Annotated in this window: 214 protein-coding genes, 2 tRNA genes, 2 pseudogenes and 1 riboswitch (2 of these 219 only partly in view); of the genes and pseudogenes, 111 read left to right on the top strand and 107 right to left on the bottom strand. The window is 66.4% G+C overall.

All coding sequences use genetic code 11. The features are described from left to right. A protein-coding gene (locus tag FOB72_RS31450; RefSeq protein WP_150377120.1) for a TolC family protein crosses the window boundary here: on the top strand, window positions 1–1001 show its 3' portion. The gene continues 538 nt to the left of window position 1, outside the view; 1001 of the gene's 1539 nt are visible here — the last part of the coding sequence; its start codon lies beyond the left edge, outside the window; it ends in the stop codon at window positions 999–1001. Window positions 1002–1077: 76 nt separating this feature from the next. On the opposite strand, the gene FOB72_RS31445 is transcribed toward FOB72_RS31450, so the two are convergent. After that, entirely contained in the window at window positions 1078–2058 is a 981-nt protein-coding gene (locus tag FOB72_RS31445) for a LysR substrate-binding domain-containing protein (protein WP_150377119.1), read from the bottom strand. A gap of 117 nt (window positions 2059–2175) precedes the next feature. Here FOB72_RS31445 and FOB72_RS31440 point away from each other — a divergent pair, with 117 nt between their 5' ends. The 9 genes from FOB72_RS31440 to FOB72_RS31400 all read left to right on the top strand — a co-directional run bounded on the left by FOB72_RS31440 (window position 2176) and on the right by FOB72_RS31400 (window position 11327). Continuing rightward, window positions 2176–2724 (top strand): DUF4863 family protein, encoded by a 549-nt coding sequence (locus FOB72_RS31440; protein WP_150377118.1) that lies wholly within the window; start codon window positions 2176–2178, stop codon window positions 2722–2724. Between the two features lie 3 nt (window positions 2725–2727). After that, a complete protein-coding gene (locus tag FOB72_RS31435; RefSeq protein ID WP_150377117.1) occupies window positions 2728–3141 on the top strand; it encodes a nitroreductase family protein in 414 nt (137 codons plus the stop codon). A 483-nt stretch (window positions 3142–3624) separates the two neighbouring features. After that, window positions 3625–4803 carry an ABC transporter substrate-binding protein gene (locus FOB72_RS31430; protein WP_150377116.1) on the top strand — a complete coding sequence of 393 codons (1179 nt, stop codon included), beginning with the start codon at window positions 3625–3627 and terminating at the stop codon, window positions 4801–4803. A gap of 3 nt (window positions 4804–4806) precedes the next feature. Further along, window positions 4807–5667: a branched-chain amino acid ABC transporter permease gene (locus FOB72_RS31425; protein WP_150377115.1), complete on the top strand. Its 861-nt coding sequence runs from the start codon at window positions 4807–4809 to the stop codon at window positions 5665–5667. Beyond that, window positions 5664–6626: a branched-chain amino acid ABC transporter permease gene (locus tag FOB72_RS31420; RefSeq protein WP_150377114.1), complete on the top strand. Its 963-nt coding sequence runs from the start codon at window positions 5664–5666 to the stop codon at window positions 6624–6626. Before FOB72_RS31425 ends, FOB72_RS31420 begins: the two co-directional genes overlap by 4 nt. Then, window positions 6623–7438: an ABC transporter ATP-binding protein gene (locus FOB72_RS31415; protein WP_150377113.1), complete on the top strand. Its 816-nt coding sequence runs from the start codon at window positions 6623–6625 to the stop codon at window positions 7436–7438. Before FOB72_RS31420 ends, FOB72_RS31415 begins: the two co-directional genes overlap by 4 nt. Next, window positions 7431–8177, top strand: coding sequence for an ABC transporter ATP-binding protein (locus FOB72_RS31410; RefSeq protein ID WP_150377112.1), 747 nt, complete (start codon window positions 7431–7433; stop codon window positions 8175–8177). Before FOB72_RS31415 ends, FOB72_RS31410 begins: the two co-directional genes overlap by 8 nt. Window positions 8178–8351: 174 nt before the next feature. Then, entirely contained in the window at window positions 8352–9449 is a 1098-nt protein-coding gene (locus FOB72_RS31405; RefSeq protein WP_150377111.1) for a porin, read from the top strand. 126 nt (window positions 9450–9575) lie between these two features. Next, a complete protein-coding gene (locus FOB72_RS31400) occupies window positions 9576–11327 on the top strand; it encodes an amidohydrolase (RefSeq protein WP_150377110.1) in 1752 nt (583 codons plus the stop codon). A 34-nt stretch (window positions 11328–11361) separates the two neighbouring features. On the opposite strand, the gene FOB72_RS31395 is transcribed toward FOB72_RS31400, so the two are convergent. The 7 genes from FOB72_RS31395 to FOB72_RS31365 all read right to left on the bottom strand — a co-directional run bounded on the left by FOB72_RS31395 (window position 11362) and on the right by FOB72_RS31365 (window position 19391). Then, complete coding sequence (locus FOB72_RS31395; protein WP_150377109.1) at window positions 11362–12090, bottom strand: GntR family transcriptional regulator; 729 nt, start codon at window positions 12088–12090, stop codon at window positions 11362–11364. A gap of 91 nt (window positions 12091–12181) precedes the next feature. Beyond that, window positions 12182–13426, bottom strand: a complete 1245-nt coding sequence (locus tag FOB72_RS31390) for an NAD(P)/FAD-dependent oxidoreductase (RefSeq protein ID WP_150377108.1) — start codon at window positions 13424–13426, stop codon at window positions 12182–12184. Between the two features lie 3 nt (window positions 13427–13429). Further along, a complete protein-coding gene (locus FOB72_RS31385) occupies window positions 13430–13753 on the bottom strand; it encodes a 2Fe-2S iron-sulfur cluster-binding protein (protein ID WP_150377107.1) in 324 nt (107 codons plus the stop codon). Window positions 13754–13774: 21 nt separating this feature from the next. Continuing rightward, complete coding sequence (locus FOB72_RS31380) at window positions 13775–15211, bottom strand: glutamine synthetase family protein (RefSeq protein ID WP_150377106.1); 1437 nt, start codon at window positions 15209–15211, stop codon at window positions 13775–13777. A 79-nt stretch (window positions 15212–15290) separates the two neighbouring features. Next, window positions 15291–16607, bottom strand: a complete 1317-nt coding sequence (locus tag FOB72_RS31375) for an aromatic ring-hydroxylating dioxygenase subunit alpha (protein ID WP_150377105.1) — start codon at window positions 16605–16607, stop codon at window positions 15291–15293. A 372-nt stretch (window positions 16608–16979) separates the two neighbouring features. Beyond that, window positions 16980–17606: an FMN-dependent NADH-azoreductase gene (locus FOB72_RS31370; RefSeq protein ID WP_191002324.1), complete on the bottom strand. Its 627-nt coding sequence runs from the start codon at window positions 17604–17606 to the stop codon at window positions 16980–16982. A gap of 105 nt (window positions 17607–17711) precedes the next feature. Then, a complete protein-coding gene (locus FOB72_RS31365) occupies window positions 17712–19391 on the bottom strand; it encodes a pyridoxamine 5'-phosphate oxidase family protein (RefSeq protein ID WP_191002323.1) in 1680 nt (559 codons plus the stop codon). Between the two features lie 282 nt (window positions 19392–19673). Here FOB72_RS31365 and FOB72_RS31360 point away from each other — a divergent pair, with 282 nt between their 5' ends. The 4 genes from FOB72_RS31360 (at window position 19674) to FOB72_RS31345 (ending at window position 24127) form a co-directional block, all read left to right on the top strand. After that, window positions 19674–20900 (top strand): Rieske 2Fe-2S domain-containing protein, encoded by a 1227-nt coding sequence (locus FOB72_RS31360; protein ID WP_150377102.1) that lies wholly within the window; start codon window positions 19674–19676, stop codon window positions 20898–20900. A 92-nt stretch (window positions 20901–20992) separates the two neighbouring features. Next, a complete protein-coding gene (locus FOB72_RS31355; protein WP_150377101.1) occupies window positions 20993–21337 on the top strand; it encodes a non-heme iron oxygenase ferredoxin subunit in 345 nt (114 codons plus the stop codon). Further along, window positions 21334–22572: an NAD(P)/FAD-dependent oxidoreductase gene (locus FOB72_RS31350; RefSeq protein WP_191002322.1), complete on the top strand. Its 1239-nt coding sequence runs from the start codon at window positions 21334–21336 to the stop codon at window positions 22570–22572. The genes FOB72_RS31355 and FOB72_RS31350 overlap by 4 nt, the downstream gene beginning before the upstream one ends. Window positions 22573–22600: 28 nt before the next feature. Continuing rightward, window positions 22601–24127, top strand: coding sequence for a PLP-dependent aminotransferase family protein (locus FOB72_RS31345; RefSeq protein WP_150377099.1), 1527 nt, complete (start codon window positions 22601–22603; stop codon window positions 24125–24127). A 4-nt stretch (window positions 24128–24131) separates the two neighbouring features. On the opposite strand, the gene FOB72_RS31340 is transcribed toward FOB72_RS31345, so the two are convergent. From FOB72_RS31340 to FOB72_RS31310, 7 genes are all read right to left on the bottom strand, one after another. Next, window positions 24132–24971: an SDR family NAD(P)-dependent oxidoreductase gene (locus FOB72_RS31340; protein WP_150377098.1), complete on the bottom strand. Its 840-nt coding sequence runs from the start codon at window positions 24969–24971 to the stop codon at window positions 24132–24134. Window positions 24972–25000: 29 nt separating this feature from the next. Next, window positions 25001–26020, bottom strand: a complete 1020-nt coding sequence (locus tag FOB72_RS31335) for a branched-chain amino acid ABC transporter permease (RefSeq protein WP_223851664.1) — start codon at window positions 26018–26020, stop codon at window positions 25001–25003. A 48-nt stretch (window positions 26021–26068) separates the two neighbouring features. Then, window positions 26069–26935, bottom strand: a complete 867-nt coding sequence (locus FOB72_RS31330) for a branched-chain amino acid ABC transporter permease (RefSeq protein ID WP_150377097.1) — start codon at window positions 26933–26935, stop codon at window positions 26069–26071. After that, window positions 26928–27665 carry an ABC transporter ATP-binding protein gene (locus FOB72_RS31325; RefSeq protein WP_150377096.1) on the bottom strand — a complete coding sequence of 246 codons (738 nt, stop codon included), beginning with the start codon at window positions 27663–27665 and terminating at the stop codon, window positions 26928–26930. The genes FOB72_RS31330 and FOB72_RS31325 overlap by 8 nt, the downstream gene beginning before the upstream one ends. Then, complete coding sequence (locus tag FOB72_RS31320) at window positions 27662–28453, bottom strand: ABC transporter ATP-binding protein (protein ID WP_150377095.1); 792 nt, start codon at window positions 28451–28453, stop codon at window positions 27662–27664. The genes FOB72_RS31325 and FOB72_RS31320 overlap by 4 nt, the downstream gene beginning before the upstream one ends. Window positions 28454–28494: 41 nt before the next feature. Next, window positions 28495–29697, bottom strand: a complete 1203-nt coding sequence (locus FOB72_RS31315) for an ABC transporter substrate-binding protein (protein ID WP_223851663.1) — start codon at window positions 29695–29697, stop codon at window positions 28495–28497. Window positions 29698–29818: 121 nt separating this feature from the next. Next, window positions 29819–30649, bottom strand: coding sequence for a MarR family winged helix-turn-helix transcriptional regulator (locus FOB72_RS31310; protein WP_150377093.1), 831 nt, complete (start codon window positions 30647–30649; stop codon window positions 29819–29821). Window positions 30650–30832: 183 nt separating this feature from the next. Here FOB72_RS31310 and FOB72_RS31305 point away from each other — a divergent pair, with 183 nt between their 5' ends. From FOB72_RS31305 to FOB72_RS31285, 5 genes are all read left to right on the top strand, one after another. Then, on the top strand, window positions 30833–31900 hold the full coding sequence (locus FOB72_RS31305) for a porin (protein ID WP_150377092.1): 1068 nt from the start codon (window positions 30833–30835) through the stop codon (window positions 31898–31900). A 251-nt stretch (window positions 31901–32151) separates the two neighbouring features. Continuing rightward, window positions 32152–32892, top strand: coding sequence for a gamma-glutamyl-gamma-aminobutyrate hydrolase family protein (locus FOB72_RS31300; RefSeq protein ID WP_263364808.1), 741 nt, complete (start codon window positions 32152–32154; stop codon window positions 32890–32892). Window positions 32893–32933: 41 nt separating this feature from the next. Continuing rightward, complete coding sequence (locus FOB72_RS31295) at window positions 32934–34301, top strand: MFS transporter (RefSeq protein WP_150377090.1); 1368 nt, start codon at window positions 32934–32936, stop codon at window positions 34299–34301. Between the two features lie 189 nt (window positions 34302–34490). Continuing rightward, on the top strand, window positions 34491–36767 hold the full coding sequence (locus FOB72_RS31290; RefSeq protein ID WP_150377089.1) for an FdhF/YdeP family oxidoreductase: 2277 nt from the start codon (window positions 34491–34493) through the stop codon (window positions 36765–36767). A gap of 54 nt (window positions 36768–36821) precedes the next feature. Next, window positions 36822–37031, top strand: coding sequence for a hypothetical protein (locus FOB72_RS31285; RefSeq protein ID WP_150377088.1), 210 nt, complete (start codon window positions 36822–36824; stop codon window positions 37029–37031). 101 nt (window positions 37032–37132) lie between these two features. Here the strand turns inward: FOB72_RS31285 and FOB72_RS31280 are convergent, their stop codons facing one another. Next, entirely contained in the window at window positions 37133–37660 is a 528-nt protein-coding gene (locus tag FOB72_RS31280) for a cupin domain-containing protein (protein ID WP_150377087.1), read from the bottom strand. 148 nt (window positions 37661–37808) lie between these two features. On the opposite strand from FOB72_RS31280, the gene FOB72_RS31275 reads away from it, so the two are divergent. After that, window positions 37809–39860 carry an alkaline phosphatase D family protein gene (locus FOB72_RS31275; RefSeq protein WP_150377086.1) on the top strand — a complete coding sequence of 684 codons (2052 nt, stop codon included), beginning with the start codon at window positions 37809–37811 and terminating at the stop codon, window positions 39858–39860. A 61-nt stretch (window positions 39861–39921) separates the two neighbouring features. On the opposite strand, the gene FOB72_RS31270 is transcribed toward FOB72_RS31275, so the two are convergent. Beyond that, window positions 39922–41625: a putative bifunctional diguanylate cyclase/phosphodiesterase gene (locus FOB72_RS31270; protein ID WP_223851661.1), complete on the bottom strand. Its 1704-nt coding sequence runs from the start codon at window positions 41623–41625 to the stop codon at window positions 39922–39924. A gap of 370 nt (window positions 41626–41995) precedes the next feature. Between FOB72_RS31270 and FOB72_RS31265 the strand changes: the two genes are divergently transcribed. The 5 genes from FOB72_RS31265 to FOB72_RS31245 all read left to right on the top strand — a co-directional run bounded on the left by FOB72_RS31265 (window position 41996) and on the right by FOB72_RS31245 (window position 49284). Continuing rightward, the gene (locus FOB72_RS31265) at window positions 41996–42943 is read left to right on the top strand and encodes an alpha/beta fold hydrolase (protein WP_150377084.1); all 948 of its coding nucleotides are present in this window, start codon (window positions 41996–41998) and stop codon (window positions 42941–42943) included. A 77-nt stretch (window positions 42944–43020) separates the two neighbouring features. Continuing rightward, complete coding sequence (locus FOB72_RS31260) at window positions 43021–45465, top strand: DUF3772 domain-containing protein (protein ID WP_150377083.1); 2445 nt, start codon at window positions 43021–43023, stop codon at window positions 45463–45465. A gap of 112 nt (window positions 45466–45577) precedes the next feature. Next, window positions 45578–47794, top strand: coding sequence for a VTT domain-containing protein (locus FOB72_RS31255; protein WP_150377082.1), 2217 nt, complete (start codon window positions 45578–45580; stop codon window positions 47792–47794). Between the two features lies 1 nt (window position 47795). Continuing rightward, the gene (locus tag FOB72_RS31250) at window positions 47796–48557 is read left to right on the top strand and encodes an endonuclease/exonuclease/phosphatase family protein (protein ID WP_150377081.1); all 762 of its coding nucleotides are present in this window, start codon (window positions 47796–47798) and stop codon (window positions 48555–48557) included. Between the two features lie 307 nt (window positions 48558–48864). Continuing rightward, window positions 48865–49284 carry a hypothetical protein gene (locus FOB72_RS31245; RefSeq protein ID WP_150377080.1) on the top strand — a complete coding sequence of 140 codons (420 nt, stop codon included), beginning with the start codon at window positions 48865–48867 and terminating at the stop codon, window positions 49282–49284. On the opposite strand, the gene FOB72_RS31240 is transcribed toward FOB72_RS31245, so the two are convergent. From FOB72_RS31240 to FOB72_RS32360, 5 genes are all read right to left on the bottom strand, one after another. Beyond that, on the bottom strand, window positions 49285–49476 hold the full coding sequence (locus FOB72_RS31240) for a hypothetical protein (RefSeq protein ID WP_150377079.1): 192 nt from the start codon (window positions 49474–49476) through the stop codon (window positions 49285–49287). Between the two features lie 75 nt (window positions 49477–49551). Beyond that, on the bottom strand, window positions 49552–50034 hold the full coding sequence (locus FOB72_RS31235) for a hypothetical protein (protein ID WP_223851660.1): 483 nt from the start codon (window positions 50032–50034) through the stop codon (window positions 49552–49554). 118 nt (window positions 50035–50152) lie between these two features. Continuing rightward, window positions 50153–50839 (bottom strand): TetR/AcrR family transcriptional regulator, encoded by a 687-nt coding sequence (locus tag FOB72_RS31230; RefSeq protein ID WP_150377078.1) that lies wholly within the window; start codon window positions 50837–50839, stop codon window positions 50153–50155. A gap of 135 nt (window positions 50840–50974) precedes the next feature. Beyond that, complete coding sequence (cls, locus tag FOB72_RS31225; RefSeq protein ID WP_150377077.1) at window positions 50975–52408, bottom strand: cardiolipin synthase; 1434 nt, start codon at window positions 52406–52408, stop codon at window positions 50975–50977. A gap of 93 nt (window positions 52409–52501) precedes the next feature. Further along, window positions 52502–52654 carry a hypothetical protein gene (locus tag FOB72_RS32360; protein WP_191002321.1) on the bottom strand — a complete coding sequence of 51 codons (153 nt, stop codon included), beginning with the start codon at window positions 52652–52654 and terminating at the stop codon, window positions 52502–52504. Window positions 52655–52665: 11 nt separating this feature from the next. Between FOB72_RS32360 and FOB72_RS32750 the strand changes: the two genes are divergently transcribed. Next, window positions 52666–53466, top strand: a complete 801-nt coding sequence (locus FOB72_RS32750; RefSeq protein ID WP_150377076.1) for a response regulator transcription factor — start codon at window positions 52666–52668, stop codon at window positions 53464–53466. Window positions 53467–53513: 47 nt separating this feature from the next. On the opposite strand, the pseudogene FOB72_RS31215 reads toward FOB72_RS32750, so the two are convergent. Further along, window positions 53514–54203: pseudogene (locus FOB72_RS31215) on the bottom strand (EAL domain-containing protein); the annotation flags it as partial. A gap of 427 nt (window positions 54204–54630) precedes the next feature. Here FOB72_RS31215 and FOB72_RS31210 point away from each other — a divergent pair. The 4 genes from FOB72_RS31210 to FOB72_RS31195 all read left to right on the top strand — a co-directional run bounded on the left by FOB72_RS31210 (window position 54631) and on the right by FOB72_RS31195 (window position 58293). Then, a complete protein-coding gene (locus tag FOB72_RS31210; RefSeq protein WP_150377074.1) occupies window positions 54631–55236 on the top strand; it encodes an HAD domain-containing protein in 606 nt (201 codons plus the stop codon). A gap of 234 nt (window positions 55237–55470) precedes the next feature. Next, entirely contained in the window at window positions 55471–57048 is a 1578-nt protein-coding gene (locus FOB72_RS31205) for a class I adenylate-forming enzyme family protein (RefSeq protein ID WP_150377073.1), read from the top strand. After that, window positions 57045–57857 carry an IclR family transcriptional regulator gene (locus tag FOB72_RS31200; RefSeq protein WP_150377072.1) on the top strand — a complete coding sequence of 271 codons (813 nt, stop codon included), beginning with the start codon at window positions 57045–57047 and terminating at the stop codon, window positions 57855–57857. The genes FOB72_RS31205 and FOB72_RS31200 overlap by 4 nt, the downstream gene beginning before the upstream one ends. Before the next feature lie 70 nt (window positions 57858–57927). Continuing rightward, window positions 57928–58293 (top strand): 5-carboxymethyl-2-hydroxymuconate Delta-isomerase, encoded by a 366-nt coding sequence (locus FOB72_RS31195; RefSeq protein WP_150377071.1) that lies wholly within the window; start codon window positions 57928–57930, stop codon window positions 58291–58293. On the opposite strand, the gene FOB72_RS31190 is transcribed toward FOB72_RS31195, so the two are convergent. Continuing rightward, window positions 58280–58999, bottom strand: a complete 720-nt coding sequence (locus FOB72_RS31190) for a TetR/AcrR family transcriptional regulator (RefSeq protein ID WP_150377070.1) — start codon at window positions 58997–58999, stop codon at window positions 58280–58282. The two genes, FOB72_RS31195 and FOB72_RS31190, sit on opposite strands and share 14 nt — an antisense overlap. A 261-nt stretch (window positions 59000–59260) precedes the next feature. Here FOB72_RS31190 and FOB72_RS31185 point away from each other — a divergent pair, with 261 nt between their 5' ends. The 5 genes from FOB72_RS31185 to FOB72_RS31165 all read left to right on the top strand — a co-directional run bounded on the left by FOB72_RS31185 (window position 59261) and on the right by FOB72_RS31165 (window position 65830). Further along, window positions 59261–61384, top strand: a complete 2124-nt coding sequence (locus FOB72_RS31185) for a hydantoinase/oxoprolinase family protein (RefSeq protein ID WP_150377069.1) — start codon at window positions 59261–59263, stop codon at window positions 61382–61384. Then, complete coding sequence (locus tag FOB72_RS31180) at window positions 61381–63120, top strand: hydantoinase B/oxoprolinase family protein (RefSeq protein ID WP_150377068.1); 1740 nt, start codon at window positions 61381–61383, stop codon at window positions 63118–63120. The genes FOB72_RS31185 and FOB72_RS31180 overlap by 4 nt, the downstream gene beginning before the upstream one ends. Window positions 63121–63190: 70 nt before the next feature. After that, a complete protein-coding gene (locus FOB72_RS31175; RefSeq protein WP_223851659.1) occupies window positions 63191–64192 on the top strand; it encodes an ABC transporter substrate-binding protein in 1002 nt (333 codons plus the stop codon). A 17-nt stretch (window positions 64193–64209) separates the two neighbouring features. Further along, window positions 64210–64983 carry an ABC transporter ATP-binding protein gene (locus tag FOB72_RS31170; protein ID WP_150377067.1) on the top strand — a complete coding sequence of 258 codons (774 nt, stop codon included), beginning with the start codon at window positions 64210–64212 and terminating at the stop codon, window positions 64981–64983. A 4-nt stretch (window positions 64984–64987) separates the two neighbouring features. After that, the gene (locus FOB72_RS31165) at window positions 64988–65830 is read left to right on the top strand and encodes an ABC transporter permease (protein WP_150377066.1); all 843 of its coding nucleotides are present in this window, start codon (window positions 64988–64990) and stop codon (window positions 65828–65830) included. On the opposite strand, the gene FOB72_RS31160 is transcribed toward FOB72_RS31165, so the two are convergent. Genes FOB72_RS31160 through FOB72_RS31150 form a run of 3 tightly spaced genes read right to left on the bottom strand, consistent with a single transcriptional unit; the run spans window position 65827 to window position 69080 of the window. Then, complete coding sequence (locus tag FOB72_RS31160; protein WP_150377065.1) at window positions 65827–66702, bottom strand: MaoC/PaaZ C-terminal domain-containing protein; 876 nt, start codon at window positions 66700–66702, stop codon at window positions 65827–65829. The genes FOB72_RS31165 and FOB72_RS31160 overlap by 4 nt on opposite strands. Further along, on the bottom strand, window positions 66699–67856 hold the full coding sequence (locus FOB72_RS31155; protein WP_150377064.1) for a CaiB/BaiF CoA transferase family protein: 1158 nt from the start codon (window positions 67854–67856) through the stop codon (window positions 66699–66701). The genes FOB72_RS31160 and FOB72_RS31155 overlap by 4 nt, the downstream gene beginning before the upstream one ends. Before the next feature lie 39 nt (window positions 67857–67895). After that, on the bottom strand, window positions 67896–69080 hold the full coding sequence (locus FOB72_RS31150; protein WP_150377063.1) for an acyl-CoA dehydrogenase family protein: 1185 nt from the start codon (window positions 69078–69080) through the stop codon (window positions 67896–67898). Window positions 69081–69227: 147 nt separating this feature from the next. On the opposite strand from FOB72_RS31150, the gene FOB72_RS31145 reads away from it, so the two are divergent. From FOB72_RS31145 to FOB72_RS31120, 6 genes are all read left to right on the top strand, one after another. Continuing rightward, a complete protein-coding gene (locus FOB72_RS31145; protein ID WP_317889548.1) occupies window positions 69228–70367 on the top strand; it encodes a CaiB/BaiF CoA-transferase family protein in 1140 nt (379 codons plus the stop codon). Between the two features lie 31 nt (window positions 70368–70398). Then, window positions 70399–71157, top strand: a complete 759-nt coding sequence (locus FOB72_RS31140; RefSeq protein WP_150377062.1) for a crotonase/enoyl-CoA hydratase family protein — start codon at window positions 70399–70401, stop codon at window positions 71155–71157. Further along, window positions 71154–72161 (top strand): NADPH:quinone oxidoreductase family protein, encoded by a 1008-nt coding sequence (locus FOB72_RS31135; protein WP_150377061.1) that lies wholly within the window; start codon window positions 71154–71156, stop codon window positions 72159–72161. Before FOB72_RS31140 ends, FOB72_RS31135 begins: the two co-directional genes overlap by 4 nt. 35 nt (window positions 72162–72196) lie before the next feature. Further along, entirely contained in the window at window positions 72197–73180 is a 984-nt protein-coding gene (locus FOB72_RS31130) for a Bug family tripartite tricarboxylate transporter substrate binding protein (protein WP_191002320.1), read from the top strand. 64 nt (window positions 73181–73244) lie between these two features. Beyond that, a complete protein-coding gene (locus FOB72_RS31125) occupies window positions 73245–73877 on the top strand; it encodes a TetR/AcrR family transcriptional regulator (protein WP_150377060.1) in 633 nt (210 codons plus the stop codon). Then, window positions 73877–74818, top strand: a complete 942-nt coding sequence (locus FOB72_RS31120) for a LysR family transcriptional regulator (RefSeq protein ID WP_150377059.1) — start codon at window positions 73877–73879, stop codon at window positions 74816–74818. Before FOB72_RS31125 ends, FOB72_RS31120 begins: the two co-directional genes overlap by 1 nt. Here FOB72_RS31120 and FOB72_RS31115 read toward each other — a convergent pair. The 8 genes from FOB72_RS31115 to FOB72_RS31080 all read right to left on the bottom strand — a co-directional run bounded on the left by FOB72_RS31115 (window position 74802) and on the right by FOB72_RS31080 (window position 83317). Next, entirely contained in the window at window positions 74802–75578 is a 777-nt protein-coding gene (locus FOB72_RS31115) for an enoyl-CoA hydratase (RefSeq protein ID WP_150377058.1), read from the bottom strand. The two genes, FOB72_RS31120 and FOB72_RS31115, sit on opposite strands and share 17 nt — an antisense overlap. A gap of 12 nt (window positions 75579–75590) precedes the next feature. Next, window positions 75591–76523, bottom strand: a complete 933-nt coding sequence (locus FOB72_RS31110; protein ID WP_150377618.1) for a Bug family tripartite tricarboxylate transporter substrate binding protein — start codon at window positions 76521–76523, stop codon at window positions 75591–75593. A 116-nt stretch (window positions 76524–76639) separates the two neighbouring features. Further along, complete coding sequence (locus FOB72_RS31105) at window positions 76640–77797, bottom strand: CaiB/BaiF CoA transferase family protein (protein ID WP_150377617.1); 1158 nt, start codon at window positions 77795–77797, stop codon at window positions 76640–76642. Between the two features lie 99 nt (window positions 77798–77896). Then, a complete protein-coding gene (locus FOB72_RS31100; RefSeq protein ID WP_150377057.1) occupies window positions 77897–80038 on the bottom strand; it encodes a 3-hydroxyacyl-CoA dehydrogenase NAD-binding domain-containing protein in 2142 nt (713 codons plus the stop codon). A 53-nt stretch (window positions 80039–80091) separates the two neighbouring features. Then, window positions 80092–80757 carry a 3-oxoacid CoA-transferase subunit A gene (locus FOB72_RS31095; protein ID WP_150377056.1) on the bottom strand — a complete coding sequence of 222 codons (666 nt, stop codon included), beginning with the start codon at window positions 80755–80757 and terminating at the stop codon, window positions 80092–80094. Window positions 80758–80769: 12 nt separating this feature from the next. Then, the gene (locus FOB72_RS31090; protein ID WP_150377055.1) at window positions 80770–81933 is read right to left on the bottom strand and encodes a thiolase; all 1164 of its coding nucleotides are present in this window, start codon (window positions 81931–81933) and stop codon (window positions 80770–80772) included. Beyond that, window positions 81930–82328: a Zn-ribbon domain-containing OB-fold protein gene (locus FOB72_RS31085; protein WP_223851658.1), complete on the bottom strand. Its 399-nt coding sequence runs from the start codon at window positions 82326–82328 to the stop codon at window positions 81930–81932. Before FOB72_RS31085 ends, FOB72_RS31090 begins: the two co-directional genes overlap by 4 nt. Then, entirely contained in the window at window positions 82325–83317 is a 993-nt protein-coding gene (locus FOB72_RS31080; RefSeq protein WP_150377054.1) for a tripartite tricarboxylate transporter substrate binding protein, read from the bottom strand. The genes FOB72_RS31085 and FOB72_RS31080 overlap by 4 nt, the downstream gene beginning before the upstream one ends. 277 nt (window positions 83318–83594) lie before the next feature. On the opposite strand from FOB72_RS31080, the gene FOB72_RS31075 reads away from it, so the two are divergent. After that, the gene (locus FOB72_RS31075; protein WP_150377053.1) at window positions 83595–83804 is read left to right on the top strand and encodes a hypothetical protein; all 210 of its coding nucleotides are present in this window, start codon (window positions 83595–83597) and stop codon (window positions 83802–83804) included. On the opposite strand, the gene FOB72_RS31070 is transcribed toward FOB72_RS31075, so the two are convergent. From FOB72_RS31070 to FOB72_RS31060, 3 genes are read right to left on the bottom strand one after another with little or no spacing between them, the layout of a single operon-like run. Beyond that, a complete protein-coding gene (locus FOB72_RS31070; RefSeq protein WP_150377052.1) occupies window positions 83798–85030 on the bottom strand; it encodes an NAD(P)/FAD-dependent oxidoreductase in 1233 nt (410 codons plus the stop codon). The two genes, FOB72_RS31075 and FOB72_RS31070, sit on opposite strands and share 7 nt — an antisense overlap. Before the next feature lie 19 nt (window positions 85031–85049). Further along, window positions 85050–85475: an acyl-CoA thioesterase gene (locus FOB72_RS31065; protein ID WP_150377051.1), complete on the bottom strand. Its 426-nt coding sequence runs from the start codon at window positions 85473–85475 to the stop codon at window positions 85050–85052. Further along, complete coding sequence (locus tag FOB72_RS31060; RefSeq protein ID WP_150377050.1) at window positions 85468–86310, bottom strand: alpha/beta fold hydrolase; 843 nt, start codon at window positions 86308–86310, stop codon at window positions 85468–85470. The genes FOB72_RS31065 and FOB72_RS31060 overlap by 8 nt, the downstream gene beginning before the upstream one ends. Window positions 86311–86427: 117 nt before the next feature. Between FOB72_RS31060 and FOB72_RS31055 the strand changes: the two genes are divergently transcribed. The 7 genes from FOB72_RS31055 to FOB72_RS31025 all read left to right on the top strand — a co-directional run bounded on the left by FOB72_RS31055 (window position 86428) and on the right by FOB72_RS31025 (window position 92712). Beyond that, window positions 86428–87378, top strand: a complete 951-nt coding sequence (locus FOB72_RS31055; RefSeq protein WP_150377049.1) for a LysR substrate-binding domain-containing protein — start codon at window positions 86428–86430, stop codon at window positions 87376–87378. A 95-nt stretch (window positions 87379–87473) separates the two neighbouring features. Next, on the top strand, window positions 87474–88742 hold the full coding sequence (locus FOB72_RS31050) for a CaiB/BaiF CoA transferase family protein (RefSeq protein ID WP_150377048.1): 1269 nt from the start codon (window positions 87474–87476) through the stop codon (window positions 88740–88742). Next, complete coding sequence (locus FOB72_RS31045) at window positions 88739–89536, top strand: enoyl-CoA hydratase-related protein (RefSeq protein ID WP_150377047.1); 798 nt, start codon at window positions 88739–88741, stop codon at window positions 89534–89536. Before FOB72_RS31050 ends, FOB72_RS31045 begins: the two co-directional genes overlap by 4 nt. Before the next feature lie 64 nt (window positions 89537–89600). After that, on the top strand, window positions 89601–90608 hold the full coding sequence (locus FOB72_RS31040) for a tripartite tricarboxylate transporter substrate binding protein (RefSeq protein ID WP_150377046.1): 1008 nt from the start codon (window positions 89601–89603) through the stop codon (window positions 90606–90608). Between the two features lie 89 nt (window positions 90609–90697). Then, window positions 90698–91075, top strand: a complete 378-nt coding sequence (gene pcaC, locus FOB72_RS31035; RefSeq protein WP_150377045.1) for a 4-carboxymuconolactone decarboxylase — start codon at window positions 90698–90700, stop codon at window positions 91073–91075. A 20-nt stretch (window positions 91076–91095) separates the two neighbouring features. Beyond that, entirely contained in the window at window positions 91096–91959 is an 864-nt protein-coding gene (locus FOB72_RS31030; protein ID WP_150377044.1) for an NAD(P)-dependent oxidoreductase, read from the top strand. Between the two features lie 72 nt (window positions 91960–92031). Continuing rightward, a complete protein-coding gene (locus FOB72_RS31025) occupies window positions 92032–92712 on the top strand; it encodes a GntR family transcriptional regulator (RefSeq protein ID WP_150377043.1) in 681 nt (226 codons plus the stop codon). A 25-nt stretch (window positions 92713–92737) separates the two neighbouring features. Here FOB72_RS31025 and FOB72_RS31020 read toward each other — a convergent pair whose 3' ends face one another. Both FOB72_RS31020 and FOB72_RS31015 read right to left on the bottom strand, forming a co-directional pair. Continuing rightward, window positions 92738–94213 (bottom strand): aldehyde dehydrogenase, encoded by a 1476-nt coding sequence (locus FOB72_RS31020; RefSeq protein ID WP_150377042.1) that lies wholly within the window; start codon window positions 94211–94213, stop codon window positions 92738–92740. A 66-nt stretch (window positions 94214–94279) separates the two neighbouring features. Then, window positions 94280–94708 carry a zinc-binding dehydrogenase gene (locus FOB72_RS31015; protein WP_263364807.1) on the bottom strand — a complete coding sequence of 143 codons (429 nt, stop codon included), beginning with the start codon at window positions 94706–94708 and terminating at the stop codon, window positions 94280–94282. Between FOB72_RS31015 and FOB72_RS32745 the strand changes: the two genes are divergently transcribed. Beyond that, a complete protein-coding gene (locus FOB72_RS32745) occupies window positions 94697–95089 on the top strand; it encodes a hypothetical protein (RefSeq protein ID WP_223851862.1) in 393 nt (130 codons plus the stop codon). The two genes, FOB72_RS31015 and FOB72_RS32745, sit on opposite strands and share 12 nt — an antisense overlap. Before the next feature lie 6 nt (window positions 95090–95095). Here FOB72_RS32745 and FOB72_RS31010 read toward each other — a convergent pair whose 3' ends face one another. Both FOB72_RS31010 and FOB72_RS31005 read right to left on the bottom strand, forming a co-directional pair. Further along, window positions 95096–96565, bottom strand: coding sequence for a hypothetical protein (locus FOB72_RS31010; protein WP_150377041.1), 1470 nt, complete (start codon window positions 96563–96565; stop codon window positions 95096–95098). Window positions 96566–96665: 100 nt separating this feature from the next. Beyond that, complete coding sequence (locus FOB72_RS31005) at window positions 96666–98246, bottom strand: methyl-accepting chemotaxis protein (protein WP_150377040.1); 1581 nt, start codon at window positions 98244–98246, stop codon at window positions 96666–96668. 207 nt (window positions 98247–98453) lie between these two features. On the opposite strand from FOB72_RS31005, the gene FOB72_RS31000 reads away from it, so the two are divergent. Next, window positions 98454–98963 (top strand): DUF302 domain-containing protein, encoded by a 510-nt coding sequence (locus FOB72_RS31000; RefSeq protein ID WP_223851657.1) that lies wholly within the window; start codon window positions 98454–98456, stop codon window positions 98961–98963. Window positions 98964–98973: 10 nt separating this feature from the next. Here the strand turns inward: FOB72_RS31000 and FOB72_RS30995 are convergent, their stop codons facing one another. Together FOB72_RS30995 and FOB72_RS30990 are read right to left on the bottom strand one after the other, a co-directional pair. After that, the gene (locus FOB72_RS30995) at window positions 98974–100626 is read right to left on the bottom strand and encodes a tannase/feruloyl esterase family alpha/beta hydrolase (protein ID WP_191002319.1); all 1653 of its coding nucleotides are present in this window, start codon (window positions 100624–100626) and stop codon (window positions 98974–98976) included. 169 nt (window positions 100627–100795) lie between these two features. Further along, complete coding sequence (locus FOB72_RS30990) at window positions 100796–101689, bottom strand: alpha/beta hydrolase (RefSeq protein ID WP_191002318.1); 894 nt, start codon at window positions 101687–101689, stop codon at window positions 100796–100798. Window positions 101690–101838: 149 nt separating this feature from the next. Between FOB72_RS30990 and FOB72_RS30985 the strand changes: the two genes are divergently transcribed. Together FOB72_RS30985 and FOB72_RS30975 are read left to right on the top strand one after the other, a co-directional pair. Beyond that, the gene (locus tag FOB72_RS30985) at window positions 101839–102249 is read left to right on the top strand and encodes a hypothetical protein (protein ID WP_191002317.1); all 411 of its coding nucleotides are present in this window, start codon (window positions 101839–101841) and stop codon (window positions 102247–102249) included. 476 nt (window positions 102250–102725) lie between these two features. Further along, window positions 102726–103469, top strand: coding sequence for a hypothetical protein (locus FOB72_RS30975; protein ID WP_150377036.1), 744 nt, complete (start codon window positions 102726–102728; stop codon window positions 103467–103469). A gap of 89 nt (window positions 103470–103558) precedes the next feature. Here FOB72_RS30975 and garD read toward each other — a convergent pair whose 3' ends face one another. Together garD and FOB72_RS30965 are read right to left on the bottom strand one after the other, a co-directional pair. Next, complete coding sequence (gene garD / locus FOB72_RS30970) at window positions 103559–105160, bottom strand: galactarate dehydratase (RefSeq protein ID WP_150377035.1); 1602 nt, start codon at window positions 105158–105160, stop codon at window positions 103559–103561. Window positions 105161–105186: 26 nt separating this feature from the next. Beyond that, window positions 105187–106557, bottom strand: coding sequence for an MFS transporter (locus FOB72_RS30965; protein ID WP_150377034.1), 1371 nt, complete (start codon window positions 106555–106557; stop codon window positions 105187–105189). Window positions 106558–106936: 379 nt separating this feature from the next. Between FOB72_RS30965 and kdgD the strand changes: the two genes are divergently transcribed. Continuing rightward, a complete protein-coding gene (gene kdgD / locus FOB72_RS30960; protein WP_150377033.1) occupies window positions 106937–107851 on the top strand; it encodes a 5-dehydro-4-deoxyglucarate dehydratase in 915 nt (304 codons plus the stop codon). Window positions 107852–107913: 62 nt separating this feature from the next. Here the strand turns inward: kdgD and FOB72_RS30955 are convergent, their stop codons facing one another. Further along, window positions 107914–108711: an SDR family NAD(P)-dependent oxidoreductase gene (locus FOB72_RS30955; RefSeq protein WP_191002316.1), complete on the bottom strand. Its 798-nt coding sequence runs from the start codon at window positions 108709–108711 to the stop codon at window positions 107914–107916. Between the two features lie 118 nt (window positions 108712–108829). On the opposite strand from FOB72_RS30955, the gene FOB72_RS30950 reads away from it, so the two are divergent. Next, entirely contained in the window at window positions 108830–109783 is a 954-nt protein-coding gene (locus FOB72_RS30950; RefSeq protein ID WP_150377032.1) for a GlxA family transcriptional regulator, read from the top strand. 113 nt (window positions 109784–109896) lie between these two features. Here the strand turns inward: FOB72_RS30950 and FOB72_RS30945 are convergent, their stop codons facing one another. Further along, complete coding sequence (locus tag FOB72_RS30945) at window positions 109897–110361, bottom strand: HU family DNA-binding protein (protein WP_150377610.1); 465 nt, start codon at window positions 110359–110361, stop codon at window positions 109897–109899. Between the two features lie 297 nt (window positions 110362–110658). Beyond that, window positions 110659–111180, bottom strand: coding sequence for a DUF962 domain-containing protein (locus tag FOB72_RS30940; protein WP_150377031.1), 522 nt, complete (start codon window positions 111178–111180; stop codon window positions 110659–110661). Between the two features lie 200 nt (window positions 111181–111380). Here FOB72_RS30940 and FOB72_RS30935 point away from each other — a divergent pair, with 200 nt between their 5' ends. Next, window positions 111381–112145, top strand: a complete 765-nt coding sequence (locus FOB72_RS30935; protein WP_150377030.1) for an SDR family oxidoreductase — start codon at window positions 111381–111383, stop codon at window positions 112143–112145. A gap of 17 nt (window positions 112146–112162) precedes the next feature. On the opposite strand, the gene FOB72_RS30930 is transcribed toward FOB72_RS30935, so the two are convergent. The 3 genes from FOB72_RS30930 to FOB72_RS30920 form a co-directional block, all read right to left on the bottom strand. Next, window positions 112163–112627 (bottom strand): CreA family protein, encoded by a 465-nt coding sequence (locus FOB72_RS30930; protein WP_150377609.1) that lies wholly within the window; start codon window positions 112625–112627, stop codon window positions 112163–112165. 35 nt (window positions 112628–112662) lie between these two features. Then, the gene (locus FOB72_RS30925) at window positions 112663–113151 is read right to left on the bottom strand and encodes an acyl-CoA thioesterase (protein ID WP_150377029.1); all 489 of its coding nucleotides are present in this window, start codon (window positions 113149–113151) and stop codon (window positions 112663–112665) included. Window positions 113152–113296: 145 nt separating this feature from the next. Then, the gene (locus tag FOB72_RS30920; RefSeq protein WP_109583182.1) at window positions 113297–113578 is read right to left on the bottom strand and encodes an HU family DNA-binding protein; all 282 of its coding nucleotides are present in this window, start codon (window positions 113576–113578) and stop codon (window positions 113297–113299) included. A 475-nt stretch (window positions 113579–114053) separates the two neighbouring features. Here FOB72_RS30920 and FOB72_RS30915 point away from each other — a divergent pair, with 475 nt between their 5' ends. Beyond that, on the top strand, window positions 114054–115256 hold the full coding sequence (locus FOB72_RS30915) for an ammonium transporter (protein WP_150377607.1): 1203 nt from the start codon (window positions 114054–114056) through the stop codon (window positions 115254–115256). A gap of 240 nt (window positions 115257–115496) precedes the next feature. Continuing rightward, window positions 115497–116363, top strand: a complete 867-nt coding sequence (locus FOB72_RS30910; protein WP_150377028.1) for a mechanosensitive ion channel family protein — start codon at window positions 115497–115499, stop codon at window positions 116361–116363. A 3-nt stretch (window positions 116364–116366) separates the two neighbouring features. On the opposite strand, the gene FOB72_RS30905 is transcribed toward FOB72_RS30910, so the two are convergent. After that, window positions 116367–117566: a Bcr/CflA family multidrug efflux MFS transporter gene (locus FOB72_RS30905; RefSeq protein WP_150377027.1), complete on the bottom strand. Its 1200-nt coding sequence runs from the start codon at window positions 117564–117566 to the stop codon at window positions 116367–116369. A 317-nt stretch (window positions 117567–117883) separates the two neighbouring features. Between FOB72_RS30905 and FOB72_RS30900 the strand changes: the two genes are divergently transcribed. Continuing rightward, window positions 117884–118474, top strand: a complete 591-nt coding sequence (locus FOB72_RS30900) for a hypothetical protein (protein ID WP_150377026.1) — start codon at window positions 117884–117886, stop codon at window positions 118472–118474. An 87-nt stretch (window positions 118475–118561) separates the two neighbouring features. On the opposite strand, the gene mdoH is transcribed toward FOB72_RS30900, so the two are convergent. Together mdoH and FOB72_RS30890 are read right to left on the bottom strand one after the other, a co-directional pair. Further along, window positions 118562–121171: a glucans biosynthesis glucosyltransferase MdoH gene (gene mdoH / locus FOB72_RS30895; RefSeq protein WP_150377025.1), complete on the bottom strand. Its 2610-nt coding sequence runs from the start codon at window positions 121169–121171 to the stop codon at window positions 118562–118564. Continuing rightward, window positions 121144–122703 (bottom strand): glucan biosynthesis protein G, encoded by a 1560-nt coding sequence (locus FOB72_RS30890; RefSeq protein ID WP_191002315.1) that lies wholly within the window; start codon window positions 122701–122703, stop codon window positions 121144–121146. Before FOB72_RS30890 ends, mdoH begins: the two co-directional genes overlap by 28 nt. A gap of 423 nt (window positions 122704–123126) precedes the next feature. On the opposite strand from FOB72_RS30890, the gene FOB72_RS30885 reads away from it, so the two are divergent. Further along, a complete protein-coding gene (locus FOB72_RS30885; RefSeq protein ID WP_150377023.1) occupies window positions 123127–123528 on the top strand; it encodes an RT0821/Lpp0805 family surface protein in 402 nt (133 codons plus the stop codon). Window positions 123529–123533: 5 nt separating this feature from the next. Here the strand turns inward: FOB72_RS30885 and FOB72_RS30880 are convergent, their stop codons facing one another. After that, on the bottom strand, window positions 123534–124058 hold the full coding sequence (locus FOB72_RS30880) for a surface-adhesin E family protein (RefSeq protein ID WP_223851656.1): 525 nt from the start codon (window positions 124056–124058) through the stop codon (window positions 123534–123536). A gap of 109 nt (window positions 124059–124167) precedes the next feature. Next, a complete protein-coding gene (gene ribB, locus FOB72_RS30875; protein WP_150377021.1) occupies window positions 124168–124839 on the bottom strand; it encodes a 3,4-dihydroxy-2-butanone-4-phosphate synthase in 672 nt (223 codons plus the stop codon). Between the two features lie 105 nt (window positions 124840–124944). Further along, window positions 124945–125108, bottom strand: a riboswitch (FMN riboswitch). Window positions 125109–125265: 157 nt separating this feature from the next. On the opposite strand from ribB, the gene FOB72_RS30870 reads away from it, so the two are divergent. The 3 genes from FOB72_RS30870 to FOB72_RS30860 all read left to right on the top strand — a co-directional run bounded on the left by FOB72_RS30870 (window position 125266) and on the right by FOB72_RS30860 (window position 128504). Beyond that, the gene (locus tag FOB72_RS30870) at window positions 125266–126579 is read left to right on the top strand and encodes a hemolysin family protein (protein ID WP_150377020.1); all 1314 of its coding nucleotides are present in this window, start codon (window positions 125266–125268) and stop codon (window positions 126577–126579) included. A gap of 325 nt (window positions 126580–126904) precedes the next feature. Continuing rightward, window positions 126905–128239 carry an EAL domain-containing protein gene (locus FOB72_RS30865; protein WP_150377019.1) on the top strand — a complete coding sequence of 445 codons (1335 nt, stop codon included), beginning with the start codon at window positions 126905–126907 and terminating at the stop codon, window positions 128237–128239. A 133-nt stretch (window positions 128240–128372) separates the two neighbouring features. Next, window positions 128373–128504, top strand: coding sequence for an entericidin A/B family lipoprotein (locus FOB72_RS30860; RefSeq protein WP_150377018.1), 132 nt, complete (start codon window positions 128373–128375; stop codon window positions 128502–128504). A gap of 61 nt (window positions 128505–128565) precedes the next feature. Here the strand turns inward: FOB72_RS30860 and FOB72_RS30855 are convergent, their stop codons facing one another. The 3 genes from FOB72_RS30855 to FOB72_RS30845 are packed head-to-tail and all read right to left on the bottom strand — an operon-like array spanning window position 128566 to window position 131477. After that, a complete protein-coding gene (locus FOB72_RS30855) occupies window positions 128566–129207 on the bottom strand; it encodes a bifunctional 4-hydroxy-2-oxoglutarate aldolase/2-dehydro-3-deoxy-phosphogluconate aldolase (RefSeq protein ID WP_150377017.1) in 642 nt (213 codons plus the stop codon). A gap of 45 nt (window positions 129208–129252) precedes the next feature. After that, the gene (locus tag FOB72_RS30850; protein ID WP_150377016.1) at window positions 129253–130188 is read right to left on the bottom strand and encodes a sugar kinase; all 936 of its coding nucleotides are present in this window, start codon (window positions 130186–130188) and stop codon (window positions 129253–129255) included. Between the two features lie 14 nt (window positions 130189–130202). After that, window positions 130203–131477, bottom strand: a complete 1275-nt coding sequence (locus tag FOB72_RS30845; RefSeq protein WP_150377015.1) for an amino acid deaminase — start codon at window positions 131475–131477, stop codon at window positions 130203–130205. A 92-nt stretch (window positions 131478–131569) separates the two neighbouring features. On the opposite strand from FOB72_RS30845, the gene FOB72_RS30840 reads away from it, so the two are divergent. The 4 genes from FOB72_RS30840 to FOB72_RS30825 are packed head-to-tail and all read left to right on the top strand — an operon-like array spanning window position 131570 to window position 135758. Then, on the top strand, window positions 131570–132469 hold the full coding sequence (locus FOB72_RS30840; RefSeq protein WP_150377014.1) for a MurR/RpiR family transcriptional regulator: 900 nt from the start codon (window positions 131570–131572) through the stop codon (window positions 132467–132469). A 1-nt stretch (window position 132470) separates the two neighbouring features. Continuing rightward, complete coding sequence (locus FOB72_RS30835; protein ID WP_150377013.1) at window positions 132471–133943, top strand: N-acyl-D-amino-acid deacylase family protein; 1473 nt, start codon at window positions 132471–132473, stop codon at window positions 133941–133943. A gap of 29 nt (window positions 133944–133972) precedes the next feature. Further along, on the top strand, window positions 133973–134356 hold the full coding sequence (locus tag FOB72_RS30830) for a RidA family protein (protein WP_150377012.1): 384 nt from the start codon (window positions 133973–133975) through the stop codon (window positions 134354–134356). Window positions 134357–134405: 49 nt separating this feature from the next. Then, window positions 134406–135758 (top strand): GntP family permease, encoded by a 1353-nt coding sequence (locus FOB72_RS30825; RefSeq protein WP_150377011.1) that lies wholly within the window; start codon window positions 134406–134408, stop codon window positions 135756–135758. 66 nt (window positions 135759–135824) lie between these two features. On the opposite strand, the gene FOB72_RS30820 is transcribed toward FOB72_RS30825, so the two are convergent. The 4 genes from FOB72_RS30820 to FOB72_RS30805 form a co-directional block, all read right to left on the bottom strand. Continuing rightward, the gene (locus FOB72_RS30820; protein ID WP_150377010.1) at window positions 135825–136796 is read right to left on the bottom strand and encodes a helix-turn-helix domain-containing protein; all 972 of its coding nucleotides are present in this window, start codon (window positions 136794–136796) and stop codon (window positions 135825–135827) included. A 257-nt stretch (window positions 136797–137053) separates the two neighbouring features. Further along, window positions 137054–137695 carry a response regulator transcription factor gene (locus FOB72_RS30815; protein ID WP_150377009.1) on the bottom strand — a complete coding sequence of 214 codons (642 nt, stop codon included), beginning with the start codon at window positions 137693–137695 and terminating at the stop codon, window positions 137054–137056. Next, on the bottom strand, window positions 137692–139413 hold the full coding sequence (locus tag FOB72_RS30810) for an ATP-binding protein (RefSeq protein WP_317889546.1): 1722 nt from the start codon (window positions 139411–139413) through the stop codon (window positions 137692–137694). Before FOB72_RS30810 ends, FOB72_RS30815 begins: the two co-directional genes overlap by 4 nt. A 190-nt stretch (window positions 139414–139603) precedes the next feature. Continuing rightward, window positions 139604–139978, bottom strand: a complete 375-nt coding sequence (locus FOB72_RS30805; RefSeq protein WP_150377007.1) for a response regulator transcription factor — start codon at window positions 139976–139978, stop codon at window positions 139604–139606. A 598-nt stretch (window positions 139979–140576) separates the two neighbouring features. Here FOB72_RS30805 and FOB72_RS30800 point away from each other — a divergent pair. From FOB72_RS30800 to FOB72_RS30730, 15 genes are all read left to right on the top strand, one after another. Continuing rightward, window positions 140577–140930 carry a hypothetical protein gene (locus FOB72_RS30800; RefSeq protein WP_150377006.1) on the top strand — a complete coding sequence of 118 codons (354 nt, stop codon included), beginning with the start codon at window positions 140577–140579 and terminating at the stop codon, window positions 140928–140930. A gap of 289 nt (window positions 140931–141219) precedes the next feature. Then, window positions 141220–142485 (top strand): PQQ-dependent sugar dehydrogenase, encoded by a 1266-nt coding sequence (locus FOB72_RS30795; RefSeq protein ID WP_150377005.1) that lies wholly within the window; start codon window positions 141220–141222, stop codon window positions 142483–142485. Between the two features lie 28 nt (window positions 142486–142513). Beyond that, a complete protein-coding gene (locus tag FOB72_RS30790; RefSeq protein WP_150377004.1) occupies window positions 142514–142840 on the top strand; it encodes a c-type cytochrome in 327 nt (108 codons plus the stop codon). A 410-nt stretch (window positions 142841–143250) separates the two neighbouring features. Continuing rightward, window positions 143251–144141 (top strand): RNA polymerase sigma-70 factor, encoded by an 891-nt coding sequence (locus tag FOB72_RS30785; protein WP_150377003.1) that lies wholly within the window; start codon window positions 143251–143253, stop codon window positions 144139–144141. Between the two features lie 160 nt (window positions 144142–144301). Then, window positions 144302–144784: a carboxymuconolactone decarboxylase family protein gene (locus FOB72_RS30780; protein ID WP_150377002.1), complete on the top strand. Its 483-nt coding sequence runs from the start codon at window positions 144302–144304 to the stop codon at window positions 144782–144784. 31 nt (window positions 144785–144815) lie between these two features. Next, a complete protein-coding gene (locus FOB72_RS30775) occupies window positions 144816–145235 on the top strand; it encodes a cupin domain-containing protein (protein WP_411859890.1) in 420 nt (139 codons plus the stop codon). Window positions 145236–145314: 79 nt separating this feature from the next. Then, window positions 145315–146307 (top strand): LysR family transcriptional regulator, encoded by a 993-nt coding sequence (locus FOB72_RS30770; protein ID WP_150377001.1) that lies wholly within the window; start codon window positions 145315–145317, stop codon window positions 146305–146307. A gap of 120 nt (window positions 146308–146427) precedes the next feature. Next, complete coding sequence (locus tag FOB72_RS30765; RefSeq protein WP_150377000.1) at window positions 146428–147180, top strand: SDR family oxidoreductase; 753 nt, start codon at window positions 146428–146430, stop codon at window positions 147178–147180. A gap of 15 nt (window positions 147181–147195) precedes the next feature. Beyond that, window positions 147196–147690, top strand: a complete 495-nt coding sequence (locus FOB72_RS30760) for an Ohr family peroxiredoxin (protein ID WP_150376999.1) — start codon at window positions 147196–147198, stop codon at window positions 147688–147690. 77 nt (window positions 147691–147767) lie between these two features. Further along, window positions 147768–148745 carry an aldo/keto reductase gene (locus FOB72_RS30755; RefSeq protein WP_223851655.1) on the top strand — a complete coding sequence of 326 codons (978 nt, stop codon included), beginning with the start codon at window positions 147768–147770 and terminating at the stop codon, window positions 148743–148745. Continuing rightward, the gene (locus FOB72_RS30750; RefSeq protein ID WP_411859889.1) at window positions 148745–150115 is read left to right on the top strand and encodes an NTP/NDP exchange transporter; all 1371 of its coding nucleotides are present in this window, start codon (window positions 148745–148747) and stop codon (window positions 150113–150115) included. Before FOB72_RS30755 ends, FOB72_RS30750 begins: the two co-directional genes overlap by 1 nt. A 118-nt stretch (window positions 150116–150233) precedes the next feature. Continuing rightward, window positions 150234–151340: an S-(hydroxymethyl)glutathione dehydrogenase/class III alcohol dehydrogenase gene (locus FOB72_RS30745; protein ID WP_150376997.1), complete on the top strand. Its 1107-nt coding sequence runs from the start codon at window positions 150234–150236 to the stop codon at window positions 151338–151340. A gap of 9 nt (window positions 151341–151349) precedes the next feature. After that, window positions 151350–152198: an S-formylglutathione hydrolase gene (gene fghA / locus FOB72_RS30740; RefSeq protein ID WP_150376996.1), complete on the top strand. Its 849-nt coding sequence runs from the start codon at window positions 151350–151352 to the stop codon at window positions 152196–152198. Between the two features lie 11 nt (window positions 152199–152209). Next, the gene (locus FOB72_RS30735; RefSeq protein WP_150376995.1) at window positions 152210–153079 is read left to right on the top strand and encodes a LysR family transcriptional regulator; all 870 of its coding nucleotides are present in this window, start codon (window positions 152210–152212) and stop codon (window positions 153077–153079) included. Window positions 153080–153146: 67 nt separating this feature from the next. Continuing rightward, entirely contained in the window at window positions 153147–154055 is a 909-nt protein-coding gene (locus FOB72_RS30730; RefSeq protein WP_150376994.1) for a LysR family transcriptional regulator, read from the top strand. Between the two features lie 20 nt (window positions 154056–154075). Here FOB72_RS30730 and FOB72_RS30725 read toward each other — a convergent pair whose 3' ends face one another. After that, entirely contained in the window at window positions 154076–155056 is a 981-nt protein-coding gene (locus FOB72_RS30725) for a zinc-binding dehydrogenase (RefSeq protein ID WP_150376993.1), read from the bottom strand. A gap of 188 nt (window positions 155057–155244) precedes the next feature. Between FOB72_RS30725 and FOB72_RS30720 the strand changes: the two genes are divergently transcribed. From FOB72_RS30720 to FOB72_RS30710, 3 genes are all read left to right on the top strand, one after another. Then, entirely contained in the window at window positions 155245–156015 is a 771-nt protein-coding gene (locus FOB72_RS30720; RefSeq protein ID WP_150376992.1) for an SDR family oxidoreductase, read from the top strand. Between the two features lie 2 nt (window positions 156016–156017). Further along, window positions 156018–156965, top strand: coding sequence for a cupin domain-containing protein (locus FOB72_RS30715; protein ID WP_150376991.1), 948 nt, complete (start codon window positions 156018–156020; stop codon window positions 156963–156965). A gap of 114 nt (window positions 156966–157079) precedes the next feature. Then, complete coding sequence (locus FOB72_RS30710; RefSeq protein ID WP_150376990.1) at window positions 157080–157601, top strand: DUF417 family protein; 522 nt, start codon at window positions 157080–157082, stop codon at window positions 157599–157601. A gap of 19 nt (window positions 157602–157620) precedes the next feature. Here the strand turns inward: FOB72_RS30710 and FOB72_RS30705 are convergent, their stop codons facing one another. From FOB72_RS30705 to FOB72_RS30695, 3 genes are all read right to left on the bottom strand, one after another. Further along, window positions 157621–158961, bottom strand: coding sequence for a type II toxin-antitoxin system HipA family toxin (locus tag FOB72_RS30705; RefSeq protein WP_150376989.1), 1341 nt, complete (start codon window positions 158959–158961; stop codon window positions 157621–157623). Further along, window positions 158958–159260 carry a helix-turn-helix domain-containing protein gene (locus FOB72_RS30700; protein ID WP_223851654.1) on the bottom strand — a complete coding sequence of 101 codons (303 nt, stop codon included), beginning with the start codon at window positions 159258–159260 and terminating at the stop codon, window positions 158958–158960. The genes FOB72_RS30705 and FOB72_RS30700 overlap by 4 nt, the downstream gene beginning before the upstream one ends. Before the next feature lie 116 nt (window positions 159261–159376). Continuing rightward, window positions 159377–160393: a zinc-dependent alcohol dehydrogenase family protein gene (locus tag FOB72_RS30695; RefSeq protein ID WP_223851653.1), complete on the bottom strand. Its 1017-nt coding sequence runs from the start codon at window positions 160391–160393 to the stop codon at window positions 159377–159379. Window positions 160394–160588: 195 nt separating this feature from the next. Here FOB72_RS30695 and FOB72_RS30690 point away from each other — a divergent pair, with 195 nt between their 5' ends. After that, complete coding sequence (locus tag FOB72_RS30690; protein ID WP_150376987.1) at window positions 160589–160837, top strand: hypothetical protein; 249 nt, start codon at window positions 160589–160591, stop codon at window positions 160835–160837. A gap of 22 nt (window positions 160838–160859) precedes the next feature. On the opposite strand, the gene msuE is transcribed toward FOB72_RS30690, so the two are convergent. The 8 genes from msuE to kbl form a co-directional block, all read right to left on the bottom strand. Further along, window positions 160860–161426, bottom strand: a complete 567-nt coding sequence (gene msuE / locus FOB72_RS30685) for an FMN reductase (protein ID WP_150376986.1) — start codon at window positions 161424–161426, stop codon at window positions 160860–160862. A gap of 117 nt (window positions 161427–161543) precedes the next feature. After that, window positions 161544–162956, bottom strand: a complete 1413-nt coding sequence (locus tag FOB72_RS30680; protein ID WP_150377600.1) for an efflux transporter outer membrane subunit — start codon at window positions 162954–162956, stop codon at window positions 161544–161546. Window positions 162957–162997: 41 nt separating this feature from the next. After that, window positions 162998–163921 (bottom strand): HlyD family secretion protein, encoded by a 924-nt coding sequence (locus FOB72_RS30675; RefSeq protein ID WP_191002314.1) that lies wholly within the window; start codon window positions 163919–163921, stop codon window positions 162998–163000. Further along, a complete protein-coding gene (locus FOB72_RS30670) occupies window positions 163918–164142 on the bottom strand; it encodes a DUF1656 domain-containing protein (protein WP_150376985.1) in 225 nt (74 codons plus the stop codon). Before FOB72_RS30670 ends, FOB72_RS30675 begins: the two co-directional genes overlap by 4 nt. Next, window positions 164139–166280 (bottom strand): FUSC family protein, encoded by a 2142-nt coding sequence (locus FOB72_RS30665; protein WP_150376984.1) that lies wholly within the window; start codon window positions 166278–166280, stop codon window positions 164139–164141. Before FOB72_RS30665 ends, FOB72_RS30670 begins: the two co-directional genes overlap by 4 nt. 5 nt (window positions 166281–166285) lie before the next feature. Next, entirely contained in the window at window positions 166286–166750 is a 465-nt protein-coding gene (locus tag FOB72_RS30660) for a MarR family winged helix-turn-helix transcriptional regulator (protein ID WP_150376983.1), read from the bottom strand. 188 nt (window positions 166751–166938) lie between these two features. After that, a complete protein-coding gene (locus FOB72_RS30655; protein ID WP_150376982.1) occupies window positions 166939–167883 on the bottom strand; it encodes an NAD-dependent epimerase/dehydratase family protein in 945 nt (314 codons plus the stop codon). Then, window positions 167883–169082: a glycine C-acetyltransferase gene (gene kbl / locus FOB72_RS30650; RefSeq protein ID WP_150376981.1), complete on the bottom strand. Its 1200-nt coding sequence runs from the start codon at window positions 169080–169082 to the stop codon at window positions 167883–167885. The genes FOB72_RS30655 and kbl overlap by 1 nt, the downstream gene beginning before the upstream one ends. A 94-nt stretch (window positions 169083–169176) precedes the next feature. Between kbl and FOB72_RS30645 the strand changes: the two genes are divergently transcribed. Next, the gene (locus tag FOB72_RS30645; RefSeq protein WP_150377596.1) at window positions 169177–169782 is read left to right on the top strand and encodes a helix-turn-helix domain-containing protein; all 606 of its coding nucleotides are present in this window, start codon (window positions 169177–169179) and stop codon (window positions 169780–169782) included. Window positions 169783–169786: 4 nt separating this feature from the next. Here the strand turns inward: FOB72_RS30645 and FOB72_RS30640 are convergent, their stop codons facing one another. Genes FOB72_RS30640 through FOB72_RS30630 form a run of 3 tightly spaced genes read right to left on the bottom strand, consistent with a single transcriptional unit; the run spans window position 169787 to window position 172203 of the window. Next, window positions 169787–170422 (bottom strand): flavin reductase family protein, encoded by a 636-nt coding sequence (locus FOB72_RS30640; RefSeq protein ID WP_150376980.1) that lies wholly within the window; start codon window positions 170420–170422, stop codon window positions 169787–169789. A gap of 1 nt (window position 170423) precedes the next feature. Next, the gene (locus FOB72_RS30635; RefSeq protein WP_223851652.1) at window positions 170424–171203 is read right to left on the bottom strand and encodes a GntR family transcriptional regulator; all 780 of its coding nucleotides are present in this window, start codon (window positions 171201–171203) and stop codon (window positions 170424–170426) included. A gap of 31 nt (window positions 171204–171234) precedes the next feature. Beyond that, window positions 171235–172203: a polysaccharide deacetylase family protein gene (locus FOB72_RS30630; protein ID WP_150376979.1), complete on the bottom strand. Its 969-nt coding sequence runs from the start codon at window positions 172201–172203 to the stop codon at window positions 171235–171237. A 277-nt stretch (window positions 172204–172480) separates the two neighbouring features. Here FOB72_RS30630 and FOB72_RS30625 point away from each other — a divergent pair, with 277 nt between their 5' ends. The 6 genes from FOB72_RS30625 to FOB72_RS30600 all read left to right on the top strand — a co-directional run bounded on the left by FOB72_RS30625 (window position 172481) and on the right by FOB72_RS30600 (window position 180684). After that, on the top strand, window positions 172481–173671 hold the full coding sequence (locus FOB72_RS30625) for an ABC transporter substrate-binding protein (protein ID WP_411859861.1): 1191 nt from the start codon (window positions 172481–172483) through the stop codon (window positions 173669–173671). A gap of 31 nt (window positions 173672–173702) precedes the next feature. Then, the gene (locus FOB72_RS30620; protein WP_150376978.1) at window positions 173703–174581 is read left to right on the top strand and encodes a branched-chain amino acid ABC transporter permease; all 879 of its coding nucleotides are present in this window, start codon (window positions 173703–173705) and stop codon (window positions 174579–174581) included. Continuing rightward, window positions 174578–177205: an ATP-binding cassette domain-containing protein gene (locus FOB72_RS30615; protein ID WP_223851651.1), complete on the top strand. Its 2628-nt coding sequence runs from the start codon at window positions 174578–174580 to the stop codon at window positions 177203–177205. The genes FOB72_RS30620 and FOB72_RS30615 overlap by 4 nt, the downstream gene beginning before the upstream one ends. Next, window positions 177202–178800, top strand: coding sequence for a gamma-glutamyltransferase family protein (locus FOB72_RS30610; protein ID WP_223851650.1), 1599 nt, complete (start codon window positions 177202–177204; stop codon window positions 178798–178800). The genes FOB72_RS30615 and FOB72_RS30610 overlap by 4 nt, the downstream gene beginning before the upstream one ends. A gap of 218 nt (window positions 178801–179018) precedes the next feature. Further along, complete coding sequence (locus FOB72_RS30605) at window positions 179019–179237, top strand: hypothetical protein (protein ID WP_150376977.1); 219 nt, start codon at window positions 179019–179021, stop codon at window positions 179235–179237. 10 nt (window positions 179238–179247) lie between these two features. After that, complete coding sequence (locus FOB72_RS30600; protein WP_150376976.1) at window positions 179248–180684, top strand: MFS transporter; 1437 nt, start codon at window positions 179248–179250, stop codon at window positions 180682–180684. Here the strand turns inward: FOB72_RS30600 and FOB72_RS30595 are convergent. After that, window positions 180681–181409, bottom strand: coding sequence for an SDR family NAD(P)-dependent oxidoreductase (locus FOB72_RS30595; protein ID WP_150376975.1), 729 nt, complete (start codon window positions 181407–181409; stop codon window positions 180681–180683). The two genes, FOB72_RS30600 and FOB72_RS30595, sit on opposite strands and share 4 nt — an antisense overlap. A 239-nt stretch (window positions 181410–181648) precedes the next feature. On the opposite strand from FOB72_RS30595, the gene FOB72_RS30590 reads away from it, so the two are divergent. Further along, window positions 181649–182479: an EamA family transporter gene (locus FOB72_RS30590; RefSeq protein WP_223851826.1), complete on the top strand. Its 831-nt coding sequence runs from the start codon at window positions 181649–181651 to the stop codon at window positions 182477–182479. Here the strand turns inward: FOB72_RS30590 and FOB72_RS30585 are convergent, their stop codons facing one another. Beyond that, window positions 182480–183046: a GNAT family N-acetyltransferase gene (locus FOB72_RS30585; protein ID WP_150376974.1), complete on the bottom strand. Its 567-nt coding sequence runs from the start codon at window positions 183044–183046 to the stop codon at window positions 182480–182482. Window positions 183047–183136: 90 nt separating this feature from the next. Between FOB72_RS30585 and FOB72_RS30580 the strand changes: the two genes are divergently transcribed. The 6 genes from FOB72_RS30580 to FOB72_RS30555 all read left to right on the top strand — a co-directional run bounded on the left by FOB72_RS30580 (window position 183137) and on the right by FOB72_RS30555 (window position 192339). Continuing rightward, a complete protein-coding gene (locus FOB72_RS30580) occupies window positions 183137–183652 on the top strand; it encodes a winged helix-turn-helix transcriptional regulator (protein WP_223851649.1) in 516 nt (171 codons plus the stop codon). A 301-nt stretch (window positions 183653–183953) separates the two neighbouring features. Continuing rightward, on the top strand, window positions 183954–185273 hold the full coding sequence (locus tag FOB72_RS30575) for an MFS transporter (RefSeq protein ID WP_150376972.1): 1320 nt from the start codon (window positions 183954–183956) through the stop codon (window positions 185271–185273). A 29-nt stretch (window positions 185274–185302) separates the two neighbouring features. Then, on the top strand, window positions 185303–187885 hold the full coding sequence (gene nirB, locus FOB72_RS30570; protein ID WP_150376971.1) for a nitrite reductase large subunit NirB: 2583 nt from the start codon (window positions 185303–185305) through the stop codon (window positions 187883–187885). Window positions 187886–187922: 37 nt separating this feature from the next. After that, a complete protein-coding gene (nirD, locus tag FOB72_RS30565; RefSeq protein WP_150376970.1) occupies window positions 187923–188315 on the top strand; it encodes a nitrite reductase small subunit NirD in 393 nt (130 codons plus the stop codon). After that, entirely contained in the window at window positions 188312–189565 is a 1254-nt protein-coding gene (locus tag FOB72_RS30560) for an NAD(P)/FAD-dependent oxidoreductase (protein WP_150376969.1), read from the top strand. Before nirD ends, FOB72_RS30560 begins: the two co-directional genes overlap by 4 nt. 35 nt (window positions 189566–189600) lie before the next feature. Further along, window positions 189601–192339, top strand: a complete 2739-nt coding sequence (locus FOB72_RS30555) for a nitrate reductase (RefSeq protein WP_150376968.1) — start codon at window positions 189601–189603, stop codon at window positions 192337–192339. Window positions 192340–192347: 8 nt separating this feature from the next. On the opposite strand, the gene FOB72_RS30550 is transcribed toward FOB72_RS30555, so the two are convergent. The 16 genes and pseudogenes from FOB72_RS30550 to FOB72_RS30485 all read right to left on the bottom strand — a co-directional run bounded on the left by FOB72_RS30550 (window position 192348) and on the right by FOB72_RS30485 (window position 206590). Then, a complete protein-coding gene (locus FOB72_RS30550) occupies window positions 192348–192998 on the bottom strand; it encodes a lytic transglycosylase domain-containing protein (protein WP_150376967.1) in 651 nt (216 codons plus the stop codon). A gap of 30 nt (window positions 192999–193028) precedes the next feature. Then, window positions 193029–194165: a chitinase gene (locus FOB72_RS32355; RefSeq protein ID WP_191002452.1), complete on the bottom strand. Its 1137-nt coding sequence runs from the start codon at window positions 194163–194165 to the stop codon at window positions 193029–193031. Window positions 194166–194394: 229 nt separating this feature from the next. Continuing rightward, window positions 194395–194742: a hypothetical protein gene (locus FOB72_RS32740; RefSeq protein WP_223851861.1), complete on the bottom strand. Its 348-nt coding sequence runs from the start codon at window positions 194740–194742 to the stop codon at window positions 194395–194397. Between the two features lie 35 nt (window positions 194743–194777). Beyond that, a pseudogene (locus FOB72_RS33025) lies at window positions 194778–195278 on the bottom strand (carbohydrate-binding protein); the annotation flags it as partial. A gap of 169 nt (window positions 195279–195447) precedes the next feature. Beyond that, a complete protein-coding gene (locus FOB72_RS30540; protein WP_191002313.1) occupies window positions 195448–195927 on the bottom strand; it encodes a type II secretion system protein in 480 nt (159 codons plus the stop codon). Continuing rightward, window positions 195914–196297, bottom strand: coding sequence for a prepilin-type N-terminal cleavage/methylation domain-containing protein (locus FOB72_RS30535; RefSeq protein WP_150376965.1), 384 nt, complete (start codon window positions 196295–196297; stop codon window positions 195914–195916). Before FOB72_RS30535 ends, FOB72_RS30540 begins: the two co-directional genes overlap by 14 nt. Window positions 196298–196302: 5 nt before the next feature. Beyond that, the gene (locus FOB72_RS30530) at window positions 196303–196788 is read right to left on the bottom strand and encodes a type II secretion system protein (protein WP_263364805.1); all 486 of its coding nucleotides are present in this window, start codon (window positions 196786–196788) and stop codon (window positions 196303–196305) included. Between the two features lie 10 nt (window positions 196789–196798). After that, a complete protein-coding gene (locus FOB72_RS30525) occupies window positions 196799–198694 on the bottom strand; it encodes a secretin N-terminal domain-containing protein (protein ID WP_150376964.1) in 1896 nt (631 codons plus the stop codon). After that, on the bottom strand, window positions 198691–199125 hold the full coding sequence (locus tag FOB72_RS30520; protein ID WP_150376963.1) for a hypothetical protein: 435 nt from the start codon (window positions 199123–199125) through the stop codon (window positions 198691–198693). The genes FOB72_RS30525 and FOB72_RS30520 overlap by 4 nt, the downstream gene beginning before the upstream one ends. Next, window positions 199122–199640 carry a hypothetical protein gene (locus FOB72_RS30515; protein WP_150376962.1) on the bottom strand — a complete coding sequence of 173 codons (519 nt, stop codon included), beginning with the start codon at window positions 199638–199640 and terminating at the stop codon, window positions 199122–199124. The genes FOB72_RS30520 and FOB72_RS30515 overlap by 4 nt, the downstream gene beginning before the upstream one ends. Continuing rightward, a complete protein-coding gene (locus FOB72_RS30510) occupies window positions 199637–200188 on the bottom strand; it encodes a hypothetical protein (RefSeq protein ID WP_150376961.1) in 552 nt (183 codons plus the stop codon). The genes FOB72_RS30515 and FOB72_RS30510 overlap by 4 nt, the downstream gene beginning before the upstream one ends. Continuing rightward, the gene (locus FOB72_RS30505) at window positions 200185–201090 is read right to left on the bottom strand and encodes a hypothetical protein (RefSeq protein ID WP_150376960.1); all 906 of its coding nucleotides are present in this window, start codon (window positions 201088–201090) and stop codon (window positions 200185–200187) included. The genes FOB72_RS30510 and FOB72_RS30505 overlap by 4 nt, the downstream gene beginning before the upstream one ends. A gap of 19 nt (window positions 201091–201109) precedes the next feature. After that, entirely contained in the window at window positions 201110–202786 is a 1677-nt protein-coding gene (locus tag FOB72_RS30500) for a GspE/PulE family protein (protein WP_150376959.1), read from the bottom strand. 3 nt (window positions 202787–202789) lie between these two features. Further along, window positions 202790–203974 (bottom strand): type II secretion system F family protein, encoded by a 1185-nt coding sequence (locus tag FOB72_RS30495; protein WP_150376958.1) that lies wholly within the window; start codon window positions 203972–203974, stop codon window positions 202790–202792. Between the two features lie 11 nt (window positions 203975–203985). Beyond that, window positions 203986–204438: a type II secretion system major pseudopilin GspG gene (gene gspG / locus FOB72_RS30490; RefSeq protein ID WP_150376957.1), complete on the bottom strand. Its 453-nt coding sequence runs from the start codon at window positions 204436–204438 to the stop codon at window positions 203986–203988. A gap of 10 nt (window positions 204439–204448) precedes the next feature. Further along, window positions 204449–206590 carry a glycosyl hydrolase family 18 protein gene (locus tag FOB72_RS30485; RefSeq protein ID WP_150376956.1) on the bottom strand — a complete coding sequence of 714 codons (2142 nt, stop codon included), beginning with the start codon at window positions 206588–206590 and terminating at the stop codon, window positions 204449–204451. Between the two features lie 318 nt (window positions 206591–206908). Here FOB72_RS30485 and FOB72_RS30480 point away from each other — a divergent pair, with 318 nt between their 5' ends. From FOB72_RS30480 to FOB72_RS30470, 3 genes are read left to right on the top strand one after another with little or no spacing between them, the layout of a single operon-like run. Continuing rightward, window positions 206909–207550, top strand: a complete 642-nt coding sequence (locus tag FOB72_RS30480; protein WP_150376955.1) for a transcriptional regulator — start codon at window positions 206909–206911, stop codon at window positions 207548–207550. Next, window positions 207540–208520, top strand: coding sequence for an ornithine cyclodeaminase family protein (locus FOB72_RS30475; RefSeq protein ID WP_150376954.1), 981 nt, complete (start codon window positions 207540–207542; stop codon window positions 208518–208520). The genes FOB72_RS30480 and FOB72_RS30475 overlap by 11 nt, the downstream gene beginning before the upstream one ends. A gap of 20 nt (window positions 208521–208540) precedes the next feature. Further along, entirely contained in the window at window positions 208541–209509 is a 969-nt protein-coding gene (locus FOB72_RS30470; RefSeq protein ID WP_150376953.1) for a threo-3-hydroxy-L-aspartate ammonia-lyase, read from the top strand. Window positions 209510–209530: 21 nt separating this feature from the next. Here the strand turns inward: FOB72_RS30470 and mdtD are convergent, their stop codons facing one another. Then, window positions 209531–210958 carry a multidrug transporter subunit MdtD gene (gene mdtD, locus FOB72_RS30465; protein WP_150376952.1) on the bottom strand — a complete coding sequence of 476 codons (1428 nt, stop codon included), beginning with the start codon at window positions 210956–210958 and terminating at the stop codon, window positions 209531–209533. A 252-nt stretch (window positions 210959–211210) separates the two neighbouring features. Between mdtD and FOB72_RS30460 the strand changes: the two genes are divergently transcribed. The 5 genes from FOB72_RS30460 to FOB72_RS30440 all read left to right on the top strand — a co-directional run bounded on the left by FOB72_RS30460 (window position 211211) and on the right by FOB72_RS30440 (window position 216270). After that, window positions 211211–211567: a hypothetical protein gene (locus FOB72_RS30460; RefSeq protein ID WP_150376951.1), complete on the top strand. Its 357-nt coding sequence runs from the start codon at window positions 211211–211213 to the stop codon at window positions 211565–211567. A 214-nt stretch (window positions 211568–211781) separates the two neighbouring features. After that, a complete protein-coding gene (locus FOB72_RS30455; RefSeq protein WP_150376950.1) occupies window positions 211782–211964 on the top strand; it encodes a YjfB family protein in 183 nt (60 codons plus the stop codon). Between the two features lie 242 nt (window positions 211965–212206). Then, a complete protein-coding gene (locus FOB72_RS30450) occupies window positions 212207–214114 on the top strand; it encodes a putative bifunctional diguanylate cyclase/phosphodiesterase (protein ID WP_150376949.1) in 1908 nt (635 codons plus the stop codon). Continuing rightward, window positions 214111–215532, top strand: a complete 1422-nt coding sequence (locus FOB72_RS30445) for an HDOD domain-containing protein (protein ID WP_150376948.1) — start codon at window positions 214111–214113, stop codon at window positions 215530–215532. Before FOB72_RS30450 ends, FOB72_RS30445 begins: the two co-directional genes overlap by 4 nt. A gap of 231 nt (window positions 215533–215763) precedes the next feature. After that, window positions 215764–216270: a hypothetical protein gene (locus FOB72_RS30440; protein WP_150377584.1), complete on the top strand. Its 507-nt coding sequence runs from the start codon at window positions 215764–215766 to the stop codon at window positions 216268–216270. Between the two features lie 12 nt (window positions 216271–216282). Here the strand turns inward: FOB72_RS30440 and FOB72_RS32340 are convergent, their stop codons facing one another. Continuing rightward, complete coding sequence (locus FOB72_RS32340) at window positions 216283–216453, bottom strand: hypothetical protein (protein ID WP_191002312.1); 171 nt, start codon at window positions 216451–216453, stop codon at window positions 216283–216285. A gap of 142 nt (window positions 216454–216595) precedes the next feature. Next, on the bottom strand, window positions 216596–217066 hold the full coding sequence (locus FOB72_RS30435; protein WP_150376947.1) for an Lrp/AsnC family transcriptional regulator: 471 nt from the start codon (window positions 217064–217066) through the stop codon (window positions 216596–216598). 153 nt (window positions 217067–217219) lie between these two features. Here FOB72_RS30435 and FOB72_RS30430 point away from each other — a divergent pair, with 153 nt between their 5' ends. Further along, entirely contained in the window at window positions 217220–217501 is a 282-nt protein-coding gene (locus FOB72_RS30430; RefSeq protein WP_150376946.1) for an AsnC family transcriptional regulator, read from the top strand. A gap of 15 nt (window positions 217502–217516) precedes the next feature. On the opposite strand, the gene FOB72_RS30425 is transcribed toward FOB72_RS30430, so the two are convergent. Beyond that, on the bottom strand, window positions 217517–218437 hold the full coding sequence (locus FOB72_RS30425) for a LysR family transcriptional regulator (RefSeq protein WP_150376945.1): 921 nt from the start codon (window positions 218435–218437) through the stop codon (window positions 217517–217519). A gap of 96 nt (window positions 218438–218533) precedes the next feature. Between FOB72_RS30425 and metE the strand changes: the two genes are divergently transcribed. Both metE and FOB72_RS30415 read left to right on the top strand, forming a co-directional pair. Then, window positions 218534–220816: a 5-methyltetrahydropteroyltriglutamate--homocysteine S-methyltransferase gene (gene metE, locus FOB72_RS30420; protein WP_150376944.1), complete on the top strand. Its 2283-nt coding sequence runs from the start codon at window positions 218534–218536 to the stop codon at window positions 220814–220816. A 139-nt stretch (window positions 220817–220955) separates the two neighbouring features. Beyond that, window positions 220956–223112 (top strand): TonB-dependent receptor family protein, encoded by a 2157-nt coding sequence (locus FOB72_RS30415; protein ID WP_150376943.1) that lies wholly within the window; start codon window positions 220956–220958, stop codon window positions 223110–223112. A 22-nt stretch (window positions 223113–223134) separates the two neighbouring features. Here FOB72_RS30415 and FOB72_RS30410 read toward each other — a convergent pair whose 3' ends face one another. The 6 genes from FOB72_RS30410 to FOB72_RS30385 form a co-directional block, all read right to left on the bottom strand. Next, window positions 223135–224553, bottom strand: coding sequence for a DUF1254 domain-containing protein (locus tag FOB72_RS30410; protein WP_150376942.1), 1419 nt, complete (start codon window positions 224551–224553; stop codon window positions 223135–223137). 234 nt (window positions 224554–224787) lie between these two features. Further along, window positions 224788–224864, bottom strand: a tRNA-Arg gene (locus tag FOB72_RS30405). A 102-nt stretch (window positions 224865–224966) separates the two neighbouring features. Further along, window positions 224967–225686 (bottom strand): hypothetical protein, encoded by a 720-nt coding sequence (locus FOB72_RS30400; RefSeq protein ID WP_223851647.1) that lies wholly within the window; start codon window positions 225684–225686, stop codon window positions 224967–224969. Window positions 225687–226133: 447 nt separating this feature from the next. After that, window positions 226134–226220 (bottom strand) — tRNA-Leu (locus FOB72_RS30395). Window positions 226221–226314: 94 nt separating this feature from the next. Continuing rightward, the gene (locus FOB72_RS30390) at window positions 226315–227595 is read right to left on the bottom strand and encodes an amidohydrolase family protein (protein ID WP_150376940.1); all 1281 of its coding nucleotides are present in this window, start codon (window positions 227593–227595) and stop codon (window positions 226315–226317) included. Between the two features lie 28 nt (window positions 227596–227623). Beyond that, window positions 227624–227662: the final stretch of an ABC transporter permease gene (locus tag FOB72_RS30385; RefSeq protein WP_150376939.1), read on the bottom strand. The gene runs 912 nt beyond the window's last position; only the last 39 of its 951 coding nucleotides appear in the window; its start codon lies beyond the right edge, outside the window; it ends in the stop codon at window positions 227624–227626.

Raw genomic sequence — 227662 nt, 5'->3', positions numbered from 1 at the left:
AAGCCGCGGAGCAGATGACGGTGGCTGCGAACATCGCGTTCACCTCCATGCACCAGCGCATCATCCACGAGGTCAGCGTGGCGTATTACCGCTACCAGGCTGCCCGCTCGAGAGTGGCCACCGTGGACCAGGCCATGGCGAATGCCGATGCCGTGCTGACGGCCGCCAGATCGCGCTACCAGCGGGGCATCGGCACGGTAGTGGAGGTGGCACAGGCCACGCAGAACCAGGCGCAGACCAACCTGGCGAAGGTACAGGCACAAGGCGCGGCGACCGATGCCTATCTGGGACTGATCAATGCCGTCGGTATTTCTCCGCTGTCGAAGCCGCGCATCGCCGAGATGCCCGTGCGGCCCCTGTCCCCGGCGCTGCGCAGCTCGATCGAACAGATCGTGGAGCAGGCCATTTCCCAACGGCCCGATGTGCTGGCCGCCTACGCGCTCGAGCGCGCCAACGAGGCCCGCGTGAAGTCCGCCGAAGCCGCGTTCATGCCAAAGGTGTTCATGTCCGCGTTCGCCTCGTATGCGTCGGGGGGTTCGACCATTACAGCGATTCCACCCGTGGGACAGCAGCCGCCGACGGTCAACCTCAATGGCTATCGCTACGGCAACAGCGTGTTCCTGGGCGTGACGCTGCCGATCTACGACGGCGGCACGCGCTCCGCCGTGCTGGCGCAGGCGCGCAATGACGCGGACAGTGCGTCGGCAAGGTTGACCCGTGCAAAGGAGGAATCGGTACGCCAGGTGGTCGTCAGCCAGAGCGCACTGGAATCGAGCCTGGCCGCCTATGACGCCGCCAAGACCCTGGCCGCCGCCGCCCAGACCACTTATGACGCGGCCTATAACGCCTATCGCAAGGGCGTCGGCACCGTCACCGAGGCCAACCTCGCACAGAACCAGTTGCTGCTTGCGCGCAATGCGTCGGCCGATGCCTATAGCGCGGCATTGGCCGCGGCGGCGACGCTGGCGCTCGCCACGGGGGACATCGGCAAGACACCCTGATGACATGCCGCCTCGCCAGTCGCGCGGCCTGGTTCCGCAGGCGGGTTGCCGGGTTGCCGGGCCGACACGGCTTCCGCTATTGGAGCGCCTGCTCCGCGGTTCGCGCCACGCGCGCAACCAGTTCGCGCAGCCACGTGTGACCCACGTCGTAATCGTCGCGCCCATGCCATACCGCGCACATCGTCTCGTGCCCGCCTGCATAGGGCGACGCGCGGCAAATCAAATCGCTGTTGCTGGCGAGCGCCTTCGCAAGCAGAGATGGCACCACCGCCAGCATATCGGTATCGCGCAGTAACGCCGGAATGGCGAGCGAGTGGGGAACCGTCACTCGCACGCGCGGTATCGCCTGCGCTTCGTTGAAAGCGTGCTCCAACGCCCGCCGGTCGAACATCTCCGACTGTCGCGCCAGGCCGCGCTCCACGATAAACCCTCCCACCGCGCCTTCCTCGTGCCCGCCCACCGATAGCGTGACCAGCGGATACTTCCCCAAATCCGCAACCTTGAGTTTCCGGCGTGAGGCAGGATGCCCCCTTCGCATCAGGATGGACTCTCCCTGCGACATCAGCTCGCGCGAACTGAAGCGCGAGGGTACCTGCGAGAAGATGCCGATGGCGAGATCGATGCGCCCGAGATCGATCTGTTCCGCGAGGTCCAGCCGTGTCGAAGGCCGAATCACGAGGTCGACCGCGGGCGCCACCGTCAGCAGTTCGCGCGACAGCGGGGCGATGATGACTTCCGTCACAAGATCGTTGGCCGCGACCACAAATCGTCGCTGGGATTGCTCCGGGGCAAAGGGCGCCATGCCAAATGCATCCTGAATGCGACGCAGGGAGTCCAGCAGGCTTGGCGCCATCGCCATCGCGCGGCCGGTAGGCTCCATGCCCTTCCCCGTTCGAATGAACAGCTCATCGCCCACCAACTCACGCAGCCTGCGAAGCGCATGGCTTACCGCCGATTGCGTGAGATGCAGGCGCTTGCCCGCCAGAATCAGGTTGCGTTCTTCGTAGACAGCCTCGAATACCTTCAGCAGGTTCAAGTCCGTGCGGCCGATGCTCATGATCGCGGCTTGGTGAGTTGAATCGCATGCATTATGCGCTTGCACATACATCAATTCCACTCAATCCGGTCTCGGCGCAATATTGGGTGCATCCATTCACAACCGTTTCCCCGCACCATGACAGCCGACATTCTCAACAACGATCGCGAAGCGCTGATCGAGCGTTGCATTCCCTTCCTCGAGGAAGTCAAGGACATCACGACCAACAGCGATATCGAGCGCTGGCTCAACGAGAAGTACGGGCCCGGCAGCGAGCTCTACCAGACCTTGTCGCGGTTGATCCGGAAGGGCGTGGAAGACGGCTGGGCCGCCAACGTCGAGATCGACGGCCCAAAATATCGCCGCAGCCGCATCGCCGAACCCACCGCGCGCACGCTGCATTTCAGCATCACGGCGGTCTACATGGACAGCACGGACAACCAGCAGGGGCATCCGGATCACCGTTTCCGCGGGCAATACCATGGCCACCCCTATGGAGAATTCAATATGGTTGTGCCGTTGAACCAGGGCGCCTTCCTCAACGGCCCCGATGGCTGGCGCGCGGAAGGCTGGACAGCTCCCGCGCCGGGCAGCCATCACTATCCGGAAGCGAAAGGCGGCGCGGTGATCGCACTGTTCTTCCTGCCATCGGGCCGGATCTCGTACCATCCGGCGCCGCAGGAGTAGTCCATGCTCCAGGACACCATGCCCCAGGACGCCATCGCACGATGCGTTGCCTCGGTGGCAAGCGGCCGCCGCTCGGTCCGCGCCTTCAAACCCGTGCCGCTACCCAGGGAGGTCGTGGAGCAGATTCTGGAAGATGCCTCGACCGCACCGAGCGGTGGCAATACCCAGCCGTGGCGCGTGTACGTGGTGACAGGCGCGTTCAAGGATGCGTTGACGGACAGGCTGGTCAAGGCCTTCCGCGCCGGCGACATGCCGGCGCCCGCCCATTTTCCCGACCCGTTGCCCGACCCGTTGCCCGACACGTATCGGGCAAGGGTGATGGACTTTGGTGCGCGCTACTCGCCGGTCAATCAGACCAGAACGCCGCGGCAGTCCGTGCCGGACTTTGCCCGGATGCTCGGCTTCCCACCGGCCTGACCTCCCGGAAGCTTCTTTTCGTCCGCCGCCAAGGCCGGGCTGCCCACTACACGATCGGCAGCCCATTGTCCCGATCCGCCTGACGCCCACTCGTGGTGCCAATGCACCGTTCCGGTTCGCGCGCATGAGCGCGAGCCGCGTCCCCAGATACGGACCAGCAACGTCGTATCTCGCTGATTTAAAAGACATAACGTCAACCTCTTCCAGCACTGCATACAGCCGATACGATCTGGCACAGCGATTGCATTTCATTGCATCCAATACCATCGAAAAGAGGTTAGGACTTTCCCTAAAAAATGCTTTTTGAGCAACTTAAAAGACGCGAATGACGCGATTTTCCTTGGTGTCACGCCGTTAATGCATGCAACAATGCGCCAACTGCCGACAATAAAAGTGATCCCATCGGTATGAGGCGCCACTGAAGAATGTGGCTGCATACATAACGCCGCCGGCTGTGTCCATACGAACTCACAAGAGATACGCATGAAAAAACTGTCCCGACTTCTCCTCCCTGCCCTTGCCTTGTCGTGTGCAAGCGCTGCTTCGGCCGCCGACGAGCCCCTGCGCATCGGTGTGATCGCCACCTACTCGGGGCCTTACGCAGACTATGGGCGGCAATTCGATGCCGGGATGGACCTTTACCTCAAGCAGCACGGCGGAAAGCTGGGGGGCCGGCCCGTCGAACTGGTCAAGAAGGACACCGGCGGCCCCGCCCCCGAGACAGCGAAGCGGCTTGCACAGGAACTGATCGTCCGGAACAAGGTGCAATTGCTGGCCGGGCTCGACTTCAGCCCGAACGCGTACGCGGTGGCGTCCGTGGCGACCCAGGCGAAGATTCCGACCGTAGTCATGAATGCCAGCTCGTCCGGCATCACTGCGTCGTCGCCGTATGTGTCGCGCGTGTCGTTCACGGTCGAGCAGGTGTCCGCCCCGATGGCCAGGTGGGCGGCGAGGAACAAGATCAAGGAGGTCTACACGGTGACCGCCGACTACGCGTCCGGCGCAGATGCCGAGTCGGCATTCACCAAGGCATTCACGGCCGAGGGCGGAAAGATTGTGGGAAGTGTCCGCACCCCCATGAGCAATCCGGATTTCTCGGCTTACGTGCAGCGCATCAAGGATGCCAAACCGCAAGCGGTGTTTATCTTCTTCCCCTCCGGCGTGATGCCTCCCGCCTTCCTGAAGACGTGGAAAGAACGGGGCATGGACGATGCCGGGATCAAGCTCATTGCCACGGGCGAAGCCACTGATGACAGCTACCTCGCCGCAACCGGCGACGTCGCGCTGGGACTGACGACCAGTCACCACTACTCCTACGCCCACAAGTCGCCACTGAATCAGAAGTTCATTTCCGATTTCTATGCGGCCTATGGCAAGAAGATGCGCCCCAGCTATTTCGCGGTGGCGGCATACGACGGCATGGCGGCATTCGATCTTGCACTGAAGAAGACGGGGGGCGACCCGGATGGCGCGAAGGTCATGGCAGCCATGAGCGGCCTCCAGTTCGAGAGCCCGCGCGGGCCGATCGAGATCGATCCGAAGACGCGAGACATCGTGCAGACCGTGTACATCCGCCGGACCGAGAAGGTCAACGGCGAGCTCGTCAACGTCGAGTTCGATTCCTTCGAACGCGTGGCGGATCCCGGCAAGGAAGCGAAGTAAAAGATGGGAACCGTTATTTTCGACGGAGTGGCCTACGGCATGCTCCTGTTTCTGATCGCGGTAGGCCTTTCCATCACGATGGGTCTGATGCATTACGTCAATCTCGCGCATGGCACCTTCGCCATGGCGGGAGGCTACGCCGCGTCGCTGGCGATGCAGCACATGGCCTTGAATTTCTATGCAAGCCTTGTTGCGGGCTTTGTCGCGGCCGCGGCGATCGGCGCCATCTGCGAAGGCCTGATCTTCAGGCGGTTGTATCGATCGAGCCCCCTCGACCAGTTGCTCATGTCGATCGGCGTCGTCTTCGTGTCGATCGCGGGAGCGACCTACTTCTGCGGCCCGTCGGTGCAGCCATTCGCGCTGCCCGCCAGCCTGCAGGGGCGCATGACGATTCTCGGCGTCGAAGCCGGCCACTACCGGTTGTTTCTGATCGCCTGCGGCATCGTCGTCTTTGCGGCGCTGCGACTCGCGATGACGCGCACCCGGTACGGCGCCATGGTGCGGGCGGCAGTCGACAATCAGCGCGTGGCAGAGGGTACCGGCATCCGCGTGCAGCGGCTCTTTATGCTGACCTTCTCGCTGGGGTGCGGACTGGCGGGCCTGGGCGGTGCGCTGAGTCTCGGGATGCTCGGCCTGGAGCCCACTTTCCCGCTCAAGTATCTCGTGTACTTCCTGATCGTGGTGTGCGTCGGCGGCGCCGGGTCCATCGTCGGCCCGTTCGTCGCGGCGCTCATGGTGGGATTGATCGACGTTGCCGGCAAGTACTACCTGCCGGAAATCGGCGCCTTCTTCATCTACGTCTTCATGGTCGCGGCCCTGCTGATTCGACCCAACGGTATTCTTTCGCGAAAGGCTCTTGCGTGAAAACGATCCCTCTGACGCCGCGCCACGCCGGACTTGCCGAGTTCGCGTTCTGGCTGGCCGTGGCAAGCAGCTATCTGTTCCTGCCCGACAAGCTACCACTGGTCAGCCAGATCCTCATCATGGGCCTGTTCGCGCTGTCTCTGGACATCGCGCTGGGGTACGCCGGCATTCTGACCGTCGGCCACGCAACCTTCTTTGGCATGGGCGCATACTGCGCCGGTCTGCTGGCCCGGCACGCCTGGAACGATCCGCTCCTTGGCATTGGCGCGGCGCTGGTCGTATGCGCCATCGCCGGATACCTGCTCAGTTATCTGATCGTACGCGGTGGCGATCTGGCCCGGCTCATGATCACGATCGGCGTGGGGGTACTGCTCGCTGAAATCGCCAATCGTGCAAGTTCGCTCACCGGAGGCACGGACGGGCTCCAGGGCATCGTCATGGCGCCGCTGTTCGGGCGCTACGAATTCGATCTGTGGGGTCATACCGCGTTCTGGTACGCCTTCGCGGTCGTGGCAATCGCCTTCCTGGTCGTCCGGCTGATGCTGCGATCGCCGTTCGGCCTCGTGCTGCGCGGCATTCATGACAACCGCAAGCGCATGCTCGCGCTGGGCTCCCCAGTCGACGCGCGGCTGCGCCTCGCCTACTGCCTGTCCGCCGCCTTCGCCGGTGTCGCGGGTGCGCTGCTGGCACAGACCACCCAGTTCGTCGGTATCGAATCGCTTGGATTCGCCAAGTCCGCCGAAATTCTCATCATCCTCGTCGTCGGCGGTGCGGGACGACTGTACGGCGGCATGGTGGGTGCCTTTGTCTATATGACGCTGCATGACGTGTTCGCCGATCTGGACCCGCAGTTCTGGATGTTCTGGCTCGGGATCTTCCTGATCGCGGCGGCCCTCGCCGGCCGCGGCGGCATCATGGGCCTGCTTGCCCGGCTGGCGCCGGTGGGGAGGTCGCGATGAGCGAGACGCTGATGTTGCGCACCACGGATCTCGGCGTGCGCTTCGGCTCCTTCGATGCCGTAGGCGGCGTGAATCTGTGTATCGAGCCAGGTGCCAGACATGCCCTCATCGGTCCGAACGGCGCCGGCAAGACCACGCTGATCAATCTGTTGACTGGCGTGATTCGTCCCACCTCGGGCCGCGTCGAACTTGGCGGTCAGGACATCACGCACCTGCGCGCGGATCAGCGCGTGCGGGCGGGGCTGTCGCGAACGTTTCAGATCAACACGCTGTTTCCCCGGCTGACGCCGCTGAGTTCCGTCGTGCTGGCCGTCTGCGAGCGCGAAGGCCTGGGCGCATGCTGGTGGAAGCCCGTCGGGTCCATGCGCAAGATCCACGACGAAGCGATGGAGATCCTCGGCAGCCTTCGGCTGGCAGACCTTGCCAACGTACCCGTCGTGGAAATGGCGTACGGCAAGCAGCGCCTGCTCGAGATCGCCCTGGCGCTGGCCACCCAGCCTCGCATCCTTCTGCTCGACGAGCCGGCGGCCGGGGTCCCGGCAGGCGAAAGCACGGAGCTCTTCGAAGTCATCGCGAAGCTGCCGGAGGACATCAGTATTTTGTTTATCGAACACGATATGAATCTGGTCTTTCGATTTGCGCAGCGCATTTCCGTGCTCGTGGCCGGAAAAGTGTTTACCGAAGGCTCACCGGGGACGATTGCCAACGACCCTGGCGTGAAGGAGGTCTATCTCGGACGCAAGGGCAGCATCGCCGCCCTCTCCGGCAATGGCGCCGCTTCGGTTGGCCACGGAGTCGCAGTGCATGGCTAGCTCGCTGATTTTTGACAAGATAACGGCCGGCTACGGTGAGGCCATCGTGCTCGAGGACATGACCTTCTCCATTCCAGATGGCGATAGCCTCGCGATCCTGGGGCGCAATGGCGTGGGCAAGACGACCGTGCTGGAAACCCTGATGGGCAACACGCGCGTGCGAGCCGGGTCCATCTACTGGCTAGGCGACGACATCACGCATCGTCCGTCCCATGCCAGGGCAAGGGCCGGCCTCGGCTGGGTGCCGCAGGAGCGCGAAGTTTTTCCTTCGCTGACGGTGGAGGAAAACCTCACGGTGGTGGCCACCCGCGGCTACTGGCATCTTCAACGCGTGTACGACTTGTTTCCCCGGCTCGCGGAGCGCCGGGGAAACTACGGCAACCAGTTGTCCGGTGGAGAACAGCAGATGCTTGCGATTGGACGCGCGCTGATGACCAACCCCCGCATCCTGCTGCTCGACGAGCCCATGGAAGGGCTCGCGCCGATCATCGTGGAAGAGCTCGCGCTCAGCATCCGTCGCATGCAGAGCGAGGCGGATCTTCCGTCGATCGTGGTGGAGCAGCATCCCAGCCTGGCGCTCGAGATGACCGACCACGTCATCGTGCTGGAGCGTGGAAGCATCGTTCATTCCGGCGCCAGCGCGGCACTGTCCAGTGACGCCGGCCTGCTTGAAAGGATGTTGGGCGTAGGCGCCCGCGACGCATCCCCACCCTCTCCGGAGACGCGTTCCAGCGGATGAGAATTCAAACGCCCTAGGCAAGCTCCCTGACGGCGCCACACGTCCGGCGCCGTCGCCTCAGACCATGTCCACAACCTTGTGCACCGCTCCCCGCGACCGGTGCGGGTAGCACTCGCCCTTCGATTTCTCAAAACAATCCACATGGCCTAGCGCCACATGACCAAGGAGAGATGTATGAAGTTGAGCCGTATTGCCGTGTCCGCTTGTTTCCTCGCCTTACCACTGGGTGCCTACGCGCAATCCGTCACGCTCTACGGCGTGGTGGACACCGGTGTCGAGTTCGTCAATCACGTGGGGACGAACGGAAACGGCCTCGTGCGCATGCCGAACCTGACGGGCACGGTGCCATCCCGCTGGGGCATGCGCGGGTCCGAGGACCTGGGCGGTGGCATCAAGAGCGTGTTCGTGCTCGAGTCGGGTTTTGCGCCCGACAGCGGCAACTCCAACCAGGGTGGGCGCCTGTTCGGCCGGCAAGCCTTTGTCGGCCTGAATGGCCAATGGGGCCAGATCGCATTCGGACGTCAGTACTCGATGCTGTTCTGGGCCACCCTCGACACGGACACGCTTGGGCCGAACGCGTTCGGCAGCGGCTCGATCGATAGCTATCTGCCCAACGCGCGGCACGACAACGCGGTGACCTACAAGGGCAAGTTCGGAGGATTCACCGTCGGCGCGACCTACAGTCTGGGGCGCGATACGGTGCGGGCAAACAGCATCTCGGGCACGAACTGCGCCGGCGAGAATCCTGCCGACGTGCAGGCCTGCCGCGCCTGGTCGGCCCTGCTGATGTACGAGACGCCGCAATGGGGGACACACGTCGCCTACGACTCGCAGCGCGGCGGCGCCGATGCCTTTGGCGGCCTGATCAGCAGCAGCCTGAAGGACGACCGATTGTCGGTGGGCGGCTATGCGCTGTTCTCCAACGTGAAGGTCGGGCTCGGCGTCATCAACCGCAACAACGAAGGTTCCGCCAATTCGCCCGGCCATAGCCAGCTGTACTACGCCGGCGCGTCCTACGACGTGACGCCGGCTTTCAACGTCGCCAGCGAAGTGTTCTACGTCAAGTTCAACAACAGCCCGAACAAGGCATGGCTCGGAGCGATGCGAGGGTCGTACTCGTTCTCGAAGCGCACGCTCGCGTACGCCACGGTTGGCTATATCGATAACCGGGGCTCGCTCGCCCTTTCGGTCAGCAACGCGGCGGGCGGCTCTGCGCCGGTGGCAGGTGCGAACCAGTTTGGCGCCATGCTGGGCATCAAGCAGATCTTCTGACGTCATCCCACCGCAAGGGGCTCCCCTGCAGCCGCGCTGAAGCGGAGCCTTCTTGCGAAACCATTTTTTTTTGCGTCCTCGGGCCATCCCATCGCAACAACCCATTTCACACCAGAGGAGACTTTGATGATTCGCACACGCCCCCCTGCCCACCGCGCACACCCCTGGCTTTCCGTGTTGGCCACCGCCACTGCCGCGCTGATGACGAGTGCCTGCGCGCCCTCCGCCACCACGTCTTCACCAGCGTTCTCGGCGGCCTCGCCGGCTGACACGGTTTACCTCAACGGCAAGATCGTGACGGTGGATCGGCGCTTCTCGATCGCGCAAGCCGTTGCGGTCAAGGACGGCAAGTTCATCGACGTGGGTTCCACCGAAGCGATCCGCCAGCACGTGGCGCCAGCCACTCGCGTCGTCGACCTTCAGGGTCGCACCGTCATCCCCGGCATGATGGACAGCCATAGCCACATGATCGGCGCAGGCACGGCGGAAACCACGGCGCAGGTCATCAGCGCAACGTCTGTGGCCGATACCCAGCGCATCATTGCCGAATTCATTCGCCGTAAAGCCATCGCGCCTGGCGCATGGGTGCTGTCGGGCCGCTGGCACCCGCCGTCGCAACTGGCCGAGCACCGCTACCTGACGCGTCAGGAGCTCGATGTCGCCGCGCCGGCTAACCCGCTGTTCGTGCAGACGGTGGGACACTTCGCCATGGCCAACACCAAGGCGCTGGAACTGGCAGGTATTACACGGGCCACCAAGGATCCCGTGGGAGGCAAGATCTACCGCGATGCCAACGGTGACGCCACCGGCCTGCTCGAGGAAACCGCGATCGATCTGGTCGAGCACAAGATCCCGCGACCCACGCGCGAGCAGCTGATTACCCAGCTGGTGGCCGCGCAGCACGTCTACAACGCGTCGGGCATAACCAGCGCCATCGATGCCGCGCTGACCGAAGACGAGATCGATGCCTATTTCGCCGTAGCCGAGCGCAAGCAATCCACGGTACGCACTGGCGTGATGTGGAAACCGGTTGCGCTCACCGCGGCGGATTTCGAGAAGCAACTGAACGCGGCCAGGTTCAAGGACGACACCGGAAACGACTGGGTCCGCACGGCCGGCATCAAGATCGTGTCGGATGGTGGCATGACGCTGAAGTCCGCCTATATCCACCAGGCCTACGCGGACGACCCTCACAACCACGGCACGCTGGCGCTGGACCCCGTCGCCTACAAGCAGAGCGTGATACTGGCCAACCGGCACGGCTGGCGCGTGGGCACGCATGCCGTGGGCGACGCCGCCGTGGACCTCGTGCTGGACGCCTATGCCGGAGCAGACAAGGACCGCTCGCTCAAGGATCGTCGCTTCGTCGTGATCCACGGCAGCCTCATGACGCGCGAGCAGATGCAGCGGGCCAAAGCGCTCGGCGTTCGCGTGGACGCGCAGAACATCTTCATGTGGGACAAGGCTGCCACCGTGGAGAAATACATGGGCACCGAACTGGCCGGCCGGGCCGTACCGACGCGCTGGCTCGTCGACACGCTCGGCATCGAGGGCACCGCCGCCGGCACCGACAACCAGGTGAACATCCTCAATCCGTTCGTTGGCCTCTACATCATGGTCACGCGCAAGGACCCGCGCGGCAAGGTGTATGGCGCCAACCAGGCCATTTCGCGCGAAGAGGCGCTGCGGCTGTACACCAACGCCGGGCCGTATTACACGTTCGAGGAGACGCGCAAGGGATCGATCGAGCCGGGCAAGTTTGCCGATATGGTGGTGCTGTCCGCGGACTACACCACCGTGCCGGAAGACCAGATCAAGGATATCAAGCCCGTGCAGACCATCGTCAACGACAAGGTGGTGTACCAGGCGTCGAACTGATCGGCGCGCGGCCTGGGCAAATGCCGATTGGCGTTCAGGCCGCCGTGACGAACAAGCGCATCGCGGGCATGACCTGCGATGCCTGCTCCGGACGATCCAGCGCGGTCTCGAGATTGAGGCGGGCCACATTGACGTGTTCGGTCGCCAGCGCCTGGGCGCGGGTCCCTTCGCCACGCTGCATGGCATCGAACAGGCTGTGATGCTGGCGATGCGCGTAGACCAGCCATTGCTGGCCCTCTTCCACGGCGGACTGCATCGGCAGCATGGCGCTGGCCGCGGCGAACGGCAGGCGATTGTTGAGTTCGATCGCGCGTACCAGCGCGCTGTTGCCGCTGCCCTCGACGATCAGCGCGTGGAAGCGATCATTCATATTGCTGTACGCGACGTAGTCGTCGTAGTCGAGTTGCGGCTTCATCAACGCGCGATCGCCCTCGCGGAGGCAATCCTGCAGATCGAGCGTCAATTGCCGCGAGAGCCCATGTTCGGCCACCAGCCGCGCGGCCATGCCTTCGAGATGCCCGCGCACGGCAATCGCGTCCTGGATTTCGCGCGGCGTGAAGCGCCGCATCATGTAGCCACTGCTGGGCGATGGCTCGATCAGGCCCTCCTGCTCGAGCGATGCGAGAGCCAGCCTGACCGGCGTGCGCGAGACGCCGAGCTTCTCGGCCAGCGGGATCTCCGCGAGACGCGCGCCCGGCTCGAACTCGCCCTTGAGGATCAGGTCGCGCAGTTGTACCAATACCCGGGTCTGGTGGGATTCCATGACGCCTCTCATTGTTTTGATTTCCGGCAGCGCTGCATACGAACTTGTAGACACTGCATGCAATGGCGGTATGGTACACCAGCGCGGCCGCTCAGGCTGGCACGAGCGATTTCAGAGCAACCGACTCGTCCCGCAATAGCGCCGCATCGGACCGCACGCGAGCGGCAACAAGGCGCCGCGCGGCCATATGGTCAATGGGCCGATTCACCGAATCCGCGCCGATGAGGATGCCGTCACGCAAGTACAGGGCGGTGAACTTGCCGCTCGCCACCTCGCCGCGCAGCACGATCTCTTCGCGTCCCTCCGAAGTCCCCACCATTTGCAGCTTGTAGCCGTACTGATCCGACCAGAACCACGGCACGGCCTCGTACGGCGTGGCGCAATCCGCCAGCGCGGCGGCAGCGACCCGGGCCAGGTCGTTTGCGCTCTGGATGGACTCGACGCGCACGCGCCGATCGGCCGCGCCGCCGCGAGCCGAAGCATTGAGCCAGGGGTTCGGGTATGACGCGCAGTCGCCGGCTGCCACGATCAGGGGATCGCTGGTACGCGCGAAGGCATCGACCACGATCCCGTTGTCGACGGTCAGCCCGCAAGCTTCCGCCAGCTCCACGTTGGGAACGACGCCCAGGCCAGCGACGACCATGCCCGCCGGAAGCACCTCGCCCGATTCGAGCTCCACTGCCTCGACCGCCCCCTGCCCGACCAGACGGCGCACACGCGATGCCATGCGGAAGTGCACGCCCTGCTGTTCATGCGCCTGCATCAGGAACGACGAGATCAGTGGCGGTACCGCGCGCTGCAGCAGCCGCTCCTGCATTTCGACCACGGTAACGTCGAGGCCGAGCACGCGCAGCGCGGCGGCTACCTCCAGCCCGATGAACCCGCCGCCGATCACCACGGCATGGCGCACGCGGCCGGCGCTATCCCGAATCGCGCCGGCATCGGCCAGATCGCGCAGGTAATGCACGTTGGCAAGCCCCGCTCCTTCGCAGGACAACGTACGGCAGCGCGCCCCCGTCGTCAGCGCCAGACGGTCATACCCGAGCGTGCTGCCATCGGACAACGCGACCGTGCGCGCAGTGCGGTCGATACGGAGCGCCCGGACACCGGTACGCAGCACGATGCGCTCTTCCGCGAAGCGCTCGGGCGACTGCAAGGGCAGGCTCGACGCATCCACCTCGTCGCGCAGGAACCCTTTGGACAATGGCGGCCGTTGATACGGCAGATGCGGCTCGTCACCGATCATGGTGATCGCGCCCGCGAAGCCGTTGGCGCGCGCGGCCAGCGCGAGCTGGGTGCCCGCATACGAGGCGCCGAGGATGACGAGGTCTGCCATGCTCTACCCCTGCGTTGCCGGCACGCGCACGATCATGCCGTCCAGCGCATCGCTCAGGACGATCTGACAGCTGAGCCGGCTGGCGTCCGTGCGCTCGGCGGCCACGCCTTCGAGCAGTTCGTTCTCCATCTCGTCGGGAGCGGGCAGCTTGTCCAGCCAGGCCGGATCGATGTACACGTGGCACGTGGCACACGAGCAGCAGCCGCCGCACTCGGCGTCGATACCGCGCACGTTGCTGGCAATGGCCAGCTCCATCAGGGTCTTTCCGTTGGCCGCCGCCACCGTCTTCGTGTTGCCGTCCTTCAGGACGTAGGTAATTGTCGGCATGACATCCTCACTGCTTGATCTTTAGAACGTGTCGAAGTATTCGCGCTGCTCCCAGTCGCTCACTTCGAGGTTGAAGCGATCGATCTCGGCCTGCTTGATATGGCAGAAGTAATCGACGAAACCATGGCCCATGCCTTCGCGCAGCACATCGTCCTGCCGCAGGCAGTCCAGCGCCTCGTCGAGCGTCTTGGGCAGATAAGGTGCCGGGGTCTCGTAAGGCGAGTCCGCGGACGGACCCGGGTCCAGCTCACGGCGAATGCCATCGAGCCCGGAGACAATCTGCGAGGCGAGATAAAGATACGGATTGGCTGCCGGTTCCCCCACGCGATTCTCGATGCGTGTGGCCGTATCTCCGGCGCCGCCCAGGACTCGCAGCATCGCGCCACGGTTGTCGCGCGCCCAGATCGCGCGGTCCGGCGCCAGCGAGAAGGCACGAAAGCGCTTGTAGCCGTTGATGGTCGGCGTGGAAAACGCGGTGGCGGCGCAGGCGTGCTGGAGCAGTCCGCCCATGTAATGACGTCCGACCGCGGACAGGTCGTCGCCAGCACGCTCCGGCATCATCGCATTGGTGCCGTCCTGCACGCGCTGCAGCGACTGGTGCAGGTGCCATCCGCTCGAGACCACGTTGCGGATCTTGGGGCGGCACATGAACGTGGCATGGTAGCCGTGACGTTTGCAGACCTGCTTCACCGCGCTGCGGAACAGCACCATGGCGTCGGCCGTCTCGCACGGGCTGGCTGGCGCGAACGTGAATTCGAACTGGCTCGGCCCGAACTCGATCTCCAGCGAACGCACGGGCAGGCCCAGTTGCTGCACGTTCTTGCGGATCAATTCGATAACGGTCTCGGTGGCGTCGTAGCGCGACTCGGTCAGGAACTGGTAGCCATGCGACAGCAGACCGACGTCGGGCGGCTCGCCGGGCTGACCCGCGTCGTCGGGGGCCATATGCTCGCCGAGCAGCTTGAAGACGTGAAACTCCACCTCCAGCCCAGTGACCAGCCGATAGCCTTCGGCCTCCAGCTGTTGCTCGGCATTGCGCAACTGGCGGCGCGTGGCGAACGGCACGGCACGGCCGTCGTGGAAGTACGGATCGCAGAGCACCCAACCGGTGTTCAGCGCCCACGGGAGCACCTTGAACGTGGTCGGGTCAGGTATCAGCGTGACGTCCGCCCCGCCCTGCATGCCCGGAATATCGAAGCCACCGCCTGCCTGGAATACCGGAAACACCGTGCGGTGCGAGGTGTCCTTCGCAAACAGCGTGGTGGTGACGTTCAGACCGCTGCGCAATACACGCACCGCCTCCGATGCGACCAGGGCCTTGCCGCGCAGCACGCCGTGCTGGTCTGGGAAGGAAAAGCGAACGACGTCGATATCGCCCGCGCCGATCCGCCGCGCCATCTCGTCCGCCGCGCGCGACTGCGCCTCGGTCCAGAGGCCGAATTTGTCTACGAATGCCATATGGGTCCGGCCCTCCGCCCCGCGTCGCGCGCGCGGAAGGGCCGCCTAGGTAGTTGATGAGGTATGCAGTCCGATGACGTCAGGTGCGCGACGCCCACTCCGAGTCGGCGCGCCGCTTTGCGTCGGCACCGCGCCAGTAGACTTCGTGCTCCACGTTGCCGACGCTGACGCCATCGATCGACGGCGGGCCGGTCAGCGTGCTGGCCTCATCGACGTCGACCATCATCAATGCCTTCTCGCCGCGCTCGTTCGCCTCGATGGCTTCCACCAGCAGCTTTCGGTAGGCAATGATCCCCTTGTCGGTGGTACCCAGATGCTCGCGGGTACGGTCCTGGATCGGCCCCTGCGACTCGACGGCCCACTGGTCGTGCACGTTGATATCGTTGCCCATCCCGGTGTACGTCTTGGTCTGCTGCTCATACGGATTGAAGCCGTACTGGTTGGCCTTGTTCTGGCGCGGGCGATAGTCGGGCAGCTCGTACAGTGCAAGGCGCTGGTCGCGCATCTGTTGCTTGTTCACGGGCTCGGTGAAGCTCGTGAAGATCGCGTACCAGTAGCAGCTGGTGTCGTCGATGGGCACATGCCATTGCGCGATGGTCATCTCGGCGCTCATCGGGATGATGAATGCCTGCGGGAACACGACATTGGTCACGCGCACGTGCTGCTCGCCTTCGCCCAGGTCGCGCAGTGCCGTCAGGCGCATGCCGTAGTCGGTCGAAGCAAGGTTGATCTGCGGGCATTCGAACTCGCGCAGCACCTTGGTGATCGGCATGGCCGAGTCGGCCGACGCGCCACGGAACTGCTTGCCATAGCTCTCGGAAGTGTCCTCGTCCTCGAAGAAGCGATGCAGGAACGAGGCATGTGCGGGATCGATACCGACTTCGAGTGCCTGGAGCCAGTTGCATTCGAGCAGCCCCTTGAATGCAAACGTGTACTGGTTCGGCGCGATAAAGCAGTCGAACGCCGGGAACGCGGGCGGCTCGCCTTCGCCAATGAAGGCAAACAGCATGCCGCTGCGTTCGACCACCGGGTAGGCCTTCTGCTTGATGCGGGTGCACAGCTTGCTGCCGGCCGGCTCGGCGGGGGTCTGCAGGCAGGTACCGTTGCGATCGAACAGCCAGCCATGGAACGGGCAACGCAATCCACCGTCCTCGAGACGCCCGAAGCTCAGGTCCGCACCCCGATGCGGGCAGTCGCGATCGAGCATCCCGTACTGGCCCTGCTCGTCGCGAAACACCACGAAGTCCTGGCCCATCAGGCGCACGGCGCGGACGGGACGCTCCCCCTCGAATTCGTCGATCAGCGCAACCGGCTGCCAGTACTGGCGCAGCAGACGGCCAGCCGGCGCATCGGCACCCACGCGGGTAATGAAATCGTTCTGTTCCCTGGACATCATGATGGGGGATCTCCTGCTCGAAAGGCGGTTTGTGGATGAGTTGGCCGACGCCATATCGGCCTGTTGTATGCAGCAATACTATTCACTGCATACAGACAAAACAAGAGGCAGAACGAGCGAACATCAGCCGCCTTAGCACCCGATACCAGTCGCAACCCCGAAATTCCGCTCTAACCATATGTTTTAATTGAATAAATTGCGGAATAATCGGATCGGAAACGCGTCGTAGGTGTTTACCCTTAAACGCAGGAGAACGTCACGATTGCATGCCGATTTCGAGCCTGCTGTACATTTTTGCGTGCACATTGCATGCAGCGCGCACCATTGTCGTGCGGCAGCGCTGCGGCGCGAGCGTGCCTGAGCGTGATGGCATTACAGCGACACCGCGATGGCGGCCGCACGCGCGAGTGCCTGTTCACGCGCAGCCGGCATGGCCGGAGCGTCGGGGTGTGTCGGACCGAAGGCGATGGTCTCGATGGCATCCACGCCAATCATGCGCAGCCAATCCTCGAGATAGGGCTTCTGATGATCGAACGGCGCGAGCGGGGTGCCGGCCGCGTAGTCGAACGAACTCGCATAGATCACCACCGCGCGCCGGCCAAGCACCAGCCCTTCGTAGCCACGCTCCGGCGTCCACTTGAAGGTCAGCCCCGGCTGCGTGATCACGTCGATGTAATGCTTGATCCGATACGGCAGCCCCCAGTTCCACATCGGAACGCTGAACAGCAATACGTCGTACTCGAGAAGGCGTGCCACCTCCTTTTGCACGGTGGCCCATGCGGCGGCTTGCTCGGCCGTATGCTCGCGCCGGGCGAACACCGCGTATTTCGCGTTGAGTACGTCTTCGCGCATCTCGGGCAGATCGAGCTCCCAGAGGTTGAGCGTATCGATGCGCGGGTTCGCATGCTTGGCGGCATACGTATCGAGCAGCGCCTGCGCCACCATTGCCGACTGGCTGTTCTCGCGCGGCGAGCCGACGATATGAAGAATCTTGGTCACGTTGAATCCTTTGCTTGTTGCACCGATGATGGCGCGATCTAGCGCGCACGATCATCGGTTGTTTTTCACCGGGCTGCCGCGCCTTTCACGCGATTGCCCAGCCGATCAGAGATCCACCGCCAGGGATTCACCCTCGGCCCAGCACACGCAAACGCAGGCCAGCGCTTCGTTACTTCGTTGCGCATCGGTCAGGAAGCGGTCGCGATAGGAAACCTTCGAACCGCCCAGTACCTTCGTCGCGCACAACCCGCATTCGCCGCGCTTGCAGCTGTGCGGCACAGGGATACCGATGGACAGCGCGGCATCGAGGATCGAGGTACCGGGCTCCACACGCAACTCGCGCCGGGACCGGACGAACGACACGGTCACGGGCTTGTCGCTGCTCAGCGGCGCCGGTGCCTTGAACAGTTCGTGATGCACGCATGCCGCCGGGAAGCCCACCGCGGCAGCCGCATCCACCACCGCATCGATCAGTGCTGCCGGTCCGCAGGTGTAGCTGTGCGTGCCGGCGGGGCGGCCGGCCAGAAGTTCGGGCAAACGCATGCGCGCGCCGTGGTCCGCCGCGGTGTCATAGAGATGCAGCGCATCGCCGCAGATCTCGCGCAATGTGTCGACGAATGCCGCATCGTCCATGCCGCGCGCACTGTAGTGGACTTCGAACGACGTGCCCGCGCGCCGCAGCGCGCGCGCCATCGCCACGATGGGCGTCACGCCGATCCCGCCCGCGATCAGGATGGCGTGCCGCGTGGCCGGATCCAGCGGAAACTCGTTCTCGGGTACCTCGATCTCCAGCATACGGCCCACCTCCACCTCGTCGTGGAGATAGCGTGAGCCGCCACGCCCCGCGGCTTCGCGCAGCACCGCGATATCGCACCAGTTGCCGTCCGGCGCCACGTCCACAACGGTGTACTGCCGCGCCTCGCGCGTGCGGTCGTCCAGCACCGTGCCGATGCGCACATGGCCGCCAGCGGCAATCGTCGGGAGTGCCGGCCCCGCGGCAACGGCCAGCCGGAAGCGCTTGATGTCGCGGCCCACCATCTCGGTCTCGCTGACGGTCACCGGGTAGCGGCCGTCGTGCGCGTTCACCTCGGCGGGCGTCCGATAGCCGGCGCGCCGGGCAAAGCCGGTCACGTAGTCGGGAGTCGCCACCGACTCGTGCAGCCGCTTGGCCGGGCGCCCCGGCAGCGCCACCGTCGCCAGCGGAATTTCTCCGGCCCAGCATTGCTGCTCGTACAGCGCCTCGCCACCGAAAATGGCGAGACCGTCGGCCGGCGGCCCCGCACGGCGCTTCGCCGAGCCCTCTTCGATCCGCATGCGCACCATGATGATGCTGTGCAGTTCGGCTTCGGTGGGTTGCCTGACTTCGTCCCAGCGCCCCGGGAAATAGCGCGTGAGGAAATACTCGAGCTGTTCACGGCGCGCGGCGGGCTCGGCCACGGCTTCCGGCCGCCCGAAGATCATGACCGAGCGATAGTTCAGCGTGTGCGCCGAGGCCAGCCGCGACAGCACGTAGCCATCCAGCAGGGTGAAATTCACGCAAACGTTCACGCCCTGCGAGACATGCTTCAGCATGCGGCTGCCCGCGGAGCCATGCCAGTACACGTAATCGCCGTGGCGCCAGACCATGGTCGGCGTGGCGAACGGCTGGTCCTCGATCTGATAGGACACGACGCCATACAACGCCGCGTCGATGATCTCGTGGATGGCCTGCTTGTCATTCGAGCCCCGCCCACCGAACAGGCGCACCCGCGAGCGATCCGTCACGGGGTAGCTGGTGTCATTCATGTCTGTTTCCTTTTGCGGTCCTGATACCGCATGCCACTGGTATTGCCATGCTCCGGCACGATTGGTCCTGGCGAAAGGACCAATCCATGCGCCTCGACCAGTCCAATCCCCCAACCATCTTTTACCCAACTCACTAGGGATAACCCGGGACTGGGCAACCGAAGAATGGACACCGTAAAGGCTTCGGTCTAACTTACCCATGCCATTATCTTCTATGGAAGATATTGCGACAGACTACACGCCGGCGCGCCGGCTGGCTACTACCCACGACGGATACCGAAGATGACCACTGCTGATGAGAACGAACTGCTGACCCGCGTCGAGAACGGCGCGCCCATGGGGCGCATGCTGCGCCAGCTCTACTGGATGCCGGCCGTGCTGTCGTCCCGGCTGGAAGCGGACGGTGCCCCCGTGCGCGTGCGGCTGTTCGGCGAGAACTTCGTCGCGTTCCGCGCCACCGATGGCCGCATCGGCTTTCTGGACGAAGCTTGCCCGCACCGTGGCGTGTCGCTGGCACTGGGACGCAACGAAGATTGCGCCATCCGATGTATCTTCCATGGCTGGAAGATCAGCGTGACGGGCGATGTGCTGGAAGTCCCCAACGAAGCGTCGAACCCGGATTGTTTCCGCGATACGGTCAAAGTCCGCCATTTCCCCACCGTGGAAGGCGCCGGCATCGTATGGGTCTGGCTGGGTGAAGAAGGCGAGGCGCCACCGCCGCCGAACTTCGAATGGATGAATCTTCCCGCCACCCAGGCCTACGCATGCGGCATCGAGCTGAACGCCAACTGGCTACAGGGCGTGGAAGCGACCATCGACTCCTCGCACATCGCGCTCTTGCATCAGAGCTGGCTGGAAAGCTCGCCGACCGACATGGCGGCCACGCGCGTCAACTCCGCGGTGCGCTACCAGTTCGAGAACACCGACTACGGTATTCGGGCGGCGGCGCTGCGTGAAGCGCCGGACGGCTCCTGCGTGGCGCGCGTGACCGAGTTCGTGATGCCGTATTACGGGCTGATCCCGCCGATCGGCATTGGCGCGGCCCAGGATCGCACCGTGATCATCGCGGTGCCTATCGACGATACGCACCTGATCCAGTGGTACATCTACTACAACACCGAACGGCCGGTGGATTCGATGAAGCGGACCCAGCGCGCCAATACCTGGCCGATGGCGGGAGGCATGCCGGGCGGCCCGGAGCAGAACTGGGGCCAGAACCGCACGCTCATGCAGCATGGCAACCACACGGGCTTCCACGAGATCGTCATCGAAGACTTCGTTACGCAGGTCAGCATGGGGCCGATCGTCGATCGCACGAAGGAATACCTGTGCTCGGCCGACCAGGCCATCATCCGCGTTCGCCGCCAGCTGCTCGACGCCGTACGCCGTTACACCGGCGGCGTGTTGCCCGCGAGCGCCACGCCGCAGGGCCGCGATCATGCCGCGATTCGTGCCACGGGCGGCCGCATGGAATCGGCCGAGCAAGACTGGCGTGCGCTCCCGCGCTGAGCGGCCCGTCATCAACCTGCCGGCTCTGGCGGGTGCCGCCCCGCGCCCGCCGTTCGCCTTACCGGCATCTGTCATATCGGAATACGCAGCAAATGGACCACGAAACGAAACACGAGGAATGGGTGCGCGCCTGCCAGGTTGCCGACGTGCGCCCCGGCAATCCCAAGGGGCTGAAGCTCCGCGACATCCCGATTGCACTGTATCGGCTACCCGAAGGTGTCTTTGCCACCCATGACGTCTGCACGCACGCCTACGCCCTGCTGTCCGAGGGCTTTATCGAGGACCACGTGGTGGAATGCCCGCTGCACGGCGCCAAGTACGACGTTCGCAATGGCAAGTGCCTCGCCGTGGCCGAATGCGACGTCAAGACCTACCCGGTCCGCATCGAGGACGACGCCGTCTACGTGGCGGTACCGAGCGAGGTCACGTCCGCATGATTTCCGCCGCCCCGCAACGCATCGTCATCGTCGGCGGCGGGCAAGGTGCCGGCGCGTCGCTCCGCCACCTGCGCGCACGCGGCTACGACGGCTTCACTTCAGTCATCTGCGCCGAAGACCAGTACCCCTACGAGCGCCCGCCGCTCTCCAAGGCGTTTCTCAACGGCACCGCCTCGCTCGAGGCGCTGACGCTGTGCACGCCCGAGCATCCGCGCGAGCGGTTCTACCTCGCCGATATGGCATCGCGTATCGACGTTGCGGAAAAACGGGTCGTGCTGCGTAGCGGCACATCGATGGCCTACGACAAACTGCTGCTGGCCACGGGCGGCGAAGCGCGCAGACTCGCGCTCGCGGGCGCGGACAGCGCGAACGTCCACTATCTGCGCACGGTGCACGATGCCCGCCGCCTGCGCGCCGCGCTTGCCGACTGCCAGGCCGCGCAAGCGCCGGTGCTGGTGATCGGGGGCGGCTGGATCGGACTCGAAATTGCGGCCGCCGCGCGGCAGGCTGGCCTGGCGACCACGCTGATCGAGGGTGGACCGCAGCTCTGCGGCCGCTCGCTGCCCGCTCCCATTGCCACGGAACTTCTGATGGCGCATCGGGACCGCGGCGTCGATATCCGGCTTGGCTGCTCGATCGAGACGCTGCATGGCGACGGCCGCGTAACGGCCGCGACGCTATCCGATGGCGGCACGATCCCGGTCGGCATGGTCGTTGTCGGGATCGGGCTGATTCCCAACGCGCAACTGGCCGTGGACGCCGGGCTCGCGGTCGGCAACGGTATCTGTGTGGATGCCAGCGGCCGGACCTCCAACCCGCACGTCTACGCGATTGGCGACGTGGCCGAGTTCCCCTGTATGTGGCACGGTTGCGCCGTGCGCATGGAGACCTGGAACAACGCCAATGTCCAGGCGGTACGCGCCGTCTCGGCGATGCTTCCACAGGCCGGCGGGCCGCAACTCGCCGGCGACGCTGTGCCCTGGTTCTGGTCCGATCAATTCGATTTCAATCTGCAGGTCCTTGGTGCACCTCTGGTCGCGGACGGCTCGCTGGTGTCGACAGATGCGGAAGGCGGAGCCCTGCATCTGTACGCACGGGAGCGGCGCCTGATCGGGGCCATCGGCATCAACCGGGCGCGCGACATCCGTGTCCTCAAGCGCGCCGTCGAACGCGATCCGCAGTTGACGTTTCAACGAGTGACCGATTGCCTGGGAAATCTACGCGAACTGTTATAACCGCCATGCCGATGTCCCGGATCCCACCATGACCTCCATGCTCGACACCACCGCGTGGTGCAGCGAACTCGATCGGACATCGACGACGCCGCTGTACCAGCAGCTTTGCGACAGCATCCGCACGTCGATTCTCGCCGGCCGCATCGAACCCGGCGTACGCCTGCCCTCCACGCGCGACCTGGCCGACGAGCTCAACGTCTCGCGCAACACCGTGGTGGTGGCTTACGAGCAGCTCCATGCCGAAGGCTTCCTGAGCGCGCTCGTGGGCCACGGCACCGTGGTGTCGCGCCGCCTGTCCAACCGCATCCAGTCGCCCCCACCCACTGGCCAGGGGCCGGCTTCGGCGCGGTTGTCGGCCCGCGCCGGCAGCATGCTGCAGCTCGCGGGGCGCGCCGCCTCGAGTGCCGCGGCGGCTGCCCGGGTCGACACACCGTTCCGCGTCGGTGTGCCAGCGCTGGAAGAGTTCCCCATGCACACCTGGAGCCGCATCGTGTCGCGCCGCGCGCACCGGCTCGGTACCGACAGCCTCGACCACAAGGGCGCGGCGGGCTACCCGCCGCTACGGCGCGCCATTGCGTCGTACCTGGGCGTGTCGCGCGGCATCGTGTGCGACCCGGACGATGTGCTTATCGTCGCTGGCGCGCAAGGCGGCATGTCGCTCGCGGCGCAGGTACTGCTGGACCCCGGCGACGTGGCATGGGTGGAGGACCCCGGCTATCGCAACGCGCTCGGCGCGCTGCTCGGCGCTGGCGTGCATCCTCGAGCAGTACCGATCGATCACGAAGGGCTCGACGTGGCCGCGGGCCTCCGGCTCGCGCCCGACGCGCGCCTCGCGTGCGTCACGCCGTCGCACCAGTTTCCGCTCGGGATCACCATGAGCCTGTCGCGTCGGCTCGATCTGCTCGCCTGGGCGCGCGGTGCCGGCGCATGGATCATCGAGGACGATTACGACAGCGAGTTCCACTACGCGGGCCACACGTTGCGCGCGCTGCGCGGACTCGATACCGGTGCCGCGCAGGTGGTCTACGTCGGCAGCTTCAGCAAGATCATGTTTCCAGGGCTGCGGCTTGGCTATCTGGTCGTACCCGGTGCGCACGCGGCGGCATTCCGCGCCGCCTTGCGTTTCACCCAGCTTCAGGTGCCGCTGCTCGAGCAGGCCGCCACGGCGGACTTTATCCTTGAAGGCCACCTCGCCCGCCATATCGGCCGCATGCGAACCATCTACGCGGCGCGGCAAACGGCATTGGTTGCGGCGCTGCGTCGCCGTGGTGTCGTGACCGCGGATTTCGTCGCGCCCGAGGGAGGCATGCATCTCGTGCTCCCGCTCCCCCAGGGCAGCGACGACGCGGGCATTGCCGCACAGGCGGCCCAGCTCGGACTCGGGGTGCAGGCACTGAGCCAGCATGCGCACGCCCCCGGCGGCCGCAAGGGCCTGATGATCGGATTTGCCAATACCACGCTGGAACAGATAGAGCCAGGCGTCGCCCGCCTGGCTGCGTTGCTGGCAAACGCGGCACGCTGCGACGCGCCGACCGGCAGCATCGCAACGGTCTGAACCCTCAGACGCGCGAGGGCGCTTCGGGCATGCGCCCGTCGATATCGGTGAAGCCGTACTCGGCTGCCAGCTCGGCAGCGAGCAGCAGCTTGCCGGACTTTTCCATGACCTTCGGATCGGCCGCCAGCGCCGCCACGGCGCGCCCGGCGAACTGTGCCGTCTCGCCGTGTTCGAGAATGCGCTTGGTAAGCGCGGGCGGCAGCCGGTCCGGCTGCGCCATGACCTTCTCGCTCTTGATGAACCCAGGCCAGATCACGACCGCCGCGACGTTGTGCTCGCGCAGATCGTGGGCCATGTCCTTGGCCATCTTGTCGACGCCCGCTTTCTGCACACCGAACGGTACGTTGAACGTATAGCGCACGGCACCGCCCGACGACGTATTGACGATCAGGCCCTGCTTGCGCGCCACCATCAGCGGCGCCGCGTGGCGGCTCGCGATGAAGTGCGAGCGCAGTCCCACGCGCATCAGCATCTCCCACAGATCCGCCGGCAGTTCCCAGAACGGCACGTTGGTCGGCATGCGGTCCGGCGCGGCAAAGACGTTATTGACGAGGATGTCAAGCTGGCCCGCCTCGTCGGCCACGCGCCGAAACAGTGCGGCCACGCTATCGTCGTCGGCATGGTCGCAGGCCACCGGAATGCCCACGCCGCCCAGGCGCGTCACTTCCGCGGCCGTCTCTTCGAGACTGCCCGGCCATATCGATCCGCCCTGCCGTAGCGTACGTCCGGTGACGTACACCGTGGCACCGGCCTCGCCCAGCCCTAGCGCCATGCCCTTGCCCACGCCTCGCGTACCGCCGGTCACCACCGCAATCTTGCCCGCGAGGGGTTTCTTATGATCCATCGTGCCTCCTTGTTCGACGAAAGAAATGTTTACCGTTTGGCGCGCAGCTTGCCGAGGCACCAGGGCAGCAGACCCGCCAGCCCATTGGGCGCCAGAAACACGCAGGCAAGCATCAGCACGCCATATATCAGCCCGGTGGCGGCCTTCGATACCTCCTCCGCGATATTCGGGACGTACACCAGGAACAGCGCACCGATCACCGGCCCGAGGGCGTGGCCGGTGCCACCGACCACCACGCCCGCCACCAGTCCGAGCGAGAGCAGTACGGTGAAGGCATCCGGCGAGACGAAATGCGTCAGCAGCGCATGCATGGCGCCGGCCATGCCGACGATGCCCGCGCTGGTGGCGAATGCGCGGGCGCGCCATTGCCGCACCGGCACGCCGGCGGCCAGCGCGGCGGCCGGGTGGTCGCGCAACGCGCGCAACGCAATGCCCGCGGGGCCGCGCGACAGACGGCGCAACATCGCATAGACCGCCAGCGCACAGGCCGATACCACCAGCAGCATCCATTGATCGGCGTCGAGGGGCAGGCCGTATGGAGCGGCCGGCGTATCGATGCCGATGCCCGCGACGCCGCCGGTCACGCCTTCGAGCGCCGGATGCTTGAGCACCTGCGGCAACGCAAGCGCCAGAGCAAAGGTTGCCAGCGCCAGATACGGGCCGGACAGCCTCACCGCAGGCATGCCGAACAACCAGCCCGCGGCGTAGCCCACTACGCCGGCCGCGGGAATGGTCAGCCAATAAGGTGCCCAGCCGCTGTCGAGCAGCATCGCGGCCGTGTACGCGCCCAGCGCAAGGAAAGCGCCGTGGCCGAGCGAGATCTGCCCGCTGCTGCCGATCAGGAACTGCACACCCATCAGCGCCACCGCATAGGTGACCACGAGGGCGAACTGGAATGCCACATATCCGGTGGCGCAGGACAGCACGACCCACGCCGCGCCGAGCAGCAATAGCGCCAGCAGGACGCCACGCCATGGCATGTGGGGCGTGTGGGCAAGGCTGCCGGGCGAGCCCCGGCGGCGCAAGACTTGCGAGAAAAAGTCAGACATGGTTCCGGTAAAAACGAGTGTGGAGCGGTGGAAACGCGGTGGAGTGGACTAGAGCCGCTGCGCCGAGCGGCTGCCGAAGAGCCCCTGCGGCTTGACGATCAGTACCGCGATCATCGCGACCAGCGCGAGCGTCAGTTTCAGCTCGGTGCCAACGAGGTAAGCGCCGGCGAGGTTCTCGAAGATGCCGAGCAGAATGCCGCCGACCACGGCGCCCACGGGACTATCGATGCCGCCCACGATCGCGGCCGCGAACGCGTAGATCATGATGCCGCTCATCATGTGCGGGTCGAGGAAGACGATCGGCGCGGCCAGCATGCCAGCCACGGCACCCACCGCGCCCGCGATCCCCCAGCTCAGCATCAGCAGGCGACTCACGCGAATGCCAACGAGCTGGCTCGACAGCGGCTGCACAGCGACCGCACGCATCGCCAGACCCAGCCGGGTATAGCGAAAGAACGCGGTCATCGCGCCAAGCACGGCCACTGTGGTGAGCAGGATGCCGACCTCGTGCCCGGAGAGCAGGCCATCGGTACCCAATGCCTCGAATGGCGAGGGGAAGCTGCGGGTTTCATAGCCGAAGACCAAACCCGCGGCACTCTGCACGATGACGTACAGCGCCACGAACACGGTAACGACGGACAGCACGGGCGCATGATGCAGCGGCCGCATCACCACGCGCTCCACCAGCGCGCCGGAGGCGAACGCAAACAGCACGCACGCCAGAAACGCCAGGGGATACGGCACGTCGGCGCCGATCAGGATGGCGGCAATGTATGTGCTGAACATCGCCATCTCGCCTTGCGCGAAATTCACGTGATGGGTCGACCGATAAACCACGACCAGTGCGAGCGCCAGCATCGCGTAGATGCAGCCGTTGACGATACCGGTGGAGATCTGGTGCAACAGTTCATGCATGAGCGGACTCCTCCGGATGGCCGAGATAGGCGCGACGCACGCGCTCGTCGCCGCGCAACACGCTCGACGGACCGCTGATCGTCACGCGCCCTCCTTCCAGCACGTATGCATTGGTGGCGAGATCGAGCGCAAGGCTTGCGTTCTGCTCCACCAGCAGGATGCTCAACTGGCGCTGGCTGTTGATCTGGCGGAGGATGTCGAAGATCTGCCGCACGATCATCGGCGCGAGGCCGAAAGACGGCTCGTCGAGCATCAGCAGCTTCGGCGCCAGCATGAGCGCGCGCGCAATGGCCAGCATCTGCTGCTCGCCGCCGCTCATCAGGCCGGCGGGCTTGCGCCGGTACTCGTGCAGGCGCGGAAAGTACTCGTACATACGTGCCATGTCGCGCTGCCATGCGGCCTTGTCGCGGCGCGAGATCGCGCCGAGGCACAGGTTCTCCTCGACCGATAGCTGGCTGAAGGTGCCGCGTCCGTCGGGCACATGGGCGATGCCCGCGCGTGCGATGGCATCGCAGGACTGACCGTCGATGCGCCGGCCATCGAACGTGATCTCTCCCGTGGCCCGCACCAGCACATTGCTGATGGACCGAAGCAGCGTGGTCTTGCCCGCCCCATTGGCACCGAGCAGTGCCGTCATGCCGCCCTCTGGCACATCGATCGACACGTCGCTGAGCACCGCCAGCGAACGGTAGGCGGCATTCAGGTTCCGCACCGCAAGTATGGATGTCATGCGTGATCCCCGAGGTAAGCCCGGATGACCTCCGGATGGTTGGCCACTTCGTGCGGCGTGCCATCCGCCATCACGCGGCCGAACTCCAGACCGATCACCTGGTCGGAGACGCGCATCACAAGGTTCATGTGGTGCTCGATGAGCAGCACTGCAATGCCCAGCTCGCGGCTGATATGGCGAATCCACGCCTCGAGTTCGCCCACCTCTTCGAAGTTGAGGCCTGCCGCGGGTTCGTCGAGCAAGAGCAGGCGTGGCTCCATCGCCAACGCGCGGGCAAGCTCCACGCGTTTGCGCGTACCGAAGGACAGATCCGCCACGAGGCGATCGGCGATGTCCGCCAGTCGCGTCATGTCGAGCAGTGCGCCAACGCGCGCCCTGATGTCGCCCATCGCGTCGCTCGCCCGGCGCAATCCGAACAGATGGGAGAGCGTGCCGCCGTGGACATGCCGATAGCATCCGGCTTCCACGTTGGCCCGCACCGTCTGCCGATCGAACAGCGCGACGTTCTGAAACGTTCTGGCGATGCCCGCTGCGGCAATGCCTTCGGGAGCGAGCGTCGTGATGTCCCGCTCGGCGAAATGAATGGTGCCGGTGTCGGGATTGCAAAGCCGGCTCAGGCAATTGAACAGCGTGGTCTTGCCGGCGCCGTTCGGGCCGATGATGCCGCACACGGTGCGCGGCTTCATGGCGAAGCTCACGGCGTCCAGCGCGCGCGTGCCGCCGAACTGCACCGACAGGCCGTTGACGCGCAGTAGTGCTGCGGCGTCGTGTTTGTGGGAAATCGACATGCTGAATCCATGGATAGTGGCGTGGGGCAGGCACGAGCCGCTCAGGTCATGCGGACCCAGCGGGTACCGTCAAACCGCTGCAGCCGCAGTTGGCGGAGGATGCGGTAGTCGTCGGCCGACGTATTGACGGTGATGCCGGGAATCAATCCCGGCAGCGCCACGTCACGCAGCGAGGTGGCCTGGCGCAGCACGCGCGCCGCCGTAAGATCGTCGCCGCAGTCGCGCAGGACTTTCTCCATCAGCACCGCGATGTTGTATCCGCTCAGATTCAGCTGCTCGGTGACATCGCCTTCCGGGTAGTAGCGCTTCATGAAAGCCAGCCATTCGACATAACCGGCATCGCTGGCCCACTCGGGATCGCCCGCCGACTTCGTCGGCGTGGCAGAGATCAAGCCCACGCATTTCTCGAGCCCGGCCGCGCGCAACACGGTGGCGACGAAATTGCTGGTAATGGGTACCACCTGCAACGGCTTCCAGCCGAGGTCCGATGCCTTGCGGATCGCCTGACTCGTGAACTTGGGGGACGTGATGTTGAGGAACACATCGGCCTGGGACGCCGCCAGCGAGATCACTTGCGAATCGACGGTGGGCGCGGTGATTTCGTAGGTCAGTGCCATGGAGACGGTCATCGCGCTGCCGATCTCCTGCAGCCGCTGCCGAAACGCGGCCAGGTACTCCTTGCCGAACTCGTCGTTCTGATAGAGGACGGCAACCCTGGCACCGGGCTTGACGCGATTGAGGTACTCCGCATAGATCGCGGCCTCGGTGGGGAACGTGGTGAGGCCGGGCACCGTCCACGGATACTGTTTCGGGTCGGCAAAGCGCGCGCTGCCGGCGTACACGAACAGCTGCGGTACCGTGCGCGTGTTCAGATACTTCTGTACCGCGGCGTTTTGCGCCGTGCCCATGCTGCCGAACATCGCCAGCACACGGTCCCGCTCCACCAGGCGGCGCGTCTGCTCGACGGCCTTGGCCGGGTTGTAGCCATCGTCGAGCGACAGCAGCACCACCTCGCGTCCGTTGATACCGCCACGCTCGTTGACCATGCGGAAGTAGCGCGACTGGACCTTGCCAACCGCGCTCAGCGCCGACGCCGGACCGCTGTAGGGCATCGTCTGCCCGAGCTTGATCTGTCCGCGAAATGCGCCGCCTTGCTGCGCCGTTGCTTCGATCACCGGCGACGCGAGCAGCGCGGCGCCGATACGAAGCATGTCCCGTCGATTGAACGAGGTGCCACGTCCCATCTTCTTCCCCATAAGTATCTTCCACGTAAGATTTAATGCTAGCCGCTATCCGACGCGACCGCATCAGGGAAAACGCCGAGACGTGGGGGGATCAGTGCGGCAGACCCGCCGCACCCCAGCGCTACATGCTCGCGATGAGCTTGCGGAAGCAGGCGTCGACCGTCGCGAGCTCCGCGGCGGTGATGCCGCTCGCGTCCACGATGGCTGCAAGGTTCTTGTTGATCCGGGAAATCGCGCCATCGGCGATGGCCGCACCGCGGCGCGTAAGCCGCACCAGTTCAGAGCGCCGATCTTCAGGGTCGGCCACGCGCTCCACGAGCTCTCGCTGCGCCAGCCGGTCGATGCGCTTGGTGATGGCGCCGGACGTTACCAGCAGCGTGCGAAACAGATCGGTGGGCCGCAATGCGTAGGCAGGTCCACTGCGGCGCAATGCCAGCAGCACGTGCAGATCGCCGATGTTCACGCCCTTGGCGCGGGAAATCGCTGACAGGCGCTGCTCGTGCAGGTAGTGCGCGTGCTCGATGCGCAGGAAGAATCCGGCAAGGCGAAAGTCGATGTCAGGACGTTCCTTGGCCCAGGCATCGGAAATGGCATCGAGCCGGTCGGGATCGAGGCGTTCGAGGGGGCCCTCCGCCTTCGCCCTGGCCGTCCGCGCGCGCTGCGGCTCGGGCCCGCCAAACCATGCATCGGCGGCGGCGAGCGCCTCTCGATAGGTCAAGGCGCCCGTCATCGGCATCGCGCTCACATCGTTGCACGGACCCAGCCGCATTTCCTCGTAGCGCCCGTCTCCGACGAACTTGCGCGCGTGCCAGGTCGCCGAGCGCGCGCCGCGGTAATAGCCGATATGGCGGCCAGGCGCCACGATCTCCCAGTATGGCTTGCGGCGCGGCGCCAGCTGCGTGCGGCGCTCCAGAGTCTGCAGGTCGGATTCGTTGTTCCCGGAAGAGGGCATGATGCACTGTCTTTGGTCATTGTCCCCAAGTATTTTACCCAACTCCAGCACCAACACAAGGCATGTCCGAATTGGCATGGCGAGCCCGCTCCGATTGGACCTTCTGGGCGTGAATCCCCATCGCATAGCGTGTCGGCAGGGGCAATTCCGCAAACCACAAGCCCCTCTGATACGGAGAACGACATGAAAAGGTGGATGGCTGCTGTATTTGGGGTTGCGCTGGGGGGAACCGTTCAGGCCCAGTCGAACGTGATTCTCTACGGGGTCGCGGACGCGAACATTGAATACACGACGCATAACGCGATGAGCACCGGTGGCAGCGGATCCCGAGTCGCCATGCAGTCCGGGGGGCTGGCCGGCTCCCGCTTTGGCTTCCGGGGCACCGAAGAACTCGGCGGAGGACTGCGGGCGCTGTTCGTCCTCGAGAGCGCCATCGCCATCGACAACGGCACGCTGCAGCAAGGTGGCCGACTGTGGGGTCGCCAGGCGTACGTGGGACTTTCCGCGCCTTACGGCAAGGTCACGCTTGGGCGGCAGTACACGTCGATGTTCGACCTGAACGCGAGCTTCTCCCCTACCGCGTACGCGACGCAGTTCGAACCCGTGGTCTTCATGCTCGGCACGTCGCTGCGCGAAGACAACATGATGAAGTACACGGGCAATTTCGGCCCGGTCACGCTGGAAACGCATTGGGCATTCGGCGAGCAGGTGGGAAACATTACCAACAGCGCCGGGTGGGGCGGCGGCGCCAGTTACAGCGCCAACGGTTTCGGCGTGCAGCTTTCGTATGACCAGGTCGATGGCACGCGCACGGCGGGCAGCACGCCCAAGACGCAAAAGGTGGCCGCCGCCGGGCGCTACGAGTGGGGCCCGGCGGCGGTGTTCGCCGGCTACCGCTTCGGCAAGAGCGACGCCACGGCGGCACGCACGGTTGCCCGCGACAACCTTTGGTGGGTGGGCGGCGTCTACAGCGTGGGCGCCCTGTCGCTGACGCTGGCCTACTACTACGACGACCTGCGCACGTTCCGACCCACGGCCACCACCACCTCCAATCCCGCCAATCCGCGTCAATGGCTGTTCGTAGTCGACTACAACCTGTCCAAGCGCACCGACGTCTACCTATCGACGGCCTACGCTCGCGACTCGGCATTGAACTTCGACACCTACAACGGCCCGGCGGCGTCCTACGTCATGGCTAACGGCGGCAGCTCGCAGTTTGGCGCGGCCATCGGCATGCGACACCGCTTCTGACCGTGGGGGACCCGTGGCACCCGCGCAACGCGCCACGGGCCCGACATGCGCCCAGCCCCTCCGGCACAAGACCAGTGCATACATCGAAGCTCATTTATAATATATAAAGCGCTTTAATAGCCATTTATAAGATAAATATTGCGCTTTATGTATGCAGTAATCTATTATCGGCATGCAATCAACGATCCCCCCAGATCAAAGGCCCTGCCATGCCGCCATTAGCTACCTCGCCCCGCACCGTTGATCGACCGTTGGTCGGCGTCGTCAGCGACCGGTTCTTCGTCGGCGATCACGATCTTCACAGCGTCAAGGAGAGCTACCGCCGCGCGTTGGCCGCGGTCTCGCTCGTCACGCCGATCCTGATCCCGGCAGCCGAGGATATCGACGATGTGGCGCCCTATCTCGACGCAGTATCGGGACTACTTTTTCCAGGCGGCGCCTCCAACGTGGCACCGGCGCAGTATGGCGGCGACGAGCCCGCCGCCTTTCTGATCGATCCCGCCCGCGACCATGTCGCCCTGCAACTGCTCCGCGGCGGCGCGGCGCGCGGCATGCCGATGCTTGCCATCTGCCGCGGCTTTCAGGAAATGAACGTCGCGTTCGGCGGCACCCTCCACCCCAACATCTACGATGCGGGCCATGACACCGAACATCGCGAAGATCCGAACGAGTCCATGGCCGAGCGCTACCGCTACAAGCACAGCGTCACGCTGGCACCGGACGGCCTCCTGAGGGACTGGACCCGCGCGGACACCGCCGTCGTCAACTCCTTGCATATGCAGGGCATCCGCACGCTCGGGCGAGGCTGCTCCATCGAGGCACGTCATGGTGACGGCCTGATCGAGGCAATTCGTCTGGACGGCCAGCCTTTTGCAGTCGGCGTGCAATGGCACCCCGAAGTCACCGCGGCGGTCGATTCGCTGTCGCAGAGCCTGTTCACCCGCTTCGGCGACGCCTGTCGCCATTACGCCAACTCGGCCGGACAGCGCTGAGTGGGAGCGCTGTTACCCAATATCTGCCCACGGAGAGAGACATGCAGCCATCCAGCCCACCCGCGATCGGTACGGTCGATGTACAGACCCTGATCGACAATCGCCCGTTTTCCGCATATCAATGGGCGATCCTCGTGCTTTGCTTCCTGATCGTTGCGATCGATGGATTCGATACGGCAGCCATGGGCTACGTCGCGCCGGCCCTGGTCCAGGACTGGGGCATCGACAAATCGACGCTCGGCCCCGTGATGAGCGCGGCGCTGTTCGGGCTGGCATTCGGCGCAATCGTGGCCGGACCGGCCGCCGACCGCGTCGGGCGCAAGAAGGTGCTGGTGTTGTCGGTATTCTTCTTCGGTGCCTGCAGCCTTGCCACGGCGTTCTCGCCCACGCTCTGGTGGCTGACGGCGCTGCGATTCCTCACCGGACTGGGCCTTGGCGCCGCCATGCCCAATGCGGTCACGCTGATGTCCGAGTTCGCGCCCGCCAAGCGCCGCGCGGTACTCGTGAACACCATGTTTTGCGGCTTTCCGCTGGGCGCCGCCGCGGGAGGATTCTTTGCGGCTGCCGTCATTCCTCACTTTGGCTGGCAGAGCGTCCTCTTGTTCGGTGGCGTGGCGCCGCTGGTGCTTGGGGTCGTCCTCATCTTCGCGCTGCCCGAATCGGTCCGTTTCATGGTGGTGCGCCGTTACCCCGCCGCCCGCATTGCCGCCGCCCTCAAACGCGTAACGGGCGCCAACGTTGCCGCCGCGGAACGCTTCACGATTCACGAGACCGCGGCCGTCGCCCAATCCGCGATCGGCACCGTGCTGGCACCGCGCTACCGGCTTGGCTCGGCCATGCTGTGGCTGACGTATTTCATGGGGCTGGTCATCTTCTACCTCCTCACGAGCTGGCTGCCCACGCTGATGAAGGATGCGGGTTTCTCCATTCAGCGCGCCTCGTTGCTCACCGCGCTGTTTCCGTTGGGTGGCGGCATCGGCACCATTGCGGCTGGCTGGTTGATGGATCGGATGAATCCCAACAAGGTCGTAGCGGCCATGTATGCATTCGCCGGCCTGTTGATCTACGCCGTGGGCCATGGCGCTACGGAACAGGTGTTGCTGGGCGTGCTGATCTTTCTGGCCGGCACCGTGATGAACGGCGCGCAGGCATCGATGCCGACGCTGGCCGCCGGGTTCTATCCGACCCAGGGCCGGGCCACCGGGGTGGCGTGGATGCTGGGCATTGGCCGCTTTGGCGGCATCACGGGTGCGCTGCTCGGTGGCGAACTGCTACGCATGCACCTTGCGTTCGACACCATCTTCGCCCTGCTGGCGGTTCCGGCCCTCGTTGCGGCGGCGGCCCTGGTAGTGAAGTCCCTGACCTCGCGAGAGGAGGTGTACGCGACGGACGCGGTCGCCACACACTAGCTGCGACTCACCTTTCCGCTGGTTCGAAAGGACGCGTCATTTCAAGGCCGCTTTTTTTCACAACCATTAACACCCCATTTGCCGCTTTGTTTCCTAGGATGGAGCGACGCGCGGCGTGGGTGATTTCGCGCCACATGTGATCGGTCTGCGGGAGCCGCCGAGGCTCCGCCAACATAAGTGGAGTTTGCGATGTCAGAGCGACGTGAAATTCCAGGTATTCGCCAGTACGATAGCCCCGCCGGCGGCTGGGGCGCCCTTAGAGCTACCGCGCAGGCTATCGTGACGCAAATGGAGAGTGTCAAGGCTCCCCTCACACTGCTACGGACCAACCAGCCGGACGGATTCGATTGCCCCGGCTGCGCCTGGCCGGACAAGGAACACCGATCCACCTTCCAGTTCTGCGAGAACGGCGCCAAGGCGGTGACGTGGGAGGCAACGACCAAGCGAGTTCCGCCGGAATTCTTCGCCGCCAATACCGTGACGTCGTTGCTCGAGCGATCGGACTTCGAGCTCGAGGGTATGGGGCGCCTGACGCATCCGATGGTGTATGACGCCGCGACCGACACGTTCAAGGCCGTCGAGTGGGAACAGGCTTTCGACCGGATCGGTGAAGTCCTGCGCGCGCTGCCCGCGGAACAAGTCGAGTTCTACACGTCGGGCCGCGCGTCGAACGAGGCCGCATATCTGTTTCAGTTGTTCGCACGCGAATATGGCTCGAACAACTTTCCGGATTGCTCGAATATGTGCCACGAAGCCACGAGCGTGGGCTTGCCGCAATCGATCGGCATCGGCAAGGGCACGGTCTCGCTCGAGGACTTCGACCATGCGGACCTGATCATTTCGATCGGACACAATCCCGGTACCAATCATCCGCGCATGATGGGAACACTGTGGGAGGCGTCGCGTCGTGGCGTACCGATCATCGTGTTCAACCCATTGCGAGAGCGCGCGCTCGAGCGCTTTCAGGATCCGCAGGCCATGCTCCAGATGGCGACATTCGGATCGAACAGGATTGCGTCAACTTACCACCTGGTGAGAGCGGGTGGCGATGCGGCGGCGCTCAAGGGCATCATCAAGGCGCTGCTGGCGCTGGACGCCCAGCGCGGCAACGTGCTCGATCACGACTTCATCCAGGCCCACACCCAAGGCATCGACGCATTCCAGGCGGATATCGAGGCGACCTCCTGGGAAGATATCGAGCGCGAGAGTGGCCTGGGGCGCGAGGCGCTCGCGGAGGTGGCCGAGGCGTATGCCCGTGCGAACGCCACGATCGTCACCTATGGGATGGGCGTCACGCAGCATAACAAGGGGACCGCCAATGTCAGGTTGATCTGCGACCTGCTGCTGCTGCGTGGCAATATTGGCAAGGAAGGGGCTGGCATTTGCCCGCTGCGCGGGCACTCGAACGTGCAGGGCAACCGTACGGTCGGCATCACCGAGAAGCCATCGGCCGAGTTTCTCTCGAAGCTCGAAGAGGTCTTCGGCTTCAAGCCGTCAGCGGAGCACGGCCATGACGCGGTCGCTGGCATGCAATCGATCATTACCGGTGCATCCAGGGCGCTCATCTGCCTGGGAGGGAATTTCGTCGTCGCGCTGCCAGACCCGGCGCAGTGCTTTCCGGCAATGAAGAACCTCGACCTGAGCGTGCACCTTGGCACAAAGCTCAATCGCTCGCATTTGCTGGTTGCGAAAGAAACCTACATCCTGCCCGTACTGGGACGCACGGAGCTCGATCTCCAGAACGGACTGCAGCAATCGATCACGGTCGAAGATTCGATGTCGATGGTCCACGCCTCGGCAGGGAAGCTGCCGCCTGCCTCCGAGTTCCTTCGCTCCGAACCGGCGATCGTGGCCGGCATGGCCCGCGCGACCATTCCGAACAGCAAAGTCGCCTGGATGGGGCTGATCGCGGATTACGACAAGATTCGGGATCTGATCGAACGGACTATCCCGGGTTTCGAGAACTACAACGCGCGTATCCGCGTACCGGGCGGCTTCCGCATGCCACTCCCGCCAACGGAACGTGTCTTCCCGACCGCCACCGGCAAGGCCATCTTCTCGGTGTATCGCGGCGTACAGGAAAACGCGCAAGTGGCAGGCGACGACATACTCCGCCTTATCACGCTGCGCAGCCACGACCAGTACAACACGACCATCTACGCCATGGACGACCGCTACCGCGGCGTATTCGGCCGGCGAGACGTGCTGTTCATGAACGAAGCAGACCTTGCCCGGCTAGGCATCGAGCATGGCGATCTGGTGGATGTCGAGACAGCGGTACCCGGTCGGCCACTCCGGATGGAGAAGATGACCGCGATCGCCTATGACATCTCCCCGGGCTCGGTGGGCGCCTATTACCCGGAGGCCAACGCCCTGGTGCCACTCGATTACATAGACAAGGAGTGCGGCACGCCCTCTTACAAATCCGCACCGGTCCGGGTGATCCGATCCAGCGTCGGCACATGACCCTGGTGTGGATCTTGCGGCTTGAGGTCGATCATGACACCAGAGGAGCAAAGCATGACGACGACAAAGACCCCCGATCCGGACGATCGCGACACCGATCTTGCCACCACGGAGATCAAGGTCTCAGGCGAAGGCAACGGCCTCGTCGATGACGAAACCTCGGGCGGCGCTGCGATTCTTCAGCCCGACACCCCGCCCGACGACCGCAAGACGGCTAACGAGATCAACGGAAAAGAGGGCGACGAGGACGCCGCCAGTCAGTAGGCCAGGCCCACTGGTTTCGGAACGCGCCCGTTTGTAAAACTTTCGACAGCCCGCAGAACGCGCCGCCCAACATTGCATTGCCAATCGTTGGCGGCGTCCCCTTATCCGCGAACCTCGGACGTCAGCCGCGCGATATCCTCCGCATGCTTCGGATACGCCTGGACCAACGCCGCGATATCCTCCGCCCCCGCCATCTCGAACTCCGAGAACTCGAACCCCGGCGCTACCGTGCACCCCACGAGCGCAAACCCCTCCGCGTCGCCGACACGCTCCGCGGCAAACCAGCGTCCTGCCGGCACCACGGCCTGGAACGCGTATTCGGACGCATGCGTCAGCGGATTGCCGAGCCGATGCGTCGTCATGACGCCATCGTCCTCGAGCACGTGGACGTGAATGGGTGTGCCCGCATAGAAGTGCCAGGCCTCGTCCGCGCGGATGCGGTGCCATGCGGAAAATGCGTTGCCGGACAGCATGTAGTAAATGCCCGTCGACGCCGAACGCTCCGCGCCATCGGGGCGCGTCACGCGTAAAGCGTCGCGCCATGTTTCACGATAGAAGCCGCCTTCGGGGTGCGGCGTCAAACCCAGTTCGCGAATCAGTGTTGCCTGCACGTCAGATGTCTTCGTCATGAACGGTGGTCACGCATTGTCATTACAGAATATTAGGGGAAAGCGGACACGAATCGGTCACAGACGATCCAAATAATGGGCGCCGTCGTGCAATGCCAGCACGACAAGTCAGAAATATAACCACGACATTGCCCACTCGGATCAGAACATGGATCGCCGTCAGTTTCTCAAATGGGGTAGCTTCATCACCGTCTCCGTCGCCACCACCGGCCTTGCCGCGTGCGGTGGTTCCGACAACGACAACACCCCTTCCACGCCCCCGGCCACCGGCCCCGTCACCACGCCGCAAACACTGAGCTTCGCGCACGGCGTGGCATCCGGCGATCCGAAGCCCGACAGCGTCATGCTGTGGACGCGCGTGAACGGTGCCAACGGTACCGATACCGTCAACGTCACGCTGCAGGTCTCGGCCACGCAGGACTTCGCCACGCTGATCGTCAACGACGTCCATCCCGCCACGCCCGACTTCGACTACACGCTGCGCACCAAGGTTTCCAACCTCGCGGCGTCCACGACGTACTACTACCGCTACCTCGTCAATGGCGTGACCAGCATGACGGGCCGCACGCGCACCGCCCCCGCGGCCGGCACGCCCGTGTCGCAGCTCAAGTTCGCGTTCATGACCTGCCAGGACTGGAGCGTCAACCACTGGGCCGGCATGGCGGAGATCGCCGCCATGGATCTCGACTTCGTGGTCCATATGGGCGACTACATCTACGAGAGCATCGGCGCCGATTTCCAGTCCGGCAAGGCCGAGCCCGCCCACACCGCGCTGACGCTGCCCAACGGCACCAGGCTGGCCGAGGACAACTCGGTGTATGCCACCACGCTCGCCGACTATCGCTATCTGTACAAGACGTACCGCACGGACCCGCGCCTGCAGGCCCTGCACGCCGCGCATCCAATCATCTCCATCTGGGACGACCACGAGTTCTCCGACGACTGCTGGCAGGACCACCAGACCTACACGGTCAGCGACGACCAGACCGAGCAGCTTCCGCGGCGCCGCAGCGCCAATCAGGCATGGTTCGAGTTCATGCCGGCCGACGTGACGCTCGACCTCGCCAACCCGTCGTTCCAGAACATCCAGATCTACCGGCAGTTCCAGTTCGGCGACCTCGCCACGCTGGTGATGACCGACGAGCGCCTCTATCGCGCCGACCACATCATTCCGGAAGCGGCCGCGGGCAGCGAGATCGGCAGCCGCTACTTCGTGCCCAAGACCGCGCTCGACGCGGCCTCGGCGCAGAAGCAAAGCGCGGCCGGCGGCGCGCTGACGCCGGTATCGATGCTCGGCGACAAGCAGCGCGACTGGTGGAAGAGCGCCATGAGCGGCGCCACCACCAAGTGGAAGCTGTGGGGCAATGAAGTGTCGCTACTGCGCATGAAGGTGGATGGCACCGCGAGCATCATCGCCTCCATCACCGCCTCGCTGCTCGCCGCGGGCGGCCAGACCGGCAATACCGCGCTGGAAGCCGCGGTCAAGGCGGCCGTCACCGCCGACCTCACGGCCGGCAAGAGCAATGCGTCCTACCCGACGCTGCCGTGGACCACGCTTGGCAATCTGCTCGTCAACACGCTGGGCCTGCTGGACCAGAACGAGTTCGACACCGAATGGGCGCCCTCGCTGAACCAGGGCCTGCCCCCGCGCAACCTGCTCGACCAGTTCATCCTGAACGCCGACATGTGGGATGGCTACAATGCCGAGCGCAACAATTTGATGTCGCATCTGAAGACGAATGCCATCGGCAACGTCGTAGCGCTGACCGGCGACATCCACGCGTTCTTCGCGGGCGTGGTGATGGACGACCACGATGCCGGCACGCCGGCACCGGTCATGGTCGACCTCGTGTCCGCCGGCATCTCGAGCAACTCGTTCTGGAGCTTCCTGAAGCAGGTGGTGGACTTCAACCCGGCATTCGCCGCGGTACGTCCGCTCGTGTACACGACGCCGATCAGCGCCGTGATCAACACGCTCAACGACACGCTGAAGACCAACAACGCCACCACGCTGAAGTACGCGGACACCGACGCGCAGGGCTACGCCGTCGTCGTGCTGACGCCCGCCGCGCTGACCTGCACCTTTCACAAGATGGCCAAGCTGGTCAACGGCGCCGCGCCGGCCACGGCGACCGCAAGCACGCAGTCGGTCCAGGTGCTGGCCGATGTGGCACCGGCCGTGACGCTGCTGGCGAGCTAACCCTGTAAGGGGCTAACCCAGCAAGGGAGCTAACCCAGAAAGGGAGCTAACCCAGGGGGGCTCAGGCCGCCCCGGCCAGCGCGGTCTGGCCGGGCGGCGGATAGGGCGCCGACAGCATCGCGCGCACATCGAACGGCGGGGCCTCCAGGCGACGCACCAGTTCGTCGAACGCCACCGGGCGGCTGAACAGATAGCCCTGCCCGATATCGCAGCCGAAGTCCTTGAGCACCGCCACCTGCCATGGGTGCTCCACACCTTCCGCCACGACGCGCAGGCCCAGCATCTGCGCCATGCCGATCATCGCGAGCACCAGCTGTTTGTCGCTATGCGACGCCTGCATGTCGTGGATGAACGAGCGGTCGATCTTGAGCTCGCTCACAGGCAGATGCTTGAGCGACGACAGGTTGCTGTAACCCGTGCCGAAGTCATCGACCGAAATCGCCACGCCGGCAGCGCCGAGCTCGCGCACGAACTCGGCCATGCCTTCCTTGTTGAGGAACAGCGAGTTCTCGGTCAGTTCGATCTTGAAGCGCCTGCAATCCAGCCCGTGCTCGTGGATCGTGCGGAGCACGGACTTCTCCTTGTGCCAGCGCAGCTGCATGGGCGAGAAGTTCACGGCAATGCGGAAATCGCACGCCAGCGGCAGTCCTTCGAGCCGCGACGCGTGGCGGCACGTCTCGTGCAGGACCCAGTCGCCGATGGCGCCGATCATGCCGGTTTCCTCGGCGATGGGCACGAATTCGGCAGGCGACACGGCCTTGACGCCGTCGCGATTCCAGCGCAGCAGCACTTCCGCGCCGACGATCACGCCCGAGGTCAGCGAGACCTGCGGCTGCCACACCAGCGAGAACTCCTCGCGCTCGAGCGCGCGGTGCAGCGCGTTGGAGATATCGAGGCGGTTCAGCATGCGGTCGTGCAGCTTCGGCGAGAAGAAATGGCAGGCACCGATGCCGTCTTCCTTCGCGCGATACATGGCGGCGTCCGCGTTCATCACCAGCGCTTCGGCGGTCACGCCATCGGCCGGATAGCGGCTGACACCGATGCTCGCGGATACATAGCTCTGGATGCCATCGAGCGCGATGGGTTCGGCCAGCTCGTCGAAAATGCGCCGCGCGGTGGCATTGACGGTGTCCACATCGCCGGTGTCGTGAAGGATGAACGTGAATTCGTCGCCGCCGAGCCGTGCCACGAGATCGGTCTCGCTCACGAGCTTGCTGAAACGTTCGGCCACGACCTTAAGCAGCCGGTCGCCAAAGGAATGGCCCAGCGTGTCGTTGACGTCCTTGAAGCGGTTCAGGTCGAGAAACAGCAGCGAGAACTCGGTGCCGCGCCGCGAAGACTGGACAATCGCATGGTTGAGCCGCTCCTGGAACAGCTGCCGGTTCGGCAGGCCCGTCAGGCTGTCGTAGTACGCCAGATGCAGGTACTGGGCGCGCAGGCTCTCGCGCTCGGCTTCCAGCTGCTCCACGAGGACCTCGCGCTCCTGCCGGTAGATCTCGGCGCGGCGCACGAGCTCCGCGAGCACGCTTTGCACGGAGATCACGCCCAGATAGGTACCATCGGGCTCGATCACGGGCAGGTGGGCCTGCACGGCCACGCGCATGCGATGCAGCGCGCGCACGGCATCGTCGTCGGGACGCAACGCCTCGCCTTGCCTGCGGGCGAGCAGGTCGCCAAAGCGGCGCGACGGAAACAGCGTGGCCTGGCGGTCGGTCACCAGACCGGCAAAGCCACCGTTCTCCGCGAATACCGCAAACGCCCGCATGCCTTCGACATCGGCTTCTGCCAGGTCTCGATATCGCTCATCGACGCGTACCCGACGGGCGGAGGGATCGAGACAGTCCCTGACTTGCAACGTTTGCATAAACACCCAACACGGAATTCGACCATCGCGGCGTGTTTCTAACAGAAATGCGCCGAATCAGCCACCCCGCCGAAGGATGGCATTCATCGGCCATCGCCGTCCATTCTTCCGCAGCACGATTCCTGATCAAATCGAACGACCGTTGGTGTTGTAAGCATGACGACGTCATGTGTGGCCCATAAGGCCGCCATTACGATAGCGCCTGCCCGTGCCGGGGTCCTGCCCGACCCCGGCGGGGGTATTACTTCGATATCCGTCCCATCGCCCGCTTATGCGCGCACATCTTCGTTTCATCGTCCTGTGCGCGCTCCTGTGGTGCGCCGGCAGCGCCGTCGGCGCGCCGGTGGCCTACCGGTCCATTACCGTCGATGGCATCAGCATCGCCTACCGCGAGGCCGGTTCGCCCGACCGCCCCACCCTGTTGCTGCTTCATGGCCTGCCGTCGTCGTCGCGCATGTACGACGGTCTGCTGCGCGCGCTGGGCGACGCCTATCACCTGATCGCACCCGACTACCCCGGCTTCGGCAACAGCGCCGCGCCGCCGGCGAACCAGCTCCGCTACTCGTACGACCGGCTGGCCAGCGTCATGCTCGGCTTTACCGATGCGCTGAAGCTGAACCGCTACGTGCTGTTCATGCAGGGAGACGGCGCGCCGGTCGGCATGCGCATGGCGCTCGCGCGCCCCAACGCGGTGCTCGGCACGATCTTCCAGAACGGCAACGTCTACGCGGAAGGGCTCGCGCCCGCATGGGAGGCGCGGCAGCGCTACTGGACCAACCGCGGCGCATACGAACAGGACGTGCGCGCGGCGCTGCTGTCGTTTGCGGCCGTCCGTGGCCGGCACGTCGGCGCCGATCCCGACGCGGAAGCCTACAACCCCGACCTGTGGATCGACGAGCTCGCCTTTCTGCGCCGGCCGGGCGCCATCGATATCCAGACCGACCTCGCGTTCGACTATCGCGACAACCTCTACCGCTACCCGCAGTGGCAGACGTGGCTGCGCCAGCGGCAGCCGCCCACGCTGGTGTTGTGGGGCCGCTACGATACGACCTTCACCGAGGCCGGCGCGCGCGCGTTCCGCCGCGATCTGCCCAATGCGTCCATCCGCATTCTCGACGGCGGACACTTCCTCATGGACACCCGCCTCGACGACGTGGCCGTGCTCACACGCAAGTTCATGGCGGAAAAGATCGCGCCGAAGCCCGTTCGGCCCGAGTGATGCAACCGCATTGCGTATAATCCCCCCGTTCGTGGGGAGCACCCTGCTCTCCGCCCAGACATCCACGCGATTCCGCAATGAGCAAATTCTCGAAATTTGCGCTGAACCTCGTGCTGATTGCTCTGTGTCATCTCGCGCCCCCGATTGCGATCGCGGCCGAAGGTGGAACGGATGCCAGTGCGCCGCAAGCGCAAGTGCTGTCCCAAGGCGACATCGTCGCCGAACTCAAACGCCTGCAGACCGCGCAGGACCGCATCAAGCAACAGGCCTCGGCCCCCGATGGCAAGACCAAGCTCGGGGGACTCGACGACGCGCTGCAGGACCTCAATGCGGACGTCGACAAGCTGACCGCCGCGCTGACCCCACGCGTCGCCGAACTCCAGGCGCAGCTCGACGTGCTGGGCCCGCCGCCTGCAGCCGGCACCACACCGGAAGCCGCCGCGGTGGTGCGCAAGCGCGCCGATCTCAATGCGCGCAAGGCCCAGCTGGACGCCGCCCTCAAGCAGGCCGCCGAGTCGCGCGACAACATCGCGCACCTCAACGACCAGTTGGACAAGCTCAAGCGCAGCCGCCTCAAGGACCAGCTCGCGCTGCGCTCGGAGAGCATTCTCAACCCGCATTTCTGGGCACCGCTGTTCGATCCGGCCGACGAGGACCGCCGCCGCTTCGACGCGTTCCTCGATCAGGTCGTGCCGATGGGCCAGCTCGCCTGGCAACCGGGCGCGCGCACGGGCACCGTGCTGCTGCTCGTGTTCGCGGGCCTGCTGTGGACGCTCGGCCGCCGCCTGCTGGAACGCGGCGTCGCGTGGTACTGCCTGACGTTCCTGCCCGCGACGCGTCTGCGGCGCAGCGCGCTCGCCCTCGGCACGGCGCTGACGACCGTGGTCACCACGGCGATCGCCGTGCATCTGGTCTATATCGCGTTTACGCGCCTCTACGAGCCGCCGCCCGATCTCGAGGGGCTGCTCAGCGAGATGGCCAAGCTCATGATGACCAGCGCGCTGATCGCGGGGCTGGGCCGCGCGTTGCTGTGCACGCGGCATCCGTCATGGCGGCTGCCCGCGCTGGCCGACGGCGTGGCCATCGCGATGCGCCCGTTCCCGTCCATCCTCGCCGGCCTGCTGCTGGTGGCCGGCACGCTCGAGCAGCTCAACCGCACCGTCGATACCAGCGTGCCGTTCACGCTGCTGGGCCGCGGCCTCGTGTCGCTGGTCGTGGTCGTGGTCATCGGTGCCGCGCTGCTGCGCGCCAACCGCGTGCGCACGGAACTCGCCGCGGCGGGCGAACAACCCGAGGCGCGCGCGACGCTGGCCGGGCTGATCCATGCGGCCGTCACGCTCGCCACGGTGATCTCGCTCGGCGCGCTGCTCGTCGGCTATATCACCGTGGCGCGCTTTCTCACGTACGAACTGGTCTGGTTCGATATCGTGCTGTGCAGCTTCTATCTGCTCACGCAGCTCACGCGCGATATCTGCGAGAGCCTGTTCTCGCCGCAGTATGCGAGCGGGCGCCTGATCAAGCAGCTGTTCGGCGTGGGCGACCATCACCTCGAGCAGACGTCTACCGTGCTGTCCGGTATCGGGGTCAGCCTGCTGCTGATCGTCGCCGCCATCGCGCTGATGACCGGCGGTTTCGGCACCACGCCGGCCGAGCTCGTCGACAGCGTGCTGCGCGTGCTGGGCGGCGAGCGGCTGCGCAGCCTCAACATCATGCCGGACCGCATTCTCAACGCCATCATCGCGATGACGGTCGGCGTGTGGCTGCTGCGCTCGGTACGGCGGTGGCTCGATGCCGAGATGCTGCCGAAGCTCGGCATGGACCCGGGGCTGCGGGCGTCGCTCATCACGCTGTTCAGCAACGTCGGCTACGTGCTGCTGGTGCTGCTGGTCCTCTCGCTGCTCGGCGTGCGATGGGAAAACCTGGCGTGGATCGTCAGCGCGCTGTCGGTGGGCATCGGCTTCGGCCTGCAGGAGATCGTCAAGAACTTCGTGTCGGGTTTGATCCTGCTGACGGAGCGGCCGGTCAAGGTGGGCGACATGGTCAGCATCGGCGGTGTGGAAGGCGATATCCGCCGGATCAACGTGCGCGCCACGGAGATCCAGCTCGGCGACCGCTCGACGATGATCGTGCCCAACTCGCAGCTGATTTCGCAGAACGTGCGCAACGTCACCATGAGCAACAGCACGCAGGGCGTGGCCACGCTGCAGCTGACCTTCCCGCTCAATACGGACCCCGAAGAAGTACGCGACCTGCTGCTGGAAGCGTATCGCGACAACGAGAGCATTCTCGACATGCCGCCGCCGTCGGTCACGTTCAATCAGCTTGCACCAAACGGGATCACGCTGAGCGTGACCGGGTATGTGAGCAGTCCGCGGGTGACGGGGAATACCAAGAGCGACCTGCTGTTCGAGATCCTCAAGCGCCTGCGCGCGGCCAATATCTCGCTGTCGATGCCGCAGACGCTGCGCGTGGAGAATTTCCCGGTGCCGGGCAACGAACCGATCGAACGCGCGGCCAGCTAGGAGGCAGCAACTTTTACAAAGGACGGTAAAGCGCACAACCCGGGAACCGTTCGCGCCACACAGGCATGCGGGTTCCAACCCGGGTCCGGATATTGCGCTGCGTGCGGTTGCCATGACAACCGCCCCTGCCCCCATCCTCAAGCCCGGCCACAACTGCTGGCGCCGCGAACACAGTGATCGCTTCGCCATGCTCGTCGATGGCGAAGCGTACTTCTCGGCGCTGCGGGAAGCGCTGCTCCACGCCCGCCATACCGTCTTTATCCTCGGCTGGGACATCGACAGCCGCATGGTGCTCGAGCCGGGCGGCAGCAGCGACGGCTATCCGGCCGCCCTCAGGGATTTCCTCAACGAGCTTGCGCGCCGCCGTCCCGGCCTTCGCGTCTACGTCCTGAGCTGGGACTTCTCGATGGTGTTCGCGCTGGAGCGCGAGTGGCTACCCGCCGCGCAGGCCCACTGGCAGGCGCATCGCCGCCTGTCGTTCCAGCTCGACGGCAATCATCCGCCCGGCGCCTCGCATCACCAGAAGGTGGTCGTGATCGACCATCAGGTCGCCTTCGCGGGCGGCCTCGACCTCACCATCCGCCGCTGGGACCGCCATCACCATATGGCGGACGACCCGCTGCGGAAGGATCCCGACGGCAAGCCCTATGCGCCATTCCACGATGTGCAGTGCGTGTTCGACGGCGCCGCCGCCGCCGCGATGGGCGACCTCGCGGCCGAACGCTGGCGCAGGGCCACGGGCCGCCAGCCCCGCACGCCGGGCCCGGCGGACCGCCAGCTCGAGGACGCGTGGCCGCTCAGCGTGACGCCCGACGTCACGGACATCGACCTCGGCATCAGCCGCACCGAGCCGCCGACGGAAGACCACCCCGGCATCGCGGAAATCCGCGCGCTGCATCTGGATGCCATCGCCGCCGCGCGCGACAACCTCTATCTGGAGAACCAGTACTTCAGCTCGGGCCTGATCGCCGACGCGCTAGGCGAGCGGCTGGAAGAGGAAGGCGGCCCCGATATCGCGCTGGTCTCGCGCCGCGTGGAGAGCGGCTGGCTCGAGGAACACAGCATGGGCGTGCTGCGTGCGCGGCTGCACCGCAAGCTGCGCGCCGCGGACCGCGAGAATCGCTTTGCGTTGTTCTGCCCGCAGGTACCGGGCCTTGGCGAAGACTGCGTGAACGTGCACAGCAAGGTCATGGTCGTCGATGACACGCTGCTGACCATCGGCTCCGCGAACCTCAGCAACCGCTCGTTCGGTCTCGACACCGAATGCAACATCGTGCTCGAAGCGGCCGGCGACGCGCGCATTGCCACCGCCATCCGCGCGATGCGCGACCGCCTGCTTTGCGAACACCTCGCCGTCACGCCGCGCGAGTTCGACCTCGCCTATCGCCAGACGGGACGATTGCTCGCGACCTGCGCGCTGCTGCATCGTCGCGAAGGCCGCACGCTGGAACCATTCTCGCCCGAGGTGCCCGACGACCTCGACGCGGTCTCGCCCTCCGCCGATCTGCTCGATCCCATGGAGCCGATCGACAGCGAGCAACTGGTCGAGCAGTTCGTGAGCCACGAGGCGCGCCCACGCGTGGTCGGCCGCGTTGGCATGCTCGTGCTGTTGCTCGTCGTGCTGGCCGGCCTCGCGTTCGCGTGGCGCTATACGCCGCTGCGCGAATGGGCGGACTTCCGCGCGGTGCTCTCACTGGTCCAGCGCGTCGACGACATGCCGTTCGCCCCGCTCGCGATGATGGCCGCCTACGTGCTCGGCGGCCTCGTGCTGATGCCCGTCACGGTGCTGATCGTGGTGACGGTCGTCGTTTTCGGTCCGCTCTACGGGGGTGCGCTCGCGCTATGCGGCACCGTGCTGAGCGCTGCCACCGGCTATGGCATCGGGCGGATGCTCGGCCGCAACGCGGTGCGCCGCTTCGGCGGCAACCGTTTGAATCGTCTGAGCGAGCAGGTGGGCGAACATGGCATTCTCGCGATGGTCGTCATGCGGCTCGTTCCCGTGGCGCCGTTCACGCTGGTCAACCTCGTCGTCGGCGCGTCGCGCATCCGCTTGCGCGACTGCCTGCTCGGCACGATGATCGGCATGACGCCGGGCATCGTCATCTCCGCCTCGCTCGTCGATCGCATCGCGGCGGCCGCGCGCAATCCCGGCCCGCTCACGTTCGCGCTCGTACTCGCGGTGCTGCTGGTTCCGGCCTCGGTCATGCTGTTGTTGCGCCGGCGGAAGCGCCGCCGCGAAGCCCAGGCGCAGGCGACGGGCTCCGGCGATTCGTCCACGCGTCACCGGCCCCCCGCCCCCTCGGCCCGACAACGCATGGGCCGCGCATGACATGAACGCGGCACCCCATGCCCCTCACACCCCTCATGCGCATACGACGGTAGCCAGCTACAACATCCACGGCGGTGTCGGCACCGACGGTCACTTCGTGCCGAACCGCATTGCCGACGTGCTGCAGGAACTGTCCGCCGATATCGTCGCGCTGCAGGAAGTGGAGACGCGCGCCACGGGCTTCGACATGTTGCAGTTTCTGTCGAAGCACAGCGGCCATCACGCGATTCCCGGCCCCACGCTCGTACGCGCGGACGGCGATTACGGCAATGCCCTGCTCACGCGCTATCCGCCACTGCGCGTGCGCCATATCGACCTCAGCGTAAAGGGCCGCGAACCGCGCGGCGCCATCGATGCACTGCTGTCGTGCCACACGGAAGACCCCGGCGAGGACGAACGCTTCACGCTGCGCGTGATTGCCACCCACCTCGGCCTGCGTCCAAGCGAACGCCGCTGGCAGGTGCAGCGCTTGCTCACCGCGCTCGCGGAAATGCCCGCGCAACCGACGCTGCTGCTCGGCGACGTCAACGAATGGTTTCTGTGGGGCCGCCCGTTGCGCTGGCTCCATGCGTACTTTCAGCGCACGCCGCATGTGTCGACGTTCCCGTCGCGCTGGCCGATGCTCGCGCTCGATCGCATCTGGACCTCGCCCCGCGCGCATCTCGTCTCCGTGAATCGTCATGCCACGCCGCTTGCCCGCGTGGCCTCCGATCACCTGCCGCTGCGCGCAGTGCTGCACCTGATCGCCGCGCCGCGCAACTAGTGCAACCCTGTAGCCGGCCCGTTGCGATGCCCCGTCGATGCATCCCTCGATGCGTCCTACGTCGCCTGCATTGCCGCGCTGCGCGCCGCAATACGGGTATTTCGCTAGGCGGTCACGCTTTGTCCGTCCATGGCCCGCTGCCTATACTGCCTTACGCAACGTGCGCGTCGCGAGTGGCCTGACGCGCGCGTCAGAATAGCCATTTCGAAAAAGATAGGGGACAGGTGGCAGCGTGTGCGGTTTGCGCGCTGTCGGGAGGTAACACATCGAGACGTGCCTGCCCTCGACAAAGGAAAGTGGAGACGGGATGACCAGTGAACAGTTCCTTGCCACCCAGGAAACCCGCAAACTGGGCTTGCGCGCCCTGCGCGCGGCATTGCTCCAGGTGCATAAGGAAGTCATCGGCTACGATCGTGGCCAATATGAACGCGTGCACGGTCCGATACCAGCCGGCCAGTTCGTGCAACTCGTCACGGAAGAGTCGTTCTTCCGCTGGCTCGATCCGTTGTCGCGGCTGATCATCGAGATCGACGAAGAACTCGAGGGCGTGGAGCATCACGACGACACGTGCCGCGCGGTAGCCGGCGCGGCGCAGAAGCTCTTCAGCGAACGTGGCGACGCGGGCTTTCGCAAACGCTATCAGGAAGCGCTGCAGGACGAGACCGCGGTGACCGTGGCACACGGACGCCTGATGTCCGTGATCGGGCAGCTGCGGCAGTTGCCCTGATCAATGCGCCTGGCCGGGCTTGCGCTTCTCCGGTTTGGGGGGCGCACGGTCCGGCTTCGGATCGACCGCAATCGGATCGCTCGCGGGAAACGTGTCTTCCAGCGCTTCGTCGAGCTCGTCCTCGAGCTTTGCGTCCTGATCGCGCTTGTCGGGCTTGTCAGTCGACTTGGCGGGCTTTCTGGCTTGGGTCATGGCGAACGATCTCCGGCGGACGGGCGTCCGTAATGCCGATGGTAGTGCCGACGCGAAAAGTCTGCCATTGAAGCGTCACCGTCCGCGACCGCCGCCGCCGCGCGACGCGCCGTACCCGCCCCGGTAGCCACCGCGATACCCGCCGCCATAGCCGCCACGGTATCCGCCGTGATAGCCGCCGTAGTACCCGCGCCCATACCCGCCGTAGTACCCGCGATAGCCGCCGTAGTACCCGTGGTAGCCGCCGCCCCACCCGAACCGCACGCTGCCGTAGTACGCGCCATAGCCGTAGCGCGGCCCGTACCAGTACGGGTAATAGGCCGGATACACGGGATAGGACGCGTAAGGGTATCCACCGTAGTAGGTGTAGGTCGTGCCGTAGCTGCCGTAATACCCCGATGGATAGCCCGCGGCGTCCACCGTGCCGGAAGACACGTACCCCGGATAGCTTCCGTAATAGCTGTTGTAGCCGTAGTAGTCCGGATAGGCGACGCAACCGCTCAGCATCAACGCGCCGCCGGCAGCCGTGACCCGCCACCATCCACGCATGTTTCGCATCGTCGCCTCCCACTGATGAACGCTCCCCAAAGGGGGTCCAGTGGGAGCGCCGGTGCCGCGCACCAACAAACGTTAGACAAGTAAGTTTCGTAGATATCCGATGTTCGGATGATTTATCTCAGAGCCCCTGCTCCACCATCTCCAGCAGCCGCTGGGACAGCGCATCGATCTGACTGGCCGGCCGGCCGTGCAGCGGACCGTCGAGCGCGAGCATGGCCAGCCCATGCACGGCCGCCCACGCCAGGTATTCGGCCCCGGGGCGACGATCGCTGGCCAGCAGTCCCGCCGTGACAAGGCCATCGAGCGCAGCCGATAGCAGCTGGAACGGGTTCAGCCCGCTGTTGCCCGCCTTCGCCGGGTCGGCCTCGTGCTCGACCTGCTGCACCTGCTCCCGCACCGAGAATGCCGTGCGGAACAATCCGGTCTCCCGCAATGCATAGCGCAGATAGCCGCGTCCCACGGCACGCAGTGTCGCGCGGGCGCGCGTGGCCGCATCGGCATCGGCCGGCACCGCGGCCAGATCGGCCGCCATGGCCGCTTCCATCTCCATCGCCAGCCGCGACAGCGCGGCCGCGCGCACGGCCTCCAGCAGGTCCTGCCGGTTCGCGAAGTGGCGATACGCGGCATTGGGTACGACCCCCGCGCGCCGTGTGGCCTCGCGCAGCACGATGGCATCGGGTCCGCCCGCCTGGGCGAGATCGATACCGGCCTCGAGCAGCGCGCGGCGCAGATCGCCGTGCCGGTAGGTGCTTCGGGTCGTGGGCACCGGCGGGGCTTCGGCCACCGTCGGGGTGTTGCGGGTCATGTCGCCTCCCATGCGAGCGCCATTTGTGACAATCAGGTTAATAGTAGACAGTGTACACAAGGGACGCCAGAAGCGTCGGATGGGACGCTCCATCGGGGCGGATGGACGGCGTCAGGGAGGGCGTCAAAGAGGGCGTCAGAGGATCGGTGCAAACAGCTTGGCGACGTGCATGGCGACGCGCAGCAGCGCGGGCGAGCCGAGAAATTCGTCGCGCCCCACGGGCCTGGCCTGCGCGAAATCGGCTTCGAGCATGCGCGCGACGTCGGCGGCAAACCCATGGTCCGCGGTCATCACCATCATTTCGAAGTTGAGCCGGAACGAGCGGTTGTCGAGGTTGGCCGTACCGACCGCCGCGGCCTCGTCATCGACGAGGATCACCTTCTGATGCAGGAAGCCCGGCTGATAACGGAAGATCTTCACGCCGGCGCAGATGGCCTGGTACGCGTAGATGGTGGAGGCGGCAAACACCACGAGGTGGTCGGGCCGCGCCGGAATGAGGATGCGCACGTCCACGCCGCGCAGCACCGCGAGCCGCAGCATCGCGAACACGGCCTCGTCGGGCACGAAGTACGGCGACGTGATCCACACCCGCTTGCGCGCGGACTGGATGGCCTCGACGAAGAACAGCGAGCACGTTTCCTGATTGTCGGCCGGACCGCTCGGCACGATCTGGCACAGCATGTTGCCCGCGGCCGCCGCCGGCGGCTGCAGCAGATGCGGAACCTCGCGCGCGGCCCAGTACCAGTCCTCAGCGAAGGCCATCTGCAGGCCGAGCACCGCCGCGCCGCGGATCTCGATATGGGTATCGCGCCACGGCGCGAGGGGCGGACGCGTGCCGAGGTATTCGTTGCCGACGTTATGGCCGCCCACGTACGCGCACGCGCCATCGACGACCACGAGCTTGCGATGATTGCGGAAGTTGAGCTGGAACCGGTTGACGAAACCGGGATGCGTGGAGAACGCCCGCGCTTCCACGCCGGCCTGCTGCAACTCGCGCACGTACGGCCGGCCCAGCGCATGGCAGCCGATGCTGTCGTAGAGGAAATAGACCTTGACGCCCGCGGCGGCGCGCGCGCACAGGCGACGATGGAGTTCGCGCCCGAGCGCGTCGTCATGCACGATGAAGAACTGCACCAGTACGACCTCGCGCGCGGCATCGATGGCCGCGAAGATCGCCGCGAAGGTATCGGCGCCATTCACGAGCAGCCGGACCGCATTGCCGGACACGCACGGCATGCCGGTCAGCCGCGGCAGCGCGCGCAGGCACAGCGGCTCGGGCTCCTGCACGATGCGCGCGCCGAACGCGTCGCGCTCGCGCACGCTCATGCCATGGCGGATCTCGCGCAGCCGGTCGTTGTTGAACCGCCGGGCGTTGACGTAGCCCGCGAACTGGCTGCGCCCGAAGATCAGGTAAGGAATCAGCGTGAAGTACGGCATCATCACGAGCGACCCCGCCCACGCGATCGCGCCCGGCGCGGTGCGCACCGTCATGACTGCATGCAGCGCCGCAACCACGCCCACGACGTGGAAGCCCGCGACGATCGCTGCAACGATGCTTGGACTCAACATAGGCGGAACATAGTCGGCAATCGCCATGACTGGCCGGGATTCGATGATCGCTATTCTGGCATAGGAAAAGCGCCGATTCCCACACGCCACGCATCAGCCCGCATCGAATCCTGCGAATTCAAAGAAGTACGACGTTCCGAGTCTGATCTCGGAAATTTCAGATTTACCTGATTGCTGGCATCCCGTGCGGTCGATAGTCTGCCTCGGAATCTTCTCACCCGCGCCCCAGTTCTCGTCGTCTTTCAAGAGATTTCCGCATGACCGCCTCCCCCAATATCGCATTGCTCACCAGCGGTGCATTCCACCCGGAAGCAATCGAGGCCCCGCTGTCGATGGCCGGTTTCCGCTGCAGCGTCTTCCAGACGGGCCGCGATCTGATTCACGGCATCAGCCACGACACCTATGACATGCTGCTGATCGACCGAGAGCTGCCGGACATTCCCGCCATCGACGTCATTCGCGCGGTGCGCGCCGCCCGCGCGCGGGACGTTCCCATCATGATGCTGTCCGAAGTCTCCAGCGACGATGCGCTGGTCGAAGCGCTCGATGCCGGCGCGGACGACTTCCTCGTGCAACCGGCTTCCGAGCGTGTGCTGCTGGCCCGCATCGCGGCGTTACGCCGCCGCGTGATGACCGCGAGCGGACGCATTGGCATGAGCGTGCGCGCGGGTCCGTACGAACTGAACAGCGCTGGCCGCTACGCACTGCTGCGCGGCAAGCGCATCGCGATGACGCCGAAGGAATCCGACCTCGCCACGCTGATGTTCGCGAACGCGGGCTGCATGCTCAGCAATAACCGGATCGAGCGCGTGGTCTGGGGACGGGAGTTGTCCCCGCTGTCGCGCGCACTGGCGCAACTGGTTTCGCGGATGCGCCGCACGCTGGCGCTGGGGCCCGAGAACGGCGTGACCGTCAGCGTGGTCTACGCGCAGGGTTACCGGCTGGACGTGCTCGACAACGCGCGGACCGAAGACGTGGCCGTGCCGGTCGTGCCCGCCGCGCCGCGCGATCCGTCGCAGGTCATGGCGCGCCACGTGCAGCAGTTGATGTCGGCCTGACCGGACCGAAGGGCGCCCTTGCCTCCCGTGGCATCGGGCCCACCGATGTAATAGCCCTGCGCGGCCGCGACACCGAGCTTGCGCACGGCAGCCAGCGCGGCGGCATCCTCGATGCCCTCCGCGATGACCTCGCCGCCGATGGCCCGCATCATCCTCAGCATCGCGCGCAGGATCTCCTTGCGCCGCGGGCATCCATCGATCCCACGCACCAGCGACTTGTCGATCTTGACGAACTGCGGGCTCAGCGCCACGAGCAGGTCGAGGTTCGCGTGGCCCGTGCCGAAATCGTCGAGCGCGTATTGCAGGCCGCGCTCGGTCAGCGATGCCATCGCGCGCGCGAACGACGCCATATCGCCCGTCGCGGTCTGCTCCGTGATCTCGATCACGATGCGCTCGGGCGCGACGGGCTCTCCGCAGACGGTCAGCAGATCGGTCATGCCCTCTCCCGCACCGCACAACAATGTCCGTAATGTCTGCGCGCTGAAGTTGAGAAACAGCTTGCCCGGCAGCGCGAGCGCGCTCCAGGTGGCCAGCGCCACGCGCGCCGCCTCGCATTCGAGCGCGAACGCCGCGCCGATTTCGCGCGCATGGCAGAACAGGGCGTCAGGCTGGGCGAGCGGCGAGCCGGCGGGGCCGCGGATCAGCGCCTCGTAGCCGAGGATGGCATCTCCATGGAGCCGGACGATCGGCTGGAACACCGCATGGAGCGGTGGAAAACCTGCGGTATTGCGTGGCATGGCAGTCCGGCATTTATCGAAAAATCTGGCACGCCATTTCATGACCGCGACATGACCCCGGTATGACAAACGCAGGAATACAAACACAAGCGTTGCTGCGGACATCTTCCGCGTATATCGATATGCGCCGCATGGCGGATCGCATTATTAGTAAAGACCCTGAGCACGTCGCGTCAACCGATGGCGCGGCCGGGCCGTTTCGGGTGACATTGGGTGGGCATCCGCACCCCCACCCGCAAGTCGAAGGGCGCCTGATATCGCAGTTGTGTCGGGGCGAAACAAATGACATTGCGGGGTAACCGGGATTTACGTCTTCCATTACCAAGTTACAGAACTGTTGCACTTGGACGCGCGCCACGGCGCGCCGGATGCGGGAATGCCGGTTACGCTTGACTCATCGCAACACGAAAGACCACACAGGGAAATCATGTCTGAACGCCTCATCATGCTGGACGTCCCCGGCGTCCTGTACTCGGCCCGCTCGGCGGCACGCCTGGGCGGCATGCCCAACACCGGGACGCTGCGCGACGTGAGGTACTTCGACCCCATCGCGCTTGGCTTCCTGCGCCGACTGTTCGGTATCGCCGGCGCCCGTGTGGTCGTCTCCGATGCCTGGCGCCGGGGCACGCCCGCCGCGATCCTGCAGCAGCTGGACCTGCAGATCGAAGGCATGACTCCGCGTGTGGAAGGCGGCCATGGCGCCGAGATCGATGCCTACTTCGACGCCGAGACCGGCGAGCGCGCCGTCCCCTCGGCATGGGTCATCCTCTCGACCGCCGCACCGGAGTCGATGTCCGCGGCGCAACGCGAGCATCTGGTCAGCGTCGATCCGTCCGAAGGCCTGACCGTCGAGAACTTCCGCCAGGCGCTGGACATCCTCGGCGTCGCCTGCCCGTCCACGGTCACCCCCGATTCGCGCGTCGATGCGGATCTGCGCGCCAAGCTGCGTCATCTGCAGCAACTGGCGCGCGTGGCGCCGTCGCGCTTCACCCCGGCCACGAACGACGAGGCGCGCACCGCCGTCGCGCACTGATCCGACGGGCTGTCGGCGGTCCGCCTCCGGCGGGCCGCATCGCGCTGTACCCCGCAAACGGGCGACGATTCTTCGTCGCCCGTTTGCATTTGGGCGTTCATGCGCTGCCGCGCAAGTTCTGCATAGCAGAATTCCGATTCCACGGTGCAGTTGACAGGACCGCGCGGTTGATGGGACCATTCCCGCCATCGATGCCCGGCGGACACACGCCGCGCACAGCAATCGGAGACCTGCATGCGCAGCCACGCATCCCCTGCCGCCGCCCCGGACGCGGCCTCGCCATCATCGTTCGTTCCCCCGTTCAATCGTCTGCACGAAGCCATTGCGCCGTGGGCCGCCAGCGACCCCGACCGTATCGCGATCATGGACGCACACCGCGCCCTGCGCTTTGGCGAGCTCGGTGCCGCAGTGCAGCAAACCGCGCGCACGCTCGCGAGCCTCGGCGTGCAGGGCGGCGACCGTGTTGTCGTCGTGACCGAGAACAGCGTCGGCTGCGCGGTCATCCTGCTGGCGCTGAGCCAGCTCGACGCGTGGTCGGTGCCCGTCAATGCCCGGCTCTCGCCGCGCGAGGTCGGCAATATCGTCGAGCACGCCGATGCGCGGCTGACGCTCTATCTCGATAGCGACTTCCCCGAAGCGCGCGAACACGGCCTCTCGCGCAACGCGCAATGGGCCGAATGGCCCCACGTGGGCCGGCTGCTGATCGGCCCGCTCAACGCGGGCGCCGCGCGAGAGCCGGTGTCGGAAGCCGCGGCCGACCAGGTGGCCGCACTGATCTACACGACCGGCACGACCGGCGCGTCCAAGGCCGTGATGCTCACGCACGCGAACCTGATGTTCATCGGCTATTCCAACCGCATGCAGGCGCGCGTGCAGGCGGGCGACCGCGTCTATGGCGTGCTGCCGATCTCGCACGTCTATGGACTGTCCGTGCTGCTGGTGGGACCGATATCGAACGGCGCCTCGGTCTACTACGAACCGCGTTTCCGCCCGGAGCAACTCGCGCGCATGCTGCGCGAAGCGTCGCTGACCGTGCTGCACGGCGTGCCCGCGATGTATGCCAAGACGATCGAATGGAGCCGCGCGAACGGCCAGTCCCTTCGCACGCCGTCGCTGCGCATCGCCCAGTGCGGCGGCGCGCCGCTGACGGCCACGCTCAAGGCCGGCTTCGAGGAAACGTTCGGTATTCCGCTGCAGAACGGCTACGGCATGACCGAAACCTCGCCCACCGTGTGCCAGACGCGCGTGGAGTCCCCGCGCAACGACTGCTCGGTGGGCCCCGCGGTACCGCACGTGGAACTGCGCCTCGGCAACGTGCAGGCCGATGGCAGCGGCGAACTGCTGGTGCGCGGCCCCAACGTGATGAAAGGCTACTATCGCCGCCCCGACCTGACCGCCGCCGCCATCGATGCGGACGGCTGGCTGCATACGGGCGACCTCGCGCGCATCGACCCCGACGGCGCGGTGTCGATCGTCGGCCGCGCGAAAGAGATCATCATCCATTCGGGCTTCAACGTGTATCCCGAAGAAGTCGAGCAGTCGATCAACGCGCATCCGGCCGTGCTCCAGTCGGCCGTGGTGGGGCGCGCCGTGGAAGGCAACGAGGAGGTCATCGCCTTTATCGAGGTGCGCGCGGGCATGACCCTCGATCAGGCAGAGCTGCGCACGTTCCTGCGCGAACGGCTGTCGCCGTACAAGCTGCCCGCGGAAATTCGCGTGATGGCGCAATTGCCGGCCGCGCCGTCGGGCAAGATCCTGAAGGCGAAGCTGCGCGAGGCGCTTGGCGATACCACCACGAGGACGACAGCATGAACGCCATCGACAGCAATGCGGACCGGCCCCGCGAGGGCACGCGCAAGGAAGACCGGCACTTTGTCACCGCACTCGCGCGTGGGCTCGACGTGCTCGCGTGCTTTCGCGCGTTCGACGTGGAGCTTGGCAATGCGGAGCTCGCGCAGCGCTGCGGGCTGCCCAAGTCCACGATCTCGCGCCTCACGCATACGCTCACCGAGCTTGGCTATCTGCAGGCGCTGACCGATCCCGTGCGCTACCGGCTTGGCAGTTCCGCGCTGGGCATGGCGCCGGTCGCGCGCGAAGGCACCGATGTGCTGTCCGTGGTGCGTCCGTTCATGCAGGAGCTGGCGGATCTGTCGCAGGGCGTGGCGTCGCTGATCGTGCGCGATCGCGGCCGCATGCTGATCTACGAGAACTGCCATGCGGAGTCCTATCTGACGCTGCGCGTGAACGTGGGGAGCCGCGTGTCGGGCCTGACCACGGCCGCGGGCCGCGCCTATCTGATGGCGCTCACGCCGGTCGAGCAGCGGCAGGCGCTGGCCGCGTTCCGCGCGGACGATCGCGCGAGCGCCGCGCAGGCCGACGACGTGCTCGTGCGCGCGCGGGAAGAGAAACAGCGGCTCGGGTGCACGACGTCGTTCGGCGAATGGCTGCCCGATATCAACTCAATCGCACTGGCCTTCCGGCCGGGGCCGTCGCTGCCGCCGATGACGCTGAGCTGCAGCGGCCCGAATGCGATCGTGCCGCCCGCGCATCTGCTGGACGCGGTGCGGCCGCATCTGCACGATCGCATCGGCCGGATCGAGGCCGCGCTCGGGACGCGATAGGGACCCGATCGGGACGCGACAGGGCCGGGTATCATCCCCTACTGCAAACCTCTGCGCCACGGACGCTATCATGCCGCACCTCGTTATCGAACTCACCGAGAACACCCGCCTCAACTGCTCGCAGGAAGAGCTGCTCGACGAAGCCAACGCGGCGCTGCTCGCCAGTGGCCAATTCGAGGAACCGGACATCAAGTCGCGCTGCATCACGCTGGACGTGTACCGCCAGGGCACCGATGTGGCCGATCGCGCGTTCGTGCATGCCACCCTCTCCGTCCTCGACGGCCGCGACCAGGCCACGCGCCGGCAACTGGGCCAGATCGTCTGCGACGCCATCGCCGAAGCGATCCGCACGGGCGATGGCCAGAGCGTGCAGGTCAGCGTGAACGTGGTCGAGATGGCGCGCGCGATCTACGCCAAGACCGTCATCGGCGCGTAACCGCCAACGCGCGATCGGCCGGGGCATGGCGATCGAACTTCGACCCCTCGAAATTGCAGAGATAGGTCATCACCATATCGCACACGTGCCGCAGCCGGGCCTCGACGCGCTCTTTGGCGCCGAGGTCCACGTCGAGCACGAACGACAGCGTGTAGCGGTTCGAGATGGAATACGAGCCGAGGCCCGAGATCGACACGTAGAGATCGACCCAGTCCGCATCGGGACGAAACAAGCCCTGCGCCTTGCCGCGCTCGAGGATCTGCGCGAGCGCGCTCCGCAGCGGATTGAACATCGCCGGTATCACCTTCGACTTGCGGATGTGCTCGGCCTTGTACAGGTTCTCCGTACTCAGCAGCTGGATAAACTCGGGATGGTCGATGAAATGGCGGATCGTCTGGACGATCAGCGTCCGCATGTCTTCCACGGGATGGTCGCCGAGCTCGCCGAACTGATTCTGCCGCTCGCGCATCGCCGAATACGCGCGCTCCATGACCTCGATAAAGAGCGCCTCCTTGCTTTCGAAGTAGTGATAGACGAGGTTTTTGCTGATCTTGCTGCGCGCCACGATGCTGTCCACGCGCGCGCCGTCGTAGCCCTTCGACGCGAACTCCTTTGCCGCCATCTGCAGGATCTTCTCCCGCGTGGCCGCCGCGTCGCGCGGTTTGGGTTTTCCGCCTGCCTGTCCGCTAGTTCTCGTTGCTGGCATATGCCTTGCCTTTCCCTTCGCTCGTTGTAGTGCCGGTCGCCATGCTGGTGCAAACCTAACCAGTTAGTTAGTTTACACGGCTTTGGCTGCACTGCAAGGATGCCAGTAACCCGCCACTGGAGCCGGTTTCCGCGCCATCGTGGTGCTCCGTAGAAACCCGGGTTGGCATCTCGCATTTCGCCCTCTATTGTACTGACTAGTTAGTTAATAACGGGGTGCCGGCACCGGTCGTCGGGATCTCCTTTCCCTTGGAGTTGGACAATGCAATCAGGCAGCAGCGCTGGCGCCCGGGTCGGGTGCGACATCGGCGGGACCTTTACGGACATCGTTCTGGCATTGCCGGACGGCCGGCTCTTCGTGAACAAGACGTCCACCACCCCGCACGACCTCGGCGAGGCGATCGTCACCGGGCTCAAGGCGTTGATCGAGCAGTCGGGCATCGCGCCGGGCGACATCACCGAGATCGTCCACGGCACCACTACCGCCTCCAATACGATCCTGCAGAAGGTCGGCGCGCGCACCGGCGTGCTGACCACGGCCGGCTTCCGCGACATTCTCGAGATCGGCCGCATCCGTACCCCCACGATGTTCGACCTCGGCTGGCAGAAGCCGCAGCCCCTCGCCGCGCGGCGATATCGCCGCGGCGTCACGGAGCGCATCGATGCGCGCGGCAATATCGTCGTGCCGCTGAATATCGACGAAGTGCTCACCATTGCGCGCGGCCTCGTCGAGGAAGGCGTGGAAGCGCTCGCGGTCTGTTTCCTCAACAGCTATATCAACCCGGTGCACGAGCTGGAGACGAAGGCGCGCCTCGAACGGGAGTTTCCGGGCCTGCTCGTCACCGCGTCGTGCGACGTGCTGCCCGAGATCAAGGAGTACGAGCGCACGAGCACCACGGTGGTCAACGCCTACATCCTTCCGGCCATGCGCACGTATCTGCGCCGCCTGAAAGCCGATCTCGGCCGCATGGGCGTGACCGCATCCCTGCAGGTCATGGCCTCCAACGGCGGCATGATGGGCGTCGATAGCGCCAGCGACAAGCCCGTGTTCGCGGTGGCCTCCGGCCCGGCGGGTGGCGTGGCCGGCGCGGCCCAGATCGGCGCGCTCAGCGGCGGCAGCGATCTGATCGTATTCGACATGGGCGGCACGACCGCCAAGGCATCGATCATTACCGGCGGCGTGCCGTCGCTGACGAACGAATACGAATTCCGCGACGGGATCAGCGCGCCGAGCCGCTTCGTCAAGGGCGGTGGCTATGTGCTCAAGGTGCCGGCCATCGATATCGCGGAAGTCGGCGCGGGTGGCGGGTCGCTGGCCGGCATCGACGCGGGCGGCCTGCTCTGTGTCGGTCCCGAATCGGCCGGCGCGAATCCGGGACCCGCGTGCTATGGGCGCGGCAACGGCCGACCGACCGTGACCGACGCGAACATGGCACTGGGCTTTCTGAACCCCGTCGCGCTCGCGGGCGGCAGCCTGCAGGTCGATCCGGAACAGTCGCGGCGCGCGATCGATACGCATATCGGCGAGCCGCTCGGCCTGGACACGCTGGCCGCCGCGCACGGCATCCGCCATGTGGCCAACGTCAGCATGGCGCGCGCGCTGCGCGCCGTCACGGTCGAACGCGGCCGCGACCCGCGCGATATGACGATGATCGCCTTCGGCGGCGGCGGTCCGCTCCATGCGGTGGATGTGGCCCGACTGCTGGGCATCCGCCGCGTGATCGCGCCCGTGATGGCCGGCGTATTCTGCTCGGCCGGTATGCTCGGCGCCGACGCGGAGCACAACTTCGTCAAGGCCGTGCTGCGCCCGCTCGCGGACTGCGACGCGACCATCATCGGCACGGCCATCGAAGCACTGCGCGTGCAGGGGCTATCGGTGCTCGCGCAGGAGGGCTATCCGGCGGATGCCGTGGAGATCGCCGTGGGGCTGGACCTGCGCTACCTGGGCCAGAGTTCGGAGCTGACCATCCCGCTGCGCGTGGGCGCCGGCCAGACGATCGACGCCACCGCCATGGCCGCGCTGATCGAGGACTTCGCCAGCCAGTACCGGCAGACGTTCGGCTACAGCAACGACGAACCGCTGGAACTCGTCAACGTGCGCCTGAGCGCGTACGGCCGCAGCGACCAGCGACTGAAGTTCAACGATATCCGCGTCGATGCCAGTGCGCTGCAGGGTGTCACGGGTACGCGCCAGGTCAGCTTCGAGCGCGACCAGCCGCCGTGCGAAACGCAACTGGTGCCGCGCGCGGCCATCTCCGAGGTGCCGCGCCACGGCCCGCTGATCATCGAGTCCTACGACACCACGATCGTCGTCCCGCCCGGCGCCTCCGCTCGCGCGGACAAGATCGGCAACATCATCATCGACATCGCCCAGGAGCAAGCATGAATCCCCCGACCCAGTTCGACCCCGTGACCTTCGCGGTCGTCAAGAACGCGATGGATGCCATCGTGGACGAGGTCGCCTACACGGTGATCCGGACCGCGCGCTCGGAGATCGTCAAGGACGTGATGGATTACTCCGCCGCGATCTGCGACCGCCATGGCCGCATGGTCGCGCAGGCCAAGACCATCGCGTTGCACCTTGGCGCGATTCCCGAAGCGATGGCCGCCGTGCGGCAACGCTACGGCGATACGCTGCAGCCCGGCGATGCGATCGTCGTGAACGATCCTTACGAGGGTGGCATGCATCTGCCGGACATCTTCATGTTCGTGCCGTTCTTCTATCGTGGCGAGCTCGAGGGCTATTGCGTGGTGATCTGTCACCACACCGACGTCGGCGGCCGCGTGCCGGGATCGAACGCGAGCGATTCCACGGAAATCTACCAGGAAGGCCTGCGCATCCCCGTGCTCAAGCTTTATGAAGCGGGCAAGGTCAACGAGACGCTCGAGCGCATCATCGCGCAGAACGTCCGCGTGCCCGACCGCGTGCTCGGCGACCTCAAGGCGCAATACGCGGCCTCGCAGATCGGCGTGCGCGAGCTCACCGCGCTGTTCGACCGCTATGGCCGCGACGATTCCCGCGCCTACCTCAACGAACTGCTCGACTACGCGGAGCGCCTCACGCGCGAGGAGATTCGCAAATGGCCGAAGGGCACGTTCCGCTTCGTCGACTACATCGACGACGACGGCATCTCGCCCGAGCCGATCCGCATCGAAGTGGCCCTGACCGTGCACGACGATCACGTGTCGGCGGACTACACGGGCTCCGCACCGCAGGTGCGCGCGGCGATCAACTCGACGCTGTCTTACACCAAGTCCTGCACGTACCTCAGCGTGCGCTGCGCGCTGCTCGGCGACGTGCCGAACAATGCGGGCGTGTTCCGCTGCATCGACGTGCACGTGCCCGAAGGCTCGGTGCTCAATCCCCTGCCCCCGAGCGCCGTGGCGGCGCGCGCCCTGACCGGCTACCGCGTGTTCGATGCGATGCTTGGCGCGCTCGCGCAAGTGGTACCGCACCGCATTCCGGCCGCGGGCGAAGGTGGGAATACGGTCGTCTGCCTGTCCGGCAAGAGCGACGAAGGCAAGCCCTACATCATCGTCGATATGATCTGCGGCGCATGGGGCGGCCGCCCCGCGAGCGATGGCATCGAGGCCATCACCAACGCATCGCAGAACCTGTCGAATACGCCCGTGGAGACGCTGGAAGCTCAGCATCCCGTGCGCGTGGAGGCATACGAGCTGGTCGAAGACTCGTGCGGCGCCGGCCAGTACCGCGGCGGGCTCGGCATTCGCCGCAGCTATCGCGTGCTCGCGCCGGACGCACAGCTCCAGCTGCGTGCGGACCGCATGAAGTTCTCGCCGTATGGCCTTGCCGGCGGCGAACCGTCGAGCCCGGCCCGCAATCTGCTCCAGCACGGCGACACGGTGACCGACCTGCCGAGCAAGGTCGGCATGACGATCGCGCGCAACGACGTGGTGACGCATATCCAGCCCGGCGGCGGTGGCTTTGGCGATCCCATGGCGCGCGATCTCGACCGGATTCGCGAGGACGTGTGGAACCACAAGCTGTCCGCCGAATACGTGCGCGAGCACTACAAGGTCGTGGTCGATCCGCACACCGGCGAGGTGGACCGCGCCGCCAGCGAGGCGCTTCGCCGCGGCGCACTGGCGCAAGCCGCCTAGCCGCCCGGACATCCCGCCGCCACACAGGTACCCACAGATCTCCCCACACATGCCCCACGAGGATTACAAGATGCGTTCTTCGTTCGTCATTCAGCTCCGCCGCGCGATCGTCGCCGCCTCCGCCCTCGCCGCCTTTGCGGCGACGAGCGCGCAGGCAGCCGCTGAAAAGCTGCTGGTACGGATGGACTATTCAGCGTGGGGCATGCATGCCGCCATGCATCTGGCCAAGCAGAAGGGATGGTTTCAGGAAGCCGGCCTCGACGTCGAGATCCAGGACGGCACCGGCACCATCAACACGCTGCAGCTTCTGGCGGCCGGGCAGGCCGATGTCGGTCAGGTGCAACTCGGCACGATGGCCATCGCCAGGGAGAACGGGCTGGACCTCGTGTCCATCGCCGGTTTCGCGCGCAAGGGCGACCTCGCGGTGCTCGTCGACGAGAAGCTCGACGTCAAGTCGGCCGCCGATCTCGTGGGCAAGAAGCTCGTGTGCTTCACCACCAGCCCATGGGCGCCGTTCATCGATCCGTATCTGAAGGCGATCAACGTGCCGAAGTCGAAGACCAATGTCGTGATGGTGTCGCCGAGCGCGATGATCTCGACCTATGCATCGGGCAATAGCGATGGCTTCCTCTCGCAGGCGCCGTTCGGCCAGCCGATGGTTGCCAAGGTGCGGCCCGCCAAGGTGTTCCTGCTCGCGGACAGCGGCATCAACTTTCCGAGCTACGGCCTCGTCACGACGCCGAAGAAGCTCGCCGAGCGCGGCGAGGCGATTCGCAAGCTGACGCAGATACAGGTAAAGGCGTGGGAGTACATCTATGCCGGCCACGAGGACGAAGGGGTGGCCGCCATCGTGGCGCAACGGCCCAACGCGAAGCTCGATCCGCAGGTGCTGAAGGCGCAGGTCGTCGCCTATCGTCAGTTCTTCGAGAGCCCGAGCCAGAAGGCGGCCCCGATCGGCAGGCAGAACGACGCCGACTGGGTCGCCGCGATCCAGTCGATGGAGCGCGTGGGCGCCATCAAGCCCGGCCGCAAGCCGTCCGACTATTACACCAACGCCATGCTGGCGAACTAGCGCGACGGAGGACGAACATGTCGGCATTCCTGCAGATTGGCCAACTCAACAAGATCTATCGCTCGCAGCGCGACCCCCTCTATGCGCTCAAGGATGTGAGCCTCGATATCGAGGAAGGCGAGTTCGTGAGCATTGTCGGCCCCAGCGGCTGCGGCAAGAGCACCCTGCTGAAGTGCGTGGCCGGACTGGAGCCGATCTCCAGCGGCCATCTCGCGCTTCAGGGCGACCCGATCTCGGGCCCGCCCTCCAATATGGGCGTGGTCTTCCAGCGCGACCTGCTGCTCGACTGGCGCACGATCCTCGACAATGTGCTGATCGCCGCCGAGTTCCATGACCTGAGCCGCGGCGACTACGAGGAGCGCGCGCGAGCGGTGCTGAATCTCTTCGGCCTGGGATCGTTCGCCAACCGCTATCCATGGGAGCTGTCGGGTGGCATGCGGCAGCGCGCGTCGATCTGCCGCGCACTACTCGTCGATCCACAGCTGCTGCTGATGGACGAACCGTTCGGCGCGCTGGATCCGTTCACGCGCGACGAACTGAACGTGGAACTCCAGCGTACGTGGATGGATACGGGCAAGACCGTGCTGTTCATCACGCATTCGATCTCGGAGGCGGTTTTTCTCAGCGACCGCGTCGTCGTGATGTCGCGCAATCCCGGCGGCGTCGCGGACGTCATTCCGATCGAGCTGGATCGGCCACGCGGTCTTGCCGTGCGGGAAACGAAGGCGTTTGCCGATTACGTGTCGCAGATTCGCGGGATCTTTCGCGACCTCGGCATCTACAAGGGGTAATGCGATGAAATTCCTGTGGAAACGTTCCGAAAACAGCCGTCTGGCGATCCTGACGATGGTGATACTGCTGCTTGCGTGGGAAGGCGCGGTCCGCTTCTTCGGCGTGCGCGAGTTCCTGCTGCCGGCGCCAAGCAAGATCATCGCGGACTTCATGGAGCAGCCGGGCTTCCTGCTGCTGCAGAGCCTGGACACGCTCCAGACCACGCTGGCCGGCTTTGTGCTGGCCGTCGTGCTCGGCGTGGGCGCGGCGATCGGCATCGTCTACTCGCGCTTTCTCGACCGCACGCTCTACGCGCTCATGGTCGCGCTGAACGCGGTACCGAAAGTCGCGCTCGCGCCGCTGTTCGTGATCTGGCTCGGCACGGGTTCGGCCCCGAAGATCGCCATCGCGATGCTGATCGCGATCTTCCCGATCCTGATCGATACGGTCCTGGGCCTGAAGTCGATCGATCCGGAGATGCTCAACATGGCGCGCGCCAACCAGGCCTCGCGCAGCAAGGTGCTGTGGAAAATCCGCTTCCCCAACGCGCTGCCGAGCATCTTCGCGGGCATGAAGGTCGGTATCTCGTTCGCGCTGGTCGGGACGATCGTGGGCGAGTTCGTGGCAGGCGAGACCGGACTCGGCCACGTCATCCTCGTGGCGCAGGGCAGCTTCAATACGCCAACCGTATTCGTGGCGCTGGCACTGCTGTGCGTGCTCGGCGTGATCCTGTTCAAGGCGCTGGAACTGGCGGAAGAGCGGCTGCTGCCGTGGCATGCTTCGCAGCGGGGAAAGCCGGCCGCCGAACCCGCGGCGTCATCGCACGCGGAGAAGCCGCTGGGGCTGTTCGCGGAAGCCAAGCGCTAGCAGGTTGCAAGACCGTCGGCCAGCCTGGCCGCGCCATCGTCGATGATGCATTGTCCGGTCCGGACGGAGGTGCTGCGAAACAGGATCACACCTGCTTCGCGCCAGGCTTCCGTCCTCAGCGTATCGCCGGGATAGAAGACACCCGCGTAGCGCGCGCCGATCTCTCTGAGTGCGGTGAGTCCTCCGGGCGCCAGCGGCGCGGCGGCGGATGCCGCGATACCGAGGTTGCAGAGGCCGTGCAGGATCGGTGCATCGAGACCCGCCGCGCGCGCGACGTCGGGGTCCGCGTGCAGCGGGTTTGTGTCGCCACACAAGCGGTACAGCAGCGCCTGATTCGGCTGCGTCCGCCATGCCGCGACGTGGTCTGGCGCCCGCGCGGGGAAGCCCGGATGTGGCCGGCGGGGGGGCGGCTCGCCGCCGAAGCCGCCGTTCGCGCGAGCCAGGGCCTGTCCCCTGACGATGCCGATTTCTTCCCCGCTGTCGTCGTCCGTGACGACGCGGCGCCATGCGATGATCGCGCCTCGGCCGGGCCCCCTGTCGTAGACCGCCTCCACCGCCGTGCGCGCACGCACATGACCCGATGTCGCGAGCGGTTTCGGGAGCGAGAGGTCGTGCGACAACGCCACGAGGTGTTCCCATCGGATGCCGGTCCGCGGATCGCGCATCCAGTCCGACGAGGACGCCAGTACCGCCAGCTGCGTCGGCAGCGCGATCAGGTCCTGTTCATAGACGTAGCGGAGACTCGACGCGTCGTCGGGCTGGTTGCCGAATCCGAGTCCCAGCGCATAGAGGATGCAGTCCTTCGGGCCATATCGCTGCCGGATATCCGGAATCTCGACATCGACCAGCGCCCGCAGGTCGGGCGGGTTCAATCCCGGGCTCCGGCGCCCAGCACCTCGTCCGTATGCTGGCCGAGCCTCGGCGGGCCGTAGCGGATCTCGGCGGGCGTGGCCGAGAGCATCATCGCGCTGCGCGGCATCAGCAGTTGCCCTTCCGACGCGTGATCGAACACCTCGAAGAAACCGGTCTCCGCCAGATGCGGATCCGCGCGGACGTCCTCGAGTTCGTTCGCGGGGCCGGCGGGAATCTCCGCGGCGGCGAAGGCTTCCAGCCACGCCTCCCGCGACCTGGTGCCGAGTGCGGCTTCCACGAGGTTGTAAAGCTCGACGACATGGGTCATGCGCTGCCCGATGGTCGCGAACCGCGCGTCATCGCGCAGGTCGCTTCGGCCGATCAGCGCGAACAGGCGATGCCATTGCGCATCGGTATTGGCGACGATGCAAAGCGGCTTGTCGCCCGTGCCGAGCGGCCGATGCACGGCGCTGAACACGCGGGCATAGCCGAGCGGTGCCGCCGCCTTGCCGGGCTCGGGCACGAACACGTGGTCCGCCATATGCTCATGCAGGTTGAAACCGGCCATGGTCTCCAGCATCGGCAGCTGGACTTCCTGCCCGATGCCCGCGCGCTCGCGATGCAGCAGTGCCGTCACGATGGCCGAGTACAGATACACGCCGCACAGCTTGTCGGCCATCAGCATCGGGATGTAGCCGGGTTGACCCGTCATGCGCTGGTTCAATCCGGGCACGCCGCTCAGCCCCTGGATCACGTCGTCGTAGGCGGGCCGGTCGAAGTAGCGGCCCCCCTTGCCGAATCCCTGCGCGGTGGCGTGAATCAGCCGGGGAACACGCCCCGCAAGGCTGGCGTAATCGACGCCGAGGCGCTCGGCCGCGCCCGCGCGCATGTTGTGCACGACCACGTCCGCGCCGGCGATCAGCGATTGCAGCTGCGCGCGTCCGGACGGCTGCTTGAGGTCCAGCACGACGCTGCGCTTGTTGCGGTTGAGGTTGAGAAAGAACGAGCCCATGCCGGGCGACCGCTTCTGCCCGATGCCTCGCGTGGGATCGCCTTCGGGCGGCTCGATCTTGATGACGTCCGCTCCCATGTCGCCCAGCATCTGCGTGGCCACGGGTCCCATCAGGAACGTGGTGATGTCGATGACGCGAATGCCTTCCAGAGCGCCGGCCATATGTCTGTCTCCTTTATTCGATCTTGTCTGTCTGAGGCGTTATCCCCGATACGCCTTCACGATGCCGCCGCCGATGATCAGCCGCTGCACCTCGCTCGCTCCTTCATAGATGCGGAGCGCGCGCACATCGCGATAGAGCGCCTCCACCTCCTCGCCCACGCGCACGCCCGCCCCACCCCAGATCTGCACGGCGGCATCCACGACGCGCTGGGCGGACTCGGTGGAGACGAGCTTGGCCATGGCGGCTTCGCGCGGCGTCGGCATGCCCTGATCCCGCAGCCATGCGGCGCGATACACGAGCAAGGCGGACGATTCCACCGCCGTCGCCATATCGGCGAGCGTGGCCTGCGTCAGTTGCATGTCGGCGAGCACGGTGCCGAACATCTCGCGCGAGAGCGCGCGCTCCACGCCCAGCCGCAATGCCTTGCGGGCAAACCCGAGCGCCGCCGCCGCGACCGACGTCCGGAAGATGTCGAGCGTCCGCATCGCAAGCTTGAACCCTTCCCCCTCGCCGCCCAGCCGCATGCCCGCATCCACGCGGCAGTCGCGAAAGCGTAACCGCGCCAGCGGATGCGGGGAGATGACATCGATGCGCTCGGCGATCTCGAGCCCCGGGTTGTCCGCATCGACGATAAAGGCGGAGATGCCCGCGGACCGCGTCGTGCCGGGCTCGCGCGCAAAGACGACGTAGAAGTCCGCGATACCGCCGTTGGAAATCCACATCTTCTCGCCATCGAGCACGTAACCGCCCTGCACGGGCGCGGCCTCGCAGCGCATGCCGCCAACGTCCGAGCCGGCGTCGGGCTCGGATAGCGCGAACGCCGCGATCTTCCTGCCTTTTGCCACATCGGCCAGGTAGGCCTCCTGCTGCGCGGGCGAGCCCGCCAGCGAGATGGCGCCGGAGCCGAGCCCCTGCATCGCAAAGCTGAAATCGGCAAGCGGGCTGGTCTGCGCGAGCAGTTCGCGCGCCAGGCATAGCGCGCGGGAGTCGAGCACGGCGTTCCCCGATGCATCGCGTCGCGGCACGCACGATGCGAGGATGCCTGCTTCACCGAGGCTGCGTACCAGCGACCGGCAGTGCTCGTCGACGTCCTGCGTCGTCTTCGGTGCCGCGATGGCGGCGAATGCGGACGTGGTCCAGTCGAGGAGCCGTTCCGCGGCTTCCCGATGCCGCGCGTCGAAGAATGGAAGCGTGAGATGTTCCAGCGGCGTAACTGTTGTCATGGGTCTCAAGTGGCGCGTGCGAAGCGTGAACCGCCGCACGGTCGAGAACCGATCGCGTCAACGCGAATCGGGCTTGACCAAAAACATACTACTGCGTAGCATTATTTTCAAGCACGACGCGCACGCCTGAAAAATATAGATGGAGACATGATGGCATTGCCCCTGGAAGGACTTCTCGTGGTGGCGGTCGAACAGGCCGCCGCGGCCCCCTACGCTTCGTCCCGGCTCGCCGACGCCGGCGCGCGCGTGATCAAGATCGAGCGCGCCGGGGGCGATTTTGCGCGCGGCTACGACTCCGCCGTCCATGGCGACAGCACGTATTTCGTCTGGCTCAACCGCGGCAAGGAATCGATCGTGCTCGACTTCGCGAACCCGGACGACGCCGCATTGCTGCAGCGCATGATCGCGCAGGCCGATGTGCTGATCCAGAACCTGGGCCCGGGCGCCGCGCAGCGCGCCGGCTTCGGCTGGGAAGCGATGCGGGCCCGCCATCCGCGTCTGGTGACATGCGATATCACCGGTTACGGAGAGGAAGGCCCCTACGCCGGCATGCGCGCATACGACCTGCTCGTGCAGGCGGAAAGCGGCATCGCTTCGGTGACGGGCACGCCCGAGGCGCCGGGCCGGATCGGCATCTCCGCCTGCGATATCGCCACCGGCATGTACGCGCACGCCGCCATCCTCGAAGCGTTGCTGCAGCGCGAGCGCACGGGCGCCGGGAGCGCCATCCATGTGTCGCTGTTCGATGCGATGAGCGACTGGATGACCGTGCCCCTGCTCCACTACGAGTACGCGGGAATGATCTGGCCGCGTGTGGGCCTGTCGCATCCGACCATCGCGCCCTACGGCGCGTTTCCCGTGGGCGGTGCCGTGGGCAACGAGGAAACCGTGCTGATCGGGATTCAGAACGACGGCGAATGGCGCCGCCTCGCGCAGGACGTGCTCAAACGCCCGGAACTGCTGGAGAAGCCGGAGTTCGCGACGAACCTTTCGCGCGTCGCGCACCGTGCCGTGCTCGACCGGGAGATCGCGGCGACGCTGGCGACGATGACCAGGGCGGAGGTCGTGCAGGCGCTGCAAGCCGCGCGCATCGCGTTCGCGTCGGTCAACGACGTCACGCAGTTGTCCACGCATCCGCAACTGCGGCGCGTCACCGTGCCGACCGTGCACGGCGAGGCGCGACTGGTGGCACCCCCGGCAACCTTCCGCGGCGAGCCGCGGCAACTGGGCCATGTGCCCGGCCTTGGGCAACACGGCACCGCCATCCGCGACGAGTTCACGCAATGACCTCCGCGCCAACCCCTATCGGTAACGCCCCATGAGCGACAAGATCCTGATCGAGAAGCACGCCGCAGTCACCACCATCGTCATCAACCGTCCGGCCGTACGCAATGCGCTCGACCGCGAAGCGACCGCGGCGCTGGGCGCGGCACTGCGCGCGTTCGAGAACGACGATGAAGCGCGCGTCGCCGTACTGTGGGGGGCCGGCGGCGCGTTCTGCGCGGGCGCGGACCTCAAGGAGCTCGCGGCGGGCGCGGAGTACGACGCATGGGCCGGCACCGACGGTCCGCTTTCCCGACCCGCGCGCAAGCCCGTCATCGCGGCGGTGGCGGGCCATGCGTGCGCGGGCGGCCTCGGGCTGGCGCTCTGGTGCGACATCCGCATTGCCGAGCAATCGGCCGCGTTCGCCGTGCTCTCGCGCCGTTGGGGCGTGCCGATGAGCGATGGCACGACCGTTCGGCTACCCCGGCTGATCGGCACGAGCCATGCGCTGGACATGCTGCTGACCGCGCGCATCGTGTCCGCGGAGGAAGCATTGCGCATGGGGCTCGCGACGCGCGTGGTGCCCGACGGGACCGCGCGATCGGCCGCCGAGAGCCTTGCGGCCACCATCGCCGCCTTTCCGCAGATCGCGATGAATACGGATCGCGAATCGGTGTACCGGCAGGATGGCGAACCGATGGCCAATGCGCTCGCGATCGAGGCTGAACTGGCCGAGCGGGCGAAGCGGCTGGAGGCGCAGGCGGGCGCAAGCCGGTTCGCCGCCGGCATGGGCCGGCATGGAGCGGCCGCATGAAGGCCGTCGTCTGCCGCGAGCTCGGGCTCGCGCATACCGAATACGCCGAGGTGGATCGCCCCATCCTCGGCCCCGACGGCATCCGCATTCGGGTGCATGCCGCGGGCGTGAGCTTTGCCAATCTGCTGGTCCTCGAAGGCAAGCATCAGAACCGCTGGGCGCCGCCGTTCACGCCCGGCACCGAAGTGGCCGGCGTGGTGCTCGAGTGCGGCGAGCGTACGTCGCTGTTCAAGCCTGGCGACCGCGTGGTCGCCGGTGTCCGCATCGGCGGCTATGCCGAGGAGGTCGTCGCGCCCGAGTCGACGGTGTTCGCGCTGCCGGACGCCGTGGACTACGACGCGGCGGTGCAATTCCCGACCATCTATGCCACGGCCTATGGCGCCCTCAAATGGCGTGCGCAGGTCGCATCCGGCGAGACGCTGCTGGTCCACGGCGCCGCGGGCGGCAGCGGGCTGGCGGCCATCGAGATCGGCAAGCGGCTCGGCGCGCGCGTGATCGCTACCGCGGGCGATGCCGCCAAGCTCGAGGCGGCGCGGCGGCACGGTGCCGACGTCGCCATCCACTACCGCGAGGAGAATTTTCGCGACGTGGTGTTGCGGGAAACCGGTCAGCGCGGCGCGGATGTCATCTTCGACCCCGTCGGTGGCGACACCTTCAACGAATCGCTGCGATGCATCGCGCCCGATGGCCGAATCATTCCGATGGGCTTCGCCGGGGGCACGATTCCGCAGATTCCCGCGAACCTCGTGCTGGTCAAGAACGTCACGGTCATCGGCATCTACTGGGGTTACTACATGGGCTGGGGCAAGCAACTGCCGCCGCCCGCCGTCGTACAGCGCGTGCGCGACGCGTTCGACGACATGCTCGGCTGGGCCGCGGCGGGAACGCTGCGTCCCGAAACCTACGCGACGTATCCGCTCGCGCGGTTCCGCGAGGCGCTGGACGCGATTACCGAGCGCAAGGTGATTGGACGGGTCGCGCTGCACCCGTTCCCGGCGGCCTGAATACGCGATAACAACGACCCGAAGAGGAGACAGACATGACATTCCGCATCACGCACCCTGTGGCCGCAACGGCCCTGCTCGGCATCGGCATGGCGCTGGCATCCGGCCACGCGGCCGCGCAGGCCGAGTACCCCGACAAGCCGATCAAGCTCGTGGTGCCCTACCCGCCGGGCTCGGGCACCGACACCGTGGCCCGCTATGCCGCGAGGCGCATGGAAGCGGCGCTCGGCAAGCCCGTCGTCATCGAGAACAAGCCGGGCGGCAACGCGATCATCGCCGCGCAGACGGTCATCAATGCGCCGGCCGACGGCTACACGCTGCTATGGGCAGCCAACGGCCCCGTGACGACGAACGTCGCGCTCTACGACAAGCTGCCCTACAACCCGCTGACCGACCTCGAACCCGTCGCGCGCGTGGCGTACTCGCCGATGGGCCTCTACGTACCGGCCGACTCTCCATACAAGACCGCGTCGGATCTGTTCGCCGATGCGAAGAAGCGGCCCAACAAGCTGAATTACGGCAGCGGCAGCGCCACGTACAACATCGCGACCGAATGGCTGATGTCGCTGGTGGGCGCCAAGGCCAATGCCATCTCCTACAAGGGCAGCAGCCCCACGCTCACGGACCTCGCCGGCAAGCAGGTGGACTTCGCGATTGCCGAATACAGCGCCGGCCTGCCGCTGGTCAAGGGCGGCAAGCTGCGCATGCTCGCCCTGACGTCCGACCGCCGCATGAAGTCCGAGCCCGAGATGCCGACCTTGCAGGAACTCGGCTACAAGGAGTTCTTCCAGGTGGCATGGTGGGGTGTCTTCGCGCCGAAGGGAACGCCGAAGCCCGTGGTGACGCGGATCGAAAGCACGCTGCTGACGATTTTCAAGGACGCCGAGACGGCGCAGTACCTCGACCAGAACAACTTCAGCGCCTTTATCGGGACGGCGGAGCAGTTGCGCGCGTTCCAGAAGACCGAGATCGAACGGGAGACGAAGCTCGTGGAGCGTTTCAATATTCCCAAGCTGTAATCTGCTATCTTTGCATCCCTCCGGCGCGTAGAGCACACAAAGCACAGAGCAAGAGAACAAAGGCATGGGACGCAAACGTCAGATCGGGACCCCGGAAGGCGACGAGAAACAGCTGGCCATCCTCGATGCGGCAGCCTCGATCTTCATGAAGCTGGGTTTCGCCGCCACGTCGCTTGACGATATCAGCGACAGCTATGGCGCGACCAAGGGGATCATCTACTACCACTTCCGCAGCAAGACCATCCTGTTCTTCGCCGTGCAGCGCCGGGCGATGGAGCTGACGCGGGCCGCCATCGAACCCGCCGCGGCATCGGCGGGGCCGGCGCGGCAGCGGCTCGAAGCGATGGCCTTCGCGCATGCCATGCTGATGATGGAGCATCTGGATTACCTGCGCGTTGCCGCGCAGGGTCTGGAGCTCCAGCTGGGCGGCCGCACCACGGAAGAGGAACGCGCGGAGATCAAGCGCATTACCGCGCTGCGCGACGGCAACGAGCGCCTCTATCTCCAGGTGCTGGAAGAAGGCGTCGCCAGCGGCGAGTTTCGCGAGATGGACGTGCGGATCGTCGTCAAGGCGCTGCTTGGCGCATTGAACTGGACCTCGCGCTGGTACCAGCCGCGCAAGACCGAGACGAAGAAGGACCGCGAAGCCATCGCGGCGGAGATCGCGCGGTATGCGGTCAATGGGTTGAACCGCTGATGCGCTATGAACTGACGGACCTGCGTCTGTTCCAGGCTATCGCCGAAGCCCACAGCCTGGCGGGCGGTGCGAATGCCGCCCATATCACGGCATCGGCTGCCAGCTATCGGCTGAAGAACCTCGAGCACGCGCTCGGCATTCCGCTGTTCGTACGCAGCCCGCGCGGCATGGATCTGACACCGGCCGGCGAGATGCTGCTGTCGCATGTGCGCGAACTGCTGCAGGGCATCGAACGCATGCACGCGGAGGTCGGCCAGTTTGCCAGCGGACTCAAGGGGCATATCCGCCTGCTGGCCAACAGCAGCTCGCTCAACGGCTTCATCATCCCGAGCGTGAGCCGCTTTCTTGCGGCGCACCCCGAGGTCAATATCGACCTCGAAGAGCGGGCGAGCCAGGCGATCGTGGCGGCCGTGACCGCGCACGAGGCCGATATCGGCATCCTTGCCAACGAACTCACGGACGAAGCCAGCGCCACAGGGGTACGCGCCGTACGCTATGCGGTGGACGAACTCGTGCTTGCGGTACCGGCGGGCCACCCGCTGGCGCGCGAGTCGAGCGTGCGCTTTGGCGCGGCGCTCGGCTTCGACTTCGTCTGCATGAGCCGCAACAGCAGCAACTTCCTGTTTCTCAAGGATATGGCCCAGCGGGCCGGCAGGCAGCCGAACGTCAGGCTGCACGCGCATGGGTTCGAGGCGGTGCTGTCGCTCGCGGAAGCCGGCGTAGGGATCGCGCTGGTGCCGCGCAGCGTGGCGTCGGACGCGATTCGGGCCGGCCGCGTCGTCGCGGTGGCGCTCGACGAACCGTGGGCCGTTCGGGAGTTGAACCTCGTGACCCGTGCCGACGGCAAGCTGCCCGGATTCGCGGCGGCATTCGTGCAGTTTCTGCTGAGCGATCCGCGCGTGGCCATCACGCGCGAACCGTCGTCTACCGCTTCCGGTTGATAAAGCTCGCCATGTGTTGCTGAGGTTCGCCGGTCTCGAACGCGCGGCCGAACTCGGCGACGCTGTTCTCGATCGCATCGTCGAGCGGCGCCTCTTCCCATTCGCGCAGCAGCCGCTTCTGTTGCCGCACCACCTGCGGGCCGAAGCCGGCCAGCAGATCGGCCACGCGCGCAACCTCCGCATCCAGTTCCGCCAACGGCACGACGCGGCTGACCAGTCCGGCCGCGAGGGACTCGGCGGCATCGGCGATCTCGCCCGTCAGCAGATACCACGCCGTGCGCGCATTGCCGATGAGGCGGGGCATCAGCGCGGCATGGATCACAGAGGGAATTCCCACCTTGACCTCGGGCATGCCGAGCTTCGCGTCGTCCGCGGCAATGCGGAGATCGCAGGCAAGGGCCAGTTCGAGCCCGCCACCCAGGCACCAGCCTGGCATGCGCGCGATGACCGGGACCGGGAAATGCCGCAGCGCATCGCAGAGGTCGCGCAGGCCGCTGATAAACGCTTCGGCCGTGTCGCGCTGCAGTACGGCCATCTCGTTGATATCGGCCCCGCCAATAAAGCCCTTGTCGCCGGTGCCGCGCACGACCAGCACGCGCACCTCCTTGCGCTCGGCCAGCGCCTGCACGGCATGGGTAAGGTCCGCGATGACGGGCGTGCCAAGGATATTCAGCGATTTGGCCTGCCGGATGGTGATCGTCGCGATGCCACGCGCATCGATGTCGACCGCAGCGTGGTGGTGGGAAAGGTTTTCGCTCATCGATCGTTCTCCTTACTGCAGCTTCTCGAAGCGGATGTCTTCGACAACCTTCTTCCAATGCTGATTTTGCGTGCGGATGAGATCCGCGAACGCCTGACGCGTCGTCCATGCCGGAATGGCGCCCTGCTTCTCGATGGCCGCGACGACCTCCGGCTCCGCGAGCACCTGCTTCACGGCCGCGTTGATCTTGTCGAGGATCGGCGCGGGGGTGCCTGCCGGCGCGCCGAGCCCGAACCACGACGGATTGTTCATGGCCGGCAGGCCGGCCTCCGCGTAGGTCGGCACGTTCGGCAGCATCTTCAGGCGCCTGGGCGCGGCCACCGCCAGCGGACGCAGCTTGCCGCCTTCGATCAGCCCCGACAACGACGGAATGTTGTCGAACACGACCTGGATCTGCCCGGCCATGGCATCGTTGAGCGCGGGCCCCAGCCCCTTGTACGGCACGTGCAGCATGCGCGTGCCCGTGACGTTCATGAACAGCTCGCCATTCATATGGCTCAGGCCGCCGTTGCCGGACGAGCCGAACGAGTACTTGCCCGGCTGCGCTTTCAGCAGCTTGATGAATGCCGCCAGGTCCTGTGCCGGGAACGCGGGATTCACGACGAGCACGTTCGGTACGTCGGCCAGGTTGCTGATGGGATCGAAATCCTTCACGGGGTCGTACGCGGTCTTCTGGTAGACGTTGGGGTTGACCGCGTGCGAGCTTTCGACCTCCATGACCAGTGTGTAGCCGTCCGCGGGCTGCTTGGCCGCGAATGCGCTGCCGACGGCGCCACCCGCGCCCGGCCGGTTCTCCACGACGACGGGCTGCTTGAGCACCGCGCCCAGTCGCGTACCGACGACGCGCGCGATGATGTCCGTGGTGCCACCGGCCGCGTAGGGGACGATCAGCTTGATGGGCTTGTCCGGCCACGCGGACGCCTGCACCGCGCCGAACGGGCTCATGCCGGCGAGCGCTGCCAGGGTGACGAGGGAATGCTGCAACTTCATTGTTGTCTCCGTACGATGCTGTTGTTGTCTGCCGTTGTCCGCAGTTGTGAAATAAGCGGTCACGCCGCTGCCTATACCCCACCCGTGTGTTCGCCGAGCAGCGGCGGCGGCTGCAAGGGCTGGGGATTGGCCGGCAACATGGGGTTGCGGACCATGGAAATCGTGCCCATGACCGGGTGCTCCGCGGTCTGCTGCATCCGGCGGTGCCGGACTTGCGGATGCGCGAATACCTCTTCCATCGTGTTGATCGGCCCCCATGGCACGCCAGCGGCGTCGAATGCGCGGGTCCAGTCCTCGCGCGCGCGGGTGGGAAACACGTCCGTCAGGGCGGCCCGGAGCGACGCGATGTTTCCGATGCGGTCCGAGTTGGTGATATAGCGCGGGTCCGCCGCCAGATCGCCGCGGCCCGCGACTTCGCAGAACCGCGCGAACTGCGCGTCGTTGCCGATGGCGAGGATCAGATAGCCATCGGCGCAGCGGAATACCTCGTACGGCGCACAGTTCGGATGCGCGTTGCCGCTGCGTTGCGGGTTGTCGCCGGAGATCAGGTAGTTGGCGCCCTGATTGGCATTGAGCGCGACGGCGACGTCCAGCAATGCGATATCGAGGTGCTGTCCCTCGCCCGTTTGCTGGCGCTGGTACAGCGCGGCCAGCACGGCCGAGGTCGCATACATGCCCGTACTCACGTCCACCACGGCCACGCCCGTGCGCAGCGGCCCCGCGCCCGGGCTACCGTCGGGCTGGCCTGTATAGCTCATCAACCCGCCCATGCCCTGAAACACGTAGTCGTAGCCGGGCTTGTCGGCCATCGGGCCGTCCTGGCCGAAGCCCGTGATCGACAGATAGATCAGCCGCGGGTTGACGGCCTTGAGCGATGCATAGTCCAGGCCGTAGCGCTTGAGCGTGCCCACCTTGTAGTTCTCGACCAGCACGTCGGCATCGCGCGCGAGTTCGAGCAGCCGCGCCGCGCCCTCCGGCACGCTGTAGTCGATGCCGACGGAACGCTTGCCGCGATTGCAGCTGATGAAGTAGGCCGACATGCGCTGTTCGCTGCCGTCTTCCGCAATCTGATACGGCGGCCCCCAGCCGCGCGTGTCGTCGCCGCGCTGCGGATGTTCCACCTTTACGACGTCGGCGCCCAGGTCCGCGAGATTCTGCGTGCACCATGGCCCCGCCAGAATGCGCGATAGATCCAGTACCCGAACGCCTTCCAATGCCCGATGCAACATCACTGCTCCGTCTTCTCGTATTACGTGGCGCCGAGTGTAGGGACGCCACCGCCAAAAATCGATTCGAAAGTTTTCAACGCTGCGTTCGCGGCAGCTTGATCAGCGCTCGCCGTCGAAACGCCGGGCACCGTTAGCGACGAGTCGCTCGAGCAGCGGCGCCGGCGCCCAGTGCGCGCCGTGCCGCGCATGCAGCGCGCAAATCCGGTCCAGTACGTGCGCGAGGCCGAGCGTTTCCGCATGGAACATCGGGCCGCCGCGCCATGCGGGAAACCCATAGCCGTGCACATACACGACATCGATATCCGACGCGCGCCTTGCAATCCCCTCGTCGAGAATCATGGCGCCCTCGTTGATCAGCGCGAGCATGCTGCGCTCGACGATCTCTTCGTCCGAGATCGCCCGGCGCGCGATGCCGGCTTCCCGCGCACAATCGGCGATCAATGCATCGACCAGCGGATCGGGAATCGGTGTGCGGCTGCCCGGTTCGTAGCGGTAGTAGCCACCCTGGGTCTTCTGGCCGAAGCGGCCCAGCTCGCAGATGCGATCGGCAACCTTCGAGTAACGCAGGTGCGCGGGCCGTGTGGGCGCCAGACGCTTGCGCGTGGCCCAGTTGATGTCCATGCCCGCGAGATCGGCCATCGCGAGGGGGCCCATCGCCATGCCAAACCCCGTCAGCGCGCGATCCACCTGCTCGGGCGACGCGCCCTCTTCCAGCAGAAAGCCCGCCTCGCGCCAGTACGGCGTCAGCATGCGGTTGCCGACGAACCCTTCGCAAACCCCCACGAGCACCGGAACCTTGCCGATGCGCCGCGCCATGTCCATGCAGGTGGCAATGACGTCGACGCCCGTTGCCCTGCCGCGCACCACCTCCAGCAGCGTCATGACGTTTGCCGGACTGAAGAAATGCAGGCCGATCACGTCGGCGGGGCGCCGCGTGGATGCCGCGATGACGTCGACGTCGAGGCGCGAGGTGTTGGTGGCAAGAATCGCCGAAGGCTTGCACACCGCATCGAGCCGCCGGAATATGTCCTGCTTCACGGCCATGTCCTCGAACACCGCTTCCACGATCAGGTCCGCGTCCGCCATCGCGTCGAACGCGAGCGTCGGCGCAATCCGCGCGATGCGTTCCGCGATCCGCGCCGAGGTGAGCTTGCCCTTGGAGGCGGTGACGTCGTAATTGCGGCGGATAAGCGCAAGGCCCCTGTCCAGTGCCGCCTGCTCGCGTTCCACGAGCGTGACCGGGATGCCCGCATTCACGAACGCCATGGTGATGCCAACGCCCATGGTGCCGGCGCCCAGCACGGCCACGCGGTCGAGCGGGCGCAGCGGTACGCCCTTGCCTTCGGCGAACTTCGGCGCTTCGCGTTCGGCAAAGAAGCTGTGGCGCAGCGCTTTCGACTCCGGTCCCGCGACCAGTTCGTCGAAGCGCGCGCGCTCGAAGGCAACGCCCTCGTCGAACGGCAGACGCGTCGCGGCCTGCACGCATTGCACGCAAGCGCGTTGCGCGACGGCATTGCGCGCCTTGCGGCCGATGGCCGCCAGACGGGCGTCGAAGTCGATCGGGCATGCCGCAACCTCGCGCCGCGCGGCCACCGGGAACGCGCCGGCATCTGCCGCGGCACGACGGCACACGTCCGCCGCCAACGCCACGACGCGGCCTGCGTCCGGCACATCTGCTTCGCCCTCGACGACCGCATCCGCCAGGCCGATCTGCACGGCTATCGCGCCCGTCACCGGTGTGCCGGTCTGGATCATGTCCAGCGCACGCTCCACACCGACGAGACGCGGCAACCGCTGGGTTCCGCCACCGCCGGGCACGAGCCCGATGTTCACCTCCGGCAGCCCCAGGCGCGCGCCGGCCGCGACCACGCGAAAGTGGCAACCCAGCGCGAGCTCCAGCCCGCCGCCCAGCGCCACGCCGTGAATGGCCGCGGCCACCGGTTTGCGCGACGTGGCGAGCAGCGCCTGGATATCCTTCGACTGCGGCCACGCGGCGGCGGCCGGCGTATTGAACTGCCGGATGTCCGCGCCACCGCAGAACACCTTGCCCGCCCCGGCGATCACGATCCCGGCGATGGCGGCGTCCTCGAATGCCTGCGTCAGGCCCGCGTGAATGCCGGCGCGCGTCGTATCGCCAAGCCCATTGACGGGCGGATTGTCGAGCCAGAGGACGGCGATATCGCCTTGCCGCTCGAGCGTGACCGTAGGTGAGAGACGAATGGAGCCGGATGCGTGGGACATGTCGCGATGGAAGACGGGATGGAAGACGGGATGGGATTCAGCGGATACGTGGTTCAGGCATCGATGCGCACCACGCGCTTGACGAAAATGCCGGGCGTCACGACATGCTCGGGGTCGATCGTGCCCAGCGGCACGCGCTCGCGCACCTGCACGATGGCGGTCCGTGCCGCCGTGCACATCGGCGGTCCGAAGTTGCGGCCGGCTTTCCGGTAGGTGAGGTTGCCCCATCGATCGGCACGGTCCGCCTTGACCAGTGCGAAGTCGCCGTGCAGCGGCCGCTCGAACACGTAGCCGACGCCATCGATGACACGGGTCTCCTTGCCTTCGGCGAGCGCGGTGCCGTAGGCCGTGGGCGTCAGAAATCCGCCCAGGCCGGCGCCGGCCGCGCGCAGGCGCTCCGCCAGCGTGCCCTGCGGCACGCACTCGAACTCGATCTGGCCAGCGGCATAGGCATCTTCGAACGCCATGGCTTCCGCACCGCGCGGATACGAGGCCAGCAGGCGCCGCACGCGCCCGAGCCGGATCAGCCTGGCCAGCCCCGTCTCGCCCGTACCGCCGTTGTTGCAGACGATGGTCAGATCGCGGGCGCCCTGCTCGGCCAGTGCCTCGAGCAGCTCGATCGGCTGCCCGGAAGTGCCAAATCCGCTGACCAGCACGGTCGCGCCATCGTGGATGTCGGCCACCGCGGCCATGGCGGACTCGAAGAACTTGTCGATCATCGCCACAGGCCCCTATCGATGCGCCGAAAGTATAGCGGTGGCCTGGCTGGACAGCACGCCGCCATTGCCGTGCACGAGCGCGGTTTCCACATCGGCCACCTGCCGGTCTCCCGCCTCGCGACGGAGCTGCGTGACGGCCTCGATTACCAGAAAGATGCTGTACATCCCCGGGTGCACACACGACAGGCCGCCGCCGTTCGTGTTCATGGGAAAGTCGCCACCAGGGGCGATGCGGCCGCCAGAGACGAACGCACCGCCCTCGCCCTTTGCGCAGAAGCCGAGGTCTTCCAGAAACAGGATCGGGTTGATCGTGAACGCGTCGTACAGCTCGACCACGTCGATGTCCTTCGGCGTGAGCCCCGCCTGCGCAAACGCCTTTGCCCCGGAGTCGATGGCCGGCGTACGCGTCAGGTCCTCCATGCACGAAATCTGCCGGTGCCAGTGCGCATGTCCGACGCCGAGCACGTAGACCGGCTTCGCGTGCAGCGCCCTGGCGCGGTCCGCGCGCGCCACGACGAATGCGCCCGCGCCGTCGGTAACCAGGCAGCAATCGCGCACCGTCAGCGGATCGGAGATCATCTTCGCGCCGATGACGTCGTCAACGGTCAGCGGGTCGCGCGCGAACGCATCGGGATTGCGCTGCGCCCACTGGCGCGCCGCCACTGCCACCTCCGCCAGTTGCCTGCGCGTGGTGCCGTACTCGTGCATATGCCGCGCGGCGGCCAGCGCATAGCTCGTGACCGGGTTGAACGGCTTGTAAGGATGCTCGTAGGGCTGGGGGTCGAGTTCCGCGCGCATGGCGTTGATGCGCGAACTGCTCGGAATGCTGCGCGGATTGCTGCCGTAGCAGATCAGCACGTTGTCGCACTCGCCCGCTTCGATCGCCATTGCCGCGATGCGGATATCCGCGATAAAGGACGACCCGCCAAACATCGTGCTGTCGGAGAAGCGCGGGCGAATGCCGAGGTACTCGGCCATGCGCATGACCCACCACGGCGACGTGAGGCTCGACGTCACGAGCCCGTCGATATCGGCCATGCGCAGCCCGCTCGCGGTCACGGCCGTCCGGGCTGCCTCGGCGATGATTTCCTGCTCGGTGCGGCCTCCCGCGTGGCCGAGGCCCGCCAGTCCCGTGCCGAGAATCGCCACGCCGGCGCGATCCGTTGCCTTGATCATTGCGCGCCTCCCGCAGGTACGAATTCCAGCAACGCTTCGTCGCCTTCCCGCCCGATACGCGCCTTCACCCGGGCGCCAATCTTCACCTCGCCGGGATCGATATCGACGACGCGGCTCATCAGGCGCGGCCCCTCGTCGAGGTCGACGAGGGATACGTTGTGGGAGCGCTCCTTCCCTCGGACCACCGTGGTCGAGTACACGCGGCCATAACCGGATGGCGCCACCCACTGCAGATCGTCCGCACCGCAGAACGGACAGACGACGCGCGGGAAAAAATGAAACCGGTCGCACGCGCGGCATCGGGGGATCTCGAAGACGCCCTCGGCAAGCCGGCCGAAATATCGTGCGTCGGCACTTGTGGTGGTCTCCTCTGTACGATTCATGGGCGCGCTCATTGCTCGATCTGCACGCCGGTGAGCTTCACCGTGTTCCGCCACTTGGCCACTTCCTCCCCGACGTAGTCGCGAAACGCGGCCGGACTCAGGCCACCAGCCGCTTCCGCCTGTTGCCGCTTGAGCTTGGCGACCATGTCGGGCGACGCCATGATGCGATTCACTTCGGCATTCAATCGCGCGACGATGTCCTTCGGCGTGCCCGCCGGTGCATAAAGGCCGAGCCACGTATAGGCATCGAAGTTCTTGTAGCCGGCCTCGGCGATCGTCGGCACGTCGGGGAACAGCTTGCTGCGCTCGGCGCCGGTCACGGCGATCGGCCGCAGCTTGCCCGCGGCGACGAAGGCGGACACGCTCATGGAGTCCTGGAACACCACGGGAATCTGTCCCGCCACCACCGCGCTGGTCGATGGCGATGCGCCCTTGTACGGCACGTGCACGAGCGGGGCACCGGTCATATGCCGGAACAGTTCGCCGGCCAGATGGGTCGAACCGCCCGCGCCCGCCGAACCATAGGGCACGCTCCCCTGCTCCTTCGCCCATTTGACGAACTCGGGCACGGTGTGGACCGGCACGGCGGGGTTCACGACGAGCATGTTCGGCGCCTTGGCGATCAGCGCGATGGGTTCGAAGTCCAGCACCGGGCGATAGCGGACCGACTTCTGCACGGCGGGTCCGATGACGTGCCCCGTGGCGCTGAGCAGCAGCGTGTAACCGTCCGCGGGCCGCCGGGCGACGTACTCGGTCGCGATCTGACCCGCGGCGCCGGGCCGGTTCTCGACGACAAAGCTCTGCTTGAATGCCTCGCCGAGTTCCGCAGCCAGCAGGCGGCCCACGATATCGGTCATTCCCCCGGGCGCGAAGGCCACCACGACGGTGACCGGCCTGGAGGGATAGGATTCGGCGTGCGCGGACGGAAAGGCGGCGCTGCCCAGAATCAGGCAGGCAGCGGCCTGCGCCAACAGGCGTCGGCGGGCGAGGCTTCGGATCATCGTTGTCTCCTGCGTCGTGGAACGCGTCGTCACAAGAGGTGGCGCGCGCTTTCGTTGTGGACGCCAGTATATTTTTCCGGGCCGGAGAGACCTATCCGAAAGTTTCGAAGCGCGTGTTCGTGGAAATTCAACGCGCCCGCCGGGCGGTGACGTGCAAGAACGGGAAGACGCCCGGGCAAAAACTACAACGCCCGCCGCGCAACGTCGATTTCCGCGTGGTGTCGCCCCGGGTATGACTCTTGCCCGACCTGGAGGGATATCACAATGGGAGAAGACGATGACCTCCAGCAAGCCGGCCCAATCCTCGCCGCGCCCCAGCGATCCGCATCAGGAACAACGCGACAAGGACCATCGGGACACGCCGGGACCGGGCGGCACGAAACCGCTGCCGACGACGAAGGAAGTGCAGAAGGATCTGGACAACGCGACCCACGACCGGGGACGCGGACTGCCGCGGGACAAGTCGGACGTGCCCGCGGATCAGTGACGCGCGCCGCCGTCGCCATAGGCGGGCGGCCGCTGCACGACGGGGGCGCCCGCCAGCAGTATCTCCTCGGCGTTCCCGGTTCTGGGCGGATAGATGCGCGCGTGGTTGATGACGAACTTGGTCTTCTTGGCGACCTCGCCTTCCGCAACGAGGCGCCGATCCCACCCTTCCGTGTACACGGCGCCCCAGGGCCCGAGATCGAGGATCGTCGTGTACCAGTCGATGCTGAGCGGAAGCATGGGTTCGCCCAGCCACTCGGCCGCGGCGTTATGCCCGGCAAAGCGGCCCATGGGCCGCGCGTGCTGGCAGGACATGACCGACGGATGCTCGCCGTCGATCAGGGCCTCGGCGGCGTCGCCCGCGGCGAACACGTTGGGAATACCGTGGACGCGCATAAACGTGTCCACGGGCAGCCTGCCCATGGCATCGAGCGTGACGGGCAGCGACGCATTGAGCGGATGCGCGCGCATGCCGCCGCACCATACGACCGTCGATGCGGGCACATAGGTCCCGTCCGTCAGCGTCGCACCCGACGCATCGATGGACGCGACGGAGAAACCGGGCCACATCTCGATGCCGAGTTCGCGGCATGCGCGTTCGATCACGGGCTGGGCACCTCCCATGGCCGCGCCGATCTGTGCGTTGCGGTCCGCGAGGATGGTCCGGCAATCGGCATGCTCGCCCGATCCCGCGGCCTCACGCAGACGGTGGGGAAGCTCCAGTGCCAGTTCGATGCCGGTCAGCCCCGCGCCGATGACGAGCGCGGTAAAGCGGCCCTCCACGGGCGGCAGCGCGGACAGCCGGCCGACATGATCGCGAAGGCGTGTGGCGCCATCGTAGGTGTCGATGTCGAACGCATGTTGCAGGCCGGGAATGGGGGGCCGCGCCAGCCGGCTACCGGTGGCGACGACGAGCCGCGCATACGGCAAGGGCCGCGTCTCGCCGCCCTCTCGCACCGCGACGGTTTGCGCGTCGGCGTCGATGCCGGTCACCTCCCCCATGATGTGCCGGACTCCGATCGGGTCCAGCACCTCCGCGTAGGGCACGAGCGTGCTGGCCAGGTCCGCTTCATAGTTGCGCACCCGTATCCTGTGATGCGGGTGGGGATCGATCAAGACGACCTCGACACTGGCTTGCGCGGCACCCGCTTCGCGAAGCCTGCGCGCCGCACCTACCGCGCTCCACAATCCGCCGAAACCGCCGCCCACGACAATGATGCGTTGCATGCCCGCCTCCGTCTGCCTGTCAGAAGCATAGTGCCGCCAGCGCAATGCGCGTATCCGCGGGCACCGGTACCGGCCGTCCGGAATCCCGATCCACATACACATGCACGAAGTGGCCAGCCGCGCAGATTGCCGCGTCCCCCTCGCGGAATACCGCCACCTCGTAGCGCACGCTCGAATTGCCGAGCTTCGCCACGCGCACGCCGATCTCTAGACGGTCGGGGAAAGCGACGGAGCGGAAGTACGAGCAGCCGGTATCGACGACCAGACCCACGACCCTTCCGCCATGGATATCGAGCACGCCCCGCTCGATCAGGTACTGGTTCACCGCGGTGTCGAAGTAGCTGTAATAGGTGACGTTGTTGACGTGGCCATACACGTCGTTGTCCATCCAGCGCGTCTGCACCGTGGCCAGATGCGGGTAGTCCGCGCGCGTCGCGTCACGCATGGCGCGACGCTCCGTCTCGCTCCACCGCGCTGATGAAATCGAACACCACGCGGTTGAATGCTTCGGGCTCTTCGAGGTTCACCGCATGCGTGGTGCGCGGCACGACCCAGAGCCGTGCGTCCGGAATCGTGCGCTTCATGAACAGCGCGGGCTCGATGCAGGGTTCGTCGTCATCGCCGGTCACGATCAGCGCGGGCACGCGCAACGCGCGCATCTGGGCCTCCAGTTCGTAAATGGTCTTGCGGCGCATCTGGTATCCGCGCGTGGTCAGCGAGGAGCCCAGCGCCGAGTGTTCGGCGAACTGGCGATTGAACTGCTCGAATCCGCGCGGGTTCTTCTCCTTGAAGCGGCGGCGGATCGGGCTGTTGGCGTAGTGGACGATGCCCTGCTCCATGCCGAGCGTGACGAGACGCTCCGCGAGCTCGCCGCTGTCCCGCAGGAATTGCTCGCGCCGCGCGGGGTCCGAGCCGTGGCCCGCGCCGACGATCGTCAGCGAGCGGGCTTTCTCCGGATACGTCAGGCCGAAGTTGAGCGTGGCGTAGCCACCCATCGATACGCCGACGATATGGGCGCTCTCGACACCCGCCCAGCGCATCACGCCGGCGATATCCTCCACCGCGAACGCCTGGCCGTACTGCTCGACGTCGCTGGGCACATCGGAAGGCGGATAGCCACGGGCATTGAACGTGATGCACCGGAAGTGCGGCCCGAAGAAGCGCACCTGATCGTCATAGTTGCGGTAGTCGCCCGCGAACTCGTGGACAAAGACGATCGGCGCGCCAGTGCCGGTGGACTCGACGAAAAGCCGTACGCCGTTGGATTCCGCAAACTGCATGGTGTCGTCTCGCTCTATTGTTGTTCTCGATATGCTCGTAGCCCCGAAGAGTATAGCCAGTCCATCGATCGAGGAAAAATATTGAATAACAATGACTCCATCGCGTAGGCTTATGGCATGGAATTCAAGCAACTCAGGTATTTCGTGAAGATCGCCGAGCTCGGCAACATGACGCGCGCGTCGGAGGCGCTGCGCATCGCGCAGCCCGCGCTGAGCCAGCAGATCATCAATCTGGAGACCGAACTCGGTGCGCGGCTGCTCGACCGCGGCGTCTATGGCGCGCGGCTGACCAGTTCCGGCGAGGTACTGTACGGCTACGCGAAGTCGCTGCTGCGCCAGCACGAGGATGTCCGGCAGGCGGTGTCGGAGGAAGTGGCCCATCCGACCGGCCGGACCGCGATCGGCATTCCGGGCAGTACCGGCAAGATGCTGGCGGAGCCGCTCGTGCGCGAGCTGCTGTCGAGCGGCGGCATTCTGCTGGAAATCGTCGAGCGGCCCAGCGCGGAGCTCGTCGACCTCGTTGCCGCGGGCAAGCTCGATATCGCGATCGCCGTCGATGCGCAGCCGCGGCGCGGCGCGCGCGTGACGCCGCTGTTCACGGAGGCGCTCTACGCGGTGCTGCCGCAGACCGCGGTGGAAGGCCGCCAGACGCTGAAGCTCCGCGAGCTCGCCAACAGTCCGCTGATCCTGCCCAGCGCGCCCAGCACCATCCGCCAGCGCGTGGAGGCCGCCCTGCTCGACAAGCGGCTCAAGTACCGGCTCGTCAGCGAGGTGAGCTCCACGGACATGCTGATCCGGCTCGTGGCGGCCAATCTGGGGTGGACCGTACTACCGTGGTCGGCGCTCTCGGACGACGTCCAGCGCCAGACCCGCATCACCGCGCTGCCGATTGCCGGCTACCGGCTCGATCGCGAGATCTCGCTGTGCGTGTCCGACACGCTGCCACTGAGCCGCGCCGCCGAAGTCGTCGTGGCCACCACGCTGTCGATCCTCAAACAGCTGCTGGACAGCGGCAGCTGGCGCGGCGCGCGGCTATTGCCCGACGGGCCCCTGACCGATCCATCGTAATTTCCTATCGAGCCATCCCAATTCCATATTTTTTTTCGTTGAACGGCGTTCTTATACTGGGCGCACGCATCAGGACGAAATAAAAAAGGATTGGGATGAACACAGGAGACACGCCGTTCGAGGCGCCGCTGCGCGGCGTCAAGGTGCTCGAGCTGTCGCAGATCATGGCGGGACCCACATGCGGGCTCATGCTGGCCGACATGGGCGCCGACATCTACAAGGTGGAGAAGTTTCCCGCCGGCGACGATGCCCGCAACTATCGCCGCGAAGGCGACAGCGGCCTGCCCGCTTCCTTCATGATGCTGAATCGCGGCAAGCGCTCCATCGGCATCAACTTCAAATCGCCGGAAGGCAAGGCCGCGTTACTGCGGATGGTGGCGCAGGCCGACGTGCTGACGGAGAACTTCCGCCTCGGTGTCATGGAACGGCTGGGGCTGGGCTACGACGTCCTCAGGGAGGTCAATCCCGCGCTGATCTATTGCTCCGTGACCGGTTACGGTCGCGAAGGTCCGCTCGCGAGCAAGGGCGGCTTCGATCTGATCCTGCAGGCGTTCAGCGGCCTGATCAGCGTGACGGGCGAGGAAGGCGGCGAACCGGTCAAGCCCGGCATCTCGATCGCCGACGTCAATGCGGGCGTGCTCGCGGCGGTAGGCATCCTCGCCGCCTATATCCATCGCCTGCGCACGGGACGCGGCCAGCGCGTCGATACGTCGCTGCTGCAGGCGTCGATGCAGCAGCTTTACTGGTATGCCGCGAGTTATTTCTCGCGCGGCATCGTCCCGAAGCCGTCCGGCACCGCGCACCCACTGGTCGCGCCGTATCAGGTATTCCGCTGCCAGGACGGCCGCATGGCAATCGGCGGCGCAAACCAGGCGAACTGGGAGCGCATCGCCGGCCTGCTCGGCCACCCGGAATGGACGACCGACCCGCGCTTCGACACGCCCGAGGTCCGCCATGCCAACCGCAAGAAGCTGGCGGAACTGATCGATGGGGTGCTCGCGGCGGACACGCTGGCGGTCTGGCTCGATCGCTTCGACGCGGCGGGTATCCCGGCCGGCCCCGTCAACGACGTGGGGCAGGCGCTGGATCACGAGCAGGCGCGCGCGGTGCGCATGGTGGTCGATGTCGATGGCCCCGAGGGAGGATCGATGCGCGCACTGGGCCTGCCCATCCTGTTCAACGGCACCACGCACGTCGCCCGCGCCGCCCCGCCGCGCGTGGGCGAAGACAGCACCGATATCCTGCGCGAGTTCGAGTTTTCGGACGACGAGATCGCGGCGCTCGTGGCCTGCGGCGCGGTGTATCAGACCGAAACCGGCCGTCGGCGCGAAGCGGCCGACGCTCGCGAAACGGTGGTGTCATGAGCGAGACCAGCATGCAGGCTTATCCCGACCTCGGGCTGCACGTCGAGAATGGGCTCGCCATCGTTTCCATCGAACGTCCCGGGAAACGCAACGCACTGACGCTTGCGATGTGGCGAGGGCTGGGCGCGCTGATGCAGGCCCTCGACGCGCGCGAGGATGTCCGCGTCATCGCGCTGACCGGCCGCGGCGCCAGCTTCTGCGCGGGCGCCGATATCACCGAGTTCGCCACCGTACGGTCCAATCCCGGCCAGGTGGTCGTCTACGAAGCTGCCGTCGATGGCTGCTGCGATGCCATCGAGAACGTCTCCAAGCCCACCATCGCCGCGATCAACGGCTTCTGCATGGGCGGCGCGGTGAACATCGCGATGGCTTTCGACTTCCGCTACGCGGTGCCGGAGGCGCAGTTGTCGATTCCGGCCGCGCGCCTGTCCATCGTCTATGGCCTGAAGGGCACGCGCCGGCTGTTCGAACTCGTGGGCATCTCCAATGCCAAGCGCATCCTGTTCACGGGCGAACGGCTCGATTCCGCCGAAGGCTATCGCATCGGCCTCGTCGACGATGTCGCCGACGACGTGCTGGCGAGGACCCGCGCGGCCGCGGCCGTGCTGGCCGATAACGCCCCGCTGTCCATCAGTGGCGCCAAGGCGATCCTGAACGGGCTCGCCAATGGCGACCCGAACCTGACCGAGCACACCGTTCAGGCGCTCGTCGATCGCGCGGCGCTGAGCGAGGACTATGCGGAGGGCCGCCAGGCGTTCGGGGAAAAGCGCCGCCCCGTGTTTCGCGGCCGCTAGCCGCAGCCATTCATCGACATAGCCGGCAGCACGTCTAGACCGGCATCACCAACGAGGAGACATCATGCACGCACGACTGCATCTACGACAATCTGCCGCCGCATTGGCCACCGCATTGGCCGCCATCGGGGCCGGCACCTTCCTGGCCATCCATCCCGCCATCGCGCAGGACGCCTACCCCAGCAAGCCGATCCGGCTCGTCATCGGCTTTCCGCCGGGCGGCGCGGCCGACACGATCGCGCGCATCTACGGCGAAGCGCTGTCGAAGGAACTCAAGCAGCCCGTGGTCGTCGACAACCGGCCCGGCGCGGGCACCACGATCGCGGCGGACTATGTAGCCAAGTCCCCCGCCGATGGCTACACGCTCTATATCGGCGGCGCGAGCCTGATGGGCGGCGACAACGCGCTGTACAAGAACCTGCGCTACACGGCGGGCGACTTCACACCCGTGACACAGCTGACGACGGCGCCGCTGCTGCTCGTCGCCGGCAAGGCCAGCGGCATCAAGACCACGGCCGACCTGCTGCAGAAGGCGAAGCAATCGCCGGGCGCGCTCAACTACTCGTCGAGCGGCAATGGGGTGGTCACGCATCTTGCGGGCGTGCACTTCGTCAAGATGGCCCACATCACCATGACGCACGTGCCCTACAAGGGCGGCGCGCAGTCCGGCCAGGCCGTGGCCGCCGGCGATGCGCAGGTCAGCTTTGCGACGCCCGCTTCCGTCCAGCCGCTGATCGATGCGGGCAAGCTCACACCGATTGCCGTGACCTCGGCCAGGCGCTCGACCGTGATGCCGAACTACCCGACCATCGCGGAGTCCGGCGTGCCGGGCTACGAGCTCAACAACTGGTACGGCCTGTTCGTCGCCAAGGGGACGCCCGCCCCCATCGTTCAGCAGCTCCATAGCGCCAGCGTCAAGGTCCTGCGCGAGCCGGCGGTACGGAAACAGCTGGCCAGCCGTGGCGAGGAAGCGGCGCCGTCGGCGTCCCCCGACGCGTTCCGGACGTTTGCCACGCGCGAGGGCAAGCTCAACGTCGACCTCATTGCGCAGAGCGGCGCGAACATCGATTGATCGGCCTGCCTCCTCGGAAGATTGTATGACAGTCGTATTGACTTACGAATTACGCGTCTTTACGATGAAGTCTTTCCGAGGAGACACGCATGAATCAGGAACTGTTCGACAAAGGTCTGAAAACCCGCCGTGAAGTGCTGGGCAGCGAGTACGTCGACGCGTCGCTCAAGAACGCCGACGAGTTCAACCGTGACATGCAGGAGCTGGTCACGCAGTACTGCTGGGGCGACGTCTGGAACCGCCCGGGACTCGAACGCCGCACGCGCAGCTTCCTGAATCTGGCCATGCTGGCCGCCCTCAACCGTCCCCACGAACTGAAGCTGCATGTGCGGGGCGCCATCAACAACGGCCTGACCAAGGACGAGATCAAGGAAGTGCTGCTGCAGGTGGCGATCTACTGCGGCGTACCGGCGGCGATCGACTCGTTCCGCGTGGCGCGCGAAGTGTTCAAGGAAATGGGCATTTAAGGAACACCTAAGGAGCCGCGATGGCACAGCTTGGATTTATCGGCCTCGGGATGATGGGGTTTCCCATGGCCGGCAGACTGGTCTCGGCAGGCGTAAGCGTGGTGGCCTACGACGTCGTGGCCGATACCCGCAAACGCTTCGCCGCGGCGTTTCCCGGGGCGGCGGTGGCGGACGGCCTGCGTTCGCTCGGCACGTGCGACATGGTGATCACCATGCTGCCGAACTCCGATATCGTCGATGCGACGGTGCACGAACTCGCGCCGGCATTGCCCGCGGGCGCGCTCGTCATCGACATGAGCTCCGCCGATCCGGTGCGGACGCGGGCGCTGGCCGAGGCGCTGAACGCGCAAGGCAAGACGCTGATCGATGCGCCAGTGTCGGGCGGCGTGACACGCGCGACAGCCGGCACGCTGGCCATCATGGCCGGTGGCGCCGCCGCCGATATCGAGCGCGCGCGCCCGGTACTCGCGCACCTTGGCTCCAGCATCACGCCCGTCGGCCCGATTGGCGCCGGCCACGCGATGAAGGCGCTCAACAATTACGTGTCCGCGGCGGGACTGATCGCCACGGCCGAGGCCCTCGTCGCCGGCCAGCGGTTCGGCATCGATCCCAACGTGATGGTCGATGTGCTCAACAGCTCGACGGGCAAGAACAACACGACCGAGAACAAGGTGAAGCAGTTCATGCTCTCGGGCGCGTTCAATTCCGGGTTTTCGCTGGCGTTGATGGCCAAGGACGTCGGCATTGCCGCGGAACTGGCGAAGGCCGTCGATGCGTCGATGCAGCTGGGCGCCCATGTCAGCGGCATGTGCGCCGATGCATCGGAAGCGCTCGGCAAGGGTGCCGACCATACCGAGATGTATCGTTACGTCCAGCCCCGATAGCCGATCTTTGGGACGCGAAATCCTGTAGGATTGTCTGCCAATCTGATTTCGAACACCCCCAAAGAGACACCCATGAGTACGGATATCGGGCTGATCCGCGCCGAAACCCTGCGCAGTCAGGTAGAGAACGTCCTGCGCGATGCGATCACCAGCGGCACTTTCGCGCCGGGCGCGCGCCTGATCGAGCGCGACCTGTGCGAGCGCCTCGGCGTCAGCCGCACCTCGGTACGCGAGGCGCTGCGCAAGCTGGAAGCGGAGAAGCTGGTCAAGAACGTCCCGCACAAGGGCCCGGTCGTTGCGCAACTGACGCCGGACGAGGCGCGGCAACTGTATGCGCTGCGCGGGTTGCTGGAGGGATTTGCCGCGCGGGAGTTCGCGCGCGTGGCCGACGACGCGGCGATCGCGCAGTTCGGCGTGGCCGTGAAGACCCTGCGCCAGCAGGCAACCGACCAGAACAAGCAGGGCGTCCTCGCGGCCAAGGCGGCCCTCTACGACGTGCTGCTCGACAACTGCGGCAACGCGCTTGTGCGGGAAGCGCTGCTGAGCCTGCACTCGCGCATCAACCTGCTGCGCACCACGTCGCTCATGCATCCGAAGCGCCTGCCGGAAAGCCTGCGCGAGATGGACAAGCTCTACAAGCTGCTGAAGGCACGCGATGCCGATGGCGCCGAGCTGGCCGCGCGGACACATATCGCCAATGCGCAGGAAGCGGCGATGCGCATGCTCGCGGAGGCGGAAGCCGCCGCGAAGTAGCACCGCCGCACCGCCGCCGGCCAGCCTATCGCATTACGAACGGGTTGGCCGGAACCTTGTCCGAGTACGAGATCCACGTGCTCTTGGTCTCGAGGTAGTGGCGTACCGCGTCGATCCCGCTCTCGCGGCCCAGCCCCGAATGCTTCATGCCGCCGAACGGCATCATATAGCTCACCGCGCGATAGGTATTGACCCACACGGTGCCGGCCTTGAGCGCCTTCGACATGCGCACGGCGCGGCCGATGTTCTCGGTCCACACGCCTGCCGCCAGGCCGTAGATCGTGTCGTTGCCGAGGCGGATGGCTTCTTCCTCGCCATCGAAGCCGATGATCGACAGCACGGGCCCGAACACCTCCTCCTTCGCGATGCGCATGTCCGGCGTGACGTCCGTGAAGATCGTCGGCTCGACGAACTGGCCGCCGGGCATGTCCGCCGCCGCCTGGCCGCCGAGAATGCAGCGCGCGCCCTCGCCCTTCGCGATATCGATATAGCTGAGCACCTTCTGATACTGCGCGGGCGTGGTGACCGGTCCGATATTGGTGTCCGCCAGCATCGGATCACCCTTCTTTGCGGACTTGCCGAGCGCGACGATGCGCTTCGTGAACGCTTCCTTGATCGAGTTCTCGACCAGCAGACGCGAGCCGGCGATGCAGGTCTGGCCCGTGGCCGCGAAGATGCCCGAGATCACGCCGGCAGCCGCCTTGTCCAGGTCTGCATCGGCAAACACGATATTCGGCGACTTGCCGCCCAGTTCGAGCGTCACGCGCTTCATGGTCCTGGCCGCCTGCGCATAGATGGCGGCGCCCGTTGCGTCCGAACCCGTGAACGTGATCTTCGCCACATCGGGATGATTGACCAGCGCGGAGCCGACCGTCGGGCCGAGGCCGACGACGACGTTGAAGACGCCGTCGGGAAAGCCGGCCTCCTTGGTCAGCGCGGCAAACTCGAGCGTCGACGCCGAGGTGAACTCCGACGGTTTGACGACCACCGAGCAGCCGGCCGCGATCGCGGGCGCGCATTTCCAGGCGATGAACATCAGCGGGGAGTTCCATGCGGTCAGCGCGCCGACCACACCCACCGGTTCGTGCGTCGTGTAGGCAAAGTGCTCGGGCTTGTCGATGGGCACCACGCCGCCCTCGAGCTTGTCCGCCAGGCCACCGAAATAGCGCCACCATTCCGGATGGTAGTTGAGCTGGCCGAGCATCTCCGACATCAGCTTGCCATTGTCGCGGACCTCGATCTCGGCCAGGCGCTGGGCATTCGCGGCCACGAGGTCGGCCAGCCGCAGCATCATCTTGCCGCGCTCGGTGGGCGTCATCTTCGCGTACGGCCCCGTCGTCATCGCCGCCTTGGCGGCGGCCACGGCACGATCGACATCCTTGTCGGTGCCCTTCGGAATCTGTGCCCACGCTTCCCCCGTGTACGGGTTGATCGTGTCCATCCACTCGCCCCCGGCGGGCGCGACATACTCGTTGTTGATAAAGTGGTTGTACTGTTTCATTCGATGACTCCGATTCTGTGACGGATGTTCAGAAGACGATCAGAACACGACCACGTCGCGCAGGCTCTAGCCGCCATGGAGGCGATCGAAGCCTTCGTTGATCTGATCGAGCGAGAAGCGCTTGCCCATCAGCCTGTCGATCGGCAGGCTGCCGTTCAGGTACATACCGATATAGCGCGGGACATCGCGGATCGGTACGCACGAACCGATGTAGCTACCCTTCACGGTACGCTCTTCGCCCACGAGACTCAACTGCCGGAACGGCCAGCGGTCCGCAGGCGCCGGCAGACCGGCCGTGACCGTCGTGCCGCCGCGGCGCGTGATGCTGTACGCCGTCTCCATCGATTGCACGGCACCAGCCATTTCGAACGCATAATCGACGCCGCCTTTCGTGGCCGCACGGATCTTGTCGATGGCATCGGGGTCGCGCGCGTTGTAGGCGGCGGTGGCGCCGAGCGAGCGCGCGATATCGAGCTTGCTCTCGTGGATATCCACGGCGATGACCTCGCGCGCGCCGGAGAACAGCGTGCCATCGGTATTGGTCTGTGCAACTACGATCGCCAGTTGCGGTGGTCGCAGTGGTTCTCGCTGAACGAACTCAGCACACCGCTGGTCTGGGGACCGTCGTTCGATCGGAACTACCTGGCCATTCAGGCGGCCGTGAACGATGTCGGCGTGATCATCGACTCCACACGCCTCGCGGAACGGGAACTCGCCGCGGGCACGCTCGTCGCGCCTTTCGCCGGTATCTCGAAAGACCTGATCCTGAACCTGCACAGCCTGGCCGTGCCCGCGAATATCAAGAGCCGCAGGGCGCTGCGCAAGTTCGTGGCGTGGCTCGCGGGTGAGCTCGGCATCGAGATACCGATGCCGTGAACGTTCCTAGTAGAGCGTTACCACCGCGTATGCAATGACCGTCATGATGCCGAACGCCACGACCGCGTACGGCATCAGGAATCGATAGACCGATCGCTCGAGCCCTTTCCCCTCCGACAGGTTGGCGGCGATCGTCATGCGGACCGGCGAGAAGAACCCCAGCGACATACCGGACACGTGCTGGACCGCGGCCACGGCCGCGATACTGAGGCCCGCCTGTACGGCGAGCGCCTGCAGCGAGGGCAAGAACAGCGCGTTCGGCGGGCTGCCGCTGTTGGCCAGAATGCCGAACGAACCCGAGACCAGCGGCACGAGCAGCACCGCGTTCTCGTGCAGGCTCGTCATCAGCGCGGTGGCGATGGCGCCGGAGATGCCGGCGCCCGTCGTCACCTCCGCCATCATCGCGAAGATAAAGGCCGTGAGAATCGCCTGATGGCCCGTGCGCCATGCCCCGCGCGCCTCCACGCCGAGCAGATTGCCTTGCCGCGTCAGCCATGCGGTAATCATCGCCCCGACGATCAGCCAGACGCCCGCATGCAGGAATGGGCGGAACGGCGGCAGATCGGCAAACGGCGCGATCGATGCAAGCGCGGTCAGCTCGCCGCGCAATGCCGGTTGCAGGCGCGTCAGGGCCAGCCCCGAGATCAGCAGCACATAGGGCAGCACCTTGCGGGCCGCGACGATCAGTTCGGTCCTGTCCGGCCGTTGCGTGATGAGGAAATACGCGGAGATCAGCAACCCATACGCCGCGAGCAGCGCGGTCTCGGGTCCGATGGCGGCATTGGCGGCCGCGAGAAGCAGCATGCCGATGGCGATCCATAGTGCCTCCCTGATGCAGTCGCCTGCCGATCCTTCGAATCCCGCGCCCTTGGCCGCGCGCCAGAACATCGCCAGCCAGACGGGCATCAGCAGCGCGACCGGAATGGTCGAGCACAGGCCCAGCGTGGTGGGCGTCATGCGGGCGTAGGCCGCGGCCAGTACCGTGCCGCTGCTCATGCCGCCCCATGGGATCATGGTCTGGCTCAGCAGCGCGAAGACCATCAGATACCGCGGCGCGATACCGAAATCCCGGAGCATGCCCACGGTGCCGAGCATGCCGACGCCGAAGCCCGTTGCGGACTCCGCGAAGGGACCCACGAGAAAGCTCGCGAAGAACAGGCGGCGGCGCCTGTCGGGCGCGGAGGCCGGGACGTCGGGCTTTGACGCCTGCGGTGCGATCTTCGCCGCGTAGCGGGACGCTACCTGCCAGAACAGCAGGCCGCCGAACACGTAGGGGGCAATCGTCCCGCCGATCCACGCGCCTCTTGCCAGCGAGACCGCCAGTTCGTGGAGGCCGAACGGCACGACGCCGGACAGCATCGCCACGGGCATCGAGGCGATGAGGCCGATGGTGGCCGCACCCGCGACGGAAACGCGCCCGCTGACGATCGCGGCGACGACCAGCAATGCGGGGACTGCCCAGACGAGATGCGACATGTCGGTCAATGCTACGAGCAAGAGCGGTGAAGTCCGGTATTGGAGAGCATCGCTCTACCGGCCGTCAACCGTTCCTAACCCTACCGCCACCTTCGAGGGGTCATGCCGCGAGCAACCGCGGCGCGTGCGCGCCCCCACCCGCCACCCTGAACGCCGCCGTCGTCAGATCCAGCTGGTGCGCCTGATCCTCCAGCGACGTGGCCGCGGCGGCGGCCTCTTCCACGAGCGCGGCATTCTGCTGCGTGGCCTCGTCCATCATCGTCACCGCGCGATTCACCTGTTCGATGCCGCTGCTCTGCTCGCTCGAGGCCGCGGCAATCTCGCTCATGATGTCCGTCACGCGGCGGATCGCGCGCACCACGTCTTCCATCGTGCTGGCCGCCTGACCGGCAAGACCGCTGCCCGTCTCCACGTGCGACAGCGACGTCTCGATCATCGACTTGATCTCGCGCGCCGCGTTGGCGCTGCGTTGCGCGAGGCTGCGCACCTCGCCGGCCACCACGGCAAAGCCCCGGCCCTGCTCGCCCGCGCGCGCCGCTTCCACGGCCGCGTTGAGCGCGAGGATATTGGTCTGGAACGCGATACCGTCGATCACGCCGATGACTTCCGCCACCGTTTTCGCGGCGCTGCTGATATCGGCCATCGTCGTCATCACCTGCCCCACGACGGCACCGCCCTGATTCGCCACGTCCACCGCGTTCACCGCGAGCTGGCTGGCCTGCCGCGCGTTATCGGCGTTCTGGCGCACGGTCGAGGTCATCTGCTCCATGCTCGCGGCGGTTTCCTGCAGCGATGCGGCCTGCGCGCCGGTCCGCGCCGACAGATCGGCATTGCCCGCCGCGATCTGCCGCGCGGCGGCCGTAATCGACTCGGAACCCTGGCGCACGCGCCCCACCGTTTCGGCAAGGCGATCCTGCATGCGGGCCAGGCCCTCCAGCAGGCGTCCCATCTCGTCGCGGCGTTCCACATGCACGGCATGCGTGAGGTCGCCGCCGGCAATGCGGTCGAACTGCGCCAGCGCACCGTCGAGCGGCGCGATGATCGCGCGCAGCAGCGATACCGCGCAGACGAGCGCGACCACGAGCGACACGAGGATCGCGGCGATCACGCCATTGCGGAACGCGCGATACGCCTGCTGCGACGATTCGTAGTTCTGCTTCGCGCGATCCATCTGGTACTTGGCCAGTTTGCCGCCAGTCTCGTTGGCATCGCGAAAGAGCTTCGAGACCTTGCCCTTCATGACCTCGTCGGCCAGCGCGCGATCGTTCGCGCGCAGCGCCGCGATGATCGCGCCGAGCCCATCGCGCCATGCCGCGTCGCGCTTGCTGGCGACCTCTTGCGCAAGGCGATCTTCTTCCTGGTCACGCGGCAGCGCGAGGTATTGCTTCCATGCCTCGTCGGCACGCCTGGCCAGCTCCTCGGTACGATCGAGCAGCCTGGAGGCATCCGGCGCGTCGGGATACAGCATCGCGCGATCGAGCGCCGTGCGCGCGCGCGTCATGCTCAGGTCCGACTCGGACAGCGCGAGCGCGGAAGCCAGCTGGTTGGAGTATGTGGACTCATGCGCCCGCGTGGCGGATTGCAGGCCGAGCAGGCCGGCGACGCCGACGCCGAGCGCGAGCAGGAACAGGATGGACACCGTCGCGATCAGACGGGCCCGGATGGTCAGGGTCGTGGGCATGATGGAGCGGCAAAGCGGTTGGATACCGGGGTGACTCCGCTTGGCTAACGGTGCGCTGCAACATTCCTTTAGCCCGGTTACAGGCGTTGCGCATCCGCCGTTTTTGTCCGCGCATCCTGTCATCGAAACGCCTTGAAACGCCGCCGCGCGCCTGACGGATCGATAGCCCCGACCTGGGGCATACTTCCCGTTCGACAGGCGCCAACCATGACCAGACAGATCCGAATCCCCATGGCCCTCACCCGCACGGTCAGCACCGTGCTGCTGGCGGCCACCCTACTGACCCAGCACGCCATGACCGCCCACGCGCAACCCTCGGACATGCAACATCCCGCCCGCACGCAATCCCTGACCAGCCAGCACGACTTCGCCACGACCGTGTCGCGCCTCAAGGACACGCTGTCCGCGCGCGGCCTCACGCTGTTCGCCGATATCGACCAGAGCGCCGCCGCCACGCAGGCCGGTACGACGCTGCGCCCGACGCGGCTGTTCCTGTTCGGCAATCCCAAGGGCGGCACCCCCGCGATGCAGGCCAACCCGCACGCGGCGGTCGAACTGCCGCTCCGCGCGGTGGTCTGGCAGGACGACCGCGGCACGACGCATATCGACTATCAGGACGCGGCCGGCGTGCTGGCCAACGAGTACGGGTTGCCGGCGAACACGGTCGCCCCGCTTGCGACCGTGCGCGCGCTGCTGGAGGGGGTGGCGGGAAAGTAAGGGCCTCCGGCTATCCGCACGTGAAGCTGGCCGCGTCGTCCGTGCTGCCGCTGCCCTTGTAGATGGCCTTGCGCGGATACGGACACAGCGGACGCGTTCGGGTGGCGGCCCCATTGGCCACCTTCGACGCGACGATGGTGTCCGGCGCGATGCCCTTCTCGACCCAGTTGTCCAACGCCTTCAGCACGTCGTGCGTGGCGTCGATGGTGGGTGCGGCGATGCCGCCGTTTCCGAAGACGGTGGCACTGTTGCCGCCGGAGCAATGACCCATGCTCGGGACAAGGAACAGACGGAAGAAGCTATCCATCGCGCCCTGCGAGCCTTGCAGCGTCTGCACGGCGTTGTAATAGGCAATGGTGTCCTGCGGATTGACCACGGGGTCCGCCCATCCCTGGTACACGATGGCCTTGCCGCCTCGCGCCTTGAACGCGCCGATATCCGGGTTACGCTGATCGACGAGTTTGCCGACCTTGGCATCGGCGTATGTCACGTCGCGGTCGTAATCGAAGGTCCACCAGTTCCATTGCGGGTTCTCGAATACCCACAGCCGCCAGAAATCGGCGCGCGTCGGCTCCGAGACGCCCCAGTAGCTGGACCAGCCCGATTCGCTTCCCACCGTCAGGCCGGGATAGAGCTGCTCGCCGGTGCGAGGATTCTTCGGGCCCGCGTAGATTTTCTTGACGACGTCGATCTGCGGCTGCGTGAGGCAGGTCGGGCTGTCCGCGCCGGTACACAACAGGCTATCGACGTTGAACTGCGCGGTCGTGCATGCGCGCGGGTCCTCCATTGCGCCATCCGTCACACCATCGAGGCTGTCGCATGCCGCCACCGCGGCGTTCGTGACCATCGCCATCTTCGACGCCGGAAGAATCAGCGTCGTATTGTCGCCCGGCGTGCGATTGCTCAGGAACCGATGCATGAACTCCACATTCAGCCGGATGCGATTGTTGCCGGGCGCCCCGGCAATAACGCCATCGAAGTCCTGCGGATACTGCTGGATTTCCGCGTAGCCCTGATGGCCGCCGGTCGAGCAGCCGTAGTAGTAGGCGCGCGAAGGGGCCTTCGACTGCAACGACGCGATCAGCGTCTTGCCGGGCGCGGTAATCGCATGGATCGACCGCGTGCCCCAGTCGGCAATCTTCTCCGGATGACCGACGCCCCAGAACATCTCGTTCGGATCCGCCGATTGATGCCCCGTGTCACCGCCGATGACGGCATAACCCTGCCGCATGGCGTAAGCCATGTCGCCGTAGCTGAGCGCGGGGCTGTAACCGCCGTTGCCGGTGGTCACGAGCTTGCCGTTCCATGACCCATCGGTCGGCACCCACACTTCGAAGTTGACGAGCGAGTCCGACGTCGGTGTCGCGCTGCCCTGAATCCTGCAGAACGCGGGCAACCCGGTAAGGGGCGTCCTTGCGCCGGGCGGCGTGAAACTGCTTGCGGGTATCGCTGCCGCACTCGTCACGGACGCGCCGTCCAGCTTCACCTGAGCAAGCGACGTGGTGTCGCATGCGGTCGCCGTGGTCGCTGGCGGTGTCGTCGTGGCGGGCGGCGCGGACGATGACGGCCCATCGTCCCCACCGCATGCATGCAGCCATCCGGTACACGCCAGCACGAGCACCGGCCATGTCAGGACCGCCCGGAACTTCGGGTCTCGACGCATTTGCCTCCTCCTTGTATTCATTGCCTGCAAGCAAAGACCAGTCATGCGCTGGCGACCGGAGTATAGGCGCGACAAATTCGTGCAATAAATTGATTATTTGGATGTATTTATCGGTTTTGCAGGATGATGATCGGGTCGTGGATCGCGAGGTTTATCGATCTGGCGGCCGCTATAGCGTGCCGTGCAGGCGGCGCAGCCCACGGCTGAATGCGGCGCCCATGATCGACTCGTGACTCTCTTCCGGATAGACATGCGCCTCGACGGAGAATCGATCGTTGTGCCAGCCCTGGAGGATCTGTTTCATCATGAACATGTCACCCGGCATGTCGGTACGTCCCAGTGCCGACTGCACGACGCCCCGGATGGCATCCGGCATTGGCCCGCCAAACTGCAGGCCGAACCGTGCGCGATGCTCGAGTTCGCCCGCGCACAAGTAGACTTGCGCCGCCGGCGCCGGGCTTTCCGCGACGACCCGCGCGGCAACGTCGAGCAAGGCATGATCGTCCCACCACAACGAGGGACTGACCGCGAGATAACGACGAAACGCCTCGGGGCGGTGCAATAACGCATACAGGACGAAGAAGCCGCCGAAAGACTGCCCGGTCAGCGTCGCCTCGCCGAGATCGACGGGAAACGTGTCCGCGAGCGCCGGCATGAGTTCATCGGCCAGAAAATCAAGAAACGCCTCGGCCCCTCCCGTCGGGGCCATACCGGGCAACCCCATGAATGCAGGCGTCACCGGCTCGAAAGCCGGCCATGACGTGGTCAGCTCTCGATTTCGCTTGATGGCGAACGGGGGATTCGCATCGAGCGGATAGCCAACGCTGACGCCATAGACCAGAGGCAGGTCCAACCCCACCGCGCAACTCTTGATCGTACTGATGAGCGCACCGCCGCTAAGCTCCGCATCTGTCGCAACCACCAGTGCGCCAAGCGTGCCCGCCTGCGGCACGCGATTCGGCGTCACGCAGATACGAAGAACGTCGTCGATATGGTCCGGCCGAACCAGCCAGACTTCAGACCCCGACACCAGGGTATCCCGGTGCTTCTCGATAATTTCCATTTTTGCCCTCCATGACCGTGAATCGAGCATCTCCGTGATGCATGCGACAGGTATATCGCTCGTTCACGCTGCGCTGGATCGGTCAATCGACCGATTCGTGGCGAGCGAGCGGGGGAAATTGGAAAAACGGCGCAATCGAGAATTGCAGCGTGGCGGCGGGTTCCGAGTCGTCGTGCGTCACCGTCGAATCGGTGCAGCAGTATCAGGTCCTGCTGTATGGCGTGCGCTGGCCCGACGATCCACCCTTCGCACTGAATCGCGCGTGGCCGCCGCAGATTTCGAGCTGCGACGCGCGCGTGACGCTTCGCTCGACGGCGCAGCCGCAATGCGGGAAAGCGCTGTTCTCCCCTCGCTTCCAGCAGCCCGGCAAGATCCAGCAGTTCTACAGCTACGTGCGACAGGTCGGCAGCAGGCACGACCATGTCGTCGACGTCAGCCGGGCCCTTATTGCCCTATGGAAGGAAGGTGCACCGTGGCGCGAAGCGGGAAAGTATTTCGACTGCGTGTTCGCCGTCGAGAGGACGGACGCGTTGGCGGGGCCGGGCCCATTCGAGGAATGATGCGACCGCGATGACGAACAACATCGACCCGCCCCTTCCCTTCCGCGAAGGCATGGCTATACTGTATATATATACAGTACTCAATTCCTCCAGGCCATGCTCCCACAACCTGCAAATTGCCCGCTATGCGGAACCTCCGCAGAACGCATTCGGTCTTCTGCCCTGCGCGGGTACAAGTACACCTGTCCGAAATGTGGCTCGTTCGGCATTGAGACCTCCGCCTTGGGCATCAATGCAATGCCACCATCGGCACCACAAGACCTTGCCCGGCTTCGGGCCTATGGGTATCTGCCTTGTATTCAGCGCGACAAGCAAGGCGTTCGCGTAGGCCCGGGCAAGGCATAACGCTCCCACGGGCCCACCAGATTTACTCAGGACACACATATCGGGCAGGGACTTCTGCCTTGACAATGGCCTCGCCGCGAGAACAGAATGTCCCGTGTCCTAGGACACGGGACAGCACGGAGGTGCGCGCGATGAAAAGTCAAGACATTCTGCTCCTATTGAAGCTTGTGAGCCTCGAGATCAGAGATCGGGAGGCCGGCCGGCCTCGCATAGACGGCTGGCAAGACTGGGAGCTGGAGAGTGCCGCTCCGGGCGGCTCCGCGCTGCTCGCGCAAGAGCTGGGGTGGGAAGACCGAAGCGATGTTCACCTTAAGGCATCACCGAGCGCGATGGTCACCCTCTCTCGCGCGGAGAGTCCGCGTGGCGAGGGTGAACTGGAATACTCGGATGCGGGGGAGCGGAATAAAGCTGAATTCAGCGTCCGAGGTCTAGCGGACTCAACCGGTATCAGCAAGTCGCAAGTGAGCCTGTCACTCCAACGGTGCTTCGAAGCAGGTTTAGCAAAATTAGATCGAAGAGACGGCGTGCCCCGCGCCAACGCGAAGGCGCTCGGCGAATTGTTGATCCACGGAATCCGCTACGTATTTCCCGCCAAACCGGGAGAAGTAACGCGAGGTATTGCGACATCGTTGGGAGCACCGGTCCTCGAAGGGAAGCTGATGTCCGCTGGCGAGATTGTGCCAGTGTGGCCAGACCCTCGCGGGAACACGAAAGGCGCGGCGATCATTCCGTTCGCGCCTTCGGTACCGAACGCCGTGCGGAAGGATTCGCGTCTGTATGCCCTGCTTGCCCTGACGGATGCCATTCGCATCGGGCAGCCCAGGGAGCGCAATCTGGCCAGCGAGATGTTGGAGTCCATGCTGAAGGTGACTTAGTGAAAAACTTCAATCGGCACAAAGATAAAACAAAAATGGAAAGCTTCGCGCTTCCCATCGATGCCACTCAGCGAATCAACCCATGACCCTCAGGTCACCGGCGCCGGATTAAACAGCGCCAGCGAGTTGTACAGCTTGTGGTGTTCCGCCCAAGTCTTCTTGCGCCCGCTCGCCACGTCGATCATCAGCTGGAACAGTTCCCAGCCCACATCCTCGATCGTCGCTTCGCCCGTGGCGATGCGGCCTGCGTTCACGTCCATCAGGTCGTGCCAGCGGCGGGCCAGGTCGTTGCGGGTGGCTACCTTGATCACGGGGACCTCCGCCAGGCCGTAGGGCGTGCCGCGGCCCGTTGTGAAGACGTGGAGGTTCATGCCGGCCGCCAGTTGCAGCGTGCCGCAGATAAAGTCGCTGGCCGGTGTGGCCGCGTAGATCAGGCCCTTTTGCTTGAGCTTTTCGCCCGGTGACAGCACACCGGTAATCGGCGCGCTGCCGGACTTCACGATCGAGCCCATCGCCTTTTCGACGATGTTCGACAGGCCGCCCTTCTTGTTGCCCGGCGACGTGTTCGCGCTGCGGTCCACGCGGCCGCGGTCCAGGTATTTGTCGTACCAGTCCATCTCGCGAATCATGGCCTCGGCCACCTCCGGCGTGGCCGCGCGGGCGGTCAGCTGGTCGATGCCGTCGCGAACTTCGGTGACTTCCGAGAACATCACGGCCGCGCCGGCGCGTACGAGCAGGTCCGTCGCGAAGCCCACCGCCGGGTTGGCGGTCACGCCCGAGAACGCATCGCTGCCCCCGCATTGCACGCCAACCACGAGGTCCGACACCGGGCACGTCTCGCGACGGCGCTGGTTCAGCTTCTCCAGATGCGTCTCGGCCATCGTCATGATCGAGTCGATCATCGAACCGAATCCCACATGCTGGTCATCCTGCAGGCACACGACCCCCACCTGCACCTCGCCGGCACCGGTCTGGATCGGAATCGTGCCCGGCGGCAGCAGGCGCTCCGGCTGCAGCTTCTCGCAGCCCAGGCTCACCATCATCGCCGTGCCGCCGAAGTTCGGGTTCAGCGCGATATTGCGCAGCGTGCGAATAGGCACCACCGCGTCCGGCGCGTCGATCGCCACCCCGCAGCCATACGTATGCTCGAGGCCGATCACGTCATCGACGTTCGGATACTTCGGCAGCAGCTCGTCCTTGATGCGGCGCACCGCATGCTCGACCACGCCCGACACGCACTGCACGGTCGTCGTAATGGCCAGGATATTGCGCGTGCCGACCGAACCGTCCGGGTTCCGGAAACCCTCGAACGTATAGCCTTCCAGCGGCGGCAGCGGCGCAGGCAGACGCGTGCCGATCGGCAGATCGGTCAGGCCCGGTGCCACCGGCATGTCCATCACGCGCTCCCAGACCCAGCTGCCGCGCGGCAGGTCCTTCTGCGCGTAGCCGATGACCACGTTGTAGCGGATGATCGCATCGCCCTGCTTCAGGTCGGCGAGCGCCACCTTGTGCCCCTGCGGCACACGTTCGCGCAGCGTCAGGCCGTCGGCGAACACCGCGCCTTCGCCAAGGCCGCCGTCGTTGGCAACGATGGCGACGTTGTCGTTCTCGTGAATGCGGATATACAGCGGCGGCAGTGCCGGCTTCTGTTCGATGTTCTGTTCAAGCGTCTGTGGGGACGTGACCGACATGATGGTTCTTCCTTCTGCTTTTCTGCTTAATTGGGGTGCTTCAGTTCCACCCGGCGGATGTCCTTGACGATCACCAGATAGCTGAGCACCGTAACCAGCGCGTTGACCCCCACGAACACGAGCGCGCCGTTGAACGAACCCGTGACGCTGAGGATATAGCCAATCACGATCGGCGTCACGATGCCCGCGATATTGCCGAACGTGTTGAAGATGCTGCCGGCCAGGCCGATGACTTCCTTCGGCGCGGTATCGGCGACCACGGCCCAGCCCAGCGCGCCGATGCCCTTGCCGAAGAACGCCAGCGCCATGATGCCGACCACGAGCCATTCGGCATCGACGTAATTGCACGCGATCATGCTCACCGACAGCAGCATGCCGGCAACGATAGGCACCTTGCGCGCGACCGTCAGCGTATAGCCGCGACGCAGCAGCGTGTCGGAGATCACGCCGCCCAGCACGCCGCCGAGGAAACCGCAGATCGCGGGCAACGACGCGACGAAGCCGGCCTTCAGGATCGACATGCCGCGCGCCTGCACCAGATACACGGGGAACCAGGTCAGGAAAAAGTACGTGAGCACGTTGATGCAGTACTGGCCGAGGTACACCCCGGCGAGCATGCGGTTGGACAGAAGCTGGCGCGCATAGAACCAGCCGGCGGGCGCGGACTTCCCGTCGTCCTTGCCGTCGCTGCCGCTCATATGGATCAGGCCACCGCCCTGCTCGATATGGTCGAGCTCGGCCTGGTTGATCGACGGATGCGTGGCCGGGCTATGCATGACCTTGAGCCACACGAGCGCCAGCAGCATGCCCAGGCCGCCCATCCACAGGTACACGTGGTGCCAGCCGATCTCGTGCGTGAGCCAGGCCATCAGCGGCGTGAACACGACCGCGGCGAAGTACTGCGCCGCATTGAAGATCGCCGACGCGGTGCCGCGCTCGGCCGTCGGGAACCAGCTCGCCACGACCTTCGCGTTGGCCGGAAACGCCGGCGATTCGGCGAGGCCCACGGCAAAACGCAGCACGAACAGCACGACCATCGCGGACGCGAACGTCGCGAAGATGCCGAGCCAGCCCTGCAGCAGCGTGAAGAACGACCATGCGAAAATGCTGGCCGCGTAGATCTTGCGCGCGCCAAAGCGGTCGAGCAGCCAGCCGCCCGGCAACTGCGCCAGCACGTAAGCCCAGCTGAACGCGGAGAAGATAAAGCCCATCTGCACGGCATCGAAACCGAACTCCTGGCGCATGGCCGGGCCAGTGATGGAGAGCGTGGCGCGGTCGGCGTAATTGACCGTGGTCACCACAAAGATCAGCAGAAGAATCCAGTAACGGACGTTGGTGCGGCGCGCGCCGGAGTCGGCGTGCGCGGCGGGAACGGTATTCGCGGGGTTGAAACTCATCGGGTCTCCTCACAGCCGTTGACCCCATAGCGGCATGCAGCGGGATCGGCTTGTGAATGTCATCTACACAACAGTCGTCGTACGACATCGATTATAGAGACGCGATTCCTGCACCAGTATCTCGCGTTTACCCTATGATGCGGTGCACACGGTCCGCAACCGGCACCATCATGGGGAAAACCCGCCAAGCGTTGTCCCGCTTGGGTTTCCTTTCAATTCCCTTGCACGGCCTGGCCCGCTGGATCGCGCACGCCATCTCGGTGCTTACCCTGAGCATGGCGGATCGTACTTGCTTCCCGAAAGGCTTGGTTGTACGATGACTTATCTCAACGCACCACCACCACCCTTTCTTCGCCATGTGGCGATCAGGAACAGCGACATGACTACACCGCAAGAACTCAAGCAGATCATCTCCGAAGGCCTGCTGTCGTTCCCCGTGACCGACTTCGACGCGCAAGGCAACTTCCGCGCGGACACCTATGCAGCCCGCCTTGAATGGCTCGCGCCGTATGGTGCGTCGGCCCTGTTCGCGGCCGGCGGCACCGGCGAGTTCTTCTCGCTGACGCAACAGGACTATTCGAACGTCATCCGCACCGCGGTGGAAACCTGCCGTGGCAAGGTGCCCATCCTGGCCGGTGCCGGTGGCCCGACCCGCGTGGCGATCGAATACGCGAAGGAAGCGGAACGTCTGGGCGCGCACGGCATCCTGTTGATGCCGCATTACCTGACGGAAGCCAGCGAAGACGGGATTGCCAACCATATCGAAGAGGTTTGCAAGGCCACCAAGTGCGGCGTGATCGTCTACAACCGCGCCAACTCGCGTATCGGTGCCGATCTGCTGGCCAAGGTCGTGGACAAGTGCCCGAACCTGATCGGTTTCAAGGACGGCGTGGGCGACATCGAAGCGATGGTGCGCGTGCGCCGCAAGCTCGGCGACCGTCTGGCTTACCTCGGTGGCCTGCCGACCGCCGAAGTCTACGCCGCCGCCTACAAGGCACTGGGCGTGCCCGTGTACTCGTCGGCCGTGTTCAACTTCATCCCGAAGACCGCGATGGAGTTCTACCGCGCGATCGCCGCGGACGATCACGAGACCGTCGGCAAGCTGATCGACTCGTTCTTCCTGCCGTACCTGGACATCCGTAACCGCAAGCAAGGCTACGCGGTGTCGATCGTAAAGGCCGGCGCCAAGCTGGTCGGCTACGATGCGGGCCCGGTGCGCGCACCGCTGACGGACCTGACCGGCGCGGAACTGGAACAGCTGGACGCGCTGATCAAGAAGCTCGGACCGCAGTAAGTCGATGTGCCCTCCCCTCGGGGAGGACGCCTCGAAAAAACGGCCCCCGCAGGGGCCGTTTTTTATTGCACGCCAAACCGCGCGGCCGGCTTGCTGCGCGACAGGTTCGGCCCCAACGCCGCACGCGCGGACTCGAACGCATTCCAGTCCGCCACCTCGGGCAGCGACGGCACGGTCACCACTTCGCCCTGATCGAAGCCGGCCAGCGCCGCATCGACGAGATCGTCGCCGCTCATCACCCACTCCTGCGGCAGCGCGTCCACCGAGTGGCCCGCCACATCCCAGAACTCCGTGCGCGTCGCGCCCGGCAGTACGGCCTGCACGCGCACGCCCTTGTCCGCGAGTTCGTGTTGCAGGGACTGCGTGAAGGCCAGCACGAACGCCTTGGAGCCGCCGTACACGCCGTTCAGCAGCGTGGGCGCCACCGCGACGATCGACGCGATATTGATGATGGTGCCAGCGCCGCGGGCCACGAAGCCCGGTACGGCGGCATAGGTCAGGCGCGTCAGCGCCGTCACGTTGACCTCGATCATCGCCTGCATCGTGTCCACGTCCGCCTGCAGCAGCGGCGCCGCGGCGCCCACGCCGGCGTTGTTGACCAGCACCGTGATGGCCGGATCGTCACGCAGCAGCTGCTCCACGCGCTTCATGTCTTCCACCTTGCCCAGGTCCGCGACGACGATCTGCGCGGTGCGGCCGGTCTCGCGCTCGATGCGCGCGGCCAGTTGCTCGAGGCGGCCCCGGTTGCGCGCGACGAGGATCAGATCGTGACCGCGGCGGGCGAGACGGTCCGCGTAGATGGCGCCGATACCCGACGATGCGCCCGTGACGACCGCCTTGCCCGTGTTTTGCTTGCTCATGATGAAGACTCCGATTCCTGTGACATTGAGAGTTGCGGGCGGGTATGCCGCCTGCCTGATGCCAAGATTAGTGCCATAATGCAATGGCTCAAATGTCATAGAAACCACCTTTTCTGCCATGCTCAAGATCGCTATCGCGCTGTATCCGGGGTTCCAGGTGCTGAACCTCGCGGTCTCCACCGTGCTCGAGTTCGCCAACAAGGAACTGCCGGAGCCGCTGTATGCCGTGCATCTGCTCTCCGAGCACGGCGGGCCCGTCATGTGCTCGGGCGGGTTCACGGTGACCACGGAGCCCTTCAACCGCCGCCGCTACGACACCGTGCTCGTGGTCGGCGACAACGACGTCCGGCCCACGCCGCCCGCGCTCGTCGAGTTTCTCCGCCGCACGGCGAAGACCGCGCGCCGCATGGGCGCGACGTGCACGGGCGCGTTCAATCTGGCCGAGGCCGGTGTGCTGGCGGGCCGGCGTGCGACCACGCACTGGTTCCATGCGGACATGCTGCGCGAGCGGTATCCCGATATCGAGGTGGAGGACGATCGCATCTTCATTACCGATGGATCGGTGTGGACGTCGGCCGGCATGACGGCGTGCATCGACCTCGCGCTGGCGATCGTCGAGCGCGACTGCGGCCCCGAGGTGGCGCGCGACGTTGCCAAGAAACTCGTGGTCTATCACCGGCGCACCGGCGGTCAGTCACAGTATTCGAAGATGCTGGAGCTGCAGCCGCGCTCGGACCGCATCCAGGCGGCACTCGATTACGCGCGGTCCAATCTGCAGGACGAGTTGTCGGTCGATCAGCTCGCCGAGGCCGCGCATCTGAGCCCGCGGCAGTTTGCGCGCGCGTTTCGCGAGGAAACCGGCGAGACGCCGGCCAAGGCCGTCGAGCATCTGCGCGTGGAAGCCGCGCGCCTCATGATGGAATCGGGCCGGCATTCGATCGACGTGGTCGCCCGCGAGACGGGCTTCGGCGATCGCGAGCGCATGCGCCGCTCTTTTCTGCGCGCGTACGGTCAGCCGCCGCAGGCGATTCGACGCATGGCGCGCGGCGCGGCCACCGCCACGGCCGCATGACGCCGGCGGGAACCGTCGGCACAAAAAAACAAGGCCCTCCACAAGGGAGGGCCTTCGGCAAGACTGGCACCGGAGAACCGGCGCCAGATACCAGGCGCACTGTCAGGCGGCTATCAGGCCGCTGCGTCCTTCAGCTTCTTCAGCGGACGGACCTTGACCTTCACGCTGGCAGGCTTGGCCGGGAACCAGCGCTCTTCGCCGGTGAACGGGTCCTTGCCGAAGCGCTTCTTCTTGGCCGGCACTTGCTGCGCGGTCACCTTCAGCAGGCCCGGCAGCGTGAATTCGCCAGCGCCCTTCTTGTTCAGCGCGCTGACGATCGTGTTTTCCAGATGAGCCAGCACCGTCTTCACGGCCTTCGGCTCCAGCTGGGTCTGTGCCACCAGGTGAGCGACCAGGCTCGACTTGTTGAAGGTGTCCTTCAGCGGCTTGGCGACGGGCGTCGCAGCAGCCGGAGCAGCCTTCTTTGCCGGAGCGGCCTTCTTGGCAGCAGTCTTGGGCGCCGCAGCCTTCTTGGCAGCGGTCTTGGTTGCAGCGGGCTTCGCTGCAGTCTTCGCGGTCGGTTTCGCTTTGGTCGCCATATCCAATAAACAAGAGTTCAAGAGTTGAACAAAACGTCCGGCACCAATCTCAACGTCCCGTTGCAAAGCTGTCGTACTACGCTTGCCTTGCAACGAATCGACACGCTGTCGATCCTGGGTGCCGGTACGCACTGAATCATAGCGGAAACAGCCGCGAGTCAAGGAGTTTTCGTAAGCCAGATACGTGAAACCCAGTGAAAACCCCGTGTTTTGTCGCTGGTTTGCGTCAGCATGCATGCGTTGGTGGGGTACGTCCCCCCACTTTCGCATCCCCGGTGCCCTGTCACACTCTGTTTTCTAGTGTCCGTGCGCACCCGTCGTGGCACCCGTTGCCGCACCCAACGCAACACGCAAACGCCGTGCGAAACCCAGTGCGAACGCGGTTTCCGCAACCAGGAACAGTGGGCCGATCAGCAGTCCGGCCAGGTCATCGACGAACGCCGGCTTGCGTCCCTCGTAGTGGTGACCGACGAACTGGATGATCCATCCGACTACGAACAGTCCGATGCCTGCGCCGAGCCAGACCACGTCCGGCATGGCCGCGAGCCAGGCGCCGACCGCAACGAACACCGCGAGAATCGCCGCCATCGCCGCACCGAATGCGAGCGACAACCGCAGGTAGAACAGGCACGAGAGCACGTACACGACGATTGCCGGGGTCAGAAACATCGGGCCGTCGCCGAGCGCGATCGCGGGCCGCGCGAGCAGCGTCGTGACGGCCAGCACGATCATCGGGATGCCGATAAAGTGCGTGAACACATTGCGGGGGTTGCGATGGTAGGCGGCGTACTGGCCAAGATGATCGATCAGGGTTTTCACGGGCGTCTCCGCGCTGTTGTTGTCCTCCCATGGTAGGCACGATCGCGTGGAAGATGTCTTCCAAACGCGTGCCATGCATCGCGTGAATTGCCCGCAGAAAGTTTGCTGATAAGCGTGCCGGCGTGGGTGTTTAGCTGTGGACTGCGCGTGCGGGGCGTCTCCATAATGGGCCGACATCGAAAAACAATCGGGAGACATCCATGTCATTGTTCGATCTGACCGGCAAGGTTGCGATCATCACGGGTTCCTCGCGCGGCATCGGCCGGGCGATCGCGGAGCAGATGGCCGTACAGGGTGCCAAAGTGGTGATTTCTTCGCGCAAGCTGGACGCATGCGAGGAGGTGGCCGCGGCCATCAACGCGGAGCATGGCGAAGGCACCGCGATCGCGGTGGCGGCCAGCATTTCATCGAAGGCGGATCTGCAGCGGCTGGTCGATGAGACCAACCGCGTGTTCGGACGTATCGACGTGCTGGTGTGCAACGCGGCCTCGAACCCCTACTACGGTCCGATGAGCGGCGTCAGCGACGAGCAGTTCCGCAAGGTGCTCGACAACAACGTGATTGCCAATCACTGGCTTATCCAGATGGTGGCGCCGCAGATGATCGCGCGGCGCGATGGGTCCATCGTCATCGTGTCGTCGATCGGCGGACTGCGGGGGTCGCCGACGATCGGCGTCTACAACGTGTCGAAGGCCGCGGATTTCCAGCTCGCACGCAACCTCGCGGTCGAGTTCGGACCGCACAACGTGCGCGTGAACTGCATTGCGCCGGGGCTCATCAAGACGGATTTCGCGCGCGCGCTGTGGGAAGATCCGGTGCGCTATCGGCAGTCGACGGAGGGGGCGCCGCTGCGGCGCATCGGCGAGCCGATCGAGATCGCCGGCGCGGCGTGCTTCCTCGCCTCCGCCGCGAGTTCGTTCATGACCGGCCAGGCGGTGGTCGTGGATGGCGGCGTGACGATCTGACGCGCGGTTCGATGTGATTACTTCACGGGAATCGCGGTTTCCGCCGGCACCGGCACCGCGGTGACCGCGTTCTGCGGGCTGCCGCTGACGATGCGGTCCGAGTACGTGAGGTACACGAGCGTATTGCGCTTGCGGTCCACCGCGCGCACCACGTGCAAGGTCTTGAACAGGACCGACATGCGCTCGGAGAACACGTCCTCCTGTGCACGCAGGGGACCCTTGAACGAGATCGGGCCCACCTGCCGGCAGGCGATCGACGCCTCGGGCGGGTCTTCCGCCATGCCGAGCGAACCCTTGATGCCGCCGGTGCGGGCGCGCGACACGTAGCACGTCACGCCCTGCACCTGCGGGTCGTCATACGCCTCGATGACGACCTTGTCCGAGCCCGTCACGCGGAAGTTCGTGCTGACGCTGCCGATCTCCTCCGCCCCGGCGGGCGCCGCCGCCATCGCGCACGCGACGGCAGCCCCACAGACCATCATCCATCCCCATCGTTCGCTTTGCATAGGCGCTCCGCTCACCCGACCGACCGCTGCTTGATGTCGTCGTGGCGCTTTTCCATTTCCTGCCGCAACGCGCGGCGCTGCTGCGCGGCTTCGAAGCGTTGGCGCTCTTCCTCGTCGCGCGGCTGCAGCGACGGCACCTCGGCTGGCCGCCCGTTGTCGTCCACGGCGACCATCGTGAAATAACAGCTATTGGTATGGCGCACGAGCTTGCTGCGGATATTCTCGGTAATCACCTTGATACCGATTTCCATCGAGCTGCGGCCCGTGTAGTTGACCGACGCCAGAAAGGTCACGAGCTCGCCCACGTGGATGGGCTGGCGGAACATGACCTGGTCCACCGACAGCGTGACCACGTAGCGGCCCGCATAACGGCTGGCGCAGGCATACGCGACCATATCCAGGTATTTGAGAATGGTGCCCCCGTGCACGTTGCCGGAGAAGTTGGCCATGTCCGGCGTCATCAGCACGGTCATGGAAAGCTGGTGGGACAGATCGTTCATCGCGGGTATTCCATAAACAGGCCAGAAGCGAGCTTGGCTCGCGCGCGCAGTTTAACCCGGCGCAGCGTCGCGATAAACGAATGGGAAGCAGAAAAAAGAAAAGCGGCCCGGAAGGCCGCTTTGCGACTTGTCGAACGCGAAAGTCTTACTTCTTCTTGTTCACGGCGTCCTTGAAGCCTTGGCCGGCGGAGAACTTCACCGTCTTGGCGGCCGGGATCTTGATGGTTTCGCCGGTACGCGGGTTACGGCCGGTACGGGCCGCGCGCTTGCCGGAGCTGAAGCTGCCGAAACCCACGAGCGTCACCGAATCACCCTTTGCAACTGCCTTCTTGATACTGTCCAGCGCTGCGTTCAACGCGCGCTCGGCGGCGGCGTTGCTGAGTTCTGCGTCCGCGGCGATGGCCGATACCAGTTCACCTTTATTCATGGCTGATTTCCCTTGTTTGGTCGTCGTCACCGATGTATCTGCCAGGCGGCAAATCACCGATCGGCGCAGTCTAATCTGCCCTTCGCGCCAAGCGCAATCCCAAGTGGCACCAATGCAACGGAAATCGCCGCAAATCGTTCCCTGACAAGACTTAGCGGGGGTTTTACCCCTCTTTTCGGGCAATCGAACGGCCCCGCGAGGGCCGCCCGTTCGACACCCCGGCCCTACCGAACCGTCCGCCCGACCGTGGTGCAACGCACCGTTTTGCGGCATGAAGACGCACCGAAATGCTGCATATCGAGGCATCGAAACCCGGCGCTCCGGTCTCGCCATCCGGGCGGCAGGCGTGGCCGGCCGACGCCGCGACGCCATCCCGGTGCACTTCGCACCGCGTTCGGGCGCGATTCGCCCCGTTTTAGCCCATTCTGGAATGCTTCTTGCGTACTCGCGCTCCCATTTTGCGCATGAGGTCACAATGGAAAACTGGAAGTCTGGCACGGATGCCCTGTTCATCCTGCTTGGAGCGATCATGGTGCTGGCCATGCATGCGGGATTCGCGTTCCTGGAACTCGGGACGGTCCGAAAGAAAAACCAGGTCAATGCACTCGTGAAAATCCTCGTTGATTTTGCCGTTTCAACGATTGCTTACTTTTTCATTGGTTATACCGTGGCCTATGGCGTCCAATTCATGTCGAGCGCGGAGGTTCTGGCGCAGAAAAACGGCTATGAATTGGTGAAATTCTTCTTTCTCGCGACGTTTGCGGCGGCGATTCCCGCAATTATTTCCGGCGGTATCGCGGAACGTTCGCGCTTCAGCCCGCAGCTGGTCGCCACGTTCATCCTCGTCGGCTTCGTGTATCCGTTCTTCGAGGGCATTGTCTGGAACCAGCATTTCGGCGTGCAGGACTGGATCGCCCGCGTGGCCGGCGCGCCGTTCCACGACTTTGCCGGCTCGGTGGTCGTGCACGCGGTCGGTGGCTGGATTGCGCTGCCCGCCATTCTGCTGCTTGGCGCGCGCCGCGGCCGCTATCAGAAGGACGGCCGCATCAGCGCGCATCCGCCGTCGAACATTCCGTTCCTCGCGCTGGGCGCGTGGGTACTCGCTGTGGGCTGGTTCGGCTTCAACGTGATGAGCGCGCAGAGTGTCGACAAGATCAGCGGACTGGTGGCCATCAACTCGCTGATGGCGATGGCCGGCGGCACGCTGTCGGCCTGGTGGGCAGGCCGCAACGATCCGGGCTTTGCGTACAACGGCCCGCTGGCCGGTCTCGTCGCGGTCTGCGCGGGCTCGGACCTCATGCATCCGCTCGGCGCGCTCGTGACCGGCGCCATTGCCGGCGTGCTGTTCGTGCATCTGTTTACGCTCGCGCAGAACAAATGGCATATCGATGACGTACTGGGCGTCTGGCCGCTGCATGGCCTCTGTGGCGCGTGGGGCGGCATTGCCGCGGGCATCTTCGGCTCCCATGCGCTGGGCGGCCTTGGCGGGGTGTCCATCGGCGCGCAGCTGATCGGCACGGGACTGGGCATCGTGATCGCCGTCGTCGGCGGCACGGTCGTCTACGGCACGCTCAAGAAGTTCGTCGGTATCCGGCTCGATCCCGAGGCCGAATTCCATGGCGCGGACCTGACGCTGCACCGCATCTCGGCGACGCCCGAGCGCGAGACCAACTGGTAAGCCGCTCTCTCCGCCATCCCCCCGAAGCCACCCAATGGGTGGCTTTTTTTGCGGCCCGCGGCTGCGGTGCCGCTGCCGATTGGCGGCTTCGGGCGGCCGCCTTTATTCCCTCCTGCGGATTATTTACTTGAACTTCCGCATTTGCGGGGCCAATAATGCCTTGCCCGCTTGTCGCATTTCTGCCAATTTGCGGCGCCGCGCGGGCCGTCGTTTCCAGCTTCCCATCACTGGAGAATGCCCATGGATTCCGAATCGCTGCTCAGTTTCCGCGACGTCGTCATCGGCTACGCCACTGTCTTTGGCGTCAAGATTCTCGCCGCGCTCGCCTTCTGGATCGTCGGCCGGTGGCTGATCCACTTCGTCGTCCGCATGTTGCAGAAAACGCTGGGGCGCCAGCAGGTGGACCCGACGCTGATGCGCTATATCGGCTCGATCGTCACGGTCACGCTGAACGTCGTGCTGGTCATCGGCATCCTCGGCTACTTCGGCATCCAGACCACGACGTTCGCGGCGCTGATTGCCGCGGCAGGCGTAGCCATCGGCATGGCATGGTCGGGGCTGATGTCGAACTTCGCGGCCGGTGCGTTCCTGATCGTGCTGCGGCCGTTCAAGGTCGGAGATTTCGTGACCATCGGCGGCGTCACGGGCACCGTGCGCGAGGTGGGGCTGTTTGCCACCACGCTCGATACGCCGGACAACGTGCTGACCGTCGTCGGCAACAACAAGATCTTCACCGACACCATCCAGAACTTCTCGGCGAATGCCTTCCGCCGCGTCGAACTCAAGGCGCAGCTGGCGGGCTCGACCGATGCGGCGGCCGCCGTGGCCCTGCTCAAGGCACGCATCGCGGCCATTCCCAACGTGCTGACGGAACCGCCGGTCGATGTCGAGATCCTCGAGTTCACGCTCGTGGGCCCCGTGCTTGCCGTGCGGCCGTACTGCCATAACGACCATTACTGGCAGGTGTACTTCGACACCAACCGCGTGATTCGCGAAAGCTTCGGCGAGGCGGGGTTCGCGGCCCCGATGCCGGCACAGGTGGTGGTGATGCAGGGCGCGCCGGCGATGCCGATGACCCCGGCGCAGTCGGCGAACGAGGCCGCCTAGTCCTCAGGCTGCCGGCTGGCGCGCCAGACCGGCATGCCCATACCACCGCATCGCCATCGCCGCCACGCCGCACACCGCCATCACCACGGCGAGCGGTAGCGCGGTGCCGTCGTGCCAGAAGCTGACCGCGGCACCCGCGAGGGTGCCGAGCGTGAATTGCAGCGTGCCCATCAGCGCCGATGCCGTGCCCGCGCGATGGCCCTGATGGGAGAGCGCGAGGGCCGAGGCGTTCGGCAGGATGCATCCCATACCGGACAGGCACACGAAGAAGCAGACCAGCAGCACCGGCAGCGTTGCCGTCCCGGTCAGCGCGGCCGCCGCGAGGACCACGCCTGCCAGACAGGGCGCGAACAGCGCGACGCGTAGCACGCCGTCCAGCGAACGCGCGCGCACGAGCCGCGCGTTGACCTGCGCCATGGAGATCAGGCCAAACGCGTTGGCGCCGAACACGAAGCCATAGTACGAAGGATCGATGCCGTGGAGTTCGATAAGTACGAACGGCGAGCCGGCGATGTACGCGAACATGGCCGCCTGCGAGCAGCCCGCCGCGAGCGTGTAGCCGACGAACTCCCGCGCGCGCAGCAGGTCCGCATAGCTCCGCATCACGGAAGCCGGATGCAACGGCTGCGCCCGCGCGGGATCGAGCGACTCTTCCATGCGGCGATGCACGAGCAGCAGAATCAGCAGCGCCGCGCCGCAATGCACCCAGAAGATCGCGCGCCAGCCGAACGACGCGAGAAGCGCCCCGCCGATGATGGGCGCGAGAATCGGCGCCAGGCCCATGACCAGCATCAGCGACGAGAACGCGCGCGCGGACTCTCGCGCTTCCAGCCTGTCCCGGATGACCGCGCGCGATACCACGATGCCCGCGCATCCACCCAGCGCCGCCAGGAAACGCCACCACATCAGCGACTCCACGCTGCCCGCGAGCGCGCAACCGGCCGCCGCGAGCGCATAGAGCACGAGGCCCAGATACAACGGCGGCTTGCGTCCGTAGCGATCGCTGATCGGCCCGTAAAACGCCTGCCCGATCGCCAGCCCGATCAGAAACGCGCCAAGCGTCAGCTGGATGCGGCTGATATCGACGTGCAGGTCCGCCGCGAGCGCCGGAAAGCTCGGGAGGTACATGTCGATGGAAAGCGGCGCGAGCGCGGTCAGCGACGCGCAGATCAGCAGCCAGAGGGGAAAACGGGGAGACGTCATGGAGATTCCGGAAAGCGGGCGGGACGGCGAGCGGCCCCGAGGAAGGAGGTGCGCGGCCCGGCAAACGGCGATTGTTACATAACCGTGCCCCGGGAACGCGTGACGGCACACCCGTCAAGTGGTGGCTTTCCCCGTATCCACGATTCTGTCGCAAACCGCGCAATGGGCCGGATGCCATACGTGGCGCGGCTTTCGCGCATGGCGAGGTGGAGGGTACAATGCCTGCCTGTCGGCGCGCGTGACGTGCCGGCCGCGCAGCCAGACGCATCGCGGACGACGGATCATCACGGGAACCGTCCCCGGCAACGTTATCCTGCATGACCAGACAATATTCGCCGTTGATTGCCACGCTGAGCCTGGCCGCTATCGCGACCTGGCTGCCGCCTTTGCCCGTGCAGGCGGCACCAGTGCGAGGCGGTCCACCACTCGCGCAACCCGCCCCGCCGCCGACGCCACCGGCCGTCGACGAAGCGGACGCGCTATCGCGCATGCTCAAGGGCGCCGCCACCGGCCAGAACACCGGCGCGGCCGGCGTGCCCGAATTCCTGCGCAATACCAACCGCCCCGACAGCATCCTCGCGCGCGCGTGCAGGCAGCTGAACGACGTGCTGCCGATGGACATCGATGCCGAGACGCGGCTGCGCCGCTGCCAGTCGGTACCGGGCAAGCACGTACTGTTTCAGCTGGAACTCACGAACTATCGCGGCCCGATGCTCGACCTCGCCAGTTTCGAGGTCAACTATGCGGCGCCGCTCCAGCGCAATATCTGCGCAAACCGTGACGTGGAAATCCTGACCAAGCTCGGGGTCAGCATGATGTTTCGCTACATGACGCGAAACGACCGCGGCGAGCGCCGCGTCGGAGACGTGTACATCAACGCGCCGATCTGCGTATCGGCCCTGCGGTAGCGGTACGACGCCACCACGAAAAACAAGGCCCCGTGTGTCAGACGGGGCCTTGTCGTTTCCGGGGTTTGAAGTTCCGGCGCTTGAAAGTCAGGCCGGTCGCGGGCGCAGCGGCAGCACGTTGGCCGCGCGGCGCATCAGCACGCGCGTTTCCTTCCAAGCCGCATCGGCCAGCGGCGACGCCCACACCAGTTCATGCAGGCGCGACAGCGCGAACGGATCGCCCAGCAGCAGATGCTTCTGGGTGGCGCTCAGCGCGCCGGGCCCGTGGGTCAGCGCGTGCTGCACCAGCGAGGCATGCTGCATGCGCGTCGGTTCCGGTTGCACGCGGCGCGCGCTGGACGTGGCGCACATCAGCGCGTTGGTCACCGGGTCCACCACCGCATCGACGAAGCCCGGCACTTCATGTGCGGACTCCACATGCTGCTGCGTTTCCACGACCTCACGCGGCACCTGCGTTTCTTCGGGGATCATGAACAGCCCCGCGCGGCGCGCGGCGCGGCCCAGCGAAACGCGCGACAGAAACACCGACAGCGGAATCGACAGCGCCAGCGAACCGACGATCGGCAGCAGCCACCAGATAAAGCCCGGGCTCAGCCAGTACACCCCGCCGCCCCAGACCAGGCCGAGCAGCGTGTGGCCACCGTGGCGACGGAATGCTTCGCCCCACGTGGTTTCCGCGTCTTCCCGCGGCGGCGATTTCCACGAAATGCCCCAGCCGCTGTAAGCCGCGACCACGAACTTCGTATGGAACAGCATGCGTGTCGGGGCCAGCAACGCGGAGAGCGTCACCTCGATCAGCATGCTGAGCACGAGCCGTACCGGACCGCCGTAGTTGCGCGCATCCTTCATCAACAGCAGCACGCTCAGGATCTTCGGCAGGAACAGCAGCGTCGCCGTGGCCGAGAACAGCGCGAGCGCCTTCTCCGGATGCCACTCGGGCCAGGTCGGGAAGAACTGGTACGGCTGCGAGAAATACGTCGGCGGCACCAGCGCGTGCTTGGCCAGCATCGCCGTCGAGAGCAGCAGGAACAGGAACCACAACGGTGCCGACAGGTAGGCCATGATGCCCGTCAGGAACACCGCGCGGTGCACCGCGTGGAAGCCCTGCTTCATCCATAGCCGGAAGTTCATCAGGTTGCCCTGGCACCAGCGGCGGTCGCGCTTGACCTCGTCGAGCAGGTTCGGCGGCATTTCCTCGAACGAGCCCGGCAGATCGTAGGCGATCCACACGCCCCACCCCGCGCGCCGCATCAGCGCCGCCTCGACAAAGTCGTGCGAGAGGATTTCGCCCGAAAGCGGTCCCTTGCCCGGCAGCGGCGCGAGCGCGCAATGCTCCATGAAGGGCTTGATGCGGATAATCGCGTTATGGCCCCAGTAATGGGACTCGCCAAGCTGCCAGTAATGGAGGCCGGCCGTGAACAGCGGACCGTACACGCGCGTGGAGAATTGCTGCACGCGCGCATAGAGCGTGTCGCGTCCCACCGCGATCGGGGCGGTCTGGATAATGCCCGCGCCCGGATTCGCTTCCATCAGCCGCAGCATCGTGGCCAGGCATTCGCCGCTCATCACGCTGTCCGCATCGAGCACGATCATATAGCGGTACTTGCTGCCCCAGCGGCGGCAGAAGTCGGCCACATTGCCCGTCTTGCGCTTGACGCGGTGACGGCGCCAGCGGTAGAAGATGCGGCCGAAGCCGCCGACCGCGCGGCACACTTCCATCCACGCGTCGTGTTCGGCGGTACGCAGGTCGGGATTGCCGCTGTCCGACAGCACGAAGAAGTCGAACGGCGCCATCTGCCCGGTGCGCTCGAGCGATTCGTACGTGGCGCGCAGCCCCGCGAATACGCGGGTCACGTCCTCGTTGCAGATCGGCATGATCACGGCCGTGCGCGCCTTGGGGTCGATCGGCGCATCGCCCGCGGCCGAGCGCGAGATCAGATGCTTGTCGCCGCCCTTGGCCAGCACGAGGAAACCCATCATCGCGGTCCAGAAGCCCGCGGACACCCACGAGAACAGCACCGCGAACAGCACGAGGATCGCCACTTCGAGCGGATCCGCGCCCTTGTACGGCAGCACGTTGGTCATGGCGTACGTGGCGGCCGCGGTCTGCGCGACCACGAGGCCCAGCAGGAACCAGCGGCGATGCGAGCCGGCCGGATGCCACTTGCCTTCCGCGTCGGGCCCGTCATGCAGCGTGTCCCACGTCTCGGGCACGGGCGGGCGGCCGACCATGCGGCGCCACGTATTGCGCAGCCAGCCGCTCACCACGTGCGGCGGCCACTGGCGCGGCACCATCGATGCGCGCTCGGGGTCGGGCCCCGTGTTGACATGCACGGTGCCGTCGTCGCGACGCTGGAGCAGCGGTTCGCCGTCGATCTGCGGATTGCCGTAAGCCATGCCGAAGCGGCGGCTCACGGAAGCATAGGTGGCGCCGCCGGGCGTCGTCGCGTCCGGAGACGCGGGACGCGGGCCTTCTTTCGACGGCTCGCGCAGGCCCGCCAGGCGGGTCTGCAATTCAATCATGGCCGAGGGCGTCTCGCTGCCATCGGCCGGCACGCACGTCACCGGCGTCGGTTGGGCGTCTGCGAGCAGTTCGCTGCGCAACTCCGGCGATGCGGGCAGGCGATCGACATATCGCTCGCATGCTGCCGCCAGGGCCGGGCGCTGCTTTAGCCGGGGGGTAAGATGTAGCTCCATGTCTCGGAAAGAGTCGTATTGCCGTTGCGAAGATAGCCGCGCAACTCAACCGGCTTGTTCTCGTCCTTGCGGCGCAGGAACATCGTCATGCGCCATCCACCCGTTGCCTCGTTCCGCACCACCGACGTCTTGAGCAGTTCGCCGTTGGCATCGGCCGAGATCACGGGCTCCAGCTTTGTCTCCTCGGGCAGCTTCTTGAACGCCGGACCTTCGAAATCGACGGTCAGCGAGAAGCTCGTATCGTCAGGCTTGCGTGTGAGGCCCTGCCCGCGCCGGGTCTGCGTGACCCACGACAGCGGCGGCAGGTTGGCCGTCTCCTTCTGCCAGAGCAGGCGGTATTCGTAGTCGAAGGCCTGCTTCGGCTTCGGCGGATTGTCGGGAATCCAGTACGCAACGATGTTGTCGTTGGTCTCGTCCGGCGTCGGAATCTGCACGAGCTCGATACGGCCCGAGCCCCAGTTGCCGCGCGGCTCGACCCAGCCGCTGGGACGGCGCTCGTACCAGGAGCCGATCTCCTGGTAGTTGTCGAAACTGCGGTCGCGTTGCATGAGGCCGAACCCCTGCGGATTGGTCGAGGCGAATGACGTCACGAGCAGACGCTTCGGATTCACGAGCGGGCGCCAGACCCATTCGCCCGTGCCGAGATGAATCGACAGGCCGTCCGAGTCATGCACTTCGGGGCGCACGTCGACGGTGGGCGACGGCTGATTCTCGCCGAACAGATACATGCTGGTCAGCGGCGCGAGGCCCAGCTTGGTGACGTTCTCTCGCAAGAATAGTCGCGCCTTGACCTCCATGACAGTTTCCGTGCCGGGCTTGATGATGAAGCGATACGCGCCGGACAGGCGGCGCGAGTCCATCAGCGCGTACAGGGTCAGCTGCTTGTCGTTCGGGCCCGGACGCTCGATCCAGAATTCGGTGAAGCGCGGAAACTCCTCGCCCGAATTCAGGCCCGTGTCCACGGCGATGCCGCGTGCCGACAGGCCGTACCACTGGTCGCGGCCCAACGCGCGGAAATAGCTGGCGCCGAGGAACGACGCGAGCTCGTCCTTCTTGCCCTTGGTGCCCTGGTTCACCGGATACATGAGGCGGAATCCGGCGAAACCAAGCCCCTTGAGCTTGGCCGGGTCGACCTTGTGCGGGCCGTAGTTGAACGCCGTGGGATCGAAGCGGAACTCGCGCACGCTGCCGCCGACGATTTCATTGATGCGCACGGGCTGGTCGAACACCATGCCTTCGTGGAAGAACGACAGCTCGAACGGCAGCCGCGCATTGCGCCACGCAAAGCGCTCGGGCTTGTATTCAATGTCCTTGTACCGCTCGTAGGACAGTTCGGCGAGTTCGCGTGGCAGATTTTGCTGCGCAGGCTTGTAAGGCGCGCCCGCCAGCTGACGCGCGCGCGCGGACACGGTTTCGAAGTCGAATGCGTGCGCGGCGGTGGCTGCCACCATCGTCGTCAGCATGACCGCGCCGGCCCCGAGCCATCGCGCCAGTCTTCCATGCAGGCGTCCGAAGGCGACGCGGGCGCGCATCTCGGGCGGTTGGCAGGCGGAACTGTGCGGAAAATCTGGCAGGGGCGAGACGGTCATGAAGGCCGGTTGAATCTTGCGGTTGAAGGGTGTGGCGTGGCGGGCGAAGGGAGAGAGCAAGAGCCGAGAGAGCAAGAGCCGGACCATCGCCACCATGCGAGGGCAGACCTTAACAATTCGCGTCTAAAAAGTCACGTTTCCTGCACGCAAGGTTTGCAACAAAATGAAACCCCTGTCGGCTGGAAGCCGCTCCACACAAGCGTTTGCGGGCGATCGCCCACTTTTTGGCCGTGCGGGGCGCGGGCCGGTTACATGAATGAGACCCTGACGCGGCACGCCGCGGCGCGCATACAATGGACGAGGCGCCACTTCGGGACGACCCGAAGCGCCGCCCTCCCATCTCCGTCACTTCGTTCAGGAGCCGTCATGCCCACTCGGAAGTCGATTCGGTCCGCACTGCTAACGGGCCTGGTCCCCACTTTGATGCTTGGCGCGAGCGCGCCCGCCCTCGCCTACTTCGATCACTACCTCTCGGGCAGCATCATCGGCACATTGAATCAGAAGGAAGCCGCCGCGTTGCAGCAGATCGTCAGGAAAGCGCTCGTCGACACCGCCGACGACACAGCGGTGGAATGGCATTACCCGGCGGAAGGCCGCCGGCAGGCGATCGACGGCACCATCACGCCCGTCCAGAGCAAGACGGACAAGGGCCAGTCGTGCCGCCGGCTGAAGTCGGACCTCAAGCGCGGCAGCGCCACCGAAGCGTGGTCGGGCTGGTTCTGCAAGCAGTCGAACGGCCAGTGGAAGGCGCGTCAGGTATCCGACTGAACGGCCTAGCGGCAGAGCTTGTCGATCAACTCGCCGGCGATGGTGCCGGTCTGCGCGCGCTGCGGCTTGCCGAGCTGCGGCGCGTGGATCGTATAGATGGACTCGCCGCGCGCAAAACGCTTGCTGTAGAGCGTCTGCTCCACCACGGCATACATCGACGTGGCGCAGTTGAGGACCATGCGCTTGAGCGACGAGCGGATGGTCTCGCCGCTCGTGGTGCGGATGACGCCGGCCGGCGAATTGCGCACGACGACGACGCCGACCTCGCTGCCGCGGCGGCGCACGGCGGTCTGGTCGAAGTACGACACCATGCCGGTCGTGCCGAGCACGGGCAGCCAGCGTTGCGGATCGGGAGGTGCGGCCTCCACCTGCCCGCTGCCTGTGGTGCTGCCTGTGGTGCTACCCATCCTGGGCATGGCACCGGACATGGCACCTGGCATCTCCATGCCGTCATCGGCATGGACCACGGCGGTGAAGCAGGTAGCCGCGATGGCAAAGGCGGTCGCGGCGAGACGAACTGAATGGGACATTGGGGCTGCCCTCGTGCGGACGGGAGAAAAAGCAGGACCCGATTGTCGCATACGCATGCGGGGGCTTTGGCCCCCGCGGTGCGTATTGTTTCAATTTTCTTGCAGCCCCTCAGCAGGCATTCGCTTCCCGCCACGCCGCGAGATCGGCGATCGTGAGCACGGGCAGGCCATGCTCGCGCGCGAACACGAGTGCCTCGGGCTGGCGGGCCATGGTGCCATCGGGGTTCATCAGCTCGCACAGCACGGCGGCCGGCTGCAGGCCCGCGAGGCGCGCGAGATCGACCGATCCCTCGGTATGGCCGCGGCGCGCGAGCACACCGCCATCGCGCGCGACGAGCGGAAACACGTGGCCAGGGCTCACGACGGCATCGGCCTCGCCCGACACCGCGGCATGGATCGTCGTGATGCGGTCGACGGCGCTGACACCGGTGGTCACGCCTTCGCGCGCCTCGATGGAGACCGTGAACGCGGTGCCGTACTGGCTGCGATTGTTCTCGACCATCGGCCGCAGGCCGAGCTCGCGCACACGCGCCGCGGTCAGGCACAGGCACACGATGCCGCTGCATTCGCGGATCATCATCGCCATGTTGGCGGGCGTGAGCCGCTCAGCGGCGAGGATCAGGTCGGCCTCGTTCTCGCGGTCGTCGTCGTCGAGCAGCACGACGGGGCGGCCTTCACGCATGGCATCGAGCGCGCGCGCGATGCGTTCGGCGAGGGAACCGGAAACGCTGGACTCGTTGGAAATTTCGGAAACTTCGGGATCGGCGGAAATGCTCTGCATTGAAACGCTCCATAAAGGCAAGGACTGTGGGCGTTTCAGGGGAGGACAGGCGACCGCGCACGACCGCGCGCGCGTGGAAAGCGCACGACAGGTCGTGACGAGGCGCCCCATCTTCTTTCATCCGGACTATGACCGTCGGCCCTGGCCTCTCACCAGGTCTGCTGACCCCGCATTCGCATGCGGGCGCTCGCGGGCTCGTCGCGGGCCATGGAAATGACCGCGTGCGACATACCGCCGGTGGGGACTTTCACCCCGCCCTGAAGACGTAACGTTGCCGTCGCGAAGGCTTCGCGGCGGCGCAGCGATGTTAACACGTCCGCACGTTTGCCGCCGGGCACGACCCCGGTTTGCGGGACCTACGTCACACGCGGGTGGTATGCTAGGCCTTCTTCTTCAATACCCGCGCGCGCAAGGGCGTGCACCCTGATGGAAATTGCCATACTGCTGGCGCTGATTCTTCTCAACGGTCTTTTCGCGATGTCGGAGATCGCGCTCGTCACCGCGCGCAAGGCGCGGCTGCAGCGTCTGATCGAAGACGGCGATCGCGGGGCGATCGCCGCGGTCAAGCTTGGCGAGGATCCCACGCGCTTCCTCTCCACCGTGCAGATCGGCATCACGTCGATCGGCGTGCTCAACGGTGTGGTCGGCGAATCGACGCTCGCCGCGCCGCTGGGCGTCTGGCTGCAACAGTTCGGCATGCCGGCGACCACGGCTGGCTATGTGGCCACCGCGATCGTCGTCGCGGGCCTGACCTATTTCTCGATCGTGCTCGGCGAACTCGTGCCCAAGCGGCTGGGCCAGCTGGCACCGGAAGCCATCGCGCGCCTCGTGGCGCGTCCCATCTCGTTTCTGTCGGTCGCCTCGAAGCCTTTCGTCAAGCTGTTGTCCGGTTCCACGCTGCTGGTCCTGCGCCTGCTCGGCGTGAAATCGGACCGCGGCCCCGCCGTGACCGAGGAAGAAATCCACGCGCTGCTCGTGGAGGGCTCCGAGGCCGGCGTGATCGAGCACCACGAACACACGATGGTGCGCAACGTGTTCCGCCTCGACGATCGCCAGATCGCCTCGCTGATGGTCCCGCGCGGCGATGTGATCGCGCTCGACGTCGAAGCGACCGAGGAAGAGAACCTGCGCCGCATCGAGGAGTCCGATCATTCGCGCTTTCCGGTCGTGCGCGGCGGCATGCACGACATTCTCGGCGTGGTGAGCGCGCGCCAGCTGCTGGCACGCCGTCTGCGCGGCGAGAAGGCCGAACTGACGGCCGTGCTCCAGGCAGCCGTGTTCGTCCCCGAAAGCGTTACGGGCATGGAACTGCTCGAGAACTTCCGGGCGTCGGGCGGTCAGATGGCGTTCGTGATCGACGAGTACGGCGAGGTGCTCGGCCTCGTGACGCTGCAGGATCTGATCGAGGCCATCACGGGCGAGTTCAAGACCGAGACGGCCGGCGAGGAATGGGCCGTGCAGCGCGACGACGGTTCGTGGCTGCTCGATGGCCTGATCCCGATACCCGAACTCAAGGACCGCACCGGCATCCGCGTCGTGCCGGAAGAGGACAAGGAGCGTTATCACACGCTCTCCGGCATGCTGTTGCTGCTGCTCGGCCGCCTGCCCCAGACCGCCGACACCGTCGAGTGGGACGGCTGGAAATTCGAGATCATCGACATGGACGGCAAGCGCATCGACAAGGTGCTGGCCAGCCGCATTCCGCCCGAGGACGGTCCGGAGCCCGAAACCACGGGCTGACGATCCACCGCGAAGGCGCCCACGGGGAGGGGAAAACCGCGCCCTCCCCATTACTTCATGCGTTGTCCCCGGGTCAATACGCCAAAGGTTAGGACATTCCCGCTCATCGACGAGAAACAACAGCAAGCGGCGGCTACCGCACTCGAACAGCTTCGTGTCTTCTGATTCTCTCTCAGGCTGCCGTATGATGCGAGCCTGCACCATCCAACTACAAGCATTCGCGCCGACAGAGCGACGGGGCTGAAAACGATTACATAAGCACTTGTTCAACGGGTATGCGATCCGCTTGCGTAAGGTCACGCAATGCAGGGGCGCACGAAGACTGATGGATCCAGATACCGGGGGTGCCAGGCGCCTCACCGGCGATGCAGCGGACACTCCGCAGGCGGGTGGCGTGCGGCCCGCCGTGCAGCCCGCCACGTTCATCGCCGCCCTCGACGCTCACCGCGCCGCCCTGCGCGGCGCGCACCCCCTCGCGGTATTCGTCATCCGGCTCGACCGGTTTCAGAACGTCTGCGAGACGATCGGCCTCGAGCGCGCGCATCGGCTGCGCGAGCACATCGAAACGCGCGTCGGGAACGTGGCCGCGCCGCTCGTTGCCCAGTGGCTCGGGCCCGCCGACCTCGGCGCGGCCTGTGTGCTGCCCCAGGATGGCGACACGGCGGCGATCGGCGCGAGCATCGCCGCCGCGCTCGGCCGCCCTTTCCAGATCGATGGCTACGAACTGTTCCTCTCCTGCAGCATCGGGAGCGCGCTCGACCATCCTGAAACCGCGACGGAGCGTAACCTCCAGCTGGCGTTCGACGCGATGCTGCAGGTGTACCGCCGCGGCGGCGATGGCATCGGCAATGCGGCAACGCCGGCCTCGCCGCGGCTGGCCTCCCTCATCTCCGCCCTGCCCGATGCGCTGGCGCGCGGCGAGTTCGGATTGCAGTTGCAGCCGCGCGCGATGTTCGGCACCGGCGACGTGTCCGGCTATACGGTGCGGTTACGTTGGCAACATGCGCTGTTCGGGCGCGTTGCGCCGCAGGACTTTCTCCCCGTGGCCGAATCGCTGGGCATGATGCATCAGATGGGCGCCTGGCTGCTGCAGACGATGCTGCCGCTGATGCGCGCCACCGAGGCCGTGGCGCCGGTCCAGTTCACGCTGCTCGCGTCCAGCGCCCAGCTGCATGGCAACGAGACCCTGGACCTGCTTCGCCGCAGCGTGGAGGCGTTCGACATTCCGAATGGCCGCCTCTGCATCGAAGTGCCGGCCGATATCGTGCCCGACGACCCCATGACCTCGCGCAAGGCCGCGATGCTGCGCGCGTCCGGCGTGCGCATCGCGCTCGGCGACTTCACGAACACGCCCGCAGCGATGCGCGCGCTGGAATTGCTGCGGCCCGATGCGGTGACGCTCGATGCGCGCCATGTGGGCCACGCCACGCGCGCGGACGATCCCGAGCCGTTGCGCACCGCCTGCGCGCTCGCGCGGCAGGCAGGCGCGGTGGTGTGCGCCAAGGGCGTGGAGACGCGCGGGCAGCTCCAGATGGTGCGCGACTGGGGCTGCGACGGCATGCAGGGCTATCTGCTGGCCCAGCCGTTTCCCGCGCACTGGCTCGCGCAGACGCACGGTGCGATTGCCGCGCGCGCCCGCCAGTTGCTGGGCTCCGGCTAGCGTGTCAGAGGAACACGCACACGCGTGTCAGACGTTGTCCAATTTACATGCAAGCCTCCATCGTCCATCTTTACCGTCAGGGCAGCCGGTAAATTCTGCCCGGCGCACACTACCCTTGAATAGGAGTCGGACAATGAAAAAAGCATGGATCCTCGGCGTGCTGGTTGCCACGTTCCTGGCCGGTTGCAACACGATGGCCGGCGTTGGTCAGGATGTACAGAAGGGCGGCCAGAAGCTCGAAAACTCGGCCGAGCGGGCCAAGTAAGTCGCTGCCCAACCGTCAACAAGACGGGCGCCCTCGGGCGCCCGTTCTTCGTTAACGCGTCTTACTTGCCGCGCAGTCGCGACGCTTCCTCGGCCAGACCGCGTATGCGCGCCCAGTCCTTGCCCGCCACTGCATCCTTCGGCACGACCCACGAGCCGCCCACGCACACGACGTTCGGCAGCGCCAGATAGGTCAGCGCCTTGTTCGCGTCGATGCCGCCGGTCGGGCAGAACTTCAGCTGCGCGAGCGGGCCGTACAGCGACTTCAGCATCGGCACGCCGCCGGCCGCTTCGGCCGGAAAAAATTTCAGGAAGGTAAAGCCGTTCTCGAGCGCGAACATCGCCTCGCTGGCCGTGGCCACGCCCGGCAGCAGCGCGATGCCCGCATCGCGCGCGCCGTCCGCGAGCGTCTGCGTCAGGCCCGGCGATACCGCGAACTGCGCGCCCGCGTCGCGCACGGCGTGCAGCTGATCGCTGTTCAGCACGGTGCCGGCGCCGACCACCGCCTGCGGCAGCGCCTTGGCGACCTCGCGAATGGCGTCGAGCGCCACCGGCGTGCGCAGCGTGATCTCCAGCCACGGCAGGCCACCGGAGACGAGCGCCTCGCTGACATGCAGGGCTTCGTCCACGGAGTGGTATTCGAGGACCGGAATCACCGGCACGTTGGACAGGCGTTCCAGCAGGGAAGTCGAAGGAGTTGTCATGACATTGAGCGTTTGGGCCGGGCCGATACTGGCCCGGCATAAGAATCAGGCAATCACGGAGACCGAATGTTCCAGCCGCGCGAGCACGGCCTCCGCGCGCGGGATCGGCGCTACCGCGCCATAACCGGTCGTGGACAGGGCGGCGGCCACATTGGCGTAGCGCGCGGCCGCGAACGGATCGGCGCCGGCCGCGAGCCGCGCGATAAAGCTGCCGCCGAAGCAATCGCCGGCGCCCGTGGCGTCGAGCGGCTCCACGGGGAACGGCGGCACCAGCGCGCGCGATTCGGGCGTGGCCACATAGCTGCCCTCCTCGCCCAGCTTCAGCGCAATCAGGCCGATGCCGCAGCCCAGCAGGTAATCGACGATCGCGTCGCGGTCGTCGAGTCCGGTCAGCACCGTGATGTCGTCCCAGCTGGGCAGGCAGATATCGGTCAGCGAAAAGGCCTCGCGCATGATGCCGCGCGCGCGGGCGAGCGACCACAGCCGCAGGCGCAGATTGGTGTCCAGCGAAACCTGCACGCCGGCCTTGCGCGCATGCTCCATCGCGGCGAGGCCCGCGTCGCACGCGCTCGTGCTGATGGCGAGGCTGATGCCCGACACGTGAAGAAAGCGTGCCTGCGCGATGGCGGCAAGCGGTAGCTGCTCGTGATGGTAGCGGGCCGCCGCCGAACCTTCGCGCAGGTAGTCGAACCGATGGCCGTGGCTGTCGTGCGAGACGAAATACACGCCCGTGGGCGCGGAGGGATTCACGCTGACGTGGCGCGTATCCACGCGTTCGCGCGTCCACAGCTCGCGCAGGCGCTCGCCGAAGCTGTCGGCGCCGACGGCGGCGATGTAGCCCGTGGTGGCTCCCTGGCGCGCGGCCGCGATGCAGAAGTTCGATGTATCGCCGCCAAAACCCTGCAGGTAGCGCGCGGGATCGTCGGGCTGCTGGTTGAATTCCACCAGCGGCTCGCCGTAGGCAAGAATGTCGATGCTCATGTCGCAGTCGCTCCTCAGAAGAAGGTCTGCACGATATCGATGACGCGGAACTGACGGTCGAGCACCGGAATATGGCGCCACTTGTCGAACGTCAGGCACGGATGCGAGATGTCGAAGGCAATCATATCGCCGACGCGCAGGTCATCGCCAGCACGAATCTCGAGGTAGGCATGCTGGTCCATCATGCCCGTGATCTTCCAATGCGGCGGGGTGTCCACCGGCGCCGTGGTCGCGCCCTGCGGCCGGTAGTGGCGCGCGGGAATCGGCAGGCCCGCGTCGAACGCCGCGTCGCGCTTGCCAAGGCCGACGATCGCGCGGCCCGGTTCGGGAATCGATTGCACGTAGGCCCACAGCTGCAACGCGGGCAACAGGCCTTCGCGCATCTTCTGCGCAACGGGGTTGCCCGCGAGGATGCGTTCCTGCGCGGCGCGGTAGATACCGACGTCGTGCGTGAGGTAGCAGCCGGGGCGCAGCACGACGTCGACCGGGGCACCGATGTTCGCGCCGGAAAACTCCTCGGCCACGACGTCGTACCACGCCGACCCGGCGCCCGACAGGATGACGGGCTGCCGGCCGAACGCGCCGGCCGCCGCGAGTTCGCGCGTGACGGCGACCGTGCGGCGCAGGAATGCGCGGACCTCGGACTCCTGTTGCACGACCCCTTCGTACACTTCCACGCCCGCCAGCGAGAGCGCATGGGGCCAGCGTTGCAGCGCGGCCAGCACCGCGGCCTGCTGCGCGGCGTCGCGCACACCCGTGCGGCCCCCTGTCACACCGACCTCGAGCAGCACCTGCAGTCGCTGCCCGCGCTGGTGGAAGAACGCACCGAGCCGATCGACGAGCTCGGCGGAATCCACGAGCGTGAAGAATTCGAAATCGGGGTCCTGCAGCAGGTCCGCGATGATTTCCATATTGCGTCGGCCGACGAGCTGATTGGCCATCAGCACGCGCGTGACGCCGTGGGCATGGGCGGCGGCCGTCTGGTGCGCGGTGGCGAGCGTGATGCCCCATGCGCCTTCCGCGAGCTGGCGCGCGAACAGCTTCGGGGCCATCGTGGTCTTGCCATGCGGCGCGAGCTGCACGCCGTACTCGCCCATGAAGCGGCGCATCCAGTCGAGGTTGTGCGCCAGACGATCCTCGTAGAGCACCGCGGCGGGCAGGCTCAGGTCTTCGTCGAGCAGTCGCCAGCCGACTTCGCCTGCCGAGTCCGGGGCCAGGGGCGCCGGCAGACGGCCCAGTGCCTTGTTCACCGGGTCGATCATGCCCGGCTGATACTTTGTCTCATGCATCGTTATTGCTTTGGGGTAAATACGCGGGTTGACGTAATAATAGCGGGAAATTACCATGCGCCACCGTTTGTTAGAAAGTAACACGAGACGCCATGACCGCCCCCTTCGACATCCTCACCCGCATCGCCGAGCGCGGCCCCGCGCTGCGGCTGGCCGAGCAGAAGGTGGCGCAGGTGATCCTCGAAGATGTCGCCGGCGCCGCGGCCGCGAGCATCAACGCGCTCGCGCGAAAGGCCGGGGTCAGCGAGGCGAGCGTGACGCGCCTGGCCAAGGCGCTGGGCTGCCGCGATGTGCGTGACCTGAAGCTGCGGCTGGCGCAGGCCACTGCCGTGGGCTCGCGGTTTCTGCCGAGCGGCGGCGCCCACGCGGGCGGCGCGCACGAGGCCGCACCGGCCACGCTGGCCGATCGCGTCCATGCCGACGCGGTGGCCGCGCTCGATGCCAATCGCAAGATGATCGACCCCGAACGCATCGAAACCGCCGCGCGCCTGTTGTGCGATGCCCGCATGGTCTACGCTTTTGGCATGGGCGGTGCCTCGACGATGCTCGCCGATGAAGCCAGTCACCGGCTCGCGCGGCTCGGCCATCCGGCCGCGAGCTATCACGATGCGCTGCTCCAGAAGATGATGGCCGCCACCCTCGTGCGCGACGACGTGGTACTGGCGTTCTCCGCGAGCGGCAACGTGCCCGAGATGCTCGCCAGTTGCGAGATCGCGCGCGAATACGGCGCGAAGCTCGTCGCGGTGACCGCGCTCGGCTCTCCGCTGGCCGCGCTGGCGGACGTGCTGCTGCCGGTGCGCACGCTCGAGACCGACTTTATCTTCAAGCCGTCGGCCTCGCGCTACGCGATGCTGCTCGTGCTCGACGTGCTGGCGACCCAGATCGCGCTGCTGCACCAGGACCAGAGCCAGGAACGTCTGCGCCGCATCAAGTATGTGCTGGACGACCACCGCGGCACGCACGCCGATAGCCGCCAGCCGCTGGGAGACTGACATGCCCCACCTGTTCGATACCCTGATTCGCTGCGTGCTGCTGCTGGACGGTTCCGGCGCGGCCCCGCGCATGGCCGACGTCGGCGTGCGCGATGGCCGCATCGCGCGCATCGCATGGCTTGACGAAGACACGCCGATCGACCCCGACAGCGCCGCGCATGTGGTCGAAGGCCATGGCCTCGCGCTGGCCCCGGGCTTTATCGACGTGCACACGCACGACGACACCAATGTCGTGCGCGAACCGGCCATGACGCCCAAGCTCTCGCAGGGCGTGACCACCGTGATCGTCGGCAACTGCGGCATCAGCGCGGCGCCGGTCACGCTCGCGGGCGACCCGCCGGACCCGATGAACCTGCTCGGCCATGCCGAGGCCTTCCGCTACCCCGACTTCCGCAGCTACGTGGCGGCGGTCGATGCCGCGCAGCCGGCCGTCAACGTGGCCGCGCTCGTGGGCCACACGGCGCTGCGCAGCAACCATATGGACCGCTTCGACCGCGCGGCCACCGCCGCGGAAATCGCGGCCATGCGCGCGCAGCTGCAGGAGGCGCTGGATGCCGGTGCGCTCGGCCTGTCCACGGGACTCGCGTATGCGAACGCATTCTCGGCGCCCACCGAAGAAGTGCTGGCGCTGGCCGAGCCGCTTGCGAACGCCGGCGGCCTCTATGCGACCCATCTGCGCAGCGAATTCGCCGAGATCCTCGACGCGATGGACGAAGCGTTCCGCATCGGCCGCCATGCGCGCGTGCCCGTCGTGATCTCGCACCTCAAGTGCGCGGGCGTGGCCAACTGGGGCCGCAGCGGCGAGGTGCTGGGCGCGCTCGAACAGGCCCAGCGCTGGCAACAGGTCGGCTGCGACTGCTACCCCTATGCGGCCAGTTCTTCGACGCTCGACCTCAAGCAGGTGACGAGCGACTTCGACATCCTGATCACGTGGTCCGAGCCCGAGCCCGCGATGGGCGGCCGCCTGCTCGCCGATATCGCGGCCGAATGGGGCGTGGATCTGCATGCGGCCGCGCGCCGCCTGCAACCGGCCGGCGCCGTGTATCACGGCATGGAAGACGCCGACGTCGATCGCATCCTGCGCCACCCGGCCACGGTCATCGGCTCCGACGGCCTGCCCAACGACCCGCTGCCGCATCCGCGGCTGTGGGGCGCATTCCCACGCGTGCTGGGCCACTACGCGCGCGACCGCGAACTGTTTCCGCTCACGGTGGCCGTCAACAAGATGACGGGCCTCTCCGCCGAGCGCTTCGGCCTGGCCGGACGCGGCTTCGTGCGCGAGGGCTACTGGGCCGACCTCGTGCTGTTCGACCCCGCCACGATCCGCGACGCCGCGACGTTCACCGAGCCGGTGGCGCCGGCCGAGGGCATCGAGGCGGTCTGGGTCAATGGCGAACTCTCATGGCAGCACCGCGCGCCCACGGGTCTGCGCGCGGGGCGCTTTCTCCCGCGCGCGCCGGCGGCGCGCGCATAGATCTTTCCACTTCTCCACGGGAATCCCCAATGGAAATCAAACGATACGGCGTGGAAGGCGGCACCGGCACCGGTGGCCAGCACATGCCCTTTGCCCGCGCGGTCAGCGCCGACGGCTGGCTCTATGTTTCGGGCCAGGTCCCGATGGTCGACGGCGAAGTCGTCGACGGCGGCATCGTGCCGCAGACGCATCAGGCCATCCGGAACGTGCTGGCGATCCTCGCCGAGGCGGGCTACGGCCCCGAGCACATCGTGCGCTGCGGCGTATGGCTGGACGATGCGCGCGACTTCGCATCGTTCAACAAGATCTTCAAGCAGTATTTCGGCGCGAACCCGCCGGCCCGCGCCTGCGTGCAGTCGTCGATGGTCGTCGATTGCAAGGTCGAGATCGACTGCATCGCCTACAAGCGGTAATTCCTTTTTCCCCAACGAGCCAATCAACATACATCCGTAAGGAGACAACATGGGTGCCGTAACCGGAACCACGCTATTGGTGTACGCGCTGATCGCCGTGATCGCGCTGGTGATCCTGATCGCCAAGTTCAAGCTCAACCCGTTCATCACGCTCGTCGTGGTCTCGGTGCTGCTCGGTTTCTCGTCGGGCATGCCGATGGGCGACATCGTCAAGTCGTTCGAGGCCGGCGTCGGCGGCACGCTCGGGCATATCGCGCTCGTGATCGGGCTGGGCACCATGCTCGGCAAGATGATGGCGGAGTCCGGCGGCGCGGAGCGCGTGGCGCTCACGCTCATCGACTTCTTCGGCGAGAAGAACGTGCACTGGGCCATGGTGACCATCGCGTTCATCGTCGGCCTGCCCGTGTTCTTCGAAGTGGGCTTCGTGCTGCTCGTGCCCATTGCCTTCAACGTGGCCAAGCGTACAGGCACGTCGATGGTGCTCGTGGGGATTCCGATGGTGGCGGGTCTCTCGGTCGTGCACGGCCTGATTCCGCCGCATCCGGCCGCGCTGCTCGCGGTGTCCGCCTACGGTGCCGATATGGGCCGCACGATCATGTACGCGCTGATCGTCGGCATTCCCACGGCCGCCATCGCCGGTCCGTTGTTCGCGCGCCTGATGGACCGCTACGTCGATCTGCCCGCGATCAACCCGCTGGCCGAGCAACTGACCGAGGAAGCGGCGGAACGCCATGAACTGCCGAGCTTCGGCATCACGGTGTTCACGATCCTGCTGCCGGTAATCCTGATGCTGATCGGCAGCTGGGCGGACCTGTTCACGACGCCCAAGACGTTTGCCAACGACTTCCTGAAGCTGATCGGCAACTCGGTGATGGCGCTGCTGATCGGCACGCTCGTGAGCTTCTTCACGTTCGGCAAGGCACGCGGCTTCAATCGCGAGACCATCCTGAAGTTCACCAACGAGTGCGTGGCGCCTACCGCCATCATCACGCTCGTGGTCGGCGCGGGCGGCGGCTTCGGCCGCGTGCTGCGCGACTCGGGCATCTCGAACGCCATCGTCGATGTGGCCACGAGCGCGCACGTGTCGGTGCTCGTGCTGGGCTGGCTGGTGGCGGTGCTGATCCGGATCGCCACGGGTTCCGCCACGGTGGCGATGACCACGGCGGCCGGCATCGTCGCGCCGATCGCGGCGAGCGTGCCGGGCACGCGTCCGGAACTGCTGGTGCTGACCACCGGCGCCGGCTCGCTGATCCTGTCGCACGTGAACGACGCGGGCTTCTGGCTGGTGAAGGAGTACTTCAACATGACCGTGACCCAGACCTTCAAGACCTGGTCGGTCGCGGAGACGATCATCTCCGTGGTGGCACTGCTGCTGACGCTGGGACTGGCCACAATCGTTTGACCCTTCCCCCTGCCCCGCTCCCCTCTCCCCGCGGGAGAGGGGAACGCGCCGCGCGCGGCGCGCCGCCTAGCCCGTGACGGCGACCTTGCTGCGCCAGCGGTAAGGCGTATCCCCCACGAAGCGGCGAAACACCGTCGTGAAGTGCGCCTGCGAGCGGAAGCCGCAGCGCAGCGCCACGTCCAGCACACTCCCCTTGTCGTCGCGCAGCAGATCCTGTGCGTGCTCGATCCGGCGGCGCAGCAGGTATTCGTGCGGACGCAGGCCGGTGGCAAGACGGAACTGCGCGGCAAAGTGCATGCGCGTCAGGCCCGCGCTCTCGGCGATATCGGCCAGGCCGATCGCCTCCGAGAGATGCGCGTCGATATATTCCACCACCCGGCGCAGGCGCCATGCCGGCAGACCCGACACGTGGCGCGACTGCGTGGCCACGCGGTTGAAGTGGTTGCTGACCAGACGCGACACGATGGCGAGGCTCACGCTGTCGATGAACAGGCGGCCCAGGCTCGGGTCCTGCGTATGCGCCATCGCCAGTGCCTGGCCCAGGCGTTCCATCGTCGTATCGGTGATCAGCCGCGGGTCCGACAGCACGATATCGCCGTTGTGCGGACGCCCGAACAAATCCTGATGGCAATCCGCCAGCACGCCCTGCGGCACGAACAGGTGCAGCACGTCGCTGGCCGATTCGAACGTGGCGTTGACGGGCACGCGCGGCGCCGTGATCTGCACCGCGCCGGCCGCCACGCGGCCCTGGACGATCAGCCGGCCCGCCGACTGGAACGTGCAATTGAGGCTGCGCAGGCTCAGGCCGATGCAGTGATGCGCGTCGAAGCCATCGTGGCTGACCTCGAGCGGGCCCGCGTCGGGGCGAATCCAGCGTGCCACGGGGACATGCCGGGAACGCACGGCCGTGGCGTCCAGCCCCGCCGAGTGTTCACGCCAGTTGACCTCCTCCCCGATCGGGGAGTCGGCAAACGCGGGGCGCACCGGGGTGGCGAGTTCAGGACTGATATCGGGGCTGTATGCGGTAGTTCCGGTCATGTCAAACCTGCTATCTGGGGGTTGGCAAGGCAGTGCAACCATGCACCGCCAACATGCCTTCCAAGGTATATCAGCCGCTTGCCGACAACCAGACAGACATCCGTTTACGCACGCCGTGATTAAGTTTGTAGACCTTATACCTTTGTATAGGGTGACGCCCGGTTTTTGCGGAATCGCCCGCTACCGCCCCATCCGGGGACGCCCTCCATCCCAAACCCGGATCCATCGCGGATCCGGGCCGGGTACGCCATCGGCGGTCAGTTGGCCGGCGCCACGCCGAGGGCTTCGGCCTTGAGAACGAGGTCCGCGAGGGACCGCGCGGCCATCTTGCGCATGGCCTGGCCGCGATGCAGCTTGACCGTGATCTCGCTGAGGCTCATCTCCGAAGCGATCTGCTTGTTCATGAGCCCGCGCGTCACCAGCGCCATTACCTCGCGTTCACGGGGCGTGAGCGAGTCGTATCGTCGTCGCAGCTCGGACAGCGAACGGTCGGAATTGCGGCGTTCCTCGTCGCGCGCGAGCGCGTCCGCCACCGCATCCAGCATGTCCTGATCGCGAAACGGCTTTGCGAGAAAGTCCGTGGCGCCGGCCTTCATGGCCTTGACCGACATCGCAATGTCGCCGTGCGCGGTCATGAAGATGATCGGAATGGGTACCCGCTCCTCCATGATCTGCTGCTGAACGGCCAGCCCGCTTTGCCCTTTCAGGCGAACATCGAGCACGAGGCAGCTGGGCGCATCCTCGAGTTCCTGCTCCAGGAACTCCGCGGCCGTGGCAAACACCTCGACGCGAAATCCCACGGACCGCAGCAGCATGCGCACCGCGTTGCGCATGGATTCGTCGTCATCGACGACGTAGACGATCGCGCTCCCCGCGGCACCGTCCGTCCCGTGACTCATTGGAGTACCTCCTCATGCAACGGAAGTTCCACCCGTAGCGTCGCACCTCTCTCCGGAGGCGATTCGGCCCATATTCTTCCTCCATGGGCTTCGACGATCGAGCGGCAGATTGACAACCCCATTCCCATGCCGTCCTTTTTTGTGGAGTAAAACGCGTTGAACAGCTTGTCCGCATCCGCCGGCGGAAATCCGCAGCCGGCATCCCGTACGGTGATCGCCGCATAGCGCACGCCCTGCACGCGCTCGGTGACGACCCACAAATCCCTGCGGCGGTCGCGAATGGACGCCATCGCCTGTACCGCGTTCACCAGCAGGTTGATCAGGACCTGATGGAGCTGCACGCGGTCTCCCGACACATAGAGTGCCGTCGGCGCGAGCCGGATATCCGGCTCCACGCGGTTGGCCTGGAATTCTCGCCGCACCAGGCTGGCGGCTTCCGTTACGAGCACGTTGAGGTCCAGTCGCTCGTAGACCGGATCGCGCTTTTTCGCCATCGAACGGATCTGATGGATGATATCCGTGGCGCGGCGCGCATCGCGGACCATCTGCCCGATCGACAGCTGGGCTTCGGCGATATCGGGCGGCGCGCGATCCAGCCAGCGCACGGCCGAGTCGCCGCACGTCACGATCGCCGCCAGCGGCTGGCTGACCTCGTGGGCGATGGATGCCGCCAGCTCGCCGAGTGTTGTGACGCGCGTCACGTGCGCGAGTTCCGCCTGCGAACGCTGTAACGCTTCCTGCGTGACAGCCGCATCGGTGACGTCCATCAGCGCGCCCACATACTCCGGAAGCAGCGGCGCGGCGTTGGTACGCCGCGCGACGAAGTGCACATACCGAATACTGCCATCGGGCATCAATAATCGGTGCTCGAGATCGATATAGGGCTTCCCTTCGCGCAACATCTGCCGGGACGCGCTGACGCGCGCAAGGTCGTCCGGGTGCGTGCGCGCGGCGATGAGCTCCGGCGACGGCGTGACATCGCGATCGTAACCGAGAATCCGATACGCTTCAGGCGACCACGTCATTTCCGAGTACGGCGGCTGGAGCGCCATGCTCCCGGTCTTGCTGAGCCGCTGGGCCTCGGACAGGAACGCCTCGCTGCGCGCGAGCGCGGCTTCCGCGCGCTTGCGGTCCGTAATGTCGTTGCTGGTCGCGACGATCGCCACCGGGTTACCGCGCGCGTCGCGCCACAATGCCCACCTGCTGGAAATGGTCAGCAGCTGGCCGTCCTTGCGCACGCGCTGCACCTCGCCGTCCCAGTGGCCCACGCGCAGCAGTTCGTCGTGGATATGCTCGATCGGGATCGGGAACGTGGTGCGCGTCAGCGCGTGGATCGACTGGCCGACGGCCTCGGCGGCCGTCCAGCCGTAGACTTCATGCGCGCCCCGGTTCCAGAACGTGATGATGTCGTCCATGTCGTGCACGACGATGGCGTCGTGCGTGAGGTTCAGCATCTGGATCTGCTCGCGCAGGCGCGCGGTGTTGCCGAGCCCGCGCAAGGCCAGCAGCGTGGCCGTGCTGTTGGCCAGCAGGCTGACGAAGCAGCGCGCGAGCGGCGCCACCCCGGAATTCGGCGGCGTGGAGATCAGATAGCCGAGCACCGTCAGCACCGCGCAGATCGCGCTGGCGGTGATGGTGGCCTTGCGCGAGCCGGTGGACGCCACCAGCAGCACGACAACGACGTAGAGCACCGCGATAGCGATGTCCAGTGGGGTCATCGCATCGACCATGAATATGGTCAACGCACAAACCCCGGCGATGATCGACAGCATTCGGGAGTTGGGATGCATGGGGAGCCGATTGTGCCACGGCGCGCGCGTGGCAAACCACCCGGCGCCGCGGCCGGGGACTTCGATGCGAGGGTCCGTGCGATGTTCCGTGCTGGGGGCGTGCGTGGTTTGCGGGAATTTATCCCGCGTCCAATGCCACCCGCTCGAGACAGGCCTTCACCGATGCACCATCCACGGGTTTCGGCAGCACCGACATCGCGCCACTGTCGAGCGCCTGCCGCCTGACCGCATCCGTGCAGTAGGCAGTGATGAAGATAACCGGCACCGAATAATGGCGCTCGGTCAATGTGCGCTGCATCTCCAGCCCGGTCATGCCAGGCATCTGGAAATCCGTGATGACACAGTCCGCTTCGCCAATCCTTCCCGAGTCCAGGAACGCGCGCGCCGAATCATACGGCCGCACCTCCCAACCCAGCGAACGGACAAGCCTGGACGTAGCCAGGCGAACGGATTCGTCATCGTCGACGATTGCAACAATCAGCGTGTTCTGCAAGCGAGTACCCCAGCCTCGTGAGCATGCGGCGATCTGCAACCCAATCGTCGCAGCACCCGTGGGCCGGATCATAGGGGTGGCCCTCCGCCCGGATAACTATATGTTCGTATAGGCGGGCGAAGGCGAACCCCTCGCCCGAGTCCGTGCGAATTGCGGAAAACGTGATCGAGTGCGCAACCACTACGTACTACTACGCAATCGTCAGCGGCAGCATTGTCTGCGATGTCGGACAAAAGCGAAACCCCATTCACGCGACAAAATGCCGCATCGCGTCAATGCCGGGAAACGCACACATCACTCCGCTCGCATTTCCCGGTGCCCAATCCCTGTTTCGGCGTTTCCCATCCCGATTTCACCACGGGCTGCCCTTCTGCATCGCCACGCCCATACAGGCGGATAGGGTCCCGAGACCTATGCGCGGTCCGGGCGTCCGCATGGATGGCTGCGCTCGCGCGCCTTGCTCCCTAGGATTCAGGCACGGCCGTGGTGCACGGGGGTGGCACCTCGGCCGGGATGTCTTGAATCCACACCGCCCCTCGACAAGGGCCCTGGCTGGGGAGCAGACCAGATGCCCATTTGACTCTCTGCGGAGTTCGACATGACGCAACGCATCATTCATTTCTCGCTGGCCGCCCTGATCGCCGGCGCCGCCTCGCTCGCCAACGCTTCCGCCTCGGAGCCGCGCACGAGCGCCACTTCCGGTGACCGCTATGGCTACACGTTCCATAACGGACCGCGAGACCCCTACGCCGAAGGCGCCCGAGACCCCTACGCGGAAGGCGCGCGCGGGCGCGCCGACGATGGCAACGGCGCCATCAGCCGGATGACCGACTGGCTGCCCGATGGCTCGAGCCATACCGCTTCCAACGGCTTCTCCGGCGTATTCGCCGGGATGGACCGGACCGGCGTCTCGGCGCCGCCGGACCAGGATGGGAAGCACACGGCGGGCTAAGCCCCGGTTTTTTATCGGGTCCCCCGCCCCAGGGGGGCCCTCCGGGCCCGTTGCGGCCCGCTCACAGCGTCCCGCTCCCTATACCTAGATATAGGTCCCCACCCGTCTCCTCCGGAAATCGAGCTTTCCACAGCACAAAAGTTTGTCCTAAGCTCTTTCCTGTCATACCCGTCGTGTCATCACCCCGCCAGGCAGGGGATCCGAGCGAACGTGGCGACGTTCCGTTGGATGGTTGTTCCTTTTGCAGTCGCGGGCTCAAAAGTAGACAGAAACCTCCGGAGACAATCCCATGAGCTACCTTCCAAGGCTCCTGCCGTTGGCCGCCGCAGCGTGGCTGGCCGCCGCCACCCCGGCCTTCGCGGCCGACAACAATCTCAGCAAGCTCCAGCAGTTCAAGCCGACCGGTACCGCCACGCCCGAAAGCGTGCCGCAGACCGGGCAGAAGGCGGACGCGCTGCGGGAGAATCTCAAGGCGATCAAGCTGCCGCAGGGCTTCAAGATCGAGCTCTATGCGGTCGTGCCCGACGCGCGCCATATGGCGGTGGAACCGTCGACGGGCGTGGTGTTCGCGGGCACGCGCAAGAATCGCGTCTGGCAGATCACGGACCGCACCAAACGGCGCGTGGCCGACGATGTGGTGGCCTTTGCCACGTCGATCGCCTTCAAGGTACCGAACGGCGTCTGCTTCTCGCCCGACGGCGTGCTGTACGTCGTCGAGCAGAACCGCGTGCTGGCGTTCCCGGCCGCGCAATTCTTCGGCGAAGGCGGCCCCGACGTGGCCGCCGGCGTGGTCGTGCCGCAGGGCAAGCTGATTCCGACCGAGTTCGAGAGCTTCAACCACGGCGCCCGCACCTGCCGCATCGGTCCGGACAAGAAGCTGTACATCACGCTCGGCCAGCCGTGGAACGTGCCGCCGAAGGACAAGCTGGCCGCGCTCGACAAGGCCGGCCTCGCGGGCATCATCCGCATGGATCAGGACGGCAAGAACCGCGAGGTCTTCGCGCTCGGCATCCGCAATTCGGTCGGCATGGACTTCAATCCGGCCGACAAGGTGTTGTGGTTCACCGACAACCAGGTGGACGGCATGGGCGACGACCAGCCGCCGGGCGAACTCAATCGCGCGCCCAAGGCCGGGTTGAATTTCGGTTTCCCGTGGTACGGCGGCGGCAAGGTACGCACCGTGGAGTACAAGGATGCCAAGGTGCCCGCGAACGTGGTGTTCCCCGAAGTCGAATACGCCGCGCATGCGGCCGACCTCGGCATGACGTTCTACTCGGGCAGCATGTTCCCGGCCAAGTACAAGGGCGGCGTGTTCGCGGCCGAGCACGGCTCGTGGAACCGTACCAAGCCGATCGGCGCGCGCATCATGTACACGGCGGTCAAGTCCGACGGCACCGCGGGCGAGACCGAGGTCTTTGCCGAAGGCTGGCTTACGCCCACCGGCGAATACATGGGCCGCCCGGTCGATGTGATGCCGCTCGCGGACGGGTCGCTGCTGGTGTCGGACGACTATGCCGGCGCGATCTATCGCATCTCGTATGCCGGGGCAAAGTAAATGAAGGAGTCTCAATGAAGGGGTCAACATGACGGTAGCGTTACGGAACGCGGTGCTTTGCTTCTCGCTGGCCACGGCCCTCGTGGCCGGCACCGTGCCAGCCATGGCCGCCGACGCGCAGGCGGGCCGCGCGAAGGCGGTGCAGTGTTCCGCCTGCCATGGTCTCGACGGCATGTCCAAGCTGCCCGAAGCGCCCAACCTTGCGGGGCAGACGGAGCCGTACCTGATCAAGGCGCTGAAGGACTACCGCTCGGGCAAGCGCAAGGACGAGATGATGAACATGATGGCGAAGCCCCTGTCCGACGCGGACATCGCCAATCTCGCCGCGTTCTACAACGGCCTCAAGCCCCAGTGACAATGTCGTAACGCCGTTACCAAGCCTGTAAACCGGACGGTCCCCGATGGGACCGTCCGGCCCCTCAAGACACCGTCACGACGGTACCCCGCGTATTAAGGGCGGGATCGTGAAGTCCGATGTCTCGCGACAGGTCATGCGATACATGCAGGGGTTCTCCTTTCTGCGCCGAACCGGTTTCCATCGCGCGCCACGGCGCCGACTGCGCAACGATCGCCACGACGCGGCGACAGAGCCATTCTTCGCATCGCCCCCCTCCCCGTATATGGGACGTTTCTCAAAACACCCCCACCGGAATCAGCCTTTTCCGATGCCCTCACCGGCCACCCGCCACGCGAAAGCCTGCAAAAGAGGCTTGTCGCGGGAAGCCACTCGCGCGACACTGCTCGGCACTTTCCGACGACGCCTCCATGGACGACCTCACCCGGACCTTCAATCAGCTTCGCCCACGCCTGCTCGGTATCGCCTACCGGATGCTCGGCGTGGTGGCCGAGGCCGAGGACGCCGTGCAGGATGCCTGGCTGCGCTGGCACGGCACGGACCGTGACGGCGTGGAGAATCCCGAAGCGTGGCTCGTGGCCGTGACCACGCGCATCGCGATCGACCGCCTGCGCGCGGCCAGGGTCCAGCGCGAGCACTATGCGGGGATCTGGCTGCCCGAGCCGTTGCTGGAGGCCTCGCCGCCGACGCCCGAGGAACTGCGCGAGCGCGCGGACGATCTGTCCGTGGCCTTTCTGAGGGTGCTGGAACGGCTGACGCCCGAGGCACGCGCGGCGTTCCTGTTGCGCGAAGTCTTCGACGTCGATTACGGCGAGGTGGCCGCCATCGTCGGCAAGAGCGAGGCCGCGTGCCGGCAGCTCGTAAGCCGCGCACGCACGCAGGTCCGCGAAGAGCGCCCCCGCTTCGCGGTGCCGCGCGAGATCCATCACCGGCTGCTGCAGGCGTTCGCGCACGCGATGGCGGTCGGGGACTTCACCACGCTCAGCGGCATGCTGGCGCCCGATGCCGAACTCATCGGCGACGGCGGCGGCAAGACGCAAAGCTTTCCGTGGCCGCTCAAGGGCGGGCGCCGTATCGCGCAGCTGTTCTACGCGGGGCACCGCCGCTTTGGCGCGGCGGTGCGCGTGGAGCTCGTGCGGCTCAATGGCGAATGGGCACTGCTGCGATACGTGGACGAGACACTCGAGTCCGCGCAGTCGTACGAGACCGACGGCGAGCGCATCGTGCGCATCCTCGTGCAGCGCAATCCCGACAAGCTCGCGCGCATTGCCGCCGGGCGCGGCGCCGGGCTGGCGGCCTGACGCCACATTGGTGTCCGGCGCTCAACAATATGAGCCCCTCCACATGCCTACCGGAGCGCGCTCCGGCTCCCTAAGATTCTTCTGAGCGGCGGCCCCTGGGCTGCCACGGTCCCCCGGCCCTCCCGCCGGGATCCCATCCCTCAGATCGACAGGAGCCACCGTGACGCAACGCCTCAACTACATCGAGCAAGCCCCCGAATTGTTCAAGAAGTTCGCCGAGTTCAGCATGGCGCTGGGCAAGGCCAGCAAGATCGAGGGCCCGATCCAGCATCTGATCGAAGTCCGCGCCTCGCAGCTCAATGGCTGCGCATTCTGCCTCGACATGCACGTCAAGCAGGCCAAGATCCATGGCGAGCGCGAACTCCGCCTTTACCACGTGGCCATCTGGCGCGAATCCAAACTGTTCTCGCCGCGCGAACGCGCCGCGCTCGCGTGGACCGAAGTGCTGACGCAGCTGCCCCCGCACGGCGTGCCCGACGACGTGTACGAACGCGTGCGTACCCAGTTCTCGGAGCAGGAACTCGTCGACCTGACGTACCACGTGATGACCATCAACGCCTGGAACCGCGTCAACATCGCGTTCCAGAGCGAGCCGGGCACGCAAGACAAGATGTTCGGGCTCACCAAGGCCAACCTGGAGTAACGCCATGGGCAATGCCAAGACTGGTTTCGGCATGCCGCAGTGGAGCACCCGGCTGGGCACGATGCTGTGCCTGGCCGGCGCGCTCGCCGTGGCGCGCCCGGCGCTGGCGGCCGCCGGCTTCGAGGGCGTGACCGTCACGCCCGTGATGACGCAGGCGCTGCCCGACTACCCGGGCAAGGAAGCGGTGATGATCACCGTCGAGTACGCGCCCGGTGCCGCGGATCCCGTGCATCGCCACGACGCGCATGGCTTTATCTACGTGCTCGAAGGGTCGATCGTCATGGGCGTCAAGGGTGGCAAGGAAGTGACGCTCGGACCGGGGCAGTCGTTCCACGAAGGTCCCAGCGATGTCCATACCGTGGGGCGCAATGCCAGCAAGACGCAGCCCGCCAGATTCCTTGTGCTGTTGCTCAAGGACAAGGGCGCGCCGATCCTGACGCCGGTGAAGTAACCCTCCCCGGCTGGGGCACACGGCGATTTTTTTGCACGGTCGTTGTCACAAGCAGCGGCCGTGGCTCGTCTATGCGGGTATGGATACTCTTGCCCGCACTCCAGCCTCCCCTTCCGCCGTCGCGTCCTCCGCCGACCCGCTCGCGACGAGCTTTGCGACCAGTTATGCCGGGGTGGTCGCATTTCTCGCCGTGGTCAGCGAAGGCAGCTTTGCGCGGGCCGGCGACCGGCTCGGCATCGGCCGCTCGGCGGTCAGCCGCAATGTGCAGAAGCTCGAGGCACAACTCGGCGCGCGGCTGTTCGTGCGGACCACGCGCAGCACCTCGCTGACGCGCGAGGGCGAGACCTTCTTCCAGAACTGCAGTCCGGGGATGGATCGGATTACGCAGGCCATCGAGGATATGCACGAGTTGCGCAGCGGCCCGCCGCGCGGGCATCTGCGGGTGCGCGCGGCCACCGGGTTCGGTCGGCGCGTGATCGCGCCGATGCTCGGGGCGTTTCATGCGCGCTATCCCGATATTTCCCTCGATTTCCAGCTCGACGACCGGCCCGCCGACTTTACGAGCGATCGCGTCGATGTGGCGTTTCGCGATGGGCGCATGGAGGACAGTCAGGTCATCGCGCGGCAGCTGATTCCGATGCAGCTGATCACCTGCGCCTCGCCGGACTATGAGCGCGCGCATGGGCTGCCGGCCACGCTCGACGAGCTGGCCGCGCATCGATGCGTCATGCATCGCGGGACGAATGGCCGGATCACCGAGTGGGAATTCAAGGTCGCCGGCCGGCCGCTCACGCTGGCACCGTCGTCGCGGCAGACGTTCAACGACGCGGATCTCGTGCTCCAGTCGGTACTCGCGGGGCATGGCATCGCGCAGCTGGCGGCCTATCAGGCGTGCGAACCGCTGCGCGATGGACGGCTCGTGGCCTGCCTCGGCCGCTATGCGCCCGCGGACCGCGGCCACTATGTCTGTTACCTGAGTCGCAAGCAGCTGCCTTCGCGCATTCGCGTCTTTATCGACGAGGTGACGGAGCGAACGCGGGCACTCGATATCGCGTTGCCGTTTCCTCTCTGACGAGCGCAAGCCGCCAGCCATTGGTGCCCGAACGGCAACACGCTGCGTCCGTTGACGTCGCTTCCGGCACCAATGGTCACTGACTACCATGAGGTATTCATTCATTGCTGGGGATACATCATGAAAATCGTCGTCATCGGCGGCACGGGCCTGATCGGCAGCAAGGTCGTCGCGTTGCTGCGCGCGCGCGGGCATGAGGCGGTGGCCGCGTCGCCGGCCTCCGGGGTGAACACCCTCACCGGGGAAGGCCTCGCGCAGGCGCTGCAAGGCGCGGACGTCGTGGTCGATGTCGCCAACTCGCCCTCGTTCGAGGACAAGGCCGTGCTCGCGTTCTTCGAGACGTCGGGGCGCAATCTGCTGGCGGCGGAGAAGACCGCAGGCGTGAAGCACCACGTCGCGCTGTCCGTCGTCGGCACCGACAAGCTCGCCGAGAGCGGATACTTCCGCGCCAAGATCGCGCAGGAAGCGCTGATCCGCGAAGCAGGCGTCCCCTACACGATCGTGCAGGCCACGCAGTTCTTCGAATTCCTCGGCGGCATCGCGCAGGCCGGCACGCAGGGCGACGCCGTGCATCTGTCCACCGCGTATATCCAGCCCATGGCCTCCGACGACGTGGCGGAAGCGGTCGCCGATGCCGCGCTGGCCTCGCCCGTCAATGGCATCGTGGAAACGGCGGGCCCGGACCGCCTGCGCATGAGCGAGCTGATGACGCGGTACTTTGCGCTCACCGGCGACACGCGCAAGATCGTGAGCGACCCCGAGGCCCGGTACTTCGGCGCAAGACTCGCCGACGACACGCTCGTGCCGGCCGGCCAGGCACGCCTCGGCAACATCGGCCTCGAACAGTGGGTCGCCTCGCAGGCAAAGCGCTAGTCCGGACGTTCGCGCATGTCCGACCTCCGCCCGCCATCCACCGCGCTGCTGGACAAGTACACCGGCAGGGACTTCCTGCCGCTCTACCATGCCACCGTCGTGGTGACGGGCGGAGAGACCGGCCACGGCCGCGCCTCGGGTATCGCGTGCTCGAAGGAAGGCGACCTGAACCTCGACCTGCGCATGCCGAAGGATCTCGAAGGCCCCGGCGGCGGCCCGAATCCCGAGCAGCTGTTCGCGGCCGGCTATGCCGCGTGCTTCCACGGCGCGATGTTTCTGCTCGCCACGCGCGCGGGTATTCCCATCCGTGACGCCAGGGTCGAGGCCCATGTCGAGTTCGGCCGCGATCCCGTCGATGGCCTCTATATGCTGACCGCCGAGTTGCGCGTGCATCTGCCCGGCATGGATGCGGCGATCGCCGAGGAACTGATCCATCAGACGGAACGCGTCTGTCCGTACTCCAAGATGGTGCGTCAGGGGATCCGGCACGTCACGCTGAAGGCGGACTGAGGGCGTCCGGCCCGCGCATGTTTACAAGCGACGCCCAAAGCGCTATGGTCACCGGACCCGACGCTGAGGACGCCGCCATGTCAATGGACCGCCGCACCCTGGACCGCCGAACCCTGGACCGCCGCACTCTGGACCGCCGCACCTTCCTTGGTCTCGCCGCCGCGCTCGCGCTACCCGTCAGTCCGGGCGCGCTGGGCGCCACGGCCGCCGCCGCTACCGTGGCGGCACCGCTGCGCCGCACCATTCCCGGCACCACCGAAGCGCTGCCCGTGATCGGCATGGGCACCTCGGGCACATTCGACGTGGGCAAGGGCAGCGAGGAACGCGCGCCACTCGTCGAAGTCCTTTCGCTGCTGCTGCGCGACGCGTCGAACGCCGTGGTCGATACCGCGCCGAGCTACGGCAACTCGGAAGCCGTCACGGGCGACCTGATCGCGTCCGCGCAGCCGGCGCAAGCGCGCAAACGCGTGTTCCTTGCCACCAAGATCTCCACGAGCCATACCAACGCGCCGGCCCAGTTCGCCCAGTCGCTCGCGGACCTGCGCACCGATACCGTTGATCTGCTGCAGGTGCACAACCTCGTCGACTGGCGCGAGAACCTGCGCTGGATGCGCCAGCTCAAGGAGCAGCGCAAGGTTCGCTATATCGGCATCACGCACTATCGCGACGAATCGCACGAGCAGCTCGCGCAGATCCTGCGCAGCGAGCGCGTGGACTTCCTGCAGGTCAATTACTCGGCCGGCGACCGCAATGCCGAGAACGTGCTGCTGCCGCTCGCGCGGGACCGCGGCGTGGCCGTGCTGATCAACCGCCCGTTCCAGGACGGCAATATCTTCGCGGCGGTCAAGGGCCGTCCCCTGCCCGACTGGGCCGGCGAGATCGACTGCAACTCGTGGGGCCAGCTGTTCCTGAAATTCATCGTCAGCCATCCGGCCGTGACGTCGGCGATTCCGGCCACGTCCAAACCGAAGAACATGGCCGACAACCTCGCGGCCGGCCACGGCCGCATGCCCGACACGCGCGAGCGCGCGCGCATCGCGGCCCTGCTGGCGTGATTGCCCCCGCCCCACAGTCCCAGCCGAACCGGCTGCTGCGCGGCTTCGGCCTCCAGCCCGGCGAGACCGGCGCGGTGGTGGCCGCCTTCCTGTTCTTCTTCTGCCTGTTCGCCAGCTACTTCATGCTGCGCCCCGTGCGCGAGACCATGGGTATCGCGGGCGGCGTCCGCAATCTGCAATGGCTGTTCACGGCCACGTTCGTGGTCATGCTCGTGGCCATTCCGATCTACGGCGCGGTGTGCGCATGGCTGCCGCGCCGCCGCTTCGTCCCATGGGTCTACGCGTTCTTTATCGCGAACCTGCTGGCCTTCGCGTTCGCCACGCAGCGCGCGCCGGACAACGTATGGCTCGCGCGCGTGTTCTATGTGTGGCTCTCGGTGTTCAACCTGTTTGTCGTCTCGGTCGCATGGAGCCTCATGGCCGATGTGTTCCGTCCCGGGCAGGCGCGGCGGCTGTTCGCGCTGATCGCGGCGGGCGCCAGCACGGGCGGGCTGGCGGGACCGGTGCTCGGCGGCTGGCTCGTCGAGCGCATCGGGCTGACGGGTTTGATGCTGCTGTCCGCGGCATTGCTGGCGGCCACGCTGCCCGGTGTGGGATATCTGTTCGGCTGGCGCGCGCGCGAAGGCGCCGGCGCGGTCGGCAGGCTAGCCAGCGCTGACGATGCCGGCCCCGTTTCCACCGACCCTTCCCACGCGGTAGGCGGCGGACTCTGGGCCGGCCTGACGCTCGTCATGCGCTCGCGCTACCTGCTCGGCATCAGCCTGTTCGTGATCCTGCTCGCCACCGCGAGCACGTTCCTGTACTTCGAGCAGGCGCGGCTCGTGGCCGAGGCCTACCCGTCGCGCGCGCAGCAGACGCAGGTGTTCAGCGCGCTCGACGCCACGGTGCAGGCGCTGACGATCCTCGTGCAGCTGTTCTTCTCGGGCCGCGTGGCGCGGCGCTATGGCGTGACCGCCCTGCTCACGTCGGTGCCGCTGCTCGTCACCGTGGGCTTTGTCGTGCTCGCGTTCCATCCGACCTTTGCCGTGCTCGCGGGCGCGATGATCGTGCGGCGCGTCGGCGAGTACGCGCTGCTGCGGCCGGGCCGCGAAATGCTGTTCACCGTGGTCGATCCGGAAACCAAGTACAAGGCGAAGAACGTCATCGACACCGCCGTCTACCGTGCCGGCGACGCGGTCAGCGCGTGGGTGAAGACCGCGATCGATGCGCTGTCCGGGCATCCCGCGGTGGTCGCGCTCGCGGGCGCGGTGCTCGCCATCGCCTGGGCCGCGCTCGGGTGGTGGCTCGGGCGGCATCACGAGGGACAGTTGCCGAAGGCAACGCGGCCCGCCGATGCGCCGCTCGCGGAAACGCTGACTTCGCGGGAATAATGCGCCGCTAGCCGATAATCGCGCAGGCGCTGGCCGACATGCCGCGATCGCCGTATAGTCTTGGCCTGTTCGCGGGCACCGGGCCCGCATCCGCATCTGTATTCGCCAAGGAGCCAACATGAAGACCAAAGCCGCCATCGCCTGGAAAGCCGGCGCACCGCTGACCATCGAAGACGTGGAACTCGACGGCCCGCGCGCGGGCGAGGTGCTCGTGGAGGTCAAGGCCACCGGCATCTGCCATACCGACTACTACACGCTGTCCGGCGCCGATCCCGAAGGCATCTTCCCGGCCATTCTCGGCCATGAAGGGGCGGGCATCGTGACCGACGTCGGCCCCGGCGTCACGTCGCTGAAGCCGGGCGACCACGTGATTCCGCTCTACACGCCCGAATGCCGCCAGTGCAAGTTCTGCCTGTCGCGCAAGACCAATCTGTGCCAGGCGATTCGGTCGACGCAGGGCAAGGGTCTGATGCCCGACGGCACCTCGCGCTTCTCCATCGGCGGCAAGCCCATCTTCCACTACATGGGCACGTCCACCTTCGCGAACCATATCGTCGTGCCGGAAATCGCGCTGGCCAAGGTGCGTCCGGACGCGCCGTTCGACAAGATCTGCTACATCGGCTGCGGCGTGACCACGGGCGTGGGCGCGGTGCTGTTCACGGCCAAGGTGGAAGCCGGCGCCAACGTGGTGGTGTTCGGCCTCGGCGGCATCGGCCTGAACGTCATCCAGGCGGCCAAGATGGTCGGCGCCGACAAGATCATCGGCGTGGACCTGAACCCCGCGCGCGAAGCGATGGCGCGCAAGTTCGGCATGACCCATTTCATCAACCCGAGCGACGTCGAGAACGTGGTGGACCACATCGTCCAGCTGACCGATGGCGGCGCCGATTACTCGTTCGAGTGCATCGGCAACACCAAGGTCATGCGCCAGGCGCTCGAGTGCTGCCACAAGGGCTGGGGCAAGTCGATCATCATCGGCGTGGCCGAGGCCGGCGCCGAGATCTCGACGCGTCCGTTCCAGCTCGTGACGGGCCGCGAATGGAAGGGTTCGGCGTTCGGCGGCGCGCGCGGCCGCACCGACGTGCCGAAGATCGTCGACTGGTACATGGAAGGCAAGATCAATATCGACGACCTGATCACGCATACGCTGCCGCTCGAGCGCATCAACGAGGGTTTCGACCTCATGAAGCGCGGCGAGTCGATCCGTTCGGTGGTGCTCTACTAAGGCCCGCACATGGAACTGCTGTCCGAACACGGTTGCCACGGCGGCGTGCAGCGCTTCTACCGCCATCAGTCGTCGGCGATCGGACTGCCGATGCGCTTCTCGATCTTCCTGCCGCCGCAGGCGCTGGCCGCCGGCGCGGCGCCGGTGCCCGGGCTCTTCTACCTCGCGGGCCTGACCTGCACGGAAGAGACGTTCGCGATCAAGGCGGGCGCGCAGCGCTACGCGGCCGAACATGGTCTCGCGCTCGTTGCGCCGGACACGAGCCCGCGCGGCGCGAACGTGCCGGGCGAGGCCGATGCGTGGGACTTCGGCGTGGGCGCGGGCTTCTACGTCGATGCCACCGAGGCACCGTGGCGCATGCACTGGCGCATGGAGAGCTACGTGGCCGACGAATTGTTCGACCTCGTCGCCACGTCCCTCCCCGTCGATCGCAACCGCGTCGGCGTGTTCGGCCATTCGATGGGCGGACATGGCGCGCTCGTGCTCGCGCAGCGGCATCCGCGACGGTACAAGTCGGTGTCGGCGTTCGCGCCGATCGCCGCGCCGTCGCAATGCCCGTGGGGCGAAAAGGCGTTCACGGGCTACCTCGGCGACGATCGCGCGCGCTGGGCCCAGCACGATGCGAGCGCGCTCATGGCCGCGCAGGCGTCGGCGCCGTTTCCGAACGGCATCCTGATCGATCAGGGCCTCGACGACAAATTCCTCGCCGAACAGCTGCATCCGGAAGCGTTCGAGGCGGCCTGCCAGGCCGTGGGGCAGCCGCTGACGCTGCGGCGCCATGCTCGCTACGACCACGGCTACTACTTTATCTCGACCTTCATCGAGGACCATATCCGGCATCACGCGGCCCAGCTCTGAGGCGTTGCGCCATGGAATGGAGCGACATCCGGATCTTTCTGGCCATCGCGCGGGCGGGCACGCTGCAGGGTGCCGCGCGCGCGACCGGGCAGACGCAGCCGACGATGGGCCGCAGGTTGCGCGCGCTCGAGGAGGCCGTCGGCCACGCGCTGTTCCAGCGCACCGCCGACGGGCTGGTACTGACCGACGAAGGGTCCGCGATGCTTGGCCATGCCGAGCGCATGGAGCAGGAAGCGCTGGCGCTCGAGCGCACGCTCGCCGGCCATGACGACGTGCTCGAGGGCACGCTGCGCGTGTCGTCGTCCGACTGGTTCGGCGTGTATGTGCTGGCACCGGTCATCGCGGCCTTCGTGCAGGCCCACCCGCGTGTCAGCGTGGAACTGCTGACCGAGTCCCGGCTGATGGACCTGTCGCGGCGCGAGGCCGACCTCGTGTTCCGCATCCTGCCGTTCGACGCGCCCGATATCGCGCAGCGGAAACTCATGCGCATGGAGTACGGGCTATATACCGCGCGCGATGCCGCGGCGCCGACACCGGGAGATGGCACGGGCATCGGCCTCATCACGATGGACACCGCGTTCGCGGACCTGCCCGACGTGCAGTGGCTCCATGCGCGGCTGCCCAACGCGCATGTCGTGTTCCGCAGCAACAACCGCGAGGCGCAGGCGCGCCTGTGCGCGGCTGGCGTCGGCGTGGCCGTGCTGCCCTGCCTGCTGGCCGCGCGCATCGACGGCCTCCGGCGTATCGACACCGACACCGACACCGACACCGCGCCGCCGGGCCGCGACGTGTGGGTGGGCTATCACAAGGACCTCCGGCGCGTGCTGAGACTGCGCGCGCTGCTCGATGCCACGATTGCCGCGCTGGGCACGGAAACCTGACGGCGCAAACCGGGCGGTCAGTGGTTACACTGGCGGCTTCACACTACGTTTGGGTTGGGGCACGCGAATGGGTCGGCTGGAAGCAATCCGGATCTTCACGAAAGTCGCGGAGACACAAAGTTTCTCGAAGACGGCGGACCTCATGGATATCCCCCGGGGGTCGGTCAGCCGCACCATCCAGACGCTCGAGGAGCAGCTCGATGTGCGGCTGCTGAGCCGCAGCACGCGCCAGGTCAGCCTGACCGATGCGGGCAAGCTCTATTACGAGCGCTGCCAGCAGATCCTGACGGACCTTGCCGAAGTGGAAGCGCAGCTGACCCACGCGCGCACGGTCACGCAAGGTACGGTGCGCATCGATACGTCCGGCTCGATAGCAAGATCGCTCGTGATTCCCGCGCTCGAGGCGTTCTACGCCGAGTATCCCGATATCGATGTGCGGATCGGCATCGCCGACCGCAATATCGACCTGATCCAGGAAGGCGTCGATTTCGTGATCCGCGCGGGCGAGCTCGAGGAGTCGAGCCTCGTGGCCCGCCGCATCGGCGATGCGCGCATTACCACGTGCGCGTCGCCGGCCTACCTGAAGCGGCATGGGGTGCCGCGAACCATCGCCGACCTCGAGCATCACGTCGCCGTCAACTACGCCTCCCCTCGCACGGGACGCATCCTGCCATTCGAGTTTATCGACGATGGCCGCCCGGTTGCCATTGCCATGAAGGGACGGCTCGCCGTCAACGAGGGGGCCGCCTATATCGAGAGCGCGGTACGCGGGCTCGGCGTCATCCAGCCCACACGCTTCTATGTGGCCGAGGCCGTCCGCGAGGGCCGGCTCGTCGAGATCCTGCAGGATGCGAGAACGCTGACCACCCCGCTATCGATCGTCTATCCGAATCGCAACCATATCAACTCGGCCGTGCGCACGTTCATGGACTGGCTGGCGGAGACGCTGCGCGCGAACCCCGATATCGAGGGCTGAGCGGCCCCGGTCAGGCGCCGTCAGGCATCGTCGTGCACCACGACCATCTTGCCTTTCGCGTCGTTCGCTTCCATCACGCGATGCGCCTCGCGCACCTCGTCGAAGCGGAAGATACGCGATGGCTTTGCCTGGTACCGTCCCGCCGCGACGTCGGCCGCGATGGCCTGCAGCGGAACATCCGAGACCGGAAACTGCGGCGAGCCGAACACGAAGCTGCCGAAGAACGTCAGGTAGACGCCGCTCGCCATCTGCAGCAGCGGATTGAAGTCGGGAATCGGATCGAGGCCGCCCAGCCAGCCGGCAAGGCATACCTTGCCGCCGCGCCGCACGATCCTGAGCGAATCGAGTACCACGCTATTGCCGACGAGATCGAGCACGGCGTCGATCTGGCCCTTGTCGGCAAGCCGCTCCGATAGCCGCGGGCTCTCCAGCTCGCATCGCATGACGCCCAGGTTCCGCAGCTTCTCGAACTGCGTGTCGTTCACGGCGGTGGCGATCACCCTTGCGCCGGCAGCCACCGCGAGGTTCACCGCCGCGAGCCCGAGTGACGAGGTGGCGCCGCGGATCACCAGCGTCTGGCCCGCCTGGAGGTCGAGGTTGCGGAACAGGGTCGTCCATGCCGTGGCATAGGTGATGGGCAGCGCGGCCAGCTCCGCCCACGGCAGATCCGACTCGATGGCCGCGACGTTGTTGACGGACGCGAGCGTGTATTCCGCATAGCTGCCGTTGATCGTCCTGCCCAGGCCGCCCATGAAGGCGGCCACCTTCGTCCCCACCGCGAACTCGCCGCCCGGGCACGCTTCCACGATGCCCACGCATTCGATACCGCTCACGGGCGCTGCCTCGGCCCATTCCCCCCGGCGCATATGCATCTCCGCGTGATTGATGCCGAACGCCTTGATCCTGATGAGCACCGTGCCCGGCACGGCTTCGGGTTTCGGGATATCGCGGTACTGCAGGGCGTCGAGCCCGCCGAATCCATCGAGAACGATTGCTTTCATGGTGCCTCCTGAGCGACTGTGTTGGAGGCTCCATCCTAGTTGTCTCGCGTAACTTTTCAATCGTTAATTTGACGGTTACGCCGAAAACGGACGAAGAACACCGTTGCATTCCTGAGCACAATCGCGGCGCCCGTTGCGATTACATTGGCCCGCATCACAACATGCTCGATGCATCAGGGAGATCACTCATGTCGGAATCGGTTGCCATCGTGACGGGCGCCAGCTCGGGTATCGGCAGGGCGACGGCCTTGCGCCTCGCACGCGACTTTGCAAACGTGGCCATCGTCGCGCGCGCCGGCGAACAACTATCCTCCGTCGCCGCGCAGATCAGGGCGCTCGGCAGCACACCCCTCGTCGTCGACCTGGACCTCATGGAACCCACGGCGGGCGACATCGTCGTGACACGCACGCTCGAGCGCTTCGGTCGTATCGATGCCTTGCTCAATATCGCGGGAGCGGTCCCCGGCGTGGACGTGCTGCGGATGACCGACGCACAATGGCAGGCGGGCATGGAACTCAAGTTCCACGGCGCGCGGCGCCTGACCATCGCGGCGTGGCAGGCGCTGAAGATATCGCGCGGCGCGGTGGTGTTCACGTCCGGGACGGCGGCCATCACCCCGAAGCCGGCCGCCGCTGCCGTGGGCGCCATCAACGCCGCGATCGAGGCGCTTGCCAAGGCTTTCGCCGAGCGCGGTATCGAGGACGGCGTGCAGGTCAACAGCATCTCCCCCGGCGCGATCATGACCGGGCGCCGGCTCGGCATGCTGGAGAACGCAGCCGCCGCAAAGGGCGTGACCATCGAGCAGGCCAGCGCGGCGTTCCTCGCACAGGCCGGTATTGCGCGCTTCGGTGAGGCGGCCGAGATTGCCGAGGCGATGGCGTTCGCGGTGTCGCCGGCGGCCCGGTGGATGACCGGTACGGTGCTGCGTATCGACGGCGGGGAAGTGAAATCGGTGTAACGATGGACTGGCTGAGCAACCTTCTCGACATCATGCGCGTCAGGGGCCGTCTGGAGGTTCGATGCCTCTACGGCGCGCCATGGCGCGTGAACTACGCGCCCTCGTCGGCCGGGGAAATGCCGTTCCACGTGATCGTGGCCGGCACCGCCATCCTCGAGGACGGCAAGACGCGATACCCCCTCCATGCGGGAGACATCGTGATCCTGTCCCATGGCGACGCGCATTTCCTGCATGACGGAAGCGGCAGGGATCCATTGGCCGTGCGCAAGCGCGATGCCTCCCATATCGTCGTCAGCGAGAATCCTGGCGCGGGCGAACGACTCGATATGCTGTGCGGCCGCTTTATCGTGGACCCCCAGCACGAGCGGCTGGTGCGTCGCTACCTGCCTGCCGTGCTCATCGCCCGGGGTGCCGCGCCGCCCTTGCCCGCACCGACAGCGACCGCCGCGAAAGTCATGGGCCTGGTCGGCCTGATGCGAGACGAGTCGGCCGCCGACGCGCTCGGCGGCATGGCGATGCTCAACGGCCTGTCGTCCGCACTGTTTGCGCTCGCCTTGCGGCTGGCCAGCGAGTCGGAGGCGCCGCCGGCCGGCCTGCTGTCGCTGGTGGGCTATCCGAGGCTGGCGCCTGCCCTGATGGCCATGTTCGACCGTCCGTCCCATCCCTGGACCGCGCCGGCGCTGGCCGCGCGTTGCAACATGTCGCGCGCGACGCTCCTGCGGCATTTCCAGGAAAAGATCGGGCGTTCCCCGAGCGATCTGCTGACCGATATCCGCATGGCGTTGGCCGCGGACACCCTGCGCGCATCGACCGCTTCCACGGAAGCGATTGCCGAGCGCGTCGGCTATCAGTCCGTCGCGGCCTTCCGCCGCGCCTTCAAGGACCACATGGGCGCAACGCCCGCCGAATGGCGCCGCGCGGAAGCGGATCGGAGTAGCGGAGCGGAGTAGCGGAGCGGGAAGTCATTGATACTTTCGAGCATGCCGTCGATCCGCGCGAGCCTTAACCGGCTGGGGGCCGGCAACCATACTGCGTTCACCCTCAACGCAATATGGAGAACGAACATGAACGCCGTTCTGGACAAACTGAACCGATCGGTCCTGCTGAAGAGCGACCTCGACTACCACCTGCTGCGCGCGGCGATGGTGATCATCTTCGCGTGGTTCGGCTACGACAAGTGGTTCGAAGCGGTCATCACCGGACTGCTACCGCTGCTCACGCATGGCCCGATGACGTTCTGGATGATTCCCCTGCTGGGCATCAAGGGCACCAGCATCCTGCTGGGCACCGCGGAATGGACCTTCGGCACGCTGATCTTCCTGGGCTTCTGGAACAAGAAACTCGGCGCGCTGGGCGCACTCGGATCGACCTTCACGTTCATCACGACGGTCACGATCATGCCGTTCGCGCCCGATGCATGGGAGCAAGGCGCGGGCGGTTTTCCCGCCATGACGATCGTGTCGGCCTTTCTGCTGAAAGACCTCGTGCTGCTCGTGGTGTCGGTGTATCTGCTGAAGCAGGACGTGTCGCGCGTGGCGGCCTCGCACGCGGTGTCGGCGAACGGCGCGCGGGCCCGGGCCGGCTGATGCGTCTCCACACGGAACGTCAGCGCGACGTCCGCGGCCTGCCGGCGCTGGCCAGCGGCAGCGTGGCCAGCCGCTCGGTAATCACGTCGCGGATCGGCTGCGGCGCATCGAGCGTGTTCAGCAGCGCGGGCCAGTGCGCATGCGCGAGCGCCACGGCCTCTTTCACCGCGGCCGTGGCGATGCGTTTCGGAACACCGGCCTGTTCCGCGATGCGCTCGTAATCGGCGAGCGTCTCCTGCCGCTGCCGCGCGTCGATCGCCACGTTCTGTCCATAGGACGTGAAGTTCGGCAGCGCGGCCACGCACACGATGTCGTACGCGGGAGACAGCTCGGGCAAGCGGCCGTTGTGATAGATCACCGAGAAGTTCTTGAGATGCGCGTCGCTGTTGCCGATCAGCGTATTGACGGCCTGCCGCAGAAAGAACTGGCGCACGTTCTGCACGCCGCTCGGGCTCAGGCGATAGAGCACGGCCACGAGCCGGACATAGGCATCGGCATTGGCGTACTTGCGGCTAGGCATCCGGCCCAGCATCTGGCAACCGTCCTCGGCGTGGACGCGGCCACCGGGGCCGCGGTCGAAACGATCCACCGCGAGGTAATGTAGCCCGCGACCCGGCAGGCCATCGCCCAGCGACGCCGCGAGGCCGTCGACGTCGATGCTCGACATCGGCAGCACCTGGATCGGCGCGATATTGACGCCCGCCGCCGCGGCCAGCTGCATCGAGACGAACTCGTTGAACACCTGCGCATCGTCGTTCTTCGCCGGTAGCTTGGCGATGATGTCGGACACCTTGCCGTGGGTCGGCAGCGTGTACCGCTCCCCCTTGCGCACGGTGGAAAGCGCGAGCTTGTTCTGCACGCCCGAGACCGATGCCGCGCCCTCCGTCGCGCCTTCCACGACCGCGATCTCGAGATTGTCGGCGCCGCCCGTCACGCCGTAGGTGCGAACGTATTCGGGTAGCGCGCCGATATCGGCCGGCACCACCACGACCGCGCCCGGCAGGTCGTTGCCCGCGGACGCGAGCACGCCGAAATCGTCCTTGTCTTCAGGATTGGCCCGCGTGGCCTCGAGGCGCTGGCGCAGTTCGCCCTCGGGCAGCAGGCCCGCAAAGTAGGGCGGCAGCTCGGCGCCGGTGTTGTAGATCGCCGGGTGGAAGGGGTTGTCGAGGACCTCGGAGGTGGCCGCGCGGCCCGCTTCGGTCGGCACGGTGATGGACAGGCTCAGCGTGGGCCGGTCGGCATCGCCGCGGAAGGCCTCCGACGGGACGAAGCGCGTATTGCCGCCGGCTTCGCACAGGTAGCCGCAGAGCCGGTCGTAAAGCCGGACTTCGAGGAAGCGCGGATGCAGTTCGAAGCTCATTCGGCGGGCTCCCGGCCGGGGCTCAGAAACACGTCGAGCGACGAGCGGGCGGCGCGGTCGGGCCCGGCGCCCTTCCCTTCGAGCACCTGCCGGACCTCCATCAGCCGCTCCCGGGGCACCATCACCCATTCGGCATCCATGGCGGCCGCAAGCGCCTCGAAGGTCGAGGCGCGGCTGTCCTTCTTGCCGCGCAGGATCGCCGACAGATTCTGCGCGGCCATGCCTACCATGCGGCTCAGGTCCGCGATGGTGATGCCCCGCTGGCGTCGCATGGCCTGCGACTGCGAAAGTAATGACATAGCATTCTTTTCCGTGCAAAACGCTTCTATAGTATGTGCCAGCCGTCCAGCGAAGGCAAGGCGAAAAGAAATACTATCGAATACTATTCTGCCGGAAACAATGCTATCGCATTGCCTTATCGGGCCACATAGCCATCCACGACGACCTTGCCGCGCGCCGTGCGGGATTCGAGCGCAGCATGCGCCGCATTGGCATCGTCGAAGCCGAAGGTCCGCGGGTCCATCAGCACGGCCAGCTTGCCCGCTTCCGCGAGCCGCGCCGCCTCCCGCAGGATCTCGCCATGATGCGCACGGCCGCGGCCGGTCAGCAGCGGCAACAGCGTGAAGACGCCCGAGTACGTCGCGGCGCGGAACGACAGCGGCGCCAGCGCGTGCGTGCCCCAGCCCAGGCAGCTGACCACGTGGCCGCCGTAGGTCCGCGCGGCCGCGAACGACGCGTCGAGCACCGCGCCGCCCACCGTGTCGTAGACCACGTCGAAGCCTTCGCCGCCCGTGAACTGCTGCACGTAGTCGGCCACGGTACGCGCCTCGTGGTCGATGAACGTAGCGCCGAATTGCTCGATGACCGCGCGCTGCGAGGCCTTGCCCGTGGCAAACACCTGCGCCCCGGCCGCGCGCGCCAGTTGCACCGCGATATGGCCGACGCCGCCCGCGCCGCCGTGCACGAGCACCTTGTCGGCGGCTTTCACGCGCGCGCGGTCGATCAGTCCCTCCCACGCGGTAATGACGATCAGCGGCAACGCCGCGGCCTCGCGCATCGACAGGCCGGCCGGCTTGTGCGCCAGCCGCGCGGCATCCACGGCCGCGTACTCGGCCAGCGAGCCTTGCACGCCGCCGACGCCGCCCGTCATGCCGAACACCGCATCGCCGGGACGAAACTCGCTCACGCCCTCGCCCAACGCTTCGACCGTGCCGGCCAGATCCAGCCCGAGCACGGCCGGCAACGGCTGCCGCGCATGCGCGGCAGCGCCCGCGCGAATCTTGGTATCGAGCGGATTGACGCCGCTCGCCGCAATGCGCACGAGCACCTGACCCGGTCCCGCGACGGGACGCGGCAACGTGACCCGGCGCAGCGGCGCGCCGGCCTGCTCGACGACAAGCGCCTGCATGGTGATCTCTGACATGTTCGACATCCTCGATGTGGATGACACCATTGTTGGTGCCGGGAGCCGGACCGTAAATCGACGTTACTGCATGCGGGTCATGCGGAATTGTTGAGCGGGCGGGGGGAGAAGCCGCGGAGGGGCGCCGCCTGCAATGGCGTGACGCATGCACTATGCTGAAGCGGCATTCCCCGAATGCCGTTTCGTCACGACAGGAGACCGACAATGCGTACCACCACCCACATTCTCGCTTCGCTCGTGCTGCTTGGCGCGAGTGGACTGGCACTCGCCCACAACTGTCCCAACGAGATGAAGGCCATCGACGCCAAGCTGTCGACCAAGCCGGCGCTCTCGCCGGAGGACCAGGCCAAGGTGACCAAGCTGCGTGCCGAGGGCGAGGCGCAGCACAAGGCCGGCAATCACGATGCTTCGATGAAGTCCCTCGGCGAAGCGAAGAAGATTCTCGGTATCTGAGAACGCAGAGACCGCAGGAACGCTATGCCACGCGCCGCAGCGGCTGGCGCGCGGCGTCGGCGAACAGCGGCGCGGCGCGCTCGGCCGCAAGGCGGATGCGTTCCTGCAGCGCGGGGCTGCCCACTTCGTAGCCATTGAAATCCGCCGTCGACGCATACACGCCGATCGGCAGCGACAGGGCCTGCAGGAAACCGAACAGCGGACGGAACTGGTGCTCGAGCACCAGCGCATGGCGATCGCTGCCGCCGGTCGCGGCCAGCAGCACGGGCTTGTCGATCAGCGCGTTCATGCCGACCAGATCGAACAGATGCTTGAAATGGCCCGGGAACGACCCGCGATACACGGGCGCCGCGGCAATCAGCAGATCCGCCGACTCGATGGCCACCAATTGCGCCTCGATCTCCGCGGGCAACTCGTCGCGCGACAGCGCCGCGCCCAGCGGGCGCGCGATCTCGGCCAGGTCCACGACCTGCGCCTCCACGACAAGGCTTTGCGAAAGTTCGGCCAGCAGGGCCTCGACGAGCACGCGCGTGCGCGACGGTTGATAGGCGCTGCCGTTGACGGCAACGACTTTGAGCGGCTTAGCCACAGATTTCTCCGAATTCGGCATCAAGGTGATCTACCTTAACGCAGCGGGTCGGGCGGATGAACGAAGCAAAACGACTAAGGATAGAAGGCCCGGGTTGTCCACACCGGGCCGCCTGCCTCACTCCTTTTCCGCGATCTTGTGTTCCTCGATCTTCGGCGGGTTTTGCCAGCCGCCGCCCAGCGCCAGGAACAGGTTGATCTGGTCCATGGCCACCTGCGCGTCGGACGCGGCCAGCGTGGCGTCGTTGTTGGCCAGCGTGCGGTCGGCGTCGAGGGATTGCAGGTAGGGCGAGCGGCCCGCCTGCCAGAGCTGGCGGTTCTGCCCTGCGGCAGCCTCCGACTTGTCGCGCGCGGCGCGCAGGGAATCGTTGCGCTCCAGCTCCCGCGTGTACGACGACAGCGCGGTCTGCGTTTCGCGCAGGGCCTTCAGGACCACGCCGTCGAACTTGGCGAGCGAGCCGTCCGCACCGGCTTCCGCGCCATGAATGCGTGCGCGGACGCCGTTCGTCGGCAGGTTCCACGTGATGCCGGGACCCACGCTCCAGTGCGCGGTCTGCGACTGCCCCAGATGTTCGAGGATGCCCGAGAAGCCGGCCGACGCGCCGATGCTGATCGACGGATAGAGGTCGGCCGTGGCCACGCCGATGCGGGCCGTGGCATAGGCGAGTTCGCGCTCGGCCTGACGGACGTCGGGGCGGCGCTTGAGCAGCGCGGCGCCATCGCCGACGGGCAGCGGCTGACGCAGCTTCGGCACGGCGGTACAGGCGACGGCCGACGCGTCGAGCGCGGTGGGCGGCTTGCCGATCATCACGGCCAGGCGATACGCCGCGACTTCCTGCTGGTCCTTGAACCTCGGCAGTGCGGCACGCAATGCCTCGGCCTGCGCCTGCGCGCGCAGCACATCGACGGGCTGGCCGCGACCCGCGTCGGCAAGCCGGCGCGACAGCTTGACCGCATCTTCCTGCAGCGCCAGCTGATGCTCGGCGACATGCAGTTCGTGCGTGGCCGTGCAGCCCTGCACGTACGCGCGCACGGTCTCGGCCACCACGCCGACGCGGGCCTGGTCGAGCGCGGCCTGGCTGGCCTGCGCGTTGGCCAGCGCGGCCTCGTCGGCGCGCGCGAGCTTGCCGAAGAAGTCGATCAGGTACGACACCTGGAAGCCCGTATCGCCGAAATTGAACACCGGCACCTTCTCTTCATGCAGCAGCGGCTCGGCCGCCACCAGTCCGCGGGCCACATCGGCGTGGACCGAGCCCTGCACGAGGTTCTCGGATTCCACCTCGTGATAGAGCGCGATCGCGCGCCGCAGATTGGCCGCGGCCACGCGCAGGTCCGTATTGGCGACGAGCGCCTGCTTCACGAAGTCGTCGATGCGCGGGTCGTCGTAGAGACGCCACCAGTCATCGGGCACCGGCGCGAGGGCGACAGCCGGGCTATCGACATCGAATGGACCGTTGGCTGCCTTGTTGTTGACGACCGCATTCTCGGGCACCTTGTAGTCGGGCCCCACGGTCACGCATGCCGCCAGCATCGACGACAGCACCACCGAGGCCAGGACATGAACGACGGGTTTCACTTCGATACTCCAGTAACGTCAGAGGCCGCGCCTTGAGGCGACTCGGCCTTCTTCTCTTCTCCACGCACCGTGACCGTGACCGTGCGTCCCGCGATCAGGCGGATATCGTCCGGCATCGGGTCGAACACCACGCGCACCGGTACGCGCTGCGCCAGCCGCACCCAGTTGAACGTCGGGTTCACGTTGGGCAGCAGGTTCGCGCCGGTGGTGCGGTCGCGGTCCTCGATACCGGCCGCGATGCTGAGCACGCGGCCATGCAGCACGCGCGACTCGCCCATGACGCGCATATCGACCGGCGAGCCGATATGGATGCCATGAAGCTTGGTTTCCTCGAAATACCCTTCCACGTGGTACGAATTCACATCGACCATCGCCAGCACCGGCCGGCCCGTGGTGGCGTAGTCGCCAAGACGCGGCAGCTTGTCGTTGACGTAGCCATCGACGGGGCTGATCACGCGCGTGCGCTGGAGGTTCAGCCTGGCCACGTTGATCGCGGCTTCGGCCTGCGCAAGGCTGGCTTCCTGCTGCGCCACCCTGGCAAACCCTTCTTCGACGACTTCCTTCGACACCACGTCCGCCAGGGTCTGGCTACGCTTCGCTTCGCGCCGCGACTGCGCCAGCGTGGCGCGAATGGACGCGGCCGTGGCCTGCGCCTGTTGCAGCGCCAGCGCATAGCGATCGGTATCGATCTCGAACAGCACCTCGCCCTGCTTCACGCGCTGGTTGTCCTTGACGTTGACGCGCGTGATCAGCCCCGACACGTCGGGCGCCACCTGCACGATGTCCGCGCGGATATGACCGTCCCGCGTCCAGGGGGCCACCGTGTAGTAGTCCCACAGATGCTTGACGACGACCGCGCCGACCGCGACCACGGCCAACGTGAGCACAACCGGCCCGATGGAAGATATTTTTAGTTTCATGATGAGAACAGCGGCGCAAACGAGGGCGCAAAATAGACCACCCCACCCAGGATGATCACGTAGAGAGCAAGATTGAACAGGGACCTGTGCCACACGAGCCGGTAGAAGCCCACGCGCACGAACACGGCGCGCACCACCGACATGAGCGCGAACGCGACGAGCATCCATAGGAGCAGGACGGGCACGAACACACCGTAGACATTGATTTCACCGGGGGTCATGGCTTTACGGGTATGGGAGCCGGCAATACCGCCGGCGGGAACATCGACACATGCATCTCGACGAGCGCGGACAACGCGATGGGCGAGCGCACCAGCGATTGCGCGCGCGACAGGCGCGTGCAGAGCGCGGGGGGCGGCGCCTCGAGCTTGCCCTTGAGCCGCGCTTCGTAATAGCCGGCGACACTGCGCAACACGCGGCGCACCGCATGCTGCTGGCTCGGTTCGAGATTCGGCAATTCGCGCTGGAGCGCGAGCGTGCTGAGCTCCACACGCACTTCGTTGAAGCCGTCCGAGGACACCTCGCTGGCGCTGGCCGCAAGGCGCGGCACGAGCTGCGACACGCGGTCCAGCATGCGCGCGCGAAACTGCGTGTGTTGCAGCGTCTGCCTGCCCGGATCGCCGTCGTTCGCATGATCGGCGATATCGCGCCAGCTCGCGCGCACCAGCCGGCGCACCGCGGCCTGCGTCCCGAACGGGCGCACCGTCAGCGTCCATAGCAGTGCGAACAGAATGCCTGCGATACCCGCGATATTGCCGTTGAAGAACGTCGTGAAGTTGGCGCTGTACGCGCCCTGGACGCCGATGTCGGTCGCGGTCACCACGCCTAGCGCAAGGCCGATCGGCGCGAAACGCGGCTGCGCGATCAGCAGCCCGATGCCAAGGAACGGAATCGCGAAAGAGATCACGAGCAGTTCGTAGTTCTGGGCGATGGGCAGCACCGCGAACAGCAGCACCATCGCCATCACCACCGCGGCGACGTTCGCGTTGAAGAAGCTCTGAATCATCGGCGCGGGCTCATCGGCCGCCGCGAAGAAGCAGCATGCCACCGCGCCGAGCGCCACGGCGCCCGCGCCATCGGACCAGCCGCTCCAGATCCAGATCATCCCCATCAGGAAGATGCCGAGCGCGATCGTGCCCGTGGAAAACAACAGCATGCCGTGGTCGTAGTGGCGCGCGCCGCCCACTTCCCAGCGGCGGAACGCGGGCACCCAGCCGGCCATCGGTTCATAGGCGCCCTTGTCGCGGCGGCAGATCGCATTGCGCAGCGACACGCAGTCCTGCCACAGGGCGACCATCTGCTGGAGGCGATCGGTCGCGGCGGTCAGCATCGCGGCGTCCCAGTTGTCGGCGTCGCGCGGATCGACCGCGTCGGGCGCGGATGCCGGTTGCACGGCGGTCGTATCGGCGGGGATGGCCGCTGCCTGATCGGCCGCCACGGCGGCCCGCCTGCCCGCGGACAGGTCACCGGACCGGTCGCCGGACAGGTCGCCAGACAGGTCACCGATCGTCGGTGCCGGCGCGGGCGCACCGGCCTGAATCCAGTCCGACACCGCGCGCATGCGCGCGGCCAGCGCTTCCGGCACGCCGCGATGCGCCTGCATCGACTCGACGATCGCGGCCAGCGACGACAGCACGGGCAGCAGCATCGTCATGCGGCCGCGCAGTTCGCGCGCCGCGCGCACGCGGCCGGCCGAGTCGGTGTCATAGGACAGCTGGCTGATCAACTGGTCGAGCGCAAGGATGTCGGCGGCAAGCTTGTGCCGGCTCTTGTGGCGCGTGGCGCGTGCCTGCGGGTTAGCGGAGAGCATATCGGTCGCCCACACCGCGGCATCGGTCATCCACTGCCGCGTGCGATCGCCGAGCACGGCCGTCACGCTGGTCGGGAACAGCACCGCGCCGACGACGCTCGCGCAGACGATACCGATGCAGATTTCCTCGGAACGCGCGATGGCCACGTCGAAGATACCGGACGGATTGTCGACGGTCGGCAGCGCGATAAGCGCCAGCGTATAGGCCGCGAGCATGAAGACATAGCTGCGCGGCGTGCGATCCATGAGCGCGAGATACAGCAACGCGCCCGCCCACAGCGATACCACCGCCATCAGCAGCGGCGGCGCATTGACGAGCATCGGCACGAACGCTACCGCCGCGGCCGCGCCGATCAGCGTGCCGAGCACGCGGTACAGCGCCTTCGAACGCGTGGCGCCGGTCAGCGGATGCGCGACGACGTAGACGGTCGCCATCGCCCAGTACGGACGCGGCAATCCCATATAGAGCGCAATCCAGAGCGCGAGCATCGAGGCGATGAACGCCTTGACGGAGAACAGCCAGTCGCGCGCGGAAGGCCAGTTCGGCATGACGCTCAGGCCTCCGCCTTGCCCGTGCCGCCGGCCGCCGCCGCTGCGCGTGCAAGGGCCTCGAGCACGCGCAGCGTCGCGGCCATGTCTTCGGCGCTGATGTCCGCGAAGACCTCGGCGCGCAGGTTGCGCAGGGCTTCCTCGATCTCGATGGCGGCGGCGTCGCCCGCTTCCGTGAGCGAGAGGCTGTTGGCACGGCGATCGTGCGGATCGACCTCGCGCCTGGCCAGCCCCGCCGCGCAGAGCTGATCCACGAGCCGCACGAGGGTGGCCCCCTCGACGCCCACGTAGTCGGCCAGCGTCACCTGCCGGACGCCACCGCCGAGGCGGCGAATAAACAGGAGCGGCGCGGCCGCGGCCGCCGACACGCTGTGATGGGCCAGCGCGTGGTGGCTGATCTGTCGCCATTGTCGGCCGGCCAGCATGAGCTGTCCGGTGAAGGCGAAGCGAAGGGCGTCTATCTGTTTCATGGGCAGAATGATAGGCGCAACATTATTAGAATGCAAACTATTTCATATGGAATAGTTTGAATGCATATAGATCGATGGTTCGCCTGACGATGCATTTTGGGCGCACAAACGCCTGTCCGCGAAACACAGATGCCGAAAAAAAGGGCGGCTACAGTGGCCGCCCTTTCAGGTTAGTCAAATCGCGGGAACTACGTCCGCAAGCTGCGCAGCATGTCCTCGACCATCGCATCCAGACTGAATTCCGGCTGCCAGCCCCAGTCCGCGCGCGCCGCGCTGTCGTCGATCGAGTCGGGCCAGCCCGAGGCGATCGCCTGCCGGTAATCGGGCGCGTAGCGGATCTCGAAGCCCGGCTCGCGCGCCTGGATGGCGGCCGCGATCTCGGCGGGCGTGAAGCTCATGCCAGCGAGGTTGTAGCTGCCGCGCTCGCGCACGGCCTCGCGCGGCGCCTCCATGAGTTCCAGCGTGGCACGGATGGCGTCGGGCATATACATCATCGGCAGGCGCGCATCGGGCTCCAGGAAGCACGTGTACGGCTCGCCCTTGACCGCCGAATGGAAGATATCGACGGCGTAGTCCGTGGTACCGCCGCCGGGTGGCGTCTTGTGGGAGATCAGGCCCGGGTAGCGCACGCTGCGGACATCGACGCCGTGGTTCTCGAAATACCAGCGGCACCACCCTTCCCCGGCCAGCTTGGAGATGCCGTACACGGTCGTCGGCTCCATCACGGTCTTCTGCGGCGTGTCGACCGCGGGCGTGGTTGGGCCGAACGCGGCGATGGAACTGGGCCAGAACACGCGCTCGATGCCATGCTGGCGCGCCAGCTCCAGCACGTTCAGCAGCCCGTTCATATTGAGGTTCCACGCCCACTGCGGCGCCTTCTCCCCCGTGGCCGACAGCGCCGCCGCGAGCAGGTAGATCTGCGTGATGCCGTGGCGCTCGACCACCGTGAGCAGCTCGCCCCGGTCGGTCACGTTGAGCATCTCGTGCGTCAGATGGAGATGGCGGCCCGTGGGCACCACGTCCGAGGTAATCACGTTCTCACGGCCATGGCGTTCCGCCAGCGCGGTCGCCAGTTCGGAACCGAGCTGCCCGTTCGCGCCGATGATCAGGATCCTGGGTGGAACATTCGGCATCAGATCAGCTCCAGCTCGCGTCCGGCTTGCGCAAACGCGTCGAGCGCGCGCTGCAGCGTGGCCTCGTCATGGCTGGCGCTCATCTGCACGCGAATGCGCGCCTGGCCCCGCGGCACCACCGGGAAGAAGAAGCCGACCACGTACACGCCCAGTTCCAGCAGCCGCTGGGCCAGCGCCTGCGCGCGTTCCGCGTCGTACACCATGATCGGGATGATCGGATGGTCGCCAGGCTTGATATCGAACCCGAGCTTGCCGAGGCCCGCGCGGAAGAACGCGGTATTGCGTTCGAGCCGGTCGCGCAGCTCGGTGCTCGCTTCCAGGATGTCGAGCACCTTCAGGCTGCCGCCCACGATCGCCGGCGCCACGGTATTGGAGAACAGATAGGGCCGCGAACGCTGCCGCAGCAACTCCACGACTTCCCGCCGGCCGCTGGTGAAGCCGCCCGACGCGCCGCCCAGCGCCTTGCCCAGCGTGCCCGTGATGATGTCGATCTTGCCAAAGACGCCGCGCGCCTCGTGCGTGCCGCGCCCGCGTGCGCCCATGAAGCCGCTGGCATGGCATTCGTCGATGCCGAGCAGCGCGCCATACTCGTCGCAGATCGCGCGGATCTCGTCGAGCCGTGCCACCGTGCCGTCCATCGAGAACACGCCGTCCGTGAACACGAGCTTGTGCCGCGCGCCGTCGGCCGCCGCCTGCGCGAGTTGCGTGCGCAGGTCGTCGAGGTCGTTATGGTCGTAGCGATAGCGGCGCGCCTTCGACAGCCGGATGCCGTCGATGATCGACGCATGGTTCAGCGCGTCGCTGATAACGGCGTCTTCCGCGCCGAGCAGGGTCTCGAACAGCCCGCCATTGGCATCGAACGCCGAACCGTAAAGGATCGTGTCTTCGGTGCCCAGAAAGCGCGCAAGCCGCGCCTCCAGTTCCTTGTGCACATCCTGCGTGCCGCAGATAAAGCGCACCGAACTCATCCCGTACCCATGCGTGCGCAGTGCTTCGTGTGCCGCTTCCAGCACGCGCGGGTCGGACGACAGGCCCAGATAGTTGTTCGCGCACAGGTTGATGACCTCGCGCTGGTCGGCGGTGCGCACGACGGCGCCCTGCGGCGTGGCGATGATGCGCTCGGACTTGTAGAGTCCCGCCTCGCGGATGGCGTCCAGTTCCGCGCGGACGGACGCGTAGAAAGCCTCTGCACTCGACATGCGCTGACTCCCGGTGGTAGTGTCTGGGTCACTCGATCGATAAATCGAACGAGTTTCATATAACGAACAATTCGTGCACTATACAGAACGAAAAGTGGCCGCGCAACCTCCCCAGCTTCCCCCCTCCGCCTCATCCGACGGCCCGCCGGCAGTCGGCACCGCGCTGCAGTCGCTACGCCAGAGCCAGCAGTTGTCGCTGGACGAGCTGTCGCGCCGCGCCGGTGTCTCCAAGTCTATGCTGTCGCAGATCGAACGGAACCTCGCCAACCCGACCGTGGCTGTGTTGTGGCGGCTGGCCAATGCGCTGGGCGTGAGCCTCACGGATTTTCTGGAGAACGGCGGCGCGGAACGCCCCGCACCGGCGATCGCCGTGGTGCAGCAGCATGCGATTCCGGCGCTCAAGAGCCCGGACACCCGCTGCGAATTGCGGATTCTCGGCCCGATCGAGCTGGCCGGACGTTTCGAATGGTATGAACTGACGATCCAGCCCGGAGGCGTGCTGGCATCGGACCCGCATGAGGCGGGCACGCAGGAGCACCTGTCGGTGCTGTCGGGCGCGATGACGGTGCGCGCCGGCGACGACGAGAAGAAGCTGCGGCATGGGGAAACGGCGCGCTACGGCGCCGACCTGCCCCATGCGATTTCGAACCCGGGCAAGACCGTGGCGACGGCCATGCTCGTGGTCATGCATCCCGCCTGAGTCGCTACATTTCGTCGATGGCCGTGGATACGGCCGGCTTGCCCGCGCTCTGCTCGAGCGAGAACCGGTCGCGCGTCGTCACGTAGAAGCTCGCGCCGAACCGTCCGACCGGGAAATAGTCCTGCAGCCGCACGCGCCACGTCTCGGTATCGATCAGCCCTTCGCGCGCATGCAGCCGCAGCACGCGGCCGATGAAGATCTGGCGGCTTTCGGTCGCCAGCGTTTCCCATAGCCGGCATTCGAATGCCACCGGTGCCTCGGCGATACGCGGGGGCGCCACCGCCGTGCTCGGCGCGGCCGTCAGGCCCACGTGCGCCAGCTCGCTCACGTGCGGGGGCAGGCGTTCGCCGCAGCGATGCATCTTTTCCGCCATCGGCTCGTCGCTCAGGTGCACGACGAACTCGCCCGTGCGCTCGATATTGGCGGCCGTATCCTTCTGCGCGCCATCGCCGAGCCGGTTGACGCTGATCATCACGATCGGCGGTTCCTCGCCCAGCATGTTGAACATCGAGAACGGCGCCGCGTTGGCGGTGCCGTCGGGGCCGAGCGTCGTCACGAGCGCGATCGGCCGCGGCACGATCAGGCTCGCCATGAGCTTGTAGCGCTGGTATTCGGTAATGGCTTCGAAATCGACTTCCATATCAGCCTCCGAGTCCGAGCATCTGCGCGAGCGATTTCTCGCCCTGCATGCGCGACGTCTCGATGCGCTGCTCGAGGTCGTTCAGGTGCGCCTCCATGAGCGCCACCGCGCCGGCCGCGTCGCGCGCCTCGATGCATGCCACGATCGCCGCATGCTCGTCATGCTCGCACGGCGCGTGTCCCGGCGGCTCGTACAGGCCCACGATGAGCGAGCAGCGCGAGACCAGTTCGGTCAGGTAGCGCTGCAACACGGGATTGCGCGCGAGCGCGGCAATGCGCAGATGAAAACCGCTGGCCAGCCGCGCCCACGACGGCTGGTCGAAGCGATGCATCGCATCGTGTTCCTCGTCCAGCTGCCGGCGCAGGTCGCGCAGGTCGGCGGCCGTCACGCGCTGGACCGCCAGTTCCACGAGCACGCGCTCCAGCGCGCGGCGCGCCTCGAAGATCTGGCTCGTTTCCTCGGGCGTCGGCTCGGCGATGACCGCGCCGCGGTTCGGACGCAACGCGACGATGCCGTCGTGCGCAAGCTTCTCCAGCACGCGCCGCACCACCGCGCGGCCCACGCCGAACAGCTGGCACAGTTCGGGTTCGGGCAGCTTGGTGCCCGGCGTCAGGCGATGGTTGAGCACGCCGTCGAACACGGCGCGATAGATGCGGGCGTCGACGCTGCCCTCGTCGTTGCTCTCGCCGCCATCGCCCACGTCCTCATCGGACGGGTCCGGCTTGCTGGCGGACTTGTTGGCAGGCTTGACGGCGGGACCCAGCGAGGCTTTGGCAGGCATGGAAGGCATCGGGAAAATATTCGCCATGATATTAGCGTGAAGCCGCGAGCGCAGTCTGCGCGCGGGCCAGCGGATACTGCTGGTCCATGACGTCGCAGATCGCGCCCGGCGTGGTGAACCACACCTCCCCCTGCGCGCGGCGGGCGGCGATATGCGCGAGCGCGCGGCGCAGGTGCCGCAGCCGATAGGGCTGCCCCACCAGATAGGGATGCAGCGCGATGCCCATCACGAGCGGCTGCGGATGCTGCGGATGATTCGCCTGCATCAGCATCTCGTCGAACTGGTCGATGATCATGTCGGCGAACGCGGCCGCGTCCATTTGCCGCGCGATGATCATCGGAATGTCGTTGAGCTCCTGCGGATACGGAATCGACCACAGCGGGCCGCCACGCGTCTCCATCCGGATGGGCCGGTCGTCGTGGGCCCAGTTCAGCGTATAGCGATAGCCGGTCTCGGCGAGCAGGTCGGGCGTCTGCAGCGTCTCCGAGATCCACGGCGACAGCCAGCCCGCCGGCGCCACGCCCGCCTGCGCGCGGATGCGCGCGCGGCAATGCTCGAGCAGCGCGCGCTCGCCCGCCTCGTCGAACTCGCTCTGGCGGTGCGCGTTCGTGTGGCCATGGCCGATCAGCTCGTCCCCGCGCGCGACGCAGGCATCGATGACCTCGGGGCAATGGTCGTAGAGCGCGGTGTTGAGCAGCACGCCGGCGGGCATCTCCAGCTGGTCGAACAACTCCAGGCACCGCCATACCCCGACGCGGTTGCCGTATTCGCGCCAGCTGTAGTTGAGCACGTCCGGCTGCGGCGAGACGGGCCCGAGATTGGCGCCGAGGCCCTCGCCGAACGCGAAGTGCTCGATGTTGAAGCCGAGGTACACGGCGAGGTTCGCGCCGTTGGGCCAGCGAAAGCGGTCCACGTCGGTGATGGGCCGGTACGGAAAACGGCCGTGCGTGCGGAGCGGGCCAAACGAGGGGCCGAAAGTCGGACTGGAGGGATGCGTCATGGACGGATTGCCTTGTTTATCTGGGGAATGTCGCATTCGGAGGCATGGGCCGCCCCGTTCTGGCTCATCGCGCACCAGCAACGTGCGCGCAATCGGGGCAAATCTTCGTATGCAACAGATCGTACGGATCGTTCGCAAAAACCAAGCCAGATCGTCTACACGTTGATGCTGTTGGTGTTTGCGGCTTATGCACGGTTTTGCAGACGTGTGTGGCATGGCTCTTGCAATCGGAGGGCTCGCTAACCGATTGCCCATCCATCGTCCCCCGGAGATCACCATGTCCCAACTTCAACGCCCGGCCCGCCGCGCCATGCTCACGGTCGCCGCAGCCGCCTGCGTGCTCTGCGCCCTGCCCGCCCACGCCGCCGACACGATCAAGATCGGCCTGATCACCGCGCTCTCGGGCCAGTCCGCCCGCGCCGGCGAAGCGCTGACCCGTGGCATGACGATCGCCATCGACGAGATCAACGCCAAGGGCGGCCTGCTCGGCGGCCGCAAGCTCGAACTCGTGCGCCGCGACGACGAAGGCAACCCCGCCAAGGGCGTGCTGGCCGCGCGCGAGCTGATCTACAAGGAGAAGGTGGCGGTGCTGTTCGGCGGCCTCGATACGCCGGTCTCGATGGCCATCGTGCCCATCGCGAACCAGGAGAAGGTGCCGTTCGTGGGCCCGTGGGCCGCGGGCACGCCGATCACGCACAACGGCGCGAATCCGAACTACGTGTTCCGCGTGTCGGCCGTGGATGAAGTCGTGGACAAGGCCATGCTCCAGTACGCGCAGAAGGCGTTCGGCGCCAGCAAGGTGGGCCTGATCCTTGTGAACAACCCGTGGGGCGAGTCGAACGAGAAAGGCATCGTCGCCGCGCTGACGGCCAAGGGCATGAAGCCGGCCGGCATCGAGAAGTTCGAGGCGAACGACGTGGACGTGGTGCCGCAGCTGGGCCGCCTGAAGGCCGCGGGTGCCGATGTGCTGCTGATGGTCGGCAACGTGGGCCCGTCCGCGCAGGTGGTCAAGTCGCTCGACCGCATGGGCTGGAAGGTGCCGGTGGTATCGCACTGGGGTCCGGCCGGCGGCCGCTTCACCGAACTCGCGGGTCCCAACGCGAAGAATGTCCACTTCGTGCAGACATACAGCTTCTTCGGCCAGCAGACGCCGGTCAGCACGCGGGTGGTCAACGCGCTCAAGGCCAAGTACAGCGACGTCAAGGGTCCGGACGACATCACGCCGGCCGTCGGTGTGGCCAACGCCTACGACGCCATGCAGCTGGCCGGGCTCGCCATCGCGCAGGCCGGCAGCACCAAGGGCGATGCGATTCGCGAGGGCTTCTACAAGATCGACCGTTACGAAGGCCTGATCAAGACCTACGTCAAGCCGTTCAACGCGCAGACGCATGACGCGCTGAGCGAGAACGACTACGTGTGGGCGCAGTTCATCGACAACCGCATCGTTCCGGTCGGCAGCACGAAGTAATCGGCATCACCGAAGTTATCAAGGATTCACCATGCTTTGGATTTCCGCGCTGATCAGCGGGCTGGGCCTGGGCAGCATGTACGGGCTCATGGCACTCGGCTTCCACATTACCTACGCGGTCTCCGCGACGGTCAACTTCGCGCAGGGCAGCTCGATGATGCTCGGCGCGGTGCTGACCTACACTTTCGCGCAGACGCTGGGCTGGCCGATGCCGCTCGCGATCGTGCTCGCACTGGCACTGTGCGCGCTCTATGGCCTCGCCGTCGAGTTCCTCGCGGTGCGGCCGTTCGCGAGCCGCGGATCCAATGCATGGCTGATGGCCACGGTCGCGCTCGGCATCGTGCTCGACAACGTGGTGATGCTCTGGTTCGGCACCGAGCCGCGCAGCCTGCCGTCGCCGCTGGCGATGTCGTCGCTGCAGCTCGGCGACACGGGCGTCGGCGTCTATCCGCTGCAGCTCGTGATTCCCGTCGTGGGCCTCGCGCTCGCGGCCGTGCTGCACTACGTGCTGCGCCGCTCGCGCTGGGGCGTGGCAATGCTGGCCGTGGTGCAGAACCGCGACGCCGCGCGCCTGATGGGCATTCCCATTCGCCGCACCATCGCCGTGGCCTTCGCGCTGTCGACGCTGCTGGCCGGCGTGGCCGGCGTGCTCATCGCGCCGCTGTTCAACGTGCAGGCCGACATGGGCACCGTGTTCGGTCTCAAGGCATTTGCCGTGGCGATTCTCGGCGGTCTGTCGAGCGCCTGGGGCGTGATGATCGCGGGCCTGATCTTCGGCGTCGCGGAAGCGCTCGTCACCGCCTCCCTCGGCTCCAGCTACACGCAGATCATCACGTTCGCGCTGGTGATCGCGCTGCTCGCCCTGCGCCCCGATGGCCTGTTCGGCCGCGCGGAGGTTCGCAAGGTATGAACTCGCCCGCTTCCCAATCGATGACGTCTTCTTCCGCTGTGACTGGCTCCCAGTCCATCGTTTCCGCGCCGCTCAGGGCGCCGCTGCTCGGCCTCGGCTCGGCATGGCAGATCGGCGCCGTGTGCGCGTCGCTGCTGGCCGCGGCGGCGCTCGCCCTCACGCTCAACGGGTACTTCGTCTTCGTCATTGCCGGCGTGGCCATGCTCGCGCTGTGCGGCGTGGGCCTGAACCTGCTGCTGGGCCTGACCGGGCAGGTGTCGTTCGGCCACGTCGGGTTCTATGCGATCGGCGCCTATACGGTCGCGATTCTCACGGGGCAGTTCGGCTGGTCGTTCTGGGCCGCGTGGCCCGTGGCCACGCTGCTCGCCGCCGTGCTGGGCGCCCTGCTCGCGCTGCCCGCGCTGCGCGTGAAGGGACCGGGCCTCGCCATGGTCACCATCGCGTTCGGCTTTATCGTCGAGCACGGCGCGGTCGAATGGCGCGCCATTACCGGCGGCCAGAACGGCCTGATGGGCATTGCGCAGCCGATGCTGCCCGGCGTCGAGGGCGGCGAACGTGCGATCGCCCTCATCGCCATCGTCGCGCTCGGCATCGCCGTCGCCGGCTATGCGCGCATCTCGCGCGGCAGCTGGGGCGCGGCGATGCGCGCGGTGCGCGACAGCGAAACCGCCGCCGCGTCCATCGGCATCGACCCGCTCGTGGTCAAGACCGTCGGCTTTGCGTGCTCGGCCGCGCTGGCGGGCCTTGCCGGCGGCCTGTTCGCGCCGCTGCAGGGGATGATCACGCCGGGCATGTTCTCGTTCCTGCAATCGATCCTGTTCGTGCTGGTCGTGATGATCGGCGGCGCGGGCACGGTGGCCGGGCCGCTCGTGGGTGCCGTGGTCGTCGGCCTGCTGCCCGAGATGCTGTCGAGCCTCGAGAATCTGCGGCTGCTGTGTTTCGGCCTGCTGCTGCTCGTGGTGCTGTGGGTGGCGCCGAGCGGCATCGTGGGCGTGGTGGTCGATATCTTCCGCCGCTTCCGTGCGCCGGGCGCGCAGGCGGGCCCACATGCGGAGGGCCGCCATGCGGGCGATACCGTCTCGCTGCCCGCGCGCGCGCCCGAGTCGCGCCGCGGCCTGTCGGCGCTGGGCCTGTCGATGGTGTTCGGCGGCGTGCGCGCGGTGGACAGCCTCTCGTTCGAGCTGCCGGCCGCCAGCGTCACGAGCCTGATCGGCCCGAACGGCGCCGGCAAATCGACGGTGCTCAACATGCTGTCGGGCTACTACCGTCCGCGCGAAGGCGGCCGCCGCCTCGGCGCGGCGCCGCTCGCCTCGCGCGGCGCGTGCCATAGCGCGCGCCAGGGTATCGCGCGCACCTACCAGACCACGCAGCTGTTCGCGGGCATGAGCGCGCTCGACAACGTTGCCATCGCGCTCGCGGGCGGCCGCCTGGGCACGCTGTTCGGCATCGCGCGCTTTACCGCGCCGGCCGTGCGCGAGCAGGCGCGCGCGCTGTTGCGGGCGTGCGGTTATGCGGGCGACCCCGACACGAGCGCGGCCGATCTCGCGCACGTCGATCGCCGCCTCGTGGAGATTGCCCGCGCGCTGGCCACGCAGCCGTCGGTGCTGCTGCTCGACGAACCCGCGGCCGGTCTCTCGCGCGAGGACAAGGCCACGCTCGGCGCGCTGCTGCGCCGCATCGCGGACAGCGGTGTGGCGGTGGGCCTCGTCGAACACGATATGTCGCTCGTGATGGATGTCTCCGACGGCATCGTCGTGATCGATGCGGGCCAGCGGCTCGCGATGGGCACGCCGGTCGAGATTCGCAACGATCCGTCCGTGCGGCGCGCGTATCTGGGCGAAGCGTCCGCGACGCCCGTGCGCTCGCGCTCCCGTAGCGCCGCCGCGGACCAGCTTCCACCCGAGGTGCTCGGCGTGAGCGCGCTGCGCGCGGGCTACGGAGCGGCGCCCGTGCTGCACGACGTCGATCTGCAGGTGCGCGAGGGCGAGATGGTCGCGCTGCTCGGCGCCAATGGCGCGGGCAAGTCCACGCTGATGCGCGCGCTCGCGGGCCTGCATCGGCCCGTGAGCGGGGGCATCACGTTCGACGGCACCGATCTCTCGCGTCTCGATGCCGCGCGCATCGCGGAAATGGGCGTGGTGCTCGTGCCCGAAGGCCGCCAGGTCTTCCCCGAACTCTCGGTGCTCGACAACCTGCGCCTCGGCGCATTTCCGTCGGGCCGCATCTCGCGCGCCGAGATGATGCAGCGCGTGGAGTCGATGTTCGCGCGGTGGCCGCGCCTGCGCGAGCGCCAGCACCAGCGTGCAGGCCTGCTGTCCGGCGGCGAGCAGCAGATGCTGGCCGTGGCGCGCGGACTGATGTCGCGCCCCACGGTGATGCTGCTCGACGAGCCCTCGCTGGGCCTCGCGCCGAAGGTCATCGACGAACTGTTCGCGTCGCTGGACACGCTGCGCGAGTCGTCGATGACGATCCTGCTCGTCGACCAGATGGCGGCGCTCGCGCTGTCGCTGGCCGATCGCGCCTACGTACTGGAAGAAGGCCGCGTGGTTGCGAGCGGTCCCGCCGAGGCGCTGGCGAAAGATCCGGCGCTCGTACAGGCTTATCTCGGAGGCCACGACGCATGACAGGCACGCTCGCTCACTCCACCCGGGGCATGGTCACGAGCCCGCACGCGCTGGCGAGCGAAGCCGGCGCGGCGATCCTGCGCGCCGGTGGCAATGCCATCGAGGCGGCCATCGCGATGGGCGCGACGCTGGCCGTCACCTATCCGCATTTCACGGGACTCGGCGGCGATGCGTTCTGGATCGTCAGCGATCGTGACGGCAATGTGCAGGGGCTCTCCGGTATCGGACAGGCCGCGATGACGCCCCCCGCCTATGACGGCGCGATTCCCGTGCGCGGGCCCGGCTCCGCGCTGACCACGGCAGCCACCGTCGATACGTGGGATCGCGCGTTTGCGCTGAGCCGCGATCGCTGGGGCGGCAAGCTCGCGTGGCCGCGGCTGTTCGAGGCCGCGATCGCGCATGCGGATGCGGGATTTCCGGTCACGCCGTCCCAACGCTTCTGGCAGGACTTCCGCGCCGGGGAGCTGCGCGCGCATCCGGAGCAATGGCCCGGTTTCGCGGCAACGTTCATGCCGGACGGACGCATGCCCGAAGTCGGCGAAACGCTGCGGCAGCCGGCGCTTGCGCGCAGCCTCGCGCGCATTGCCACGCATGGCGCGCGCGAGTTCTACGAAGGCCAGCTTGCCGAGCGCATCGTCGCGGGGCTGCAGGCCGCGGGGTCGCCGCTGACGATGGCAGATCTTGCCGCGACGCGCGCGCGTGAAGAAGCGCCATTGCGCGTACCGTACCGCGGGGGCGAGCTGCTGAGCCTCGCGCCGCCCACGCAGGGCATTACCACGCTGCAGATCATGGGTATTCTCGACCGGTTCGATGTCGCGAGCGTGACCGAGGGCAGCGCCGATTACTACCATCTGCTCGTGGAGGCCGTGAAACAGGCATTTATCGAACGCAACCGGTATGTCGCGGACCCCGAGTTCGCCGACGTTCCCGTTGCGGCGATGCTCTCGCGCGAACGGCTCGATACGCTGGCCGCGCGCGTGGACCGCGCGCGGGCGCTGCCGTGGCCGCATGTGTATCAGCATGGCGATACGGTCTATCTGGCGGCGGCCGATAGCGAGGGACGCTGCGTGAGCGTGTTGCAGACCGTGTATTTCGACTGGGGCAGCGGTGTCGTGGCGGGCGACACCGGTATCCTGTGGCACAACCGGGGCGCGGCCTTCAGTCTCGCGCCCGGTCATCACAATGCGCTCGCGCCGGGCAAGCGGCCGTTTCACACGCTCAATCCGGGGATGTATCTCAAGCAGGGGCGGCCGTGCCTGCTCTATGGCACGCAAGGTGCGGACGGACAGCCGCAGACGCTGTCCACGGTGCTCACGCGGCTGATCGACCATGGCATGAATCCGCTGCAGGCGCTCTCGCAGCCACGGTTCCTGCTGGGGCGGACGTTCTCCGATACGCGCGATACGCTCAAGCTCGAGGCAGACGCGGGTGACGGCGTGATGACGGCATTGACGCGCCTGGGCCATGAAATCAGCCCGATTGCCGCGCAAAGTCCGCTTGCCGGACATCCTGGCGTCATAGCGATCACGCACGATGACTATCGGCTGGCCGGCGCGCACGATCCGCGCAGCGATGGGCTGGCCATCGGTCTCTGAGAGGCACAGAAACTTTTCGCAGATCTTTATGCAAAGGCCCTGCGTTTTGTAGCGGTTTTGTACTTCTCCGGAACCCCGGGGGGATGCCCTCGTCAAAGCAATGACTGCTGAATGCGGCCATCATGCGCCGCAGCATGCCGCCACTCGAAAGACGCTCTCATTCTGGAAGCGTCGCCGCGTCCCCAGCAAACCGCTCCCCTCTCGCCAAGGAGAACACTGTGCTGAGCCCACATGAACTTGCCACGCTGATGTTGATCGGCAGTGGCCCGCATACTCGTACCGATACGACACCGGACCATCCCGAGATCGATCCGGTCGATCTCGACGCGTTGATCGCGCGACAACTGGTCAGCATCGAATCCTCGGAGGATCGATCGCTGCCCCAGATCACCGACCACGGCCGCTCGATGCTGAAGGCCGTCGGCCGCGACTGCTGAACCCGACCTGTTGACCACAACCGGCTGGCAATCCGACATCCCGGCCCGGCTCGACCGGCTGCCATGGTCTCCATGGCACTGGCGCGTCGCGATCGCCCTTGGCATCGCATGGGTACTCGATGGGCTGGAGGTCACGCTGGTCGGCTCCGTGGGAGCCGTGCTCGAGCGCTCCGATACGCTGGCGCTCACTGCCGCGCAGGTAGGCTGGAGCGGCTCGCTCTACATTCTCGGCGCCGTCACCGGTGCCCTCGTTTTCGGCCGCATGGCCGACCGCCTCGGCCGCAAACGGCTGTTTCTCGCGACGTTGTTCGTCTATATGGGCGCGACGCTGGCCACGGCGTTCTCCCCCGATTTCGCGTTTTTCGCCGTTTGCCGGTTTCTCACGGGGCTTGGCATCGGCGGCGAATATGCGGCCATCAATTCCGCGATCGACGAACTGATTCCCGCGCGCGTGCGCGGCCGCGTGAATCTTGCGATCAATGGCAGCTTCTGGCTCGGTGCCGCGCTCGGCGCGGGCTTGAGCCTCGTGGTGCTGGACCCGCGCGTGCTGGGCCCCGTGTGGGGCTGGCGCGCGTGCTTCGCGCTCGGCGCGGTGCTCGCGGTGGCCATCGTGCTGATTCGACGGCATGTGCCCGAGAGCCCCCGATGGCTCGCCACGCATGGGCGGCACGAGGAAGCCGAACGGATCATCGCGCAGATCGAGGCCGAGGTGACGCGACAGCGCGGGCCGCTCGCGGACGTGCCCGCCACGCATGCGAAGGTCGCCTACGCGGGCCGGCCGTCGCCGTCGCTGCGCGAAGTGGTCGGCATCCTGCTGAAACGCTATCGCACGCGCAGCGTGGTGACGTTCGTGCTGATGGTGTCGCAGGCATTCTTCTACAACGCGATCTTCTTTACCTACGCCCTCGTCCTCACGCGCTTCGAAGGCGTGGCCGAGGAACGCGTGGCGCTCTACCTGTTCCCGTTCGCGCTGGGCAACGCCGCGGGTCCGCTTATCCTCGGCCCGCTGTTCGACCGCATCGGCCGGCGCAAGATGATTGCGCTGACCTACTGCCTGTCGGGCGCGGGCCTCGCCGCAACGGGCTATGCGTTCATGCACGGCATGCTCGACGCGAGGTCCCTCGCGCTCTGCTGGTCCGGCGTCTTCTTCCTCGCCTCGGCGGCCGCGAGCTCGGCCTATCTCACCGCGAGCGAAGTGTTCCCACTGGAAATGCGCGCGCTCGCCATCTCCATCTTCTATGCGGTGGGCACGGGCACGGGCGGTTTCATCGCACCGGTGCTGTTCGGCACCCTGATCGAAACGGGCAGCCGCGACGCGGTGGCAGCGGGCTACGGCATCGGCGCGCTACTGGTCATCGTGGCGGGGCTGCTGGCATTGCGATACGGCGTCGATGCCGAACGCCGATCGCTCGAGGACATCGCGCCGCCGTTGGGCGTGGACGCCTAGCTCAGCCCATCCAGCACGATATGCTGCCCGTGCATCGCCTGCGCGCCTTCGGAAGCGAGGAAGGCGATGGTTCTGGCGGCGGTGCCGGTCGAGACCCAGCGGGCGGGGTCCGATGACGGCATGCCGTTGCGGTTGGCCGGGGTGTCGAGGATGCTCGGGGCGATGCTGTTGACGTTGATACCGGCGTCCCGGACTTCGCGGGACAGGCTTTCGACGAGGCGCTGCAGGGCGCTCTTGGACGCGATATAGGCCCCCATCGTGGCGGCACCTGCCGAGGCGGCACGCGCGGTGACCGCGATGACCTTGCCGCTGCGCTGGAACATCATCGCGGGAATGAAATGGCCCGTGACGGCGATGAAGGACCACGCATTCAGGTCCATCATGCGCGTCCACGATTCGCGGCTCAGCGTATGCGTGGGTTCGCCCATCTCGAAACCGCCGGCCACGTGGACCAGCACATCGACCGAGCCGAACGCGTCGAGGATCGCCGCGGCAACGGGCGCCATCGCGGCGTCGGACGTCACGTCCGCCGCGTGCAGCAGATGGCCGCCGTGGTCCGGCTCCGGATGCGCGAAGACGCTTTGCAGGTGCTGCAGGCTGTGGTCGATCAGCGCGAGCCGGGCGCCCTCGCCCGCGAAGCGGCTGGCCACCGCGCGGCCCAGCGCGCCGGCCGCGCCGGTAATGACGACATGACGCACAGGCTGGCGTGGCGTGTTGGCTTCCATCGCAATCTCCGGGGCTGAGGGTCTTTACACCATAGAACCCCCACTGCCTGGCTGCCAGTGCGGCGGTGCCTGCCGGCACCACAACTGTGCAGCGGCAAATGCCAAAAGTGTGTATGGCCCGCCGCCAGACGCTCGGCGATGATGCGGCTCCCCAGACCACCGCCACAGGACCCGAAGTGCCACCCTCCCGCACCAGCCAGAGCGCCACGCTCATCGCCGTCCTCGCGCTGATCGGGTCGATGGCATCGCTTTGCGTGGGCACCTCGTACGCCAAGAGCCTGTTCTCCGTGGTCGGCGCCCAGGGCACCACCGCGCTGCGCGTCGGATTCTCGGCGCTGATCCTGCTCGCGGTCTGGCGCCCATGGCGCCTGCCCTTGTCCGGCCACCACGCGCGTGTCATCGCGCTCTACGGTGCCTCCCTCGGCGCGACCAACCTGCTGTTCTATATGGCGCTGCGCAGCATTCCGCTCGGCCTGTGCATCGCGATCGAATTCATGGGCCCGCTGACGGTGGCCGTGCTGTCGTCGCGCCGGGCCATCGACTTCCTGTGGATCGGGTTCGCGGTGGTCGGGCTGTGGATGCTGCTGCCGCTGGGCGATGCGGCCACGCATCTGGATCCGGTCGGCCTGGGCTATGCGCTGGCAGCGGGCGTCGGCTGGGCGCTCTATATCGTGTTCGGGCAGATGGCGGGCAGCGCACACGGCGGGCAGGCCACGTCGCTGGGCCTGACGGTGGCGGCCATCGTGGTGTTTCCGTTCGGCATCGCGCATGCGGGCAGCGAACTGTTCGCGCCCTCGCTGCTGATCTCGGGGCTCGCGGTAGGCCTGCTCTCGAGCGCGATTCCCTATTCGCTGGAAATGGTGTCGCTCAAGCGGCTGCCGCGCCGGACGTTCGGCATCCTGCTGAGCCTGGAGCCCGCCATGGGCGCGCTAGCCGGGCTCGTGTTCCTGCATGAACAGCTGACGGCCGTGCAGTGGCTGGCCATTGGCAGCATCATCGTCGCGTCGATCGGGTGCACGGTGACCGCGCGCGGCAAGCGGAACGTTGCGGATGAAGGCGTCCCCGCCTGATCAGCCCTGGAACCAGTCGCGGGCGAGCCAGCTCTCGCGCGACGTGGTCGCCAGCGATAGCCGGACTTCGTGCGTGTACGCATCGCCGGGCGTGCGGCGCGTGCTGAAACCGAACTCGCGCATCAACGCCAGCATGCGGCGATTCTCGCTGAGCACGTCGCCGCGCATGCCCCGCAGGCCCTCGGCCCGCGCCAGCTGCCGGAGATGCTGAATCAGCCGGCGGCCCAGACCGCGTCCCTGCCACGCATCGGCGACCACGACCGCGAACTCCGCCTCATCGGCGTCGTTGACCACATAGACCGCATTGGCGACCACCTCGTCCCCATCCGTGACCACGAGCGCGATATTCCGCCCCTCGTGCCGACCAAGGACCCGGCTGATCACCGCATCGCCGACCTGCCCGCCCGACAGAAAACGGAAATAGCGCGATTCGCGCGACAACCCGTCGATAAACCGACGCAGTGCCGACATATCGTCGGTCCGGGCGCTCCGCACCTTGACTTCGCGATTGCCGCAGAGGGTCCAGTGCATCGCCGCGCCGTGCGCGTTGGTGTCATGCCGTGCCATGTCGAAACCTGACTATTTAATTCGTAGTCAGGAGTATAGGCACTATCCTGACTTTTGCAAATGAAGTCAGCGTGCTATTGTGGAAGCATCATGTCTTCCGCGACCCCTTCGACCCCCTCTTCCCTCCCCACCTCCTCTCCAGCGCCGCTGCCGCCACCTATCGACCTGAGCCAGTGCTCGATCGCGGCCGCGCTGTCTTTGGTGGGCGAAAAGTGGACGATCCTGATCCTGCGCGACGTGTTCTCGGGCGTCCGTCGCTTCGACGACTTCCTCGCGCGGCTTCAGTGCTCGCCCGCCGTCCTGTCGGCGCGGCTCAAGTCGCTGACCGAAGCCGGCCTGCTCCGCAAGGTCAGCTACAAGGAACCGGGCGAACGCGAACGGTTCGGCTATCACCCCACACGCTCGGCCGTCGAACTGCTGCCAGTGCTGGTGGGCCTCATGCAATGGGGCGACGCACACCTGACCTCCTGCGGCCAGGGCCCGGCCGAGGTCCGCGCGCGATCGTCCGGCCTGAAGGTCCGCGTGGCGCTCCTCGACGAGCATGGCGAGCCCGTGGCGCCGAACGATATGGTGCTGCAGGCGACCGAGCCCCCGACGGCATCCTGAACGCCGCGCGCTGCCCCAAAACGCTGCGCTGCACCATGACCGTGCGATCGCCCCATGGTGGCGCGCCGGTTACGGTGCATCGACCGGGCGTTTCCCGCACTTTCCGCTCGAATTAGTAACGCGAACGCCATATTCAGGCTTGGCACACGGCTTGCGATATAGGGAGCGGGCCGATCAACGGCGATCCGCCCACCCCACATCGCACGCTGGCTATTCCATGTAGCTGGCGGTAGGACAACGGCGTCCCCAGAACTGGTCCATGACCAGCCTCTCGGGACGCCTTTTGTTTTTGGAGCCACGAATGATCGGCAAAGCCACCCGAATCGATCTGCTGAGCATGAAAACGCCGCAGATGCGCGCCTTCCACCTGACCTGGATGGCGTTCTTCGTCTCGTTCTTCGCGTGGTTCGCCTGCGCGCCGCTGATGCCGGTGCTCAAGGGCGAATTCGGCCTGACGCCGAACCAGATTGCCAATATCAATATCGCGGCCGTCGCGGTCACGATTCTCGTGCGCCTGGTCATCGGCCCGATGTGCGACCGCTTTGGCCCCCGCAAGACCTACACCGGCCTGCTCGCCATCGGCGCCCTGCCCGTGCTTGGCGTGGCGCTGGCGCAGAACTACGAGACGTTCCTGTTCTTCCGCCTGCTGATCGGCGCCGTGGGCGCGAGCTTCGTCATCACGCAGTACCACACGTCCGTGATGTTCGCGCCCAACGTGGTCGGCACCGCCAACGCGGCGGCGGCCGGCTGGGGCAATGCGGGCGGCGGCGTGGCGCAGGGCCTGATGCCGCTGCTGCTCGGCGCCGTGCTGTTCCTCGGCGTGGACCACACGCTCGGCTGGCGCATCGCGCTGATCGTGCCCGGCGTGCTGATGCTGATCATGGCCGTCGTGTACTGGCGCTTCACGCAGGACTCGCCCGAAGGCAATTTCTCCGACCTGCGTGCCCGCGGCATTGCCGTTTCGGGTGGCAAGGGCGGTGGCGGATGGGCCAGCTTCCGCGCGGCCAGCGCCAACTACCGCGTGTGGATGCTGTTCATTACGTACGGCGCGTGCTTCGGCGTGGAGCTGTTCATCCATAACGTGGCGGCGACCTATTACGTCGATCATTTCGGCCTGTCGCTCAAGTCCGCCGGCCTCGCGGCCGCCAGCTTCGGCCTGCTCGCGCTGTTCGCCCGCGCGCTCGGCGGCTGGCTGTCCGACAAGGCCGCGCAGCGCCGTGGCCTCGACGCCCGCTCGATGCTGCTGTTCGTGTTCATCCTCGGCGAAGGCCTGGGCCTGCTGTGGTTCGCGCAAGCCTCGAGCGTGACGCTCGCGATCGTCGCGATGCTGCTGTTCGGCCTGTTCACCCATATGGCCTGCGGCGCGACGTATGCGCTGGTGCCGTTCATCGACCGCAAGGCGCTCGGCGGCGTGGCCGGCATCATCGGCGCCGGCGGCAATGTCGGCGCGGTGGCGGCCGGCTTCCTGATGAAGGGCCTCGGCGACCTGCACCAGACGCTCACGTGGCTGGGCATCACGGCCACGCTCGCGGCGCTGTGCGCCATCGCCGTCCGCTTCAGCGCGGAACACAAGGCCCGCGAGCAGGCGCTCTACGACAGCGCACTCGGCACGCAACCCTGAACAACACCCACATCCCCAGGACAGCCATCATGAAAATCGTTATCGTCGGGCACGGCATGGTCGGCCACAAGTTCCTCGAAGTCCTCGCCGAAGCGGACAGCAACGACGGCGCGGGCGACCTCGAGGTGACCGTGCTCTGCGAAGAGCCGCGCCCCGCTTATGATCGCGTGCATCTGTCCGAATTCTTCGCGGGCAAGTCGGCCGAGGATCTGTCGCTGGTGCCCGAAGGATTCTTCGAGCAGCACGGCAACATGCTGCTGCGCCTAAACGCGAAGGCCACGGCGATCGATACCGTCGCCAGGACCGTGACCGCGTCCACCGGCGAAACGCTGCCCTACGACAAGCTGATCCTGGCCACCGGTTCGTATCCGTTCGTGCCGCCCGTGCCGGGCAAGGACCGCACGGACTGCTTCGTCTACCGCACCATCGAAGACCTCGAGGCCATGCAGGAGTGCGGCACGCGCGCCAAGCGCGGCGTCGTGATCGGCGGCGGCCTGCTGGGCCTGGAATGCGCGAAGGCCTTGCGCGACATGAACCTGGAAACGCACGTGGTCGAGTTCGCGCCGCGCCTGATGGCGGTGCAGGTCGATGACGGCGGCGGTCGCATGCTGCGCCAGAAGATCGAATCGCTCGGCGTGACCGTGCACACCGGCAAGAACACCGTCGAGATCGTCGATGGCGAGACCGCGACCCATCGCATGAACTTTGCCGATGGCACGCACCTCGAGGTCGATATGATCGTGTTCTCGGCCGGCATCCGTCCGCGCGACGAACTCGCGCGCGCCAGCGGCCTCGCCGTCGGCGAGCGCGGCGGCATCGTGGTGGACAACAACTGCCTGACGTCGGACCCGCACGTGTACGCGATTGGCGAATGCGCGCTGTGGCAGGGCAAGATCTTCGGCCTCGTGGCCCCCGGCTACGACATGGCCCGCGTGGCCGCGAAGCATCTGCGCGGCCATACCGGTGAAGGCGCCGAGTTCGCGGGCGCGGACATGAGCACCAAGCTCAAGCTGATGGGCGTGGACGTGGCCAGCATCGGCGATCCGCACGGCAACGTGCCGGGCAGCCGCTCGTACCAGTTCACCGACGAACGCAAGCAGATCTACAAGAAGCTCGTGGTCTCCGACTGCGGCAAGTTTCTGCTGGGCGGCGTGCTCATCGGCGATGCCACCGAGTACGGCACGCTGCTGCAGATGATGCTGAACCGCATCGAGCTGCCGGAGTCGCCCGAATTCCTGATCCTGCCGTCGTCCGATGGCCAGGCGAGGCCCGCGCTCGGCGCCGACGCGCTGCCCGATACGGCCCAGATCTGCTCGTGCAACAACGTGAGCAAGGGCCAGATCTGCGCGGCCGTGACCGACGGCGCCACCAGCATCGGCGCGCTCAAGTCGTGCACGAAGGCCGGCACCGCTTGCGGCGGCTGCGTGCCGCTGGTGACGCAGATCATGAAGGCGGAGATGAAGAAGCAGGGCATGGCGGTGAACAACCACCTGTGCGAGCACTTCCCCTACTCCCGCCAGGAGCTCCACCACCTCGTCCGCGTGGGCAAGTTCCGCACGTTCGACGACCTGCTGGCCGCGCATGGCCACGGCATGGGCTGCGATGTCTGCAAGCCGACCGTCGCCAATATTCTGGCTTCGTGCTGGAACGACTTCGTGCTCCAGCACGACAACGCGAGCCTGCAGGATTCCAACGATTACTTCCTGGCCAATATCCAGAAGGACGGCACCTACTCGGTGGTGCCGCGCATGCCCGGCGGCGAAGTCACGCCGGACGGCCTGATCGCGGTCGGACAGGTGGCCAAGAAGTACGGCCTCTACACCAAGATCACGGGCGGCGCGCGCGTGGACATGTTCGGCGCGCGGCTGGAACAGCTGCCGCTGATCTGGGAAGAACTGATCGCGGCCGGCTTCGAATCGGGCCACGCCTACGGCAAGTCCCTGCGCACGGTGAAGTCCTGCGTGGGTTCCACATGGTGCCGCTATGGCGTGGACGATTCGGTGGGCCTCGCGATCGCACTCGAGAACCGCTACAAGGGCCTGCGCGCGCCGCACAAGATCAAGTTCGGCGTATCGGGCTGCACGCGCGAATGCGCCGAGGCACAGGGCAAGGACGTCGGCGTCATCGCCACGGAAAAAGGCTGGAACCTCTACGTCTGCGGCAATGGCGGCATGAAGCCGCGCCATGCGGAACTGCTCGCGGGCGACCTCGACCGCGACACGCTGCTGCGCTACATCGACCGGTTCCTGATGTTCTACATCCGCACCGCCGACCGCCTGCAACGCACGAGCGTCTGGCGCGACAACCTCGAGGGCGGCCTGGACTACCTGAAGTCGGTCGTCATCGACGACAAGCTCGGCATCGGCGCGGACCTCGAGGCCGACATGCAGCACGTGGTCGATACCTACGAGGACGAATGGAAGCGCGCGGTCACCGATCCGGCCACGCGTCAGCGCTTCCGCCATTTCGTCAACAGCGACGCGCACGACAACAACGTCGTGTTCATGGAAGAACGCGGACAGGTACGCCCCGCCACGCCGGAGGAACGGAAATTGCAGCACGCGAAGCTGCACCACATCCCCGTGGTAGCCGTGCCCGCAAACGCAGCATAAGCGCCGAGTAAGCGCCGAAAAACGAACGGAGAACGTGATGAGCCATACGCATCGGAACGAAACCTGGACCGCCATCTGCACCTTGCGCGATATCGTGCCCAATACTGGTGTGTGCGCGCTGGTCGACGACCAGCAGGTCGCCGTCTTCCGGATTGGCCGTGGCGAAGAGGTCTACGCAATCGCAAACTTCGACCCCAACTCGCAGGCGTCGGTGCTGTCGCGCGGCATCGTCGGCAATCTGGGCGAGCGGCTCGTGGTGGCCTCGCCGATCTACAAGCAGCATTTCGACCTGCGCACGGGCGAATGCCTGGAAGCCCCCGAGCATTCGGTGCAGGCGTTCTCGGCGCGCGTCTACGACGGAAAGGTATGGGTGGCCCAGGTCTCCGCCAGTGCGATGACGGAAGCCCAGACCGAGGAACTCGCGGCATGACGGTCTCGCCAGCTTCCCGCAAGCCTCGCCTCGTCGTGATCGGCAACGGCATGGCCGGCATGCGCACGGTCGAGGAACTGCTGAAGCTGGCGCCCGACCTCTACGACATCACCGTGTTCGGCGCCGAGCCGCACGGCAACTACAACCGCATCTTGCTGTCGCCGGTGCTCGCGGGCGAGAAGACCGTGGACGACATCATGCTGAATACGCGCGAGTGGTATGTGCAGAACGGCATCGAATTGTTCGCGGGCGATCCCGTCGTCGCGATCGACCGCCCGCGCCGCATCGTGCGCGCGCAGTCGGGCCGCGAAGTCGGCTACGACCGCCTGCTGATTGCCACGGGCTCCACGCCGTTCATCCTGCCGGTGCCGGGGCATACGCTGGATGGCGTCATCGCGTTCCGCGACATTCAGGATGTGGAAAAGATGCTGGCCGCCGCGCGCGATCACCGCCACGCCGTGGTGATCGGCGGCGGGCTGCTCGGGCTGGAGGCGGCCAACGGCCTGCTGCGTCAGGGCATGCAGGTCACGGTCGTGCACAACACCGACAGCCTGATGGAGCGCCAGCTCGACAAGCCCGCTTCCGCGCTGCTCAAGATCGCGCTCGAACGCAAGGGCCTGCGCTTCCTGCTCGCCGCGCAGACCGAGGCGATCCTCGGCGACGTCAGCGAGTCGCCGCGCGTGATCGGCGTGCGCTTCAAGGACGGCAGCGAGATCCCGGCGGACCTCGTCGTGATGACCGCTGGCGTGCGGCCGAACATCGCGCTCGCGGCCAGCGCCGGTCTGCATTGCGAACGCGCGATCGTCGTCGACGACACGCTGCAGACGTTCGACCCGCGCGTCTACGCCGTGGGCGAATGCGTGCAGCATCGCCAGGCCACGTTCGGCCTCGTGGCACCGATCTGGGATCAGGCGCGTGTCTGCGCCGCGCACCTCGCGGGCGCGGGCCATCGCCGCTACGTGCAGCAGGCCACCGCGACCAAGCTCAAGGTGACCGGCGTCGATCTGTATTCGGCCGGAGACTTCATCGGCGGCGAAGACAGCGAGGACCTCGTGCTGCGCGATCCGCGCCGCGGCATCTACAAGCGCCTCGTGCTGGAGCACGGGAAGCTCGTCGGCGCCGTGCTGTACGGGGACGTCAAGGACGGCCCCTGGTATTTCGACCTGATTCAGACGGGCCAGCCCGTGCAGGCCCTGCGCCAGCGCCTGCTGTTCGGCAAGGCGCAGTGCGAAGCGCTGCTGGCCGCCTGAACGGCATCCCCCTCAAGACTCGTAGAGACGAACGCGTGAACCTGTCCGACATTGCAGTGGTCTCGGCCACGCCGACCGCCACGACCTCGACCACGTGCCCGTACTGCGGCGTCGGCTGCGGCGTGCGCGCGACCGTGCGCGCCGACGGACAGGTCGACATTCAGGGCGATGTCGATCATGCGTCGAATCATGGCCGCCTGTGCGTCAAGGGCTCCGCGCTCGGCGATACGGTATCGCTCGACGGCCGCCTGCTGCATCCGCAGATGCGCGAGGCCGACGGCACGCTGCGCCGCGTCTCGTGGGATACCGCGCTGGACGCCGTGGCGCAGGGTTTCTCGCGGGTCGTGGCCGAGCACGGTCCCGACGCGGTGGCGCTGTACGTCTCGGGCCAGATCCTGACCGAGGACTACTACGTCGCCAACAAGCTCATGAAGGGCTTTATCGGTTCGGCCAATATCGACACAAACTCGCGCCTGTGCATGTCTTCGGCCGTGGCCGGCCACAAGCGCGCGTTCGGCGAGGACCTCGTGCCGTGCAGCTACGAGGACCTGGAGCAGGCGGACCTCGTCGTGCTGGTGGGCTCGAACACCGCGTGGTGCCATCCGATCCTGTTCCAGCGCCTGTCGAAGGCACGCGAGGCGCGGCCTGACATGAAGATCGTGGTCGTCGATCCGCGCCGCACCGCTACCTGCGAGATGGCGGACATGCATCTGCCGCTGCGCGCGGGAACCGACGTGGCACTGTTCAACGGTCTGCTGGCCTATCTGGCCCGCAATGGCCATACCGACGAGGCATTCGTCGCCGCGCATACCTCGGGCCTCGACGATACGCTGCGTGCCGCCGATGCCGAGGGCATGGATATCGAGAACGTGGCGCGCGCCTGCCGCCTCGATCCGCGCGACCTGGAGGCGTTCTACCAGCTGTTCGCGGATACCCGCAAGGTCGTGACCGCATTCTCGATGGGCGTCAACCAGTCCTCGTCCGGCACCGACAAGGTCAACAGCATCATCAACTGCCATCTGCTCACGGGCCGCATCGGCGCGCCAGCGATGGGACCGTTTTCGCTCACGGGCCAGCCCAATGCGATGGGCGGCCGCGAAGTCGGCGGCCTGGCCAATATGCTGGCCGCGCATATGGAACTGGCGGACCCGCTGCATCGCGATATCGTGCAGACGTTCTGGCAGTCACCCGCCATGGCCGACAAGCCCGGGCTGAAGGCCGTGGACCTGTTCCAGGCGATCGAATCCGGCCGCATCAAGGCGGTGTGGGTCATGGCCACCAATCCGCTGGTAAGCCTGCCCGACGCCGATCAGGCGCGCCGCGCGCTCGCAAAGTGCGAACTGGTGGTGTCGTCCGATATCGTCGTCCGCACCGACACCAACGACGCCGCGCGCATCCTGCTGCCCGCGCTGGGCTGGGGCGAGAAGGACGGCACGGTCACCAACACCGAGCGCCGCATCTCGCGCCAGCGTGCGTTCCTGCCCGCGCCGGGCGAGGCGCGCGCGGACTGGGACATCCTCAGCGAGGTCGCGCGCCGCATGGGCTTTGCGGGCTTCGACTACACGTCGCCGCACGAGATCTTCGACGAGCATGCGCGGCTCTCCGCGTTCCGCAACGGCGAGGCCGCCGAGGGCGATGCATGGCGCGCGTTCGATATCGGCGGGCTCACGGGGCTGAACAAGCAGGATTACGACGCGCTGGAACCCGTGCAATGGCCGCTGCGCGACCGTGCCGACGCCGGTACCGAGCGCCTGTTCACCGATGGCCGCTACGCGCATGCCGACGGCCGCGCGCGCTTCGTGCCGACGCCGCCGCGCGCGCCCATGCACGCGACCGACGACGAATACCCGCTGGTGCTCAACACGGGCCGCGTCCGCGACCAGTGGCACACAATGACGCGCACGGGACGTTCCGCGCGGCTGGGCGAACACATGCCCGAGCCGATCGTCGATATGCACCCGCAGGACGCGCTGCTGTGCGGCGTGAGCGAAGGCCGCCTGGCGCGTGTCACCAGCCAGTGGGGCGCGATGGTCGCGCGCGTGCGCCACGGTGGCGGCATCGCGCGCGGCACGATCTTCGTGCCGATCCACTGGAACGACCAGTTCAGCTCCGACGCGCGCGTCGGTGCTGTGGTCAACCCTGCCGTCGATCCGGTATCCGGCGAGCCCGAGTTCAAGCACACGCCCGTGCGCGTCGAGGAATTCCGCGTGTCGTGGCATGGCTTTGCGCTCGCGCGCGAGGAGGTGGACCTCGATCGCCTGACATGGTGGACGCGCGTGCAGGGCCGCGAATGCCATCGCTACGAGTTCGCGGGACGCGAGACCGTGGCGGACCGCTCCGCCTGGGCGCGCGAACTGCTCGGCGTGATCGATCCCGATGCCGACTGGATCGAGTACGAGGATCGCACCGCCGGTGTCTATCACGCGGGCTATGTGGTCAACGACCGGCTCGTGGCCTGCGTGTATGTTTCCACGCGTCCCGACCTGCCCTCCCGCACGTGGCTCTCGCAGCTGTTCGCGCACGAGCGGCTCGAGGATGCGGACCGCATCGGCCTGCTGCTGGGCCAGCCGATGGAGAAGATCGCGGACGCGGGGCCCACGGTGTGCTCGTGCTTTGGCGTGGGACGCAACACGATATGCGATGCCGTGCGCCAGCACGACCTCAAGACGCCTGCCGAGATCACGAAGTGCGTGAAGGCGGGCGGCAATTGCGGTTCGTGCGTGCCCGAGCTCAAGAAGCTGCTGGCGGAGATTCGCGTCGCCGAGGCCGCGTAGGCGGCCCTCTAGCTGGCCATCCGGTAGCGGCCGATCATCTGCCGCACCTCGCTCACATACCGCTGCGTTTCGGCATACGGCGGCACGCCGCCGTATCGCTCCACCGCGGCTTCGCCCGCATTGAACCCCGCCAGCGCAAGATCCACGTTGCCGCCGAAGCGCGCGAGCAGCCAGACCAGATACCGCACCCCGCCGCGAATGTTCTGCGCCGAGTCGAAGGCATCCTGCACGCCGAAGCGCTGCGCGGTGCCGGGCATCAACTGCATCAGTCCCTGTGCCCCGGCACGCGACACCGCGCGCGGGTTGAACGCGGACTCCACATGGATGATCGCGCGCACCGTGGCCGCATCGATACCAAACTCCCGCGCGACGGCGTCGATCTCGCGCGCATAGGATGCGGTATCGAGCGGGCGCGGCAGATACGGCTGCGCGGGCTCGCGGCGGGCGGGCACCACGATGTCGATGCCCGGCACGCGGCGGCATTGCATCGCCGGCACCCGCTGCGTGGCGTAAAGCGTGGCGCCAGTTGCGTCCGTGCAGACCAGCATCGCCCATGCGGATGCCGGCACGAAGATCGCCACCAGCACGATGCCCGTCGTCGCGACGATCGCGCCCGTCAGCAACCTGTCGAGGACCCTGAGCAGCGTGAAAATGGACATGTCCGCCTCCGCCCCGCCGTTGAATCACCGTTACTTCGTGTTGTCCACGACGACCTGACCGTTGTACTCGACCTTGCCGCGGAAGAAGTAGTCGGTGCATTTCTTGTAATCGCCGGGAATCACGAGCGAGAACGGCATCTGGTAATCGACGAGCTTGCAGCCGATGGCGGGCTTGCCGTCGCGCCATGACCAGTCCTTGTCCAGATACGCCTTGACCGCGGCGGCGGAGCCTTCGACGAAGCCGCGCATGTTCGCGCAGCCGAGCGGTTCGTCGGGCGTGACGGGCACGCCGAGTTCTTCCGCCATCGCGCGATAGGCGGCGATGCGGTTGACCACCTGCGCCTTCTCCGCGCCGCCGCCGCCGCATTCGATGCCGCCGTTGATGATGTACACGGTGGCGCCGAAGCCGGGTTTCATGTTGTTGCCGAGGTCCACCGCGTTGGGCTTCCATGTGCCGTCGACCACCCAGGTCATCGGGGGCTTGGGCGTCTGCGGCGTGACGGCGAACCAGACCGCCGAGGCGAAGTTCAGCCACGTGTCGGCGACCTTGCCGGGGTTGTCGAGGAGCAGGTTCACATCTCCGTAGAGCGCCTGCGAGAACGGGCCGAAGTTGTAGTTCCATGACAGCTGCTTGGAGCCGCGGCCGAAGTAGTCGAGGAACTGGCCGCTCGCGTTCTTCGCGCAGGGGTAGAAGATCCAGTTGGTCGCGTGCGAGCCGGGTGCGCATTGCTGATACGCGCCGACGGACGAGCCCTCTTCGTAGCCGGACTCCCGCAGGAACCACAGGCCTTGCCGCCAGGCGTCGATGGGCGCGTCGGGCGGCATTTTGGCGAGGATCGGGTTGTTGTGGTCGGGGTAGCCCGAGCGGGCCTGCGCGGGTGTCAGCGATGGCCAGTTGGCGCCGGTCTCCTGGACGAAGTGGGCGAACGAGGTGGCGAGCAGCTTTTTGCAGATGGCGACTGCGTCGCGGCCGTCGGGGTAGTCGCCGCAATAGGCGGGGAATTTGGCGATGCCTCGGAGGAGGTTCACGTACGAGTATTTCGTGTGCCGGATGGGGAAGATGGCGTCGAACTTCGCTTCGGGCAGTACCTGCTCCACGCGGCGGACGTTGGAGGGATTCTCGGCGCGGCCGGGCTGGACGGATTCGACTTCGGCGTCGGGGAGCACGCGGAGCGCATCGCGAATCAGCGCGATCTGGCCGGCGGTCTGGTCTACGAGAGATGTCTCGTATTGCGCGAGTTCCGACGCGGAGGGGTAGCCGGCGGGCTCGGCGATGTAGGTGATCTTCGGCTTGTAGGCCGCGGGGGCCGGGCTGGGCGCCGGGCTGGGCGCCGGACTAGGTACCGGACTAGGTACCGGGCTAGGGGCCGGACTAGGGGCCGGGCTAGGGGTCGGACTAGGGGCCGGGCTCGGTGCCGGACTCGGTGCCGGACTGGGTGCCGGACTCGGTGCCGGACTGGGTGCCGGGCTCGGTGCCGGACTGGGCGCCGGACTCGGGGCCGGGCTCGGGGCCGGGCTCGGGGCCGGGCTCGGTGCCGGACTGGGTGCCGGGCTCGGTGCCGGACTTGGTGCCGGTGCCGGTGCCGGTGTCGGTGCGGGTGTCGGTGCGGGTGTCGGTGCGGGTGTCGGTGCGGGTGTCGGTGTCGGTGTCGGTGTCGGTGTCGGTGTCGGGGCCGGTGTCGGGGCCGGTGTCGGGGCCGGTGTCGGGACCGGGCCTGGGGCCGGGGCGGGCGTGCCGGCGCACGCGCCGAGGTCTTCCCATACGCCCCATGGCCCGGACTGCGCGGGATTGTCCCCCTGCGTCCACCACTTGTTCCGATAGTTACGCCCGTTGTAGGTCACGCGCGACCCGGGCTCCGCATAGGCCTGCCCCGCGGCCCACGCCGCAAAGCACCCGCCCGCCGGGGCCGGGGCCGGACTCGGGGCCGGGGCCGGGGCCGGGGCCGGGGCCGGGGCCGGGGCCGGGGCCGGGGCCGGGGACGGAGCCGGGGACGGGGACGGGGCCGGAGCTGGGACCGGGGACGGGGTCGGACTCGGGGTCGGACTCGGGGACGGGGACGGGGACGGGGTGGGGGTGGGCGTGGGCGCGGGCGCGGGCGCGGGCGCGGGCGCGGGCGTGGGCGCGGGCGCGGGCGCCGGTGAAGGCGACGGCGTGGGTGCCGGTGAAGGCGCGGGCGTCGGCGTGCCCGCCGCCCCGATATCCCGCCATAACGTCGGCGACGCCGCCGGATTCCACCCCGCCCCCACAAACGCCGTATGCGCCTGCAGCGCCTGATACATCCGCCCGTTGTACGTGACCTGCGCCCCCGGCGCATACGTCGCCCCCTCGCGCCATGCCTCCTGCGCGAACGCCGTCCCCGTGGCGAGCACCAGCGCCGCGCTCAGCAGCGGCAGGGTCCTGTGATGGAATGCCATGACCGTCCTCCTTCCTTTGCCGCGCGCGCAACCCTCAGCGCCGCATCATGCTGCCGCTCGGGTAATGCACGAACTTCCACTCGCTGTAGTGCTTCTGCAGAGAGAAACTCGCGTACTCGTCGGGAAACCCGTCCTGCTTGAGCGGCGTGCCCGGCGCGTTGCTGTACACGCCGTACAACTCGCCCGCGGGCCCGCGTACCACCTGCCAGTCGGCGTTCCCCTCGGCCATCGGATCCCGATATCGCGCGCGCAGAAACCGCCGCGCGAACGACGTGCGAGGATCGGCCAGCAGATCGTCGAACTCCCGCGGATACGCACCGCTCGCATCCGCCGCCACGTAACCGCGAATCGCCACGTGAATCGCATGGCCGTTGCGCAGCAACTCCTCCTCGCGCGTCCGTTGCGCGAGCGTGCTCCACATCTCCCCCACGCGCGCGAGCCAGATCCCCATGAGCGCCACGCACATCAGCGCCCAGATAATCCCGAACCCGCGCGCCCGCCTACCACGAGCCATAGTCCGTCCCATCTTTCCCCTTCCCGCTCGCGCCACTGCGCACGTCGTACACCCCGGGCTTGCCATCGGGCGCGGGCACCGTCTTCCACGTCGCACGGCTCTGCGTCACCGTATCGAGCGGAATCTCGCGCAGATAACGCTTCTGCACGAGCTCGTCGAGCGAGCCCGGATACCGCCCCTCGTCCGCGCGAAACCGGTCGATCGAATCGCGCATCGCGGTCAGGTTCTCGCGCAGCACGGTGTCGCGCGCCTTGTCCGTCTGCCCGAAGTAACGCGGCACGACGAGCGTCAGCAACGTGGCCAGAATCGCCAGCACCACCAGCAGCTCGATCAGCGTGAAGGCCCTGCGGGCCGCGTCGGAAACACGCATGGCCGTCACCACTGCCGGTAAGGAATGCCGTTGAGCCCGACATCGGCCGACTGCGAATACACGTCGTAGACATCTACGCCCTCGCGCGGGGCATCGGCCGGACTCGCATAGCTGCGGCGGCCCCACGTCTTCGCATCCGCGGTGCTCGGGCAATCGCACATCGGGTCACGCGGAATGCGACGCAGGAAATAGATGCGCGCCTTGGTCGGGCTGGTCTTGTCCGGCACGCCCTCCACGAGCGTTTCGAGCGTCGCCGGATAACCGCTGTCGCCAATCGTGCGATCGATCTTGCCGGCCTCCGCGGCCGCCTTGTACGCATCGATCGCATCGCGCATCTTCCACAGCATGCGCTTGAGCTCCTCCTCCTTCGTGCGCTGTGCCGCCACCTGCGTCAACGGCAGCGCGACGGAAGCAAGCATCGCGACGATCGCGAGCGTCACCAGCATCTCGACCAGCGTGAAGCCGCGCGCGGGATATCGAATGTATCGCACGGTGACGCTCCTACTGCCCCGGCGGCCGCGGCGCGGCTTGCGCTGGCGCCATCGGTGGCGGCGCCGATGGCGGCGCGGCCGGCGGCGCCGAACCCGCGGGTCCACCCAGACGCGGCGGCATGCGGATATCGCCCGAAATGATGTCGCGCTCGGTCGTGATGCGCCCTTCCGTGCCCGAGTCGAACGTGACGATATTGCCGGCGGGAATCTCCTGATGACGCACTACGCGCGGCGTCAGCAGCAGGATGAGCTCGGTCTGCCGCTCTTCGTTGGTCCGCGTGCCGAAGACGCGATCGAGGAGCGGAATGCGGCTCAGTCCCGGCAGCCCCTGCCCGGCGTTGCGCTCATTGCGCTGGAGCAGTCCCGCGAGCACCTGCGTCTGGTTGTTCCGCACGCTCATCACGGTCTCCGCCGTGCGCGTGCCGATCTGATAGACGATCAGCCCGCTGCTCGTGGTGATCGTATCGGTGACGTTCGACACCTCGAGCCGCATCTTCACCTGCACCTCGCTGCTGCCGACGATCACGGGGGCCACTTCGAGCGTCAGGCCCACGTCCTGGTAGTTCACGCTCTCCGAACTGAAGTTGCTCGACAGCGTGGTCGTCACCACGGGCAGGCGATCGCCGATCAGCACCTTGGCCTTCTCGCGATTGCGCACGCGGATGCGCGGCGAGGCCAGTGTCTTGGTCTTGCCCTGGCTTTGCAGGATATCCAGCGCCACCGACGGCGCGCCGAGCCGCACGAGGATGTCGCTGCTGTTCATATGACGAAGCTGGTCGAGCGTCAGCACGCCCGGCACGCGGGCCGTCGGATCGTTGGCGTCGGGCAGCGGCTGCGCGGTAAAGTCGATGCGGCCCGGGTACAGGATGCCGAGCTGCAGCAGGTCCGATGCCGTGACCTCGAGGATCTGCGCCTCGATCACGACCTCGGCGGGCACCACGTCGAGCGCGGCCACCAGCCGCTCGGCCACCTTGATCGCCTCGGCGGTGTCGCGCATGACGATCGCGTTGGTGCGCTCGTCGAGGATCAGGTCCTTCGACTTGACCATCTGCTTGAGCATGGCCAGCACCTGCGGCGCCTGCGCGTTCTGCAGGTAGAACGTACGCACCACGAGGTCGCGGTATTCGGCCTCCTTGTCCTGGCGCTTCGGATAGACCAGCAGCGAATTGCCGCTCACGATCTTGCTGGCGAGCTGGTTGGCCTGCAGCACGAGCGTGAGCACCTGCCGCACCGGCGTGTTGCTCGCGAAGATCGTGGTCGGCGTGGTGGCCACCACCTCGCGATCGAACGTGAAGTTCAGGCCCGTGATGTTGGAGACGAGCTCGAAGATGCTGATCAGCGGCTGGTCGCGAAACTGCACGGTAATCGGCTGGCTCAGGTCCCGCGACAGCTGCGGACCGAGGTCCTGTCCCTTGGGCGCGGTAAGTTCGCTGCGCAACCGCGACGCGCGCGCATTGCCGGGCTGTTTGGCCAGCACGTCGGCGACGATGGCCAGCGCTTCCTCGGGGCGCTCTCCGCGCACCGCTTCCGCATGCGCGACGGCCATGTCGATCGGCGCCTGCCGGTTGATCCATTCGATCATCGACGACGGGTTGTCGTCGCCGGGCGCGGCCTGCTGCGCGCGCTGCGCGAAGGCGCGCGCCTGCGCGGCGTCGCCCGCCTCGTAGGCCACCACCGCGCGCGACAGATAGTCGTCCATGACCTGACGCCGCCGCTGATAGTAGCGGCTGCGAATATCCAGATCGTCCGGATACTGCGCGGACGTCTGTGCAAGCACCTGCAGGGCCTCGTCGGGCGGCAGCCCGGCGAGCTTCGCGTCGAGTTCGTGGTACCGCATGTCCGCGGCGCAGGAGCCGAGCAGCAGCAGCACCAGCGTGCGCGCCGTAACCATGCCGAGCCGTGTCATTTGCCGCCTCCCAGTGGTATCGACTGCCGCCGCTTCATCGGCAGATAGGTCAGCTGGACCTCGTCCCGCGTGACATGCTCGACGCGGTAGGCGCCCAGCAACGTACTGCCCGCGCGCAGGAAACCCTTGTTCTGGCACGCGGCGCAGACCCGAAATTCCTGCGCGCCCGCCGTGAGCACCACATAGACGTCCCCGCGCGGGTCCAGCCATAACGTACGCACGAGAAACGGCAGCGGCGGCGGGTCCTTCGGCGGTGGCGGGGGCGGCGGTGGAGGCGGCGGTGGCGGGGGCGGCGGCATCCACGACTGGCTTGGGAACAGATCGATCACGCCGGGCTCCCCACCCATCGTCCCCGCCCCACCCGGCTGGGCGGCGACGGGAATACTGGCAAGCCCGAGCAGCACGGCCACGGGCCACGAACCGCCTCTCACGGCGATACCTCCACCAGGAACGAGCATTTGATGCGAACATCCAGCTGCGTCTTGTCGATACCCGTGCGCGAGAGGGTCACGCGCTCGATGCGCACGCCGCGCAGCAGCCGCAGATCCGAGACGAACATGCGGATTGGCAGATACGCACCCGTGAAGGTGCCCTCCACGAGGTAGCGCCGCAGCGACGCCTCGTCCTCGGCCACGGTCTGATACGTGACCTGCGGCACCGACAGGCCGTGCTTGCCCGCGATCGCATGAAAGCTGTGCAGGAACACCGAGAAGCGCTGGTCGGCGGTCATCGTCCTGCCGGCCACGTCGGGGTCCGGCGTCGGCGCATGCGCAAGCTTGGCCTCGCGCGCCGCGAGTTCCTCCGCGCGACGCGCGAGGTCGGCGCGCATCGGCAGGATCTCGAGCGCGGCCACGCCCGCCGCCACCGCCATCAGCAGCAGCGCGAGCCAGCCGAACGTGCCGAAGCGCCATCGCGCGCGGCGGAGTTCCCATATCCATCGCGTCACGGCGCCCCCTCGTCAGCTGGCGCGGGCATGCCGCGATATGGCCGCCAGATGACCTGCAGCGCGGTCTCGACCGATTTGATGGGCGGCCCCGGTTTCTCGACCTGCCGCTTGACCGTCATGCGCTCGGTGTTCGGCTGCGACTCGAGCCAGTCCGCGAACGACAGCGCTTCCTGCGCGCTCCGGGTTTCGAACACGAGGTTGATCTCGCGCGTGGCCGTGGCCACTTCCACCGACAGCAGCGCGATATTGGGCCGCCAGCCGCGTTCGATCAGGTGCCGCGCGGGCTCGGTCGCGTAGCGCTGCAAGGCCATGAGTTCCTGCGCGCGCGGATTCTCGAGATTCTTGTGCGCCTTGCTGATGGCCTGCCGCTGGCGTTCCTGCGCGGCAATGGCATCGTCGCGCGCATCGAGCGCGCGCCCCTGCTCCTGCAATACCGCCAGATACTGCAGCGCGCCCACCAGCATGGCGATGCCCAACCCGATCGCCATCAGGCCCGGGCCCGGCGGCGGACGATTGCCCTGGCGGAAGTCGATGGCCGCGGTCTTCATAGCGGGATATCCCATGGCGCCGGCAGCCACTGGGTGAGCCCGGCCGCGCCGGCCACCGCAACGTCCTCACGCCGGCCGGGGCGTCCCCGCCGGTCGCGGCCCTCGGCCCGCACCGAGCCGATCACGTACGTGCGCTCGGGCTCGGGCACCGCGCACAGCATCGTCGCATCGCGCATGGCCTCGCCGATATCGCCGGCCACCGGCAGCGTGACGAAGGCGGTCCACTGACCCTGCGCGCGGAACCCGCAGTGCGCGATCGCGCCATCCGCATCGATATCCTCGAGCTCCACCACGGCGATGCGTCCATCCTCGATGCGCGCCGCGCAGTCCGTGCACGCGCGCACATACCCGGGCTCGATCGCGGCGACACGCAGCTTGCGCGCGCTGCACAGCCGTTCGATTCCCGCGCACAGCGCCTCCGGCATCGCCGCGGCCAGGCGTGACTGGCCCCATGCCGCGTCGGGCACGACAAAGCGCCATCCGGCCGGATTGCCGAAGCCGCCGCGCGCGAACTGCATCCGCGCCTGCGCGATCCATTCGGCGGGGGTCGGCAACGGTCGCCATGCCAGCGGGAAATAACAGACGAACGGCGCGCCGACGATCACGCCCAGCCTGTGCAGGCCGGGCTTCGCGGGTTTCGGCGCCAGTGCCTCGAGTACCGCGAGCGCCGCCGCCACGTCGCCACTGCTCGCGAGCGGTATTGCCTGCCCACCCGTGCCCGATGCGCCGAGCGCGCAGCCACGCTCGCCATCGAGCCAGATCTCCACGCTGCTGTGCCAGGCCAGCGCCCGGTGCGCACGGCCACGCGCCATGAACGACTTCGCGAGCCTCTCGCGCCAGCGGCGCCCGGACGATGCGGCACGATCCATCACGGACCGCGACTGGTTGAGCCACTGCGGCATGATTCCCCTCCTCGCGCGCCTACGGGCGCGCGGCTTCGACCACCGTCACGCGGTTGACTTCGGCGAGCGTGGTCCTGCCGTCCGCGACCGCGCGCATCGCGACCTGCCGGATCGGGATAAAGCCGTTGTCGCGCGCCACCTGCTTGAGTTCGCCCACGGGACGGCGCTCGACGAAGCATTGCTTGATGGCATCGTTGAAGCGCAACACCTCGGCGATGGGCTGCCGGCCCAGATAGCCGGTCCTGCGGCACGCATCGCACCCCGCGCCTCGACGGAATCGCCAGCCGGCCACATCCGCGCGCGTCAGGCACGACGCGGCGAGCAGCGCATCGTCGGGCGGCGCATCGTCGATCGCGCAATGCGGACAGATCCTGCGCATGAGCCGCTGCGCCACCGCGCCGAGCATCGCCTCGACGAAGCTATGGATATCGACGTCCATATGCAGAAAGCGATCGAGCACCGCGAACACGTTGTTCGCGTGCACCGAGGTCAGCACGAGGTGCCCCGTCAGCGCGGCCTGCACGGCGATGCCGGCCGTTTCGCCGTCGCGAATCTCCCCGACGAGGATCTTGTCGGGGTCGTGCCGCAGGATCGAACGCAGGCCGCGCGCGAACGTCAGGCCCTTCTTGTCGTTGATCGGAATCTGCAGCACGCCCGCCAGTTCGTACTCGACCGGGTCCTCGATCGTGATGATCTTCTCTTCGCCGGTGTTGATCTCGGTCAGCGTGGCGTAGAGCGTGGTGGACTTGCCGGAACCCGTGGGCCCCGTCACGAGGATCAGCCCGTACGGCTCATGTGCGATCGCACGGATGGCCGCGACGATATCGTCCTCGTGCCCGATCGCGTCGAGCCGCATCGGCGCCGCCTCCTTGCCGCCGCGCTGCTTGTCCAGCACGCGCAGCACGGCATCTTCGCCATGGACGGACGGCATGATCGAGACACGGAAATCGATCTCGCGATGATTGATGCGCGCCTTGAACCGGCCGTCCTGCGGCACGCGCCGCTCGCCGATATCGAGTTCCGACATGACCTTGAGGCGCGACAGCACCTGCTCGGCCACCTCCGCGCCGTTCGCGCGGCCCGTCGTCTGCAGCACGCCGTCGATGCGGTACTTGATCACGAGCCCGCCGGCCACGCTCTCGATATGGATGTCCGACGCACGGTACTTGAGCGCGTCGTAGAGCGAGGAGTTCACGAGGCGGACGACCGGATGCACGTCGGCCGCCAGCGTCGCGAGCGTGATCTCGACCCCGGCCTCGCCCACGCGGATGTCCTCGAGTCCGCCGCTGACCGGATCGAGCGTGGGGTGAGCCGCCTCGTGCATGGCCAGGAACGTCGATAGCTCCGTGGGCACGCAGAATGCGAACGTGAAGCGCGCGCGCAGCCGCTGCAGGGCCCATGCGCGATGTTCCGGCAGGAACGGATTGGCGAGAATCAGCAGCAGCGGGCCCTCGCCGCCGGGCGTGGCCGCCTCGCGCGCCAGCAGGCAATCGTGCGCCATGGCTTCGGCAAACGGCAGGAGGTCGAAACACGGTGTCAGCGTGTCGAGCGTCTCCGCATCGATGCCGCGCAGGCCGCATGCGTCATGCACGCGGCGCAGATACTCGGCGGCATCCTTGTCGGATTCCTCCCAGAGGCGTGCCTGCATCGACCGGGGGTCGGCGACCGTCGCGGGCTGGCCATGATCGGTTGCCATGTTTCACCCCACGCTGCCCGCGAGCTGGAAGATCGGCATGTAGAGCAGGAAGATGACCGTCCCCACGATGCCGCCGACCACGAGCATCAGCACCGGTTCGAACACGCGCATCAGCGTATCGATCGCGCGGTCGAGTTCCTCGTCGCAGAACTCCGCCGAGCGCGTCACCATCTTCGGCAATTCGCCGCTCTGCTCGCCCACGCGGATCAGCCGCTCGGCCACCGGCGTGGTCAGCCCGGCCGCCGGCAGCGCGGCGGACAGCGACTTGCCCGCGTGCACGTCGTCGAGCGCGCGCGCGAGCGAGGGTTGCATCGCCGCGGGCAGCAGTTGCGCCGACATCTCCATCGATGCCACCACGGGCATGCCGCCGGACAGGAGCAGGCCCATCGTGCGATAGAAGCGCGTGAGCGCGAACAGGTGCTGGTACTGCGCCAGCTTCGGCAGGCGCGTCATCATGCCCATGAGCCATGCCCGGGCACGCTGCGTGCGCAATGCCATGACCATGCCGGCCAGGCTCGCGACCATCGCCAGCAGCAACACCATGCCATGCGCGTGCACGAGCCGGCCCCACCACAGCATGACGCGCGCGGAGGCCGGAATGTCCTTCATCGACTCGTAGACGCTGCTGAACTTCGGGACCACGTAGAACGCGAGAAACAGGATGATGATGGTGCCCGAGGCGATCACGATCATCGGATAGACCATCGACGACACCACCTTCTTGCGCACGACCGCGAGCCGCGCGTCGTAGTGGTGGTAGCGCTTGAGCGCCTCCGACAGGGCACCCGTGCGCTCGGCGGACGCCACCGTCGCGACGTACAGCGCGGGGAATTGATCGGGCTGCTGCTCGAGCGCCTTCGACAGCGGCAGGCCCTCGTACAGCGCGCCCACGATGCGCGTCAGCACGGCGCGGTTGATCCCTTCGCCGGCCTTGTCGCGCAGGGTCTCCACCGTTTCCACGAGGCTCAGTCCGGCATCGAGCAGTGCGATGAGTTCCTGCGTGAACAACGCGCTGTCGAACACCGGCTTGCGGAACGCGAATGCCGCGCCGCGGCGCTTCTCAGGCAGGATCTCCACCAGTTCCATTCCCATGGCCTCCACCGTGCTCCGCAACTGCGCTTCGTCTTCCGCCTCGATCTCGAGCGTCTGCTCGCCGGCGTCCGACCTGCCCCGTATCCGATATTGCATGCCGGTCCCTGCTACTTGCTGACCACGTCCTGATCCTCGCCGGTGCCGCCTGGCTTCCCGTCGCCGCCGAGCGTCAGCAAGTCGTAGTCCTTGCCGCCGTCGCCGGGGCTGCGGTACACGTAGGGCCTGCCCCACGGGTCGGCCGGCATCTCGCTGCTCATGTACGGCCCATCCCAGCCCGTGACGTTGCCCTGATTGGTCATCAGCGACTGCAGCCCGGCCTCCGTGCTCGGGAAGCGTCCGGTATCGAGCCGGTACCGGTCGAGCGCGTTGGCGATCGACTTCATCTGCGATGCCGCGGTCTTCGTCTTTGCTTTTCCCACCTCGCCGAACAGGCGCGGCCCCACATAGCCGGCCAGCAGCGCGATGATGAGCAGCACTACCAGCAGTTCCAGCAGCGTGAAGCCGCGGCGGTGCCCTGTGTCCCGCCACCGGCGGGATCTCGCGCGCAGATGTCCTCGCATATGCCCTCGCCTATTGACTGTTGACCTCGCCCAGCACCTTCGTGATCTCGGCGTCGGCGGTGTCGCCATCGAGCTCCCACGTGAACACGCCGCGCAGGTTGTGCTGCTTGACGTAGTTCACTTTCACGCGCGCGGTGGTTGGCGTGTCGTACGACCAGAACGTGGTGCCATCGAACTTCCACGACTGCTTGGTCACCGGATGTTCGTGGACCGTGCCCGGCTTGTTGACGAGAATCTTGTAATCCTCGATGCCGGCCTCGTACGTGCCTGGCGCGGGCCGGGTGGCGGGCTGATAGAGCCCGTCGCCCTTCGGTCCCGGCGAGACGCCGGTCCAGCCGCGTCCGTAGAGCGGCACGCCCACGACGATCTTCGAAGCGGGCACACCGGCGGCGAGCAGGCCATTGACCGAAGCATCGACGTTGTAGGTCTTGCCGACCGCGGTCTTCGCATTCGGGCTGTCGGGGTCTACGTACAGGTTCGACTGGAAGTCCGTCGGCCCCGTCGCTTCCCAGCCGCCGTGGTAGTCGTAGGACATGATGTTGATCCAGTCGAGCGACTTGCTGTATTCGCCGGGCTCGGTATTGGCGATCTTGTCGCCGCCCGAGCCGATGGCCACCGTCAGCAGCAAGCGCTTGCCCGACTGCGCGCCGGCCGCGTCCAGTTGCCGGCGGAATTCGGCGAGCAGCAGCGTGAAGTTCTTCTTGTCGTTGGGATCGACGATGTTGTACGGCTGGCCGCCGCCGCCCGGAAACTCCCAGTCGATGTCGATGCCATCGAACACGCCCGCGCCCACCCCGTCGCCGCCGGCATTGCCGCCCGCGTCGAACGGCAGGTTGCCCTTGATGTAGACGTTGATGCAGGACGAGACCAGCTGCTTGCGCAGGGCGTCGGTCGAGGCGGCGCGGCCGAACCACTTGGACCACGTCCAGCCGCCGATCGAGATCATGACCTTGAGGTTCGGATACTTCTTCTTGAGCTGCAGCAGCTGGTTGAAGTTGCCCTTGAGCGGGCCGGCCTTGCCATTGCGCGGGTCGTCCCAGGCGAAGCCCCATGCGTCGGACGTACCGTCCACCGATTCCGCGCTCGTGAAGCCCTTCTGGTAATCGGCCCAGCCGTCGCCGCCGGTGCCCGCCTCCGGGTTGTTCGGATCGGTCGCGCCGGGTTCGGCCTTGGTGATGATGTCGCATTCGTAGCCGCCGTTCTTTGCGTAGACGTTGCCGAAGGCGTAGTTGATGAACGTGAGATGGCGCGCGGCGCCTGACGTGTCGACGTTCTTGAGCTTGTAGTTGCGGCCGTAGATGCCCCACTGGGCAAAATACCCACCGACCTCGCGCCCGCCCGATGGCGCCGGGCTGGGCGCCGGGCTGGGCGCCGGGCTGGGCGCTGGGCTAGGCGCCGGGCTGGGCGCCGGGCTAGGCGCCGGGCTGGGCGCTGGGCTAGGCGCTGGGCTAGGCGCCGGGCTGGGCGCCGGGCTGGGCGCTGGGCTAGGCGCCGGGCTGGGCGCTGGGCTAGGCGCCGGGCTAGGCGTCGGTGCAGGCGCAGGTGTCGGGGCCGGTGTCGGGGCCGGACTCGGGGCCGGGCTCGGGGCTGGCGTTGGGGCCGGGGCCGGGGCCGGACCCGGCGTAGGCACCGGTGCCGGGCTCGGCGCGGGCGCGCCCGAGCAGGCGCCAAGATCTTCCCATACCCCCCACGTCCCGGACTGCGCGGGATTGTCCCCCTGCGTCCACCACTTGTTCCGATAGTTACGCCCGTTGTAGGTCACGCGCGTCCCGGCTTCCGCATACGCCTGCCCCGCGGCCCACGGCGCAAAGCACCCGCCAGCCGGAGCCGGAGCCGGCGAAGGGCTCGGCGTGGGTGCCGGAGCTGGCGTCGGCGAAGGTGAAGGCGACGGCGAAGGCGAAGGCGAAGGCGCAGGGGAAGGCGCCGGCGAAGGCGCCCCCGCCGGCCCAAGATCCCGCCACAACGTCGGCGAAGCCGCCGGATTCCACCCCGCGCCCGCAAACGCCGTATGCGCCTGCATCGCTTCATAGAGACGCCCGTTGTAAGTGACGCGCGTGCCCGTCGCATACGTGGCACCTTCCTGCCAGGCCTGCTGCGCAAAGACCACACCGGCCATCATCGCGAATACCGCAGGCAACATTGAGCGTTTCATGACGCGCCCCCTTCTTCTGATTATGACGGCTACGAATTCCGCTTTTTTATAAAAAATCTTTAAAATAAAAACACGTTAAATCATCCCTCTGCAGCCACAGAAACGCTCTATTCAAGCCGAAAAGACCGCCCATATGAGCCGTAAAATCACCATAGCCGCCCGCATGCGTTGCGCAAGTGTTTAAACATGAACCATCGATTAATTTAATCCCGATATAATCAATTCAATGACGATTCAAAAGATGCGCAGACAGGCGATCCAAAAAGTCGGCCCGATCGCCACCTTGACATTTCGTACAGCCTTGTACAAACTGTAAATATGAAATCCCGCCGCACGACCTCCCGCACCCCGGAACAGCGCGCCATGCTCGAGCAGCTGGAGCGCATCGCCGACGGCCTCGGGCAAACCCTCGCGCCGTTCTGCGAGGTCGTGGTGCACGACCTGCTGGCGCCGGATCAGGCCATCCTCGCGATTCACAACAACCTGTCCGGCCGCGAGGTCGGCGATCCCGCGACGGAACTCGGCATGGCCCGCATCGCCGACCCGGACTTCACGCAGATCCTCGCGAACTATGCGAACCAGTTCGCGGATGGCCGCCAGGCCAAGAGCACGTCCATCGGCATCAAGGATTCGAGCGGCCGCTATATCGCCGCGCTGTGCCTGAACCTCGACCTCACGCTGTTCCGCGGCCTGCAGAGCGCGATGAACCAGTTCATGCGCATGGACGCCGACGGTCCGCGCGAGACACTCGACCCCGCCGGCACCGATGCCATCCGCGCGCGCATCGACGCATTCGCCGCGCGCCACGCCACCACGCCGCGCGCGCTGCGCACGGACGAGCGCCGCACGCTGCTGGCCGAACTCCGCGCCGCCGGGCTCCTCGACGTGCGGCGCGCCATGGAAACCATCGCCGCGCACCTTGGCGTGTCGCGTGCATCCGTCTATAGCTATGCCCGCTGATGCCCAACTGCTGCTGCTCGACAAACACGCGGTCGAGTCGCTGCTGAACCCCGACGATGTCCTGCGCGCCGTGCGCGAGGCATTCACGCTCCACAGCGATCGCGAAGGCCGCGTATTCCCCGTCATCCGGGAACCGCTGCATACGGGCGGCGTGTTCGGCATCAAGGCAGGCGACGTCCCCGCGCAGGACCTGCTGGGGTTCAAGGCGGCGGGGTTCTGGCCATCGAATCGGCAACAGGGCGGCGAGCCGCATCAGGCCACGATCCTGCTCATCGATCCCGCGACGGGACGCCCGGTCTGCATGATCGACGGCAACGCGATCACCACCGCCCGAACGGGCGCGGCCGGCGGCATCGGCCTGCAAGCGCTCGCGCGGCCGGACAGCACATCGCTGTGCGTGTTCGGTACCGGCGTGCAGGCGCGCGTGCAGGCCGCCTTCGCGCTGCGGCGCCTGCCTTCGCTGCGCACCGTGCGTTATGTCAGCCACGGCGGCACGCCGGACCCCGCGTTCGAAGCCGCCATCGCCACACTGGCCGCCGGTATCGCTGTGTCGCACGACACCGACGGCAATCGCGCGGTCGCCGGCAGCGACATCGTCATCACCGCCACGCCGGGACGCGGCCCACTGTTCGATGCCGATGCCTTGCAGCCCGGCACACACATCAATGCGGTCGGTACCGATACGCGCGGCAAGCGCGAACTGCCGGCCGGCGTGCTCGAGCGCGCGATCGTCGTCGCCGACGACCGCGAGCAATCCGTCACGATCGGCGAGCGCCAATGGGCGCCCGGCGTGGCGTGCACCGAGATCGGCGACCTGCTGACAGGCAAGGCGTCCCTCGCGCGCCAGCCCGGCGATATCACCGTGTTCGACATGACGGGCCTGGCATTGCAGGACCTCACCGTCGGGCGCATGATCCACGAACGAGCCATGGCCGACGGCGTCGGGTGCGCCATCGCATGGCCCTGGTAACTCCACTACTGCCTCGATCCATGACCGATATCACCTTGCCCACTTACGCCGACGTCGAAGCCGCCGCCAAACGGCTCGAAGGCTACGCGCACAAGACTCCCGTCATGACGTCCCGCACGGTCAACGACCTGCTCGGCGCCGAAGTGTTCTTCAAGTGCGAGAACCTGCAACGGATGGGCGCGTTCAAGTTCCGCGGCGGCTTCAACGCCCTCTCGAAGTTCACGCCCGAGCAACGCCGCGCCGGCGTGGTGGCGTTCTCGTCGGGCAACCATGCGCAGGCCATCGCGCTGTCCGCGCGCCTGCTCGGCATGCCGGCGACGATCATCATGCCGCACGACGCACCGGCCGCGAAGGTCGCGGCGACCAAAGGCTATGGCGGCAATGTGGTGATGTACGACCGCTACAAGGAAGACCGCGAGGCGATCGGCCGCAAGCTGGCCGAGGAGCACGGCATGACGCTGATTCCGCCGTACGACCATCCGGACGTGCTGACGGGCCAGGGCACCGCGGCCAAGGAACTGTTCGAGGAGGTGGGGACCCTGGACGCCATCTTCACGCCGCTGGGCGGCGGCGGGCTGCTGTCGGGCACGGCACTGGCCACGCGCGCGCTGGCGCCGCAATGCAAGATCTACGGCGTGGAGCCGGAAGCCGGCAACGACGGCCAGCGCTCGTTCCGCAGCGGCGAGATCGTGGACATCCCGACGCCGAAGACCATCGCCGACGGCGCGCAAACCCAGCACCTCGGCCACTACACGTTCGGGATCATCCGCCGCGATGTCACCGATATCCTCACCGCCACGGACGCGCAACTGATCGACGCCATGCGCCTCTTCGCCGCGCGCATGAAGATCCTCGTCGAGCCGACCGGGGCGCTAAGCCTCGCGGGCGCGTTCACGATCAAGCCCGAACTGCAGGGCAAGCGCATCGGCGTGGTGATCAGCGGCGGCAACGTCGATCTGGAACGTTTCTGCGAACTGCTGAAGCCGTAACGCTTCCGGCAGGGCCGGGGATCAGATCTCCCCGGCCTGCTTGACCTCCTCGCGCGTGCCCTTTGCCACCTCGGGCGGGAGTTGGAGGAAGATCCATGCCGATGCCGCCGTGATCACGCCGAGGCAGAGGAACGTCGTGTGGAACGCGGGCAGCACCGCCATGCCCGAATGGCGCCCGATACCCTGCTGGAACGTCGAGAGCAAGGCGCCCGCCGACGTCACGGCCAGGCTCATGGAGAGCATCTGCACCATCGACAGCATGCTGTTGCCGCTGCTCGCGGTATTGCCGCCGAGGTCCTTGAGCGTGACGGTGTTCATCGCGGTGAACTGGATCGAGTTGACCGCGCCGAAGATCGCCAGCTGCACGATCGTCAGCGCAAGCGGCCGTCCCGGCGCGATCAGCGCGAACGAGGCGATCACGATGCCGACCAGCACGGTATTGGTCGTCAGCACGCGCCGATATCCGTGCTTCTCGATCAGCGTCGTCGCGAGCCGCTTCGCACCCATGCCGGCGGCCGTCACCGGCAACATCATCAGCCCCGCGTCGAAGGGCGAGAAGCCCAGGCTCACCTGCAGCGTGAGCGGAATCAGGAACGGCATCGCGCCATTGCCGATGCGCGCGAACAGGTTGCCCAGCAATCCGACGCTGAACGCATGGATGCGGAACAGCCGCAGCGGAAACAGCGGCTGCTGCCGCCGTCGCGCGTGCAGTACGTACACGGTCAGCGCGCCCAGACTCGCGATCAGCAGCATCAGCACCACGGCCGGCTGGAACCCCAGTTCCGCCAGCCCATCGAGCGCGAACGACAGGGTCACCATCGCCGTGGCGAGCAGGAAGTAGCCGCCGAGGTCGAACGGCCCGATGCCGGGCAGGCGCGCATTGGGCATGAAGCGAACGGTCGCCAGCGCGCCGATCACGCCCACGGGCACGTTGATCAGGAAGATCCAGTGCCAGGAGAACGTCTGCGTGAGCCAGCCGCCGAGCGTCGGCCCGATCAGCGGACCGATCATCCCGGGAATCGCCACGAAGCTCAGCGCCTGGAGATACTGGTCGCGCGGAAACGTCCGCAGTACCGACAGCCGCCCCACCGGCAGCAGCATCGCGCCGCCCACGCCCTGCACCACGCGCGCGATCACGAGCACCGTCAGCGATTGCGCCCACGCGCATAGCAGCGAGCCCAGCACGAACAGCGCGATGGCCACCTGGAAGATCGTGCGCGTGCCGAACCTGTCCGCCAGCCAGCCCGACGCCGGAATGATCACGGCCATCGTAAGCGAGTACGCGATGATGACCGACTGCATCCGCAGCGGACTCTCCCCGAGGCTCGCCGCCATCGCAGGCAGCGCGGTATTGACGATCGTCGAGTCGAGCGTCTGCATGAAGAAGCCGACCGCGACGACCCACAACATGATGCGCAGGTTGCGGTCGTCGGGCAGAGAGGTGGGCATTCGGGAAACTCCGGATGGGGGGCGCTGCAAAAACCGAAACCTTATGCCCGGCAAGCCCCCGAGGCAAGTCGGCCGATCGCCGACATGCGAAATTGATGCATCGCAGCATCGAAACCCTCATTAGTTGGGCAATACCGGTAATACCTTGGTTTGGGGGTGTCTGGAAACTTCTTCCGCACAAGGGTACGCTGAGGGGCAGCCCGTGCGCGCGCATCGGTTCGGGAGCATTCCCCACCCTAGACAGGAGTCACCATGAAGACCATCGTTGCCCTCGCCGCCCTCGCCCTGCTGTCCACCGGCATGGCCCACGCGGCGGGCCCGGCCAATCCGGCCGACCGCTATGACTACAACATGCGGACGACCAACAAGGACGGCTACGTTCCGGATCCGAACCGCATCAGCAACAAGGACGGCTACACGCCCGACGCCAATCGCGTGACCAACAAGGACGGCTACGTCCCGGATACGGCCAAGAACGACAAGTTCGACCCGTACACGCAGGGCGCGCGCCAGAACACGGCCAGCGCGCTGGTCGACGACAAGGCCGCGAAGCCGGCCAAGAAGAAGTCGTCGGCCCACAAGAAGGCTCCGGCCGCCGCCGCGAAGTAAGTCGGCGCCAGTAGTCGGCGCCAGTAGTCGGCGCCCCTAGCCGGCGCCCTCTGGCCGGCGCCCTGCCCGCCGGCCCCCCTCTCCCCTCGGGAGAGGGGGAACACCCCCTCCGAAAATCCTTCACCCTTCCCCTCAGGAATACTTCCACCGTGCCGTTAACGGTCGATGCAGGGAGTTCTCTCCCATGCTTTTCTCAACCGATCGGACGACACTCATGGATACTTCCGTTGTCAGCGCGGCCAGCAATGCGGGGGCGAATCCCGTACCGCTGGTGATGCTGCGCAAGGCGCTGGACATGCAGGCCGCAGGCGTGGCCGCCCTGCTTCAGGGCATGCCGCAGGTCACCCCAGCCAGCAACCCCCCGCATCTCGGCCAGAACATCGACATCAAGGTTTGATGGAATGGGCGCCGGGCGTTGTGCGAAAACGCCAACTGCCCGGCATCCGGCAACCTGCGGACATCGCCAAGCGTAAGCCCTCGTATTAGAATCGGTCGCTTACTTGTCATTCGTTGCCGCCAGCCTGGTGGATTTCTGGAGATTGCGTTGTTGCACGCTGGCTCTTGTCCGGTGTTTTTGTTCGGGTCCCGACTCATGTCGTCCACGCACGCGAACCAGAGAAACCCACGCTGAGGAACTCGATGACCTCGATTACGTTTGATGTGGCTCTGGCTCACGACCCCGTCGATCGGGATTTCGTGGCGCTCGACGCGCTGTCCGCGGTGTCGGGCGAGAGTGCGGAAGAACGCGCAGCCGAACGCGAAGGCTGGGCATTGCTGGAAGCCACGGGCGACCTCGCCCTCCAGACCGGGACCGCCGGGCGCATCCGTCGCGCCACCGAGTCCTCGGCGCTGCTGCTCGACTACCCCCGCGAATACCTGCTGCGCGTGTCCGTGCTCGATATCGTCGCGGCCGAGGAACGCCAGCGCCTGGCCTGGCTGCTGCAACGCTGCGCGCAGGACGGCACGGTACGCCGCGACCGTTTCCGGTTCGTCTGCGGCATCCGCAGCAGCCGCTGGATCGACCTGCGTATCACGCGCCGTGTCATCGATGACCGCGTCGATGACCGCGTCGATGACCGCACCAATACCCGCACCGACGACCGCGTCGATGATCGCGCCGGGGAGCGCACGGAACTGCTGCTGACCGGTCACGACGTCACGGATTGGGTCGAGAACGAACGCCAGCTCGTCGAGCTCTCCTATCAGGACCCGCTCACGGGCGCCGGCAACCGTGCCTACATGCGCAAGCGCATCGCCGAGTTCTCGGCGCGCGGCACGCCGGGCCAGCTGTTCGCGCTGGCGCTGATGGACCTGGACGGCTTCAAGAAGGTCAACGATTCGCTCGGCCACGAGTTCGGCGACGCGCTGCTCAAGGAAATCGGCAAGCGCCTGCAGGACGCGCTGCGCTCGCGCAATATGGTCGCGCGGCTCGGCGGCGACGAATTCGTGCTGCTGCTAGAGGGGCTCGACTCCGAATCGGAAGCGATACGCATTCTCGAGCGCGTGATCCACGTCTGCCGCCAGCCGTTCCATCTGGGCGGCTGCCAGGTGCGTATCACCACGAGCATCGGGCTCGCATTCGGCGGCACCGCCTCTCCCGCCGGAAATCCCGCCGACATGCCGCTGACGGAATCGCAGTGGCTGCGCCGCGCCGACCTTGCGATGTACGAGGCCAAGGCGCTCGGCAAAAACCGCTATTGCCTGTATTCGCCCGAATTCGAGCATCGGCTCGACGAGCAGTTCCGCATCGAGCAGAGCATGTTCGAGGCCGTGCAGAACGGCGAATTCCTGCTCCATTACCAGCCCATCGTGTGGCCCGAGACCGGCGAGGTCTGCGCGACCGAGGCCCTGATGCGCTGGGAGCATCCCCAGGGCGCGATCCCGCCCGACGTCTTTATTCCGATGGCCGAGAACAACGGCCTGATCAAGCATCTCGGCGCCTGGGCGCTGCGTTGCGCCTGCGCGCAGCTCGCCAGCTGGGATGCGCAGGGCATCCACGTGCAGCACATGTCCGTCAACGTATCGCCGGTGCAGTTCCGCCATCCGGGCTTCCTCGACAGCGTGCGCAACGCGATCCAGGACGCCCGTATCTCTCCGGACCGCGTGGTGCTCGAAATCACCGAAAGCGCGCTGATGACCGACCCGGCCGCGACCGAGTCGCTGCTCACGGAACTGCGCGCGCTGGGCATCCGCTTTGCGGTGGACGACTTCGGCACCGGCTATTCGAGCCTGTCCTATCTGCGCCGCTTTCCGCTGTCCGCGCTCAAGATCGACCGCAGCTTCGTCAGCGACATGATGGACTCCCCGCATGCGCGCACCATCGTGTCCGCGGTGATGTCCCTCTCGCGCGAGCTCGGTCTCGTGGCAATCGCCGAGGGTGTGGAATCGGATGCGCAGGCGCAGTTGCTGTCCGCGCAGGGCTGCACGCTGGTGCAGGGCTGGCGCTACGCGCAGGCACTGCCGCCGGGCGAGTTCGAGCGCGCGCTGCACGCCGGCGCGCTGCAGCTCGGCCAGACCGATGTATTTCCGTCGCAGGGGCAGGCATGAGAAAGGACGCCTTCTTCGAGACGCTCTGGAACCGCATGGCGCAGCAGGGAGACTTTCCCACGCTGCAGTATTCGGTCGATAACATCTTCAAGACGCTGCATAGCGACCTCAACGTCGGCCAAATGGCCTCGAGCGTGCTGTCGGACTTCAGCCTGTCGCAGAAGGTCATCCGCCTTGCGAATTCGGCGATGTACCGCTCGTTCGGCGGCGAGGTGACCACGGTGTCGCGCGCGATCCTCGTGCTCGGCGTGGAGGCGATCAGCCATCTGACGCTCGGCGTGCAGCTGCTCGACTATTTCCACGGCGTGGCGCCAAGCCGCCCGCAGGCCGCGCGCGCGATGACGCAGGCGCTCGTCGCGGGCGAGATCACGCGCGCGCTGAGCAATGCGCGCGGCATCAACGAAGGCGAGGAAGCGGTCGTCTGCACGTTGATGTACCACATGAGCCGGCTGTTGCTCGTGTTCTATTTCCCGGACGAGTGGGAACGCATCCAGGCGCTGACGGAATCGGGAGAGATGGCCGAGACCGATGCGTGCGTCGAGGTGGTCGGCGTATCGCTCGCGGAGATCGCGGAGGCCGCCGCCGTCAAATGGCGCCTGCCCGGACTCATCGCCAATACGATGAGCCACCGCCCGGTGACGGCCGAGACCGTCATCGAGACCCACACCGACTGGCTCGGCGCCATGGCGCAGGTTTCCTCGCAGGCGGCCGCCGCGATGACGCGGGATGCCGCGCCCGAGGACGTGGAAGCCCTGCTGAGCGAGCACGCACGCGTGCTGGGCCTCGATGCGGCCGATATCCGTTTTGCCATCCGCCAGGCGGGAACGCTCAGCGCCTCCATCGCGCAGGCGGAGGCCCCCGATACCGAAGCGCCCGCGCCCGAAGGCAAGCCCGCGGACGCCATCGAGCGGTTGCGGGTCGGCCTCGAAGAGGTGCGCCGCGAAGGCGCGGCGCTCTCCATCGGACAGATGGCGCCGCTCGCGCTGGAGTGCGTCATGCGCGCGCTCAACTTCGAGAATGGGTTCCTGATGGTGCTGAACCCCGGCGCCAAGCGCTTCGACGCGCGGCTCGGTTTCGGCAACGGCGTGCGCGAAAAGCTGGACGCGCTGTCGTTCGAAGAAGGGTTCGTGCCCGATATCTTTCACTTCGCGACGATCTCGCCGCGGCCGCTCCAGTTCGAGGACACGCACGACGCCGAAGTGGCCCAGCGCGTACCGCGCTGGTATCGCGACGCGATGCCCGAGGCACGCTCGGTGCTGCTCGCGCCGGTCAAGCTGCGCAACCGGTGCGTCGCGCTGCTGTGCGGCGACTGGGGCGCGACCTGCTGCGCGGGCGGGCTGACCGAGGCCGAACTCGAACTCGTCGGCGAGTTCGCGAAGGAGATCGGGGCGAGCTTCCTGCGTTCGGCCGCCGCGTAGTTCGCCTGCCTGCGGCGGGATAGAGGGGATCGAGCCAATCGAGGGGATCGAACGGAATATTTCGGCGCGCTCGCGTGTTTCAAGAACATGCAGACGCGCAATCTGTCTCAGCTATGAGGAGCGTGGATGCACTATGCTCATCATTGCCAAGTACGGAGCCCAGAGATGTCCGACCCCCAAGATCGTCCCCCCCTCCTGCGTCCCACCCTCCTGCGTCCGCCTTTCCTGCATGTGGCCGTCCGGGCCGCACTCGCCGCGACCGCGGCCGCGCTGCTGCTGGCCGGCTGCTCGACGCTGCAGCCCATCCAGACCGCGGAAAAGCTCGTCGGCAGCCCCGAAAGTACCGTGCGTCAGACGTTCGGCGAGCCCACCGACACGTTCAAGCTCGCCGACGGCACCACGCGCTGGATCTACTCGAAGCAACCGTACGGCTACGACATCTACGCCGCCGATTTCGACGCGAACGGCCGCCTGAAGAGCTTCCGCGAAATGCTGACGGAAGCCGAGATCTATGCGGCGAAGCCGGGCGTCTGGACCAAGCAGGACGTGCTCGAGCGCTGGGGCCGGCCGAGGGAGCCGATCAACTACTACCCGCTGATGAAGCGCGAGGCATGGTCGTACCGCATGTATGTGGCACCGTACCAGCCCGCGCATTTCAGCGTCTACTTCACCGACGCCGGCGTGGTCGACCGCACGATGATCATCCTGGACGCGCGCGGCGACCGCAACCGCCGCTGATCTACCGCCGATCTACGACGGATCCTTGGTACGTGTCCGCGACACCGCGGACATGATGCCGATACCGAGCACGATCACGCATGCAATGCCGATATAGACCTGCGACACGCCCATCGTGACGAGCCCCCATGCAATGCCGCCGACAAGCAGCAGCACGCCGACCAGGTATAGCGCAAACGACATATGACACCTCCGGATGGTTGCAGCCTGCTTCATCGTAGGCAGCACATCCGCCGGCAGACATCGGTGACCGGCGGAGAGCGTTGTAGGCCGGTTCCTACCCCCGCCACGCGCAACGCTGGCCTGACCCCGGACAGGGGTTCGCCTACGGCTGTACCGACGGCTCGCGCTTGAGCGTGCGCAGCACGAACGTCGAGTGGCTGTGGCGCAGGCCCGGCAGCTTGTAGAGCTTGTGCCGCAGGAATTCCTCGTAGCCCTCGGTGCCCGCCACCGCGACCTTGATCAGATAGTCGTACTCCCCCGTCAGCAGATGCGCCTCGAGGACTTCGGGGAGTTCGGCCAGCGCTTCGCCGAAGCGATGCAGCATGTCGTCGTCGTGCCGGTCCAGCGTGACCTCGATCAGCACCGTGTCCGGAAAACCGAGCGCCTTCTGGTTCAGCAATGCCGCGTAGCCGTCGATGACGCCCGCATCCTCGAGCGCGCGCACGCGGTTCCAGCAGGGCGTGGCGGAGAGTCCGACGCGCTCGGCCAGCTTCGCGTTGGAGATGCGGCCGTCGCGGCGCAGTTCGCGCAGAATGCGGCGATCGATGTCGTCGAGCTTGGTAGGGTTATTCACGGAAAACGATGTCCGAAGAAGAATATCCCTCAGACTCTACACCAAACCCGTGATTCATCTCCATTCCGAGTCCAAATGGAGAAAAATAAGAAGCCTATTTCGAGGCACCGCTGGTACATTGTTTCCATCGCCCACCCCTGCCCGATACCCGCCATGTCCCTGCCAGCCCTGCAACTCGACCTTCGCCTCGACGGCACCGACACGTTCGGCGCGCTCGAATGGGTGCTCGCCAGCGCCCGCCGCACCGGTCTGTCGCTGCAGCAGATTCATATGCAGGGCCGCACCGCGCGGCTCGTGACGGAGGCCCCCGACGCCGATCTGCTCGAGCTGTTCCTGCGTCGTGTCGAACAAGGCGTGGACATGGCGGTGGTCGATGCGGTAATCGACGCGGGAATCGATGCGGTCAGCGAGGAAAAGGAAGCGCTTGCCGCCTGAGGCCACCGCAGCCAGTCACGCCGCGGACAGCAGCTCGATACCGTCGAGCTCCGCCGCGCACGTATCGCGCACGATCGACACAAAGTCGTCCACATAAGGCCGCTCGGCCATCGCGGTCGGCACGGTCGCAAACAACTCGCTCCACAATCCCTTCGTCCCGATCCGCTTGGCCAGCACATAGTCGTGGTCGACGTAGTTCTTCACGCCCCAGTTCGGTAACGCCGCCACCCCGCGCCGGCTCGCCACGAGCTGCAGCACCGCCACGGTCAGCTCGGCGGTGCGCCGCTGCAGGCGGATGCCCGCGGGCTCGAGCACCTCGCGAATCAGGTCGATGCGCGTCTCGGGCACGGGATACGTGATCAGCGTCTCGCCCGCGAGGTCCTGCGCCTCGATCCGCCGCTTGTTGCGCAGCCGGTGCTCGTTGGCGATGACGGCCAGGATCTCGAAGCGGAACAGCGGCGCCACGACGAGCCCGCGCCGCGTCGGCGGCTTCGATCCGATCACCATGTCCGCGCGCCCTTCCGCGATCAGTGACAGGGGGTCGGCGTGAAAGCCCGCCACGAGGTCGACCTCCACCTCGGGCCAGCGGCGCCGGAACTCGTCCATCACCGGCATCAGCCAGTCGAAGCACGTATGGCATTCGAGCACCACGCGCAATTCGCCGCTCGTGTCGCCCTTGAGCCGGACCAGATCGCGCTCGGCCTCGCTGATCGCGGCCAGCGACTCGCGCGCGAGCGCGAGCAGGCGCTCGCCGGCCGGCGTAAAGCGCAGCCCATGGCGCGTGCGATCGAACAATGCCATGCCGTAGTGCGATTCGATCGCCTTGATCTGATGCGATAACGCCGACTGGCTCACGTGCACACGCTCGGCCGCCACCGCGAGCTTGCCCGATTCCGCGATGGCTACCAGCGAGCGGAAATGCCTGACTTCAATCATGAATTAGATTCATATAATGTTTAAAACATGTCGCTTGATTCATTCTAGCCGCGATCCGACACTGTGCGCCACTCTGGATTTCTTCCGCACGCAGACATGGCACACACTCACACGCTCGGTTTTCCGCGCATCGGCGCGCGCCGCGAACTCAAGTTCGCGCTGGAATCGTTCTGGCGCGACGGCATGAAGGCGGACGCCGAGGCCCCGTTGCGCGAGACCGGTGCCGCATTGCGGCGCCGCCACTGGCAACTGCAGGCCGAGCACGGCCTCGCCCATGTCGCGGCCGGCGACTTCGCGTGGTACGACCAGGTCCTGTCGACAACGGCGCTGCTCGGCGCGTTGCCCCGCCGTTTCGGTTTCGATGCCGCGCGGCTGACGCTGGCGCAATCCTTCGAACTGGCGCGCGGCAACGCGGCGCAGCCCGCGATGGAAATGACCAAATGGTTCGACACGAACTACCACTACCTCGTGCCGGAACTCGATGCGGACAGTACGTTCGACGGCGGGCCATCGTGGTTCTTCGATGAGATCGGCGAAGCCCTGGCGCTCGGGCACAAGACGCGCCCCGTACTGATCGGCCCCATCACCTACCTGTGGCTGGCCAAGAGCCATGTCGCCGGCTTCGATCGGCTGTCGCTGCTGCCACGCGTCGTGGCCGCGTACCAGCGCATCCTCGCGCAGCTTGCCGCGCGCGGCATCGAATGGGTCCAGATCGACGAGCCCGCGCTGTGCACGGACCTCGACGCGCGCTGGCTCGATGCCTGCGACACGGCTTACCAGTCGCTCGGCGGCCTCGGCATCAAGCTCTTGCTCGCCACCTACTTCGGCACGACCGCCCCGCATGCCGCGCGCGTGGCCGCGCTCCCCGTGCACGGTTTTCACCTCGACCTCGTACGCGCGCCCGGGCAACTCGATGCATGGCTGCGCGTGCTGCCCGCGCAGGCGGTGCTCTCGGCCGGCATCATCGACGGCCGCAATATCTGGCGCACCGACCTGCCCGCGGCGCTCGCACGGCTGCGGCCGTTGCACGATGCGCTAGGCGATCGACTCTGGCTGGCCCCGTCGTGTTCGCTGCTGCATGTGCCGGTCTCGCTCGAGACCGAAACGCGCCTCGATCCGGAACTGCGGTCGTGGCTCGCATTCGCCACCGAGAAGCTTGACGAACTGCGCGTGCTGGCCACGGCGCTGACGCACGGCGAGGCCGCCGTCGCCGCGGAACTGATGGCGTCGGATGCCGCGCGCCAGTCGCGGCAATCCTCGCGGCGCGTCGTCAATGCCTCGGTGCGCAAGCGCCTTGCCGCCATCACGCCGCAGATGGCCACGCGCCAGAGTCCGTTCGACGCGCGCAACGCGCTGCAGCGCGCATCGCTCAAGCTGCCGCCGCTGCCAACCACGACCATCGGCTCGTTTCCGCAAACGCCGGCCATCCGTCAGGCGCGTGCCGCGCACCGGCGCGGCGAGCTTGGCGCGCTGGCCTACCTCGAACGCATGCGCGCGGAAATCACGCACGCCGTGCGCAGGCAGGAGGCACTAGGGCTCGATGTGCTCGTGCATGGCGAGGCCGAGCGTAACGACATGGTCGAGTTCTTCGGCGAGCAGCTGTGCGGCTATGCGTTCACGGAGAACGGCTGGGTCCAGAGCTACGGTTCGCGCTGCGTGAAGCCGCCCGTGATCTATGGCGACGTCTACCGCCCCGAACCGATGACCGTCGATACCACGCGCTTCGCCCAGTCCCTGACCGAGCGTCCGATGAAGGGCATGCTGACGGGCCCCGTCACGATGCTCCAGTGGTCGTTCGTGCGCGACGATCAGCCCCGGGCGGCCACGGCGCGCCAGCTCGCGCTCGCCATTCGCGACGAGGTCTGCGACCTCGAGGCGGCCGGCATCCGCGTGATCCAGATCGACGAGCCCGCGCTGCGTGAAGGCTTGCCGCTACGCGCGTCGGAGTGGCCCGCGTATCTCGAATGGGCGGTGGAAGCCTTCCGGCTGTCCGCGTCGGGCGTCGCGGACCGGACGCAGATCCATACGCATATGTGCTATGCCGAGTTCAACGATATCCTGCCCGCCATCGCGGCGATGGACGCCGACGTCATCACGATCGAGACGTCGCGTTCCGCCATGGAGCTGCTCGAGGGCTTTGGCGCGTTCGCCTACCCCAACGAGATCGGGCCCGGTGTCTACGACATCCACTCGCCGCGCGTTCCCGAGGTGTCGGCCATCGCGCGGCTGCTCGAGCGCGCGTGCGAAGTGATTCCGCCGGAACGGCTGTGGGTCAATCCGGACTGCGGGCTCAAGACGCGCGGCTGGCCGGAAACCGAGGCCGCGCTGACGAACATGGTCGCGGCCACGCATCAGTTGCGCGCACGCCTCGCGGCGTAGGACATCACCCCGATGGCCAATGCGGCGCTGTGTCACATGGCGTCCGCGCCCGCACATTCCTATCCTTGCGGTCGAGCCCATAAGATCAGGCCGATGGCATCTGCTCGCGGAAGCACATCGTCCGGCCGCAAGGAAGGTCATGAAACGAATCACAGCCTGGCGCCGCCTGTCGGTGTTGCCAGCCGCCGCGCTGACGGGCATTGCCGCCGCGCAATCCGCCAGCCCGTCCGCCAGCCCGTCCGCATCGACGGCGGGCGATCCGCCGTCGGCCGTGTCCACGCCGGAGGTCCGCGTGCTGCCTGCGGTCACCGCCACCGCGAATGCCAACGGCTCGCTCACCGCGCCGGGCATCGCGCGGCAACGCGAGTCGCTGTTCCAGTCGGCCGGCTCGGTCGGCTTCGTCGATGCGGCCTCCTATAGCGATACCTACGCCAGCAATCTGCGCGACGTGCTCAAGGACGCGCCCGGCGTCTACGTGGAAGAACGCTACGGACAGGAACTGCGGCTGTCGATCCGCGGCTCGGGCATCGCCCGCGGCTTCCATGCGCGCGGGCTCGATCTGCTGCAGGACGGCGTGCCGACCAACTTTGCCGACGGCAGCGGCGATTACTACCAGATCGATCCGCTCGGCCTCGCCGCCACGGAGATCTACAAGGGCGGCAATGGCCTCGCCTATGGCAGCACCACGCTCGGCGGCGCGATCAACTTCACCACGCCCACGGCGCTCACTGCCGACGCGCCCAACATGGTGCGCGTGGACGGCGGCAGCTTCGGCACGGCACGCGCCAGCGCGCAGGTCTCGCGCCAGATCGGCGCGTTCGACTTTCTCGCCAACCTGACCGTCAATCACGCCGAGGGTTATCGCAGCCACGAGCGCGGCCAGTACGAGCAACTGAACGCGAACTTCGGCTACCGCTTCAGCCCCGCCGTGGAAACGCGTTTCTACTTCGGCGCGTATATCGTCGATCAGCTGTTGCCCGGCTCGCTCACGCTCGATCAGGCGCTGCACAACCCCCGCATGGCCTCGGCCAGCGCGCTGGCGGGCGATCAGGCACGCAACACGCGCACCGAGCGGCTGGCCAACGTGACCAGCGTCAAGCTCGACAACGGGCAACTCGACTTCACCTCGTGGGTCGTGCACAAGAGCCTCTACCACCCGATCTTCCAGGTCATCGACCAGGACGCGTGGACCTACGGCTTTGCGCCGCGCTATACCGGCAACTTCGCGGTCGGCGGTCTGCGCAACCAGATCATTGCGGGCGCGCGCTTCCTTGGCGGCAACAACGACGCGCGCCAGTACGTGAACGTCAGCGGCGATCGCGGCGCGCAGACGCTCAATGCGCGGCAGGATGCCTACAACTACGAGGCCTACCTCGAGGACCGTCTTTACGTGGTGCCGACCGTGGCGATCATGGCCGGCGCGAAGGCCTATCGCAGCCGGCGCGACTATACGGACTTCGGCGGCCTGCCCGCGAGCCCCACACCGCGCGCGGATGCCACGACCTATAGCGGCGTGAATCCGAAGTTCGGTGTGCTATGGGAGCCCGCGAAGCACGTGCAGGCGTTCGTCGATATCACGCGCAGCGCCGATGTGCCCGACTTCTCGGACCTGAACCAGACCATCGGCACCACGAACCGCTTCGTGCCGCTGGCGCAGCAGCGCGGGTGGACGGTCGAGGCCGGCACGCGCGGACAGACCGATCGCTACGGGTGGGACGTCACGCTCTACCGCTCGCTCGTACGCGATCAGCTCTTGCAATACACGGTCAGCCCGGACGTGCCGGCGTCGACGTTCAATGCGAACAAGACGGTGCTGCAGGGCGTGGAGCTCGGCGCCAGCGCTGACGTGTTGCACGACATCGTCGGCAAGGGCGACAAGTTCACGGTGTCGCAGTTGTGGAACTTCAGCGACTTCCGCTTCGACAACGATCCGGTCTACGGCAACAACCGCATCGCGGGCGTGCCGCGGCACGTACTGCGCACGACGCTCGCGTATAGCCGGCAACAGCGGCTGCGGGTGGCGGGAACGATCGACTGGGTGCCGAGCGGGGCGTATGTCGATTACGCGAATACGCAGCAGGTGCCGGCGTATGTGCTGTTCGGCGTGCAGGCCAGCTACGAGCTCGAAGGTCGCGCGCGTGGCGTGACGCTGTTCCTCGATGCGCGCAACCTGTCGAACCGCCGTTACATCAGCGACGTGAGTACGGTTGCGGACCTGCGGACGGCGACCAATACCGCGCTGTTCTATCCGGGCAATGGCCGGGCCCTGTATGCGGGGGTGAAGTACAAGTTTTGAGAGGGGGGGAGCCCCCCCTCCCTCAGTTCACCCGTTGCACTGCCGGCGGTATCCAGTCCCCATCCAGCAACGCCTGATCGGGCCAGTAAGCGCGCAGCATCAGGTTGAACGCATCGGGCGGCGCCGGCAGCCAGTTGGCCTGTTGCGCGGCGTTCGCCGGCCGGTCGTATTGAATATAGATATCCAGCGATCCATCGCGGTTGTACCGCAGCCGGTCGCGGCTACCGATCGAATACCGGTTGATCGGATTGCTCACGAACACCTGCTGGCTGTTGTACAGCGACAGCGACCAGAACGCCTTTACCGGCGGCAGCTGGCTCTTGTCGAAGTGCAGCACGTACCGGCTGCCCCCGTCGAACGGCCGCCCCGTCGCATCCGCGCGCGCGGTCGGGTACACGGCGTCCTCGGGCAGATTCAGATCGGGACCCATCATGGCCACCGTGGCGCGCGCCACGTAATCGGTGCCATACCCGCCGCCCTCATGCCAGACCCGCCATCCGGTATCGCCGGCCTCGGCCTTCTTGACCTGCGCGGCGATGCCCGTCAACGCCGCCGTCGCGCCTTCCTGCACCGCACGCGCGGTGGAAGGTTCCAGCACGGTCGTCTTGAACGGCTCGCCCGCCACGATGCCCATGCGCGTCATCTTCTCGACCATCGGCGCATCGGCCGGTGCCGGCGGATTGTCGGGCAGCAGCGCGGCCAGGCGGCTGAAGAAGGCCTGCGCGTCCATCGCGGCCACCTGCTCGGCGGGCGACGACTCGGTATCGATCATCGTGGCCCGCGGCGCGGCCGGCGCGGGCGCCACGCGACCGCCCTTCTGCCAGACCGACAGCGGGACCAGACGATACTGGTCCTGCAGACGATGCACGGCGGCAAGATCCTGCCGGCTATTGACCTGCGTCCGCCCGACGATCCACACCATCGCCGTCGGCGAACGAATCTCCTTCACACCCTTCGGCAACGTGCCCTTCCACTCGGGCCCGACGATCGCAAACGCGCCGCGCCGCGTACCGGTCGTGCGCTTGCCCGGCGACGCAATGACGTTGGTCCATGCATCGAGCATCGGCATCAGGTAGAAGCGGCCGGCGGTATCCGGTAACGACAGCACGACGGGTTCGCGCGAGACGTCGAGCCACGCCGTCGAATACAGCGTGTCGGCATTCGGCGTGACGACGTCCGTGAACGCGCCATCGAAGAACGAGCGGCGGTGACTGAAGGTATTGATTGGCGTCTTGACCGTCATGATCTCGCGCGTGACGTCCATCAGCACGAGCGGATAGCCAAACGTGAAGACCTCGGCAGAGAGCGACTTCATCGCCTGGTCGGAGGGCGCCTGCACGACGGCGGTCTCGGCAGGCGCGGGTGGCGGCGCGGTCGAGCACGCGGATATGAGGACGGCGAGCGTGACCACGCTCGCCAGCTGGCGTATCGAAGGATTCATGACCCCGTTTCCCTTGAGCATCGGGCGGCCTTCCGGAGACATGTGGCGCAGCGGCCGTGTCGCCTCGGAGGCGCATCTGTATTCCCGACGAATGATGTCTCCCGGCCCTGCCAGTGTCAATGACCCGAACGGCTGATTTAGGGGGAAACGAACACACCGGAGGCGGCGTACAAAACCGCGCGCACAAAAAACAAAAGCCCGGAGCGGAGCTCCGGGCTTTTGTTTTCGCATAGGTGGCGCGGCTGGCAGGATTCGAACCCACGACCCCTTGGTTCGTAGCCAAGTACTCTATCCAACTGAGCTACAGCCGCACGCGAGGCCGCAATTGTATCGCAGTTTCTGATTTGCGCAACCCCCTTCCACGCAACATTTTCATCGGGCCCGCACCACCGCTTTGATCACCATCGCTTTGGTCACCAACGATACCGCGCGCCGATCGTCGCGCTCGGGTTGCTGCCCGCCTTCGCCTTGAACCAGACCTTCAGCCCCGTCGCAGGATTGCCGTGCGCGCCAACATTGAACGAGAACAGCCCGCGCAGCAGATCGGTATCGATGCGCGTCCCGTTGATGTTGATGACCTTGGCGCGATTGTCCTGCCACCAGTCCGCCTCGACGAACGGATACACGCCGGACAGGCGCGTGGGCCGGGAGCCGTATAGCCGCACGGCAAGGCCGGTGGCGCTGACCTCCGACTGCGGATCCATGAACGCGGGCAGCGCCGTGTTCGATGGCCGGTAGGCAACCTCAACACGCGGCTGGATCGTGACGCCGCCCATGCGCGGCACCTCCGCATCGAGCGCGAGCGCGAGCGCGCGAATGCGGCTATCGGCAAAACCGGTGGCGGTGGTCACGTCGTCGAGGTGCAGGGACATGCCTCGCGTGCCCGACATGCGATTCGCCGTCGCACCCGGTGAGCGCGATGATGGCGGCGCGTAGTCGACGTCGACGGTCTGGTGCGAAAGCGGCGGCGGTCCGAACGAGGCGAGCGTCATGACCTCGCCTGGCGCGCTCGCTGGCATCTCGGCCGCGGCCTCGGTCGTCGCGCTGACGATCTCGGCCGGACCGGGCTCGGGAAGATTGGCGGCGACGAGCAGGCCATCCGCATACTCGGCCCGTGACAGCGCGCTCAGCATCAGCGCGAGCAGACAGCAACCATGCAGGAAACATCGGAGGCGGATATCCGCGGCGACAGAACGTGCGCCACCGGGACAGTGCCCGGCACCCCTCTCTCCCACATGCAGCCGCATGGTCATGGCAACCACCTCGCCGGGCGTTATCGTGCCCGATCGATTTGAGCATAGGCCAGTGCCCATGCAATGGTTAGCTACGAATGTGGGGTGCCGTGCAGACCGGCCAGACGCAAAAAAGCCCGCGTTGCCGCGGGCTTTAATTGAAAAAGCCCTGCTCGATGAGCAGGGCTTTCAAAATTGGTGCCCAGAAGAGGACTCGGTCACCCATGCGCGACCCCGGGCTGCGCTTGCAAGCGCAGCCTTTTCTCGTCCTCGCGGGAAGTCCTCAGGACTTCCCTTTCTGGGCGCAGAATTGAAAAAGCCCTGCTCGATGAGCAGGGCTTTCAAAATTGGTGCCCAGAAGAGGACTCGAACCTCCACAGTGTTGCCACCGCTAGGACCTGAACCTAGTGCGTCTACCAATTCCGCCATCTGGGCTTCGTCGCGCTAACGTGTTGCTGTGTTTGCGAAGCGAAGAACGCAATTATGCTGACCAGGCAGATCTCTGTCAACACCCTATCGCAAAAAATCTTCACCCGCGATGCAGACGGAAGTCGACGGCCGAAGGGCGTCCCGGCAGATCGAGCGTCGCCGTGGCCGCCGGCGTGCGTGCCACGATCTTGCCCGCGCGCAGCACGAGCAAACGCGTCGCGCGCAGACGCAGCGCCTCGACCGGATCGCCCGCCTGCAGCAGTACCAGATCCGCGCGGCAGCCGGGCGCGATGCCATAGCCTTCGAGTCCGAGAATGCGCGCCGGCGTCTCCGTTACCGCGGTAAAGCACGCACGCATCGCGTCCTGCCCCGTCATCTGCCCCACGTGCAGTCCCATATGCGCGACCTCGAGCATGTCGCCCGTGCCGAGGCTGTACCAGGGATCCATCACGCAGTCGTGCCCGAACGCCACCGGCACGCCAGCGGCCAGCAGTTCCGGCACACGCGTCATCCCGCGCCGCTTCGGATACGTATCGTGCCGGCCCTGCAGCGTGATGTTGATCAGCGGGTTGGCAATCGCGGCCACCCCCGCCTCGCGCATCAGCGGCAGCAGCTTGGACACGTAGTAGTTGTCCATCGAATGCATCGACGTCAGGTGCGACCCGGTCACGCGTCCCTGCAGGCCGAGTCGCACCGTCTCGCTGGCCAGCGTCTCGATATGCCGCGACATCGGATCGTCGCTCTCGTCGCAATGCATGTCCACGCGCAGGCCGCGCGCGGCGGCTTCCTCGCACAGCAGCGCCACCGAAGCGGCACCGTCCGCCATCGTGCGTTCGAAATGCGGAATACCGCCGACCACATCCACGCCCATATCGAGCGCGCGCCGCAGGTTGTCCAGCGCGTACGGCGACCGCAGCACGCCGTCCTGCGGGAATGCCACCAGCTGCAGATCCAGATACGGCTTGACGCGTTCGCGCACGTGCAGCAGCGCCTCCACGGCCAGCAGCCGCGGATCGCAGACGTCGACGTGCGAGCGAATCGCGAGCAGGCCCTTGGCCACGGCCCAGTCGCAGTACGCGAGCGCGCGCTCCACGAGCGCCTCCTGCGTCAGCAGCGGCTTGAGCTCGCCCCACAGCGCGATGCCCTCGAGCAGCGTGCCGGACTGGTTCACGCGCGGCAGCCCGAACGAGAGCGTCGAGTCCATATGGAAGTGCGCATCGACGAACGGCGGCGTGACCAGCTGACCCGCCGCGTCGATCTCTTCGTTGGCCTGTGCCGCGAGGTTTGCCTCGACGGCGGCGATACGGCCGCCCTCGATGGCGATATCGACGTCCTTGCGGCCGTCGGGCAGCGTGCAATGACGCAGGATCAGATCGAACATGATGTGAGGAAGTTTTCCAGTATTGGGGTCAGCGCTCGCCCTTGCGGTACGGCTTCATCAGCGCCTG

The organism is Cupriavidus pauculus, from assembly GCF_008693385.1.
Lineage (GTDB): Bacteria > Pseudomonadota > Gammaproteobacteria > Burkholderiales > Burkholderiaceae > Cupriavidus > Cupriavidus pauculus_D.
This window is presented reverse-complemented; position numbering and strand designations above follow the sequence as displayed.

Coding starts and splice junctions, on each gene's coding strand:
- FOB72_RS30425 (WP_150376945.1), bottom strand. CDS start 218,437: ATGATTGAAGTCAGGCATTTCCGCTCGCTGGTAGCCATCGCGGAATCG.
- FOB72_RS30400 (WP_223851647.1), bottom strand. CDS start 225,686: ATGCTGAGCGCGCTGTCACGGGCCGAGTATGCGGATGGCCTGCTCGTC.
- FOB72_RS31430 (WP_150377116.1), top strand. CDS start 3,625: ATGAAAAAACTGTCCCGACTTCTCCTCCCTGCCCTTGCCTTGTCGTGT.
- FOB72_RS32750 (WP_150377076.1), top strand. CDS start 52,666: ATGACCGCCTCCCCCAATATCGCATTGCTCACCAGCGGTGCATTCCAC.
- gspG (WP_150376957.1), bottom strand. CDS start 204,438: ATGCGAGGACATCTGCGCGCGAGATCCCGCCGGTGGCGGGACACAGGG.
- FOB72_RS30840 (WP_150377014.1), top strand. CDS start 131,570: ATGACCGCCCCCTTCGACATCCTCACCCGCATCGCCGAGCGCGGCCCC.
- kdgD (WP_150377033.1), top strand. CDS start 106,937: ATGACTACACCGCAAGAACTCAAGCAGATCATCTCCGAAGGCCTGCTG.
- FOB72_RS30510 (WP_150376961.1), bottom strand. CDS start 200,188: ATGAAGACCGCGGCCATCGACTTCCGCCAGGGCAATCGTCCGCCGCCG.
- FOB72_RS30825 (WP_150377011.1), top strand. CDS start 134,406: ATGGGTGCCGTAACCGGAACCACGCTATTGGTGTACGCGCTGATCGCC.
- FOB72_RS30470 (WP_150376953.1), top strand. CDS start 208,541: ATGACCGATATCACCTTGCCCACTTACGCCGACGTCGAAGCCGCCGCC.
- FOB72_RS30790 (WP_150377004.1), top strand. CDS start 142,514: ATGACGGTAGCGTTACGGAACGCGGTGCTTTGCTTCTCGCTGGCCACG.
- FOB72_RS30495 (WP_150376958.1), bottom strand. CDS start 203,974: ATGCAATATCGGATACGGGGCAGGTCGGACGCCGGCGAGCAGACGCTC.
- FOB72_RS30810 (WP_317889546.1), bottom strand. CDS start 139,413: ATGACCCCACTGGACATCGCTATCGCGGTGCTCTACGTCGTTGTCGTG.
- fghA (WP_150376996.1), top strand. CDS start 151,350: ATGGAACTGCTGTCCGAACACGGTTGCCACGGCGGCGTGCAGCGCTTC.
- FOB72_RS31145 (WP_317889548.1), top strand. CDS start 69,228: ATGATGGCATTGCCCCTGGAAGGACTTCTCGTGGTGGCGGTCGAACAG.
- FOB72_RS31390 (WP_150377108.1), bottom strand. CDS start 13,426: ATGGCAGACCTCGTCATCCTCGGCGCCTCGTATGCGGGCACCCAGCTC.
- FOB72_RS30820 (WP_150377010.1), bottom strand. CDS start 136,796: ATGACCGGAACTACCGCATACAGCCCCGATATCAGTCCTGAACTCGCC.
- FOB72_RS30850 (WP_150377016.1), bottom strand. CDS start 130,188: ATGAGCATCGACATTCTTGCCTACGGCGAGCCGCTGGTGGAATTCAAC.
- FOB72_RS30945 (WP_150377610.1), bottom strand. CDS start 110,361: ATGGCGACCAAAGCGAAACCGACCGCGAAGACTGCAGCGAAGCCCGCT.
- FOB72_RS30755 (WP_223851655.1), top strand. CDS start 147,768: ATGTCAATGGACCGCCGCACCCTGGACCGCCGAACCCTGGACCGCCGC.
- FOB72_RS31020 (WP_150377042.1), bottom strand. CDS start 94,213: ATGAAACAGTACAACCACTTTATCAACAACGAGTATGTCGCGCCCGCC.
- FOB72_RS30455 (WP_150376950.1), top strand. CDS start 211,782: ATGGATACTTCCGTTGTCAGCGCGGCCAGCAATGCGGGGGCGAATCCC.
- FOB72_RS30950 (WP_150377032.1), top strand. CDS start 108,830: ATGCTCAAGATCGCTATCGCGCTGTATCCGGGGTTCCAGGTGCTGAAC.
- FOB72_RS31000 (WP_223851657.1), top strand. CDS start 98,454: ATGACCAGACAGATCCGAATCCCCATGGCCCTCACCCGCACGGTCAGC.
- FOB72_RS31120 (WP_150377059.1), top strand. CDS start 73,877: ATGCGCTATGAACTGACGGACCTGCGTCTGTTCCAGGCTATCGCCGAA.
- FOB72_RS31360 (WP_150377102.1), top strand. CDS start 19,674: ATGACCACTGCTGATGAGAACGAACTGCTGACCCGCGTCGAGAACGGC.
- FOB72_RS30675 (WP_191002314.1), bottom strand. CDS start 163,921: ATGAAACTAAAAATATCTTCCATCGGGCCGGTTGTGCTCACGTTGGCC.
- FOB72_RS30525 (WP_150376964.1), bottom strand. CDS start 198,694: ATGACACGGCTCGGCATGGTTACGGCGCGCACGCTGGTGCTGCTGCTG.
- FOB72_RS30680 (WP_150377600.1), bottom strand. CDS start 162,956: ATGCTGGCGGCATGCGTGACCGTGGGGCCCGACTACAAGGTGCCCGAG.
- FOB72_RS30995 (WP_191002319.1), bottom strand. CDS start 100,626: ATGCGTCGAGACCCGAAGTTCCGGGCGGTCCTGACATGGCCGGTGCTC.
- FOB72_RS31115 (WP_150377058.1), bottom strand. CDS start 75,578: ATGAGCGAAAACCTTTCCCACCACCACGCTGCGGTCGACATCGATGCG.
- FOB72_RS31175 (WP_223851659.1), top strand. CDS start 63,191: ATGCGTTCTTCGTTCGTCATTCAGCTCCGCCGCGCGATCGTCGCCGCC.
- FOB72_RS30450 (WP_150376949.1), top strand. CDS start 212,207: ATGACCTCGATTACGTTTGATGTGGCTCTGGCTCACGACCCCGTCGAT.
- FOB72_RS30585 (WP_150376974.1), bottom strand. CDS start 183,046: ATGGCACGGCATGACACCAACGCGCACGGCGCGGCGATGCACTGGACC.
- FOB72_RS30700 (WP_223851654.1), bottom strand. CDS start 159,260: ATGTCATTACTTTCGCAGTCGCAGGCCATGCGACGCCAGCGGGGCATC.
- FOB72_RS30865 (WP_150377019.1), top strand. CDS start 126,905: ATGGATCCAGATACCGGGGGTGCCAGGCGCCTCACCGGCGATGCAGCG.
- mdoH (WP_150377025.1), bottom strand. CDS start 121,171: ATGGAGCTACATCTTACCCCCCGGCTAAAGCAGCGCCCGGCCCTGGCG.
- FOB72_RS30460 (WP_150376951.1), top strand. CDS start 211,211: ATGAAGACCATCGTTGCCCTCGCCGCCCTCGCCCTGCTGTCCACCGGC.
- FOB72_RS30630 (WP_150376979.1), bottom strand. CDS start 172,203: ATGACGCATCCCTCCAGTCCGACTTTCGGCCCCTCGTTTGGCCCGCTC.
- FOB72_RS30725 (WP_150376993.1), bottom strand. CDS start 155,056: ATGAAAGCAATCGTTCTCGATGGATTCGGCGGGCTCGACGCCCTGCAG.
- FOB72_RS30410 (WP_150376942.1), bottom strand. CDS start 224,553: ATGAATCCTTCGATACGCCAGCTGGCGAGCGTGGTCACGCTCGCCGTC.
- FOB72_RS31305 (WP_150377092.1), top strand. CDS start 30,833: ATGAAAAGGTGGATGGCTGCTGTATTTGGGGTTGCGCTGGGGGGAACC.
- FOB72_RS31065 (WP_150377051.1), bottom strand. CDS start 85,475: ATGCGTGACGCGACGCGCGCGGACTACCCGCATCTGGCCACGGTGCAG.
- FOB72_RS31345 (WP_150377099.1), top strand. CDS start 22,601: ATGACCTCCATGCTCGACACCACCGCGTGGTGCAGCGAACTCGATCGG.
- FOB72_RS30760 (WP_150376999.1), top strand. CDS start 147,196: ATGTCCGACCTCCGCCCGCCATCCACCGCGCTGCTGGACAAGTACACC.
- FOB72_RS30905 (WP_150377027.1), bottom strand. CDS start 117,566: ATGACGTCTCCCCGTTTTCCCCTCTGGCTGCTGATCTGCGCGTCGCTG.
- ribB (WP_150377021.1), bottom strand. CDS start 124,839: ATGCAGAGCATTTCCGCCGATCCCGAAGTTTCCGAAATTTCCAACGAG.
- FOB72_RS31155 (WP_150377064.1), bottom strand. CDS start 67,856: ATGGCCGGCGCTCTGGAAGGCATTCGCGTCATCGACATCACCACGTTC.
- FOB72_RS31350 (WP_191002322.1), top strand. CDS start 21,334: ATGATTTCCGCCGCCCCGCAACGCATCGTCATCGTCGGCGGCGGGCAA.
- FOB72_RS30535 (WP_150376965.1), bottom strand. CDS start 196,297: ATGCGTGTTTCCGACGCGGCCCGCAGGGCCTTCACGCTGATCGAGCTG.
- FOB72_RS31410 (WP_150377112.1), top strand. CDS start 7,431: ATGGCTAGCTCGCTGATTTTTGACAAGATAACGGCCGGCTACGGTGAG.
- FOB72_RS31315 (WP_223851663.1), bottom strand. CDS start 29,697: ATGGGACGTGGCACCTCGTTCAATCGACGGGACATGCTTCGTATCGGC.
- FOB72_RS30880 (WP_223851656.1), bottom strand. CDS start 124,058: ATGTCCCATTCAGTTCGTCTCGCCGCGACCGCCTTTGCCATCGCGGCT.
- FOB72_RS31310 (WP_150377093.1), bottom strand. CDS start 30,649: ATGCCCTCTTCCGGGAACAACGAATCCGACCTGCAGACTCTGGAGCGC.
- FOB72_RS30770 (WP_150377001.1), top strand. CDS start 145,315: ATGGATACTCTTGCCCGCACTCCAGCCTCCCCTTCCGCCGTCGCGTCC.
- FOB72_RS30745 (WP_150376997.1), top strand. CDS start 150,234: ATGAAGACCAAAGCCGCCATCGCCTGGAAAGCCGGCGCACCGCTGACC.
- FOB72_RS31195 (WP_150377071.1), top strand. CDS start 57,928: ATGCCGCACCTCGTTATCGAACTCACCGAGAACACCCGCCTCAACTGC.
- FOB72_RS30595 (WP_150376975.1), bottom strand. CDS start 181,409: ATGGAAGCCAACACGCCACGCCAGCCTGTGCGTCATGTCGTCATTACC.
- FOB72_RS30475 (WP_150376954.1), top strand. CDS start 207,540: ATGCCCGCTGATGCCCAACTGCTGCTGCTCGACAAACACGCGGTCGAG.
- FOB72_RS31230 (WP_150377078.1), bottom strand. CDS start 50,839: ATGACCCGCAACACCCCGACGGTGGCCGAAGCCCCGCCGGTGCCCACG.
- FOB72_RS31055 (WP_150377049.1), top strand. CDS start 86,428: ATGGAATTCAAGCAACTCAGGTATTTCGTGAAGATCGCCGAGCTCGGC.
- FOB72_RS31070 (WP_150377052.1), bottom strand. CDS start 85,030: ATGCAACGCATCATTGTCGTGGGCGGCGGTTTCGGCGGATTGTGGAGC.
- FOB72_RS31440 (WP_150377118.1), top strand. CDS start 2,176: ATGACAGCCGACATTCTCAACAACGATCGCGAAGCGCTGATCGAGCGT.
- FOB72_RS31095 (WP_150377056.1), bottom strand. CDS start 80,757: ATGATCGACAAGTTCTTCGAGTCCGCCATGGCCGCGGTGGCCGACATC.
- FOB72_RS30500 (WP_150376959.1), bottom strand. CDS start 202,786: ATGGCAACCGATCATGGCCAGCCCGCGACGGTCGCCGACCCCCGGTCG.
- FOB72_RS31205 (WP_150377073.1), top strand. CDS start 55,471: ATGCGCAGCCACGCATCCCCTGCCGCCGCCCCGGACGCGGCCTCGCCA.
- FOB72_RS31275 (WP_150377086.1), top strand. CDS start 37,809: ATGGATCGCCGTCAGTTTCTCAAATGGGGTAGCTTCATCACCGTCTCC.
- FOB72_RS31280 (WP_150377087.1), bottom strand. CDS start 37,660: ATGACGAAGACATCTGACGTGCAGGCAACACTGATTCGCGAACTGGGT.
- FOB72_RS31180 (WP_150377068.1), top strand. CDS start 61,381: ATGAATCCCCCGACCCAGTTCGACCCCGTGACCTTCGCGGTCGTCAAG.
- FOB72_RS30690 (WP_150376987.1), top strand. CDS start 160,589: ATGCGTACCACCACCCACATTCTCGCTTCGCTCGTGCTGCTTGGCGCG.
- FOB72_RS30890 (WP_191002315.1), bottom strand. CDS start 122,703: ATGCGCGCCCGCGTCGCCTTCGGACGCCTGCATGGAAGACTGGCGCGA.
- FOB72_RS31290 (WP_150377089.1), top strand. CDS start 34,491: ATGTCAGAGCGACGTGAAATTCCAGGTATTCGCCAGTACGATAGCCCC.
- FOB72_RS30900 (WP_150377026.1), top strand. CDS start 117,884: ATGACCAGACAATATTCGCCGTTGATTGCCACGCTGAGCCTGGCCGCT.
- FOB72_RS32340 (WP_191002312.1), bottom strand. CDS start 216,453: ATGTCGTTTGCGCTATACCTGGTCGGCGTGCTGCTGCTTGTCGGCGGC.
- FOB72_RS31365 (WP_191002323.1), bottom strand. CDS start 19,391: ATGAATGACACCAGCTACCCCGTGACGGATCGCTCGCGGGTGCGCCTG.
- FOB72_RS30635 (WP_223851652.1), bottom strand. CDS start 171,203: ATGCCTGCCAAAGCCTCGCTGGGTCCCGCCGTCAAGCCTGCCAACAAG.
- FOB72_RS31140 (WP_150377062.1), top strand. CDS start 70,399: ATGAGCGACAAGATCCTGATCGAGAAGCACGCCGCAGTCACCACCATC.
- FOB72_RS31005 (WP_150377040.1), bottom strand. CDS start 98,246: ATGCCCACGACCCTGACCATCCGGGCCCGTCTGATCGCGACGGTGTCC.
- FOB72_RS30430 (WP_150376946.1), top strand. CDS start 217,220: ATGTCCCTGCCAGCCCTGCAACTCGACCTTCGCCTCGACGGCACCGAC.
- FOB72_RS30705 (WP_150376989.1), bottom strand. CDS start 158,961: ATGAGCTTCGAACTGCATCCGCGCTTCCTCGAAGTCCGGCTTTACGAC.
- FOB72_RS30655 (WP_150376982.1), bottom strand. CDS start 167,883: ATGCCGAATGTTCCACCCAGGATCCTGATCATCGGCGCGAACGGGCAG.
- FOB72_RS30845 (WP_150377015.1), bottom strand. CDS start 131,477: ATGCATGAGACAAAGTATCAGCCGGGCATGATCGACCCGGTGAACAAG.
- FOB72_RS31435 (WP_150377117.1), top strand. CDS start 2,728: ATGCTCCAGGACACCATGCCCCAGGACGCCATCGCACGATGCGTTGCC.
- FOB72_RS30975 (WP_150377036.1), top strand. CDS start 102,726: ATGAAAAGTCAAGACATTCTGCTCCTATTGAAGCTTGTGAGCCTCGAG.
- FOB72_RS31260 (WP_150377083.1), top strand. CDS start 43,021: ATGAGCAAATTCTCGAAATTTGCGCTGAACCTCGTGCTGATTGCTCTG.
- nirB (WP_150376971.1), top strand. CDS start 185,303: ATGAAAATCGTTATCGTCGGGCACGGCATGGTCGGCCACAAGTTCCTC.
- FOB72_RS31060 (WP_150377050.1), bottom strand. CDS start 86,310: ATGCAGTTTGCGGAATCCAACGGCGTACGGCTTTTCGTCGAGTCCACC.
- FOB72_RS31375 (WP_150377105.1), bottom strand. CDS start 16,607: ATGATGTCCAGGGAACAGAACGATTTCATTACCCGCGTGGGTGCCGAT.
- FOB72_RS30445 (WP_150376948.1), top strand. CDS start 214,111: ATGAGAAAGGACGCCTTCTTCGAGACGCTCTGGAACCGCATGGCGCAG.
- FOB72_RS30390 (WP_150376940.1), bottom strand. CDS start 227,595: ATGTTCGATCTGATCCTGCGTCATTGCACGCTGCCCGACGGCCGCAAG.
- FOB72_RS30550 (WP_150376967.1), bottom strand. CDS start 192,998: ATGTCCATTTTCACGCTGCTCAGGGTCCTCGACAGGTTGCTGACGGGC.
- FOB72_RS31395 (WP_150377109.1), bottom strand. CDS start 12,090: ATGGAATCCCACCAGACCCGGGTATTGGTACAACTGCGCGACCTGATC.
- FOB72_RS31085 (WP_223851658.1), bottom strand. CDS start 82,328: ATGAGCGCGCCCATGAATCGTACAGAGGAGACCACCACAAGTGCCGAC.
- FOB72_RS30580 (WP_223851649.1), top strand. CDS start 183,137: ATGTCTTCCGCGACCCCTTCGACCCCCTCTTCCCTCCCCACCTCCTCT.
- pcaC (WP_150377045.1), top strand. CDS start 90,698: ATGAATCAGGAACTGTTCGACAAAGGTCTGAAAACCCGCCGTGAAGTG.
- FOB72_RS30925 (WP_150377029.1), bottom strand. CDS start 113,151: ATGAACGATCTGTCCCACCAGCTTTCCATGACCGTGCTGATGACGCCG.
- FOB72_RS30775 (WP_411859890.1), top strand. CDS start 144,816: ATGCCGCAGTGGAGCACCCGGCTGGGCACGATGCTGTGCCTGGCCGGC.
- FOB72_RS31090 (WP_150377055.1), bottom strand. CDS start 81,933: ATGATCAAGGCAACGGATCGCGCCGGCGTGGCGATTCTCGGCACGGGA.
- FOB72_RS31185 (WP_150377069.1), top strand. CDS start 59,261: ATGCAATCAGGCAGCAGCGCTGGCGCCCGGGTCGGGTGCGACATCGGC.
- FOB72_RS31255 (WP_150377082.1), top strand. CDS start 45,578: ATGACAACCGCCCCTGCCCCCATCCTCAAGCCCGGCCACAACTGCTGG.
- FOB72_RS31010 (WP_150377041.1), bottom strand. CDS start 96,565: ATGTCGCATCTCGTCTGGGCAGTCCCCGCATTGCTGGTCGTCGCCGCG.
- FOB72_RS30885 (WP_150377023.1), top strand. CDS start 123,127: ATGCCCACTCGGAAGTCGATTCGGTCCGCACTGCTAACGGGCCTGGTC.
- FOB72_RS31130 (WP_191002320.1), top strand. CDS start 72,197: ATGACATTCCGCATCACGCACCCTGTGGCCGCAACGGCCCTGCTCGGC.
- nirD (WP_150376970.1), top strand. CDS start 187,923: ATGAGCCATACGCATCGGAACGAAACCTGGACCGCCATCTGCACCTTG.
- FOB72_RS30640 (WP_150376980.1), bottom strand. CDS start 170,422: ATGGAAGTCGATTTCGAAGCCATTACCGAATACCAGCGCTACAAGCTC.
- FOB72_RS30915 (WP_150377607.1), top strand. CDS start 114,054: ATGGAAAACTGGAAGTCTGGCACGGATGCCCTGTTCATCCTGCTTGGA.
- FOB72_RS31355 (WP_150377101.1), top strand. CDS start 20,993: ATGGACCACGAAACGAAACACGAGGAATGGGTGCGCGCCTGCCAGGTT.
- FOB72_RS30835 (WP_150377013.1), top strand. CDS start 132,471: ATGCCCCACCTGTTCGATACCCTGATTCGCTGCGTGCTGCTGCTGGAC.
- FOB72_RS30620 (WP_150376978.1), top strand. CDS start 173,703: ATGCTTTGGATTTCCGCGCTGATCAGCGGGCTGGGCCTGGGCAGCATG.
- FOB72_RS30990 (WP_191002318.1), bottom strand. CDS start 101,689: ATGGAAATTATCGAGAAGCACCGGGATACCCTGGTGTCGGGGTCTGAA.
- FOB72_RS30955 (WP_191002316.1), bottom strand. CDS start 108,711: ATGAGCAAGCAAAACACGGGCAAGGCGGTCGTCACGGGCGCATCGTCG.
- FOB72_RS31330 (WP_150377097.1), bottom strand. CDS start 26,935: ATGCATGAACTGTTGCACCAGATCTCCACCGGTATCGTCAACGGCTGC.
- garD (WP_150377035.1), bottom strand. CDS start 105,160: ATGTCGGTCACGTCCCCACAGACGCTTGAACAGAACATCGAACAGAAG.
- FOB72_RS30485 (WP_150376956.1), bottom strand. CDS start 206,590: ATGAAACGCTCAATGTTGCCTGCGGTATTCGCGATGATGGCCGGTGTG.
- FOB72_RS30665 (WP_150376984.1), bottom strand. CDS start 166,280: ATGCCGAACTGGCCTTCCGCGCGCGACTGGCTGTTCTCCGTCAAGGCG.
- FOB72_RS31170 (WP_150377067.1), top strand. CDS start 64,210: ATGTCGGCATTCCTGCAGATTGGCCAACTCAACAAGATCTATCGCTCG.
- FOB72_RS30710 (WP_150376990.1), top strand. CDS start 157,080: ATGAACGCCGTTCTGGACAAACTGAACCGATCGGTCCTGCTGAAGAGC.
- FOB72_RS30660 (WP_150376983.1), bottom strand. CDS start 166,750: ATGAAACAGATAGACGCCCTTCGCTTCGCCTTCACCGGACAGCTCATG.
- FOB72_RS30735 (WP_150376995.1), top strand. CDS start 152,210: ATGGAATGGAGCGACATCCGGATCTTTCTGGCCATCGCGCGGGCGGGC.
- mdtD (WP_150376952.1), bottom strand. CDS start 210,958: ATGCCCACCTCTCTGCCCGACGACCGCAACCTGCGCATCATGTTGTGG.
- FOB72_RS30930 (WP_150377609.1), bottom strand. CDS start 112,627: ATGATGGTCTGTGGGGCTGCCGTCGCGTGCGCGATGGCGGCGGCGCCC.
- FOB72_RS30910 (WP_150377028.1), top strand. CDS start 115,497: ATGGATTCCGAATCGCTGCTCAGTTTCCGCGACGTCGTCATCGGCTAC.
- kbl (WP_150376981.1), bottom strand. CDS start 169,082: ATGTCGAGTGCAGAGGCTTTCTACGCGTCCGTCCGCGCGGAACTGGAC.
- FOB72_RS31340 (WP_150377098.1), bottom strand. CDS start 24,971: ATGGATCATAAGAAACCCCTCGCGGGCAAGATTGCGGTGGTGACCGGC.
- FOB72_RS30730 (WP_150376994.1), top strand. CDS start 153,147: ATGGGTCGGCTGGAAGCAATCCGGATCTTCACGAAAGTCGCGGAGACA.
- FOB72_RS31380 (WP_150377106.1), bottom strand. CDS start 15,211: ATGGCATTCGTAGACAAATTCGGCCTCTGGACCGAGGCGCAGTCGCGC.
- FOB72_RS31135 (WP_150377061.1), top strand. CDS start 71,154: ATGAAGGCCGTCGTCTGCCGCGAGCTCGGGCTCGCGCATACCGAATAC.
- FOB72_RS31125 (WP_150377060.1), top strand. CDS start 73,245: ATGGGACGCAAACGTCAGATCGGGACCCCGGAAGGCGACGAGAAACAG.
- FOB72_RS30505 (WP_150376960.1), bottom strand. CDS start 201,090: ATGCCGCAGTGGCTCAACCAGTCGCGGTCCGTGATGGATCGTGCCGCA.
- FOB72_RS31025 (WP_150377043.1), top strand. CDS start 92,032: ATGAGTACGGATATCGGGCTGATCCGCGCCGAAACCCTGCGCAGTCAG.
- FOB72_RS30720 (WP_150376992.1), top strand. CDS start 155,245: ATGTCGGAATCGGTTGCCATCGTGACGGGCGCCAGCTCGGGTATCGGC.
- FOB72_RS31320 (WP_150377095.1), bottom strand. CDS start 28,453: ATGTCGATTTCCCACAAACACGACGCCGCAGCACTACTGCGCGTCAAC.
- FOB72_RS31165 (WP_150377066.1), top strand. CDS start 64,988: ATGAAATTCCTGTGGAAACGTTCCGAAAACAGCCGTCTGGCGATCCTG.
- FOB72_RS31405 (WP_150377111.1), top strand. CDS start 8,352: ATGAAGTTGAGCCGTATTGCCGTGTCCGCTTGTTTCCTCGCCTTACCA.
- FOB72_RS30800 (WP_150377006.1), top strand. CDS start 140,577: ATGACGCAACGCATCATTCATTTCTCGCTGGCCGCCCTGATCGCCGGC.
- FOB72_RS31325 (WP_150377096.1), bottom strand. CDS start 27,665: ATGACATCCATACTTGCGGTGCGGAACCTGAATGCCGCCTACCGTTCG.
- FOB72_RS30785 (WP_150377003.1), top strand. CDS start 143,251: ATGGACGACCTCACCCGGACCTTCAATCAGCTTCGCCCACGCCTGCTC.
- FOB72_RS31235 (WP_223851660.1), bottom strand. CDS start 50,034: ATGCGAAACATGCGTGGATGGTGGCGGGTCACGGCTGCCGGCGGCGCG.
- FOB72_RS31335 (WP_223851664.1), bottom strand. CDS start 26,020: ATGTCTGACTTTTTCTCGCAAGTCTTGCGCCGCCGGGGCTCGCCCGGC.
- FOB72_RS31295 (WP_150377090.1), top strand. CDS start 32,934: ATGCAGCCATCCAGCCCACCCGCGATCGGTACGGTCGATGTACAGACC.
- FOB72_RS30590 (WP_223851826.1), top strand. CDS start 181,649: ATGGCATCGCTTTGCGTGGGCACCTCGTACGCCAAGAGCCTGTTCTCC.
- FOB72_RS31030 (WP_150377044.1), top strand. CDS start 91,096: ATGGCACAGCTTGGATTTATCGGCCTCGGGATGATGGGGTTTCCCATG.
- FOB72_RS31075 (WP_150377053.1), top strand. CDS start 83,595: ATGACCTCCAGCAAGCCGGCCCAATCCTCGCCGCGCCCCAGCGATCCG.
- FOB72_RS30610 (WP_223851650.1), top strand. CDS start 177,202: ATGACAGGCACGCTCGCTCACTCCACCCGGGGCATGGTCACGAGCCCG.
- FOB72_RS31270 (WP_223851661.1), bottom strand. CDS start 41,625: ATGCGGGCGTTTGCGGTATTCGCGGAGAACGGTGGCTTTGCCGGTCTG.
- FOB72_RS30855 (WP_150377017.1), bottom strand. CDS start 129,207: ATGACAACTCCTTCGACTTCCCTGCTGGAACGCCTGTCCAACGTGCCG.
- FOB72_RS31445 (WP_150377119.1), bottom strand. CDS start 2,058: ATGAGCATCGGCCGCACGGACTTGAACCTGCTGAAGGTATTCGAGGCT.
- FOB72_RS31240 (WP_150377079.1), bottom strand. CDS start 49,476: ATGACCCAAGCCAGAAAGCCCGCCAAGTCGACTGACAAGCCCGACAAG.
- FOB72_RS30965 (WP_150377034.1), bottom strand. CDS start 106,557: ATGAGTTTCAACCCCGCGAATACCGTTCCCGCCGCGCACGCCGACTCC.
- FOB72_RS31415 (WP_150377113.1), top strand. CDS start 6,623: ATGAGCGAGACGCTGATGTTGCGCACCACGGATCTCGGCGTGCGCTTC.
- metE (WP_150376944.1), top strand. CDS start 218,534: ATGGCACACACTCACACGCTCGGTTTTCCGCGCATCGGCGCGCGCCGC.
- FOB72_RS31100 (WP_150377057.1), bottom strand. CDS start 80,038: ATGTCCCACGCATCCGGCTCCATTCGTCTCTCACCTACGGTCACGCTC.
- FOB72_RS31210 (WP_150377074.1), top strand. CDS start 54,631: ATGTCTGAACGCCTCATCATGCTGGACGTCCCCGGCGTCCTGTACTCG.
- FOB72_RS30670 (WP_150376985.1), bottom strand. CDS start 164,142: ATGACCCCCGGTGAAATCAATGTCTACGGTGTGTTCGTGCCCGTCCTG.
- FOB72_RS30625 (WP_411859861.1), top strand. CDS start 172,481: ATGTCCCAACTTCAACGCCCGGCCCGCCGCGCCATGCTCACGGTCGCC.
- FOB72_RS31245 (WP_150377080.1), top strand. CDS start 48,865: ATGACCAGTGAACAGTTCCTTGCCACCCAGGAAACCCGCAAACTGGGC.
- FOB72_RS31200 (WP_150377072.1), top strand. CDS start 57,045: ATGAACGCCATCGACAGCAATGCGGACCGGCCCCGCGAGGGCACGCGC.
- FOB72_RS31045 (WP_150377047.1), top strand. CDS start 88,739: ATGAGCGAGACCAGCATGCAGGCTTATCCCGACCTCGGGCTGCACGTC.
- FOB72_RS31400 (WP_150377110.1), top strand. CDS start 9,576: ATGATTCGCACACGCCCCCCTGCCCACCGCGCACACCCCTGGCTTTCC.
- FOB72_RS30765 (WP_150377000.1), top strand. CDS start 146,428: ATGAAAATCGTCGTCATCGGCGGCACGGGCCTGATCGGCAGCAAGGTC.
- FOB72_RS31250 (WP_150377081.1), top strand. CDS start 47,796: ATGAACGCGGCACCCCATGCCCCTCACACCCCTCATGCGCATACGACG.
- FOB72_RS30575 (WP_150376972.1), top strand. CDS start 183,954: ATGATCGGCAAAGCCACCCGAATCGATCTGCTGAGCATGAAAACGCCG.
- FOB72_RS30560 (WP_150376969.1), top strand. CDS start 188,312: ATGACGGTCTCGCCAGCTTCCCGCAAGCCTCGCCTCGTCGTGATCGGC.
- FOB72_RS31110 (WP_150377618.1), bottom strand. CDS start 76,523: ATGAGCCCGTTCGGCGCGGTGCAGGCGTCCGCGTGGCCGGACAAGCCC.
- FOB72_RS31285 (WP_150377088.1), top strand. CDS start 36,822: ATGACGACGACAAAGACCCCCGATCCGGACGATCGCGACACCGATCTT.
- FOB72_RS31105 (WP_150377617.1), bottom strand. CDS start 77,797: ATGTTGCATCGGGCATTGGAAGGCGTTCGGGTACTGGATCTATCGCGC.
- FOB72_RS31190 (WP_150377070.1), bottom strand. CDS start 58,999: ATGCCAGCAACGAGAACTAGCGGACAGGCAGGCGGAAAACCCAAACCG.
- cls (WP_150377077.1), bottom strand. CDS start 52,408: ATGTTGAGTCCAAGCATCGTTGCAGCGATCGTCGCGGGCTTCCACGTC.
- FOB72_RS30615 (WP_223851651.1), top strand. CDS start 174,578: ATGAACTCGCCCGCTTCCCAATCGATGACGTCTTCTTCCGCTGTGACT.
- FOB72_RS30860 (WP_150377018.1), top strand. CDS start 128,373: ATGAAAAAAGCATGGATCCTCGGCGTGCTGGTTGCCACGTTCCTGGCC.
- FOB72_RS30480 (WP_150376955.1), top strand. CDS start 206,909: ATGAAATCCCGCCGCACGACCTCCCGCACCCCGGAACAGCGCGCCATG.
- FOB72_RS30540 (WP_191002313.1), bottom strand. CDS start 195,927: ATGGCTCGTGGTAGGCGGGCGCGCGGGTTCGGGATTATCTGGGCGCTG.
- FOB72_RS30415 (WP_150376943.1), top strand. CDS start 220,956: ATGAAACGAATCACAGCCTGGCGCCGCCTGTCGGTGTTGCCAGCCGCC.
- FOB72_RS30815 (WP_150377009.1), bottom strand. CDS start 137,695: ATGAGTCACGGGACGGACGGTGCCGCGGGGAGCGCGATCGTCTACGTC.
- FOB72_RS31050 (WP_150377048.1), top strand. CDS start 87,474: ATGAACACAGGAGACACGCCGTTCGAGGCGCCGCTGCGCGGCGTCAAG.
- FOB72_RS30935 (WP_150377030.1), top strand. CDS start 111,381: ATGTCATTGTTCGATCTGACCGGCAAGGTTGCGATCATCACGGGTTCC.
- FOB72_RS30795 (WP_150377005.1), top strand. CDS start 141,220: ATGAGCTACCTTCCAAGGCTCCTGCCGTTGGCCGCCGCAGCGTGGCTG.
- FOB72_RS30715 (WP_150376991.1), top strand. CDS start 156,018: ATGGACTGGCTGAGCAACCTTCTCGACATCATGCGCGTCAGGGGCCGT.
- FOB72_RS30920 (WP_109583182.1), bottom strand. CDS start 113,578: ATGAATAAAGGTGAACTGGTATCGGCCATCGCCGCGGACGCAGAACTC.
- FOB72_RS31385 (WP_150377107.1), bottom strand. CDS start 13,753: ATGCCGACAATTACCTACGTCCTGAAGGACGGCAACACGAAGACGGTG.
- FOB72_RS31425 (WP_150377115.1), top strand. CDS start 4,807: ATGGGAACCGTTATTTTCGACGGAGTGGCCTACGGCATGCTCCTGTTT.
- FOB72_RS31150 (WP_150377063.1), bottom strand. CDS start 69,080: ATGACAACAGTTACGCCGCTGGAACATCTCACGCTTCCATTCTTCGAC.
- FOB72_RS30695 (WP_223851653.1), bottom strand. CDS start 160,393: ATGTCGAACATGTCAGAGATCACCATGCAGGCGCTTGTCGTCGAGCAG.
- FOB72_RS31080 (WP_150377054.1), bottom strand. CDS start 83,317: ATGATCCGAAGCCTCGCCCGCCGACGCCTGTTGGCGCAGGCCGCTGCC.
- FOB72_RS30870 (WP_150377020.1), top strand. CDS start 125,266: ATGGAAATTGCCATACTGCTGGCGCTGATTCTTCTCAACGGTCTTTTC.
- FOB72_RS31040 (WP_150377046.1), top strand. CDS start 89,601: ATGCACGCACGACTGCATCTACGACAATCTGCCGCCGCATTGGCCACC.
- FOB72_RS31265 (WP_150377084.1), top strand. CDS start 41,996: ATGCGCGCACATCTTCGTTTCATCGTCCTGTGCGCGCTCCTGTGGTGC.
- FOB72_RS30830 (WP_150377012.1), top strand. CDS start 133,973: ATGGAAATCAAACGATACGGCGTGGAAGGCGGCACCGGCACCGGTGGC.